This is a genomic window from Acinetobacter sp. NIPH 1852 (genome assembly GCF_022549455.1).
In the GTDB taxonomy this organism is placed as follows: Bacteria; Pseudomonadota; Gammaproteobacteria; order Pseudomonadales; family Moraxellaceae; genus Acinetobacter.
The window spans coordinates 1-230,686 of sequence record NZ_JAKZGG010000003.1; the positions used below are offsets into that span (position 1 = coordinate 1).

General features: G+C 39.9%; 206 protein-coding genes, 1 other RNA gene and 4 pseudogenes (1 of these 211 cut by a window edge). 145 read left to right on the plus strand and 66 right to left on the minus strand.

Going from position 1 to position 230,686, the window contains the following annotated elements:
• Positions 1-402: 402 nt before the first annotated feature.
• A complete protein-coding gene (locus MMO38_RS03245) occupies positions 403-765 on the minus strand; it encodes a hypothetical protein (RefSeq protein ID WP_005196406.1) in 363 nt (120 codons plus the stop codon).
• A gap of 164 nt (positions 766-929) precedes the next feature.
• A pseudogene (locus tag MMO38_RS03250) lies at positions 930-1,175 on the minus strand (LysR substrate-binding domain-containing protein); the annotation flags it as partial.
• Between MMO38_RS03250 and MMO38_RS03255 the strand changes: the two are divergent.
• Positions 1,165-1,248, plus strand: a pseudogene (locus MMO38_RS03255) (EamA-like transporter family protein); the annotation flags it as partial. The pseudogenes MMO38_RS03250 and MMO38_RS03255 sit on opposite strands and share 11 nt — an antisense overlap.
• 77 nt (positions 1,249-1,325) lie before the next feature.
• Here MMO38_RS03255 and MMO38_RS03260 read toward each other — a convergent pair.
• Entirely contained in the window at positions 1,326-2,375 is a 1,050-nt protein-coding gene (locus MMO38_RS03260) for an AraC family transcriptional regulator (protein ID WP_005196407.1), read from the minus strand.
• A 110-nt stretch (positions 2,376-2,485) separates the two neighbouring features.
• On the opposite strand from MMO38_RS03260, the gene MMO38_RS03265 reads away from it, so the two are divergent.
• The 5 genes from MMO38_RS03265 to MMO38_RS03285 are packed head-to-tail and all read left to right on the plus strand — an operon-like array spanning position 2,486 to position 7,077.
• Entirely contained in the window at positions 2,486-3,289 is an 804-nt protein-coding gene (locus tag MMO38_RS03265; protein ID WP_034595003.1) for an SDR family oxidoreductase, read from the plus strand.
• Positions 3,286-4,032, plus strand: a complete 747-nt coding sequence (locus MMO38_RS03270; protein WP_241322527.1) for an acetoacetate decarboxylase family protein — start codon at positions 3,286-3,288, stop codon at positions 4,030-4,032. Before MMO38_RS03265 ends, MMO38_RS03270 begins: the two co-directional genes overlap by 4 nt.
• Before the next feature lie 13 nt (positions 4,033-4,045).
• Positions 4,046-4,909: a metal-dependent hydrolase gene (locus tag MMO38_RS03275; protein ID WP_241322528.1), complete on the plus strand. Its 864-nt coding sequence runs from the start codon at positions 4,046-4,048 to the stop codon at positions 4,907-4,909.
• A 33-nt stretch (positions 4,910-4,942) separates the two neighbouring features.
• Positions 4,943-6,175 carry an NADH:flavin oxidoreductase/NADH oxidase family protein gene (locus MMO38_RS03280; RefSeq protein ID WP_241322529.1) on the plus strand — a complete coding sequence of 411 codons (1,233 nt, stop codon included), beginning with the start codon at positions 4,943-4,945 and terminating at the stop codon, positions 6,173-6,175.
• A 32-nt stretch (positions 6,176-6,207) separates the two neighbouring features.
• Positions 6,208-7,077: a metal-dependent hydrolase gene (locus MMO38_RS03285; protein WP_241322530.1), complete on the plus strand. Its 870-nt coding sequence runs from the start codon at positions 6,208-6,210 to the stop codon at positions 7,075-7,077.
• 410 nt (positions 7,078-7,487) lie between these two features.
• Here MMO38_RS03285 and MMO38_RS03290 read toward each other — a convergent pair.
• Positions 7,488-7,682, minus strand: a pseudogene (locus MMO38_RS03290) (substrate-binding domain-containing protein); the annotation flags it as partial.
• Here MMO38_RS03290 and MMO38_RS03295 point away from each other — a divergent pair.
• Positions 7,680-7,910, plus strand: a pseudogene (locus MMO38_RS03295) (tripartite tricarboxylate transporter permease); the annotation flags it as partial. The pseudogenes MMO38_RS03290 and MMO38_RS03295 overlap by 3 nt on opposite strands.
• 455 nt (positions 7,911-8,365) lie before the next feature.
• Positions 8,366-10,693, plus strand: a complete 2,328-nt coding sequence (locus tag MMO38_RS03300; RefSeq protein ID WP_241322531.1) for a TonB-dependent hemoglobin/transferrin/lactoferrin family receptor — start codon at positions 8,366-8,368, stop codon at positions 10,691-10,693.
• Between the two features lie 134 nt (positions 10,694-10,827).
• Here the strand turns inward: MMO38_RS03300 and MMO38_RS03305 are convergent, their stop codons facing one another.
• The gene (locus tag MMO38_RS03305) at positions 10,828-12,156 is read right to left on the minus strand and encodes a basic amino acid/polyamine antiporter (protein WP_241322532.1); all 1,329 of its coding nucleotides are present in this window, start codon (positions 12,154-12,156) and stop codon (positions 10,828-10,830) included.
• A 9-nt stretch (positions 12,157-12,165) separates the two neighbouring features.
• Positions 12,166-13,044, minus strand: coding sequence for a homocysteine S-methyltransferase family protein (locus tag MMO38_RS03310; protein WP_241322533.1), 879 nt, complete (start codon positions 13,042-13,044; stop codon positions 12,166-12,168).
• A 289-nt stretch (positions 13,045-13,333) separates the two neighbouring features.
• Here MMO38_RS03310 and MMO38_RS03315 point away from each other — a divergent pair, with 289 nt between their 5' ends.
• The 6 genes from MMO38_RS03315 to MMO38_RS03340 all read left to right on the plus strand — a co-directional run bounded on the left by MMO38_RS03315 (position 13,334) and on the right by MMO38_RS03340 (position 24,322).
• Positions 13,334-16,531: a type VI secretion system Vgr family protein gene (locus MMO38_RS03315; RefSeq protein WP_241322534.1), complete on the plus strand. Its 3,198-nt coding sequence runs from the start codon at positions 13,334-13,336 to the stop codon at positions 16,529-16,531.
• Positions 16,532-16,603: 72 nt separating this feature from the next.
• Positions 16,604-21,520: an RHS repeat-associated core domain-containing protein gene (locus MMO38_RS03320; RefSeq protein WP_241322535.1), complete on the plus strand. Its 4,917-nt coding sequence runs from the start codon at positions 16,604-16,606 to the stop codon at positions 21,518-21,520.
• Between the two features lie 9 nt (positions 21,521-21,529).
• Positions 21,530-21,796 carry a hypothetical protein gene (locus tag MMO38_RS03325; protein WP_241322536.1) on the plus strand — a complete coding sequence of 89 codons (267 nt, stop codon included), beginning with the start codon at positions 21,530-21,532 and terminating at the stop codon, positions 21,794-21,796.
• 276 nt (positions 21,797-22,072) lie between these two features.
• Positions 22,073-22,387 carry a hypothetical protein gene (locus MMO38_RS03330; RefSeq protein ID WP_241322537.1) on the plus strand — a complete coding sequence of 105 codons (315 nt, stop codon included), beginning with the start codon at positions 22,073-22,075 and terminating at the stop codon, positions 22,385-22,387.
• A 254-nt stretch (positions 22,388-22,641) separates the two neighbouring features.
• Positions 22,642-23,781: an SEL1-like repeat protein gene (locus MMO38_RS03335; protein WP_241322538.1), complete on the plus strand. Its 1,140-nt coding sequence runs from the start codon at positions 22,642-22,644 to the stop codon at positions 23,779-23,781.
• Between the two features lie 82 nt (positions 23,782-23,863).
• Positions 23,864-24,322, plus strand: a complete 459-nt coding sequence (locus tag MMO38_RS03340; protein ID WP_241322539.1) for a hypothetical protein — start codon at positions 23,864-23,866, stop codon at positions 24,320-24,322.
• A gap of 242 nt (positions 24,323-24,564) precedes the next feature.
• Here MMO38_RS03340 and MMO38_RS03345 read toward each other — a convergent pair whose 3' ends face one another.
• Genes MMO38_RS03345 through folE2 form a run of 4 tightly spaced genes read right to left on the minus strand, consistent with a single transcriptional unit; the run spans position 24,565 to position 27,807 of the window.
• Positions 24,565-25,920 (minus strand): dihydroorotase, encoded by a 1,356-nt coding sequence (locus MMO38_RS03345; RefSeq protein WP_241322540.1) that lies wholly within the window; start codon positions 25,918-25,920, stop codon positions 24,565-24,567.
• Positions 25,910-26,470, minus strand: a complete 561-nt coding sequence (locus MMO38_RS03350; RefSeq protein WP_241322541.1) for a carbonate dehydratase — start codon at positions 26,468-26,470, stop codon at positions 25,910-25,912. The genes MMO38_RS03345 and MMO38_RS03350 overlap by 11 nt, the downstream gene beginning before the upstream one ends.
• 21 nt (positions 26,471-26,491) lie before the next feature.
• Entirely contained in the window at positions 26,492-26,911 is a 420-nt protein-coding gene (gene hisI / locus MMO38_RS03355) for a phosphoribosyl-AMP cyclohydrolase (RefSeq protein WP_241322700.1), read from the minus strand.
• Positions 26,905-27,807: a GTP cyclohydrolase FolE2 gene (gene folE2, locus MMO38_RS03360; protein WP_241322542.1), complete on the minus strand. Its 903-nt coding sequence runs from the start codon at positions 27,805-27,807 to the stop codon at positions 26,905-26,907. The genes hisI and folE2 overlap by 7 nt, the downstream gene beginning before the upstream one ends.
• 110 nt (positions 27,808-27,917) lie before the next feature.
• Between folE2 and MMO38_RS03365 the strand changes: the two genes are divergently transcribed.
• From MMO38_RS03365 to MMO38_RS03415, 11 genes are all read left to right on the plus strand, one after another.
• Complete coding sequence (locus MMO38_RS03365) at positions 27,918-28,640, plus strand: D-Ala-D-Ala carboxypeptidase family metallohydrolase (RefSeq protein WP_241322543.1); 723 nt, start codon at positions 27,918-27,920, stop codon at positions 28,638-28,640.
• Complete coding sequence (locus MMO38_RS03370) at positions 28,637-29,035, plus strand: transcriptional repressor (RefSeq protein ID WP_241322544.1); 399 nt, start codon at positions 28,637-28,639, stop codon at positions 29,033-29,035. Before MMO38_RS03365 ends, MMO38_RS03370 begins: the two co-directional genes overlap by 4 nt.
• Before the next feature lie 15 nt (positions 29,036-29,050).
• Positions 29,051-30,274 (plus strand): zinc metallochaperone GTPase ZigA, encoded by a 1,224-nt coding sequence (zigA, locus tag MMO38_RS03375; protein ID WP_241322545.1) that lies wholly within the window; start codon positions 29,051-29,053, stop codon positions 30,272-30,274.
• Positions 30,275-31,007: 733 nt separating this feature from the next.
• Positions 31,008-33,473, plus strand: a complete 2,466-nt coding sequence (locus MMO38_RS03380) for an acyl-CoA dehydrogenase (RefSeq protein ID WP_241322546.1) — start codon at positions 31,008-31,010, stop codon at positions 33,471-33,473.
• Positions 33,474-33,726: 253 nt separating this feature from the next.
• Positions 33,727-34,713 (plus strand): acyl-CoA desaturase, encoded by a 987-nt coding sequence (locus MMO38_RS03385; RefSeq protein ID WP_241322547.1) that lies wholly within the window; start codon positions 33,727-33,729, stop codon positions 34,711-34,713.
• A complete protein-coding gene (locus MMO38_RS03390) occupies positions 34,713-35,987 on the plus strand; it encodes an NAD(P)-binding protein (protein ID WP_241322548.1) in 1,275 nt (424 codons plus the stop codon). The genes MMO38_RS03385 and MMO38_RS03390 overlap by 1 nt, the downstream gene beginning before the upstream one ends.
• Positions 35,988-36,002: 15 nt before the next feature.
• A complete protein-coding gene (locus MMO38_RS03395) occupies positions 36,003-36,818 on the plus strand; it encodes a DUF1365 domain-containing protein (protein ID WP_241322549.1) in 816 nt (271 codons plus the stop codon).
• Positions 36,793-37,992 (plus strand): cyclopropane-fatty-acyl-phospholipid synthase family protein, encoded by a 1,200-nt coding sequence (locus MMO38_RS03400; RefSeq protein WP_241322550.1) that lies wholly within the window; start codon positions 36,793-36,795, stop codon positions 37,990-37,992. Before MMO38_RS03395 ends, MMO38_RS03400 begins: the two co-directional genes overlap by 26 nt.
• A gap of 33 nt (positions 37,993-38,025) precedes the next feature.
• The gene (locus MMO38_RS03405; RefSeq protein WP_241322551.1) at positions 38,026-38,805 is read left to right on the plus strand and encodes a DUF1295 domain-containing protein; all 780 of its coding nucleotides are present in this window, start codon (positions 38,026-38,028) and stop codon (positions 38,803-38,805) included.
• A gap of 8 nt (positions 38,806-38,813) precedes the next feature.
• Complete coding sequence (locus tag MMO38_RS03410) at positions 38,814-39,863, plus strand: cyclopropane-fatty-acyl-phospholipid synthase family protein (RefSeq protein WP_241322552.1); 1,050 nt, start codon at positions 38,814-38,816, stop codon at positions 39,861-39,863.
• Between the two features lie 30 nt (positions 39,864-39,893).
• Positions 39,894-41,222, plus strand: coding sequence for a HAMP domain-containing sensor histidine kinase (locus MMO38_RS03415; protein WP_241322553.1), 1,329 nt, complete (start codon positions 39,894-39,896; stop codon positions 41,220-41,222).
• Here the strand turns inward: MMO38_RS03415 and MMO38_RS03420 are convergent.
• The 4 genes from MMO38_RS03420 to pcaU all read right to left on the minus strand — a co-directional run bounded on the left by MMO38_RS03420 (position 41,219) and on the right by pcaU (position 44,082).
• Positions 41,219-41,914 (minus strand): response regulator transcription factor, encoded by a 696-nt coding sequence (locus MMO38_RS03420; protein ID WP_241322554.1) that lies wholly within the window; start codon positions 41,912-41,914, stop codon positions 41,219-41,221. The two genes, MMO38_RS03415 and MMO38_RS03420, sit on opposite strands and share 4 nt — an antisense overlap.
• Before the next feature lie 13 nt (positions 41,915-41,927).
• A complete protein-coding gene (locus MMO38_RS03425) occupies positions 41,928-42,428 on the minus strand; it encodes a chalcone isomerase family protein (RefSeq protein WP_241322555.1) in 501 nt (166 codons plus the stop codon).
• Between the two features lie 84 nt (positions 42,429-42,512).
• Positions 42,513-43,103: a nuclear transport factor 2 family protein gene (locus MMO38_RS03430; protein ID WP_241322556.1), complete on the minus strand. Its 591-nt coding sequence runs from the start codon at positions 43,101-43,103 to the stop codon at positions 42,513-42,515.
• Positions 43,104-43,257: 154 nt separating this feature from the next.
• The gene (gene pcaU, locus MMO38_RS03435) at positions 43,258-44,082 is read right to left on the minus strand and encodes an IclR family transcriptional regulator PcaU (RefSeq protein WP_241322557.1); all 825 of its coding nucleotides are present in this window, start codon (positions 44,080-44,082) and stop codon (positions 43,258-43,260) included.
• A 250-nt stretch (positions 44,083-44,332) separates the two neighbouring features.
• On the opposite strand from pcaU, the gene MMO38_RS03440 reads away from it, so the two are divergent.
• The 17 genes from MMO38_RS03440 (at position 44,333) to MMO38_RS03520 (ending at position 62,546) form a co-directional block, all read left to right on the plus strand.
• Positions 44,333-45,019: a 3-oxoacid CoA-transferase subunit A gene (locus tag MMO38_RS03440; protein ID WP_241322558.1), complete on the plus strand. Its 687-nt coding sequence runs from the start codon at positions 44,333-44,335 to the stop codon at positions 45,017-45,019.
• A 10-nt stretch (positions 45,020-45,029) separates the two neighbouring features.
• Positions 45,030-45,683: a 3-oxoacid CoA-transferase subunit B gene (locus tag MMO38_RS03445; RefSeq protein WP_241322559.1), complete on the plus strand. Its 654-nt coding sequence runs from the start codon at positions 45,030-45,032 to the stop codon at positions 45,681-45,683.
• Between the two features lie 115 nt (positions 45,684-45,798).
• Entirely contained in the window at positions 45,799-47,007 is a 1,209-nt protein-coding gene (gene pcaF, locus MMO38_RS03450; RefSeq protein WP_241322560.1) for a 3-oxoadipyl-CoA thiolase, read from the plus strand.
• Positions 47,008-47,015: 8 nt separating this feature from the next.
• A complete protein-coding gene (locus MMO38_RS03455; protein ID WP_241322561.1) occupies positions 47,016-48,371 on the plus strand; it encodes a 3-carboxy-cis,cis-muconate cycloisomerase in 1,356 nt (451 codons plus the stop codon).
• On the plus strand, positions 48,368-49,153 hold the full coding sequence (pcaD, locus tag MMO38_RS03460; RefSeq protein ID WP_241322562.1) for a 3-oxoadipate enol-lactonase: 786 nt from the start codon (positions 48,368-48,370) through the stop codon (positions 49,151-49,153). The genes MMO38_RS03455 and pcaD overlap by 4 nt, the downstream gene beginning before the upstream one ends.
• A gap of 42 nt (positions 49,154-49,195) precedes the next feature.
• The gene (locus MMO38_RS03465) at positions 49,196-50,548 is read left to right on the plus strand and encodes an MFS transporter (protein ID WP_241322563.1); all 1,353 of its coding nucleotides are present in this window, start codon (positions 49,196-49,198) and stop codon (positions 50,546-50,548) included.
• A gap of 26 nt (positions 50,549-50,574) precedes the next feature.
• Positions 50,575-50,988, plus strand: coding sequence for a 4-carboxymuconolactone decarboxylase (gene pcaC, locus MMO38_RS03470; protein WP_241317480.1), 414 nt, complete (start codon positions 50,575-50,577; stop codon positions 50,986-50,988).
• Positions 50,989-50,998: 10 nt separating this feature from the next.
• Entirely contained in the window at positions 50,999-51,724 is a 726-nt protein-coding gene (gene pcaH / locus MMO38_RS03475) for a protocatechuate 3,4-dioxygenase subunit beta (protein WP_130162978.1), read from the plus strand.
• A 13-nt stretch (positions 51,725-51,737) separates the two neighbouring features.
• On the plus strand, positions 51,738-52,367 hold the full coding sequence (gene pcaG, locus MMO38_RS03480) for a protocatechuate 3,4-dioxygenase subunit alpha (RefSeq protein ID WP_241322564.1): 630 nt from the start codon (positions 51,738-51,740) through the stop codon (positions 52,365-52,367).
• A gap of 74 nt (positions 52,368-52,441) precedes the next feature.
• On the plus strand, positions 52,442-53,275 hold the full coding sequence (gene aroD, locus MMO38_RS03485) for a type I 3-dehydroquinate dehydratase (protein WP_241322701.1): 834 nt from the start codon (positions 52,442-52,444) through the stop codon (positions 53,273-53,275).
• An 18-nt stretch (positions 53,276-53,293) separates the two neighbouring features.
• Positions 53,294-54,754: a right-handed parallel beta-helix repeat-containing protein gene (locus tag MMO38_RS03490; protein ID WP_241322565.1), complete on the plus strand. Its 1,461-nt coding sequence runs from the start codon at positions 53,294-53,296 to the stop codon at positions 54,752-54,754.
• Between the two features lie 60 nt (positions 54,755-54,814).
• Positions 54,815-56,143, plus strand: a complete 1,329-nt coding sequence (locus tag MMO38_RS03495; protein WP_241322566.1) for a carbohydrate porin — start codon at positions 54,815-54,817, stop codon at positions 56,141-56,143.
• Between the two features lie 17 nt (positions 56,144-56,160).
• The gene (locus MMO38_RS03500) at positions 56,161-58,584 is read left to right on the plus strand and encodes a glucose/quinate/shikimate family membrane-bound PQQ-dependent dehydrogenase (RefSeq protein WP_241322567.1); all 2,424 of its coding nucleotides are present in this window, start codon (positions 56,161-56,163) and stop codon (positions 58,582-58,584) included.
• 231 nt (positions 58,585-58,815) lie between these two features.
• Entirely contained in the window at positions 58,816-59,316 is a 501-nt protein-coding gene (gene uraD, locus MMO38_RS03505; protein ID WP_241322568.1) for a 2-oxo-4-hydroxy-4-carboxy-5-ureidoimidazoline decarboxylase, read from the plus strand.
• On the plus strand, positions 59,316-59,651 hold the full coding sequence (uraH, locus tag MMO38_RS03510) for a hydroxyisourate hydrolase (RefSeq protein WP_241322569.1): 336 nt from the start codon (positions 59,316-59,318) through the stop codon (positions 59,649-59,651). The genes uraD and uraH overlap by 1 nt, the downstream gene beginning before the upstream one ends.
• A gap of 46 nt (positions 59,652-59,697) precedes the next feature.
• Positions 59,698-61,071 carry a nucleobase:cation symporter-2 family protein gene (locus MMO38_RS03515; RefSeq protein ID WP_241322570.1) on the plus strand — a complete coding sequence of 458 codons (1,374 nt, stop codon included), beginning with the start codon at positions 59,698-59,700 and terminating at the stop codon, positions 61,069-61,071.
• Between the two features lie 179 nt (positions 61,072-61,250).
• Positions 61,251-62,546: an OprD family outer membrane porin gene (locus MMO38_RS03520; RefSeq protein WP_241322571.1), complete on the plus strand. Its 1,296-nt coding sequence runs from the start codon at positions 61,251-61,253 to the stop codon at positions 62,544-62,546.
• A 129-nt stretch (positions 62,547-62,675) separates the two neighbouring features.
• Here MMO38_RS03520 and hpxO read toward each other — a convergent pair whose 3' ends face one another.
• Together hpxO and MMO38_RS03530 are read right to left on the minus strand one after the other, a co-directional pair.
• Positions 62,676-63,833, minus strand: a complete 1,158-nt coding sequence (gene hpxO, locus MMO38_RS03525; protein WP_241322572.1) for an FAD-dependent urate hydroxylase HpxO — start codon at positions 63,831-63,833, stop codon at positions 62,676-62,678.
• 181 nt (positions 63,834-64,014) lie between these two features.
• A complete protein-coding gene (locus MMO38_RS03530) occupies positions 64,015-64,725 on the minus strand; it encodes a FadR/GntR family transcriptional regulator (protein WP_241322573.1) in 711 nt (236 codons plus the stop codon).
• A 162-nt stretch (positions 64,726-64,887) separates the two neighbouring features.
• On the opposite strand from MMO38_RS03530, the gene alc reads away from it, so the two are divergent.
• Positions 64,888-65,892, plus strand: coding sequence for an allantoicase (gene alc / locus MMO38_RS03535; protein WP_241322574.1), 1,005 nt, complete (start codon positions 64,888-64,890; stop codon positions 65,890-65,892).
• A 285-nt stretch (positions 65,893-66,177) separates the two neighbouring features.
• Entirely contained in the window at positions 66,178-66,681 is a 504-nt protein-coding gene (locus tag MMO38_RS03540; RefSeq protein WP_241322575.1) for an ureidoglycolate lyase, read from the plus strand.
• Positions 66,682-66,720: 39 nt separating this feature from the next.
• Here MMO38_RS03540 and MMO38_RS03545 read toward each other — a convergent pair whose 3' ends face one another.
• Positions 66,721-67,734 (minus strand): 2-oxoglutarate and iron-dependent oxygenase domain-containing protein, encoded by a 1,014-nt coding sequence (locus tag MMO38_RS03545; RefSeq protein WP_241322576.1) that lies wholly within the window; start codon positions 67,732-67,734, stop codon positions 66,721-66,723.
• A 654-nt stretch (positions 67,735-68,388) separates the two neighbouring features.
• Here MMO38_RS03545 and MMO38_RS03550 point away from each other — a divergent pair.
• From MMO38_RS03550 to MMO38_RS03565, 4 genes are read left to right on the plus strand one after another with little or no spacing between them, the layout of a single operon-like run.
• Positions 68,389-69,369: an ABC transporter substrate-binding protein gene (locus MMO38_RS03550; protein WP_241322577.1), complete on the plus strand. Its 981-nt coding sequence runs from the start codon at positions 68,389-68,391 to the stop codon at positions 69,367-69,369.
• 53 nt (positions 69,370-69,422) lie between these two features.
• Positions 69,423-70,244: an ABC transporter ATP-binding protein gene (locus MMO38_RS03555; RefSeq protein WP_241322578.1), complete on the plus strand. Its 822-nt coding sequence runs from the start codon at positions 69,423-69,425 to the stop codon at positions 70,242-70,244.
• Positions 70,237-71,031, plus strand: coding sequence for an ABC transporter permease (locus MMO38_RS03560; RefSeq protein WP_241322579.1), 795 nt, complete (start codon positions 70,237-70,239; stop codon positions 71,029-71,031). The genes MMO38_RS03555 and MMO38_RS03560 overlap by 8 nt, the downstream gene beginning before the upstream one ends.
• Positions 71,028-72,482: an amidohydrolase family protein gene (locus tag MMO38_RS03565; protein ID WP_241322580.1), complete on the plus strand. Its 1,455-nt coding sequence runs from the start codon at positions 71,028-71,030 to the stop codon at positions 72,480-72,482. The genes MMO38_RS03560 and MMO38_RS03565 overlap by 4 nt, the downstream gene beginning before the upstream one ends.
• A gap of 245 nt (positions 72,483-72,727) precedes the next feature.
• Here MMO38_RS03565 and puuE read toward each other — a convergent pair whose 3' ends face one another.
• Together puuE and MMO38_RS03575 are read right to left on the minus strand one after the other, a co-directional pair.
• Positions 72,728-73,678 carry an allantoinase PuuE gene (puuE, locus tag MMO38_RS03570; protein ID WP_241322581.1) on the minus strand — a complete coding sequence of 317 codons (951 nt, stop codon included), beginning with the start codon at positions 73,676-73,678 and terminating at the stop codon, positions 72,728-72,730.
• A 141-nt stretch (positions 73,679-73,819) separates the two neighbouring features.
• Entirely contained in the window at positions 73,820-74,737 is a 918-nt protein-coding gene (locus tag MMO38_RS03575; protein ID WP_241322582.1) for a LysR family transcriptional regulator, read from the minus strand.
• A gap of 176 nt (positions 74,738-74,913) precedes the next feature.
• Here MMO38_RS03575 and MMO38_RS03580 point away from each other — a divergent pair, with 176 nt between their 5' ends.
• From MMO38_RS03580 to MMO38_RS03615, 8 genes are all read left to right on the plus strand, one after another.
• On the plus strand, positions 74,914-75,969 hold the full coding sequence (locus MMO38_RS03580) for an aromatic ring-hydroxylating dioxygenase subunit alpha (protein ID WP_241322583.1): 1,056 nt from the start codon (positions 74,914-74,916) through the stop codon (positions 75,967-75,969).
• A 149-nt stretch (positions 75,970-76,118) separates the two neighbouring features.
• Complete coding sequence (gene hutC, locus MMO38_RS03585; protein WP_241322584.1) at positions 76,119-76,871, plus strand: histidine utilization repressor; 753 nt, start codon at positions 76,119-76,121, stop codon at positions 76,869-76,871.
• A 116-nt stretch (positions 76,872-76,987) separates the two neighbouring features.
• Entirely contained in the window at positions 76,988-77,455 is a 468-nt protein-coding gene (locus tag MMO38_RS03590) for an NUDIX domain-containing protein (RefSeq protein WP_241322585.1), read from the plus strand.
• Between the two features lie 323 nt (positions 77,456-77,778).
• On the plus strand, positions 77,779-79,455 hold the full coding sequence (gene hutU / locus MMO38_RS03595) for a urocanate hydratase (protein WP_241322702.1): 1,677 nt from the start codon (positions 77,779-77,781) through the stop codon (positions 79,453-79,455).
• Positions 79,456-79,543: 88 nt separating this feature from the next.
• Entirely contained in the window at positions 79,544-81,082 is a 1,539-nt protein-coding gene (hutH, locus tag MMO38_RS03600) for a histidine ammonia-lyase (RefSeq protein WP_004671734.1), read from the plus strand.
• A 115-nt stretch (positions 81,083-81,197) separates the two neighbouring features.
• The gene (hutI, locus tag MMO38_RS03605; RefSeq protein ID WP_241322586.1) at positions 81,198-82,403 is read left to right on the plus strand and encodes an imidazolonepropionase; all 1,206 of its coding nucleotides are present in this window, start codon (positions 81,198-81,200) and stop codon (positions 82,401-82,403) included.
• A gap of 33 nt (positions 82,404-82,436) precedes the next feature.
• The gene (hutG, locus tag MMO38_RS03610) at positions 82,437-83,357 is read left to right on the plus strand and encodes a formimidoylglutamase (RefSeq protein WP_241322587.1); all 921 of its coding nucleotides are present in this window, start codon (positions 82,437-82,439) and stop codon (positions 83,355-83,357) included.
• 56 nt (positions 83,358-83,413) lie between these two features.
• Positions 83,414-84,685, plus strand: coding sequence for a Glu/Leu/Phe/Val dehydrogenase (locus MMO38_RS03615; RefSeq protein WP_241322588.1), 1,272 nt, complete (start codon positions 83,414-83,416; stop codon positions 84,683-84,685).
• Positions 84,686-84,754: 69 nt separating this feature from the next.
• Here MMO38_RS03615 and MMO38_RS03620 read toward each other — a convergent pair whose 3' ends face one another.
• Positions 84,755-86,161, minus strand: coding sequence for a PLP-dependent aminotransferase family protein (locus MMO38_RS03620; RefSeq protein WP_241322589.1), 1,407 nt, complete (start codon positions 86,159-86,161; stop codon positions 84,755-84,757).
• A gap of 236 nt (positions 86,162-86,397) precedes the next feature.
• Here MMO38_RS03620 and MMO38_RS03625 point away from each other — a divergent pair, with 236 nt between their 5' ends.
• The 5 genes from MMO38_RS03625 (at position 86,398) to MMO38_RS03645 (ending at position 92,025) form a co-directional block, all read left to right on the plus strand.
• Positions 86,398-87,216 carry a hypothetical protein gene (locus MMO38_RS03625; RefSeq protein WP_241322703.1) on the plus strand — a complete coding sequence of 273 codons (819 nt, stop codon included), beginning with the start codon at positions 86,398-86,400 and terminating at the stop codon, positions 87,214-87,216.
• A gap of 41 nt (positions 87,217-87,257) precedes the next feature.
• Positions 87,258-87,431, plus strand: a complete 174-nt coding sequence (locus tag MMO38_RS03630; RefSeq protein ID WP_005196561.1) for a cbb3-type cytochrome oxidase assembly protein — start codon at positions 87,258-87,260, stop codon at positions 87,429-87,431.
• 321 nt (positions 87,432-87,752) lie between these two features.
• Complete coding sequence (locus MMO38_RS03635; protein ID WP_241322704.1) at positions 87,753-90,161, plus strand: FdhF/YdeP family oxidoreductase; 2,409 nt, start codon at positions 87,753-87,755, stop codon at positions 90,159-90,161.
• A 56-nt stretch (positions 90,162-90,217) separates the two neighbouring features.
• On the plus strand, positions 90,218-91,003 hold the full coding sequence (gene fdhD, locus MMO38_RS03640; protein ID WP_241322590.1) for a formate dehydrogenase accessory sulfurtransferase FdhD: 786 nt from the start codon (positions 90,218-90,220) through the stop codon (positions 91,001-91,003).
• Between the two features lie 80 nt (positions 91,004-91,083).
• Positions 91,084-92,025: a Dyp-type peroxidase gene (locus tag MMO38_RS03645; protein WP_241322591.1), complete on the plus strand. Its 942-nt coding sequence runs from the start codon at positions 91,084-91,086 to the stop codon at positions 92,023-92,025.
• Between the two features lie 56 nt (positions 92,026-92,081).
• Here the strand turns inward: MMO38_RS03645 and MMO38_RS03650 are convergent, their stop codons facing one another.
• Both MMO38_RS03650 and MMO38_RS03655 read right to left on the minus strand, forming a co-directional pair.
• On the minus strand, positions 92,082-92,924 hold the full coding sequence (locus MMO38_RS03650; protein WP_241322592.1) for an SDR family NAD(P)-dependent oxidoreductase: 843 nt from the start codon (positions 92,922-92,924) through the stop codon (positions 92,082-92,084).
• 31 nt (positions 92,925-92,955) lie between these two features.
• Positions 92,956-94,446: an NAD(P)/FAD-dependent oxidoreductase gene (locus MMO38_RS03655; RefSeq protein ID WP_241322593.1), complete on the minus strand. Its 1,491-nt coding sequence runs from the start codon at positions 94,444-94,446 to the stop codon at positions 92,956-92,958.
• Between the two features lie 126 nt (positions 94,447-94,572).
• Between MMO38_RS03655 and MMO38_RS03660 the strand changes: the two genes are divergently transcribed.
• On the plus strand, positions 94,573-95,649 hold the full coding sequence (locus tag MMO38_RS03660; RefSeq protein ID WP_241322594.1) for an AraC family transcriptional regulator: 1,077 nt from the start codon (positions 94,573-94,575) through the stop codon (positions 95,647-95,649).
• Here MMO38_RS03660 and MMO38_RS03665 read toward each other — a convergent pair.
• Positions 95,613-96,230, minus strand: a complete 618-nt coding sequence (locus tag MMO38_RS03665; RefSeq protein WP_005196569.1) for a TetR/AcrR family transcriptional regulator — start codon at positions 96,228-96,230, stop codon at positions 95,613-95,615. The two genes, MMO38_RS03660 and MMO38_RS03665, sit on opposite strands and share 37 nt — an antisense overlap.
• Before the next feature lie 504 nt (positions 96,231-96,734).
• On the opposite strand from MMO38_RS03665, the gene MMO38_RS03670 reads away from it, so the two are divergent.
• The 5 genes from MMO38_RS03670 (at position 96,735) to MMO38_RS03690 (ending at position 102,318) form a co-directional block, all read left to right on the plus strand.
• Positions 96,735-97,694 (plus strand): metal-dependent hydrolase, encoded by a 960-nt coding sequence (locus MMO38_RS03670; protein ID WP_241322595.1) that lies wholly within the window; start codon positions 96,735-96,737, stop codon positions 97,692-97,694.
• 121 nt (positions 97,695-97,815) lie between these two features.
• A complete protein-coding gene (locus MMO38_RS03675; RefSeq protein ID WP_241322596.1) occupies positions 97,816-98,790 on the plus strand; it encodes a metal-dependent hydrolase in 975 nt (324 codons plus the stop codon).
• Between the two features lie 37 nt (positions 98,791-98,827).
• On the plus strand, positions 98,828-99,652 hold the full coding sequence (locus MMO38_RS03680) for an SDR family NAD(P)-dependent oxidoreductase (RefSeq protein WP_241322597.1): 825 nt from the start codon (positions 98,828-98,830) through the stop codon (positions 99,650-99,652).
• A 95-nt stretch (positions 99,653-99,747) separates the two neighbouring features.
• Positions 99,748-101,268, plus strand: a complete 1,521-nt coding sequence (locus MMO38_RS03685; RefSeq protein ID WP_241322598.1) for an NAD(P)/FAD-dependent oxidoreductase — start codon at positions 99,748-99,750, stop codon at positions 101,266-101,268.
• A 171-nt stretch (positions 101,269-101,439) separates the two neighbouring features.
• Positions 101,440-102,318 carry a class I SAM-dependent methyltransferase gene (locus tag MMO38_RS03690; RefSeq protein WP_241322599.1) on the plus strand — a complete coding sequence of 293 codons (879 nt, stop codon included), beginning with the start codon at positions 101,440-101,442 and terminating at the stop codon, positions 102,316-102,318.
• Between the two features lie 135 nt (positions 102,319-102,453).
• Here MMO38_RS03690 and MMO38_RS03695 read toward each other — a convergent pair whose 3' ends face one another.
• Positions 102,454-102,630, minus strand: coding sequence for a hypothetical protein (locus tag MMO38_RS03695; protein WP_005196575.1), 177 nt, complete (start codon positions 102,628-102,630; stop codon positions 102,454-102,456).
• Positions 102,631-103,026: 396 nt separating this feature from the next.
• Between MMO38_RS03695 and MMO38_RS03700 the strand changes: the two genes are divergently transcribed.
• The 4 genes from MMO38_RS03700 to MMO38_RS03715 all read left to right on the plus strand — a co-directional run bounded on the left by MMO38_RS03700 (position 103,027) and on the right by MMO38_RS03715 (position 108,263).
• Positions 103,027-103,956: a lauroyl acyltransferase gene (locus MMO38_RS03700; protein WP_241322600.1), complete on the plus strand. Its 930-nt coding sequence runs from the start codon at positions 103,027-103,029 to the stop codon at positions 103,954-103,956.
• Positions 103,957-104,162: 206 nt separating this feature from the next.
• The gene (locus MMO38_RS03705; protein WP_241322601.1) at positions 104,163-104,921 is read left to right on the plus strand and encodes a 5-oxoprolinase subunit PxpA; all 759 of its coding nucleotides are present in this window, start codon (positions 104,163-104,165) and stop codon (positions 104,919-104,921) included.
• A 35-nt stretch (positions 104,922-104,956) separates the two neighbouring features.
• Entirely contained in the window at positions 104,957-106,543 is a 1,587-nt protein-coding gene (locus MMO38_RS03710; RefSeq protein WP_241322602.1) for an urea amidolyase family protein, read from the plus strand.
• Positions 106,536-108,263 (plus strand): biotin carboxylase N-terminal domain-containing protein, encoded by a 1,728-nt coding sequence (locus MMO38_RS03715; protein WP_241322603.1) that lies wholly within the window; start codon positions 106,536-106,538, stop codon positions 108,261-108,263. Before MMO38_RS03710 ends, MMO38_RS03715 begins: the two co-directional genes overlap by 8 nt.
• 62 nt (positions 108,264-108,325) lie before the next feature.
• On the opposite strand, the gene MMO38_RS03720 is transcribed toward MMO38_RS03715, so the two are convergent.
• Both MMO38_RS03720 and crp read right to left on the minus strand, forming a co-directional pair.
• Positions 108,326-109,102 carry a M48 family metallopeptidase gene (locus tag MMO38_RS03720; protein WP_241322604.1) on the minus strand — a complete coding sequence of 259 codons (777 nt, stop codon included), beginning with the start codon at positions 109,100-109,102 and terminating at the stop codon, positions 108,326-108,328.
• Positions 109,103-109,313: 211 nt separating this feature from the next.
• Entirely contained in the window at positions 109,314-110,021 is a 708-nt protein-coding gene (gene crp, locus MMO38_RS03725) for a cAMP-activated global transcriptional regulator CRP (protein WP_005196588.1), read from the minus strand.
• 146 nt (positions 110,022-110,167) lie between these two features.
• On the opposite strand from crp, the gene MMO38_RS03730 reads away from it, so the two are divergent.
• On the plus strand, positions 110,168-110,590 hold the full coding sequence (locus tag MMO38_RS03730; protein ID WP_121929968.1) for an OsmC family protein: 423 nt from the start codon (positions 110,168-110,170) through the stop codon (positions 110,588-110,590).
• A 61-nt stretch (positions 110,591-110,651) separates the two neighbouring features.
• Here the strand turns inward: MMO38_RS03730 and MMO38_RS03735 are convergent, their stop codons facing one another.
• On the minus strand, positions 110,652-111,452 hold the full coding sequence (locus MMO38_RS03735; RefSeq protein WP_241322605.1) for a M23 family metallopeptidase: 801 nt from the start codon (positions 111,450-111,452) through the stop codon (positions 110,652-110,654).
• Between the two features lie 264 nt (positions 111,453-111,716).
• Here MMO38_RS03735 and clpB point away from each other — a divergent pair, with 264 nt between their 5' ends.
• Both clpB and MMO38_RS03745 read left to right on the plus strand, forming a co-directional pair.
• Complete coding sequence (clpB, locus tag MMO38_RS03740; protein WP_241322606.1) at positions 111,717-114,296, plus strand: ATP-dependent chaperone ClpB; 2,580 nt, start codon at positions 111,717-111,719, stop codon at positions 114,294-114,296.
• Positions 114,297-114,463: 167 nt separating this feature from the next.
• Positions 114,464-114,898: a hypothetical protein gene (locus tag MMO38_RS03745; protein ID WP_241322607.1), complete on the plus strand. Its 435-nt coding sequence runs from the start codon at positions 114,464-114,466 to the stop codon at positions 114,896-114,898.
• Positions 114,899-114,911: 13 nt separating this feature from the next.
• On the opposite strand, the gene rlmKL is transcribed toward MMO38_RS03745, so the two are convergent.
• Entirely contained in the window at positions 114,912-117,116 is a 2,205-nt protein-coding gene (rlmKL, locus tag MMO38_RS03750; protein ID WP_241322608.1) for a bifunctional 23S rRNA (guanine(2069)-N(7))-methyltransferase RlmK/23S rRNA (guanine(2445)-N(2))-methyltransferase RlmL, read from the minus strand.
• 287 nt (positions 117,117-117,403) lie between these two features.
• On the opposite strand from rlmKL, the gene MMO38_RS03755 reads away from it, so the two are divergent.
• The 5 genes from MMO38_RS03755 to MMO38_RS03775 all read left to right on the plus strand — a co-directional run bounded on the left by MMO38_RS03755 (position 117,404) and on the right by MMO38_RS03775 (position 121,791).
• Positions 117,404-117,778: a hypothetical protein gene (locus MMO38_RS03755; protein WP_241322609.1), complete on the plus strand. Its 375-nt coding sequence runs from the start codon at positions 117,404-117,406 to the stop codon at positions 117,776-117,778.
• Positions 117,779-117,898: 120 nt separating this feature from the next.
• Positions 117,899-118,915: an aspartate carbamoyltransferase catalytic subunit gene (locus MMO38_RS03760; RefSeq protein WP_004671676.1), complete on the plus strand. Its 1,017-nt coding sequence runs from the start codon at positions 117,899-117,901 to the stop codon at positions 118,913-118,915.
• A gap of 12 nt (positions 118,916-118,927) precedes the next feature.
• A complete protein-coding gene (locus tag MMO38_RS03765) occupies positions 118,928-120,160 on the plus strand; it encodes a dihydroorotase (protein ID WP_241322610.1) in 1,233 nt (410 codons plus the stop codon).
• Positions 120,161-120,363: 203 nt separating this feature from the next.
• Complete coding sequence (locus MMO38_RS03770; protein ID WP_241322611.1) at positions 120,364-120,933, plus strand: hypothetical protein; 570 nt, start codon at positions 120,364-120,366, stop codon at positions 120,931-120,933.
• Positions 120,934-121,011: 78 nt separating this feature from the next.
• On the plus strand, positions 121,012-121,791 hold the full coding sequence (locus MMO38_RS03775; protein ID WP_241322612.1) for a Rossmann-like and DUF2520 domain-containing protein: 780 nt from the start codon (positions 121,012-121,014) through the stop codon (positions 121,789-121,791).
• A gap of 89 nt (positions 121,792-121,880) precedes the next feature.
• Here the strand turns inward: MMO38_RS03775 and MMO38_RS03780 are convergent, their stop codons facing one another.
• Complete coding sequence (locus MMO38_RS03780) at positions 121,881-122,549, minus strand: isochorismatase family protein (protein ID WP_121929959.1); 669 nt, start codon at positions 122,547-122,549, stop codon at positions 121,881-121,883.
• 132 nt (positions 122,550-122,681) lie between these two features.
• Entirely contained in the window at positions 122,682-123,182 is a 501-nt protein-coding gene (locus MMO38_RS03785; protein ID WP_241322613.1) for a hypothetical protein, read from the minus strand.
• Positions 123,183-123,666: 484 nt separating this feature from the next.
• On the opposite strand from MMO38_RS03785, the gene MMO38_RS03790 reads away from it, so the two are divergent.
• The 8 genes from MMO38_RS03790 (at position 123,667) to MMO38_RS03825 (ending at position 130,021) form a co-directional block, all read left to right on the plus strand.
• On the plus strand, positions 123,667-124,605 hold the full coding sequence (locus MMO38_RS03790; protein WP_241322614.1) for a LysR family transcriptional regulator: 939 nt from the start codon (positions 123,667-123,669) through the stop codon (positions 124,603-124,605).
• Between the two features lie 452 nt (positions 124,606-125,057).
• Positions 125,058-125,699, plus strand: a complete 642-nt coding sequence (locus tag MMO38_RS03795) for a paraquat-inducible protein A (RefSeq protein ID WP_241322705.1) — start codon at positions 125,058-125,060, stop codon at positions 125,697-125,699.
• Complete coding sequence (locus MMO38_RS03800) at positions 125,696-126,502, plus strand: paraquat-inducible protein A (RefSeq protein ID WP_241322615.1); 807 nt, start codon at positions 125,696-125,698, stop codon at positions 126,500-126,502. Before MMO38_RS03795 ends, MMO38_RS03800 begins: the two co-directional genes overlap by 4 nt.
• Positions 126,503-126,513: 11 nt before the next feature.
• On the plus strand, positions 126,514-128,181 hold the full coding sequence (locus MMO38_RS03805) for an MlaD family protein (protein ID WP_241322616.1): 1,668 nt from the start codon (positions 126,514-126,516) through the stop codon (positions 128,179-128,181).
• Complete coding sequence (locus MMO38_RS03810) at positions 128,171-128,914, plus strand: ABC-type transport auxiliary lipoprotein family protein (RefSeq protein WP_241322617.1); 744 nt, start codon at positions 128,171-128,173, stop codon at positions 128,912-128,914. The genes MMO38_RS03805 and MMO38_RS03810 overlap by 11 nt, the downstream gene beginning before the upstream one ends.
• Positions 128,915-129,199: 285 nt before the next feature.
• Positions 129,200-129,415, plus strand: coding sequence for a cold-shock protein (locus MMO38_RS03815; RefSeq protein WP_004671664.1), 216 nt, complete (start codon positions 129,200-129,202; stop codon positions 129,413-129,415).
• Between the two features lie 113 nt (positions 129,416-129,528).
• Entirely contained in the window at positions 129,529-129,756 is a 228-nt protein-coding gene (locus MMO38_RS03820; protein ID WP_241322618.1) for a hypothetical protein, read from the plus strand.
• A gap of 67 nt (positions 129,757-129,823) precedes the next feature.
• Positions 129,824-130,021 carry a hypothetical protein gene (locus MMO38_RS03825; protein WP_241322619.1) on the plus strand — a complete coding sequence of 66 codons (198 nt, stop codon included), beginning with the start codon at positions 129,824-129,826 and terminating at the stop codon, positions 130,019-130,021.
• 230 nt (positions 130,022-130,251) lie between these two features.
• Here MMO38_RS03825 and trmB read toward each other — a convergent pair whose 3' ends face one another.
• The gene (trmB, locus tag MMO38_RS03830) at positions 130,252-130,968 is read right to left on the minus strand and encodes a tRNA (guanosine(46)-N7)-methyltransferase TrmB (protein WP_241322620.1); all 717 of its coding nucleotides are present in this window, start codon (positions 130,966-130,968) and stop codon (positions 130,252-130,254) included.
• A gap of 184 nt (positions 130,969-131,152) precedes the next feature.
• On the opposite strand from trmB, the gene MMO38_RS03835 reads away from it, so the two are divergent.
• Entirely contained in the window at positions 131,153-133,609 is a 2,457-nt protein-coding gene (locus MMO38_RS03835) for an ExeM/NucH family extracellular endonuclease (protein ID WP_241322621.1), read from the plus strand.
• Between the two features lie 237 nt (positions 133,610-133,846).
• Positions 133,847-134,458: a glutathione binding-like protein gene (locus MMO38_RS03840; RefSeq protein WP_241322622.1), complete on the plus strand. Its 612-nt coding sequence runs from the start codon at positions 133,847-133,849 to the stop codon at positions 134,456-134,458.
• Between the two features lie 479 nt (positions 134,459-134,937).
• Here MMO38_RS03840 and MMO38_RS03845 read toward each other — a convergent pair whose 3' ends face one another.
• The 5 genes from MMO38_RS03845 to MMO38_RS03865 form a co-directional block, all read right to left on the minus strand.
• On the minus strand, positions 134,938-135,651 hold the full coding sequence (locus MMO38_RS03845; protein WP_241322623.1) for a glutamine amidotransferase: 714 nt from the start codon (positions 135,649-135,651) through the stop codon (positions 134,938-134,940).
• Between the two features lie 111 nt (positions 135,652-135,762).
• A complete protein-coding gene (gene eutC, locus MMO38_RS03850; protein WP_241322624.1) occupies positions 135,763-136,590 on the minus strand; it encodes an ethanolamine ammonia-lyase subunit EutC in 828 nt (275 codons plus the stop codon).
• 9 nt (positions 136,591-136,599) lie between these two features.
• Positions 136,600-137,985 (minus strand): ethanolamine ammonia-lyase subunit EutB, encoded by a 1,386-nt coding sequence (locus MMO38_RS03855; protein ID WP_241322625.1) that lies wholly within the window; start codon positions 137,983-137,985, stop codon positions 136,600-136,602.
• Between the two features lie 13 nt (positions 137,986-137,998).
• On the minus strand, positions 137,999-139,438 hold the full coding sequence (gene eat, locus MMO38_RS03860; RefSeq protein WP_241322626.1) for an ethanolamine permease: 1,440 nt from the start codon (positions 139,436-139,438) through the stop codon (positions 137,999-138,001).
• 240 nt (positions 139,439-139,678) lie between these two features.
• Positions 139,679-141,190 carry an aldehyde dehydrogenase family protein gene (locus MMO38_RS03865; RefSeq protein ID WP_241322627.1) on the minus strand — a complete coding sequence of 504 codons (1,512 nt, stop codon included), beginning with the start codon at positions 141,188-141,190 and terminating at the stop codon, positions 139,679-139,681.
• A gap of 142 nt (positions 141,191-141,332) precedes the next feature.
• On the opposite strand from MMO38_RS03865, the gene MMO38_RS03870 reads away from it, so the two are divergent.
• Complete coding sequence (locus MMO38_RS03870; protein WP_004671648.1) at positions 141,333-142,526, plus strand: transcriptional regulator; 1,194 nt, start codon at positions 141,333-141,335, stop codon at positions 142,524-142,526.
• On the opposite strand, the gene MMO38_RS03875 is transcribed toward MMO38_RS03870, so the two are convergent.
• Complete coding sequence (locus MMO38_RS03875; RefSeq protein WP_241322628.1) at positions 142,523-143,494, minus strand: alpha/beta hydrolase; 972 nt, start codon at positions 143,492-143,494, stop codon at positions 142,523-142,525. The two genes, MMO38_RS03870 and MMO38_RS03875, sit on opposite strands and share 4 nt — an antisense overlap.
• 201 nt (positions 143,495-143,695) lie before the next feature.
• Complete coding sequence (locus MMO38_RS03880; RefSeq protein WP_121929941.1) at positions 143,696-144,868, minus strand: iron-containing alcohol dehydrogenase; 1,173 nt, start codon at positions 144,866-144,868, stop codon at positions 143,696-143,698.
• 227 nt (positions 144,869-145,095) lie between these two features.
• Here MMO38_RS03880 and MMO38_RS03885 point away from each other — a divergent pair, with 227 nt between their 5' ends.
• Positions 145,096-146,808, plus strand: a complete 1,713-nt coding sequence (locus tag MMO38_RS03885) for an AAA family ATPase (RefSeq protein ID WP_005196636.1) — start codon at positions 145,096-145,098, stop codon at positions 146,806-146,808.
• A gap of 10 nt (positions 146,809-146,818) precedes the next feature.
• Positions 146,819-147,181, plus strand: a complete 363-nt coding sequence (locus MMO38_RS03890) for a 5-carboxymethyl-2-hydroxymuconate Delta-isomerase (protein WP_241322629.1) — start codon at positions 146,819-146,821, stop codon at positions 147,179-147,181.
• A 93-nt stretch (positions 147,182-147,274) separates the two neighbouring features.
• Here MMO38_RS03890 and MMO38_RS03895 read toward each other — a convergent pair whose 3' ends face one another.
• The 3 genes from MMO38_RS03895 to MMO38_RS03905 form a co-directional block, all read right to left on the minus strand.
• A complete protein-coding gene (locus tag MMO38_RS03895; RefSeq protein ID WP_241322630.1) occupies positions 147,275-147,997 on the minus strand; it encodes an AAA family ATPase in 723 nt (240 codons plus the stop codon).
• A gap of 93 nt (positions 147,998-148,090) precedes the next feature.
• A complete protein-coding gene (gene thiM / locus MMO38_RS03900) occupies positions 148,091-148,915 on the minus strand; it encodes a hydroxyethylthiazole kinase (RefSeq protein ID WP_005196639.1) in 825 nt (274 codons plus the stop codon).
• Between the two features lie 16 nt (positions 148,916-148,931).
• On the minus strand, positions 148,932-150,092 hold the full coding sequence (locus tag MMO38_RS03905) for a hypothetical protein (RefSeq protein ID WP_241322631.1): 1,161 nt from the start codon (positions 150,090-150,092) through the stop codon (positions 148,932-148,934).
• 273 nt (positions 150,093-150,365) lie between these two features.
• On the opposite strand from MMO38_RS03905, the gene MMO38_RS03910 reads away from it, so the two are divergent.
• On the plus strand, positions 150,366-150,842 hold the full coding sequence (locus MMO38_RS03910) for a DUF2147 domain-containing protein (RefSeq protein WP_241322632.1): 477 nt from the start codon (positions 150,366-150,368) through the stop codon (positions 150,840-150,842).
• Between the two features lie 154 nt (positions 150,843-150,996).
• Positions 150,997-151,458, plus strand: coding sequence for a DUF2147 domain-containing protein (locus MMO38_RS03915; RefSeq protein WP_005196645.1), 462 nt, complete (start codon positions 150,997-150,999; stop codon positions 151,456-151,458).
• A gap of 69 nt (positions 151,459-151,527) precedes the next feature.
• On the opposite strand, the gene MMO38_RS03920 is transcribed toward MMO38_RS03915, so the two are convergent.
• Complete coding sequence (locus MMO38_RS03920) at positions 151,528-151,785, minus strand: hypothetical protein (RefSeq protein ID WP_004671629.1); 258 nt, start codon at positions 151,783-151,785, stop codon at positions 151,528-151,530.
• Positions 151,786-152,214: 429 nt separating this feature from the next.
• On the opposite strand from MMO38_RS03920, the gene pepN reads away from it, so the two are divergent.
• From pepN to MMO38_RS03965, 9 genes are all read left to right on the plus strand, one after another.
• Complete coding sequence (gene pepN, locus MMO38_RS03925; RefSeq protein ID WP_241322633.1) at positions 152,215-154,821, plus strand: aminopeptidase N; 2,607 nt, start codon at positions 152,215-152,217, stop codon at positions 154,819-154,821.
• Between the two features lie 131 nt (positions 154,822-154,952).
• Positions 154,953-156,332 carry an L-serine ammonia-lyase gene (locus tag MMO38_RS03930; protein ID WP_241322634.1) on the plus strand — a complete coding sequence of 460 codons (1,380 nt, stop codon included), beginning with the start codon at positions 154,953-154,955 and terminating at the stop codon, positions 156,330-156,332.
• Positions 156,333-156,625: 293 nt separating this feature from the next.
• The gene (locus MMO38_RS03935; protein WP_005090064.1) at positions 156,626-158,800 is read left to right on the plus strand and encodes a TonB-dependent receptor; all 2,175 of its coding nucleotides are present in this window, start codon (positions 156,626-156,628) and stop codon (positions 158,798-158,800) included.
• A 61-nt stretch (positions 158,801-158,861) separates the two neighbouring features.
• Positions 158,862-160,031, plus strand: a complete 1,170-nt coding sequence (locus MMO38_RS03940; protein ID WP_241322635.1) for a hypothetical protein — start codon at positions 158,862-158,864, stop codon at positions 160,029-160,031.
• Between the two features lie 388 nt (positions 160,032-160,419).
• The gene (locus tag MMO38_RS03945; protein ID WP_241322636.1) at positions 160,420-161,109 is read left to right on the plus strand and encodes a dienelactone hydrolase family protein; all 690 of its coding nucleotides are present in this window, start codon (positions 160,420-160,422) and stop codon (positions 161,107-161,109) included.
• Positions 161,110-161,184: 75 nt separating this feature from the next.
• The gene (locus tag MMO38_RS03950) at positions 161,185-161,622 is read left to right on the plus strand and encodes an RDD family protein (protein WP_241322637.1); all 438 of its coding nucleotides are present in this window, start codon (positions 161,185-161,187) and stop codon (positions 161,620-161,622) included.
• Between the two features lie 326 nt (positions 161,623-161,948).
• Complete coding sequence (locus tag MMO38_RS03955; RefSeq protein WP_241322638.1) at positions 161,949-162,656, plus strand: hypothetical protein; 708 nt, start codon at positions 161,949-161,951, stop codon at positions 162,654-162,656.
• Between the two features lie 131 nt (positions 162,657-162,787).
• Positions 162,788-163,507, plus strand: coding sequence for an MgtC/SapB family protein (locus tag MMO38_RS03960; RefSeq protein ID WP_241322639.1), 720 nt, complete (start codon positions 162,788-162,790; stop codon positions 163,505-163,507).
• 113 nt (positions 163,508-163,620) lie between these two features.
• Positions 163,621-165,453: a monovalent cation:proton antiporter-2 (CPA2) family protein gene (locus tag MMO38_RS03965; RefSeq protein WP_004671618.1), complete on the plus strand. Its 1,833-nt coding sequence runs from the start codon at positions 163,621-163,623 to the stop codon at positions 165,451-165,453.
• A gap of 43 nt (positions 165,454-165,496) precedes the next feature.
• Here the strand turns inward: MMO38_RS03965 and MMO38_RS03970 are convergent, their stop codons facing one another.
• From MMO38_RS03970 to MMO38_RS03985, 4 genes are all read right to left on the minus strand, one after another.
• Positions 165,497-166,669 carry a benzoate/H(+) symporter BenE family transporter gene (locus tag MMO38_RS03970; protein ID WP_241322640.1) on the minus strand — a complete coding sequence of 391 codons (1,173 nt, stop codon included), beginning with the start codon at positions 166,667-166,669 and terminating at the stop codon, positions 165,497-165,499.
• A gap of 152 nt (positions 166,670-166,821) precedes the next feature.
• A complete protein-coding gene (gene leuE, locus MMO38_RS03975) occupies positions 166,822-167,472 on the minus strand; it encodes a leucine efflux protein LeuE (protein WP_241322641.1) in 651 nt (216 codons plus the stop codon).
• A gap of 72 nt (positions 167,473-167,544) precedes the next feature.
• Positions 167,545-168,534: a transaldolase gene (gene tal, locus MMO38_RS03980; RefSeq protein WP_005196659.1), complete on the minus strand. Its 990-nt coding sequence runs from the start codon at positions 168,532-168,534 to the stop codon at positions 167,545-167,547.
• Positions 168,535-168,645: 111 nt separating this feature from the next.
• Positions 168,646-169,536: a LysR family transcriptional regulator gene (locus MMO38_RS03985; protein ID WP_241322642.1), complete on the minus strand. Its 891-nt coding sequence runs from the start codon at positions 169,534-169,536 to the stop codon at positions 168,646-168,648.
• Positions 169,537-169,641: 105 nt separating this feature from the next.
• On the opposite strand from MMO38_RS03985, the gene aceI reads away from it, so the two are divergent.
• The 6 genes from aceI to MMO38_RS04015 all read left to right on the plus strand — a co-directional run bounded on the left by aceI (position 169,642) and on the right by MMO38_RS04015 (position 176,930).
• Positions 169,642-170,073, plus strand: a complete 432-nt coding sequence (gene aceI, locus MMO38_RS03990; protein ID WP_005196664.1) for a chlorhexidine efflux PACE transporter AceI — start codon at positions 169,642-169,644, stop codon at positions 170,071-170,073.
• A gap of 192 nt (positions 170,074-170,265) precedes the next feature.
• Entirely contained in the window at positions 170,266-170,661 is a 396-nt protein-coding gene (locus MMO38_RS03995) for a tautomerase family protein (RefSeq protein WP_241322643.1), read from the plus strand.
• Positions 170,662-170,711: 50 nt separating this feature from the next.
• Positions 170,712-171,212 (plus strand): hypothetical protein, encoded by a 501-nt coding sequence (locus tag MMO38_RS04000; RefSeq protein ID WP_241322644.1) that lies wholly within the window; start codon positions 170,712-170,714, stop codon positions 171,210-171,212.
• A 137-nt stretch (positions 171,213-171,349) separates the two neighbouring features.
• Positions 171,350-174,811 carry a transcription-repair coupling factor gene (mfd, locus tag MMO38_RS04005; RefSeq protein WP_241322645.1) on the plus strand — a complete coding sequence of 1,154 codons (3,462 nt, stop codon included), beginning with the start codon at positions 171,350-171,352 and terminating at the stop codon, positions 174,809-174,811.
• A gap of 194 nt (positions 174,812-175,005) precedes the next feature.
• Positions 175,006-175,440, plus strand: a complete 435-nt coding sequence (locus MMO38_RS04010; RefSeq protein WP_004671603.1) for an HIT domain-containing protein — start codon at positions 175,006-175,008, stop codon at positions 175,438-175,440.
• A 50-nt stretch (positions 175,441-175,490) separates the two neighbouring features.
• Positions 175,491-176,930 carry an adenylate/guanylate cyclase domain-containing protein gene (locus tag MMO38_RS04015; RefSeq protein WP_005197351.1) on the plus strand — a complete coding sequence of 480 codons (1,440 nt, stop codon included), beginning with the start codon at positions 175,491-175,493 and terminating at the stop codon, positions 176,928-176,930.
• Positions 176,931-177,026: 96 nt separating this feature from the next.
• On the opposite strand, the gene fdx is transcribed toward MMO38_RS04015, so the two are convergent.
• The 8 genes from fdx to MMO38_RS04055 all read right to left on the minus strand — a co-directional run bounded on the left by fdx (position 177,027) and on the right by MMO38_RS04055 (position 183,148).
• The gene (gene fdx, locus MMO38_RS04020) at positions 177,027-177,365 is read right to left on the minus strand and encodes an ISC system 2Fe-2S type ferredoxin (protein ID WP_005197350.1); all 339 of its coding nucleotides are present in this window, start codon (positions 177,363-177,365) and stop codon (positions 177,027-177,029) included.
• A gap of 17 nt (positions 177,366-177,382) precedes the next feature.
• Complete coding sequence (gene hscA / locus MMO38_RS04025) at positions 177,383-179,242, minus strand: Fe-S protein assembly chaperone HscA (RefSeq protein ID WP_241322646.1); 1,860 nt, start codon at positions 179,240-179,242, stop codon at positions 177,383-177,385.
• 38 nt (positions 179,243-179,280) lie between these two features.
• A complete protein-coding gene (hscB, locus tag MMO38_RS04030) occupies positions 179,281-179,799 on the minus strand; it encodes a Fe-S protein assembly co-chaperone HscB (RefSeq protein WP_004671593.1) in 519 nt (172 codons plus the stop codon).
• Positions 179,800-179,883: 84 nt separating this feature from the next.
• A complete protein-coding gene (gene iscA / locus MMO38_RS04035; RefSeq protein WP_004671592.1) occupies positions 179,884-180,204 on the minus strand; it encodes an iron-sulfur cluster assembly protein IscA in 321 nt (106 codons plus the stop codon).
• Positions 180,205-180,233: 29 nt separating this feature from the next.
• On the minus strand, positions 180,234-180,620 hold the full coding sequence (iscU, locus tag MMO38_RS04040; RefSeq protein ID WP_004671591.1) for a Fe-S cluster assembly scaffold IscU: 387 nt from the start codon (positions 180,618-180,620) through the stop codon (positions 180,234-180,236).
• Positions 180,621-180,699: 79 nt separating this feature from the next.
• Positions 180,700-181,917 carry an IscS subfamily cysteine desulfurase gene (locus MMO38_RS04045; protein ID WP_004671590.1) on the minus strand — a complete coding sequence of 406 codons (1,218 nt, stop codon included), beginning with the start codon at positions 181,915-181,917 and terminating at the stop codon, positions 180,700-180,702.
• Position 181,918: 1 nt separating this feature from the next.
• The gene (locus MMO38_RS04050; RefSeq protein ID WP_004671589.1) at positions 181,919-182,392 is read right to left on the minus strand and encodes an Rrf2 family transcriptional regulator; all 474 of its coding nucleotides are present in this window, start codon (positions 182,390-182,392) and stop codon (positions 181,919-181,921) included.
• A 108-nt stretch (positions 182,393-182,500) separates the two neighbouring features.
• A complete protein-coding gene (locus MMO38_RS04055; RefSeq protein WP_241322647.1) occupies positions 182,501-183,148 on the minus strand; it encodes a hypothetical protein in 648 nt (215 codons plus the stop codon).
• A gap of 206 nt (positions 183,149-183,354) precedes the next feature.
• Between MMO38_RS04055 and MMO38_RS04060 the strand changes: the two genes are divergently transcribed.
• The 3 genes from MMO38_RS04060 (at position 183,355) to MMO38_RS04070 (ending at position 186,262) form a co-directional block, all read left to right on the plus strand.
• Complete coding sequence (locus tag MMO38_RS04060) at positions 183,355-183,810, plus strand: phasin family protein (RefSeq protein WP_004671587.1); 456 nt, start codon at positions 183,355-183,357, stop codon at positions 183,808-183,810.
• Positions 183,811-183,978: 168 nt separating this feature from the next.
• Positions 183,979-184,251, plus strand: coding sequence for an HU family DNA-binding protein (locus tag MMO38_RS04065; RefSeq protein ID WP_004639426.1), 273 nt, complete (start codon positions 183,979-183,981; stop codon positions 184,249-184,251).
• 139 nt (positions 184,252-184,390) lie between these two features.
• Complete coding sequence (locus tag MMO38_RS04070; protein WP_241322648.1) at positions 184,391-186,262, plus strand: SurA N-terminal domain-containing protein; 1,872 nt, start codon at positions 184,391-184,393, stop codon at positions 186,260-186,262.
• A 62-nt stretch (positions 186,263-186,324) separates the two neighbouring features.
• On the opposite strand, the gene MMO38_RS04075 is transcribed toward MMO38_RS04070, so the two are convergent.
• Positions 186,325-187,131, minus strand: a complete 807-nt coding sequence (locus tag MMO38_RS04075) for a YbgF trimerization domain-containing protein (protein WP_241322649.1) — start codon at positions 187,129-187,131, stop codon at positions 186,325-186,327.
• A 323-nt stretch (positions 187,132-187,454) separates the two neighbouring features.
• On the opposite strand from MMO38_RS04075, the gene ffs reads away from it, so the two are divergent.
• An RNA gene (gene ffs, locus MMO38_RS04080) (signal recognition particle sRNA small type) lies at positions 187,455-187,551 on the plus strand.
• 24 nt (positions 187,552-187,575) lie between these two features.
• Here ffs and MMO38_RS04085 read toward each other — a convergent pair.
• The 4 genes from MMO38_RS04085 to MMO38_RS04100 all read right to left on the minus strand — a co-directional run bounded on the left by MMO38_RS04085 (position 187,576) and on the right by MMO38_RS04100 (position 190,415).
• Complete coding sequence (locus MMO38_RS04085; protein WP_241322650.1) at positions 187,576-188,058, minus strand: regulatory protein RecX; 483 nt, start codon at positions 188,056-188,058, stop codon at positions 187,576-187,578.
• 42 nt (positions 188,059-188,100) lie between these two features.
• Positions 188,101-189,144 carry a recombinase RecA gene (gene recA / locus MMO38_RS04090; RefSeq protein WP_005197335.1) on the minus strand — a complete coding sequence of 348 codons (1,044 nt, stop codon included), beginning with the start codon at positions 189,142-189,144 and terminating at the stop codon, positions 188,101-188,103.
• Positions 189,145-189,304: 160 nt separating this feature from the next.
• Positions 189,305-189,733, minus strand: a complete 429-nt coding sequence (locus MMO38_RS04095) for a S4 domain-containing protein (RefSeq protein WP_241322651.1) — start codon at positions 189,731-189,733, stop codon at positions 189,305-189,307.
• Positions 189,717-190,415 (minus strand): HAD-IA family hydrolase, encoded by a 699-nt coding sequence (locus tag MMO38_RS04100; protein ID WP_241322652.1) that lies wholly within the window; start codon positions 190,413-190,415, stop codon positions 189,717-189,719. Before MMO38_RS04100 ends, MMO38_RS04095 begins: the two co-directional genes overlap by 17 nt.
• A gap of 11 nt (positions 190,416-190,426) precedes the next feature.
• On the opposite strand from MMO38_RS04100, the gene MMO38_RS04105 reads away from it, so the two are divergent.
• The 4 genes from MMO38_RS04105 (at position 190,427) to MMO38_RS04120 (ending at position 196,418) form a co-directional block, all read left to right on the plus strand.
• On the plus strand, positions 190,427-191,284 hold the full coding sequence (locus MMO38_RS04105) for a 3'(2'),5'-bisphosphate nucleotidase CysQ (RefSeq protein WP_241322653.1): 858 nt from the start codon (positions 190,427-190,429) through the stop codon (positions 191,282-191,284).
• 53 nt (positions 191,285-191,337) lie between these two features.
• Positions 191,338-192,069 (plus strand): phosphoglycerate mutase family protein, encoded by a 732-nt coding sequence (locus MMO38_RS04110; RefSeq protein ID WP_241322654.1) that lies wholly within the window; start codon positions 191,338-191,340, stop codon positions 192,067-192,069.
• A gap of 183 nt (positions 192,070-192,252) precedes the next feature.
• The gene (locus MMO38_RS04115) at positions 192,253-194,937 is read left to right on the plus strand and encodes a M66 family metalloprotease (protein ID WP_241322655.1); all 2,685 of its coding nucleotides are present in this window, start codon (positions 192,253-192,255) and stop codon (positions 194,935-194,937) included.
• Between the two features lie 209 nt (positions 194,938-195,146).
• The gene (locus tag MMO38_RS04120) at positions 195,147-196,418 is read left to right on the plus strand and encodes a hypothetical protein (RefSeq protein ID WP_241322656.1); all 1,272 of its coding nucleotides are present in this window, start codon (positions 195,147-195,149) and stop codon (positions 196,416-196,418) included.
• Between the two features lie 45 nt (positions 196,419-196,463).
• Here the strand turns inward: MMO38_RS04120 and rpsT are convergent, their stop codons facing one another.
• The gene (gene rpsT, locus MMO38_RS04125; RefSeq protein ID WP_004671564.1) at positions 196,464-196,730 is read right to left on the minus strand and encodes a 30S ribosomal protein S20; all 267 of its coding nucleotides are present in this window, start codon (positions 196,728-196,730) and stop codon (positions 196,464-196,466) included.
• 210 nt (positions 196,731-196,940) lie between these two features.
• Here rpsT and MMO38_RS04130 point away from each other — a divergent pair, with 210 nt between their 5' ends.
• Genes MMO38_RS04130 through MMO38_RS04140 form a run of 3 tightly spaced genes read left to right on the plus strand, consistent with a single transcriptional unit; the run spans position 196,941 to position 198,932 of the window.
• The gene (locus MMO38_RS04130; RefSeq protein WP_241322657.1) at positions 196,941-197,606 is read left to right on the plus strand and encodes an NAD(P)H-binding protein; all 666 of its coding nucleotides are present in this window, start codon (positions 196,941-196,943) and stop codon (positions 197,604-197,606) included.
• Positions 197,607-197,618: 12 nt separating this feature from the next.
• Positions 197,619-198,131: a ribonuclease E activity regulator RraA gene (gene rraA / locus MMO38_RS04135; RefSeq protein WP_005197327.1), complete on the plus strand. Its 513-nt coding sequence runs from the start codon at positions 197,619-197,621 to the stop codon at positions 198,129-198,131.
• Between the two features lie 12 nt (positions 198,132-198,143).
• Entirely contained in the window at positions 198,144-198,932 is a 789-nt protein-coding gene (locus MMO38_RS04140) for a glutathione S-transferase N-terminal domain-containing protein (protein WP_241322658.1), read from the plus strand.
• 98 nt (positions 198,933-199,030) lie between these two features.
• Here MMO38_RS04140 and MMO38_RS04145 read toward each other — a convergent pair whose 3' ends face one another.
• Entirely contained in the window at positions 199,031-200,560 is a 1,530-nt protein-coding gene (locus MMO38_RS04145; RefSeq protein ID WP_241322659.1) for an acetyl-CoA C-acetyltransferase, read from the minus strand.
• A gap of 224 nt (positions 200,561-200,784) precedes the next feature.
• On the opposite strand from MMO38_RS04145, the gene MMO38_RS04150 reads away from it, so the two are divergent.
• From MMO38_RS04150 to cpaB, 5 genes are all read left to right on the plus strand, one after another.
• On the plus strand, positions 200,785-202,176 hold the full coding sequence (locus MMO38_RS04150) for a 3-oxoacyl-ACP reductase (RefSeq protein WP_004671554.1): 1,392 nt from the start codon (positions 200,785-200,787) through the stop codon (positions 202,174-202,176).
• Between the two features lie 143 nt (positions 202,177-202,319).
• Entirely contained in the window at positions 202,320-203,174 is an 855-nt protein-coding gene (locus MMO38_RS04155; protein WP_241322660.1) for a MaoC/PaaZ C-terminal domain-containing protein, read from the plus strand.
• A gap of 80 nt (positions 203,175-203,254) precedes the next feature.
• Positions 203,255-204,508: a beta-lactamase family protein gene (locus tag MMO38_RS04160; protein ID WP_241322661.1), complete on the plus strand. Its 1,254-nt coding sequence runs from the start codon at positions 203,255-203,257 to the stop codon at positions 204,506-204,508.
• A 445-nt stretch (positions 204,509-204,953) separates the two neighbouring features.
• Positions 204,954-206,732 (plus strand): metalloendopeptidase CpaA, encoded by a 1,779-nt coding sequence (gene cpaA, locus MMO38_RS04165; protein ID WP_241322662.1) that lies wholly within the window; start codon positions 204,954-204,956, stop codon positions 206,730-206,732.
• A gap of 14 nt (positions 206,733-206,746) precedes the next feature.
• Positions 206,747-207,373, plus strand: a complete 627-nt coding sequence (gene cpaB / locus MMO38_RS04170; protein ID WP_241322663.1) for a metalloprotease secretion chaperone CpaB — start codon at positions 206,747-206,749, stop codon at positions 207,371-207,373.
• On the opposite strand, the gene MMO38_RS04175 is transcribed toward cpaB, so the two are convergent.
• On the minus strand, positions 207,370-207,957 hold the full coding sequence (locus MMO38_RS04175; RefSeq protein WP_241322664.1) for a TetR family transcriptional regulator: 588 nt from the start codon (positions 207,955-207,957) through the stop codon (positions 207,370-207,372). The genes cpaB and MMO38_RS04175 overlap by 4 nt on opposite strands.
• A gap of 126 nt (positions 207,958-208,083) precedes the next feature.
• Between MMO38_RS04175 and MMO38_RS04180 the strand changes: the two genes are divergently transcribed.
• On the plus strand, positions 208,084-209,574 hold the full coding sequence (locus MMO38_RS04180) for an MFS transporter (protein WP_241322665.1): 1,491 nt from the start codon (positions 208,084-208,086) through the stop codon (positions 209,572-209,574).
• Positions 209,575-209,646: 72 nt separating this feature from the next.
• On the opposite strand, the gene MMO38_RS04185 is transcribed toward MMO38_RS04180, so the two are convergent.
• A complete protein-coding gene (locus tag MMO38_RS04185) occupies positions 209,647-210,336 on the minus strand; it encodes an NAD(P)H-dependent oxidoreductase (RefSeq protein WP_241322706.1) in 690 nt (229 codons plus the stop codon).
• A gap of 120 nt (positions 210,337-210,456) precedes the next feature.
• Between MMO38_RS04185 and MMO38_RS04190 the strand changes: the two genes are divergently transcribed.
• Entirely contained in the window at positions 210,457-211,341 is an 885-nt protein-coding gene (locus MMO38_RS04190; RefSeq protein ID WP_241322666.1) for a LysR family transcriptional regulator, read from the plus strand.
• Here the strand turns inward: MMO38_RS04190 and MMO38_RS04195 are convergent.
• Both MMO38_RS04195 and MMO38_RS04200 read right to left on the minus strand, forming a co-directional pair.
• Positions 211,338-211,931: a Maf family nucleotide pyrophosphatase gene (locus MMO38_RS04195; RefSeq protein WP_241322667.1), complete on the minus strand. Its 594-nt coding sequence runs from the start codon at positions 211,929-211,931 to the stop codon at positions 211,338-211,340. The genes MMO38_RS04190 and MMO38_RS04195 overlap by 4 nt on opposite strands.
• Positions 211,931-212,314: a DUF2237 domain-containing protein gene (locus MMO38_RS04200; RefSeq protein ID WP_004671539.1), complete on the minus strand. Its 384-nt coding sequence runs from the start codon at positions 212,312-212,314 to the stop codon at positions 211,931-211,933. The genes MMO38_RS04195 and MMO38_RS04200 overlap by 1 nt, the downstream gene beginning before the upstream one ends.
• Before the next feature lie 140 nt (positions 212,315-212,454).
• Between MMO38_RS04200 and MMO38_RS04205 the strand changes: the two genes are divergently transcribed.
• Complete coding sequence (locus MMO38_RS04205) at positions 212,455-213,645, plus strand: phosphoglycerate kinase (protein ID WP_241322668.1); 1,191 nt, start codon at positions 212,455-212,457, stop codon at positions 213,643-213,645.
• Positions 213,646-213,796: 151 nt separating this feature from the next.
• On the plus strand, positions 213,797-214,042 hold the full coding sequence (locus tag MMO38_RS04210; RefSeq protein ID WP_004671537.1) for a hypothetical protein: 246 nt from the start codon (positions 213,797-213,799) through the stop codon (positions 214,040-214,042).
• A gap of 51 nt (positions 214,043-214,093) precedes the next feature.
• Here the strand turns inward: MMO38_RS04210 and MMO38_RS04215 are convergent, their stop codons facing one another.
• Positions 214,094-214,474, minus strand: coding sequence for a hypothetical protein (locus MMO38_RS04215; protein WP_004671536.1), 381 nt, complete (start codon positions 214,472-214,474; stop codon positions 214,094-214,096).
• 250 nt (positions 214,475-214,724) lie between these two features.
• Here MMO38_RS04215 and MMO38_RS04220 point away from each other — a divergent pair, with 250 nt between their 5' ends.
• The 16 genes from MMO38_RS04220 to ahpF all read left to right on the plus strand — a co-directional run.
• On the plus strand, positions 214,725-215,303 hold the full coding sequence (locus tag MMO38_RS04220; RefSeq protein WP_241322669.1) for a nitroreductase: 579 nt from the start codon (positions 214,725-214,727) through the stop codon (positions 215,301-215,303).
• Positions 215,304-215,350: 47 nt separating this feature from the next.
• Positions 215,351-216,424 (plus strand): NAD(P)H-dependent glycerol-3-phosphate dehydrogenase, encoded by a 1,074-nt coding sequence (locus MMO38_RS04225; protein ID WP_004671532.1) that lies wholly within the window; start codon positions 215,351-215,353, stop codon positions 216,422-216,424.
• Between the two features lie 191 nt (positions 216,425-216,615).
• Positions 216,616-217,071: a phosphoglycerate mutase family protein gene (locus MMO38_RS04230; RefSeq protein ID WP_121929887.1), complete on the plus strand. Its 456-nt coding sequence runs from the start codon at positions 216,616-216,618 to the stop codon at positions 217,069-217,071.
• A gap of 38 nt (positions 217,072-217,109) precedes the next feature.
• Positions 217,110-218,261, plus strand: coding sequence for a type II secretion system protein GspL (gspL, locus tag MMO38_RS04235; RefSeq protein WP_241322670.1), 1,152 nt, complete (start codon positions 217,110-217,112; stop codon positions 218,259-218,261).
• Positions 218,261-218,740, plus strand: coding sequence for a type II secretion system protein GspM (gspM, locus tag MMO38_RS04240; RefSeq protein WP_005197307.1), 480 nt, complete (start codon positions 218,261-218,263; stop codon positions 218,738-218,740). Before gspL ends, gspM begins: the two co-directional genes overlap by 1 nt.
• 118 nt (positions 218,741-218,858) lie before the next feature.
• Entirely contained in the window at positions 218,859-219,866 is a 1,008-nt protein-coding gene (locus MMO38_RS04245) for a quinone-dependent dihydroorotate dehydrogenase (protein ID WP_241322671.1), read from the plus strand.
• 1 nt (position 219,867) lies between these two features.
• Positions 219,868-220,461, plus strand: coding sequence for a CvpA family protein (locus MMO38_RS04250; RefSeq protein WP_005197305.1), 594 nt, complete (start codon positions 219,868-219,870; stop codon positions 220,459-220,461).
• 24 nt (positions 220,462-220,485) lie between these two features.
• Entirely contained in the window at positions 220,486-222,024 is a 1,539-nt protein-coding gene (gene purF, locus MMO38_RS04255) for an amidophosphoribosyltransferase (RefSeq protein ID WP_121929883.1), read from the plus strand.
• Positions 222,025-222,125: 101 nt separating this feature from the next.
• Positions 222,126-224,015 (plus strand): M48 family metalloprotease, encoded by a 1,890-nt coding sequence (locus MMO38_RS04260; protein WP_241322672.1) that lies wholly within the window; start codon positions 222,126-222,128, stop codon positions 224,013-224,015.
• Between the two features lie 216 nt (positions 224,016-224,231).
• Positions 224,232-225,029: a PaaX family transcriptional regulator C-terminal domain-containing protein gene (locus MMO38_RS04265; protein ID WP_241322673.1), complete on the plus strand. Its 798-nt coding sequence runs from the start codon at positions 224,232-224,234 to the stop codon at positions 225,027-225,029.
• Between the two features lie 117 nt (positions 225,030-225,146).
• Positions 225,147-226,130, plus strand: coding sequence for a fatty acid desaturase family protein (locus tag MMO38_RS04270; RefSeq protein WP_241322674.1), 984 nt, complete (start codon positions 225,147-225,149; stop codon positions 226,128-226,130).
• 121 nt (positions 226,131-226,251) lie between these two features.
• A complete protein-coding gene (locus MMO38_RS04275) occupies positions 226,252-226,668 on the plus strand; it encodes a PaaI family thioesterase (RefSeq protein ID WP_121929879.1) in 417 nt (138 codons plus the stop codon).
• 124 nt (positions 226,669-226,792) lie between these two features.
• Positions 226,793-227,569 (plus strand): tellurium resistance protein, encoded by a 777-nt coding sequence (locus tag MMO38_RS04280; protein ID WP_241322675.1) that lies wholly within the window; start codon positions 226,793-226,795, stop codon positions 227,567-227,569.
• A gap of 12 nt (positions 227,570-227,581) precedes the next feature.
• The gene (locus tag MMO38_RS04285) at positions 227,582-228,712 is read left to right on the plus strand and encodes a toxic anion resistance protein (RefSeq protein WP_241322676.1); all 1,131 of its coding nucleotides are present in this window, start codon (positions 227,582-227,584) and stop codon (positions 228,710-228,712) included.
• A 20-nt stretch (positions 228,713-228,732) separates the two neighbouring features.
• Positions 228,733-229,647, plus strand: coding sequence for a hypothetical protein (locus tag MMO38_RS04290; protein ID WP_241322677.1), 915 nt, complete (start codon positions 228,733-228,735; stop codon positions 229,645-229,647).
• Between the two features lie 130 nt (positions 229,648-229,777).
• On the plus strand, positions 229,778-230,686 hold the 5' portion of the coding sequence (ahpF, locus tag MMO38_RS04295) for an alkyl hydroperoxide reductase subunit F (RefSeq protein ID WP_241322678.1). 657 nt of this gene lie beyond the right edge of the window; only the first 909 of its 1,566 coding nucleotides appear in the window; it begins with the start codon at positions 229,778-229,780; its stop codon lies beyond the right edge, outside the window.

Below are 230,686 nucleotides of genomic sequence, written 5' to 3' on the forward strand. Positions count from 1 at the left end.
ATAATAAAAATAATAAATATTTGAAAAATATATGTTTATAATATTATCTTGGATTGCTTAGGACTACTGTTAGACGGACACCGCTTCCGCCAAATATCTAAATAAGCCCTTGTTTTTACAAGGGCTTATTTTTTATTCAATATTGTGCCCCATAAAAGCCCCCATAAAATTCTGGATTGGATAAAATAAGAATTAAATGGGAAGACCGCATTAGAAAGTTTTAAATGTGATTGGTCATTGTAAGCCCATTATATTGCAAAATATTTTTACGATTGATGGGCATTTTGTGAGTCAATAATACAAGTGTAGATTATGAGGGGCGTGGAACTTCATTAAAAATATCATAGGAGGGTGGGTTGTTCGTTAATCAACTGATTTTTCTGCTTAATTCCAATCGATGCTCTATTCGTTCTTTTCTTTAAAACGGTACTTGCATTTCAGGCAGAGATAATCCTGAAAAATATTCTTATCAATAATCACCCCAGCTTTTTTTCCGAAAATATTGCCCACCCAGCCACCTGTAATGCCTACACTAATCGCTCCAACAAATGTTCCAACAGTACCACCGACAATCACACCTAAAGGACCTGCCACCGTACCAATGGCTGCCCCAACAGAAGCACCTGTTGCAGCACCCCCGACTGTGCCTGCTGTAGTTCCAGCCGCGGTCATTAAAACACCACCAGTTGTTCTCAGCAATTTATCATGATCACGCTTTTCAACTTCTGTGGAACCACATTTAGGGCATTGTATTAATTTGTCCATAAAATTATCCTGTGTTGCTTTATTAAATGACGCAGTGGGTTGGGCTACATCAGAAGAATGAATAAATCACCATACTTATAGTCAGTAGATTTTTGAATGATGCATATCTACCAGTCGCGTCTTTGTTTTGATTTTAGCTGAACATTGACACAAATCTTTATAGATCATGTAAATACTTGTACTTTGAGTAACTCGGCTATCCAGTCTGAAAATACGCGTACCGCTGGTGTAAGAAAACGCTGATGTGGGTAAAGTAAAGTCACTAAAACAGGCGATGGGCACCAGTCTTGTAATACCGCGATGAGTCTCTTTTCTTTCAGGTGTTTCGATACAATTCGTTCCGCAAGTTGCGCTATTCCGTATCCCTCAAGACACATTTTTATATAAAGTTCAGTCTCATTGACGGCTAACGCTATCTATTACTTCATGGCCTTTGGCGCGGGGTTAGGGATTACTCTACAGACTACGCTAAATGGGCAGATCATTTGCAAGCTTTGGTTCATAAATAAATTGGGATTTATCGAATTATAAGGTACTTACTAAATTGCTAACGATTCAACTTAATTGATGTGCTTACGGAATTGAATAGGGGTTACTCCACTCCATTTCTTAAATGCTCGTGCAAAATTAGCAGGCTGGATATATCCTAAATAAATCGCAATTTCTTGTATTTCCATATCACTACTCAATAAAAGTCTCGCTGCTTCTTGATATTTTACTTCATCTAATAAACTAAGATATGAGACGCCAACTTCGTTGAGATGTCTTCTTAATGTTCGGTTAGACATGTGCAAACGTTGGGCAATTATATCTAAAGATGGATAGCCTTTATGAGGCGTCAGTACTAATTCTGTCTTGACTCGTAAACCAATATCTTTGATTTGTGCTGAAAAGCGGATTTGCTCAGCTTCACATTGAACTAATGCTGATTGGAATGCGGTTTGATCTGCCATTTTTGTAGGCAAATCAATAATCGAAGAAGAATAACAAATTTGATTTTTTTCTTGGTTAAAAAGAATCTTGGGTAATCGTTGTAAGAAATATTGATGATAAGGTGGTTCAGACCAGTCCACTCGAAGTTCCACATCTGATAAATCATGTTTGGCTAATGCTTGAGCAGTTTGAATAACACCAATCATTAAGCATTCATAAAAAAAACGTCTCAATATTTCAGCTTGTTCAGGTTGTTGGCTAATAACAGGATGTGTTTGTTTTATTTCAATAATCGATTTTTTATTTTCTTCATAAAAATTAATTTTATAGTCTTTTAATCGCATATTAAAAAACTGCGTTGCCAGTTCTAGGGCATTGCGCAATGACGGACTACTCATTAATGCATATCCCATCGGACCATGCGCGGTCAGTCTAAGCTTTAATCCATATTCATATCCCAATCCAATATCTTGAGCTAGCGTCAAACTCACCCAAGCTAGCTTTGACCATTGAATAGGTGTGATGCGAGCATCTAATTGATTGAGCAGTGCTAAAGGTATTTTACTTTGATGCAAAATCTCGGATGCTGAAAACCCTTTTTCGACCATGATCTCTAGCAATAAATGGGCATAGGAAATAGGAATACTGGCTTTTGATAATCCATAGGGATCTTTCATTTCTATTTTTATATTGGCCGAAAATGATTGGTAGTATGTCTGAACTTCGTCTCACGCTCAAGTTTTATATCGTTGATACTCTGATCATTCTGTTGATTTGAGTATTGATGATGAGCTTACCTCGTCCGTTAAAAGATGCCCCTGTGGTTATTACAGGTGCTTCATCTGGTATAGGTGAAGAACTTACCAAACAATTCGCGGCACGTGGTTATTCGTTGATTTTGGTTGCGAGACGAGTTGATAAATTAGAGATTCTAGCTGCGACTTTGCGCCAAAAATATCAAGTTGAAGTGAATTTACGCCCATGTGATCTTGCTGATCGTGATGCAAGAGCACAATTCCGAAAAGAATTAGAAAAGATAGATGTTTCCATCTTATGTAATAACGCTGGCTTTGCCACCTTTGGTCGATTGCATGAATTGGATGCTGATCGAGAGCGTGAAGAAACAGAAGTGAATGTGGTTGCGGTGCAAGATCTGACTTTAGCTGTTTTACCAAAGATGATTCAACGTAAAAGTGGCGCAATCTTAATTGTGGGATCTACTTCTGGTCACCAACCTACACCTGCAAATGCAACCTATGCAGCGACAAAGGCCTTTGCAAACTCATTTGCTGAATCTTTACATAGCGAGCTAAATGGAACTGGTGTGACTTGTACCTTATTAGCACCGGGTCCAACTATCACAGAATTTAATGAAGTGGCAGGCATCTCAAAAATCGATGGTATGGGCGGCAGCTTGGTGTGGGTGACGGCAAAGCGTGTTGCCACAGAAGCGATTCGAGGGATGGAATGTAATCGGCGAATTGTAATTCCGGGATTGGTCGCACAAGCACAAACGCTGGGAGGTAGATATACACCACGCATCATTTTATTACCGATTTTAAAACAGGTCTTTTTGAGGCTAAAAGCATGAGACAGTTGATTCATGATTTGAGTACACCGATTGGTTTGGCGAACCTCGGAAATAAGCTGTATCGCAACGCCCAATACTTAACCGCGGTACTGGAAGTCGATGAAAAGAAAATGGCACGTTGGTTGCCAGCAGGTATGAAATTAGCAAAACCAGCTAGAGCTGATTTGTTCTGTGCTTATTTCCCAGAGAATGTGTATACGGGTGCTTACCATGAAGCAGGTTTATTCGTACATATTCAGGTAGGTAATAGAACAGGTATCTTTTGTCCTTGGATGATTTTAGACGATGACCGCGCCATGATTATAGGTCGAGAGCTATTGGGTTATCCGAAAAAAATGGGGGAAATCAGTTGGGATAATGATGGCACCCGTATTCTCTCTCACGCTTCACGTCGTGGGACCATGCTCATTGAAATGAATGCAAAACTGGGAGGTGTCATCGCTGATGCGCCGTATATTTTAGGTTTGCCGCATCGTAATATCACCGGTGGTTTAGGTTTGGCATTACCTAGAGAAGTTCGGTTCACACCTAAAGAACATCCGATTGAAGTCCGTCAAGTCGAGATGGAGTTACGCTTTACAGGTACAGAGCATGACCCGTTGCATGAAATGGGTTTAGGTGAGGTCGTAGAGGCACGGATACATCGTTGCGATTTATCTGGTGGTTTGATTCCACCCATACAAATTCCACGTTTTAGAACACCACTTTTTCTGATGCGTCAGTTTAATCCACGTGTCTTATAGGGGAGTATGAGCGATGCTTACAAACGATATAATTTCTAAAGATGTAAAGCTAAGCCCTCAACAGATTTCTGCAAGCATTGATTTTCCTGTACGGAGTTTGAATTTAAGCTTCTCCGATGAAATTCCTGAGTTTTGGTTTGCAAATAATGCTTTTTTAACAAGCTTTTTAGCTGCTTTATCTAGTGCTTTTCCAGATGGAGAACGGCAATTTATCCATAGTGTCCGTAATTATCAATCGCAGATTGATGATCCAGTGCTATTAAAGCAGGTCAGGGCATTTATCGGTCAGGAAGCCCATCATGGTAAGGAGCATGATCAGTTAAATGATTTAATGCGAAAACGAGGTTATCCGATTGATCGAATTTATAAGCGTTTTAAGAAAATGAATAAGATGATGCAACAGACTTTTAGTCCAGCACATCAATTAGCTTCTACCGTTTGTATGGAACACCTCACGGCGATTATGGCTGATTACTTCATCAGTAAAAATACCCAAGATTTGGATAAATTCGATATTGGTTTACGCAAAATCTGGGCATGGCATGCCATTGAAGAAACTGAGCACAAAGCAGTGGCTTTTGACGTTTATCAATCATTAGTGAATCGTCCGTATTTTTTAAGATTAGTGATGCTAGAAACCACATTATTCTTTGTGTTCATCACAAGTAGAGGCACGCTTGAGTTATTAAAGCATTCTGGACAACGCAAAAACTTGAAAAATTGGAATGAGGGTTTACGTTTTTTATTTGGACGAAATGGACTTGTACGTCAAATCAGCCAAGATTATTTCGATTTTTTTGCACTCGACTTCCATCCATGGCAACACGATAACCGAGTGACGGCAGAACAGTTAAAACGTAAATATCAAATTATTTAATTCCAACCATAATTTAATAAATAGGTCTATTCGATGAAACAATCACAAACGAAACAGTTAAGCCCTTTGCAACAACCACTTAAATTGGCTTGCGGGATCAGCATTCCAAACCGAATCGTAAAATCAGCGATGAGTGAACAGTTGGCAGATCGACATGGCTCGCCAACTACTGATTTACAACAACTTTATGCTGCATGGGCGAGAGGCGGTACAGGGCTTTTAATCACTGGCAATGTGATGATTGATCACCGTGCCTTTGTTGAACCCAGAAATGTTGTCCTCGAAGATGAAAAATTCTTACAGGCAAATAGATTGTGGGCGCAAGCTGCACAGGCGAATGGCAGTAAGATTATGATGCAAATTAACCATCCTGGTCGTGTTGCGGTTTTACCTTTGTTAAAAAAGCCAATCGCACCCTCAGCAGTTGGCTTAGATTTGCCTATGATGAGTGTGATTCGTATGCCACGTGCGATGAGTGAGTCTGAGATTTTGGAGCAGATTCAACGTTTTGCCAATACGGCTGCATTGGCTATAAAAGCGGGTTTTGACGGCGTGCAAATCCATGCCGCACATGGGTATTTGTTATCACAATTTCTATCACCTTTATCCAACATTCGTACCGATCAATGGGGGGGAAATCCTGAAAATCGACGACGCATGTTAATAGAAACGGTTAGAGCTGTACGCCAAGAGATTGGTAAAAATAAAATCTTGAGCGTCAAATTAAACTCTGCTGATTTTCAAAAGGGTGGTTTGAGTCAAGAAGAGTCAATAAAAATTGCTTTAGCTCTGGAAGCTGAGGGCATCGATCTATTAGAGATTTCAGGTGGTAATTATGAATCCCCTGCGCAGTTAGGCTATGCGTCTGATCGATCTGTACAGCGTGATGCATATTTTCTTGATTACGCTACTGAACTTCGCAAACAAAGTAAATTACTAATCATGCTGACAGGCGGACTGCGAGATGCTGATTTTATGAATCGTATTGTGGCTGATGGAACAGTAGATTTAATTGGTTTGGCGCGGCCATTTGCTTTGCAACCTGATTTAGCCAAACAACTATTGGCAGGAAAGTCTGTAAAAGAATCCGCGACTATTCCTCATCTTGGCTATAAACCAGTAGATGCTTATCTGCAACTGGCTTGGCATTCCGCGCAGTTCCGTAGAATTAGTGGCGGTCAGCAACCTAGGGCCATTAAAGGATTAATTAAAACACTGATCGCATTTGGTCCACGTATGGGGTTTAACATTTTGACACAGGGTTAGTAGTCAGCCTTTATTATATAAAGAGTTTTATCATGAATAGTTTATTCAAAGAGAATCATACCATTGTTCCTCGACGTCCAATATTTGATTTTGCTCAAACACCCAACCACTGGATTTATGATGATCCAATAGTTTCACAAATATTAAATTCACTTAATCCGATTACACCAGCATCAGAGCGTTGGTTCTGTCAGACATTTAGAGATGCGCTCCCATTTATTCAAGATGAACAATTAAAAGAGGCCGCAATTGCGTTTATTAAACAAGAGGGTGCTCATAGTTATGGGCATACTCTCGGGACTCGACATATAGAGGCTTTAGGTATTGATTTACGTGGTTATACCACGATGATGGATTGGATATTTAATGACATGATTGGCCCAAAACCATTAGGCTATGAATTGAAGCACCCACGCTTAAAATCAACTTGGTTAGCTACCCGCTTAGCAATGGTGGCCGCTGCTGAACATTTAACGGGTGTGTTAGGGCATTGGGTTCTAAATGCAGAAGGGCTACAAGAAGCACCTGTAGATGTGCAAATGCTACGTCTATTGCAATGGCATGGTGCTGAAGAAGTTGAACATCGTGAAGTGGCAGATGCCATGTTTAGACACTTAAGCAATAACATTGTGTTGCGAACAGGTACGGCTGTTTTTACTTTCCCTTTATTTATCTTATTGGCCTATGTAGCTGTGGAAACTTTGGTCGCAAAAGATCCCCAATTACCGCATCGCTTTCGATTCAAAGATTATTTCCGTGCAGCAAGGCAAGATCGTGTGCCTAGAGTGGAGTATGTATTACGAGCCTGTTTACGCTATTTCAATCCTAAGCATAGCCCCTTACATGAAGGTTCAACGGAACAGGCATTGGCATATTTAAATCTAATGCCACAGTTCAAATGATTTTTTAGGAAAACTGTAATATGAATCCAATATCACAAGCTAAACATGAAAAACTGGATATTTCTTGTCTTGATCATTTCTATAAAGCTAGCTTATCCACTCACCATCTAACACGATTAAATAAGGAGCTGGGAGTAACTTTTTGAATTTACTGGGTCAGGATATTGTGAACCTCATAAAATATATTTGAATTGCTATTCTCACAGACTAACCGATCACTCAAAAAAGTAACAAAAGCAAAATGATTGTCGAGAGGGGAATTGGCACGGCCAATCCATTAAAAGCACCCTGCAAATTAGACGAATGTTGTCTAACTTTGAGGGTGTAGTTCAATCAAAGATGGAGTTTTTTTGTGGGTCAAATAGCTTAGATTCAAAGTACAAAACTACATTGTGTAAGATCAAAAAATCTTATTTGATTTGTTCTAAACCTTGATCATCGATAATTTGAGTTGCTAGGGGAGACTTCACAAATTGGATTAACTCCTTTGCTAATTCCTTATGGTTAGAATTTTTTCCCATACCTGCTGAGAATATAGTTACTTTTTGAAAAGGGGCTGGAATAGGTCCAACTAACTCGACTTGCCCATATTTGCCAGTGAAGGGTATGTATTGAGGAAATTTGATTTTCCATTGGCACCCTTAATTTTAGGTTTTGTTCTCGGTGAATTGATGGAGTCAAATCTACGCCGTGCGCTTTCTATTTCCCATGGTGAATTGAGTATTCTGTGGGATAGTAATATAAGTATAGGATTATGGGTGATGTCTGGACTGCTCTTGATATTACCTTTTGTAAGAAAATACTTATTCATTAAGAAAAATATGCATAAGTAACGTCTTTAAGGTCAGGATTCCTGACCTTTTTTCATTCTGTGATGTAACGTTAATTTTGGGCTTATTACTTGATGGTATTACTAAAGGCTTATTCGGCAAAAATAACTCTCAAATGAATAATCCTGTATCTAAAATCTAACGTACATTCAATTGGCAAGTGCATCATAGAAAACATTTTGAACGTCTGGTCAAAAAATTTGAGGCATAAAGCCTTTAAAAATCATAATAATCCATTTACAAATACATTAATGTAAATGATAATTAATATCATTAATGCTGTATTGCATTGTTTATTCTAATGTTATGCATTTTTAACCATTCTCAGACGGTCTTTGCTTTAAGAAATAGTGATTCGATAACGTACTTCAAATAAGTTATTGATTTCAATTTTTCTAGCTTAGAGGTCAGTTGTGTTTAGAACAACTTATGTTCTTGATTAAATTTAGTGAACCTATATGTCCAAATCTCCCAACACTCATACACTTGTCCAACCACATGCATTGGCTATCGCAATTGTTTTATCAATGGGGCTCATGTCTCAGACTTACGCAGAAAGCTCAAAGCCTCCGATAGAGACTGAAGATAAACGTGTAGCGAATGTGAATGCTCAGAATCAAATTTATCAGATGACTCCGATTGTTGTACAAGCTGAAAAAGAAGATACCATTCAGTTTGGGCAAAGTGTTTTAAACCAAAAAGCGATTGATCGTTATCAAGCCAATAATGTTGCGCAATTATTGGATAACATGCCAAGTGTTGGTTCTGCAGGTTCACCAAGACCAGGTGGTCAAACGATCAATATCCTTGGGATGGGTGGCGTTGAGGATGTGCCGATTAGCTTGGATGATTCGATTAAAAGTTTTGATAAATATCGTCAAGGTTCGGTTTTTATTGAACCAGAAATTTTAAAGAAAATTACTGTAGATAAAGGTCCACATAATGTTGAAGTAGGAAATGGTGGCTTCGGCGGTAAAGTCACTTTAGAAACCAAAGACGCCACCGATTTGCTTATTAGTGATAACAATGTTGGTGCTTTTTTAAAGTATTCACGCTTCTCAAATAATGCACAAAATACCTATACTGGGGCAGTTTATGGTCAGACTGAAAATGGTCTGGCTGATGGGATGTTGTACTATACCAATCGAGATAGTGGGGATGTGAAACGCCCAGACGGCAGCAAATTTCTATACTCTGCACAAGAGCAAAATACCTATTTAGCTAAGCTTAATTTTCATCCTACAGACAGCCAAAAAATTACGCTAAATGCGATGCAAAGTGGTCATAAAGGTTGGGAACCATTTGCGGCCATGCGTGATCAAGACGCTGTACCAACTGAGGCAGATATTAAAAAATATGGTTATGAGGAAGCTTGGAAACGCCGTCTGGTTTATCGTGATCAGAACGATACCAGCTATTCGATTGGCTATGAACTCAATCCAGAATCAAATCCATATCTAAATTTGAAAGCCGTTGCATCCTATTCCAAGACGGATCAACACGACCAAAGATTACCTAGTGTTAATGCTTCTGCAGCATTATTGGGTAATGAAAGTTGGGTGAAGTATACCAATACTGCATTTAAGCTCAGTAACATTAGCAATATTGAAACCCAATACGGTACGCATAAATTAAAAGTGGGTACGCAATATCAAAAAATGGAACAGAACTCACTTCTTTACGATAAGAATAATTCAAATAAACCTGATTATAACTTTGGCTATTATGAGCCGAACTATATGCCATCAGGGCATCAGCAGATGTTGAGTGCATTTGTAGAAGACCAGTATCAAATCAACGATTTCACGATTACTCCTTCGATTCGCTACGATCATATTACCAATACAGGCACTCAAAACCGCGCACCACGTTTTAATGATCCAAGTGCAGGGCATGATTATTCTAGTAAAACCTATACAGGTTGGTCGCCAAGATTAGCATTGGCATGGAAGCAGGCGGATTATCTGACGTGGTTTGCCAATATCAGTAAAACATGGCGTGCCCCACGTGTAGACGAACAATATTATGTGCAATCAGCAATGACTTCGGTGCCATCAACCAGTCGTTATTTATTGCCAGAAAAAATGCTTGCGATCCGTTTAGGAAGTGAAATGAACTTTGATGATGTCTTTGCGACAGATGATCATCTACAAGTTCGTCTGACTTATCACCGTAATCGCGGTGGCGATGAAATCTTCCGTAACCGATCGACTTTCTGTAAAGCACAAGCAGAAAACAATGCCAATGGTGGCAATGGCAGCATCAATGATTGTAATGGAAAGTATCATCATGGCTTCTATCGCAATGTCACAGACTATACGATCAAAGCGTATGAGGCGGAGATTTTCTATAATCAGCCGACTTGGTTTACAGGTTTAACCTATTCATATATTCGGGGACAACGTGATAATTCTCCCGTGAACCCATGGTTTGATCAAAAAACATGGATGACAGACATCCCGCCGAAGAAAGCAACAGCAACCTTAGGTGTCAATGTTCCAGAGCATCACCTAACGATGGGCTGGCGAGGGATATTTGTGGCTGCACAAGATCGCAGTCTTTCCGATAATGATAAGTCGATTGCCGCATCCTCATTTTCTTTACCAAAAACCAAAGGGTATTCACTGCATGGTGTTTACATCGACTGGCAGCCTGTAGGCGAAAAAGGACCAGCCTTAAATCTTTCGATAGATAACTTATTTGATCGAGAGTACAAGATGTATTTGGGGGAGTATATGACGGGTACAGGGCGAGATTATAAACTCAGTATTTCTCAAAAATTCTAAGTTTGGTTAAGTGCTAAATTAGAGCTGAATTTCTTTTAAAAAGTTATAAAACCCCTTGTTTAAAAGGGGTTTTATTTGTTTTCTACCGCCGCTTTATTAAATGAAAAAGATCCTTATCGAATTGAAAATCAACGTTATAACTTGTTGTAGCTCGCTCTTTTATTTGCATATCTGCTATAAAAGAAGATAAACAAACCCACTAAATACAAGCAGCCTGAAAGTAGTAGTAGTGAGATTCCTGCGGCATAAAGTAACCAAGAGGCGTATAGCACAGCAATGAGTGCGATCCAAATATGCTTAGACCGCTTATTTCTCAATGATTCTTTTAAGTAAAATGCGGAAACGAGAAAGTAAGGTAATAAAATCATCACTGATGAAATTAATAATAATTGCATGTAGTTTTTGTCAAAAAAGCATACCGCGATCAGTGAAATCTGAACCACAATCGAGGTTAACCACAATGATGCGATAGGGACATTGTTTCGGTTAGTCTTAAGGAAAAACTGGGGGAATGCTTTATTTTTCGCAGCGAGGAAAGGAATCTCAGTGGCAAAAAGTGTCCAGCTTAAATAAGAAGAACATACTGAAATAATCAAGCCTAAAGTAATAATGATCGTTCCTGGCAAGCCAATCAACTGTTCTAAAATGGTTGCCATGGATGGGTTATGCATATCGGCTAATTCTGCGCGGTTGGCTACACCATAGGAAAGCACAGTGACCAAAACGTAGAAACTTAATGCCAGTAATACACCCAGTATCGTAGCGCGACCAATGTCATTTCGATTTTTGGCGCGGGATGACAAAACTACAGCACCTTCAATGCCTGTAAATACCCAAAGTGTAATCAGCATCAGGTTTCTTACTTGTTCCCACACGGGCATTTGTAATGAAAAATCAAAATAATTGAGCTTAAAAAGTTCAAGTTTGAAGGCAATAAGAGTAAAAATGATGAAGATCACAATCGGAATGATTTTGGCGATGGTCGCAATTAAATTGACCAGTGAAGCCTCTTTAATGCCTTGGCTTACTAACCAATGTACCATCCAAACAAAAATTGAAGAGCCAATCAGCGCATAAAGGGTGTTTCCTTCACCAAAATAGATATGGTCTGGGCGGTCTGTAAACATACCCACGGCAGAGAACGCAATTACCACATATCCAACAATACCGATGGTGGTACACAGCCAGTAACCCCATGCGGAACAGAAGCCGATAAGTTCACCGAACCCTTCACGTGCATAATTATAGATACCGCCATCTAGGTCTGGTCGCTGTCGTGTTAAATATAAAAATGCAAAGGCGAGAAAAAGAATTCCTACGCCCGTAATGAGCCAAGCCATTAATAAAGCTTCGCCATTGGCGACAAAGGCCATATTTTGAGGAAGGCTAAAGACTCCAGAACCGACCATTGAACTAAAAACAAGAGCGGTTAACGAAAGTAGGCCAATTTTAGAGGTAGACATAAGGGAGGTTTACTGCTTAAAAAATTTGGAGAGTGCTGCAATGTGTTCTGGGCCTATTCCACAACAGCCGCCAATGAGGGTTGCACCTGCATCTTTCCACGCTTGGGCAAATTTTAGATAAACATCAGGATTTAAGTCAGCACGTACCTCATCTAAACCATCATTGGCAGTCGCTTCACTGCTTTGTGGTGGAAAAGCGTTGGCATAAGCACCAATTTGTACATGCTCAGGCAGAAGTTTTTTGATTTCTAAGATGGCTTGTAAAATAACTTCGGGTTGGCAGCAGTTAAACAGCACGGCATCTGCATTTAATCGCTTGAGTAGTTCTGCGACTTGTTCAATGTTTTCACCAGAACGCAAAAGCGGCTTTTGTTGTTGGATTTCATCTTGAAGGGTGAAAGAAACCCAAAATTCTCGATCATCTTTTGGCAATAAAGCATGGACAGTTTCGACTTCGGCAATACATGATTGAGTCTCAGCAAGCCAAAAATCGATATGAGGAGAAAGTGTTTCTATAATAGGCGTTGCTAATCTTTTGGCCTCATCTTGTTTAAATAAATCAGCACGGTAAGATCCAAAAAGTGGTGGCAAACAACCCGCAATTAAAACATCTTTGTCACTTTCTGCGACCGCCAGTTTGGCTTGATTCACTGCGACTTGAACTAGATCTCTAACTTCATTGTCGAATCTATCTTGACCGATATGAAATGGAACGACAGCATAATTATTGGTTGTGATGACTTCGGCACCAGCCCGAATAAAATCTATGTGAACCTCTTTCACGATTTCTGGCGCTTCTGTTAAGGCTAAAGCAGACCACTCAGGCTGGCGAAAAGGTGCTCCTCGGCGTGCAAGTTCTCGACCAAAACCGCCATCTAATATTTTCATAAAGTTAAATCATATTTAATTTTTAAGAGGGCAATTATAATTGAACTAAATAAAGTGTTAAGGGTCAAAAAGACCAAATATTCTTATATCTATATCACGTAAAATTGATAGCTTTTTTGATCTATCTGTTTTTGTTAGATGAATAACTTGAAGAAAAAAACACCAGTGAGAATTATTAGAAAAATAGACGAGGAAACATAATTTGTCACAAATAGACGAAACTGTCTGAGCACAAGCGCAATTTTTTCTGTAAAATGCGCGTCAAGTTTAAAAGAACTCAATAAAAAGTATGCTTAACACGATTCAGTTTGCTTTAGAACAACTTGGCTTAACCGCACAGAAACGCGCGATTCATATTCAATTTGCCAATCAAGCGCTCAACACAGAAGTATTCCTACAAAAAATACAAGGTCAGCATGCCATTAATCAGGGCGTAACTGCGGAACTGATTTGCCTATCAACCAATGCCACCATCCCATTAAAACAATTCATTGGCTCTCAGGTCGCCGTCGATCAAGTCACCGACACCGGCACATTATTTAGAACCACAGGCATCATTACCGAAGCTGTGCAAGGACAAAGTGACGGTTCACTGACCCTATATAAACTCAAACTCCAAGATGCCACTGCACTGTGGCATAAACGCCGTAACAGCCGCGTGTTTATGAATAAAACCGTACTGGATATTGTTCAAACCCTGTTTAAAGAATGGCAACAACGCAGTCCCTTATTCGCATCCAGTCTTACGCTTGATATCAGCGGGGTGACACAAGACTACGACATCCGACCCTTTGTGATGCAAGCCAATGAAAGCGACTACGATTTCATTAGCCGCTTACTCAGAAGCGAAGGCATCAACTGGCTGATCGACGAAGCCCAACTTAACGTTGCAAACAGCAATAGCCCAATCCAAGCCCAAAAACTGCGTTTAATTGACGATAACAACCAATACCAAGCCTTAAATCGAAGAACGATTCGCTACCACCGCAGCAGTGCTACCGAACAATACGACAGCATGACCAGCCTCATTGCTGAACGCTCTTTACAACCGACAGCCGTGCATATCCAACGCTGGCAAGCCGATGCCCTAGAACAAGAAGACGGTGCAGGCAGTGTACAAAGCAGTCATCAACATAGCGGACAACACGACAATGCCAGTCTAGGACTTGAAGATGCATGGCACTTCACCCCAGCGTGGATGCAAGACCTCAAAGGTGAAGATGGCGCAACCGCATCAGGCAACAACCAAATTGAAAAACTTAATCAAAACCTCAGCCACTACCACGATGGCCAAGCCAAACAGTTTATCGCCCATACCACCGTACGTGATAGCCAAGTGGGCTACTGGTTTAAACTGAACGAACACCCAGAAATTGACCAACACAGCGGATCAGACCAAGAATTTCTGATCATTGCTAAAAACTACTACAACCAAAACAACCTACCCAAAGACTTGAATGATCAAATCAGCCAATTAGTTGAACAAAGCCAATGGCAGTATTCAAACAATAGTGAAGAACGCCAAGCCAACCAACTGACGCTACAACGTCGTAACATAAAAACCGTACCCGAATACCAACCACTACAGCACCGCCCAGCAGCCAACCCACAACGTGCCAAAGTGGTTGGGCCATCAGGTGAAGAAATCCATGTCGATGAATGGGGCAGAATCAAAGTCCGATTCCTGTTTACCCGAAATGATGACCACCAACATGATGGTGGTGCAGGCAGCAATGACAACGATACTGATTCAGCATGGGTCGATGTATTAACCCCATGGGCAGGCGAAGGCTATGGTGCACGCTTCCTGCCACGCATTGGCGAAATCGTGGTCATCGACTTCTTTGACGGCAACATCGATCGCCCTTATGTCACAGGACGACTGCACGAAGCACAACGCAGCCCGACTAAATTCGATGACCAAGGACAACTCCCCGACACTAAGAAACTGGCAGGGATCAAATCTAAAGAATACCAAGGCTCAGGTTATAACCAACTACGCTTTGACGACACCACTGGACAGATCAGCGCACAACTACAAAGCAGCCATGCAGCCAGCCAACTCAATCTCGGTAAACTCAGCCATCCCAAATCAGAAGCAGAAAGCGAAGACCGAGGCGAAGGCTTTGAACTACGCACTGACCAATGGGGTGCAGTCCGAGCAGGCGAAGGCTTACTGATCACTACGCATGCACAACAACAAGCCCAAGGCGATCATCTTGAAGCGCAAACAGCCAAACAACAACTGGAAAGCAACCAAAGCAACGCCAAAGCCCTGAGTGAAGTGGCAAATAACCAACAAACCGATGAGCTGGAAGCTTTAGAACAACTCAAAAGCTTTGCAGAAGAGATTCAACAGGATATTGCCAAATTTAACAAAGCTTTATTACTACTCAGCTCGCCAAATGGCATTGGACTCAGTACTGCAGAAGACATACACCTTTCTGCAGACGGACAATTAAATCAATTTGCAGGGGATAGTATTAACCTAACCACGCAAAAGAATTTAATCGCCCAAGCCAGCCAAAAGATCAGCCTATTTGCAGCACAAGGTGGGATTAAACAAGTTGCAGCTAAAGGTAAGTTTGAGCTACAGGCCCAAGATGATGGGGCTGACTTCATTGCCCGTAAAGATATACAAATCATTTCGACTGAAGATGCCATCTATATCACTAGCCCAAAAGAGATTGTGATTACAGCAGGCAGTTCTCAGATCAAGATTAATGGCTCTGGTGTATTTCCGTCCACGGGTGGCAAGTTTGAAGTGAAAGCTGGGCAGCATTTGTTTGCTGCGGGAGCGAGTGCAAGTGCTAATGTTCCTCAGTTACCGAAGGCCAAACCAATGAAAGGGGCATTGGAATTATTGAGAAGCTATGGCGGTGAAAACTTCTTTAAGCAAAATAGTTATAAAGTTATTGATTCACTAGGTAAGCAAATTACAGGCAAGCTTGATGGAAGTGGCTTTGCTCAAGTGACAGGCATTGCACCTGGCCCAGCGAAAGTGATTTTTGATAAAGATGACAGTAGTGCATGGATGCAAAGTAGTGATTTTAGCCGTGATTATACATGGGCTGAGCCTGTTTCTGGCGTTGCAGGATTGATGAAAAATGCTTTGGGTTCATTTGGACAAAATACCATGTTACAGTTAAAAGATAGTCTTCTTTCACTGGACAAAAATAGTTTAAAAGACCTTGGAAAAAACACCGTCAATAATTTAGTTGATCAAACTGTGGGGCAAATCAAAAGCCAAGTGACAGATACAGCTTTTAGTGCGATTTCAAATCAACTTAATTTAAATGTATCTCCCGATCAAATCAGAAGCCTTGGGCAGGTTGTGAAAAACCCAAACCAATCTGTTGAAATGATTAAGGCACAGGGAATGGATTTTTTTAACGATCAAGCCTCAGCAAAACTCACTCAATTCACTAAAGTTGATTCTCCGATTCAATATGGTGTTATGGATACATTTACAAAGCTTAAAAAGTAGATCAGATGAAAAGAAATACTGAGTTTAAGTCAAAGTATTGATGTAATTAAATGAATTAAAGGTTTTATATTAATGGCTACTGAAAAGACACAACAGGCAGAAACAACAAAACAACCCGCTGTTGAACTCGCAGTATTTAACTTAGAAAGTACTCGGGATGTCACTGATTTGCAGGTGATCGCAAATCAAATCCAACTGTATTTACAGGTCTGTGGCAATACCTCGCTCGAACAAGTCAAAAGCAACGCTAATGTACCAACAGTCGCTAATATTTTTGCATTAACAGGTAGTGTTTTAGATTTACTCTTATATGCCACAACTCCGCAGACTGGTGATGCTGATATACAGCGTGGTGCTTTACTCGGGGCAAATTTAATCGGATTGTTTCCTGAACCGAATAATGAAGCACATGCGCGAATGGCGTTACGACCGATGTTTGGCTTAATGGCGGAAAGCTTATATCCTAAAAATGGAAAAATCAAAGAGCCTGATATTAAACGTTTAGGCTTACATCTCAATGCAATGGTGGCAGGGGATTTAGAAACATTTTTAAAAGAAACCCAAGCGAAGTTAAGTGGCTTACTCACCCAAGCCGCGACGATGGGTATGAGTATTTTACAGAGCATGGCTACAGGTATCAATACAGGCGTTGCAGCTCAAGCAGGTGCTTCAGCGGAGAAACGAGATCCCAAGCTTAAATTTAGCAACTGGGCAGTTCCATTGATCGATCTGATTGGGACACCGAGCCAAGCAGATTTAACGCCTAAAATACAACCCAATATCACAAGTCGATTGCAACAAGAAGCAACTCAGGCGATCAATACACTCGCACAAGTGTTACAACAACAAGCCAATGCCAGCCAAAAATATAGCTTGGCGTGGTTGATACAAGAAACTTTGAGTGCGATTAAGGCATTAGAAAATAAAGGCAGCGCCAGTGTACCAATGAATCAAACTGGAGAATATGAGAGACAGACCAAAGGTGATACCTATGAATTTGTGAGCTTACAAGCAGATGCCCTAAATGCCCCACCATGTGAGGGTGAGGATTCGCAATCTAAAAAAAGTATCAGTTATTCAATCGGCACGGAACGCGTTCAACACGCAGATTTTTATTTACCTAAAATCGGTTTTTCCTTTATTCGCCAATACAGCTCACAAATGGGTGAGTTTGATCGAAGCATGATTGGCGCACGTTGGATGATGCCATTTTCCAACATGATTCAACCCAATGCTCAAGGCTATTTATTTATAGACAGTAAAGGGCGGAAACATCAATTCCCTGCTTCAATCTCATTTGAAGCTTATGAACTACCATTTGAAGGAATAACCGTACAACCTCTCGAAGGTGGTGATTTAATACTAAACTTCGGTGGAGAATGGTCTTTTCAATTTCATCAATTTTCGGCTGGTCAGCCTTATCAATTGATTCAACAATTTAATGAAAATACACAAGAAAAAATTGTTTTAAGCTACCTTGTTTTTGATGAAATTGCCTATCTACAAAGCGTTGATTTCCAATTAGAACATGCCCAACACAAATTGAAATTTGCTTTTAATGAGCAAGTTAAAATCATTGCGGTATTTATCGATGAGCAAGTCGAACCTTTAGCGCGTTATCACTACGATACCCAAGGCAACTTGATTAAAGCCATTGACCAAAATGGACATGTCCGTGAATACGAATACAACCATTTCCACCAACTCACACGCTATACAGATCGTACAGGACGTGGGCAAAATATTCGTTATGAATCAACTGAAGTCAAAGCCAAAGCCATCGAAGAATGGGCGGATGATGGCAGTTACCACACCAAACTCAAATGGCATCCACGTTTACGCCAAGTCGCGGTTTACGATGCCTATGATATTCCGACCTATTACTACTTCGATCTGAATGGATTTACCTATCGTACTCGTTTAGCAGATGGACGTGAATCGTGGTACAGCCGTGATAGTCAAAAACGTATTACTCGTCAAATCGATTTTGAAGGACGTGAGACACAACAAGAATACAATGACCGAGATCAACTCATCAAAATCGTACAGCCAAATGGTGGAGTAATTCGCTTTGCATATGATGAGCAAGGCAATTTGGTCGAAACCAAAGATCCAGAAGGTAATATCTGGAAACGAGAGTACGATGCACGTGGCAATATCAGTAAAGAAATAAATCCTTTAGGTCACATTACCCAATATAAATACAACAATGACAATCAATTGATCGAAGTGATTGATGCCAAAGGCGGCAGCAAAAAAATTCAATACAATGAATTAGGGCAAATGACCTCCTATACTGATTGCTCAGGCAAAAGCAGTACTTGGGAATACGATGAGGATGGTTCCCTGACAGCCGAACAAACTGCGAATAATAAGACAGTGCAGTATCTTTACAGCACTCAAGGTCGAGACAAAGGACAACTTCAAAGTATTGTTTATCCTGATGGGCTAAAAGAACACTTCGAACATGATGAAGAAGGACGCTTACTCAAACATATTGATAGCAAAGGTTTAGTGACCGAGTACCAATACAATGCCACGGGATTACTCGAACAACGAATCGATGCTAATCGACATCGCATTGGCTATCAATGGGACAAACAAGGACGCATCCAAAAACTGATCAACCAAAACCAAGCAGAATACCTATTTGACTATAACCAATATGGATACCTAGTTAGAGAGCAAGCCTTTGATGGAGAAGAAAAACACTACAGCTACAATGAAATCGGCAGACTCTTCCAAATCCGTCAACCGAACATTCTGACCCAATTTGATTATTATGCCGATGGACAAATCGCATCGAAAAGCTTTACCCATTTAAATACGGGAAAGAAACAAACAGAACAGTTTGATTACAACCTGAACAGTCAACTGAGCCGAGCCAGTAATGAGGTTAGCCAAATTGATTTTTATCGCAATGCACTTGGGCAATTGGTTAGAGAGCATCAGCACTACAAAATATCAGGGCTTGGTCCACTTACTGCAGTCTTACGTTATGAATATGACGAACTCGGTAATCTGAGTAAAACCATACGCCCAGATGGACAGGAACAAGCCAATTTGAGTTATGGCTCAGGACACGCTTATGCCATTGCCCTAAATAAACAAGACGTGGTTTCATTCCAACGCGATGACTTACATCGAGAAACAACACGCCTATTGGCAAATGGATTGATACAAACTAAACATTATAATGATGTTGGCTTACTAAGTTCACAACTGATTCAGCCTGAACAAGAAACGCAAGACTATTTACAGTACCAAGCGCATCGACATTATCATTACGACCAAAACTACCTACTTAATCAAGTTGAAGATAGTCGCTTGGGTAAGCTTAATTATCAATACGATCCAATCGGACGCTTAATCACAACGCAAAGCGCACATAAAACAGAGAGTTTTAGCTTTGATCCAGCGGGTAATTTGATTGACCCTATATCAGCATCCAGAACAGCACAAATTAAAAATAATCTGGTCAGAAGCTATCAAGGAAAACATTATCACTACGATGCACAAGGCAATGTCATAGAGACTAAACAAGCAGGTAAAACCCTCAAGCTGACATGGGACAACCAAAATCGATTGATTCGCAGTGATCACAATGGTCAAGTCACGGACTACGGTTATGACGTATTTGGGCGGAGACTTTATAAGAAAACGGTAGATGCGCTGACTTTGTTTGGTTGGGATGGTGATTTGATGATTTGGGAATCCCTCAAATCACAACACGACAGTTATACCAAGCACTATATCTATGAACCGAATAGCTTCGTTCCATTGTTACAAGCAGGATATACAGGTTTTATACAACTGATCGAAACCCCTGATTATAGTGAATATCAAAGTAAACCTTATTCAGTTTATAAAGATCCTGTATGGCGCAATGATACCCGTAAAAATCGAGTGGATTTAGAGCAGATCACTTTTTACCACTGTGATCAAGTCGGTACGCCACAGACTATGACCAATGCAAGAGGTGAGTGTGTTTGGGAAATTACCCAAGATACTTGGGGTACTGCATTGGAAATTAAATCTGCTAATCAAGATAATCCGTTTGAGAAGAGTAATCTCAGATTCCAAGGTCAATACTACGATCAAGAAACAGGACTTCACTATAACCGTTACCGTTATTACGAGCCACATAGTGCAAGATATGTAAGTAAAGACCCGATAGGGTTAAATGGAGGAATGAATACTTCTGCTTATGTAAGTGATCCAACTCAATGGGTTGATCCGATGGGGTTGATGTCGGAGAAAAATAGTAAACAACTTACTCAAGCTATAATTGCTCAACGTGCTTTAGATAAAAGAATTGAAAATGATAAGATTAAGAATATGCCGAAGGATTTTCCAGTGGTGGATAATAAACCAAAGAATGCTAGCCCTGGACTGTTAGGAGCATTATTGCCAAATACAATGAGCGGATTAGCTAAAAATCCTGAAACAGCAAGAACTTTACGAACTCAGGGGGCGATTAGAAATAGTAACTTAGGGGCTGTTGCTGTTGCAGGTTATGGGCCTTATGCTGTTGCTGGAGCTAGTACAGCAGGTGGTGCAGTAGCCGCCCCAATTGCAAAGAAAGTTGCGCCTTTCATTGGAACAGGTGCACAATTAGAAGGTGCGGGATTAACTGCTAGTACGGTTGGAAAAGCAGCGGGGACCTCTGCTCTTATAGGTGGTGGTATGGATGCTGGTATACAAGTATATAACTGTAAATGCTTAAAAGATATCAATCTTGTACAAACAGGAGGCGTTGCAGCAGCAAGTGCGGTAGTGAGTGGCTGGGGGGCTGGAACATCAGCTGCGGCAGGTTTTGGTCAAGTTGGGTGGAAGAGTATGGCTGTCAATGCGCCGAATATGGGGCAATTCGTAAAAAATAATGCATCTGGTTTAGTTGTGTTTGCAAATGAGCAAGTCATGGGGCAAGCAGCATCCCGGGTAGTAAAGGCTGCAACAGATGATAAAGAAAAATCAAGTGAAAAATAGGAAAGTTTGATGCTTACAATCTTAGTTGAAATTATTATGAGTGTGTTTATTGCTAACTTTAAAGCGAATGAGCATCCTATTACTAATGTTATAGTGAGAGGTATGCTAATTGCTATAGTAATGTTTTTAATAATGATATTTTCTGACTTTTCAAGTGGTAAAGAAAGTTCAATTGGGTTGGGATTAGCTATTAGTATCGCAGGTGGAGTAATAATCAGTATTGGGATTTTAATAATTGAAATATTTTTTAATTATATAGATAGAAAAAAAAGTTGATGCTTACAATCTTAGTTGAAATTATTATGAGTGTTTTCGTTTATAGCTAACTTCAAGACGAATGAATGTTCTATATGAAATCACGACTAAGATAGCAGAGTGCAATCAAGATCCGAATGATTTTATTGATTTTACTAAGCTTTAAATGTTGGAAAATTCAGGGTGGACTAGTTTGTAGTCTAGAAAATGTTGAGTTTTGTATATATGGGATGAGTATTAATGCAGGCAATGGTGCTACAAAGATAATGTCTGAAAAATAGATTTAAACGATAAATTATGAAAAATGTTTTTTTTACTTTAATTATATTTATGGCTGGATGTAGCCAAAATACTGCCCACAAACCCTATTTAGATAAAGTAAATCAGCAGTTCGTTGATGAAGCTAATATCTTGTTTGATGGGAAGCAAAAAGATATTATGGGTTTTTCATCATATACTGCTAACACGGTTATATACTCAATAGAGGTTGATGATTTTAATTTTAATGAATTATTAGATAGGAAAAATAATTCTTTAAATGAAATGGGGTGGGGATTTTATAAGAAGTATAATGAAAGTTATATATTTTGTGATGGAAAAAAAGGCAACTAGAAATTATTCAACCAAGAGTTTTAGTTAAAAACGCTAAACTAGCAAAGGGGTCTGTTGGGATGCAGTTAGAGGATGAATGGAATGTCTTGTTTTATAAAGCGAACAATACAACATGGTATGAATGCTATGATTATAAAAAATAAATTTATTTCTGGATTATTTGTATATATATTAATGAATAACACATGCAGTACTATGTTTACAGATAATAAAAATATATCACACTGAAGTAATGGTTGGAAATAAGTTAGATTATGTTGAGAAAAGTTGGTGTTATCTTTGTTGTATTGAGTGCAACAGCATGTGCTAGCCCTAGCAAGGAAAGTGATAAGGGGATATCAATACCGTGTGAGGTTCAAAATGAATATGGTGCAATTGGATGTGGAAAAGTTCCGTTAAGTTTAAAAGAAGATGTTAGTCAGAAGTTTAAAGAAGTTTGCCCCATAGATCTTGAGACTAATCCTGATAGGACATTAGCCTGTTTAAAAGAAAATAAAGACAATCCAGTAGAAGCATATAGGTTAGGCAACTTGGAATTCTATGGTCATCATGTAGAACAGAATATTCAAAATGGTTTGGAGCTTATTCAATTTTCAGTTGGTAATAACTATCCAGAAGCTATGTTGTGGCTTGCTAAATTCTATGAAGCACAGAAAGAATATAATAAAAGTTTGACTTTAATTAAAGATGCTGCTGAATTAGGTAATCCTTTGGCAATGTATAGTTTAGGATTTCGTTATAGTAAAGGAATTGGTGTGACGGCTAATAAAGAACTAACATTTAAATGGTTGAATATGTCTAAAGATTATGTGCCTGCATCTTATACAGAAATGGCAACATTATATTTTGAGAATGGAGATGTTGAAAAATTTATTGAATATAATGAAAAAGCTAGGAGTAAAAAATATTGGTTTGCTGATGTAGAGTTAGCAATTTTAGCTTTAGGTCAGGTATCAGGATATGAAAATTATCAGGATTTAAAAAAAGCTGAAAAATATGCACAAGAGTTAATAACTAACAAAGTCGCTGTAGGATATGCTATAAAAGCACAAACTCTAAGTATGATGTCCAATAATAAACCTAATTCAGAGATATGTACATTATATAAAAAAGCATTTGATGGTGGGTATCATTCTGCTGGAATTAATTTGGGAGCAGAGTATCTAACTGGAGATAATTGTAATAAAGATTTTTATAAAGCATTCAGTATTTTTGATAATTTATATAAAAATACCGTCGGAGATGTGAAAGTTTTAGCTGCTGTTAATTTGGGAACTATATATTTAAATGGATTAGGAGTCACTCGGGATTTAAATAAATCAAAAGAATATTTGCAATATGCTGCTAATGTGGGTTATCCGCCTGCTATAGATATGTTAAACTTATTAAATTAATTTAATAAGCCGATTGTTTTATAATAATCGGCTTGTAGGTGTATGAGATTTATTAAAAAAGATTTTTATAAATTGGAATTAAATGTTAAGTGAAATTAAATTTTTTTTGTTTATAGTTGGAGTGTTGTTCTTTACAGGATGCTCTTCAATTGAAAGAGAATCCTGCGTTAATATTTTTAATAATAGAGTTGCTGTTCTAACGCAGGACATTAAAGTTGTTAATTCAATCAACCTTATTGATAAGAATATTTTTTGTGGTAATCAGCTTTCTAGTGATTTTTATAATAACTTAGATACGTTTCTGTTTGGACTAAATAACAATCAACAAAAGACTTTTTACACAACTTTATTGCTTGCTGAGTTTCATAGAAATTACAACGCTGGGGAGTTTGTTGATTTCTTGCTAGGAAATAAAATTAATATTTTTGATCAATATATTGAAATTATAAATGATCAAGAGTTGTTATCGAAAATGAAATATACAGATGAAGAGTTACAGAATCTTAAAATATTAGGGGAAATATTAAAAGGAATAGATTGAACTTATAAATTAAATTTTAGTTACCTATTAACAAAGCCCAATAACTCCTTTTTGTAGAAAACCTACAAAGGATCAATCCCTTATTCAAAGATAAGCGTAGTGAAGTTTTCTTAATTTTAAGAACCCAACTTCAATTTGGTCTAGTCTCAACAGGGCAATATAATACTTACACCGTTGAGCAGACCAACACAGGTCTAAAAGTTGTAGAACAAGCAAGTTCGGAATTTAATCGAATATCTTTCCTATCGATCAATCTCTAAAGCTTTGCCTCGACAACTTAAAAACAATTGTTGTTGATGCCACGCAAGTTGTCCTGAAACAATCGTGGTATCAACCTCATAACGGAAAGTTTTATCTTGGAAAGGACTCCAATTGCACTTCATGTAATTTCGCTGATCTTTCACTGCGATACGTTGCGTATTTTCTCTAAGTAAAACTAAATCAGCCCAATATCCCTCACGAATATAACCACGATCTTTGATCTTAAATAAGTCAGCCACTTGATGAGAGGTTTTACGTATCATTGTTTCGATGCTGAGTTTGCCATCCGCGACCAGTTCCATTAGTGCGGGAAGTGCATGTTGAACTAGTGGTAGCCCTGATGGAGCATTCAAATACGGTTGATGTTTTTCATCCCAAGTATGTGGTGCATGGTCGGTTCCAATAATATCCAAACGATTACTGTTTGAAATCGCATGGATCAAAGCTTCTTTATCTTGTTGGGTTTTGATTGCTGGATTACATTTAATTAAATGTCCAAGTGCAGCATAGTCAGAATCATCAAAACTGAGATGATGAATACAAACTTCAGCAGAAATATGCTTTAGATTTAGTGGTAAGTCTTTAAATAGGCAAAGTTCTTTGGCAGTTGTAACATGTAAAACATGCAGTTGCGTTCCATTTTTTTCAGCCAATGAAACAGCCAGTCGTGAACTTTCATAACAGGCTTGTTTATCCCGAATTTTAGGATGCATTGCTGCTGGAATATTTTCGCCATATTTCTCCAAATATAACTTTTCTTGTGCCTTAATCCGAGGCGTATATTCGCAATGCGTCAATAAGATCGTCGGTACATTTGCAAACAACCGTTCAAGAGTTTGAGGATCATCAACCAGCATATTCCCCGTTGATGCACCCATAAACACTTTGACGCCACTGACTAGCTTCGGATCAAGTTGTTCAATAATGTTTAAATTGTCAGAACTTACACCAAAATGAAATGCATAATTGGCCATGCTGTGTTGTGCAGCAATCTGCTTTTTTTTCGTTAAGGTTTCTAAGTTCAATGTTGCAGGATTGGTATTGGGCATATCCATATAACTGGTAATACCACCAATCGTTGCGGCCATTGATTCCGATGCGATACTACCTTTTTGTGGTGAACCAGGGGCTCTAAAATGCACTTGATCATCAATCATACCGGGGATCACCCAAGCACCATTGGCATCAATGCTTTTCGCATTGAAAATACCTGTGATGTTGGAGGCAATTTTCTCGATTCGTCCATCTTGAATTAGCACATCAGCAATGTACTGTTTGCCTTCATTAACCAAGTTGGCATTACGAATAATGATTTTTGGATATTGTTTAAAACTCATTGTGTAATGCCTTATAACCTTTGACTAACTCGATATTTGTCGTAACCACACTTTCAGAAAATTCACTGATTGAGATATCAACAGGTGGATATTGGCTTAAATCTGTTTTAGGATTGATATAGCTCATAGCTGGCACATAAAAATGGTGGGGTAAATCACGTCCATCCACCACAGCATTGTGTCGAATCGCGCTATGATCACCGACTTTGCAGTTGAATAGCACACTGTTAAAACCAACAAAAACATGATGGCCGATTTCACAAGGACCATGAATAATCGAGCGATGTGCAATCGATGAGTTTTCACCAATAATCACTGCTGCTCCAGCTTTGGAGTGAATCACCACGCCATCTTGAATATTGGAATTTGCGCCAATAATAATCGGTTCCATCTCTCCATTTTTATCGGTTTCATCTGCTCGAATCACTGCATAAGGACCAATAAACACATTGGCATGCACAATAACTTTCCCACAAATAATCGCGGTTTGATCGACATAAGCAGATTGATCAATCACAGGAAGATGACCAGATGGATTTTTACGAAGCATAGAATTACCATTTTAAAAAAGTTAAATCATCGGTTGGGTTAAAATCTCGACCTGATCACCTTTCAGACCAAGATAAAAACAGTTGGGGCGTTGGGTGTGGCAAGCAGGGCCGATTTGATTGACCAGAAACAAAAGGCTATCGCCATCACAATCAAGTCTGGCTTCAATCAAATGCTGCCGATGACCTGAACTTTCGCCTTTTCGCCACAAACATTTACGTGAGCGCGACCAGTAACACACTTGTTTTGATGTCAATGTTTCGATTAAAGATTCGGCATTGACCCAAGCCATCATTAGTACATCTTTGGTATGGTGATCTTGCGTGATGGCAGGGATCAGGTCATCTTGATTCCACTTGATCTGCTCAAAAACACTATTGAAATCAAACTTTTGTCCTAAGGCGCCGTGTTCCATGCGCTCGAAAATTGAAAGGTCTACCATTGCCATGAACCCCGAGCCACAGCGTCATGTGCATGCAAACTTTCGGCATGAATGACTTTAAAATTGAAGCCTTTGATATTTTTATGCTGTAGAAATGTGCCATAGAGACGTCGTAATGCATCTTCACAAAACATAAGGTTTTGACCATTGGCGACTGCAAATGCTTGTTCATCAATACGTTTTACCGCAGTTTGCACGGCTGTCATGAGTGACTGTTCAGCTTGATTAATGAATAAAATTAACGGGATGTGTTTAATATTCTGATCGAGTTTGAAATTGAGAATGGCAAAGCTTCTTTGACTATGCGGGGTTGCGGCGATCGCGTCCGTGGTATTGAGCCAATCTACGATTTGTTGCTGATCTAAACTGATTTCTTGATTAGCCAACGCCGTTTGAAATCGTTGTTGAATAATATTTCTAGCGAGCGCCGCGGAACAAGGACAGGTGGAAGAATAGGGAATCTCGACTTTTAGTCTCGCTTCAAATTGATCCTTTAAAAGTTGGCATGACAGAACAAAAGGATAGCTTTTCCAGCCCGATAGCTTACTGATTAAGGCTGGTCGTTCGATATACAGTTCGCTATGAATTTCGATTTTTGCATTTGTCGATAAATCTTTGTGGCTTTCCAAAAAGTCTTTTAAAACGTGTTTGATATCAAATAGGCTGAGATTTTTTATATTGGTCAATTCTAAAAGTCGGGTATATAAACGCGACATGTGAATGCCTTTGGCGAAAGGGTCATCTAGGCTGACAAAGGCATTGATTTGGCTTGGGCAACGTGTATTTTCGATATGTACTGGTAGCGCAATGTTTTCCATACCGACCCAGTCAAGGGAATGGCTATATGCTTTCGGTAAGGTAGATTCAGCAGAAATATCGGGGAGAGCAAGATTCATTTGTTTGTTTGCTTACGTTGTAATGCTTAATGTAATGTTATAACATAACAACAAGTATCGACAAGCTCGTTGTGTCGTTAATTTACTTTGAGAGACGCTGGCAAATCAAAATGAACAAAATCTATCTGCTTGGATTCATTAGTTGTCTTTCTGCATGTCATTACCCTGATAAAGCGGCTCAGCTAAATCAGCAACCCAAGCTTGAACAGAAACAGGTTATTCCAAAAATTATCCTACAAGAAAAGCGCCTACCATCTTCTTACTTACAATGGGCGAATCAAGCCGAGCATCAACAACAAATAATGGCATATAAACATTTTTTAAAAGCTCAGGGCGTTGATTCTTACGTTCCAGACGCTGAATTTTTTCAGACCGCTAGAGATTGGCAGAAATGCAATTATGCCGAATATGAAGTTCCACCAAGAGAGTTATGGCGCAACATTGTTCCAACTTTAACTATTCTCAATCAATTTGTTGAAAAAAAGTTGATAGATCAATTTACGGTGACATCGGTCTATCGAAGCTATGCTTTAAATCAGTGTGCTGGCGGAGCGGGCGCATCTAAACACGTCTTTAATGCGGCACTCGATTTTCGCATTGGCAGTGAAAAACCAGATCCGATTGAACAGATCCGTATCGAGAAAACAAAAACTAAACTTTGTCAGTTTTGGCGTGAGAAAGGTGCAGCACTGAATATGGGTTTAGGTGTTTATGCATCAGGACAAATTCATATCGATGCGGCAGGATATCGTACATGGGGGGGCGATCACCGTTACACATCATCACCGTGCATGAATAGTTTTTTAATAATAACAATGAGTAAATCGCAATGAAACGAACCATAGCCCAGCAAAGTATTCTAGACATATTAAAAACAGAAAACAAAGCCATGAGTGCTTATGAGTTGTTAGAAAAGGCAAAGCCCTACGGCTTTCATGCACCGATCCAAATCTATCGCATTCTTAAAAAACTCTCAGAGCAATGCCTGATCGTAAAACTCAATACATTGAATATGTATGTCCTCAGTCAAGCTGAAATCACAGCGAATTACCAACTTTTTACCGTGTGTACAGAGTGTCAACAGGTACAAAGTATTGTGATTCCACAGCTTAAAAACTGTGTGGAATCCTCCATCAAAGCCAAAAAGTTTAATCCTAAATACCAATATTTAGAAGTATTAGGTCAATGTTTTTCATGTACTTCCAAACATGAAACCCAGCAAATTTAAAAAGTGAGAAAGCCAATGAATCATTCTTTAGCCACTCCATCTAAGCTACCTGTCACCGTTTTATCAGGATTTTTGGGCGCAGGAAAAACCACGTTACTTAATCATATATTGAATAATCGTGAAGGGCGAAAAATCGCAGTGATCGTGAATGATATGTCAGAAGTCAATATTGATGCCGCTTTGGTACGTGAGGGTGGCGCAGAGTTGTCACGAACCGATGAAAAGCTAGTGGAAATGAGTAATGGTTGTATTTGCTGTACCTTGAGAGAGGATTTGCTCATTGAAGTTCGCCGTTTAGCTGAAGACAATCGTTTCGATCAATTGGTGATTGAATCAACGGGAATTTCTGAGCCACTACCTGTTGCTGAAACCTTTACTTTTGAAGATGAAAATGGTGTTTCACTGAGTGAGTTTGCTCGTCTCGATACCATGGTCACGGTGGTCGATGCCTATAATTTTTTAAAAGATTACAGTTCGCTGGATAGTTTGCAATCGCGAGGCGAATCACTCGGGGAAGAAGATGGGCGAAATGTAGTTGACCTTTTGATTGATCAAATCGAGTTTTGTGATGTGATCGTATTAAATAAAGTTGATTTAATTAATGCTCAAGAAAAAGAACAGTTATTTGGAATTTTACATTCACTCAATCCGAGAGCAAAAATTGAAATTTCAGCTTTTGGTCAAGTGGATTTAGATCGTATATTAAACACCAATCTCTTTGATTTTAATGAAGCGGCACAAGCACCAGGTTGGCTAAAAGAACTCAGAGGTGAGCATACTCCTGAAACAGAAGAATATGGCATTCGCAGTTTTGTTTATCGTGCCAGAAAACCTTTTAATCCCCAGCGTTTTTTTGATTTTGTAAACTCAGAATGGAAAGGCGTTATTCGCTCAAAAGGCTTCTTTTGGTTGGCATCCAATCCTGAGTTTGCAGGCACTTGGTCTCAGGCAGGCGCGATGGCGCGACATAGTGTCGCAGGTTATTGGTGGGCGGCTGTAGGTGATGAGCATTGGCCTGAAGATCAACCCAGTCGTGAAGCTATAGAGAAAAACTGGGATGAGTTAACGGGTGATGCACGTCAAGAAATCGTATTGATTGGCATGGATATGGATGAATCAAATTTAGTCCAACAATTCGATGCTTGTTTATTAACGGATGACGAAATGGCATTAGGTGCAGAAGAATGGGAAAAGTTTGATAACCCGTTTGTTGAATGGGCGGATATGATCGTTAAGTAAATACAAAGAGTCTGAATAATGATGAAGTGATTTACAATCTGTAATGGAAGGTGAGCTAGAGTTTTCTAAATCATGCGATTGCATAAATAGGGAACTCTAGCTTTTTAGTCTTTATTATCCAGCTAAAGTGATATTTTAGCGCTAGAGTTTTAATGGTTATCTGAGCTGTCATATACACTCTAAGCTGTTTTATTGTTAGCAACGCTTTGATATTGAAACGAAGCACTGTGATAAAAACATCTTGTTTAATTTAGGTGTAATTGATGGGTGAAATATTCTAGAAGTATTTTTTAAATAACGAGTTTTTATAGATCCATGTTTAAAATCATTCTTTTTAATAATAATGGAAAATAACTTTTAAATGTAATTAAATTTTTTGGTGATGCAAGCACTACAAGTAATGATGATTATTTTTATTTATCTAATTGATATATAAATTAATATTTATTTTGAGTTGTTGTTTATATATCTATTTAATTTTTTTATCGATACTTTAAATAATCGTGCTGATATATCGTGTTGTATAAAAGATATATTAAAATAATCGCTCTTTTTTACTTAGGTTTTGTTTTGCAAGAATTATGTAATGTTTGGTAGCTTATAGGGAAAATAAAAAAACTCTCTGTACAATAAAATTTCACTCTTTCTTCACTAATTCAAGACTAGATTCAATTAGAAAGTTAATTAATTAGACTTCATTTTCTCAGTTCAAGTTCAAGCCAAAGGAGCAACCATGACTCTATTATTGATATTGCTTAGCTTGTTGATTCAGTTTGTTATACTGTGGGCTGTATTTTATTTCGAACTCAATCGAACAACCGGTAGTATTCTTTCTATCCTCATCGCTATCCTGTGTAGTGTTTTTATCACACCGTGGAGTTTGTTGATTGGGCTACCGATCATCTTGATGAGTGTGATTTTACTCATTCCTCCCTTGCGTGAAGCACTTATTAGTCGTCCCGCTTTCAACATACTCTCCAAAGCGATGCCAAGTATGAGCAGCACAGAAAGAGAGGCGTTAGAAGCAGGTACAAGCTGGTGGGAAAAGGAGTTATTCATGGGTTCTCCCGACTGGGAAAAATTTGATGAGTATCCTTATCCTCAGCTTTCAGTAGAAGAACAATCATTTATAGATAATGAAGTACAGCAATTGTGCTCAATGCTAGATGAATGGAAAATTCATCACCAAGATAAAGACTTGCCGCCTGAAGTTTGGCAGTTCGTCAAAGATAAAGGCTTTTTAGGGTTAATTATTCCCAAGTCATTTGGGGGCAAAGAATTCTCGCCTTTTGCACAAAGCCGAATTATGAGCAAGATTGCTTCGCGTTCATTGACTGCTGCTGTGAGTTGTATGGTTCCAAATTCATTGGGTCCCGGTGAGTTGTTGCTGCATTATGGAACAGAAGCACAGAAGCAGCGTTATTTGCCCGGTTTAGCAAACGGAACGGAAGTACCATGTTTTGGTTTAACCAGTCCAGAAGCGGGTTCAGATGCTGGCGCGATTCCAGATACAGGTGTGGTGTGTTATGGAACATATCAAGGTCAAGAAGTCCTTGGTCTGAAAATGAATTTTTCCAAGCGCTGGATCACACTTGCACCGATTGCAACTGTCATTGGTTTGGCGTTTAAACTCCATGATCCAGATGGCTTGTTAGGGGACAAAAGCAAAGTCGAATATGGCATTACCTGTGCCTTAATCCCTGCAAGTCACGAAGGCATAAAAATTGGAGCAAGACACAATCCCGGTGCACCATTTATGAATGGTACTGTTGAAGGGACAGATATTTTTATCCCGATCGATTGGATTATTGGTGGTCAGCAAAATGCAGGTAAAGGCTGGCGCATGCTGATGGAATGTTTAGGTGTTGGTCGTGGTATTTCACTGCCTGCATTGGCAACGGCTGCGGGTGAAATGAGTTATCTGTTGGTCGGTGCTTTTGCCAGTGTTCGTCAGCAGTTCAAAGTGTCTGTTGGGCAGTTCGAAGGAGTGCAAGAAGCCACCAGCGATATTGCCAGTGATGCTTATATGTTGGAGTCATTCCGCTACTTAGTAACCTGTGGTTTGAACCAAGGCGGAACACCCGCAGTAATGACCGCGATGGCGAAGTACTATGCCACTGAAGCGATGAGAAAAGTCATTAATCATGGCATGGACGTCGTAGGTGGACGTGCAATTCAACTTGGGCCGCGTAATTTCCTTGCATTAACTTATCAATCAATTCCAGTTGCGATTACGGTTGAGGGTGCCAATATTCTGACACGTTCGTTGATGATTTTTGGTCAAGGTTCGATGCGTTGTCATCCCTATTTATTCGAAGAGTTACAGTTGTTGCAATCGGAAGATAAAGCATCTGCCTTAAAACAATTTAATCCACTATTGTTTAAACACCTTGCTTATACATTCAACCGTGCAGCAAAAGCAGTTGCATTTGGCATCACAGGTGGCTCAGATCATGGCTCTAAACAGTCGGATCAATTTTCAAAACCTTACTACAGCATCATCAATCGTATGAGTGCAGATTTTGCCTTAACAGCAGATATGGCACTTGGTATTTTGGCGGGGGATTTAAAACGTAAAGAAATGCTTTCAGGGCGTTTGGCTGATATCCATTCTTATTTATTCATCGCAACTGCGATTTTAAAATATTATGAAAATGGTCAACGAACTGAGGCTGAACAGAAGCATGCAGAATTGGCATTAAATAAAGCGTTATATAATGCACAAGAAGCATTTTTCGGATTTTACGAGAATTTTCCAGTCAAGATTGCAGCTCAGTTGGTGAAATTGATTTGTTTCCCATTTGGTCGACCTATTTCAAAACCTTCGGATCAACTTAAACAAGACGTTGCTCAATTACTTCTACAGGAACATGCGTTCCGCGAAGAGTTGAAAAAACATGTTTATTATACGACTGAAGCAGATGATGTTATGGGACGAATGGAGTCAACTTTCCAAATGTTGCTCACTGTGCAACCCCTATGGAATAAGTTTAAAAAAGCTGAATCCAAAGATCAGTTTAAAGGGCTTACTTTCGAAGAGCACATTGCGGATGCAGTATCGGTTGGTTTCATTGACTCAAGCGAAGCAGAAAAGCTCTTGCAATACAACGCAAAACGCTATGACAGCATGCTGACTGATATCTTTGATGAGCATTTAGAAAATGATTTGATCCCAGAAAATCCTCATCTGAAAAGTTAATTTAAGATGAGTGTAAAAAAGCGAGTTCGATGTGACTCGCTTTTTTATGTATCAATCCAATTTTCTTCGATATAGCAACGAAATCAATTTTTAGTTTAAAGATATAAAAATCAACAAAAATATATGCTTATTCAATAATTTTATACTATGATGAGCATGGTAGCTTAATCAATTGCGTTTGAGCTTCACATAAATTTCATGTCAAATTAACTACAATCATAACTATAAAAAAGAGATGGGTCAGGAAGAATCAATGCTTAAATTTTTTCTGCGATGGATAGACAGTTGGTCGATAACGCATGCTTCCGAGACAAATGAGTTTGATACTTTAAAGACTTTCAAAGATGCCAAAATTCAGTGGCTCAGAATTCTACCTTTTATCATATTGCATCTCGCATGTTTAGCCATCTTTTGGGTTGGAGTGTCTTGGTTTGCTGTGGGTTTTATGCTGTTCTTCTATTTCATTCGTATGTTCGCGATTACAGCATTCTTCCATCGCTATCTATCGCATAAAACATTTCAGACTTCGAGAATCGTACAATTTATTTTTGTGCTGATTGGCACAATGAGCGCTCAACGCGGTCCACTATGGTGGGCGGCACATCATCGTTATCACCATCGATATACCGATACGGATCAAGATCCGCATTCATCAAAACATGGGTTTTGGTACAGCCATGTGGGTTGGTTTTTAAATGAGCAGAATTTTTCTACCCGTAAAGAAGTGATCAAAGACTGGCTCAAATTTCCTGAGATCGTTTGGCTAGATCGTTTTAGTTTGCCTGTAGTACTCATTACAGCTTTGGCTATTTACGCTTTCGGCGAGTGGGTAGCTGTTACTTATCCAAGCTTAGGGACATCGGGTTTACAGTTGCTGGTTTGGGGGTTTGTTGTTTCAACTGTTTTGTTGATCCATGCGACTTTGTGTATTAATTCGCTTGCGCACCTCTATGGCAGTCGGGACTTTGAAACCCCAGACAATAGTCGAAATAATCTATTCCTATCCATTATCACATTAGGTGAGGGATGGCATAACAACCACCACTATTATGCAGGTAGTACCAGACAGGGTTTCTTTTGGTGGCAAATAGATATTACCTATTATCTTTTAAAAGCCATGTCTTGGCTGGGACTGATATGGGGAATAAAGCCTGTGCCACAACGTATTTACACTGCACGTAAAAGCCAACTCAAAAAATTCAAAATGAACTCAAATAAAATTCATAGCAAGGAGTCTTGATGAAGATTGCAATCGTAGGCTCTGGTATTTCAGGCATGTATGCTGCGTGGAAATTATCTAAACAGCATCAAGTAACGATCTTTGAGAAAGAAAATTATTTTGGTGGTCATACTGATACGCATGATTTATCGATTGATGATAAAAACGTGGCGGTTGATAGCGGTTTTATTGTGTTTAATGATTATAACTATCCCTTATTCAGCGCCATGATTGCTGAATTGCAAGTAAAAGCTCAGAGCAGTGATATGAGTTTTTCAGTTAATAATCAGGTGACAGGGCTACAGTACAACCCTTCAAAAAAATGGTCATTATTGAGCAGACCACAAAACTTTTTAAATAAAAAATTTCGGATCATGTTGTCTGATTTAATTCGTTTTTATCAGGACAATAAAGATGTTTCGGTAGATGAGTGTGATGCTGATTTAACAATTGAAGACTATTTAAATCGAAATGATTATTCTCAAGCATTTAGAGAAGAACATTTGTATCCGATGTGTGGCGCGCTTTGGTCAAGTCCTGTCGATCAAGTGGGCAAAATCCCTTATAAGTTTGTGGTGAGTTTTTTTCAACACCACCGTATGTTGCAATTAAAAGATCGACCGCAATGGCAGACGGTAAAAGGTGGATCGGCTTCTTACATCCGAGCCATTCAAAAAGCTTGTCCTTCCATACAGTGGAAGAATGCCCCAGTGCAACAGGTAATACGTGCTGATGATTCCGTTACGATTATTACCGAAAAAAATCAGGAAACTTTTGATTGGGTTGTGTTTGCCAGTCACGCGGATGATACGTTAAAGCTGATCCAAAAACCTTCAAAAGTAGAGCAGGAAATATTGGGAAGTTTCGATTATCAAGATAATTTTATGGTCGTACACAGTGATAGCTCGATCATGCCAAAACGTCGATCACAGTGGGCGAGTTGGCATGTGCATGTGACAGCCCAAGATCAGTCTAATAAAAAATCTAAAGTGAATAATGTGCATTATGGATTTACCTATTGGATGAACAGCTTGCAGAATCTACCGTGTAAAACACAGGTGTTTTCGACACTCAATCCAAATATGCCAATTGCAAAAAACAAGATTTATGTCGAACGTCATTATCGACATCCTGTATTTGACAAAAAAGCAATCCAAGCACAAGCACGTTGGCATGAACTAAATGGCAAAAATCGCAGTTCCTTTTGTGGCGCGTATTGGGGATGGGGATTCCATGAGGATGGAGCTAAAAGCGCTGAACGTGTTGTAGCACAGTTATTGACGCTGTCTGATTGATACGGAGCGAATGATATGTTTGAAGCTTCACTTTCGATCGCAAAAGCAAAAATCAGGCATCGCCGTTTTGCGCCCAAACTACATCACTTCGAGGCATCGTTGAGTTATCTATGCTTTGATCCCGATCAAATAACGGCAAATTTGGGCAAATCATGGCTGTGTTCTACACGTCGCTGGAATGTTTTAAATATTTATGAAGATGATTTTCTTCGAGAGCATACAGGGACGATCAGACAGAAAATAAAAAAAATCCTGTTGCAGCAAGCCGATACCATTTTGTCAGCTCAAGCAGAAATTCGTGTATTGGCTTTACCGCGAACGCTTGGTTTTAGTTTCAATTCGGTGGTGTTTTATTTTGTTCTCAATCAGCAGCAACAACCTATTTTTATATTAACTGAGATTAGCAATACGCCGTGGAATGAACGGAAAGTCTATGTACATGATTGCCGACATAAATTAGAAAATCACAGCCAATATGAGGCGGTAGAGTTCGAGTTTGAGAAAAGCTTCCATGTTTCTCCATTTATGCCGATGGACATTCAATATAAATGGAAGTTTAGTTTTTCTGACGTGCAGCATGTCATTCATATGCAACTGTATCAGTCGCAAAAAATGATTTTTGATGCAACGATGCGATTCAACTTGGTGAACATCACACTTCCTTCACAGCTCAATCGATATGCTATTCATCATGCCTTCGAACCTTTCAAGATGTTAGCTTCAATTTATATACAAGCATTTCATCTATGGCGAAAGAAAGTTCCTTTTTATCGGCATCCTAAAAAAGATAAGGATTTAAAACAACATGATGAAAACGCTAATTTTCGGTGAACACGATTCACTGCCTTTGGTTCTACGAAGCTTGCTGAAACTTCGTCATGGTCAAATCCATTTTCGTGGAGAATGGAATGGTACTGTTGGTGAGGTTTCTGATTTAGAAGCGACGATAGAGGTTCATAATAAAGAGTTAATCAATCTCATTTTTAAAAATGGTGTGCTCGGCGCAGCTGAAGGCTATATTCAAGGCTATTGGAGCAGTGAACATTTAGTTGAAGTGATTCAGATATTGGCGAGAAATCGTCATGTGCTAGACAAAATCAACCAAAATGTCATTTCTCAAGCGAGTCAACTGGCTTTAAAAGCGTGGTATAAAACCCGCAAAAACTCACTCACAGGCAGCCGTAAAAATATTGCTGAACACTATGACCTGAGCAATGATTTTTTTAAGTTATTTCTCGATTCTTCAATGATGTACTCCAGTGCGGTGTATCAGCACAAGGACATGACTTTAGAACAAGCCTCAGATTATAAAAAAGAATTGATCTGCCAAAAACTACAACTCAAGCCGATGGATCATTTGGTTGAGATTGGAAGCGGTTGGGGTGGTTTTGCAATTTATGCCGCGCAAAATTACGGTTGTAAAGTCACCACCATTACGATTTCACAAGCTCAATATGACGAAGCAACCAAACGCATTGCAGATACTGGCTTGAGCCACCGTGTAGATGTTCAACTTAAAGACTATCGTTTATTGGAAGGCAAGTTCGATAAATTAGTCTCTATCGAGATGATCGAAGCGGTGGGCGAGCAATATTTATCGACCTATTTTAATAAATGTAGATCTTTATTAAAACCCAATGGCTTGGGCTTGATTCAAGCGATCACGATTGAAGACGCACGTTATAAAAAAGCGTTGCATACCGTGGATTATATTAAACGCTACATTTTCCCTGGCAGTTTTATTCCGTGTATCAGTGTGTTGACTCAAGCTGCATCTGAACAACAGTTACGTTTAAAACATCTTGAAGATATTGGTTTGAGCTATGCGGAAACCATTCATCAATGGCGGGAGCGGTTTTTAAATGCCAAAGCGCAAGTTTTAGCACTAGGTTTTGATGAAAACTTTATTCGAATGTGGGATTTCTATCTTTGTTATTGCGAAGGCGGCTTTAAAGAAGGGGTGATCAGTGATGTGCATCTCTTGTTCGAAGCAACTCCGTATTAATAAGTCACTTATTTGATGCATTAAGGAGGCAGTATGTTGTGGCAATTGTTTTTACTTGATGCAGTGGTGATGACCGTTTGTTGGTTATGGGCAACATACAATCATCGTGCAGGCATCGTTGATGTGGCATGGAGTTTTTGTATTGTTCTTAATATCGTCATGACAGCATGGTTGGTGGATGTTGCCCCAGTCAATGTCCAGTTATTCATTGGAATATTCAGTTCAATCTGGTTCTTGCGTTTGAGTTGGCATTTGTTACGCCGTTATTTAGCAGAGCATGAAGAAGATCGACGCTATGCCAATATGCGTCGTGCGATGGGGAAATATCAACATCTTGGTTTTTTCGCTTTCTTTATGTTTCAAGCAGGCTTGGCTATGTTGTTTACGATTCCAATGTGGAGTTTGCTCAATGTTCCAAGTGCCGTATGGCGTGTTCAAAGCAATGATTTTCTGATTATTGCGGGGATGATCATGGCAATTGCTTTTATCGGTGAGGTGATCGCAGATCAACAACTTTATCGGTTTAAGCAAAACACGCAAAATCATGGCAAAACCATGGATCAAGGGCTATGGCGTTATTCACGTCATCCAAATTATTTTTTTGAATGGATACATTGGTTTGCTTATCCAGTTTTAGGATTGGCAGCGGGTTTATATAGCTTGTGGATTTATCCAGTATTGATGTGGTTGTTTCTGTACTACATCACAGGTATTCCATTTAGCGAACAACAGGCTTTAAAGAATCGAGGTCAAAATTATCTCGATTATCAAAAACGAACTTCTATGTTTATTCCGTGGAAACCCAAAGAGTAGGTACGCGCATGGACTTTATTATTCAAAAATCATTAAAACTCGTTGAGAGCGGTCTAGTACCTGATCAAGCGATTCGTGCTGCAATCCGTGCATTGAGCAAAAAGCGATTGATTCAAGAAGGGCGCTATGACCCTGAACAAGGTGCTCAACGTTATATGGATGTGCTGAACATGCTGAAGCACAGTGAAATTGCAATCGAAACGGACAAAGCCAACGAGCAACATTATGAATTGCCAACTGCTTTTTTTCAGGCTGTTTTAGGAAAAAGGTTAAAATACAGTGCATGTTTTTTTCCACATGAAAAAACCACGTTGGATGATGCAGAGGAATTTTCGCTGCACATTTATAGTGAGCGGGCGCAATTGCAGGATGGTCAACAGATCTTAGAACTTGGATGTGGTTGGGGTTCATTTACATTATGGATGGCAGAACGCTATCCCAATGCAAAAATTACTGCAGTGTCCAACTCTGCAACCCAACGTAATCACATCTTGGCGGAAGCTGAAAAGCGCAGTTTAAATAACATTGAAGTGATTACTTGCGATGTCAATGTCCTTGAGTTAACAAAGAATTCATTTGATCGCGTGGTTTCTGTGGAAATGTTTGAGCATGTCAGAAACTATCACAAGCTGTTTGAGAAAATTCAATCGTGGCTTAAAACGGATGGATTATTATGGTGTCATATTTTTTGTCACCGCTTTTTACATTATCCATTTGAAATCAAAAGTGAATATGACTGGATGTCGAGATACTTTTTCTCTGGTGGATTGATGCCTGCAAGTTCAACTTTTTTACACTTCCAAGATCATTTAGAACTTGCACAGCATTGGCAATGGTCAGGTACTCATTATGAAAAAACTGCCAATGCTTGGCTGGAAAATATGGATCGCAACGCTGAACAATTAAAACCCCTTTTTGAAAAAGTGTATGCACAAGATGCTGAGGCATGGTGGCAACGTTGGCGTATATTCTTCATGGCTTGTGCAGAGTTATTTGGTTTTGAGCAAGGACAAGAATGGGTGGTCGGTCACTTCCTGTTCAAAAAGAAAGCCGTATAATGAAATGCGAATCTGCCAGTAGATCAGCCTATGTTTAGACGCAATAAAAATGATGCAAATACGCATCCACTCAGTGAGATGTTTAATCGCCATTATTGGTTGCAAATTGGGCTGATCGCACTTTCGATTATTATCGGAATAGCCTGTAGTGCTTGGGTTATCAAGGGTTCACTGTTAAAAACAGCGCTTGAACAAGAAATGGATCACTATTGGATACGAATTGAGCGTAATCCCAATGCTGATCTGCCTGATACAAAAAATTTATATGGCTATCGTTGGGAAACTGAAACACCGCCATTGGCGTTCAAACATCAAGTTTTAAAAGCAGGGGTACATCGAATATTTGTTGATGGTAAAGAACGAATGACGGTGTATGGCGAACAAAAAGGGCAGCATGTACTGCTGGTTTTTGGCGAAAGCAACGTCAATAAAATCGTTTGGATGTTTGGTCTCGCGCCTTTGATGTTTAGCCTCATCGTGTTGTATAGTTTTTTATGGTGGTCTAACCGTCGAGCGCGACGATATTTTTCACCGATCACACGATTGGCGAATGCTTTAGAACATATTGACTGGGCGCATCAAAATAAAGAAGCGTCTCCGTTTCAAGGGATCAGTACCAATGGCAATATGGAGGCTGAATATCTCAAGCAAGCATTAGAAAAATATCACCAAGTGCTGAATGACTTTATCAACCGAGAACGCGAGTTTACTGGTGATGTGAGCCATGAGTTACGCACTCCGCTTACGATCCTAAAGGGAAATGTGCAACTGTGTCAGTCTCGTTATGGCAATGACAAATCTTTAAGCCGTATTTCGAATACCATCGAGGATATGCAATTACTTGTTGATACTTTATTGGCAATCGCGCGGAATACGACCAACACTTTAACGGCAGAGCAAATTTGTCTATCGAATATTATCAGTGAGTTGGTTGGTGATCTCGAGTCCGTCGGCCAAACCAAGGGCATTGAAATCTTGGTTCAATATGATCCGCACGAATTTCCAAGACTTATCTATCCTTCGATGACCAAGATGGTGCTGAGCAATATTTTACGCAATGCATTGAATTACTCGCAAGGGACACATATTCATATTATTCAACGCAAGAATAGTATTGTGATCGCTGATAATGGTATCGGAATCAACATGCCAAATGATTCTAAAGTACAAGAGTTAAGCGCAAGTCAGCTTCAAATTAAAGCAAAAGGGCATGGTATTGGATTACAACTGGTGCAGAAACTCTGTAATCAATTGGGATGGCGTGTAGAGTTGTTTGATCGACAATACTATTTAAACACACACCCGCACCTTCAACTCGAGAATACAACAGGTCTAATTGTTGTTGTTTATATGAACTAACTTGAGTGATCTTCTAATGCGACCTTTAATCCAACACCTGAAACGGTGTGAATCAGCTTTTGTTGAAACGGTTTATCGACCATTTTACGTAAATTATAAATATGACTGCGTAAGGCATCACTTTCAGGTTCTTCATCACCCCAAAGCTCAATAATAATTTCTTGTTTGGTAATGACCTTGGGCGAGTTTCGCATCAAAATTTTCAATAATTTGAATTGAATGCGTGCCAAATCGATTTGTTGACCCGCACGAGTTACGGTCTGAGTCGAACTGTCTAAAATAAGATCGTGGATCTGAATCTTGTTTGAAGAAACTTCGCCAAGAGAGCGTTTGATTAAAGCACGTATGCGCATGACCAATTCATTAAAATCAAAAGGTTTAACCAGATAGTCATCTGTACCGGCAGTAAACCCTTTTAATTTATCATCTAGTGTATCTCTCGCAGTCAGCATCAACACAGGAATGTCTTTGCCTTGATCATTCCGCAACCATTCACATAAATCATAACCTGATCCATCAGGTAAATTAATATCAAGCAATAACAAATGATAGGGTTGCTGCTTTAGAAAATTTCTTGCAGCATCTAGATTCCGCGCATGGTCGATCACAAAGCCATGTTCTTCTAAAAACTCGCATACAGTTGCAGCAAGCTCATAGTGATCTTCGACCATCAGAATAAATTGATTGTTCATAATTAGATTCAAGTTATTGATTTAGTAGTTGTTGCTTTAATTTAGCATTGAATGGTGAACTTCCAAACCAAATTTTAAAATACTGATTGGCTTGATTGTCAGTGATTTTTCCCAGTGGCTTTTGATTTAAAGATAATGAAAGGGTTTGATTGGATTGGGTGTATTTTAATGAATATAGATCACCTTTTCGTACAGGTTTATACAGTGCTGTAATTCGATTCAAAGGCGAGTTTTCTGAATAGTCAGGAATATTTTTCTTGAGGAAATGTGTTGCTGCACGTTTGAATGCCCATTCAGGAATGTCACGAGTGTATAAGAAATCTAATTGAATATCTTGCGTTTCCCATTTTTGTGTACAGTCTGCTGCATAGTAGCTCACATTACCGACCTCTTTTTTGGTGACGATAAGGGCGGCATTTTTACACAATTGCGTATTCGCAGAACTCTGAGAGGCTGTTGTTAATAAAAAAAGCGTACTCGATAGCAGTAATAAATTTTTGTAATAACCACGCATCTCAGACCTCAATATTTAAAAGTTAAGTTGTCTATCTATCCTTCACTTTAATTATGAAGGTGCTCAATTTATTTCCATGATTTTCTACTGGGGTGAGTTGGATTTTAAGTTATTTTTAAAAGGTAAAATCATTGAGTAAGCTTTGCCGACATAAGGCAGAGAACGAAAAAGTCCATCGGCAGGATCCCAATAATCTTGTTGGAAAACGATCTGATTTGAACCATTGATCTTGATTTGGGTGATGCCATAGGATGCCATCGATTTAGTACGACCAAACATTTTAAAATCATAGGCCATATACCAATGTATATAAGCTGAATCACTTTGATGTGTGGCACTGACCAGTTTTACAGTCACATTACTCACACGCTTATTCATACCTTCAAAATGTTGTATTAAATCTTGTTTATTGGAAAATTGAGAAAGTGTGTCATTTATAAAAAGTTGATCTGCATAAAGTTGACTTGCATTTTTTACGAAATCATCTGTTCCTAGTGTATTAAAAGCAGTAACGAAGCGTTGGCCGATCATTTGAGCTTTTTCATTGTCCAGCGTGATCCCTGTTATTTGTTTATCTGCATTTTGATAATCAGATGTATAACTTGGAACACTTTTACATCCGACTAATGAAATTAAGGTCAGCGTTGAAACTGCTAATGTTTTGAAGAGAGCCATATCTAATATCCAATTCCACTTTAAGATCTATACTAAAAGTGTTGATGTGAACAGGATGTGAACAAGTTCAATAAGAATAAAAGCGTTTTTTATAAAAATTTGAAACTCGCTCCCAAAGCTGTGCGTGACTTTGGAAGGAGCGGGAGACGATTGATCAGATCACTTGGCGTAAATCACGTGAGGTTTCCATCAGTAAAGGCAAAATATGAGTGATTAAATAATCTTTTGTTGTACGCATGGTGGGCGAGACAATATTTAACGCCGCAACAACATCTGCATTCGAGTCGTAGATCGGCACAGCAACAGCATGTACGCCAAGCTCATGTTCTTCACATGAATAGCACCAATCTTGTTCTTTAATTTCATGTAGAAGTGCTAAAAATTCCTCACTATCGGTATGTGTATATTTGGTCAATCGTTTCAGTGGATATTTTTCCAACCATTGTTTTTGCGCATCCAAATCAAGATGCGCAAGTAAAATTTTACCTGCTGAAGTGGCATGTGCAGGGAGTCGATTACCGAGGTGTAGACCGTATGGATTCACTCGATCGGTTTGTTGATGTGCCGCACTGCGTGCAATCGTAATGGCTTCATAGCCATCTAAAACCATAACTGAATAAATTAATGAAGTCTGATTGGTAAGCAAATTGAGTAAAGGCTGACAGATCTTAGGTAGTGGTGAACCATCTAAGTAAGCACCTGAAAATTTAAGAATTTTAGGGGCTAAAAAATAATAATGCCCATCAAATTCTAAATAGCCTAAGTATTCTAAAGTAAGTAAATGGCGTCGAGCAGCGGCACGTGTCATGCCCGTTTTTTCCGCCGCGGTACTAATGTTTAGGCGGTGTCGTTCGGGACCAAAACATTCCAAAATGGTTAAACCTTTCGCAATGCCTGCAATAAAGTCCTCATGCCGAATTGTTTTTTTATTTTCACTGTGATGAATAAATCGAACAGTTTTTTCTTGATCATGATCCATATGGTGAAACTCCGATTCGTCTTTTTTAATCTCTCATTATTAGTCTAATCAAAAGGCGACTGTTTTACTTGGATAATGTTCGATCATCGAACATAAAAATCATATATCGAACAAAATACACTTTAAAGCATAGAAGTACGTTCAAAATTTATCAAGAATAAATACAAGCAATCCGAACAGAACACTCAACTTCATTGGCTCGCTTTTAGGCATGAAAGATTGAGTGACTTATCGTACAGGAAGTAGGCAGATGATTGATAAGAGTAGCACCTCATTGACCGAGGTTTTATCCCAAATAACAGACGGTTCAACCATCATGATTGGTGGTTTTGGCACAGCAGGTCAACCCGCTGAACTGATCGATGGACTGATTGAACTGGGTGTCAAAGATCTTGTTATCGTCAATAACAATGCAGGCAATGGCGATTATGGTCTTGCCAAACTCCTAAAAACGGGGGCGGTCCGTAAAATCATCTGTTCCTTCCCACGCCAGTCTGATTCATGGGTGTTCGATGAACTCTACCATGCAGGCAAGATTGAATTAGAACTTGTCCCACAAGGCAATCTCGCTTGCCGTATCCAAGCTGCGGGTATGGGTTTAGGTGCGGTATTTACGCCTACAGGCTTCGGAACATTATTGGCAGAAGGTAAAGAAACCCGTCATATCGATGGGAAAGACTATGTACTGGAATATCCCATCAAAGCGGACTTTGCTTTGATCAAAGCCTACAAAGGCGATCGTTGGGGCAACCTTGTCTATAACAAATCTGCGCGTAATTTTGGTCCGATCATGGCCATGGCTGCGGATGTCACCATTGCTCAAGTCTCTGAAGTGGTTGAACTCGGTCAGCTTGATCCTGAACACATCGTTACCCCAGGGATTTTTGTTCAGCATGTGGTTGCGGTTGACGCAACAACACCTGTCACTGTGCAGTAAGGAGAACAACATGAGCTATCAAAAACTCAGCCGTGACCAGATTGCAGCACGAGTGGCACAAGATATTCCAGATGGGGCTTATGTCAACTTAGGTATTGGCTTACCGACTAAAATTTCAAAATATTTACCTGCCGATAAAGATGTCTTCCTGCATTCTGAAAATGGTTTATTGGCATTCGGTCCGCCGCCTGCCAAAGGTGAGGAAGACCCTGAACTGATTAATGCAGGCAAAGAATACGTCACCATGCTGACAGGTGGTAGCTTTTTCCATCATGGAGATTCCTTTGCCATGATGCGTGGTGGTCATTTAGATATTGCGGTACTCGGTGCATTCCAAGTCGCAGCTAACGGTGATCTTGCCAACTGGCATACAGGTGCAGCCGATGCGATTCCTGCTGTCGGTGGTGCCATGGACTTAGCTGTAGGTGCAAAGAAAGTCTTTATCACTACCGATCATGTCACTAAACAAGGTGAACCTAAGATTGTTGAAGAGCTTTCGTATCCAGCCACAGGTTTGAAATGTGTGGATCGTATTTATACCGATCTCTGTGTGATTGATGTGACCACAGAGGGTTTAAAAGTGATTGAGAAAGTGGATGGTCTGAGCTTTGAAGAACTACAGGCTTTGACGGGCGCTCAATTGATTGATGCGACACAAGCCTAAGGATTGCACAATCCCCCTAAATCCCCCTTTGTTAAGGGGGACTTCATCTAAATAGTCGGATGAGGTCTCCCTCCTTTTTAAAGGAGGGATTAAGTGAGGATTAAAGGAAAACAATATGAAAAACGCTTATATCATTGATGCTATCCGCACCCCATTCGGACGTTATGCAGGTGGTTTAGCACCTGTTCGTGCAGATGATCTCGGTGCAGTTCCACTACAAGCTTTAATGCAACGAAATCCAACCGTGGATTGGCAGCAAGTCGACGATGTAATTTATGGCTGTGCCAATCAAGCAGGTGAAGATAATCGTAATGTCGGTCGTATGTCTGCACTACTTGCGGGCTTGCCGTATCAAGTACCTGCAACCACCATTAACCGTTTGTGCGGTTCATCTTTAGATGCCATTGCAATGGCAGCGCGTGCGATTAAATCAGGTGAAGCAAATCTCATCATTGCCGGTGGGGTCGAAAGCATGAGTCGTGCCCCGTATGTAATGGGGAAATCAGACAGTGCATTTGGTCGTAGTCAAAAGATTGAAGATACCACCATGGGTTGGCGGTTTATCAACCCAAAATTGAAACAGATGTATGGTGTAGATACCATGCCACAAACCGCTGAAAACGTAGCGGGACAATTCAATATCAATCGTACTGATCAAGACCAGTTTGCCTTGGTGAGCCAACAACGCACTGCTGCAGCGCAAGCCAAAGGCTTTTTTAAACAAGAGATCGTCCCTGTCACGATTCCGCAACGTAAAGGTGATGTAGTCGTTATCGATACTGATGAATATCCTCGTGCATCGACCACCATTGAAGCACTGACCAAACTTAAAGGCGTGGTGAAAGCAGATGGGACAGTTACGGCAGGCAATGCTTCAGGGATTAATGATGGTGCAGCAGCACTGTTGATCGCATCAGATGAAGCAGTTGCTCAATACCAACTTAAGCCACGTGCCAAAATTATTGCAGCAACCACCGTCGGTGTTGAACCACGAATCATGGGCTTTGCACCTGCACCTGCGATCAAGAAATTACTGAAACAAGCCAACCTGACTTTAGCTCAGATGGATGTGATTGAGTTAAATGAAGCCTTTGCAGCTCAAGCTTTAGCGGTCACTCGTGATTTAGATTTGGCAGATGACGATGCGCGTATTAATCCAAATGGTGGTGCGATTGCCTTAGGTCATCCACTCGGTGCATCGGGTGCACGACTGGTCACCACAGCCTTGAATCAGCTTGAGCAAAAAGGTGGGAGCTATGCCTTATGTTCGATGTGTATCGGCGTGGGTCAGGGTATTGCTTTGATTATCCAGCGAGTTGAGTGAGGTCTGCTATGAGCCAGTTATACGCCAGCTTATTTTATCAGCCTGATGTCACTACCATATTTAGTGATCAAGCTTTATTGAATTATATGATTCAAGCCGAAGTGGCTTTGGCTAAAGCTCAGGCTCAGGTCAATGTCATTCCTATAGCAGCAGCAACGATGATCGAACAGGTTGCTCAATCTGCATTAGACAAAATTGATTTCGATGCTTTGGCAGTAGCAACGGGTTTAGCTGGGAATATTGCGATTCCGTTTGTGAAGCAATTTACAGCGATTGTGAAGCAGCACGATGAAGATGCCTCTCGCTATGTACATTGGGGTGCAACCAGTCAAGACATCATTGATACTGCGACGATTTTACAGTGTCGTGATGCCTTGGGATTGATCGAAAAGCAACTTCAATCTGCATATCAAATTTCACTACAACAAGCTGAACGCTACCGTGATCAAGTGATGATTGGGCGAACATGGTTACAGCAGGCCTTACCGATTACCTTAGGACATAAGTTTGCACGTTATGCGGCGGCATTTAAGCGTGATCTTGAGCGTTTACAAGCAATGAAAGATCGAGTACTCACCGCGCAACTCGGTGGTGCTGTGGGTTCATTGGCCTCTTTACAAGATCAAGGTTCTGCCGTGGTTCAAGCCTTTTCTGCTGAATTAGGGCTCACAACACCAGAATGTACATGGCATGGTGAGCGTGACCGTATGGTTGAGATTGCTAGTCTACTTGCCATGATAGTCGGTAATGTCGGCAAGATGGCACGAGACTGGTCTTTGCTCATGCAGACTGAAATTGCTGAGGTTTTTGAACCGACTGCAAAGGGTCGTGGTGGTTCTTCAACCATGCCACATAAACGTAATCCAGTTGCAGCCGCTTCGATTCTTGCAGCAGCAAATCGTGTTCCTGCACTGATGGCAAGTGTATATCAAAGCATGGTGCAAGAGCATGAACGTGCTTTGGGTGCTTGGCATGCCGAATGGTTAGCGATTCCTGAGATTTTTCAGTTATGTGCGGGCGCATTAGAGCGCAGTAATGAGGTTTTACAAGGCATAGAAGTCAATGCAGATGCAATGCAACGGAATCTTGAAACGACTCAAGGTTTGATCATGGCTGAAGCAGTCATGATGGCACTTGCTAGCAAGATTGGTCGTTTAAATGCACATCATGTGGTTGAGCAAGCATGTCAGCAAGCAGTCGCACAAGATACGCATTTGAAAAACATTTTATCCAACCTAGATGAAGTGACGCTTCATTTCTCAGCTCAAGCCTTAGATCAGCTTTTCCAGCCTGAGTCATATTTGGGCAATATTCAGGCGCAAATTGATGCAGTCCTACAAGCAGCGCAAGGAGACTCAAAATGATGATCAATATTCATAATCGTCAAGGACATCAACTTGCTGTGCAAGTCCAAGGTCTAAAAGATGCGCCAGTGATTGTATTTTCTAACTCGCTTGGAACAGATCATGGTATGTGGCAGGCACAAGTTACCGCATTGGCAGAGCACTATCAGATTGTGACTTACGATACACGCGGGCATGGGATGAGCAGCGTGATAGCCAATAGTACGCTGCAAGCCCTTGCCGAAGATGTCGTTGATATTTTAGATGCACTCAAAATTGAAAAGGCACATTTTTGTGGCATTTCAATGGGGGGGATTACTGGATTGTATCTCGCAATTCACCATCCCAATCGTTTTTTGAGTGTCACGGTTGCAAATTCGGCTGCAAAAATTTGGACAGCAGAAGGTTGGAATGCACGTGCTGATAGTGTTGAGCAGCAAGGTTTGGCGGATATCGTCAAAACTACGCATACGAGATGGTTTAGTGAACACTTTGATTATGCCCATGATGTGTTGGCACAAAAAACCATTCAAAGTTTAGCTGTGACGGCTGCACAAGGTTATGCCCATGCATGCCGAGCTTTAGCTGATGCGGATCTACGAGATCAACTTCAACAGATCCAAATCCCAACGTTCATTATTGCAGGTCAGTTTGATCCTGTTACCACGGTTCAAGATGCAACATTTATGCATCAGTCTATTTCACACAGTCAGCTTGAAATCTTGGCAGCTTCACATTTATCGAATATTGAGCAACCTCAGGTTTTCAATCAGGCATTGTCAACGTTTATTCAGAAAATATAACCGTTTCGGGTTAGAAAGGAATTCGCCTACAAGGAGGCAACTATGGCACAGGAATTTGCTGCCCCAAAAAACAGTATGGATGCACAGGCACTGATTAATGATGCGCCGCTTAGTAAGTATCAGTGGATGATTGCAATCATTTGTTTTCTCATCGTGTTTGTAGATGGAATCGATACTGCGGCGATGGGTTTTATCGCGCCTGCTTTGGCTCAAGATTGGGGCATTGACCGTTCCCAACTTGGTCCTGTGATGAGTGCGGCACTTGGCGGCATGATCATTGGGGCATTGGTCTCAGGTCCTACAGCAGATCGTTTTGGTCGTAAGATTGTTTTAACGATTTCCATGCTGATTTTTGGTGGTTTTACTTTGGCTTCAGCCTATGCCACCAATTTAGATAGTTTGGTGTTATTGCGGTTCTTAACGGGGATTGGTCTAGGTGCGGCGATGCCGAATGCGACGACATTGTTCTCAGAATATTGTCCCCATCGTATTCGTTCATTACTAGTCACCTGTATGTTCTGTGGCTATAACTTGGGTATGGCAACAGGTGGTTTTATCAGTAGTTGGCTGATTCCAACTTTTGGATGGCACAGCCTATTTTTATTGGGTGGATGGTCGCCGCTGATCTTGATGCTATTGGTGATTTTTTTCTTACCTGAGTCTTATCGCTATTTGATTGTGAAAGGTAAGAATCCTGAAAAAGTACGCAAAATTTTAACCCGTATCGCACCATCAAAAGTTCAAGGTGTGACCGAGTTTCATATCCCAGAAGAACACTCCGCGGTTGCGCAAAAGAAAAATGTGTTTGGCATGCTGTTCTCTAAACAATATTCCAAAGGTACCGTTTTATTGTGGTCAACCTACTTTATGGGTTTGGTCGTGATTTATCTACTGACTAGTTGGTTACCAACTTTAATGCGTGAAACAGGCGCAACTATGGAGCGTGCTGCATTTATTGGCGGTCTGTTTCAGTTTGGTGGTGTGCTCAGTGCCTTATTTATTGGTTGGGCAATGGATCGTTTCAACCCAAATCGAATTATTGCAGGTTTCTACTTTGTAGCAGGGCTATTTGCGATTGCAGTCGGTCAAAGCTTAGCAAATCCAACTTTACTTGCTGTTTTAGTTCTATGCGCTGGTATTGCGATCAATGGCGCGCAGTCTGCGATGCCAGCATTGAGTGCTCGTTTCTATCCAACCCAATGTCGTGCAACAGGAATTGCATGGATGACAGGTATCGGTCGTTTCGGTGCTGTATTTGGTGCGTGGATCGGGGCTGTTTTACTTGGGAATAATTGGTCGTTCACTATGATTTTAAGCATGTTGTTTATTCCAGCAACGGCTGCTGCTGTGGCGATCTTTGTTAAATCGGTCGTTGCGCACACGGATGCAACCTAATTTTCTTTCAATTCGGGACAACGTCAATGAATGATGAACAACGTTATCAACAAGGGCTGAAAGTCCGTACTGAAGTACTGGGTGAAAAGCATGTCGGGCGTTCTTTAGAGAACCTAAATGACTTTAACCAAGATTTTCAAAATTTTATTAGCCGTTTTGCTTGGGGGGAAGTGTGGTCACGTGAAGGTTTGCCACGTCATACCCGCAGCTTAGTTACCATCGCTATTTTGTTGGCTTTGGGACGCGAAGACGAACTCAGAATGCATTTACGTGCTTGTTTTAACAACGGTGTGACCAAGGATGAGCTTAAAGAGCTGATTTTACATAGTTCATTGTATGCAGGCTTACCAGCCGCAAATGCTGCAATGCACATGGCAGAAGAAGTCTTTAAAGAACTTGGAATCGAGGTGCAACCCGTTTCTGCACAACCACAGGATTAAGGAGATGAGCATGTTTAATCATACTTTGGGCGCATATCCACAACGGAATACTGATGATCACCCGCCAGCTTATACACCGGGCTATAAAACCAGTGTATTACGCTCGCCAAAAAATGCGTTGATTTCGATTAATGAAACTTTAACCGAGGTGACATCACCACATTTTTCACCCAGCATTTTTGGTCCTAAAGACAATGATTTGATTTTGAACTATGCCAAAGAGGGTTTGCCTGTTGGAGAGCGCATCATTGTACATGGCTATGTGCGTGATCAGTTTGGTCGTCCAGTGAAAAATGCATTATTGGAAGTTTGGCAAGCCAACGCATCAGGTCGCTATCGCCATCCAAATGACAAATTCATCGGTGCGATGGATCCGAATTTTGGTGGTTGTGGTCGTACGTTAACGGATGAAAATGGTTTCTATATTTTCCGCACCATCAAACCGGGTCCATATCCATGGCGTAACCGTATCAATGAATGGCGTCCTGCACATATCCATTTCTCATTAATTGCAGACGGTTGGGCGCAGCGTTTAATTTCGCAGTTCTATTTTGAAGGCGACACATTGATTGATTCATGCCCAATCTTGAAAACGATTCCATCTGAAGATCAGCGACGTGCTTTGATTGCATTAGAAGATAAGAACAATTTCATTGAATCAGATAGCCGTTGTTATCGCTTTGATATTCATCTGCGTGGTCGTCGTGCGACTTATTTTGAAAATGATTTGACTTAATGGGAGTAACACAATGAATGCGTGGAATTTTCAAGAATTAAAGGAAACCGCATCACAAACGGGTGGTCCTTATGTGCATATTGGTTTGTTACCTCAGCAAGCCAATATCGAAGTGTTTGAACACAACTTCAATAACCAATTGGTCAATGAAAAAACGCAAGGTCAGCGTATTCGTCTTGAGGGGCAAGTCTTTGATGGGCTTGGTTTGCCATTAAGAGATGTATTGTTGGAAATCTGGCAAGCCGATGCCAATGGTGTTTACCCAAGTCAAGCTGATACTCAAGGCAAAACAGTTGATCCAAACTTCCTAGGTTGGGGACGTACAGGGGCAAACTTTGAAACAGGTTTTTGGAGTTTCAACACCATTAAACCGGGTGCTGTAGCAGGCCGTAAAGGTATGACACAAGCGCCGCATATTGCAGTGGTTGTCTTTGCGCGTGGTATCAATCTTGGTTTGCATACTCGTGTTTACTTCGAGGATGAAGTGGAAGTGAATGCGAATGATCCGATTCTAAACAGTATTGAATGGGCGACTCGTCGTCAAACCTTAATTGCCAAACGCACAGAAGTGGATGGTGAAGTGGTGTATCGCTTTGATATTCGTATTCAAGGCGAAGATGAAACTGTTTTTTTTGATATTTAAATTTTAAGTGCATAACGAATGATTGCTTGCTCTTGGGAAAGACAGGCAATCCATTAAGGAAGATGATGATGAAAATGAAAACACTGGCAGCATTAACGCTGCTTGTTAGCCCTTTATTTACGGTTCAAATGGCACAGGCACAAGAAATTGTTCATAGCCCAGTTCAATTGGCTGAGCTTGCCAAGTCACCAGTGAAAACCATTGTACCGATTACTGCAAAAACCAAAGATCAGGCATTGGCTCAAGCCAAAGTCATTGCAGCCAATCAAGATGCAGATTTAGCAGAGTTTCGTATTGATTTGCTCGATTTTGCTGCTGATACCAAACAGGTGATTGCTTTAGGACATAAATTAAAAAAGATATTAGGCAATAAACCAGTGATCGCTACGATTCGTACCCATAACGAAGGTGGTCAACTCACCATTAGCGATGCTGATTATGGCAAGACCTATCAGGCATATTTGAAACAACCGTTCATGGACATGTTGGATGTTGAAATGTTCCGTGATCAGCAGGTGGTTAAAAATACAGTCAAATTGGCGCATGACAAAAAAGTGCTGATCGTGATGTCGAATCATGATTTTAAGAAAACACCAAGTGAAGATGAAATCGTTAAGCGTCTACTGCAACAAGATGAACTTGGCGCAGATATCTTAAAAATCGCTGTAATGCCACAGAGTAAGCAAGATGTATTTACTTTGATGAATGCAACTTTAAAAGTCAGCCAACAATCGAAGAAACCATTACTCACGATGTCAATGGGCAAACTAGGCACGATTTCACGTATTGCGACCGCAAATATGGGCGGTAGTTTTAGCTTTGGCATGATTGGTGAAGCATCAGCACCCGGTCAGATTGATGTGACCCAACTGAAACAGTTGTTAAAAACAGTTCAGCCGACAGAATAATTGAAAAGGATTTTTAAAATGAAAGTTATTTCTTTACGTTTAAGCGCTCTCGCAATCGGTTTAGCAGTATCAGGTTTGGCAGTAGCTGAAACTTACATCGTAGACCGTTATCAGGACGACACTGAAAAAGGTTCACTGCGTTGGGCGATTGAACAAGTCAATAGCAAGCCGACAGAAGCTAGCGAGATTCTGATTCAGGCGGTAGGGAAAGCACCGTATGCAATCAAGGTAAATAGCCCACTTCCTGAAATTAAAGCACCAGTCAAAATCATTGGTACGCAATGGACGAAAACAGGTGAACATATTGCGATTGATGGTTCAAATTATATTAAAGGTCGTGGCGTTGAGGCATGTCCAGGAGCGGTAGAGGGGCAGTTCGGAACCAATGTACGAACCACAACTTTGCCGGGAATTGTGTTGCGTGACATTAATGGTGTGACCATCCAAGGTTTAGAAATTCGTCATTTTTGTATCGGTATCTTGATGAATCGTGCCAGTAATAACCTGATTCAACATAACCGCATTATGCATAACTATGGTGGCGCGGGCGTGATGTTGACAGGTGATGATGGCAAGGGCAATCCAACAGCAACCACCACCAATAACAACAAAGTTCTCAATAACTATTTCCAAGACAATGGTGATGGGTTAGAGCTAACCCGTGGGGCTGCATTTAACTTAGTGGCAAATAACCATTTTATTTCAACTTCAGCAAATCCAGAGCCATCACAAGGGATTGAAATTCTTTGGGGTAATGACAATGCAGTGGTAGGCAACAAGTTTGAAAATTATTCAGATGGTTTACAGATTAATTGGGGCAAACGTAACTATATCGCCTATAACGAGCTAACCAATAACTCATTAGGATTTAACCTAACGGGTGATGGTAATATTTTAGATAGCAATAAAATTCATAGCAATCGTATTGGTATTGCGATCCGTTCTGAAAAAGATGCCGATGCGCGTATCACATTAACAAAAAATCAAATTTGGAATAATGCGAAAGATATTAAACGCTGTGAAGCAGGTGGAAGCTGTGAACCAAACCAACGTTTAGGTGCGATCACTTTTGATATTCCGGGCTTAGAGCATGCACATTATGTTGGTTCTCGTGGTCATGGCGTCAAGATTGATCCTGCAAACCTACAAAAAACTTGTCAGCAGCCAAATGAACAAGGCTGTAATGTGCAACCGAACCAAGCGATTCAAGCACCAAAGCTTACACTCTCAAAAGGTCAAATCGCTGCTGAGGTGAAAGGACAACCAAATCAGCGTTATCAAGTCGAATTTTTTGGAAACTCAGTAGCTAGTTCAAATGAAGCAGAGTTTTATTTAGGTTCAGCGATTGCTGTTAGCAATGCTCAAGGTGTAGCAACTGTTTCATGGAAACCAACTGCTAAAGTTGCCTCCATTACAGCCAATGTGACGGATCATTTAGGCGCTACATCTGAACTGAGTTCAGCCGTGCAAGTCAAATAACAATAAAAGTAGCACCTTTACAGAGGTGCTACATCGACTAAAAAGACAAGGAATTTATCGATGAAACAGTATTCATTTTTATTTAAAACGACGTTACTGGCATTTTCAATTTTATCTGTACAGCATGTTTTTGCAGATCAGCCGTGGTCACAAGAGCGTCAATGGTTATTGGGTGATTGGAATGGTCAACGCCAACAACTGGAACAAGAGGGTTATAAATTTACCGCATCGATCATGAGTCAAGCAGCAACCAATTTGGATGGTGGTTATAACGATAGCAATAGTTTTGAGAATGCTGCACAACTTTCTTTAGGTGCAAATTTTGATTTAAATAAAATACTCGGTTGGGAAGATACCACAGCAAATATTTTAATTACCAAGCGTGATGGTAATGCTTTGACTTTGGAAAGGATTAAAGACCCACGCTCAAGTGCATTAAGTAACTCGCAAGAAATCTATGGTCGCGGCAAAATCTGGCGTTTATCGCAGGCATGGATTAAAACAGGTTTTGTTGATAATACGGTTCAATTCAAAATTGGTCGTATGGGCATGTCTGAGGACTTTAATGGTTCTCAATGTGAATTCCAAAATTTATTGTTATGTGGAAGCCAACTCGGTAAATCGATTGGCTCAATTTGGTACAACCTACCAGTCGGTCTGTGGGGTGCAAATGTGAAATACCAGTTTTCACCTGAGTGGACGCTCGGTGTCGGTGTTTATGAAGTTAATCCTGATAACGTTAAAACCGATAAAAATAGTGATGGTTTTAACTTGGATATGGATAACGTCAAAGGCGCAACTATTCCAGTAGAACTGGCTTGGAAACCTAAACTGGCAGCCTTTAATGGTTTGGCAGGTGAATACAAAATAGGGGCACTTTATTCAACTGCTGAAGCGAATGACATCGCGATTGCAGAGAAAGTGCATGATAGCAAACATAGCTTTTGGCTTAATGCTCAACAACAGTTAACACAGAAAGGCGATGATCCAAAACGTGGGTTATTTGTCAGTTTGAATGCAGTTGTCAACGATAAAGACACGACTGCTGTGCGTAGTACACAACAACTTGCCCTTTGGTACAAGGGTGCTTTTGATCAACGACCAAATGACTCGATTGGTTTGGGGATCGCAAATTACCTAGTCAATGATCGATATAAAGACCGTCAAATCGCAACCAATAACAGTCGTGGATACGATGAATATGATGCGTTTGCAGCAGATTATGTGCCTGTGCAGCGTGATGAGCTCAATATCGAATTGAACTATACCTATCAATGGTCACCAGCAATTATGTTACGACCAAATCTACAATATATCCATCAACCTGCGGGTGTGAAAGAGGTGGATGATGCTTGGGTTGCTGGATTGAGCATGCGAGTGAATTTTTAATTTAGGAGTATGACCCCATGTCAGAATCTACCAATAGTCACACCATATTAAAAATATGGTGTTTCGTCTTAGGTCTAGCTCTATTGCTTACAGGACTATTTTTCACTGTAGGCGGTGCAAAGCTGGTTTCACTAGGCGGTTCATGGTATTTCATCATTGCAGGGCTATTAACACTGGCATCTGCACTGTTCATTTTTAAGCGTAAAGCCTTAGGTGTTTGGTTATTTTCGATCGTTTTTGTCGGTACAATTTTTTGGTCATTGCTTGATGTCGGTTGGGAGTTTTGGCCGCTATTCTCGCGCCTAATGTTTCCAGCAGGCGTGTTTGCTGCTTTGATGTTTAGCTTACCTGCTATTCGTCGTTATCAATTTCAATCAGGTGCAGATTTACCTGCTTATGCTGTAGGCGCATTGACTGTCGTTGGTATGATCATTGGGTTTTATCAAATGTTTCAACCGCATCCAACTGTTGCTGCATCAGGACAACAATTACCGTTGGTACCTGTTCAAACAGATATGAAGCAGACCAATTGGCAACATTATGGTCAAGATGCAGGTGGTAGTCGCTTCGCAGCTTTAGATCAAATTACCCGTGACAATGTCCATCAGTTAAAAGAAGCATGGCGCTTTCGTACAGGTGACTTTACAACGGGTTCGGGCAATGGTGCTGAGGATCAAATGACGCCTTTGCAAGTTGGAAATAAAGTTTTTTTATGTACACCGCATAACAATATTTTTGCTTTAGAAGCCGACTCAGGTAAACAAATTTGGAAAGCAGAAGTCAACTCCAAGGCGGATGCTTGGGAGCGGTGTCGCGGCGTCGCTTATTTCGACACAACTCAACCCATTCAACAACCAAGTTTAGCGGGTGCTACGCCTGTACAAACGGTTGCAACCAATACCGCATGTTTACGTCGTGTTTATACCAATACTCCTGATGGACGCTTAATCGCAATGAATGCGGATACGGGTGAACGCTGTAAAGATTTTGGTGTGGATGGTACGGTTGATTTGCATAAAGGTCTAGGTGAGGGCACGAAAGCACCACGCTTCCAAGTCACATCTGCACCAACCGTGGCAGGGTCAGTCTTGGTCGTTGGGAGTCGTATTGCTGATAATTTTGCCGCAGACATGCCGGGCGGTGTGATCCGTGCATACGATGTCATTACAGGTGAATTACGCTGGGTGTTTGATCCGCGTAATCCTGATCCAAACTATATGCTCAAAGAAGGCGAAATATATAAGCGTAGTTCTGCTAACGCATGGGCTGCATTATCTTATGATCCTGAAATGAATACCGTATTTTTGCCAATGGGTAGCTCATCTGTCGATGTGTGGGGCGGGAATCGTCAACCACTCGACCATAAATACAATTCTTCGGTATTGGCTTTAGATGCAACCACAGGTAAAGAAAAGTGGGTGTATCAAACCGTACATAATGATTTATGGGATTTTGATTTGCCGATGCAACCGAGTCTTGTTGACTTCCCAATGACAGATGGAACCAATAAGCCTGCGGTGGTAATTGGAACAAAATCAGGTCAGTTCTTTGTTCTTGATCGATTAACAGGAAAACCTTTAACAAAAGTGATTGAGCAGCCTGTTAAACCCGCCGATATTCCTGATGAACAATATAGCCCAACGCAACCTCGTTCAGTAGAAATGCCGCAAATCGGCAATCAAACAATTACTGAGTCAGATATGTGGGGCGCGACACCATTTGATCAACTGATGTGTCGTATTAACTTTAAGTCGATGCGCTATGAAGGTTTGTTTACTGCACCAGGAACAGATGTATCTTTAAGTTTTCCGGGTTCTTTGGGGGGAATGAACTGGGGTAGTATTGCTTTTGATCCAAGCCATCAATACATGTTTGTTAATGATATGCGCTTGGGTTTATGGATTCAGTTAATTCAGCAAACACCAGAAGATTTAGCACTAGAAGCAAGTGGCGGTGAAAAGGTCAATACAGGTATGGGGGCTGTACCGATGAAAGGTACACCGTATAAAGTAAACAAAGATCGCTTTTGGTCGAAGTTTAATATCCCATGTCAAAAACCACCTTACGGTACGATGACCGCAATTGATATGCGTACACGTCAAATTGCTTGGCAAGTACCGATGGGAACAGTAGAAGATACTGGACCTATGGGGATCAAAATGGGGCTGAAAGTACCGATTGGTATGCCGACGATTGGAGGGCCAATGGCGACACAAGGTGGTTTGGTATTTTTTGCTGCAACGCAAGACTATTATCTGCGTGCGCTTGATTCGTCTACAGGGAAAGAGTTGTGGAAGTCACGTATGCCAGTGGGTAGCCAAGGTACACCGATTAGTTATGTTTCACCTAAAAATGGTAAACAGTACGTGATGATTACAGCGGGAGGTGCTCGTCAATCCCCTGATCATGGCGATTATGTGATTGCATATAGCCTAGATTAAGTTCAATTCAATCTTTAAAAAGCTGCAATAGATTTTCTATTGCAGCTTTTTTTATTGTTCAAAAATATTGTCTTTCGATTTCTTTCATCATTATGGACACTTTCTATGTATTTTTTCTATTGAGATAAACAAAAACAAATTATGGACAAAAGCTTTTAGATTGGCATGTTCATTGCTTCATATATTTTATCTGGTCAGACCAGTCAGACAGTGTCACAAATTGGAGCAAACATGGATTTAGATCAATTCAATCAATTAAAAGCTGAGCAAGCGATGGAAGCATTAAAGCCGTGTGTGCATATCCCATCTTGGATTCAAAGTGTTGTTATGCAACGTCCTTTTGTTTCAGCAGATGAATTGTATCAAACAGCCGCCTTATATGCCCAAACATGGCAGTGGTCTGAAATCTCAGAGTCGCTTGCACAGCATCCGCGAATCGGTGAGAAAAAAGCTGCCATGACCTTATCTGAAAAAGAGCAACTGTTTTCGCAAAAAGAACAAGCTCAGCTTGATACGGAGCATGATTTTCAACAGGCACTGTATCAGGGCAATTTAGCGTATGAGCACAAATTTGGTCATATCTTTTTGATTCGTGCGGCAGGACGTTCAGGTTCGGAAATGTTAGCAGAACTCAACCGCCGCTTAGAAAACACAACCGAGCAAGAACAGCTTGAAGTCAAACAACAACTCAGTGAAATCGCACTAATTCGCTTAAAGCAGGAGATTCAATAATGGCAGCGATCAGTACACATATTTTAAATGCATCATTGGGGAAACCTGCTGCGGGTGTTGTCGTTGAATTATTGCAGGAAACGTCTCTCGGCTATGTGTTGATGGATCAACAACTCACAGATGTTGATGGACGTATTAAAGCATTTGATATTGATTCATTTACACACGGCAAGTATCAACTCATTTTTCACATTGCAGATTATTTTCAATCTCTAGAGGTTGAAAGCTTTTATCCCAGAGTGTGTATCGACTTTAAGGTGACAGATATTCAACAACATTATCACGTGCCTTTATTGATCAGCCCATTTTCTTATTCCACCTATCGCGGCAGTTAATACAAGCAATGAAGAAAATATAAATTTTGATTGAGGAAAGACCATCATGCACAACGATAAAATGCACAGTGATGCGGATGCAACAGTTTCAGCAGAACACCAATATTTAGGAATGAATAAAAACGTCATTTATGGCTTGCAACATGTGCTGACCATGTATGGTGGGATCATTGCACCACCACTTATTATTGGTGCTGCCGCAGGTTTAGAGGCTTCGGAGATTGGGCTATTGGTTGCTGCTGCGCTTTTTGTTGGCGGTATCGCAACCATGTTGCAAACCTTGGGTTTTAAGCATTTTGGCGCAAAACTGCCGATTGTCCAAGGCGTATCTTTTGCAGGTGTTGCAACGATTTTAGCCATTGTTACCACAGGTGGAGGATTGGCTTCAGCGTTTGGTGCTGTGATTGTTGCTTCATTGGTTGGTTTATTACTGGCACCATTCTTTTCAAAAATTATTCGTTTTTTCCCGCCTGTGGTGACTGGCTGTGTGATTACCATGATTGGTATTTCCTTATTGCCAGTTGCGATTCGCTGGATGATGGGGGGAAACCCGAAAGCTGAAAATTGGGGAGATCCAGCAAATATTGGTTTAGCTGCAATGACTTTAGCGATTGTGATTATTTTCAGTATGTTAAAGAGTCAACTCATGCGTCGTTTGGCGATTTTAATTGCGATTGTTTTAGGCACCGTGCTGGCTTCATTGGCTGGATTTGCAGATTTTTCCAAAGTCGCTAACGGATCAATGTTCGCTTTTCCTCATTTCTTTCATTTTGGCATGCCTGTATTTGAATTTACCGCCATTCTGTCGATGGTGATCGTAACTTTAGTGATTATGACGGAGACCACCGCAGATATTATTGCGATAGGGGAAATTGTTGGAACTAAAGTTGATGCAAAACGTATCGGTGATGGTTTACGCGCAGATATGTTGTCTAGTGCAGTTGCCCCAATCTTTGGTTCATTTATGCAAACCGCATTTGCGCAAAATGTAGGGTTGGTCGCGATCACAGGGGTAAAAAGTCGTTTTGTGGTCGCAACCGCAGGCGGGATTCTGGTGGTACTTGGTTTATTACCGATAGTTGGGCGTTTAGTGGCAGCGATTCCAATGCCAGTTTTAGGTGGTGCTGGTATTGTCTTGTTTGGCACTGTGGCAGCCAGTGGTATCCGTACTCTAGCAAAAGTAGATTATAACGATCACAAGAATCTGATTATTGTCGCAACTTCATTGGCGATCGGCATGATCCCAATTGCAAACCATGAGTTCTATGCACAATTTCCAAAATGGGTCGGGACCTTATTACATTCAGGAATTAGCTCGGCATGCATTACTGCCATTTTGTTGAATATTTTATTTCACCATTTACCTTTTACCAAAAAATCAGTTGAGGAGGCTACATTGCCAGTCAACTCAGGGCATTGATGGCACGCTTTGTTTATTTTCCAAAACCGTAACATTTTTTAATCACTCACCATTCAACGTCGCTTATTCATTTTTTGAATAGGTCTAGGGGAGTTTTGGCTTTGCAAAAGTTAAAACACAAGAAAATTTATTTGCATAGATTTAAAGCGTTGTTTGAATGGCATTACCGGGGAAACTTTATGAGAAATTTGACTTTAAAATCTGCAACATTGGTGTTCGCAATGAGCGCAGCGATGCAAAGCTGGGCAGCAGATACCAGTTCAAATGGGCTGTTTCAATTGGGTCAGGACTGTAGCGTTCAGGACAATTCAGTCAAAACAGTGCAACAAATGTTTAGCTGTGGGGCAGTTCATGGCGTTGTGAAAACAGCTTATTATTCTTTGAATAATGGTTATTTTGTCAATAATCTTAATCAAGATACTGTCGCAATTGGAGGCTATCTTAAATATGAAACAGCGCCATTGTATGGCATACAAGCAGCGATTGGTTATGATCTACAACGCCGTTTAGACGAGAAAAACAACAATGATGAAGTTTCTGAATTAAAGGAAGATCGTGATGGTTTGGCTGAAGCTTACATCACATGGAAGAATGATTTAGCACGCGTTACGATCGGGAATCAGCGTCTTAATTTACCGTTTATGGGGGATTATGCAGACCGACGAATTTTGATGGCTTTGTATCAAGCCGCGGATGTTCAGGTGGGTAACAATACTGATTTCTTGCGTCTTACCAAAGTGAATAAATTTAAAAGTTATGCTGATGATGAATTTAGCAAAACTACCCGTCAAAATGCGAATATTGAAACCGATGGCGTATGGTCAGTTGGTGTAGGGAAGCGTTTTGATTTGACTGAAGATCAAAAACTTAAAGCGCAGATTTGGTATCAACACTATGATGACTATACCCGTTTGATTTATACCCAAGCGGATCTTTCATTGCCTAAACTCAAATATACACCTGAGTTTTCACTGCAATATATTTCAGGGAAAGATCATGGCAAAGCCTTAGCAGGAGAGGTTGATAGTCAAATTTTTGGTGTTCAGACGGCATTTAAAGTCATGCCGAAAGCGAGCCTAAAAATTGCATATAACTATATTAAGCCTCATGCAGATGGTTATTTAAACGGTGCTCTACTAACGCCTTATGCGACTAAAACCTCATCAGGTGAAATTTTTGCTCAGCCATTTTTTACCAGTACCCAAGACTTAGGTGCAGGAAATGCTTTTATGACTTCGTTGGAAGGAAAGTTCACAGATCAAGTGATTGCCGGTGCTCGATATTCTTTTATGGATTTAAAAGAGTCTAACAAGGTTGCGAGTCGTAATCAGTCTGAATATATGATCTTTGGTATTTATAATTTTACTGGCGCATTACAAGGTTTTAGCGTTAGTAATTTCTTTGGTATCCAAACTTCACCACGCTATGAAAAAGACTTTCTACAAAATCGATTTACATTGAGCTATAAGTTTTAGCATCAGTGTTATTAAAATAGCCTATTTCAGATGTGAAATGGGCTTTTTTATGGTCTTATTGGCGATTGCTTGAAAAGCGTTGAGATAAAAAAAGCCCCCAATTAAGGGGGGAGTTAAAACTTTCTTTTATTAATCTAAAGGATTTCCTACAATATTGCTAATAATTCCTTGCATGATGTGTGAACCTTGTTCTTGATAAAGTGATTGATACCATTCCTCAGTCACTTTTTGATCTTTCATATGGGTTACATCACAACGTTTACGCGCGCGGAAAACCATTTCCCTTGTACGATCATTGCGTTTGTTTTGGTATCGTTCTAGTGCATCACTTAACCCAAAAGTATTTATCTGCAAAGCACGTGCCAAGTAAATGGCATCCTCCATGGCTTGGCAGCCGCCTTGTCCTATATCTGGGGTGGTACTATGGGCTGCATCACCGAGTAAAACGACACGACCTTTATAAAAATTCATAAAAGGCTCAATATCATGGATTTCGACTCGATTGGTTTTTTGTTCATCTAAGCAATCAATCAGTTGATGTACAGGTGAGCACCAGTCTTTAAAATATTTTTTCAGCTCAGTTTTATATTGATCACGTTGATTTGGTAGACCTACTTCTATAGGTACATCGAAAAAGAAGTAAAAGCGATTTTGCGCAACGGGCATGAGAGAAACTCGTTTTCCTTCACTCACATAGGTCGTCCATTGTTGCGCTGGAGCGATATTTTCGTCGATTTCGACTAAACCATTCCAGTTGACATAGCCTGCATACCGTCGTTCGACTTGATGGTCCAATACAAATGTACGGGTAATGGAATGGGTTCCATCTGCGCCAATCAATAGATCAGCTTGAATCTGCATACCATCTGCAAACTGAATGCTGACATGATCAGGATGATTTTCAATTTCGGTCATTTTCATGCCGAGTTTAATATCTTCTAAACCAAACTGTTGCATGAGAAGTTGTTGTAAATCTGCACGGGCAACAGGGTAGGCACGTTGTCCTACTTCTTTGTATAAAGGTGTTAAGCTAAATTGAGTCATGGTCTGATGCGTGAGTCCATCGACATATGCGAGCGACTCCATTTTTCCACCCAAAGCTTGGATTTGATCAGTCAAGCCAAGGTAGTTTAAGCATTTCACACCGTTTGACCATAGCGAAATCGCCGCACCTACAGGTAGAATTTCTGCCGCTTGTTCGTAGATCGTAACCTGATGGCCAAATTTTTTTAAAGCGATACCAGCAGTTAAACCGCCCATACCTGCGCCTATAATCGCAATATTCATCGTTTAGACCCTGATTGTTAAAAATATAAAATTTCTAAACAGTCTTAAGCGAGAAGCGTGCCAGTTTTATTGAGTGGTTTTACTGGTCATACCAGTTGTTGTGCTTCATTAAAATGCAGAAATGGGATGAGTGTGTTGATGTGGTTCAAAGTTTGAAGCAAAGTGGTGCGTGGAAATAAGATCATTGCTCATGTCGAGAAAAATAGACCCCCGCACGCTGTGCAGCACCAATGATATGCGCTTGCATGGCTTTCTCAGCCGCTACTGCATCTTGTTTAAATAACGCTTGTAAAATCACGTCATGTTCTTGAATGGTTTTAAAAGCAAGATTAGGTTGGACAAAGGGGAGGATCTGGCTTTTTTTCATCCATTCAGTGTGCATTTTAAGTGTCTGAATAATCGATTGATTATGACTTAATTCGATAATATGTTGATGAAAGGCATAATCAAATTCGGAAGCGGCTTGCCAATTCTGTTCCGAGATTGCATTTGCGAGTGCTTCATAGTGTTGTTGTAGGATCGTTTTATCTTGTTCGGTTAGATATTCACAGGCGAGTAAGGCGCAAAACCCTTCAAGTACATAGCGCAATTGGTAGAAATCTTTTAAAGAAATGCGGTGTTCACCTTCCCATTGTTCAGCGGCTTTACTGTGTTGTGAAATCACATAAACCCCTTTACCAGCCTTGATTTCCAACAATCCCAAAGCGGCAAGACGCGTTAAAGCTTCGCGCAAAGAAGCACGACTTATTCCGAGTTGGAGGGCTAAATCGCGTTGAGAGGGTAATGCAGAACCAATCGCATAAGTCCCTTGTTGAATGCGTTGATGGATGACTTCCACAGCTTGCTCAGTCACCTGAGATGATTTTCCATTGAGCATTGCTTGTGGGCTCATCAGTGGTCTAACCTAAATAAAATAATCAATTTGATTCTACACAAAATTCATAATTTTAGATTGACTCAAACGAAGATTAAGCAGATTTTTTATAACAGGTCAGACCAGTTGGACTGGATTTTGCATATAATGAATCATATAAAAATGTTTTAGGATTGATCAATGACGGTGCATATTGCCAAAGCAGTGACTTTGCCAGATAACTTACAGGGTTTAACCAATTTAGCTGATGCGCGTATTGGCGCGAGCATCGTATCTTGTTCTGATGAGTTTTTCGCAAGTGCGGAAAGAATGTTGCAAACTGAACCTGCCAAGTTTATTGAAGGTAAATTTGATGATCATGGTAAATGGATGGATGGCTGGGAGACACGTCGTAAGCGTGAAGCTGGTTATGATTGGTGCATCGTTCGTTTAGGTGTAACAGGAACAGTCTCTGGCTTTGATATTGATACTTCTTTTTTTACAGGGAATTATCCTGCTTCCGCCTCAATAGAAGGGTGTTATGCACCTGATGATCAATTGGAAAATATCACTTGGACTCCATTGTTAGAAAATTCAGTTTTATCTCCAGATCATCATCATTTTTTTAATTGCGAAGCACAAAAAATTACTCATATTCGCATTAATATTTTCCCTGATGGTGGGATTGCTCGCTTACGCGTGTATGGAAATGTCGTCCTTGAAAATATAGATTCAACTCAACAAATTGATTTGATCGGTTTGAAAAATGGTGGACGTATTGTGGCATTTAGCAATGCGCATTATGGGCATCCAAATAATTTACTCAGTCCAGATCGCGGCATCAATATGGGCGATGGTTGGGAAACCAAACGTCGTCGTGCACCGGGGTTTGACTGGTGTATTATTGCTTTAGGTCAAGCTGGACAAGTAGAAAAAATCGAAATTGATACAGCGCATTTCAAAGGCAATTATCCTGCATTTTGTTCGATTCAAGCCGCGTATGTTGAAGATGCAACGGATGCTCAATTGATTCCTCAAAGTATGTTTTGGTCTTTCTTGCTGGAGCAGCAACCGTTATCAATGGATGCCATTCATGCATACATTACTGAAATTTTGCAGCATCAGAAAGTGAACTATATCCGTGTCAATATGATTCCTGATGGGGGGATTAGTCGGATTCGATTGTGGGGCAAAATCACAGAATGAAATTGTTTCTTCAGTAATGAGCAAGGTCATATAAGTTTTGATAAAACAGATCATTTTTGAATTGGTATTTGCTTACTTTTGAAAGATCAAAAGTAACAAAAATCTTTTGTTAGGCTGATGGCACATCCTGAGCAAAACCAAAGTACTGCTTGGGTTGCAGCGCAAGACAGCCTAACGGGCGGCATCCATGCCGCCTAGCTCGATAGCAAATGTTCATTATGCATTGGATTAGAGAAGAACAATCTACGAAGTTTCGTTCTGCTAAAATAAAGTGAAGTTCAATATATGAGAAAAAACATCCAAATTCAGCCTTTAACTCAGGAGAGTTTCTCCGCTTTTGGTGATGTGATTGAAAAAGACAATCATGATTTTTTCCCAATTAACCAAGGTTTAACTGAGCGCTATCATGCACTTTCTCTCGCACAAGTGTCAGGTGAAAATGCTGCGGTAGGTATGAGTATTTTTCATAATTTATGTGCAACAGAAGCTCCATTTAAAATAGATATGCTTGAATGTCATCCGTGTGGCTCACAGTCGTTTATTCCACTACAACAGCAACAATTTATCATTATCGTGGCGCTACCTTTGGATCAAACACAACCAGATGAACAGCAGATTTTTGCCTTTTTAAGTAATGGTAAACAGGGTATTACCTATCGCCAAGGGGTTTGGCATCATCCATTAATCACGTTGGAAGCAAACAGTGATTTTTTAGTCGTCGATCGTATTGGTGGAGGGCAAAATTGCGATGTGTATCATTTGACTCAATCGAAATGGGTTGTCGAGTAGCAACAGTCAGAGATTGTGAATCTCTGACTGTATCAGTGTTTAATATTTCCCTTCAAAATTCGCACTAATCCGTTGTTTTAAATATTCCTTTGCGCTGATTGCTGGGTATTTTTTCTTTGGACTTTCAATGATTACATCTTCATTCGCCTGACAGAAGAATGCCAAACTATATCGCGCACCTTGATATTCATTGGCTTCAGGGTTTTTAACGCGGTGAAAATTCGATGGAAGTTGATCATCGCTCCAACGCATCAACATATCACCAATATTACAAGTAATCACATCATCACGTGGTTCAATACTGGTCCATTGCTGTTGTTCCATGTCTTTACCTGGACAAACTTGCAGACCGCCTTGACCTTTACGTTGAAACAGTAAGGTTAGGCAATCAAAATCAGTATGCGCACCTGCTCGCCATAAACCGAGTTGATCTTTCAAAGCGGGATCAATTGCATAGTAATGCAACATGCGTAAGGTACTTTGATAGCTTTCTTGATCAGGCTTGTGGGCGAGTGCAAAGAAATCATCTGCAAAACCGAGCTTGTATGCAAAACAAGATAGAACTTTCATACCCACTTGCCAGCTTGCTTTTTCAAACTCAAGCATGGTGGTCTTAAATGCGGGTAATTCTTGTTCGCTAGGGTACAACCCTGCCATACGTGGGCGCGTAATTTGATAGGATTCTTTTTGATCAGGCGTACTGGTCGATGGGCGAATTTGTGCTTTGCTTTCCCAGCCTGCATTACGATTTAGAGGATACTGTGCTTTGACGTGTTCAGGAAGATCAAAGAACTTTTTTGTCATTTCAAAAGCATTGTGAATTTGGGCAAGATCAATACCGTGATTAGAGATTTGAAAGAAACCTATATCTGTTGCAGCACTCCAAAGTTGCTCTGCAATTTCATATTTACGCTTTTCAAAGTCTGATAAATCAATTACCCGAACTTCTCGTTCAAAGGTTTCTTGACCTAAAGCACCCATACGCGCTTCTTTTTGTAACTCTTCTAAGTTGTAGTGATCGTCAGTTAAGTTGGTCATATTTGCGCTATTCATATTTCACCTCAATTTTTGGATAAACCATGACCCAATCAAATTGAATGAAAGAGACTGGATCATTTTTTCAAAAAAGAGCAGCACTTTCTAAATCAATAGAAAATGAGCTTATTTCTGAGCAATGACCCACATATATGTCGAATCGACTATATATGCTGAACGCTTCTACTCTGACCTATTGATATAAGCATTTTTTATACCAAATTTAAAATGTGCTGTTTGAAGATATTTAATCGATAGAAATAAGGCTAAATGGTGAATGAAAAATCAAAAAATTATTTTATGATTCTTTTTTGCACATTTTGATGTTTTAGAATGGTGCATTTTTGGATTTGATTAAAAGCTATCTCTATTTAAAAAATAGTATTCGATTAAAAATAGGTGATAGATGAAGACCTAAAACAAATTGTTTCGGATCATTTTGTTGAAAAATAAAGATTAAATAAATACTGGCATGGTGTTTGCTAAATCTTTACTGAGTATAAGCGGTCAGTGTGTACTTTCACACGGGACATTGCTCTACAGCGTTTGCTGTTCCTCTTTTGGGGACAAAGCCAATGTTTGGCTTTGAGAGAATCTATGTGCTTATACATTTGGTTTTTATTCCCCTAAAAGAATAGCGAGATGAGTTCTTATATATTTAGGGGTTTACTTATGAAAATTCAGCACTATGTAGGCAAAGCACGGTTCACTGTTATTGCTGGCGCATTATTCTTTGGTTCATTTACCCATGCTGCCGATAAACTGGTATTACAAACCACATGGTATGCACAAGCAGAGCAAGGTGGTTATTATCAAGCTCTGGCACAGGGTATTTATAAAAAATATGGATTAGATGTCGAAATAAAAGTGGGTGGGCCGCAAGTCAATAATATGACGCTGTTACTTTCTAAACGTGCCGACATTATTATTAATTATGATTTACAGGTTTTAAAAGGGATTGAAAGTAAGTTTCCAATCAAAGCGATTGCAGCACCATTTCAGTTCGATCCTCAAGGCGTATTAACGCATAGCGATGTAAAGTCCTTGGCTGATCTAAAAGGCAAAACCATCTTGGTTTCAACCAGTGGACAAGCAAGCTGGTGGCCTTGGTTAAGAGAAAAATACAGTTTAAATCCAGCTCAGGCGCGTCCTTATACTTTTAATATGCAGCCATTCTTAGCGGGCAAAAATGTCGCCCAACAAGCCTATGCAACCTCTGAAGTTTTTCAAGCAAAAAAAGCAGCACCATCCAGCAACTTCTTCTTATTTGCTGAGGCTGGTTATCCAGCTTATGGTGGCATTTTAGTGACTCGCAATGATGTGATTCAAACCAAGCCAGATGTGGTACGCCGTTTTGTGCAAGCCTCTATGGAGGGATGGAAAAACTATCTGGCTGACCCCAAGCTTGGAAATGCCATTATCAAAAAAGAAAATCCAAATATGAATGATGAGCTGCTCGCTTTTGCAGTCAGTCAAATGAAAAAATTACAATTAATTGATGGTGGCGATGCCAAAACACAAGGCGTCGGAGTTATGACCGACGCACGCTGGAAAGCGACGCGTGATTTCATGGTGAATGCAAAATTGCTAGATGCTAAAACCAACTGGAAATCGGCTTATACCACACAGTTTGTCAGTCCTGTGAAGAAATAAAAGCTGTATTTAACGGTTAAGAAAATAGGGCAATCGCACCAAGGGGAAACCACATGAATTCAGTTTTATCTGTTGATCTTCCAGTAAATACATCATCAAATTTTGTAACACCAATGCTCATGGTGAGAGGGGTAGAAAAAACCTATCCCAATGGTACCCATGCATTACAACGGCTCGACTTAAATATTGCACGGGGTGAAATTATTTCATTACTTGGACCATCTGGATGTGGCAAAAGTACTTTATTGAAAATGTTTGCTGATCTTGAGCAACCATCAGCAGGGCAAGTCCGTTGGAATGGCAAGGCTGATATTCAATCGCAATGTAAAATGGCAATGGTGTTTCAGGAAGCGACTTTAATGCCGTGGGCAAATATTGAAGACAATGTTCGTCTACCTTTAGATTTGCAGCATATTTCCAAAGCTGTGAGCACCCCCAAAGTTTTAGATGCGCTAAAAGCAGTAGGTTTAGACAAATTTAGCAAAGCCTATCCACGGGAACTTTCAGGTGGGATGCAGATGCGTGCTTCTTTGGCTCGCGCACTGGTCACAGAACCTGATTTGTTATTGATGGATGAGCCTTTTGGGGCATTGGATGAATTTACCCGTCATAAGTTAGATCGTGATATCCGAAAACTTTGGTCTGAGCGAGATTTAACCGTTGTTTTTGTCACCCACAGTATTTATGAAGCGGTGTATTTGTCCTCACGGGTGATTGTAATGGGGGCACGTCCGGGGCGTGTGGTCGCTGATTTGGAAATTGAAGGTCCATATCTGCGCGATGAATCCTTTAGAACATCTGATGTTTTTATTAAACAATGTGCACATTTTTCAGCGTTATTGGCTAAAGCAAGTGGGGAGCATGATCATGATTAAACCATTAATAAATAATCCTGCGATACAGCGAATAGCAGCACCCTTGATGCTTGGTTTTTTATTGTTATTGTTTTGGCAATTGAGCTTTCAGCAATTAGAAGTGCCTGTTTATATCGTGCCGAAACCAAGTGATATTGTGATGGCGATGATCAATCAATCTTCATTGCTCTTTGGTAGTTTGCTGGTGACGCTAAAAATCACCTTATTGGCTTTTGCTTGTGCAGTGGTCATCGGAACTTTAATTGCATTCGTATTTGTGCAAAGTCGTGTGCTAGAAGCGTGTTTTATGCCGTATGCGATTTTATTTCAGGTCACGCCGATTGTGGCAATTGCGCCTTTGGTGATTATTTGGATTCAAAACACCACTTTAGCATTGGTCGTCTGCGCGATGTTGGTGGCAGTATTTCCAATCTTAACTAATACCACTTTAGGTTTGCGTAGTGTGAATAAAGGTTTACTCAATCTTTTTCAGATCAATAAAGCCAGTCGCTGGCAAATTCTCATGCGTTTACGTGTACCCAATGCCTTACCTTATTTCTTTGGTGGATTGCGGATTTCATGTGGTTTAGCGCTGATTGGTGCAGTCGTGTCTGAGTTTGTTGCAGGCGCAGGTGGAACGAGTGCGGGGTTGGCTTATCAGATTTTACAGGCTGGATTTCAACTTGATTTACCGCTCATGTTTGCAGCGCTCTTTTTAATTACCTGCACAGGCTTGGGACTATTTGTATTGATGTCTTTGTTAAGCCGTATCTTTTTAAGTAAATGGCATGAGAGTGAACAAGTATGAGCCAAGATTCTTTGAGTAAACGTTATTTAATTAAAAATGCCCATGCCATTCTGACTGGTTTATCGAACGATACCGCACGTTCGTCAGCGACAGCGATTCGGATACAAGATGGAAAAATTATCGAACTAGGGTCACTGACACAACACGCAAATGAACAGGTGATTGATGCCAAAGACTGCGTCATCTATCCAGCATGGGTGAATACACATCATCATTTGTTCCAATCTTTGTTGAAAGGCGAGCCACAAGGTTTAAATCAGAACTTAACTTCATGGCTTGCCAGTACCCCATATCGGTTTCGTGGCGCTTTCGATGAAGTCACATTTCGGGTTGCTGTACGAATTGGTTTGATTGAACTATTACGTTCTGGTTGTGCCACAGTTGCAGATCATCATTATCTATACTGGCCGAAGATGCCTTTTGATGGCGCAGCCATTTTATTTGATGAAGCGGAAAAGCTAGGTATGCGTTTTGTGCTGTGTCGTGGTGGTGCGACCCTAACGCGTGGGTTGGAAAGTGAGCTACCACAAGCTTTGCGACCTGAAAAATTTGATGACTATATGGCAGATATTGAACGTCTGGTCGCTCAATATCATCAACCTAGTGGAACTGCATTCCGAAAAATTGTTATGGCACCGACATCAACTTTGCATTCGACGACACCACAACAACTGAGGGAAAGTGCTCGCATCGCCCGGCAACTCGGCATTCGGATGCACAGTCATTTGTCAGAAACAGTCGATTATTTGGATGCCGCCAAAGCTAAATTTAATATGACTCCAGTGCAATATTGTGCTGAACATGATTGGATTGGCAATGATGTTTGGTTTGCGCATCTTGTGAAATTATTACCAGAAGAAATCCAGTTATTAGGTCAAACCCAAACAGGCATTGCGCATTGTCCACAAAGTAATGCGCGTTTGGGCAGTGGGATTGCTGATCTGGTCAGTTTAGAAAATGCAGGCATGACGATTTCGATTGGGGTTGATGGTGCAGGCTCTAATGAAGCCGCCGATATGCTGTCAGAAACCCATGCTGCATGGTTATTGCAACGTGCTAGAAAAGGGATGTTGGCAAAGCCACAGTATGACGGTGGACTGTTTGAGGGCGGTGCAGATGCTGCCAGTATTGAAGACATTATTCGTTGGGGCACTGCTGGTGGAGCCAATATCTTAGGTTTAGATCAAGTTGGAAGCATTGCAGTTGGGCAACAAGCCGATTTGGTTGTGTACGAGTTAGATGATCCACGCTATTTTGGATTACATGATATGGCGATTGGTCCTGTGGCAAGCGGTGGGCGAGCGCGTATTAAAGCGATGTTTGTTGCAGGGAAAATGGTGATTGAAAATGATCAAATTCCAGATCTGGATATGATGGAATTGGCTTGGCAAGCGAAGCAATCCGTAAAAGTGTTGCAACAGCGGAGTATGGAAATGGCTAAAATAGCCTAAGCTGTTCCAAAACGTTGCTAGGCTATGATTTACTCTGGAACTTAAGTTTTTTGAATTTATATATTACTATCGTGGGGCGGCATGGATGCCGCCTGTTGGACTGCGGTAGCAGGGAAGTACCGTCAGTCTAACAAAGGATTTTTGATTACTTTTGATCCTTCAAAAGTAAGAAATTGCCAATTCAAAAGCAATCTGTTTATACATAACTTATCTGGCAGTGCTAAAAAACTGTAAAGGAAATAGATTTATCCCTGATAAGGATGATGTCTATACCAATGCTCCGCAATTTGCTGACGAGTGCAGACCCAAACTCGATCATGATTCTGAACATAATCCAAAAAGCGTTGTAATGCTTTAAAACGCGCAGGGCGACCTAAAATTCGACAATGCATCCCGATTGAAAGCATTTTCGGTGATGTCGCACCTTCAGCATACAACACATCAAATGCATCTTTTAAATACTCAAAAAAGTCCTCACTGCGGTTAAAACCAGTCGGAGAGGCGAACTTCATGTCATTGGTATCAAGCGTATACGGAATAATTAAATGCGGACGAGTTTCGCCATTTTCGTTGGTTAGCGTGGTCCAAAAGGGCAGATCATCACCATAGTAATCACTGTCATATTGAATCTGATCATAGTCGGCTAACAGTTGACGGGTATTCGGACTATCACGCCCTGTATACCAACCTGTAGGGTATTTGCCAAATAAATCTTTTAAAATCTGCATGGCTTCGGCCATGTGTGCTTTCTCGGTTTCAATATCTACATTTTGATAATGAATCCAACGTAAACCATGCGAAACCACATCATAATGATGCTGTTTAATTGCCTCAACGACCAATGGATTTCGTTGTAATGCCATCGCTACCGCAAAAATGCTCATTGGCAAATTACGTTTGGCAAATTCTTGCTGAATACGCCAAAAACCGACTCGTGAGCCATATTCATAAATCGAATCCATGGACAAATGCCGAGCGGGATAACTTTCTGCACCGCTAATTTCAGATAGAAATTGTTCTGAGCCCTCATCGCCATGCAGGATATGTTTTTCACCACCTTCTTCATAATTCAATACAAACTGAACGGCAATTTTGGCTTGATTTGGCCATTGGGCATGCGGAGGTTGATTGGCATAACCCAGCATATCTCGAGGATAGTCCGTTGCGAAATGGTCAGCTTGATCTGAGACGGTCATGGGATTGCCTGAATCTTTAAAATGTGAAACTTCACATCAAATTACTTGATGTAATGATTCAGTGTCAAATAATTAATGCATTTAAATCAATGGTTTGTTGTTTTGTTTTGGTGCGTACTTAAGCTTGTTTGAACGAGTTTTTTATATCATGCGCAATTTTAGTGCCTCCATTTCCTCAACGATTTGATTCATCATGATTTGTGCAATACGGGAAAGTTGCCGTTTTGGTGCAACACATAAGGCGAGGGTGATGGGATGTAACCCATTTTCATGGATTGCTCTAAACTCGAACTCATCCGTTTCAATAAAAGGATAGGCATCCAAATAACTCATAATGCCAATGCCTAAATTCTGTCTCAGCAAGGAAATCATCATACGAATGTCGTTACATTCGATTTTATGTGGTGGATTAAAATCATGTTTTTTGTATAAAGCGGTGACGTGATCGTGAATAATTAAAGGTGCAGCAGGGCTAATATGGTTGCATTCTATGGTGTCTGAGAAGTAAATCTTTTCCTTATTTGCTAAGGGATGACGTTTCGGAATCACAAAACCGAGCGGTACTTCAATAAAGGAACAGATTTGCAATTGATGCTGATGTTTAGGATTGAGAATTAAGCCAAAATCCAGCTCAGCATTGATCACCATCTCTGCCACACTTTCACTCTCTAGCACCCGAATATTAAAATTAATCCAAGGATATTGTTGATGTATGGATTGGATTACCTGAGTAACAAAACCTTCACTGAGCGCTGAAATTATTCCAAAATCGATCGAACCACGCTGTAAACCTTGAATCTCATTCAAGCGCTTTTGAGTCATTTGAAATTCTTTTTGCCAACTGCGTAAATCGGCATACAACAATTCACCAGCCAAAGTCAGTTTTAGTCCATTTGGCAGACGCTCAAATAAGGCAACGCCGAGTTCTTCTTCAGCCAAAGCAATCTGACGATGCACTGCTGAGACGGAGATATAAAGTTGATCTGCCGCTTTCCTTAAACTGCCTGTTTTGGCGACAGCAATAAAATATTCTGCAAAACGAGAAAAAGGTAATGCCATTGCAAATGCGCCGAATAAAAATGAGTATTTATGCAAAAGCAATTTTAATGCCCAAGTGTTCTAATTTTTAGAATGATTGATCAAATTCATTCTAATAGACGAAATTATTGTTCTGCTCCAAACTGCATTTAAGCCATACAGATTCTCGATCTATAGCAGAAAAATGAGAGCAAACAATGAATGCAATCCCTTTAATTAATGTGCCGAATAAACCTTGTCATAGCCAGTTTGATGATCGAGATTGGGAAATACTGGCACAACATTGGTATCCCGTTGCACGAGTTGAAGATGTAACTACAAAGCCTCAGCAAGTCACTTTACTTGATTTGAATATGGCGATTTATAAAACTGAAAAGGGAAATATTCATTTGGTGCGTGATATTTGCCCACATCGCGGTGTACCGTTAAGCAAGGGGTGGGTCGAAGGTGAAACGATTATTTGTCCTTATCATGGTTTGCATTTCAATGAAGACGGCAAATGCACCAAAATTCCTGCGCAACCCGATTTGACTAAAATTTCTGATCGTTTTTCCTTAACCAAGTTTCCTGTGGTTTTAAAATATGGTTTGGTATGGACCAGTATTTTAGGACGAGATGAAAGCTTGGCGAATTTCCCTGTTTTGAATACATGGGATGTGGAACAGCATCAAGCGATCTTGCCGCCGTATGTGGATATTGCGGGTTCAAGCGGTCGTCAATTGGAAGGGTTCATTGATGTGGCTCATTTTGCTTGGGTGCATCACAACGCATTTGCAGATCGAGAGAATCCTGTTGTTCCGAAATATTCAACGGAACGAACCGCTTATGGACTACATACTGAGTATGTCAGCAATGTCAGTAATTATCCGCATGGTATGCAGCATCTAGCGCCAGATGATTTTCTATGGGAGCGTATTTTTGATGTCTATCCACCTTTTTCAGCAGTACTCACCATCCATTTTCCAAATGCTGGCGTGTTGAAAATCCTCAATGCCTGTTGTCCTGTATCCCATAACAAAACCCGTTTGTTTGTGCCTTTAACTCGAAACTTTGATACGACGGGTGATTTACAAGGCGTTTATGATTTTAATGCGCAGATTTTTGCCGAAGATCAGGAGATGGTGGAGTCTCAGAAACCTGAAGAGTTGCCCTTAGATATTACAATGGAAGCGCATTTTGAAGCAGATCGCTCTTCGACCATGTACCGTCGTATTTTGGCTGAGTGGGGCTTGAGTAAACGGTATACGGTATAAGAGAATACAAGTTGATGGCTATTGCGTTTTTAAACGCTTGATATTGCGATTTATTAGAATCGAAACAATCTAATTGTATATGCTTGTCTATACAAATATGATCGATTCAATATACAATAACTGAGCATATATTGTATGAGCTTTAGCCAATGTCAAGAACGTCCAAGCAACATGATTTGGATTTATCACTCGCAGAAGATAGTCCTGTCCCTTTGTATTTGCGTGTGAAACAAATGATTTCACAAAAAATCTATGAAGGCACATGGACGGTGAATAAAAAAATTCCTTCAGAAAGTGAATTGGTGAATTTACTCGGTTGTAGCCGTATGACCATCAACCGAGCTTTACGAGAGCTGACCAGTGAAGGTTTGTTGGTGCGTATACAAGGGGTTGGTTCTTTTGTAGCAGAAGGGCAAGGTCGCACCGCGCTTTTTCATGTCAATAATATTGCAGAAGAAATTCTTGCTCGGAATCATAAACATCGTGCCGAAGTATTGGTATTAGAACAGATTCAGGCGAATGTTGAACAAAGTACACTCATGCAAATGCGGGAAGGACAAAAGCTTTTTCATTCGATTATCGTACATTATGAAAATGATGTGCCTGTACAAATCGAAGACCGTTTAGTTGATCCAACACTCATCCCAGATTATTTAGCGCAAGACTTTAGCAGCATTACACCAAATGCTTATTTGATGTCAAAAGCACCTGTAACCGAAGGTGAGCACGTAGTAACAGCGGTACTTGGCTCAGTACAAGAATGTAAATGGTTGAAGATTAATAAGACCGAGCCTTGCTTATTGATTCGCCGTCGAACTTGGTCGAATAAACAATTGATTTCCAGTGCGCGTTTGATTTATCCAGGTAGTCGTTATTATCTGGAAGGTAAATTTACGCAATGAGTGCAGAATTTTAGTTTAATTGTTATTTAATGGTTAAATTCATAAATGGTAAATACATTTTTAGGAAAATTAAGGATGTATTTTCCCCTTTATCTAGCACCAAAAGGTATTGAGTTATGGCTGAAATTTTAATGGCATCGCCAATCATTGGTGTAGGTATAATGATTTTGGATATGAATGAAAACGTGTTGTTAGGCTTAAGAGTTAAGTCTGGAGAAGAGGTTTCATGGTGTTTTCCAGGCGGTAAAATTGATATTGGTGAAACCTTTGAGCAATCAGCGGTAAGAGAGACCTTTGAGGAAACTGGTTTAGAGTTGGATTTGAAAGGAATGCAGGTGTTTACTATGTTTATCGACCGTGCTGCATCTTATACCAATACGACAGTTGGCTTGATGTATAAGCTAAATGATTCACTGTTGAAAGAAACTGTTCAGGTTACGGAACCTGACATTTTTCAGAAGTGGGATTGGTTTAGTTTATCCAATTTGCCGTGTAATTTATTTCCTCAAACAGAGGCAATGCTAAATATTTGGAAAGATGAGCCATTATCTTCTCAATGGGTTCGCTATCTGATTAAGTCTTAGCAAGTTGAATAAAAAATTATTGAAAATTATTGTATTGAGAGCATCACTTTTGAAGCAAACTTGTCTAATCGAACTGAAAAAAGTCTAATTTATTCTCTTTTTATTAAACCCATACAAATTGTAGTTGTATGGGTTTTTTGTTGTCTTAATAAAAATAAATCAAGTAATTTCATTGTGTTGTAAATTATTTTTAGAGATGGAACGAAAAGCATCTTTTCAAGATAAAAGATTTGTGTAGTATATAGATGTATATACAAGTTAAGACATTGCTATACAGTAAAAGCAGTTTAACTTGCAGACCATATTCGATTGAAAGGAGTCTTATTGTGACGACGACAACAAAATTTCGTGATGTAGAAATTCGCGCACCTCGTGGCACAAAGTTAAATGCCAAGAGCTGGTTGACCGAAGCACCATTACGAATGTTGATGAATAATCTTGATCCTGATGTGGCAGAAAATCCGAAAGAGCTCGTTGTTTACGGTGGGATTGGTCGTGCTGCTCGCAATTGGGAATGCTATGACAAGATTGTTGAAACACTAAAAAACTTAGAGCTTGATGAGACCTTATTGGTTCAATCAGGCAAACCTGTTGGCGTATTCAAAACCCATAAAGATGCACCACGTGTGCTTATTGCAAATTCAAATCTTGTTCCACATTGGGCGAATTGGGAACACTTTAATGAGTTAGATGCAAAAGGCTTGGCAATGTACGGTCAAATGACTGCTGGTTCTTGGATCTATATCGGTAGTCAGGGCATTGTACAAGGCACATACGAGACTTTTGTTGAAGCAGGTCGCCAGCACTATAATGGTGATTTAAAAGGTCGTTGGGTACTCACTGCTGGTTTAGGTGGTATGGGTGGTGCGCAACCATTAGCGGCAACACTTGCTGGCGCTTGTTCTTTGAATATTGAATGCCAACAAGCCAGTATTGATTTCCGTTTACGTACACGCTATGTCGATGAGCAAGCAACAGACTTAGATGATGCGCTCGCGCGTATTGATAAATACACCAAAGAAGGTAAAGCGGTTTCGATTGCACTACATGGCAATGCTGCTGAGATTTTACCTGAGTTGGTTCGTCGTGGTGTACAGCCAGATATGGTCACAGACCAAACCAGCGCACATGATCCATTGAATGGTTATTTACCACTGGGCTGGACGTGGGAAGAATATCGTCAACGCGCCAAAACTGAACCTGAAGTTGTGGTGAAAGCGGCAAAGCAATCGATGGCGAAGCATGTTCAAGCGATGCTAGATTTCCAAAAAATGGGTGTTCCAACATTTGACTATGGCAATAACATTCGTCAAATGGCGCAAGAAGAAGGTATTACAAATGCTTTTGATTTCCCAGGTTTTGTTCCAGCATACATTCGTCCATTATTCTGCCGTGGCGTTGGTCCATTCCGTTGGGTTGCACTTTCAGGTGATCCAGAAGATATTTATAAAACAGATGCTAAAGTCAAAGAATTAATTCCAGATGACGAGCATTTACATCGCTGGTTAGACATGGCTCGTGAGCGTATTAGTTTCCAAGGCTTACCAGCACGTATCTGCTGGGTAGGTTTAGGTTTACGTGCAAAACTCGGTTTGGCATTTAATGAGATGGTGCGTAGTGGTGAACTTTCAGCGCCAATCGTGATTGGTCGTGACCATTTAGATTCTGGTTCAGTATCAAGTCCTAACCGTGAAACTGAAGCGATGCAAGATGGTTCGGATGCAGTTTCAGATTGGCCATTACTCAATGCATTACTAAATACCGCAGGTGGCGCAACATGGGTGTCATTGCATCACGGTGGTGGTGTTGGCATGGGCTTCTCGCAACACTCAGGTGTCGTGATCGTTTGTGATGGTACAGATGAAGCAGCAGCACGTATTGCACGTGTACTGACCAATGACCCTGCAACAGGGGTGATGCGTCATGCAGATGCTGGTTATGACATCGCGATTGATTGTGCCAAAGAGCAAGGTTTGAACCTGCCAATGATCACTCAATAAAAAACATCACAACCACGATTACGGCGTTTTTTGCAATTGTGTAACAAGCGCCGTAAGAAAATAATATAGTGCAAAACAGGACGCCAAAATGGAACTCTTAATTCAACCCGGCAAACTTACGTTAGCAGATCTGCGCCACGCATACTTAAATCCAATCAAAGTCAAACTTGATGACAGTGCAGCTGCTGCGATTAATGCCAGCGTTGCTTGCGTTGAGCAAATCGTCAATGAAGGGCGTACGGCTTACGGTATTAATACTGGTTTTGGTTTATTGGCTTCGACCAAGATCGCACCTGAAGATTTAGAAAAGCTACAACGTTCTTTAGTGCTTTCCCACGCTGCAGGTGTGGGCGAGCCGCTTGATGATGCCATGGTTCGCCTAATCATGCTGCTAAAGGTCAATAGCTTGGCACGTGGTTTTTCGGGTATTCGCCGTAAAGTGATTGATGCGATTATGGCACTGATCAATGCTGAGGTTTATCCACATATTCCATTAAAGGGTTCAGTGGGTGCTTCGGGCGATTTGGCGCCACTTGCACATATGTCTTTAATTTTACTCGGTGAAAGTAAAGCACGTTATAAAGGTGAATGGTTACCTGCTGTTGACGCACTCAAAATCGCAGGCCTAGAACCGATTTCTTTAGCAGCAAAAGAAGGTTTGGCGCTGTTAAATGGTACACAAGTTTCAACCGCATACGCATTACGTGGCTTATTTGAAGCAGAAGATTTATTTGCTGCTGCAACGGTTTGTGGTGGTTTAAGTGTTGAGGCCATGCTTGGTTCGCGTGCGCCTTTCGATGCACGTATTCATGAGGTACGTGGTCAACGTGGTCAAATTGATGTTGCTGTTGCATATCGTGACTTATTGACAGATTCAAGTGAGATTGCACATTCGCATGAAGATTGTAGCAAGGTTCAAGATCCGTATTCACTCCGTTGTCAGCCACAGGTCATGGGTGCTTGTTTAACTCAAATCCGTCAAGCGGCAGAAGTGTTGGCGATTGAGTCAAATGCAGTTTCGGATAACCCATTGGTTTTCGCTGCTGAAGGCGACGTGATTTCAGGTGGTAACTTCCATGCTGAACCTGTTGCAATGGCGGCTGACAATTTGGCATTGGCCATTGCGGAAATTGGTGCACTGTCAGAGCGCCGTATTTCTATGATGATGGATCGTCACATGTCACAACTTCCACCATTCTTGGTGGCCAATGGGGGTGTGAACTCAGGCTTTATGATTGCACAAGTTACAGCTGCTGCTTTGGCGAGTGATAACAAAGCATTGGCACATCCTGCCAGTGTCGATAGTTTGCCAACTTCAGCAAACCAAGAAGATCATGTTTCTATGGCACCGAATGCAGGTAAACGTTTGTGGTATATGGCAGACAACGTACGTGGCATTTTGGCCGTTGAATGGTTAGGTGCATGTCAAGGTCTTGATTTCCGTGAAGGCTTGAAAAGCTCTCCAAAACTTGAGCTCGCGCGTAAAATCTTGCGTGATCAAGTGCCTTATTATAGTGAAGATCGCTTCTTTGCACCTGATATTGAACAAGCAAGTGAATTGCTTGCAAGTGGATGTTTGAACGAGTTAATTATTCCAAATCTCTTACCGAGTTTAGTTAAAGGCTGATAATGAAGAAAATGGTCACATGGAGTAACCACAGTCTGCCGCAGAATATCGGAATGGAACGCTAAAAACAAAATAGCCTAAGCATCTGATGCTTGGGCTTTTTGAGGATATATGCATGAAAAAGCTTTGGAAAAACTGTCATATTGCCACCATGCAAGATGGACAATATTCCAGTATCGAAAATGCTGCCATGGTGACGCTTGGGCAGTACATTCATTGGATCGGTGCAGAAAAAGATGCGCCTGCTGATGATTATGTGGAATCTATTGATCTCAAAGGCGCGTGGGTGACTCCAGGTATGATTGATTGTCATACCCATAGTGTTTTTGGGGGCAACCGTAGTGTCGAATTTGAACAACGTTTGCAAGGTGTGAGTTATGCAGAGATCGCTGCAAGTGGCGGTGGGATCGCAAGCACAGTGCGTGCAACACGTGAAGCAACTGAAGAACAGTTACTTGCATCAGCACTCAAACGTATTCGTTGTATGCAGAAAGAAGGTGTGACCACCATTGAAATCAAGTCTGGTTATGGCTTGGATTATGAAAATGAACGGAAAATGCTGCGTGTGATTCGTCAGATCGCGCAAACTTTACCCATGACCGTGAAAAGCACCTGCTTAGCGGCACATGCTTTGCCACCTGAATATAAAGATCAAAGTGATGCGTATATTGAGCATATCTGTACGGACATGCTGCCAAAATTACATCAAGAAGGTCTCGTCGATGCGGTGGATGCTTTTTGTGAGTATCTAGCATTTTCACCTGAGCAAGTCGAACGTGTGTTTAAAACGGCACAAGCTTTGAATTTGCCGATTAAATTACATGCAGAGCAATTGTCATCATTGGGTGGATCAAGTTTAGCGGCACGTTACCATGCATTATCAGCAGATCATTTGGAATTTATGACTGAAGATGATGTTAAGGCAATGGCAGAAGCGGGAACTGTCGCTGTGCTATTACCCGGTGCATTTTATTTCCTAAGAGAAACGCAGCTTCCACCACTCGAAAGTTTACATAAGCATGGTGTTCGGATTGCATTGTCTAGTGATTTAAATCCGGGTACCTCACCAGCATTGTCTTTGCGTTTGATGCTCAATATGGGCAGCACCTTATTTCGTTTAACGCCAGAACAAGCGCTGGCAGGTGTGACCATTCATGCTGCACACGCACTCGGTCTACAGGATACGCATGGAAGTTTAGAACAAGGCAAAGTTGCCGACTTTATTGCTTGGGATATTGAACATCCATCTGAAATTGTGTACTGGCTCGGTGGTGATTTACCGAAACGGATTGTTCAACATGGCAATGAAATTGTTTTTTAGTATCAAAATTAATTTTAAAGAGTGACATTGATTATGAATCATTCATTTACGTGGCAAGGACGACAAGATGGTGAGGGTGAAGGGCATTTACGCATCCATCAAGTGGTCAATACCAGCCAACATGCCACTTTTGCCTTGATTGGCTTTAGTTCGGATGAGGGGGTGAAACGTAATAAAGGTCGCTTAGGTGCAGCAGATGCACCAGATATGATTCGTGCTCAATTGGCAAATTTACCTGTGCATCAGCCTGTTACGATCGCAGATGTTGGTACCGTAGTCTGTGATCAAGGTCAGTTAGAAAAAGCACAGGCAGAGTTGGCTGAGCAAGTAGAAAGAAGCTTAAAACAAGGCATGAAGCCGATTGTTTTAGGTGGTGGACATGAGGTTGCTTTTGGAAGCTTCTCTGGATTATTTCAGTATATTCAAAAGCATCAACCAGATAATAAAATTGGCATTATCAACTTTGATGCACATTTTGATTTGCGTGAAGCAGAGCGTGTTAGTTCAGGTACGCCATTTTTAAATGCAGCACAACTATCATCACAACATGATCAAGAATTTCATTATTTATGTATCGGCGTTGCGAAACATTCCAATACGAAAGTGCTGTTTGAAACAGCAGATCGCTTAAATTGCGAATATATATACGATCAACAATTACAACCCTCAAAAATTGATCATTTGATTGCGAAAATTAACGGTTTTATCGAAAAAGTTGACCACTTATACATTACAGTAGATCTGGATGTATTTAGTGCCAGCATTGCTCCAGGTGTGAGCGCACCAGCAGTGAAAGGAATTGATTTATCAATCTTTGATCCGCTGTTCCAAGCCATTAAGGAAACAGGGAAAATCCGTGTTTTTGATGTGGCGGAATGTAATCCACGGTTTGATTTGGATAATCGAACATCCAAATTAGCTGCATATATTATTTTTAATTACATATTCGATTGATGGATCGGCTGCGCAAGTAGTCGCTTCATCAATTTTTAATTTTATGAGGATAGACAATGTCTAATTTATCTTATATCTCTCAAAATAACGGTCCATGGTCAACCTATCTCGAACAAATTGATCGTGTTGCTCCTTATCTAGAGCATTTAGCAGATTATATCGATACACTCAAACGCCCTAAACGCGCTTTGATTGTGGATGTGCCGATTGTGATGGATGATGGTACGATTCAACATTTTGAAGGCTATCGCGTTCAACACAACTTATCGCGTGGACCGGGTAAGGGCGGTATTCGCTATCATCCAGATGTAGATTTGAATGAAGTAATGGCGCTGTCTGCATGGATGACCATTAAAACTGCGGTATTAAATCTTCCATTCGGCGGAGCAAAAGGTGGTGTGCGTGTAGATCCACGTAAACTTTCACCACGTGAGTTAGAGCGGTTAACACGTCGTTATACCAGTGAAATCAGTCATATCATTGGGCCACAAAAAGATATTCCAGCACCTGATGTAGGCACTAATGCAAATGTAATGGGTTGGATTATGGATACCTATTCATCTGGTCAAGGTCATACCGTAACAGGTGTTGTGACAGGTAAACCTGTACATTTAGGCGGTTCATTAGGTCGTGTTAAAGCGACTGGTCGTGGGGTGTTTATCACAGGTCAGCAAGTTGCAGACAAGATCAAACTGCCTTTAGAAGGCGCAAAAATTGCAGTGCAAGGTTTTGGTAATGTGGGTAGCGAAGCGGCTTACTTGTTTGTTGAATCGGGATCGAAAATTGTGACGATTCAGGATCATACAGGCACTATTTACAATCCAGAAGGGATTAACTTAGAAGAACTAAAAGTTTATTTTGAGAAAAACCAAGGTGTCGGTGGCTTTGCTGGCGCGCAAGCCATTAGTGATGAAGAGTTCTGGTCTATTGAGATGGATATTTTGATTCCAGCAGCATTAGAAGGGCAAATCACTGTTGAACGTGCTGAAAAAATCACAGCGAAATTGGTTCTCGAAGGTGCAAACGGTCCAACCTATCCTGATGCAGATGACATGTTGATCAAACGTGGTGTCACGATTGTGCCAGACGTAATTTGTAACGCGGGCGGTGTAACCGTAAGTTATTTTGAATGGGTTCAGGATATGGCGAGTTATTTCTGGTCAGAAGATGAAATTAATCAAAGACTAGATAAGTTGATGATCCAAGCGATCAACGATGTATGGCATACCGCAAGTGAAAAAGCATGTAGCCTTAGAACTGCTGCCTTTATTTTGGGTTGTGAACGCATCCTGAAAGCACGTATGGAACGCGGAATTTTCCCAGGTTAACTTTAACTGGGTGAATCAAAACGATCTTAGAGCGAGTGCTTTAAGGTCGTTTTTTTATAGTGCAGTAAATTACATTCCATCCTGAATAACATCAATAAATAGTTCAACGGCGTGTTGAATCTGCTCAGTCCAATCAAAAGAACAATTCATACGAATGAATTGTTGATGAGAAGGCAAAACATTAAATAATGGGCTAGGGGCGACACCGACTTGACGTTGAATCAGTTGTTCATACACCTGCATACTACTGACCTTGTCAGGCAATTGAATCCAAAGAAAAAACCCACTTGGATAGTTATAAACTTTGCAGCCTTGGGGTAAATGCTGTTTCAGAAAATGAAAAAATTGCTTTTTATTTTTTTCTAAAGTGCGTCGAAGTGTTCTCAAGTGCTTTTCATAATGATGATGTGAAAGAAACTCAACCAGTGCATTTTGAATCAATGCATTCGCTGAAATGGTACTCATCAGTTGCAAATGTTGGATATGCTCTGAGAATTTGCCTGCATAAACCCAGCCTACACGAAAACCTGAACCCAAGGTTTTTGAAAAAGAAGAGCAGTGTAATACTAAATTTTGCTGATCAAAATACTTCATCGGCAATGGTTTTTGGTGACCATAAAATAGTTCTTCATAGACATCATCTTCAATCAAATGAATTTGATGCTCATGTAAAAGCTTTGCGATTTTATATTTAATCTCTTCGCTTACGGTAAATCCAATTGGGTTATGTGCATTCAGCATGAACCAACACACTTTAATCGGATAATCTCGAATCACTTGCTCAAATGCTTCAAGATCAAAACCATGCTGAGGATGTTCGGGAATGGTAATGACTTTTAAACCCAAACGTTCAGCCGCTTGCCAAGCGCCATAAAAGATGGTTTGTTGCAATAAAATATAATCGCCTGGTTGCGTAATCGCTTGCAGAGAAAGATTAAGTGCATCTAAACCACCTGATGTAATGACGATATCATCGGCCTCAGTTGGAATCCCTTGCATACAATAGCGTTGAGCAATCAGTTTTCTTAAGGCTAAGTTTCCTGGTGGTAGGTTTGAGGTTTGATCATAGCTATGCCGATTACGTGCCAGTTGTCCCATAATTTGAATGAGCTTGGGCGGATAGAGCAATTGACTCTCTGGAAAGGCCGAACCTAAAGGGCTGACTTGTTTGGACTGAATAGATTTCAGGTATTTAAAAACCAGCGAGTTAATTTCAATTTTAGGATTTAAAGAAACCACAGAATAGGCTTGGGGAATGTTCGGATTGCTTTGTTCCGCGACAAAATAACCTGATTTTTCCTTTGAATAAATCAGTCCTTGTGCTTCTAGTTCTTGGTAAGCATTCATCACTGTAATTAAACTAAAACCCGAGATTTGGACTTGCTCACGTAACGAAGGTAATTTGCTATGCGCTTGCCACGTACCATTCTCGATGAGAAGTTTAAGCTTATGCGCCAACTGTTCTGATTTATACATAAGGTCACGCGTCCAAATTTACTCTGTTTATGAGAATGCAGTATTTAGTGCTTTAATTTTATAACAGAATCTAGAGGAATGAATAATCTGTTATATTTTTTTAGTCAAACTCTGTCGCTATTCAAGTATTAATATTCCATCCACAATAACAGTATGAACGAAGCAACTTGCTTGGTATCCGTTGCAATGATTGCCAGCTCGTTCAAAAATTGATTTGGACTTAAGGGCGTATGGCGATGTTTGTGACGAAGCAATTGAATGCGTTGACGCGGATTTTTAAAGAGATAACACCTTCGCAATCGGTGCAAAAACAGCTCGCACTTGATTATGTAAATCTAGAAGCGACCTTGTTACGTGCAAAGGTGCTTAGAGATTTCTCTAAAGAGAAAATCGCATATATCGCGCAAGCAGAAATTGCGCAAAACGATAATAATCTGGCTTATTTATTTGCACCATTTATTATCGCGAATCTAAATCAAGCTGTGATCTATACCACGCCTGTTGCTTCATCGGTGTTGTCAGTTTTGAATCAATACTATCAGGCCGAAAGAAGTATCAATCTAAAGATTGAAGATGTAATTCAGAGCCTCAAACTCCATCTTGATCTGGTTGATGACATGACAAGCGAAGAAGATTTCCTCTATAGAAGTTTGGTCAAAGCACTCTGTCGAACAGATATATCCCATATTTTCTTGATTACGCATCTAGTTATAGATGATGAACAACGCAACATATTGCAAGCGTATTTCGATATAAAAATTGATGTGATTCATGCAGATGTAGCAAAAAGCATAGTCAATGATGATCTGATTAATACCAGAAAATTATTGTTCAAAAATAAAGATGAATGGCATAAAACGCTTTGTATGTTGTTTTCAGATTTAAATGCAAATCTTGTTTCGCAGATCGGTCAGTTCAACAGAAGCCAAGCCAGCCATCTCATTGAAGATATGTTTTATTCAGAACATATTTTTGAAAAATTATCAGTCTATGCCGAATACATGCAAACCCGTATTCAAAATGGTGCGGGTTATAGAGCACTGACCACGATTTAGTTTTTCAAAATTTGAAATTTATGATTTTAGGAGCAGATGATATGTCTCAGAAGCCACAAAAGTTCCCATATATTACGGTTGGGATAAGTATTTTATTCGGTTGTTTATTTTTAGTTTTCTTCTTTCTTGCCGTGAGTCATCAGCCTGATTATATGCCTTCTCAGCAAAAGCAAAATGCGACCCAAGTCCAGCATTCATCTCAGCAACAACATTAATTGCATGAACTTAACCCATGATTTAGTTTATCTCTCTGACTAGCGATTTGAGCATTCGTTAGTCAGTTTTTTTATCCAAAATAAAAAGAAGGCGTCATTTAATGTTTGAATGTTCACACGAAAATTAAATTCAAATCATCGCTTTTTACAGAAATTTTTATTTTAAGACGATGATTTAATTATGCAAATTTATAAATATTATCTTTAGGTAATCCTTGAAAACAAAAATTATCTAACCAATTGAGAATAGAAAATATCCTCTTTCCGTGTTACACCTACTATCGAGTAGATATGAAAAATAGCTCAAATGAGGGCACTTTGATGGATGAGTTAGAACAAACCAAACATAAACAAGAAGATACGGGATATGCTCGAATTGAACCTTATACTCAACCCGCAGGTGGGTGGGGAGCATTATTAAGCGTTGCTCGAAATCTCAAACGTCAAGACATTTTGAAAAAAGGGTCAATTACCTTACTCAACATTAATCAACCAACGGGGTTTGATTGTCCGGGTTGTGCATGGCCTGAAAAGAAAGATGCACATGCTTTTAACTTTTGTGAGAACGGTGCGAAAGCAGTTGCCTTTGAAGCAACCAGTAAAACCGTGACCCCTGAATTTTTTGCTCAACATACTGTCAGTTGGTTGACTGAGCAGAGTGATTTTTATCTTGAGGACTTAGGTCGTTTAACTGACCCAATGCGTTACGATCCAGCATTAGATAAATACGTGCCAATTTCTTGGGATGATGCATTTCAGCTGATCGCGAAACATTTACATGCTTTAGATCATCCTGACCAAGCTGCATTTTATACCTCTGGCCGTACCAGTAATGAAGCTGCCTTTTTGTATCAACTGTTTGTACGAAGTTTTGGAACCAATAATTTTCCAGACTGTTCCAATATGTGCCATGAAACCACCAGCGTTGGCTTGAAAGATGCGATTGGTTTAGGCAAAGGCACAGTCACTTTGGATGATTTCGATCAAGCCGATGCGATTTTTAGTTTTGGACATAATCCGGGAACCAATCACCCCCGTATGTTGGCAACGCTTAGAGAAGTCTCCAAACGTGGAGGCAATATTATTGCGATTAATCCAATCAAAGAGCGTGGTTTAGAGCGGTTCCAAGATCCTCAGGCCCCTTTGGAAATGATGACCAATGGTAGTACGCCGATTAGCCGTTATTATTTCCAACCAAAAATCGGTGGTGATTACGCTTTATTATTTGGTGTGCTTAAACATTTGTCTGAATGGGACAAAAAAGCTATCGCCAAGAGTAAGCCAAGTGTATTTGATCGTAGTTTTATCGAGATGAATACCATTGGTTTTGAGGAAATGCTAGCAGAGATTGATCGCACGGAATGGTCACAAATTCATAAACACACAGGACTTTCACCCGAACATTTAGAATCTATCGCTCAAATGTTCCTTGATGCCAAAAAAGCCATTTTCTGTTGGGGCATGGGGATTACTCAGCATCGTCATGGTACCGCCAATATCCACATGCTCGCCAATTTAATGTTAGCAAGAGGACATATTGGTCGTCCCGGAGCAGGTTTATGCCCAGTACGAGGACATAGTAATGTGCAGGGTGACCGCACCATGGGAATTAATGAAAATCCGAGTGATAAATTACTGGATAGCATTGATCGTGTGTTTGGAATTCAATCGCCACGCAAACATGGTTTTGGGGTAGTCGATACCATTAAGGCAATGTACGAAAACAAGGTAAAAGTCTTCATTGGCTTAGGCGGAAATTTTGCCGTCGCAACGCCAGATACACCTTACACGCAAGAAGCGTTAAAGCGTTGCAATTTAACCGTTCATATTGCCACTAAAATGAATCGAAGCCATTTGGTCTGTGGTAAAGATGCATTGATTCTACCGTGTTTAGGTCGCACTGAAGTTGACATGCAAACACATGGTGCACAAGCAATTTCCGTTGAAGACTCAATGAGTAATGTCCACCTTTCGGCAGGGCGAAATCCCCCAATCTCGGAGAATATTTTATCTGAACCCGATATTGTGGCGCGAATGGCGGAAGCAACTTTGCTTGATAGTCAAGTCAAATGGAAATGGTATATCGAGAGCTATGATCGCATTCGTGATTCGATTGCAGATGTATTTGATGAGTTTCATGATTTCAATCAACGGGTCTATCAACCGAGTGGTTTTCATTTGGAGCATCCAGCCAATCAACATGTTTGGAATACACCCAGTGGTAAGGCGCAGTTCTTGATTACCCCGTTGACGGAAGTCTATGAAGACAAAGAAAATCAATACGCTGCTGCTTATAGTGAACAACAGGTTTATACCTTGATGACCACACGCTCACATGATCAGTACAACACGACTTTATATGGTTTAGATGATCGCTATCGTGGTGTGTATGGGCAGAGACGTGTGCTGTTTATGAACCAAATAGATATTGATGAGGCTGGTTTTGAAGCAGATCAATGGGTGGATATTGAAAGTGTATTCTCCGATGGCGTGAAGCGGATTGTGCAGAGTTTCCGTATCGTGCCTTATAACATTCCAAAAGGAAGTTTGGCTGCGTACTATCCTGAAACCAACCCTCTGGTGGCTTTGGGCAGTCATGATAAATATGCCAAGATTCCTGCATCGAAAAGTGTTCCCGTTATTTTGCATGCAGGTCAGGCTCCTGAACATTTCAATTTGGCAGTTGAAGTCGATCCAGAACATGCCAACGAAAGAGTCGGCGGTGCATAACTTTTAGATCTATCAAGAAATTTTAATCAAGCGATGTGGAATAGAGAGTACATAGAGTGGAAGCGCAGAAGTTAGGCTATGAGACGATGCAAGTGCATCGTTTTCATCGAGATGTTTCCGAAGATCAACTGGATTATATTGTTCAAGAATATCCTGTGGCACTCATCTACAATGGTATTTCTCATGCGGTGATGATGGCAACGCCTTCAGATATTGAGGTGTTTGCCAAAGGTTTTAGTTTGTCCGAAGGCATCTTGCAAAGTTTAACGGAATTGTATTCGCTAGAAATTAGCCAAAATGAATTGGGTATCCAAGTTGATATGGAGATTTCAGCTAGAGCCTTTATGGGATTAAAGCAGCAGCGTCGCATGATGGTTGGGCAAACAGGATGTGGTTTGTGTGGCATTGAAAGTTTAAAGCAGCTGTATTCGAACTTGCCAGTGGTCAGCACAAAAGTTTCTCCAGCATGGTTCAATCAAATTCCTCACGCCATTGCTCAACTCAAAACCCGACAAAAAATCAGTGAACTGACGGGTGGTGCACACGCTGCGACGTGGGTGGTGAATGGACACATCGTGGCTTTATTTGAAGATGTTGGTCGTCACAATGCTTTAGACAAATTATTGGGTTATTTAGCCGAGCAAAACTTAAATGTCGCTGAAGGTTTTGTGGTCATGACCAGCCGTGCCAGCTATGAATTAATCCGTAAATGTGCTCAATACAATATTGCTTTATTAGCGACGATTTCAGCACCGACCAGTATGGCGATTGAGATGGCGAAACAGTCAAATTTAACATTGGCTAGTTTCTGTCGTGGCGATAGTTTCGTTTTATATAAATAGTAAAAGTTTGTGAGGAGTTTGATACCTAAGGCATTGATTTGTGTAGGATAGGGGTTTGCGTTCTACTATTCCTAAAAATTATGAATATACCTTTAAGACCACAGCCTGTTATTAATAATCTTGCTGGCGAAAATGCATTATTTATTGTTCTAGGCATCAATAGTAACCCTGATCATTCAGGAATTATTGACTTCCTCGCCAATTTTTCAGCTTTAGTCCGAAGTATGGCTAATCGCTTCCCAAATAGTCAATTTAGCGCCTCAGTCGGGATTGGCTCTCATGCGTGGGATCTGCTATTTCCAGATTTGAATAAACCTAAAGAACTGCAACCCTTTCAAGAAATCAAAGGTTCAAAGCACACAGCAGTTGCCACCTCAGGTGATTTATTTTTCCATATTCGTGCCAATCAAATGGCGATTTGTTATGAGCTGGCTTCCATTATTCATGATCAACTCAAAGAGAGCAGCTATCCAATCAGTGAAACCAAAGGGTTTAGATACTTTGATGGTCGTGCAATTTTAGGATTCGTGGATGGTACAGAAAATCCCGAACATGAAATCGCTAAAGAGATTGCTTATGTCGGTCAAGAAGATGCTGAGTTTCTTGGTGGCAGCTATGTCTTTATCCAAAAGTATTTACATAACATGGAGATGTGGAAAGGACTAAGTACCGAAGAACAAGAGAAAGTAATTGGTCGAAAGAAATATGATGATGTTGAATTAGGCGATGATGTTAAACCGCAAAATGCACATAATGTCGTGAGTAAAGCACATGATGCTGATGGCAATGAGTTAAAAATTCTCAGAGCAAATATGCCATTTTCCAATCCATCTGAAGGAGAGTCGGGTACTTTCTTCATCGGATACTCTCGTTCCTTCAATATCACCAAGACCATGTTAGAGAATATGTTTCTCGGCAAAGAAAATGGTCACGTAGATCGTTTACTTGATTTCAGTACAGCTGTTTCAGGTAGTTTATTCTTTGTACCTACTTTCGATTTCTTGGAAGATTTGGCTGAATAAGACGGTAGGGAGATTCACCGTTGTTAAGCCAACGGTGAATTTAATCAACAAAAGTGTTATTTCATAAATCGCGCTTGTAATGCGGTTGCAGTCGCAAAAAGCTTTTGATAACCCTGAGGAAATAAACGCTGAATGGCATCAACCGCTTTCGCATCTGCACCGATCAGTAAACGGCGACGATTTTTTTGTACTGCATTTAAAATTAAATTTGCAGCTTCATCGGCTGGTGTACGCAGTAATTTATCAAAAGCGTCCTGACTTTTGACAGGATCCATACCTAAGCTGGTGACACTGTTATTCATACGTGCAGCTTTGGCAATATTGGTACGAATACCACCCGGATGTATACAGGTTGCACTCACACCTGAATTTTCGATATCCAGTTCTTGACGCAGTGACTCAGTGAAACCACGAACTGCAAATTTACTGGCATTGTAAGCACTTTGGGTAGGTTGCGAAGTCAATCCAAACATACTCGAAATATTGATGATATGCCCATCACCACTTTGTTTTAGATAAGGTAAAAACTCTTTGGTGCCATAAACCACACCCCAAAAATTAATTCCAATCAACCATTCAAGATCTTCATAACTTACACCTTCGGCGGTACTGCCAAGTGCAACACCTGCATTGTTGAAAATTAGATTCACTTTACCATGTTGCTCTACCACAGTTTTTGCCCAAGCTGCGATTTCATCACGTGTTGCTACATCTACTTTCTGTGTTGTGACTTTGACTGGAAATGCTTGTAGCAGTGCCACTGTATTCGCTAAGCCTGTTTCACTGACATCCGAGAGTGCAAGGTTACATCCTTGTTTAGCCAAAGCAATCGCCAATGCTTGACCAATACCTGATCCTGCACCCGTGATCGCTGCGACTTTATCTTTAAATGTTTTCATTTCATCTATCCTTTGTTTTTATGATCGTGCCTTAATTGGAAACCACTGGGACTTGAACATAATGTTCGAGATCAAAGCGGCGGGTTCGTTGACGATATTCAAAAGTGAAACCGGGCCAATTATTGGTGTTTTTTCCTGTCGCGGTTTGATACCAACTGGTACAACCTTGTGACCACATGGTGCTTTTCATTCTTTCTTGAATTTCTTGGTTAAAGTTTTGTTGTCTATCGGCTTTTAAATCTGTAAATAACAAGTTCTTTTGAATATGGGTTTGAATTGCATCAATAATATAATTCACCTGACTTTCAAGCATATACACAATTGAATTGTGTCCAAGGTTGGTATTGGGTCCATACAACATAAAGAAATTGGGGAAGCCACTCACCGTTAAGCCTAAATATGCTTCGGCACCGTCTTGCCATTGTTCTTTTAAGATTGTGCCTTTTAACCCCGTAATCTGCATGGGCGCCATAAAATCAGTTGCTGCAAATCCAGTCCCATAAATAATGGTATCAACTTCACGCAAAGTACCATTTTTATCGACGATCCCTGTTTCAGTAATTTCCTGAATATCAGTGTTGATGACCTCTACATTGGGTCGCGTTAAGCTTTCATACCAATAATTAGAAATCAGAATACGCTTACAACCAATTGGATAATCAGGCATTAACTGATGGCGGAAATGAGGGTCTTTGATTTCCTTACGAATATGGCGTTGAAACATATATTCTACGAGCGGGATTTCGTTGAGGGTAATCGTAAAACCCTTAAGAACACTTTCGTTATAACTGTACTGATACATACGATCAAGGCTTTGCAAGATCGGCAGCTTTTGAAAAGCCTTACGAGCAAGCGTAGAGTAAATGCGGTCTGGCTTTGGAATAACATAAGGTGCTGAACGTTGGTATACATCTAAATGGGCGACCTCTTTAGCAATCTCAGGCACAAACTGAATAGCACTAGCACCTGTACCAATCACAGCGACACGTTTATGACTTAAATCATAATCATGTTCCCAACGCGCAGAATGAAATGCTTTGCCTTTGAAATGTTCAATGCCTTTAATTTTTGGATAAGCAGGTCGATTCAGTTGACCGACTGCCGCAATCAGAAATTCTGCTTCAAATTTCTCACCTGTCGTACTTTGAATCTGCCACAGCCCTTGCTTTGCATCAAATTCAGCACTTGCGATCTCAGTATTAAACTGAACATGAGGGCGAATTTGATATTTTTCTGCACAATGACGTAAATATTGATGAATTTCTTGCGAAGTGCCGTAACGATTTTTCCAGCCCAGTTCTTGTTCAAAAGAAAATGAATACAAGTGCGAAGGCACATCACACGCCGCGCCCGGATATGTGTTATCACGCCAAACGCCGCCCACATCTCCAGCTTTTTCAAATAAAGTAAACTGATTGAAACCCGCTTGTTTTAGGCGGATGGCAAGCCCTAATCCACCAAAGCCTGTTCCTATAATGGCGATACGGATATTTTTATTTGAATGGGATGATGGCTTTAACATGGTCTGCTCGCACGATTGGGAAAGAGGGGCAATCGATAAAAGAATATAGAATAGTGGTTAAAGCTATTGATTTAGAGGATGGATGCGGACAAAATATTGTGATTCGAGGACATTTGGAAATGTACATTGACGTACGCATGGGCATTTGATCGAAGTATACATAGTGTTCGACTCATGGCTGATTTTGCAGCAGAGTTAGGTGTCGATTATCAGCTCATATTAAAAGGAACAGGCTTAGATCAACAGCACTTGCTTGATCCAAATATGGCGGTATCGGCACAACAGGAATTACAACTGGTCGGAAATTTGGTTGAACAGCTTGGGCATAGACCCATGTTGGGTTTAGAAGTTGGAACACGCTACCATTTCACTACTTTTGGCTCGTTGGGTTTAGCACTAATGAGTACTGCCAATATTCGTGAAGCACTCGATTTTGCCTTGGCATATTTTCCATTAACTTTTGCATTTACCCAGTTTATTGTTTCTGAGCAAGAACAAGGTATTCGCATCGAGTTCACAATCGATGAGGGGATTCCTCAATCTCTTTCTCAATTTATTATTGAGCGAGATATTGCCGCTTTAGTGACTGTTCAAAGAGATTTAATACCAGAGAACTTTTGCTTATCTTTGGCATTTTCTTTTCAGCCTAAGGGCGATCTACAAACCTATATAGATTTATTCGGTATCGTCCCAGAGTTTGGTGAGACCAAGAACTTTATTATTCTCGATGTTGAAAAAGTAAACCAAAAACTGCGTATGGCAAATGAGCTGGCTTTGCAGCATGCGGAACAACAATGCCGTCAAATTTTAGAGAAGCGACAATCACAAAAAAAATATTCACACCATGTACAACAAGTCTTGATGCATACCAAAGGAGAGATACCTTCAATGGAAATCGTGGCTGATCGATTGCATTTAAACTCAAGAACCTTGCGCCGTCACTTGGTCAATGAAGGCACAACTTTTATTAAGATTAGAGAGGATGTTCGCAAAATTTTGGCGGATTACTATTTGTCTTTACCGCAAACTTCGGTTGAACAGATTGCTGAATGGTTGGGTTATGCTGAAGCGACCAGCTTTATCCATGCCTATAAGCGCTGGTATGGGAAAACACCGCATGCATCACGCTTGGCAATGTCTATGGACTCTATTAATAATCACTTAAATCAGCCTTCAGCCCTCGCTAATTCTGCTTCGATATAACTAATAATCATGGTACTCAATCCTCTGACCATTTCATCAAAGCTAATTTGTGGGTTTGGTAAAATCAGATGGCGTGCCACGTTAAAAATACTGCTATTAATACTAATATAAGCCGTCACGCTAAGATTGTTTACTTTTAAATATCGAGGATGACGGATCATGTATTTCATCAATACATCCATCAATGCATATTCAATCTGACTGATATATCTTTCATATTTGAGTTCAGTTGCATATCTTAAGCAAATTAAATAGCGATCATCATCCCGCGTTAACAAATCACGGAAAGTATAAAAAATCATTTCAAACAAAGGTTCTAACTCTTGTTCAATGATGATAGGCGTGAGTTCTTTGACCATATCTAAAACTTCTTTGACGAAGGTTTTTGCCATCGCATCGTAGATTTCTTCTTTATTTTTAAAATATTCGTACAACGAGCCGACACTGACACCTGCGATATCTGCAATGTGTCTTGTGGTGGTTCCACTGGTACCATGCATTGCCACAGCGATAAAACCTGCTTCAATAATAGTATCAACGGTCACTTTTGAGCGTGCTTGACGGGGTTTACGTGTTGCCATGGTGGTTTTACTAAAATCCGAACATAGTGTCAGATTAACATGCTGTTGAATATTATAGAAGATATGGGTCTCTAATCCGAACAAATAAAATTACTCAAATTTTAACATTCAGTTTTAACTTGTAATAAAAGGATTGGATAGAGGTTTTTTTCTAGGATTCTATATTATTGTTTTTCATTTTATTTTTATTAATTGATTGATATCTATTATGAATAGTTGGTTTGTTGATCGTTCCATCCCAGTTTTATCTCATCAAAAAATGAGCACTTTATTCGTTATTGATAAGCATAAGAAGTTGAAAATTACCCGAATTGAATCCGAACATAAGATCAGTCTACAGTAGACCTATCAAATATTAAGTTCAGAAATATCTTCCCGAATGATTCTTCAATGAGCTATCCACTGTTTAAACGATAGAGATGCTCTAAGAACCATGGTTAATGAGCTTAATGGAGTGTCATATCACGAGCTAACTCCGCTCAATACTGAATGTAGGGTGTTGCTATGATTGCGAACACAGTGAAAAAGACCTTTAGTCTATTTAAGCCAAACCCACTCGCTGAGCAAATTGATTTTGCGAGTAAAGATTCTATCCCAATTCGTCACCTAGCAATCGGATTTGAAGGTGAGAAGGTTGATCTGTCATTTTATATGAACAACCAATTCGCTACGCTTTTTTTTGCTACGCTTTCTGTATTTTTGACTTATGGCGAAGATCTTGTCATAGAAACCGCGCGTCATCATCGAGATTTACTTAAAGATCCTATCTTAAAGCAACGTGTCACTTCATTGATTGGGCAGGAAGCGATTCATTCTAAATTACACAATGAATTTAACGATGCGATTGTAGCACTGGGCTACCCAGTCACCTTTTATCGTTTCTTAGGTTCAAACTTTTTTAAATATATCTTTCTTCAATTTCCGCAACCATTAAAACTGTCGATGATGGCAGGTATTGAGCACTTTACTGCGGTACTTGCTGAATACATGATGCAGCATGAGCAAAACTTTTATTTCTCCGAGGATGAGAAAACTCGTGCGCTCTGGATGTGGCATATGTTGGAAGAGTCTGAGCATAAAGATGTTGCTTACGATGTCTATCAAGTTTTGAATGGTAATTATGCTTTGCGTATCAGCGGCTTTGCGCTTGCTTACTTTACGATTTTAGGACTGATTCCATTTTCAGCCTCACTAGTTCCCGTTTTCCGTCGACCGCAAGAGATGTTGACGACTAAGTTTTGGAAAGATGCAAAACGAGGCGTGAAATTAATCTTTAGTCCTAAAGATGGCGTGTTTGGTAGTACACAAGGTCAAATCTTTGATTACTTACGTAAAGACTTTCATCCAAATGATCATGATACATCGAAGTATCTTGAATACTACAAGCAAAAACTACTATCAGAAGGTGGGGCATTACATCCTTTCTTTGTGAAAGAGTTCACGCCTAAAGTTCAAGCAGCTTAATCATCGGATAGCACGATCTAATCCAATTGTTGAGGTATTGAGACAGTTAAAGTTGCAGAAATAATCTTAGAAACAACGTTGCTGTCTTATTTAGTTTTTACTATTTTTATGGGAATCGAAAATGGTTGCTCAAATCATCAGAAATGTCTTTAATGACAAATTAAGTACCAAATATCAGGGGATTGTTCAGAACTTCGTGAACAAATCGCCAATACCGATTCGTCATTTTGATTTTAAATTCAACCCTAGAGAACTTGATGAAAAATTTTTCTTAAATAAAGAGCTGGCAACGTCTTACTTCCATGCGTTGTCTATATTTTTAACCTTTGGTGAAGATGTCGTTATTGAAACTGCACGTTACCATCGTGACTTTATAACAGACCCTATTCTAAAACAAAGATTAACCTCACTGATTGGTCAGGAAGCGATTCACTCCAAAGTACACAATCAGTTTAACGATGAAGTGCTGAAAGAAAATGATTATCCAGTTGAACTGCTTCGTGCGATTGCGGATAAGGTTTTTGAGTATGGCATTTATAAACTTCCACATTCACTACAACTGTCGTTGATGGCAGGTATTGAGCACTATACCGCTGTTCTAGCTGAATTTATGATGCAGCATGAGGACTATATTCTTGGTTCTCAAGACGAAAGACAGCGAGCCATGTGGATGTGGCACATGCTAGAAGAGTCTGAGCATAAAGATATTGCCTATGATGTGTTTTTAGAACTATCGGGTGATTACTGGGTGAGAGTGACTGGCTTTTTATTAGCGAGTTTAACCATCCTTGGCGGAGTTTCTTTGGGTGGTTATCTCATTCCCTTTATTCGTAAACCAAGCAATTTGATCAACCCACGTTATATGAAAGATATGTTGGAAAGCACTGCCTTGTTGTTTGGTAGTGAACGTGGTGTATTTGGTAGTAGCTTTATGCATATATTGGAATATTTACGCCCAAGCTTTCACCCGAATGATCATGACACCACTGCCTATATGGAATATTACAAACAGCGATTATTAGACCCAGAAACAGGGTTGTTGACGCCTTATTTTCTTAAAGAATTTGTACCGCCAGTACGTGCAGCATCTGCATAAATTCGGCGCATAAAAACCTGATTGTTGGATTGTATATATGAAATTCTTTGCTAAAAAAACCAAGCCTAGTCAAAAAGCATTTGCTGTTGTGACGGGCGCGGGTAGTGGGATTGGAAGAAGTTTTGCGCTTGAACTGGCAAAGCGTGGCGGAACTGTAGTCTGTTCAGATATCAATCTGGATGCAGCCAATGAAACGGTTTCACTGATCGAGCAACTGGGTCAAAAAGCCTTTGCTATCCAATGTGATGTCAGTAAGGCTGAACAAGTTACACAATTGGCAGAGCAAGCAGAACAGGTGATGCAGAACCCTGTCACGCTTGTGATTAACAATGCTGGAATTGGATTGGGTGGCAAGTTTGATGAGATGACCACAGAAGATTGGCAATGGTGTATGGATGTCAATTTGTGGGGCGTAATTCATGGTTGCCGTACTTTCGTACCTAAGTTTAAGCAACTTGGACATGGTGCAATTATCAATGTCGCATCCGCTGCTTCTTATACCGCTGCACCTGAAATGGCGGTCTATAACGTCAGTAAGGCGGGTGTTCGTGCGTTATCCGAGACGCTTTCTGCTGAGCTTCGCAAGTTCAACATTAAGGTCAATGTATTATGTCCAACACTGGTTCCGACTAACATTATTAAAAATGGCAAAGTACCACACAAAGGTATATTGGATTATGCCTTGACCAATTTGGCGTTTACCACCAGTGATAAGGTCGCAAAACTGACGTTAAACCGTTTGGATAAAGATCAGCTTTATACCATTCCTCAGATTGACGCCAAGCTTTTCTGGTTTATGAAGCGTACTGCACCGAATTTATATGCAAAATTCTTAGGCAACTCGTACAGATTTATGAAGTAACCCATTTAAATGGGAAAAGATTTTGATTGATGGAATAAGTACAGGTTGGATGATTGACCCGCTTATTTCGGTTGAATAGATGAAAGGATTTTTAAATGACAGCTCAAGCAAAAAAATTAAACTCAGCTGAGAAAAAAGCATTACCTGCACATATCTATGACAGCTTTATTGTAGGTGCTGGTATTTCAGGGATTGCCACCGCGATTCGATTGGATCAAGTTGGCTATACCAATTACAAAATTATTGAAAAAGCCAATCGTGTAGGTGGTACATGGCGTGAAAATACTTATCCGGGTTGTGGATGCGATGTGCCGTCAGCACTGTATTCATATTCATTTGCACCAAGTGCAAAATGGAGTCACCTATTCGCACGTCAGCCTGAGATTCTAAGCTATCTAGAAGAAGTCAGTGAAAACTTCAATGTTAGTTCAAAAATTGAATTTGGTACTGAGTTGTTAAATGCCGCTTGGGATAACCAACGTAATTTATGGGTGGTTGATACCAACAAAGGTCAATATTTGTCTAGAACTGTGGTTTTTGCCACTGGACCGATTACCGAAGCACAGATTCCAAAATTAGATGGTTTAGAAACATTTAAAGGTGAAATGTTCCATTCAGCCAAATGGAATCATGATTATGATTTGACGGATAAGCGTATCGCTGTGATTGGTACGGGTGCATCTGCAATTCAATTTGTGCCTCAAATTCAGCCTTTGGCAAAACAACTCTATGTTTACCAACGTACTGCGCCGTGGGTCGTACCAAAGCCTGATACTGATTTAGGTGAAGTGAGCAAATCACTGATTGCCAAATATCCACTGATTCAAAAAACATGGCGTAAAGCTGTTGCTCAATCACTCAATGCGATCAACTTCGGTTTACGTAACCCTGCGGTATTAAAACCAGTAGGTGAACTGGCTAAACTGATTTTAAAATTCCAGATCGAAGATCCTGAATTACGTAAGAATGTAACGCCTAACTTCACCATTGGGTGTAAGCGTTTATTGTTCGCCAACAACTATTACCCAGCTTTACAGCAAGAAAATGTCAAACTGATTCCACATGGTTTAGTGAAAGTGGAAGGCAACACTGTTATTTCTGCAAATGGTGAACGTCAAGAAGTAGATGTGATCATTTGGGGAACAGGCTTTGAAGTTTCACATCCGCCTATTGGTAAGCGTGTTTCTAATGAAAAAGGTGAGTGCCTAAATGACTTATGGAAAAGCACTTCTCCAGAAGCATATTTGGGTACCAGCATTGAAAACGTACCCAATGCGTTCTTAGTGTTAGGACCAAATGTTCTGGTTTATGATTCTTTTATTGGTTTGGCAGAAGCGCAGCTTGATTATATTGTAGATGGTTTATTAAAAATCAAAGAACAAAATATTGGTAAGTTAAACATCAAGTCTGAGGTGATCAAAAAGCATAATGAATTGGTGCAAAAGCATCTGAAAACCACTGTGTTCAATGCTGGTGGTTGTAAGAGCTATTATTTAGATGCCAATGGACGTAACTTTGCTGCTTGGCCTTGGTCGTTGAAGAAATTGAAGCAACGTTTAAAGCATATGGATTTAAACGATTATGAGGTAACGCTTCAAGCTGAAAAAACCAACTGATTTTAGTTGAGTAGACCTGTTTCATTATTATTTACACCCGCATTGGATTTCTCACATAGGGAGAGAAAAAAGGGTTCAAGAAAATGGTTGAGTGAAAAGGCAGTAAATTTTATCTAAGGATGGAATTTGCTGCTTATTTTTTGCAAGATAGAAATAAATTAGGAATGAAATATGAAAGACGGACAATCGAGTCGAACGGCTGAGGCTGCCGCGGCACTGCGTGCCAATCATTTTCAAAATGCTGAAAATCCAGTATTTGCTGATCCTTTTGCCTTTGAGTTAACCAGCAAAGGTTGGCAGAAGTTACTGACGACAACACCGACAGTGAAAATGATGAATTCTCCTGTGTTCAACCGAACATTGGGATTGCTCACTGGACAAGTCGTTGGACGTTCACGCTACGCTGAAGATCAGCTTTATGCGGCGATTGATCGAGGTGTACAACAATATGTGTTGGTTGGTGCGGGTCTAGATTCATTTATTTTGCGTCAAGCACAGTATTACCCAGCGTTAAAAATTTTTGAAGTGGATCATCCTGATACACAGACAGCAAAACAAAAAAAACTAAAAGAGTTCGGAGACATCCCGACCAATGTTGAATTTGTGGCAATTGATTTCGAAAAAGAATCGATTGCAGATGCTTTAACTCGAAGTAGTTTTCAACAAGAGCAAGCTGCATTCTTTTCTTGGTTGGGTACAACGCATTACTTAGAGCCACAAACCACGTTAAATACCTTGGCAAGTATAGCGATCATTGCTGCTGAGGGCAGTGAAGTTGTTTTAGATTATTCAATTGATTATCGACAATTGCAGGGGATCGAACGTTTAGGCAGTTTATTTGTATCTCAATTTACAGGGTTTTTAAAAGAGCCACTTAGAGGTCAATTTCGAACAAAGACACTGCACCAAGCCGTTGAGAAAATGGGCTATGACGTGGTTGAGGATTTATCAGGAGACGGTTTAAGTGAGCGATATTTTCATAATCGTCCTGATCGAATACGTCATACCATCGCAACACATATGTTACATCTTCGTTTGCAGCAAACATGATGAGCTTGGTATATGAATAAACCCACTCAATCAGACAAATTTCATCTCAAGTTGAGTTTGAAATTTATCAAATTTAGGTGGGGTTCATTTTCTCTGGACAAAGCCTAATGAGCTTTAGACTTTGCCGATAACAAATTATTTGTTATTTGGATCCGCTTTTTCACTATCTTCAGTTTGATTGCCTTTTGGGCTTGGTGTGGTATCAGGTTTTGGTTCGGTAGTGGAATCCGCTTGAGAATGTTCTTTCACCTGAGTCTGTTTAGCATTTTCGTCTTTGGTGGTCTTTTCAGAAAAACTTTTGAAACCTGACATTATTATCTTCTTTGGTTGGTTACTGAGCTTTCATGTTACAGATTTGGATTGATTACACTAAGGTAGTTATGAGATCGATATGTGGAAATATGTGCTCAGTAAGGTGTTTATATCGACATCATATTTCATTAATAAAATCATATATATATTATTCATTGAATCTTATGGTTTAATTGAAATAAGATGAGATGAATGATTAGAGCTGCTGTACACGAAGCACACAAATTTTTCATGGTGTGTAGGTGCAGATAATTTTTTATATGGTCATGTTTATTAACCTTGATTGGAAGTGCGAAGTATAGTTGCAGAATGTAAATTAATTAGAGTACGAAAATTAAAAACATTAAAAAATTATATGTGCTAGGCTTGCGAGATTTCCTTAATAAACTGGCTGCTATGAATTCAGAGCAATACCATGAAGCAAGTAAGTTTCAGTGGTCTTTTCTTTTGCCTAAATATTGGGGAATATGGGTCGCGATACTCATTTTAATGATATTTGCCATTCTTCCTTGGGCTATTCAATGGCGATTGGCTGAAGGCTTGTCTAAACTAGGATGGAAATATCTAAAGTCTAGACGTAAAACCACGATTAGAAATCTCGAACTCTGTTTTCCAGAGAAAAGCGAACTCGAAATACAACAAGATGCTAAACAAGTCTTTCTAAATATGATGCTGGGTGTTTTCGAGGCATTAAACGCTTGGTATTGTCCGCATTGGTTTAAAAAGCGAATACATATCCATGGACTAGAGCATCTTCAGCAAGCACAGGGCAAAGGGGTTTTATTGCTCAGTAGCCATACCACATTGTTGGATGCTGGCGGCTATGTAAGCAGTTGTTTTTTTGATTTTGATGTTGTTTATAGACCACAAAACAATCCTTTATTGGATATGTTGATCCGTAGATGTCGAGCGACGATTTATAAGAATCAAATTTCGAAAGACGATATGAAAGGATTAATTCATAGTTTGAGAAATGGCCATGCAATTTGGTACAGCCCTGATCAAGACTTTGGTTTGAAGCAAGGGGTTATGGCGCCATTCTTCGGTGTACAGGCTGCAACATTAACAGCGCATCGACGATTGATGAAAATTACCAAAGCATCAGCCATTCCTTTATTCTTTTATCGTGAAGGTGATATTCGAGATCCCCAATATCACATATTATTGGAGCCACCTTTAGATCATTTTCCGAGTTTGGATGAGGTAGAAGATGCGACGCGAGTGAATTTGATTATTGAAAATCAGATCAGAACGCAGCCAACCCAATATATGTGGTTTCATCGACGTTTTAAAACCAGATTGGAAGGACAAGAAAAATTATATTAAGTCATGAAACCCGCCTCATTATTTTGGTGGGTTTTTTTTAATAAAAAATTAGATAGATTGGGATTAACCGCTATTTTTTTCCATAAATATAACGCAGTCAAAGTCGTATAGATCCAGAATGTAAGTCTTACAAGTTTTCTGTTAGCATTTGAGCAGACAGGTTGTGACAACCTGATTTTTGGAAAACTAAAAAATATAAGGTCATTATGTATATAGATTTAAATAGCGATTTAGGTGAAAGCTATGGCTCATGGAGTATGGGTAACGATGAGCAAATTCTCCCCATTGTCAGTAGCGCAAATATTGCATGTGGCTTTCATGCAGGTGATCCACTTCATATTCTAAAAACATTAAAACAAGCTGCTAAATTTAATGTAAATGTCGGCGCACATGTTTCGTATCCTGACTTAGTCGGTTTTGGTCGCCGCAAAATGACCTTATCTTATGACGAACTACTTGCCGATGTACTTTATCAAATTTCAGCTTTACATGGTTTAGCGCATGTTGCAGGAACCAGAGTAAGTTATGTCAAACCGCATGGTGCTTTGTACAACACTATTGCGACAGATTTAAATCAAGCCCAAGCGGTGATTGATGCGATTCTACAATTTGATGCAGACTTAACGTTGGTGGCATTGGCTGGCTCACCATTGATTGATTTTGCTCAAAAGCAAGGTTTGACAGTTGTATCAGAAGCTTTTGCTGACAGAGCTTATCATGATGACGGTAGTTTGGTTTCTCGTTATGAAACTGGGGCTGTTTTACATGATGCGAAGATTGTAGCTCAGCGTGTTCTTGATATGATCCTAAAAGGTGGGGTGGAATCCATTGAAGGAAACTTTACACCTATCCAAGCTGACACAATTTGTTTGCATGGCGATACCACGGGAGCTGTACAACTTGCGACAGTGATCCGCCAAGCGTTAATTGAAAATCAAATTGAAGTACGTGCTTTTTGCATGTAAATGCTTTTATGCCTATTAAATAAAAGAGTAAGGGTATGCGATTTTTATCGGTTAATCTGAATTGTTTCTTGATTGAATTACCCAGTTTAGAAGAAACCATTGCGCTTTATCATCATTTAAAGCTCGCAGCACATCCTTATATCCAAGAATTTATACCTGCTGCACGTACCATATTGGTTTATTTTGATCCTATCTTTATTGATGGGAAAAACCTGATTCAGTGGATTTCATCACAAAAAATAGATCAGTATTCTGCAAATACCAACAAAAAAGAAGTCATCATCAATGTATGTTATGACGGCGTTGATCTTATACATGTCGCTGAATATTTGGGTATAGGCGTTGATGAGGTTATTTACAAACATACCCATTGCCATTGGCAAGTTGCTTTTATTGGCTTCGCACCCGGTTTTGCTTATTTGGTCAGTTCAGATCATCCTTTTGGAAATATTCCACGTTTAGTCTCACCACGCAAAAAAATAGCTTCACGTTCTGTAGGGTTGGCAGGTGAATATAGTGGTATTTATCCGAAAGAGAGTCCTGGCGGATGGCAGTTGATCGGACGTACAGATCAAACGATGTGGGATGTCAATCGAGAGCAAGCTGCTTTACTGTTGCCAAGTGATCAGGTGGTTTTTAAAGATATAAGCAAGCATCCGACGCAAGTCACAGTCCCTGCGACTCGTGTAGTTCCTATCAAAGTGCCACAAAATCCAGTTGTTTTCACCGTTCAAAATGTTGGCTTGCAAGTGTTAATACAAGATGAAGGACGCAAAAATGTCGCTCAACTAGGCGTTGGACAGGCCGGTGCGATGGATCGGAGCGCATTTCACTGCGCCAATGCATGTGTGGGTAATCCTAAAAATGCTGCTGTACTAGAAATATATAATGGTGGTTTACGCTTAAAAGTGATGAAAGAGACTGTTATTGCGGTAACGGGAGCTGAAACGGAGCTATGGGTAACATACGCGAACGGCTATACAGTCAAGCAACCATTATATCAACCAATTGCATTGGATCAGGGCGATGAAGTTTATCTGGCTAAAGCTCGGGCTGGGATCCGTAACTATGTGGCAGTTCGTGGTGGTATCGCTGTCGAACAGGTATTAAATAGTGCCAGTTATGACAGTTTGGCTGAACTAGGAACAATGCCCGTGAAGTTTGGAGATGAGATACGATCAGCACAATTGAAAACAGAATGTGTCGATTTAGATCAATCGGCAAATGCTTTACCCAAAGTGGGAGATCAGGTTGTAGTTGATATTGTGTTGGGACCTCGAATGGATTGGTTTACGCCAGAAAGTATTGATTTACTGCTTGAACAGCGGTGGTTGATCACGGTGGAGAGTAATCGAATTGGATTAAGGCTCGCTGGGGATAAGCCTTTACAATGTCAGATCAAACATGAGTTGCCGAGTGAGGGATGTTGCACAGGCGCGATACAGATTCCAGCCAGTGGCCAGCCTGTCTTGTTTATGAATGATCATCCGATTACTGGGGGTTATCCAGTCATTGCGGCTGTAGCACCTTATCATCTTGATTTGATCGCTCAACTTGCAGCAGGATGTTATATCCAGTTTCGCAAAATATCAGATTTCATGGATATCAAAAAAAATGTATAAGCAACACAAGTTATTGATTGCCAATCGTGGTGAAATCGCAGTTCGTGTTATTCAAGCATGTAAAGATTTAGGTATTCACACTATCGCCATCTATGCCGACGATGACATAGACAGCTTATATGTAAAACTTGCAGATGAGGCGAGGGCATTATCTGGACAAACTGCGAAAGAAAGCTATCTCGATATTGATAAAATTTTGAATATTGCAAAGCAAAGCCAAGCGACAATGATTCATCCGGGTTATGGCTTTCTATCTGAACGTGCTGATTTTGCGCAAGCTGTTATCGATGCAGGGTTGATTTGGATCGGACCAACTCCTCAAAGCATGATCAGACTAGGCGATAAAATCGAAGCGCGTAAGCTTGCCCAAGCTGTTGGAGCACCGTTGGTTCATGGTACTGAACAGCCACTTGGTTCTGCCAATGAAGCGGTGACATTTGCACAAACATACGGATTGCCTATTGCGATTAAGGCTGCTTATGGCGGCGGTGGACGTGGTTTAAAAGTGGTTAGGCAGCTAGATGAAGTCGCCGACTCTTATTCTTCAGCAGTGCGAGAAGCGCAAGCGGCTTTTGGTCGAGGAGAATGTTTTGTTGAACAGTATCTGGATAAGCCCAGACATCTGGAAGCCCAAGTAATTGCCGATCGGCATGGCAATATTGTGGTGGTTGGAACCCGTGATTGCTCTTTACAACGCCGTAATCAGAAATTGGTAGAAGAAGCACCTGCGCCATTTATTGATGACGATATTTATCAGCAATTAATACAATCTACACTCGATCTCTGTCGCGTGGCGAATTATGTTGGCGCTGGCACAGTAGAGTATTTGTTAAGCCAAGAGGGTAGGCTGTCTTTTCTCGAGGTCAATACGCGTTTACAAGTGGAGCACCCTGTCACTGAACAAACAACAGGGATTGATTTGGTTGTAGAACAAATTCGAATTGCACTGGGACAACCGTTATCTATCCAAGAAACGCCAAAACCACAAGGTCATGCGATTGAGTTTCGTATCAATGCCGAAGATCCAGCGCGAGGCTTTATTCCAACATTTGGTCACATCACTCGATTTAATCCACCTTCGGGGATTGGAATTCGTTTAGATACAGGTGTTATCCAAGGGAGTCTTGTCTCAAGTCATTTTGATTCATTAATGGCAAAACTGATTGTGACTGGGCCAACGCGTGAAATCGTCATTCAGCGTGCCAAAAGAGCATTTGCTCATTTTGAGTTAGAGGGTGTCGCATCTGTTTTGGCCTTTCATCGTGCGATATTGTCCGAACCAGACTTTATTGATGCATTTAAAGTGCATACCCGTTGGATCGAGCAGGAGTTTCAGCATAACTTTGCAATGCATCCACGCAGTAAAAAATCAGATTCATCTGTATTACAGCGCTACACAATTGAGATTGATGGCAAGCTTCATCAAGTGGGATTGCCTGTCGGATTGTTGAAAATGGCCAGTGTTACGGAGAATCATTTATCTGATGAGGCTTCATCGTCGCTGCACGATGAAAGTGCTGTTATCGCACCAATCAATGGGATTTTAAGTCGCTGGGCGGTTCAAGAAAATGCTCAAGTCGAGCTAGGTGATGTAATTGCCACGATGGAAGCAATGAAAATGGAAGTACCTGTGATTGCACATCGAACAGGTAAAATCAAAAACTTAGTGACTTTAAATCAAATGCTAGATGCGGATATGCAGATTGCGGAAATTATTTGAATTTAACGTTGTTGTGGTATAAGCCATTAAACGCCTTTTGGTGTTTAATGGCTGTAATGTGATTAACGACGGTTATTATAAATTGCCATTGCTGCTGGTAAGTTTTTGCGCATATCGCTGATACGCTGAGTATTTGATGGGTGAGTTGATAGGAATGCAGAACCACTCTTACCATCTAAACGACTCATTTTCTCCCACAATGTAATGGCTGCATTTGGGTTGTAACCTGCATGAGCCATCAGCATTAAGCCACCAAAGTCGGCACGGCTTTCTAGGTTGCGTGAATAAGGTAAACCAATACCCACTTGACTGCCCAAATTAATTGCAGCATTACCTGCTTCACCGATATTGGCACCAGCATAAGATGTACCAATACCAATTGCTAAGTTGGTCAGTGCTTGCGCACCGATTTTACTTTTCGCATGTTCTTCTAGGGCATGAGTCATCTCATGGCCCATAATTGCAGCAATTTCATCATTGGTGAGATTAAGTTTGTTCACGATACCCGTATAGAAAACAACTTTACCACCAGGTGCGACATAAGCATTGACGGTATCAGATTTTAATACAGCAAGTTGCCAGTCAAAACGTTGACCTGTTTGGTTCATTTTGTCTGCATGTGGTTTTAAACGATTAAAGACGGTATTAATGCGTTGATAAGTGGCTGAACTGGTATCAAGCTGATTTTTAGCACGAGCTTCTTGAGTCATCTTGCTGAAGCCTTGCGCAGATTGGGCATTTAAGGTTGCGCTATCAGCGCCAGCCATTTCTGCGAACGATGCACAGCCAGATATTGTCATTACAGTGACCGCACAAAGGCTCAAAGCTAACTTGTTCATACTTATTCTCTCCAAATCAGTATCTTATGAGTATCGTCGTAATTGAGGTGAATTATAAAAAATGTTGATCAGACTTAACATTCTGATTCGCTCTATAATCATTGTAATTATGTAATCACATCTACATAGATTCTGCTATTCATTTATAAACAAAGCCAGTGTTTTTACACTGGCTTTGTTTTATGTGGGGTTTGATGAATATCAAATGAGATTAATCTTCATCATCAAACTCTTCTTCAGGGAACGTATTTTCCTCTAAAGAAGCATCAAAAATTAAGATTGCTTTACCTTCGGTTTGGATCATACCTTGGTCTTCAAGTGTTTTAAGTACACGACCAACCATTTCACGGGAACAGCCAACGATACGACCAATTTCTTGGCGCGTAATGCGAATTTGGCGACCATTCGGCAGAATCATGGCTTCTGGTTGTGAAGATAAATCAATTAAACAACGCGCAATACGACCTGAAACATCAATAAATGCAAGGTCAGTGACTTTACGTGTTGTATTTTTAAGACGGCGCACAAGTTGAGCAAATACAGCATAGCTCAAATCAGGATACTGTTTGCTGAGTTCGTGAAAGTTGTCATAAGTAATTTCTGCAATTTCACAAACATCTCTGGTGCGTACTTCAGCAGTACGTTGTGGGTTTGTTTCAAACAATCCCATTTCACCAAAGAAATCCCCAGGGTTTAAATAGGCGACGACAATCTCACGCTCATCATCTTCGCGTAATATAATCGACACTGAACCCTTTAAAATTAAATACAGTGATCTTGATTCCATTCCAGCGTCAACAATCGTGGTGCGTTTTGGATATCTATTAATATGAGCACGTTTTAGCAATGCTTTTACCGATTCAGGCAGTTGGCCTGGAGACAAAGCATCAGTGCTAAGTTGTGAAAAATTTGAAGTCATGCTTAAAATTTCCGAATTTTGATAAAACCGATCGCACAGGCTCATTTGAGCTTTTTCTACACAGAAGAGATGAAATTCCTTATCAACTCATTTTATGTTAGTGTACAAGAACACAGTAAATTTATAACGTTTTTTGGGTAGTTGCAATGCAAACAAGTGTACATTGGTTAGAGAATGTTGCTTTTGAGGCAAAATCAGAAAGTGGCCATAGTGTGGTGATGGATGGTTCTGCTGAGTATGGGGGTGAAAACCGTGGTCCACGTCCTATGGAGTTGATTTTAATGGGACTTGGTGGGTGTGCTTCGTTTGATATTGTGACCATTTTAAAGAAATCTCGACAAGATGTGACGGATGTCGTGTGTGAGTTAAAAGCTGAGAGAGCGAACACGATTCCAGCAGTCTTTACTAAAATCCATTTGCATTTCATTGTGACAGGTAATGCCGTAAAAGCCAAACAAGTTGAAAAGGCCGTAGAACTTTCAGCAGAAAAATATTGTTCAGCCAGCAAAATGCTATCTGATGGTGGGGTTGAGATTACCCACGATTTTGAAATTATTGAAGCTGCATAAAGTTTTATTTTTAAGTTTTTCTAAAAAGTGATCTATTTCTATAGATCACTTTTTTTTGTTTTTATTTAAGAAACAATTGTGGGTCTACGCGTGCATTATTTAGACTCATACCCCAATGTAAATGTGCACCTGTTACACGTCCTGTTTTCCCAACTAGACCGAGTAATTCACCTTGACGAATGGTTTGACCTTTTTCCACATCGATTTTACTGAGATGGCAGAACATACTAATGAGTCCCTGACCATGATCAATCAGTACGGTATTGCCATTAAAAAAATAATTGCCAGTTTGCACAACGATACCATCGGCAGGAGCAACAACTTTTTGTCCGACGGGAGCGGGGATATCTAAGCCCGAGTGTGGTGCACGCTCTTCACCATTGAAAAACCGTTTTCGTCCGAATGAGTTACTAAACTTACCTGTGGTAGGGACGATAAATTTGGGAAAGCTTTGCCATGTGCTTTGACTAAATGAGCTATAAACCGCATTTTGTTCTTTGGCTTCGCGCGCATAGCGTTCTAATTGGCTTGGATTTGGATTGACATGATCTTGATTTTTGACGGTTAAACGTTGTTCCGCGTATTTGTATGGCTTAATGTCAATTTGAATTGGCGAGTTATTGGTATTTAAGGTCAAAGTACCAATCTGTGCAGAAAGCGGAATCCCAAAAATAGCATAGCGTTGGCCATTTTCTTGGCTGATCAACACAGGTTTTTGTTCATAATAAACTTGCGTGGTGTTTGCTGTTAGTGGAATAACTGCGATTCCGCCCGCCCGTCTTGAATCTTGTGGAAGTTGAGCGAAGGCAAAGTGAATTGGGAGTAGGCAAGCGGCTGCAAGGTAGATTTTTTTTAGAGACATAATGAACATTTTAATGAAAGTAAAAGACTTAAGCTAAAACGTTCGCCGCAAAATCACAATAAGGATTTTGTGTGAATCAGCACTGACAGAAAAACGATACAAAACAGACTTGAAAAAGAATACCAATACACCCATATTATCACTGAGTTTTATGTTTTTTATTATTTTTAAAACATTGAAAAATATATAATTTTTTATTTGAAATTTAAAAAAGCGTTCCCATCTAAGTGATAAGTTAAAAAATTGTTGTGAGGAATAACAAGAATGCGTTTTGAAAAATTTACAAACCGCTTACAGCAAGCACTCTCAGATGCACAATCATTGGCCATGGGTAAAGACCATACATCAATCGCAGGGATCCACATCCTAACGACTTTACTCGAAGAGCCTGCCAATTTGAGTTTGTTGCAACAAGCGGGTGCTCGTTTACCAGAGTTGAAGCAAAAGCTTGAGCAAGCCATACAAAATGCCCCGACTTTGGCAAATCCTACAGGTGATCTTAATCTCAACCCTGAAGCGGTAAAAGCGCTGAATTTGGCTGATCGCTATGCGCAAAAGGCTGGTGATGAGTTTTTATCAACGGATTGGGTGCTGTTAGGTTTAGCAGAAACGGGCGAAACCAAAACGATTTTAAATAGTGTTGGCGTGACTCCAGAGAGTTTACGTAAAGTGATTGAAAATATTCGAGGAAGTGACAAGGTCATGAGTAATAATCACGAAGATCAACGTGACTCACTAAATAAATATACGATTGATTTAAATGAACGTGCATTAGCTGGAAAATTAGACCCAGTGATTGGTCGTGATGATGAAATTCGCCGTACCATTCAAGTATTGTCGCGTCGTACCAAAAACAATCCTGTACTCATCGGTGAGCCTGGTGTGGGTAAAACAGCCATTGTTGAAGGTTTGGCACAACGTATCGTCAACGGTGAAGTCCCTGAAAGTTTAAAGAATAAACGTGTACTTTCTTTGGACTTGGGGTCATTGCTTGCAGGTGCAAAATATCGCGGTGAGTTTGAGGAACGTCTCAAAGCTGTACTCAAAGACCTAGCGAAGCATGACGGTGAAATTATTTTATTCATCGACGAATTACATACCTTGGTTGGTGCAGGTAAAGGCGATGGTGCAATGGATGCGGGGAATATGTTGAAACCTGCATTGGCACGTGGTGAATTACGTTGTGTGGGTGCGACCACTTTAGATGAATATCGTCAATTCATTGAAAAAGATGCTGCGCTGGAACGTCGTTTCCAAAAAGTGCTGGTCGATGAACCGAGTGTTGAAGATACCATTGCGATTTTACGTGGTTTGAAAGAGAAGTATGCCACCCATCATGGTGTACAGATTTTAGACTCGGCGATTATTGCAGCCGCGAAAATGTCGCATCGTTATATTACGGATCGTCAGTTGCCCGATAAAGCAATTGATTTGATTGATGAAGCTGCTTCACGCATCAAAATGGAGATCGATTCTAAGCCTGAAGCTTTAGATAAACTTGATCGTCGTTTGATTCAATTGAAAATGCAATTGGAAGCAGTGAAAAAAGATCAAGATGCGGGAAGTAAAGCTGAGGTGAATCATCTTGAGCAACAAATCGCGGAAAAGCAGAAAGAGTACAATGATCTAGAAGAGATTTGGAAAGCTGAAAAAACACTGGTTGAAGGTGATAAAAAAGCGCAGGTCGAATTAGATCAAGCTCGAATGGCATTGGAAAAAGCCAAACGTGAAGGCGATTTGGCAGAAGCTGCACGTTTGCAATATGGTGTGATTCCAGAGTTACAGAAACGTTTGGAGCAAGCTGAAGTTGCTGAGGAAACCGAAGAACCGAAGTTGATTCGTACCAAAGTGACAGAGAATGAAATTGCTGAAGTGGTGAGTGCTGCAACGGGGATTCCTGTCACAAAAATGTTGCAAGGTGAACGTGAAAAACTTTTGCAAATGGAATCATTCTTACATAATCGTGTGGTAGGACAAGATGAAGCGGTAGTGGCTGTATCCAATGCGGTACGTCGTTCGCGTGCAGGGCTGTCTGATCCAAATAGACCAAGTGGGTCATTCTTGTTCCTTGGGCCTACAGGTGTAGGTAAAACTGAGTTGACTAAAGCATTGGCGAACTTCTTGTTTGACAGCGACGATGCCATGATTCGTATTGATATGAGTGAGTTCATGGAAAAACATTCAGTCAGTCGTTTAGTTGGTGCACCTCCGGGCTATGTTGGTTATGAAGAAGGTGGCGTTTTAACAGAAGCAGTGCGTCGTAAACCGTATAGCGTGGTATTATTTGACGAGGTTGAAAAAGCACATCCAGATGTTTTTAATATCTTATTGCAAGTCTTGGATGATGGTCGTTTAACTGACTCACAAGGTCGAGTCATCGATTTTAAAAATACGGTGATCGTTATGACCTCGAACTTGGGTTCACAGGATGTGCGCGAACTGGGCGAGGGTGCAACTGACGATGAGATGCGTGCTGTGGTGATGAGTGCTGTGAGTCAGCATTTCCGCCCAGAGTTTATTAACCGTATTGATGAATTGGTGATTTTCCATTCACTACAAAAATCGCAGATTCGTGGTATTGCAGATATTCAATTGGATCGCTTACGTTCACGCTTGAGTGATCGTGATATGGATTTAACTGTGGATGATACTGCTTTTGATCTGTTGATCGATGCTGGATTTGACCCAATCTATGGCGCACGTCCATTGAAACGAGCGATCCAACAACAAGTGGAAAATAGTTTGGCTCAGAAAATTTTATCAGGTGAGTTCCAAGCAGGAGACAACATTTTGATCAAAGCTGAAAATGGTCATCTTGTCTTTGATAAAATGAAATTGAGCTAAGTTGAAATTTTACAAATCAGTTAAAAGATGGTGATGAAAATCACCATCTTTTTTTGTTTTGGTGCAACTTATCTGATTTTTTAAGGAATGTTTACAATAACATTGCGACTTGATGAAAAACTTGCTAGTTTCAAAGCAAATAAGAAAAAGATTCAGGATGAATTGCAATGGAAAATAAGCAACATCATTACGCAAGACTCTGTGTAATTTTGTGCATGATGGGTCTACCTGCTTCAATCGGGTGGGCAGCTCAACCGATGTCAGAGGGAACGCTCGCACTGCAAACAGGGTTAGCAAATAATATTTTGCCGAATATTATTATCAAAGCCGAACAAGATGCGATGAAACCTGAGCAAGAACGTTGGAGAGTTCAACGTGCCTTAAGTGATCGCTATTTGCGTGAAGTCAGGATTAGTACATTACTCGATAGTGTGCTATCGCCGCATGAAGAGCAAAAGAAAACTAAAGTCACTGATCCGCGAGAGAAAAAAGATGCGAGCATAAAGCCGCATACACAACCCTCTGATCGTTTTGTGGTGTATGAGTTTGATTCCAATGATAATGTTCATGGAACCGTCACCATTCATGTCAAAGAACGGTGACGGGAAGTATTATTTATACCGCAGGATGTTTGATTTTCCATGCGCGATGGATTTTTTGATTGCGCTTGAAATCTAAGCCGATGGTTTCAGAGGTAATTTCTTCAATGTCATACATCGCCTCGATTTCCTCATCCAGCTCAAAACCACGATAGTTGTTAGAAAAATACAAAGTACCTTCAGTGGTTAGGCGGTTCATGGCACGCTTTAACAGCGAGAGATGATCGCGTTGTACATCAAATGTACCGTAAAACTTTTTCGAGTTAGAGAAGGTAGGTGGATCAATAAAGATCAAATCGTATTGTTCATGACCTTCTTTTAACCACTCAAAGCAATCGCTGGCAAAGAACATGTGCTGTTCATCTGCATGATCAACCGTTAAACCATTCAATACAAAGTTTTCTTTAGACCAGTTGAGGTAAGTATTAGATAAATCAACACTGGTGGTACTTGCCGCGCCGCCTAGAGCTGCATGTAAGCTTGCTGTTGAGGTATAGCTATACAGGTTTAGGAAGTGTTTGCCACGTGCTTCTTTGGCAATTCGTAAACGCATTTGACGATGATCTAAGAACAAGCCTGTATCCAAATAATCGGTCAGATTCACCAAAATTCTTGCATTACCTTCTTGTACGATAAAACGTTTAGACGCGGTACTTTGCTTGCTGTATTGGGTCGTTCCAGCTTGTCTTGCACGTGTTTTGATAAAAATAGCATCACGGTTTAGACCTGTTACTGCGCGAATGGCTGCGAGTCCAAGATTAAAACGTTTTTTAGCTTTTTCAGGGTCGATGGTTTTAGGTGGTGCATATTCTTGTACATGCAATCTATCCCCATACAAATCAACGGCAATATTAAAATCTGGTAAATCAGCATCATAAAGACGTAAGCAATAGATGTTTTCTTTGACAGCCCACTTTTTCAATGCTTGCATATTTTTTTGCAAACGGTTGGTAAAGTCTTCGGCACCTTCAATCTTTTCAAATTGTAGCGGTTGCCAGTTTGCTAAAAATGGTTGTGCAACGCTTGCTGGTTTGATCATACCAAAACGAATGTAAATCGGTAGCTTACCGTTCATCAAACGTAAAGTTTGCGGATCATTGATAGCAAGTACATCTGCTTGTTCGATTTGTGCCGCAATCACCGCAGCAGGCTGATTTGGGAAATTCTTTTGTAATAATCCAGATAAGCCTAAGTAGAATGAACGACTAGACGCTTTATCCCCTAAGCGCTCGCCATAAGGCGGATTTGTAACGATAAAGGCTTTTTTACCTTCAGCATGAAAATCATCCCAATCGGCTAAAGTACGTTCTTCGATTTGAATTTGATCAAGTACGCTTTCAAAGCCTGCGGCAATGATATTTAGACGGGTCGCTTTGACCGCTTCCCAATCTGCATCATAAGCATAGAGTTTTGGTAGTGGGTGCGCTAAAGCCTTTTCATGGCGTTCAGTTGCTTCGTTTTTGATCGATAACCACAGTTCACGATCATGTCCATGCCAGCCATTAAATCCGAAACGACGAACCAAACCTGGCGCACGATCCGTTAAAATCATCAATGATTCAATAATAAATGTCCCTGAACCACACATCGGATCAAGAATGATATCGGGTTGATATTGTAATAATTGTGTTTTTTGTAAAATCGCCGCCGCGAGGTTTTCTTTGATCGGTGCATCGGTCATAAAATGGCGATAGCCACGTTTATGTAAGGAATCGCCCGATAAATCGAGACAGAAGGTATGTTCAGTTTTTCCTGCTAAAACATAAAGCGTAATTTCTGGCTGTTTAATATCAATACTTGGGCGTTTCCCAACAGCTTCCATAAAGGAATCTACCACGCCATCTTTGACACGTAAGGTCGCGAATTGCGTATTGACCTTAATATCTCGCTCAACATGCAGACGCACCGCGAAGGTACTTTGTGGTGCAAAAATTAAAGACCAATCGAAGCTAATCGCACCTTCAAACAGTTCTTCTGCCACATCTCGCGCATCGTGGGTAAATTCAAGTTCATGTTTATGAATCGGTAACAGTACACGAGAGGCTAGGCGAGACCACATGCAAATACGATAAGCCTGTTCAAGCGTACCTTGGAAAATTAAACGTCCAGCAAAACGTTGGATGTCTTGAACACCTAAACTTTCCAGTTCTTGTTGAAGTAGGGTTTCAAGTCCATCCGCACAGGTTACCCAGTAGCTTGTAAGACGTTGTGTTGAATTCATTCAAATTTCCAAAAGCGATTTTAGCAATCGCGTATTTTAACTGATTTTTATCAGTTCTGTCGGTTCATATTTGTGTGATTGTCAGCTTTATCATCGATAAAAAGCTATTTTTTGAATTTGGCGTCATGAGGATGCTTTAGACGATCGATTTCATATTTGTACAATATTTTAATTATTGGTACATATTTTGCTATTTAACTTAATAGATGGTCTTGTAGATCATCAGCGACTTATTTCCAAAAGCTGATGAAATTTAAGTGGTTTAATGGGGAACTTGTGGGGGATCTATGAAAGAAAATGTAAATAATGACGTGCTGGTCAATGCTGAAGCTTTTACGATTGCAACTCAAATGTATGTTCGTTTGAGACGTGTATCGAGTCGCGTGATAGATGTCATGTATCTGGTCAGCAACAAAGCGTATGCCAAACATATTGTCGATATCGCTTTGGCAACTCAAGATGCTGAATTGGAACGCTATGTTGCTCGGTTAAGTCCACTCATCGATTTATATCCTGAACCAAAAGCAGTTGTGGTGGCAGAGCAAAAAGATAACTTAGAAAATGAGCGGGTTGAGGCATTGGATATCTATTCTAGTGAGGTGACTGCTGAGGAAATCTATCAGGCTCAGGTTTCGCATCACTATATTGGTGCATTGCGATAGATCGAATTTGTTGCAACCCTCTAATTATCTGCAACATAAGGGTGAAAAGTTGTTCTGCTAAAACCCAAGAATTGGGCTACACTATGCAAGTTTTGGTGATTCGACCCATAGGAATCCTTTATGCATATTGCAGCCCTGCATCAACCAAGTCAGGTTCAATTGAATCAACAAGGAAATTTAAAGCACTTTTTAACCATTGAGGGTCTTTCCAAGGAAAGCCTGACCAAAATCCTAGATACAGCGCAAAGCTTTTTAGATGACAATAATAATTTGATCAACCGTCCGTTATTAGAAGGGCTGACGGTGATGAATCTTTTCTTTGAAAATTCCACCCGTACCCGTACCACCTTTGAAGCCGCAGCAAAACGGTTATCTGCCAATGTTTTGAACATTGATATCGCACGTTCAAGCACATCAAAAGGTGAAACCTTACGCGATACGCTTTGGAACTTAGAAGCGATGGCTGCGGACATTTTTGTAGTACGACATTCGTCTTCGGGTGCGGCGCATTTTATTGCCAAAGATGTTTGCCCAAATGTTGCCATCATCAATGCAGGTGATGGTCGTCATGCACACCCGACTCAAGCGATGTTGGATATGTTAACCATTCGCCGTGAGACTAAAAAGCCTTTTGATCAGTTGAGTGTGGCGATTATTGGCGATATTAAGCATTCTCGTGTGGCACGTTCTAATGTTGCAGCATTGCAAACTTTAGGGTGTAAAGATATCCGTGTAATTGCACCCAATACATTGTTACCTGTCGCTTTTAACGAATATGGTGAACATGTCCGTTTATTTAACCAAATGAATGCTGGTGTAACCGATTGTGATGTGATCATCGCATTGCGTATTCAAAATGAACGTATTGATTCACCAGCGCTCGCTTCACAATCAGAATTTTACAAAATGTACGGTCTAAATAAAGAACGCCTTGCTTTGGCCAAACCCGATTGTATCGTGATGCATCCGGGGCCTATGAATCGAGGTGTTGAAATTGATTCTAGTGTTGCTGATGGTGATCAATCCGTGATCCTGAAACAAGTGACCAATGGTATTGCGGTTCGTATGGCGGTGCTTGCACTAGCGATGCAAGGGCAGTTACAAGAACAAGGTTTGATTGAAGCGATTTCGCTGTAAGGGATAGATCACATGAGTATTGTAAAAATTGAAAATGTCCGTGTGCTCGATCCAATTCAAAAAACTGATCAAGTCAAAACGGTTTATATCGAAAACGGTAAATTGGTTGATGCGGTTGAACAGGTCGATGAAACCATAAATGGTCAGGATAAATGGTTGATGCCAACCATGGTGGATCTATGCGCTCGGCTACGTGAACCAGGGCAACAGCAACACGGAACATTAAAGTCCGAGGGTAAAGCCGCACGCGCCAATGGTATTTTGCATGTCATTACACCGCCAGATTCAAAGCCGATTGTGCAAGATAACGGTGCTTTGATTCATGGCTTGATTGAAAAAGCGCAACTGGATGGCGGTATTTATTTACAAATCATTGGCGCACAAACCCAAGGTCTAAATGGCAAACAACCTGCCAATATGGCGGGGTTAAAAAAGGGTGGTTGTACGGCTGTTTCCAATGCCAATGCTGCCTTTGAAAATGATGATGTGGTTATTCGTACATTAGAATATGCGGCAGGTTTAGGGTTAACTGTTGTCTTTTACGCTGAAGAGCCTCAAATCGCCAAAGATGGTTGTGTTCACGAAGGCTTCATTGCATCGCGTCAAGGCTTGCCAATGATTCCTGCAATCGCAGAAACAGTTGCAATCGCCAAATATCTTTTAATGATCGAAGCAACAGGTGTAAAAGCGCATTTTGGCCTATTGTCTTGTGGCGCTTCTGTTGAATTGATTCGTGCAGCAAAAACCAAAGGCTTACCTGTGACTGCTGATGTTGCCATGCATCAATTGCATTTAACTGAACAATTGATTGATGGTTTTAACTCACTGGCGCATGTACGTCCGCCTTTGCGCTCTGAACAAGATAAGTTGTTATTGCGTCAAGCGGTTAAAGAAGGGGTGATTGATGCGATTTGTACGCATCACGAACCATTAAGCAGCTCAGCGAAAATAGCGCCATTCGAGGAAACTCAATCAGGTATTACCGCTTTCGATACCTATGTTGGATTGGGTGTGCAACTTATTCAAGAAGGTGTATTTGAGCCATTGGAATGGGTTGAAAAGGTCACTTCGATTCCTGCACAAGTTGCCAATATCACAGATCGCTGGCAGCAAGAAGCAGGATGGGTATTGGTTGATCCTGAGTTACAGTGGACTGTAACTAAAGATACGATTATCTCGCAAGGGAAAAACACGCCATTACTTGGACAGCAGTTGACTGGTAAAGTCGTCACTACATTTGCATAAGCATAAGTCATCGTGAGCAGGGTAAGCCTTTTAGTGGGCTTGCTCTGCTGTCTAAGAATTGATGTATATATATTGTATTTAAATTTTTAAAAATAGATAAAAAACATAAAAACTATATTAAAGTAAGCAGATGAAATGAGATTCGTTTTGCATAAAATTATAAAAAAGAGATGTAAATCATTTAAATTGTTGGAGCTAATACAATGCCTATAAATCCAATGGAGTTGCTTAAACAGAAAGTTTCATCGGTGATCGTGAATGATCAAACCTGCTTGGTAAATGAAAAAAATGATGTTTTATCAAGATTTTACCCAATTCTTTTGTCTCGATTTTTAATTAAACCAGAACTTGTTGATCAACTCAAAGAACAACTTACCCCTTCAGTTTATGATCTATTTGAAAAAAATGACCAAGTAAAAAATGCACTACTTTTACGATTGGCTGCAGGCAGAGTTCCTGCGAGTGAAGTTGAAAAAACTTTAAATAGAGCCATTCCTAAAAGTCTAGCAGTACTTTCAAATGAGGTAGGCAATGATACGATGAGTATTATTTACTATCTTAGAGATCATAAAGAGTCAATTTATGCACTATTGCCGAACTGGATCAATGAAGTTTTATCCTTGGATCAACCTGCGCTAAAAGCTCGCCTAGTGCCTCCTATTTTATCCCTACCTGTTTTGCCTCAAGAGAACAAGCAGCACAAAGCTTTTCCATTTTTTGCCTTAATATTTGCTAGTTTTTCATTATTATGGCTCTATCAGATAAGTAAATAGCCATCATTTTGATTGTGGATTGATTTACGTATTTTTTATTGGCATGCTTCGGTCAGGCAATCATTTTAGATCGAGTTTATGCGAATCACATTTGTCGGTGCAGGACGAGTCGCTACGCATTTAGCAAAGGCATTTCAATCACAGCATCAAATTGTTCAAGTTTTTAGTCGCAATTTACACCACGCCCAACGATTAGCAGCACAGGTCAATGCTCAAGCGATTGATGGTGTAGATCAACTCAATCCGCAAACAGACTTAGTGGTTGTTGCTGTTAGTGATCTCGTGATACCTGATGTTGTAGAGGCAATCGCAACATATTTGCCGCAATGTCTTATCGTGCATACTTCGGGAAGTACAAATTTATCTGTCGTCGCGCAGAAGCAGCAACGTGCTGGGGTTTTCTATCCATTACAGACCTTTAGTTTTGAACGTGAAATGGATTGGCTGAAAACCCCACTTTTTGTTGAAGCCGTAACGCGTGAAGATTTACTTCTACTCACCACCTTAGCAAACAGCCTAAGTAATCGAGTCTATCAATATAATTCACAACAGCGTCAAACCTTACACTTGGCTGCGGTGTTTGCATGTAATTTTAGTAATTATTGTTATGATATGGCAAAACAAGTTGTAGATGCAGAACAAGTTGATTTCAGTTTACTATTTCCGTTGATCTTAGAAACAGCGAATAAAGCAACCCGCACTAACCCAAAGCAAATGCAAACAGGGCCAGCAATGCGGGGCGATCAAAATATTTTAAAGATGCATCAAGGATTATTGGCCCAATCTCATCGGCCAGATTTGGAAGAAGTATATAGATTGATGAGTGATGGTATTTATAAACGCCATCATTCGGATTGATTAATGCTCAAAGTATGATAATGGCATTAGATTAAAAAACCCAAATTCAATATTTGAATTTGGGTTGAATAAAAATTATAGTCTTGATCTTATTGATACTTGTCTAGATTTGTTTCTGGACCATCTTTAGCTACAGCCTGCGCCTTTGCAAAACTCTCCATTAAACATTTATACTCAGGGCATACATGATCAGCAAGAATTTCAGCAAAACGTGAACCTTCTGGACGATTCCAAGTACGCATTAACTCAGCAACAATCGCAAATGTATCAGTTGGAATTGCTCCAGCTTGTGTTACTCGAGCAATAGTTGTATCTGTGGCCATTTTACTCCAGTTTCCAGATGCATCTACTACACAATATACTGTGTAACCTTCTAGACGTGCGCTGACTGCAGGAAATGCCATACATACACTTGTAAGAGTTCCAGCAATAATTAGTGTTTTTCTGCCAGTTTTTTTAACTTCCTCTACAAATAAAGGATTATCCCACGTATTAATTTGCCCAGTACGTGGTACGTAAACAGCATGAGGAGCATGTTGATGTATTTCAGGTATTAAAGGGCCGTTAGGACCATCTGGTACAGATGCTGTTGTAATTACAGGTATATCTAACAGCGTTGCTGTTTTTGCAATTGCAATAACATAGTTACGTAAGTCTGGAACTGGTACATCTCGAACGGTATTAAACAATCCGCTTTGATGATCTATAAGTAAGATAACTGAATCATTAGGATCCAACATTCCATTAGTCGCTGCCATGAATAACACCTTTAGAGTTTATACTTACGTAGTCATAACGAAAGTTTCTGAGTTTATAGAATTTAAAAAGCGTGAATAATCAACAATATTTTTTAAGTATATGTTTTTATTCACCATTTACCTTATGATGATTTAGCCTACTGATCTTTCATGAGAATTATTTTTTATTGTCCATTTTCCACTGCTTCTAAATGAACGTGCTGAGGCATACGTATCTTCCATAAATTGGAAGTATGTAATAAGACCATTTTGTACTTTAGCTAAAATAGAGAACGGTGATGTAAATTGGTGACCTACCTCAACAGAGGTGTAGGTAAATGAACCAAATACGGCTACTGTTTCATTCTCTGAAATTAAATCTGTTACTTGGAAATCATCAACATTCCAATAAGTGCCTACATTGGAAAACGTATCAATATAGACTTGGCGCCCTTTACTGGTTCCTGCCCATGGTTCAATTTGTTTCAATTCTGGGTTGTCAAAACTTAGAGAGATATAAGTAGCATTAATATCAACTAAGGCTTCAGATACTTCAATAATAGTATCTTTTCCAGTATTGGATAAAAATGCAGTAACTACATCTTTAGGGTTTTTGGTGTCTTTTGCGATTTGTATTAACTCTTTTGAGTTCATCAGGTAAAGCCTTTTGCAAAAATAATGATTTTGAATTCTTATGCACTATAAATAATTAAACTTTATATTGCATTTTTAAATCTTAAATGAATTCATTATAAGATGTTTGAGTGATAATCTATTGGGTTTTTCATATTTAACAAACATATGCGATTGTAATGTTAAGAGAAAGCATTTTTTGAATGCTTAATAAACATTTTAAATCTATCATGTTTTTATTTCTTATTGGTTTCAATTAAGAGAACTCTTGTTTTCTAATTTTGAAACATGGCATATGAGAGATTTTATTTGATTATTCACTTAAATAGTTGTGTGCAACGTATACTGTCTGCTTATTTAGTATTTGACATGTTTTCAGTGGATTTTTTATGTTATTGATTCTTTTACAATATAAATTAATTTATTGTTTAAATTTATGACCTAAATTATCATTAATAAAATAGCAGCATATTTACGCTAATTTAATTTTAGGCTGTTGGTATTTATGAATAAGTTTGTTGATATGACAACTTTTGTTACTGTTGCAGATGTTCAAAGTATTTCTGAAGCTGCACAACGATTGGGCACTACAAAGTCAGTAGTGAGTAAACGTATAAGTCTATTAGAAACACGTTTAAATACTCAATTATTCGAGCGTGGCCGACAATTAAAAATTACTCAGTCCGGTAGTATTTTTTATGAGCGGTGTATTAATATTCTTGCAGATTTAGAACTTGCCGAGATTGAGGTGATGACAGTGAAAAGTCATGTGAAAGGTCGTTTGCGCCTTTCTGTACCCATGGCTTTTACTGAGAGTTATTTAGCACCTATACTTGCTAAATTTATCTATCAATATCCTGAATTAGAATTAGATATAGAAGCAACAGACAATTTTGTAAATCTGAATAATGAAAATTATGATGTGGCTATACGTTTAGGGCGATTATCAGAATCTTCATTGATTGCAAAAAAGATTTCTGTAAATAATCATGTACTTTGTGCAAATTCTAAATATCTTAAACAATTCGGAATACCAGAAAATCCAAATGATTTGCAGAATCATGATGGTTTACTTTATGTTCTAAGAGAACCTAATGGTATGCTACAGTTGCCAGTAAATAATCATTTGCAGTCTTTTAGAATTCGAAACCGAATGCGTACTAATAGTGGTCATCAATTGTTAGCTGCAGCTTTAGAGGGTTTGGGTATTACAATTTTGCCCACATTTATTGCGGCAGAGTATATTGAATCTGGTTCTTTATCTATTGTGTTACCCCAATACTCTCCTATAGGTGGTGATATATCTGTAGTTTATAAGCAAAGTTATCGTAATTCGAATAAAATTATGGTTCTTGTAGACTATCTTCGAGAAGCAATAGGAGATCCACCAGTTTGGGATCAACGTATAATGAGTCATTTGGAAAGTACTGGGCAACATTATTAAGAGTGCATTAAGTTCAAGTGATTATTTACATACAGTATGGTCTTAACTTGTTTTAATTATTTTTGTAATGATAAGAATTGGGTAAATATTTGGTAGAGTTTTTCCAGTTATGGGATTCCTTATATTTGCTATAAAAACTTATTGAACACAATATTTTCCCTATAGGTAAATAGGAGCTAAGATAGATTGATTAAGTGAATAGTCACCAAAATTCTAGACACATAACCATCTTTCGATAGGCCTTTTCATAATCTAATGGAGAACGTTGACCATATTTCATTAGATGAATTGTTTATATAAAACGAACAGGATATCATCAAAAAAGTATCACAATTTATCTGTATACATCTCAGTAAAATATAGCAAAATGAGTTTCAGTCTAAAAAAAATTTATAAAATGGTGTTTATGTTCTATGAGTGAGCCTTCCTCTTTTCTTCCAGTTTCTGCATCTATGAATCAACAAGTGTTAATTCAAAATGGTGATATTTCACCGCAAACTCTGGTTGCCTGTGAGGAATGTGACACGGTATATCATCGAATTCAGCTAACACAAGGTGAACGCGCTTATTGTCTTTGCTGTGGTGCTGAGCTTTATCGGCAAAGCAAACCTTTTAGTGTTTTACTGGCAATGGTAACAACAGCGCTGATTGTATTTGTGATTGCTAATAGTTTTCCTATTGTTAAGGTGGAATTGCAGGGTAACGATTCCCAGACGACTTTACTTGGTGCGGCATGGGCCATGTTTCATGCAGGGCAAGGGCCAGTAGGTGTTCTGATTCTCATCACAACTTTTGTAGTGCCATTGATGGATCTGCTATTGCTGTTCTATGTACTTTCATCAGTTCATTTTTTTAAAGTTCGGCCCCGTTATTTAGTCGCAGCATTGCGTACCTTGTTTTTATTTAGAACATGGGGAATGGTTGAAGTATTTTTGATTGGCGTACTGGTGACTTTAGTTAAACTGGTCGGTATGGTCGTGGTGATTCCAGGTGTTGCACTATGGGGGTTCGCCATACTGAGTATATTACTGGTTTATATTGCTTCAGTAAAAGTTAAGGATCTATGGGACGAGATCGACAGGACACTTCGATGAAAACGGATCAGCCTCCGCGCAATTTTTCAGAATATTCCTCTGAAGCAGCCATTGATAATTCGCTGCAATATCCAAGAGCCAAAGATTTGTCTTTGATGCTTTGTCATTGCTGTGGAACGCTCAATAAATGGGTTGCAGAGGCTGAAGAAAAACACGCTTCACATTGCTTGAAATGTCATAGTGTGCTGCATCAACGTAAACCAAAGAGTTTAGACAGAACCCTCGCTTTGGTGATTGCTGCGAGTATTTTATATATCCCAGCCAATGTTCTTCCGATGACCGTAACGGATTCTCTGTTAGGGATGCAGCAAGATACGATCATGAGTGGTGTGATCTATTTTTGGCAGAATGGGGATTATCTGGTCTCTACTGTTATTTTTATGGCCAGTATTTTTATTCCCATGTTAAAACTTTTGATTCTGTGTTTTCTATTAATTGTTGTGAAACTGCAGTCTTCTGAGCGATTGCACTTTTCACCTGAGCATTGCTCAATGCTTTATCGAATTGTTGAGTTTATCGGTCGATGGTCGATGATTGATGTTTTTGTGGTGGCTTTATTGACAGCCCTTATTCAGATTCAGTCACTGGCAACTATTCTCGCTGGTCCGGGCGCAGTTGCTTTTGGTGCAGTTGTGGTTTTAACCATGTTTGCTTCACTTAGTTTTGATCCGCGTATTATTTGGGATAATTATGCTGCTGCCCAGAGTACGCGCAACAAAAATGGGCTTTCCCTGCAAGGCTCAGACGTGATTCAAGTGGATCATCCTCCTTTGAATCATGATTTATCTAATTCCAGCCAATAAAACAATGATGGGTGTGTATGTCTGAAAATAAAACGAACAACGAAAGCTCAGATCATCAGGATCCTAATGCTGTACAGAAAATGCATCAGGTTTTGCCTGAACCTGAGAAAAATAAAGGACGGTGGCGGCCATCGCTGATCTGGCTGATTCCATTTATCGCACTTCTGATTGGTCTGTCGTTGGCAGTCAAAGCGGTATTAGATACTGGACCGACCATTAATGTTTCCTTTAGAACTGCTGAAGGATTGGTTGCAGGCAAGACGACAGTTCGTTTTAAACAAGTGGATATCGGTCTGGTTCGTCAGATTGACCTTGCAGACGATCGTTCACATGTCATTGCAAAAATTGAACTGCGTAAGGATGCCAGTAATTTTGCTGCAAAAGACTCACGATTCTGGGTGGTTCGTCCTCGAATAGGTGCGAGTGGTGTTTCAGGAATTGATACTTTATTGTCGGGTGCTTATATTGAGGTTGATGGTGGCAGGGCAGAACAAAAGCAGAACGAATTTACTGGTCTGGAAGTACCGCCAGTCATCTCATCGGATGTACCAGGTAAAATCTTTTTTCTAAAAGCCAATAATTTAGGCTCACTGGATATTGGTTCTCCTATTTATTATCGTCAGATCAATGTGGGGCAAATCACAGCTTATCAGTTGGCTAAAGATGGTAAGAGTGTAGAGCTACAAACTTTTATTCAGGCACCCTATGATAAGTTCGTGACGACAGATGCACGTTTCTGGCAGGCTAGTGGTGTTGATGTAAGCTTAAGTGCATCAGGATTTAAGCTGGATACACAATCACTGGTGAGTATTATCGCTGGCGGAATTGCCTTTGGTTATCCTGAAAACTCACATGGTGCCGCTGCTGCTGATCAAAGTCGTTTTAATTTATGGGATTCTCGTACTGAAGCATTGAAAGAGCCAGATGGAAAATCACATCGCATCATCATGTATTTTGATCAGTCTCTACGCGGTTTGTCGGCAGGAGCGCCAATTGACTTTATGGGTATTGAAATTGGAAATATACAGTCGATTAATGCTGAGTTTAATGCAAATTATACTCAGATCCGTATGCGGGCTGAGGGGGTGATTTATCCATCTCGTTTAGCGAATGGCAAAGAACTCGATCCTGACGGTGTAATTTTTAAACGTTTCATCGAAAGGGGCTGGCGTGCTCAGATGCGTACAGGAAATCTACTGACAGGGCAGAACTATATCGCCTTTGATTTATTCCCTAAAGCAAAACCAGCAAACTTAATCATCAGATCAAACGGTGTGATTGAGGTGCCAACAACACCAACGGAGTTGAAAGGTTTACAAGCACAAGTATCGCAAATTGCGGATAAATTGAATAAATTCCCATTAGTGGAAATTGGGCAGGATGTCCGTAAAACACTCGATAATATGAATTCAGCGATTAGCTCTACAGATAAATTAGTGAAGCAATTAGATGGTAAAGTTGCCCCGGGACTACAGGCGACATTGGATGATGTACGTCAAACCATGCGCTCTACTGAAACCATTCTATCGAGTGATGCGCCAATGCAACAGGATGTACGCCGTGCTTTACAGCAAATGACACGTGCTGCCGCTTCTTTACAGTTAATGGCAGACTATATTGAACAACACCCAGAATCACTCATTCGTGGGAAAACGCCTGAGGTTCAGAATGGTAAATAAAAAAAATAGCTCACATTTTTTGTCCTATTTTCCGCAGTTTAGTAGAGCAGGTTACGGCCTGCTACTGGCGGCTGTAGGTTTAGCAGGATGTTCCAGTTCTCCTACACCAAACTACTATGCCTTAACCCCAACAGTTAAACCGTTGGTAAGTTCAAAGGTACGGGTGATTGAAGTACTGCCTGTGGGATTGCCAGACCGTTTAAACAGGGCACCAATGGTCTTGCAGGACAGTAGTGGTAAATCTCATGTATTGGGCAATGAACGCTGGACTTCCACTTTAGGGGCTGAGCTACGGGATGGGTTATCTGCGGGCCTACAACAGAAATTGGGTGCTGTGGATCGTTATAGCAGTGGTATGACGGGTGGCAAAGTGTCCTATCGTATTGCAACGGATTTTTCTCGTTTTGATATTATCGAATACTCCAACACGCGTTCTTTAATCGGCGCGATAAATCGGGATATTGAGGTGGCTGTGGCTTGGATTATTAAACGTGATGATCCAGCAAGACCATTGAATCAACCAACAGGCGCACAGAATGTTGTTGTGCCTAACCGTCAGCTCAGTTGTCGAATGGCATTTACCAATTCTGTTCGTGCGGATGGCAATAAAATTGTTGATATTGTCAATGTTTCACGGCAGTCTCTGAGTCAGGTTGTCGAAGCAATTGCGGCCTCTGTCATTGCTACAGAAGCCAATACACCTGTCATGATGGAAAGCGTTACCTGTGCTTAAGTTTAAACTATCTATTTGGGGGTATCATTCATGGAAAAGCAGAGCCATTTTTCTACGATTGCCGTTACTTTTTTATAAGAAAAGTAAATATATATATCAGAAAACTTGATTATTTTTATTTTTGATGTATAGTTAACTTAACTAGAAAAAAGTTTTGTTTCGGTAAATCTTCTTTAAGTATCGCAGTTTTAGTAATAATCCTTCGTTTTTTCAGATTTTAAGTTTCATTATTTATTATTTTCAAAGTTAAACTCAATAAATTATTAAAAATTAATAGGATATATTATGTCAAACTCGAATGTTGTTAAAGGTACTGTAAAGTGGTTCAACGAAACTAAAGGCTTTGGTTTTATTCAACAAGAATCAGGTCCAGATGTTTTTGCTCATTTTAGCGAAATTTCTAGTTCTGGTTTTAAAACCTTACTTGAAGGTCAAATGGTTGAATTTAGCGTAGCTCAAGGTCAAAAAGGACCGAATGCTGTAAATATTATTGCTATCTAAGCAATAACAAGCATTGATAAAAAAGTACTATTTATTAGTACTTTTTTATAATTCAAAATTTAATTTCAAAGTTGTTTTTCTGATCTGAAAAACCTAAAATAATAGGCTGTAAATTGTTAAAAATAAATGATTTAATCGCAAAATCTCCTAATGGTACAGAAATTATAGTATCGTTAATTCCAGTCAATAAGATGCAAAATACACGTCAAGGTTTAAAAACAATTGAAGTGGGGAAAAAAGTTCTTCTTCAGTCTGGTGTTGAAGTTGATTTAAACCTAGATGGTCGTACTTTTTACACCTCATTGAATAAATTATTTAAGTTAAACTATAGAGTTGCTTAAACAGAGTTGTAGATTCTGAGTAATTAAATTAATTATTTATCTCTTATAATTTTATCAAGGTATATTAATGCTTAAACAAAGTATCGGTGTAATAGATCAATTTGGTGTTAAGCACTTTATTCAGGCTACAGTTAATAGTAATTTTGAAAATACTCAATCATTTTCAAATATAAAACATATTACAGTTGATGATGAAGATATTCGTCCTGGGTTTGAAATGTATTTTCAAAGTAACTTAAGTGGAAAGATTTTCGAAATTCTGTAAACAGCTCGAACCTTCATCAGGATTGTGTGGGGCGGAAAGAGTTGGTCCTAGCCACAATGTTAATCTACTAAAGCCCTAAAAATAATTCGACTTGTGGCTATTTCAAAACTAAAAATTTTTAGCATTTATCGGAATATCTTGGATACTTTCGGAAAATGAAATAGCATTAAATAAATGATATTTAATGCTATTAAATTATTTTTTAGGTCGTATTGGAAGAGCTTAGATTTTCATTTTATTTTCTTAAAAATAAAATCATTGATCTTATGATCAGATTCAATTCCACGACGTTCAAACTTGGTCACTGGACGCCATTCAGGGCGAGGATAGCTATTGCCTTTACCCGCTAGGTTTTCCAGATTTGGACGATTATCTAAAACATCAAGCATCCATTCTGCATACGGTTCCCAGTCAGTCGCGGCGTGGAAAGTACCACCGAGTACTAACTTTTGCTCAACCAGTTGCATACGCTCATGAATCACAAAACGACGTTTGAAATGGCGCTTTTTCTGCCAAGGATCGGGGAAGTAAAGTTGTACACAGTCGATGCTGTTGTCTGGCATTTCACGCAGTACTTGAATTGCATCAGCATCAAGCACAAATAGATTTTTAAGACCAGCCATGCCTGCTTCAAATACACATTGAGCAATACCAGGAATGTGTACTTCAATTCCGATAAAATTACGTTCAGGATTGGCTTTTGCCATAAGAACTAAAGAACGTCCCATACCGAACCCAATTTCTACGGTTAGTGGGCGTTCAGGATGTTCAAAATGCTGGCGTAAATCACCAACAGGATATTCCAAAATTAAATCACGATAATCTTCCAACGCAGTACGTTGTGAAGTGTTGAGCGGAGCTGAACGACGCATAAACGTCACAATTTCGCGGTGCTCAGACAAATTTTCGAGTTCCGTAATTTGCGTTTCTAACTGATCGTTTGACATGATTCTGGAGATATAAATATAGAAATGCCGTATTTTAAGTGTTCATGGGGGCAAGTCAAACCTTTAAATGATTTTATTTGGCGGATCTGTTGTTCGATGAGCTAAAACTTGTAAGAAATTCTTCATCGCACTGTCACAGAGATTGACTAGGCTAGTGGCGATTTGAACATTAAGTAAAAAAGTTATGAAGACATTTAAATTTCACTCTATCGCAATTTGTTTGGGCTTAATCGGGGCTTCGACGACATTTTCTATCGCACATGCACAATTGATGTTTAGCCAATATGTTGATGGCAGTAGTAATAAAAAAGGCTTGGAAATTTACAATCCAGATGCGACCAGTGCGAATCTCGCAGACTATGAAATACAGCAATTTAATAATGGTGCATTGACAAAAACGGTTGCTTTCCAATTACAGGGTAACTTGGCCAGTAAAGCGAAATTTTTAGTTGGGCGCACAGAGTTACAAACCGTGCTCGGGTCACAGGTCAATCAGGTGGCTTCACTGTCATTCAATGGTGATGATGCGATCGTGCTGCTACACAAAGGCAAAGTGGTTGATCGTTTTGGTCGGGTCGGAGAGCAACCTGAGAATGGTTGGGGGACGACAGTTCAAAGTAAAGGGAATAGTTTTACTCGAATCCAAAGTACAAACCCAGTGACAGAAATTGACCCGACGACGAGTTTTGATTTAGACAGTGCGTGGAAAGCATGGACTGATCGTAATGATTTCTCTAACTTATCAGGTTCAACGACCACACCACCTGTCAATGAGACTGTCAGTTGTTCTAGTTCAAATACGGCGATCGCTGATCTAAATACAGCCGCTCAAGATCAAAATTATACGGTACGTGGTGTAATTACGGCGGACTACCGCTATAGCAATGGTTTTTCAGGTTTCTATGTTCAGACACCTGATAGCAAGGCAAAAGCAAATGTGAGCAATGCGATCTTTGTTTATATTCCAGCAAGTAGTACCGTTAAAGGTGGTCAGGTTGGTGAGGAGGTTATTCTACGTGGCCGTTTAGCAGCCTATCAAAATCAACTTCAAATCGATCAGCTGCAACAAGATATTCAAGTTTGTAATACCAATATGCTGAGTCACATTCAGCCGAAATCAATTGATTTACCGTTTAGTAGTTTGACTGGAACTGCACATTCGCCACAGCAGTATCAAGGCATGTTGGTGAAGTTGCCACAAACATTAACGATCAGTGAAAATTATAATTATGGTCGATACGGTGAGTTATCCGTCAGTCTGGGACGGTTATTTATTCCAACAAACCTATATCCCTCAATGTCCACAGAAGCGAAAGCCTTAGCACAGAAGAACTTATTATCAAAAGTCATTTTGGATGATGGCTATAGCAATCAAAATAGAACGCCTTGGCTGCCACAGAACTTTAGCGCAACCAATACACTACGCGTTGGCGATCAACTGCAAAATGTAGAGGGAATTTTAGAATATCGTTTTAATGGCTGGCGTATTCAACCAATTCAGGGACGTAGTCTCCCAACCATCGTAAAGCCAACACCCGAACGACCAAGTGTGCTTGCCAAAGATGACAAATTGATCCGCGCAGCTGCATTTAATGTATTGAACTACGATAATGGTAAGAATGGCTTCCCGACTGAACGTGGCGCGACAACGCAAGTAGAATTTGAAAAACAGCATCGCAAGATTGTGAGTGCATTACGTGCAATCGATGCTGATGTTTATGGATTGATGGAAATCGCCAACAATGGTTATGCTGAGGATAGCGCTATCGCATATTTGACCCGTGCTTTAGGTGCTGATTGGAAATATGTGATCCCTGAAAATATAGATCGGTTAGGTACGGATGCGATTGCTGTTGCGATTATTTACAACAGTAAGCGAGTCAAACCTGTCAATAAACCAGTGGTGTTTGATTTGGGCGATAAAAACAGAACCACGATTGCACAGACCTTCCAGCCACTCTCAGGAAAACAGATGTTTACCGTGATTCCTAACCACCTTAAATCTAAAAGTTGCTCAGGTGCAAGCGCAAGCTCATTAGATGCTGATCAAAAAGATGGTCAAGGCTGCTGGAATCCAACACGTGTTAAAGCTGTAGAACAACTGATTCAATGGATGGCGAAAAACCCAACGCAAGTTGAAACACCGAACATGTTACTTTTGGGGGATTTAAACAGTTATGCCAAAGAAGATCCAATCTTGGCGCTAGAAAAAGCCAACTATAAAGTGCTACTCAATGACAAAAATATAGGGCAGGGTGAGCAGGCCTATAGTTATGTATTTGGCGTGTCGAGCAATGCTGATGGTTATGGTGGTGCAGGTAATTTAGATCATGCCGTTGCGGATGCGAGTTTATATAGCAAAGTAAAAAAAGCCTTTGCTTGGCATATAAATGCAGACGAGCCAACGGTATTGGATTACAACGAAGAATATAAAACGGATGAGCAAAAAGCATTATTCTTTGCAGAAGATCCTTATCGTTCTTCTGATCACGATCCTGTGATTGTTGATTTAGATTTGCAGGATGATGAAGTCAAAGCATCTACTGACAAAAGCTCATCGGGTAGCTTTGGCTGGTTATCGATACTTGGACTATTAGGTCTCGCTGGTTATTCAACACGTTCAAGAAAAGCAAAACTTTAATCTAACCGAGAAAAAGAGCAGAAATTTAGCTGCTCTTTTTCTGGAAGAAATCTATTTGCACAGGGCGTATACGATCCCTATAAAAATTTGACATAAGAGCACTTGCAAAATAATGAAATTTCACTAATAGTCAAATTATTCGGTATTTTTACTTTTACTGACAAATTTGTAAAAACAGATTTTGCAAATTTTGATAAAGCGTTTTAGAACAGAAGAGTTAGATAACAAGGATCAAATATGAAGTTGTATTATTCACCTGGTGCTTGCTCATTGGCAGCACATATTATTTTAAATGAAATTAATGTAGATTTTGATTTAGAACGCGTTGATTTAAAAACCCATAAGACTGAAAAAGGTGCAGATTATTACGAGATCAATCCGAAAGGTTATGTTCCAGCCTTAGAAATTAATCCAGGTTTAATCTTGACCGAGAATGTTGCGATTTTACCATTCTTGGCTCAGTATGATCCTAAACAAGATTTAATTCCGCCATCGGGTATGGGACGTGCCAAAGTCCTAGAGTGGTTAGGCTATTTGAATTCTGAACTGCATGATGCTTATGCTGTTTTTTTCGGTGGTAAATTAACGGAAGATGAAAAGTCCAAAGCTTATGCTGAAGTGAATCGTTTACTTAAATTTATCGATCACTATTTAGCTCATTCTGAATACGACTATTTAGTGGATGATAATTTTGGCCCAGCAGATGCATATTTGTTTGTGCTGACCAACTGGTCAAATCATATCGAACATGACTTAAGTCCTTATATCAACATTATCGCTTTACGCAATAAAGTTGCCGAACGCCAGTCAGTTCAAATTGCGATGCGTGATGAAGGGCTACTAGGTTAGTTTTGAGCGTTTATTTCGTCCTGAAATATATGACTACTTTTTAGGACGAAACACCATAGCAATAAAAAAGCCCAATTAAACGATTGGGCTTTTTTACGAATCTTTGCTGCACTTTTTCATGGGTTGATATAGAAGTAGACAGCAATAAAAATGAGTAATATCGTAGCTGAAATTAAATAAGTATTAATTGTATGAAAACTCTTTATAAACTTTAGCATAACGGCACCCACCTTCAAAAAAAACAAAATGTAAAAATATATATTATTTATATTCTATTGTTTATTTGAGACTTTTTTCAAATTATCTTGTAGATTGTTGATGAGTTTAATGTTTATGTTTTGTACGGTTTACATTGTAGATGTACTGTTTTTCGGGTTTTACTTAATGGCTCTAATTTTGCTTATTCACTTAATCGTTTGATCTTTCACAGGTTAAGCCTACATGACTTAGACCTGTGATTTTTTGACCACATTTCATCTTTAAAGACGAATATTCTCTATGAAATTTTGTATAATTTTATGAGCTTGTTGTTCTGATTGTGCTGCATAGCATAAGTTATCTTGACGGAGTTGAGGAATGGAGAGGCCAGCGTGACGTATTTCACAGGTATGACCAATGAGCCATTTTTCAAAACTCTGCTCTGCAATTTCTAAGTGAAATTGTAAGGCTAAGATATTATTCCCAATCGAAAAAGCCTGATTCGGATAAATGTCAGAACTTGCAAGTAAAGTGGCGTTCTCAGGCAAATCAAAAGTATCACCATGCCAATGTAGGACGTGAGTATCTTTCAGTGGCGATAGAATATTAAGCTCAGCAGCTTTTATTTCGAGTAGACCCCAACCAATTTCTTTTTGATGCCCTGCATAAACTTTGGCACCTAGTGCATGAGCAATCAACTGAGCACCAAGGCAAATACCAATCGTGGGTTTATTTGCAGCCAAACGTTGTTTAAGTCCTGCAATTTCATCGACTAGAAATGGATAATCTTCGGTTTCGTAGACACCAATAGGACCACCTAAAACGATAGTGAGTCCTTCATAATTTAATGCGGGGCTAAGATCATCTACACCCGCCTCAAAATAGCGAACTCGGAAACCAAGTTGGTAAAAGGTATCTTCCAATGAGCCTAAATCTTCAAAGGCAAGATGTTGGATGGCATAAATAGTTTTAGGTAAGGATTCAGTATTTATCATCGAGTTTTATCTAGTCATGATTAACATCAATGCAAGTATAAACATTCTATACTCAAAGAAAAGTGTGTGAGAAATAAAGTATCTATCGCATTTTTGAATATCGATGCTGCGCTAATCATTGCTTGAGTCACGGAAAAAGAGTTGCTTTTTTTGATGCTGTTCTACAACTGGAATTTGATGTTCATCTTTTAATGTAACACCAGAGCGTTGTATCTGCTTTGACATTTTCATCAGCGCGAACAAGCGTTGTGCAGCGATCTCAATACTTAAGCCTGCTGTACGCACATTAGAAATACAATTGCGTTCCGAATCGATGCAGCCGACATGGGCTTGCCAAGTATAATAAATGCCCATGCTGTCGGGGGAGCTTAGGCCAGGGCGCTCGCCAATCAGCATAATAAGCATCGATGCGTTAAAAATTTGTGCTACTTCATCGCCTAGCGCAACACGACTGTCTGTTGCAATTGAAATGGGGGCAAGTGTCCAATTCGCTTGTTTCATATAGGTGTGTAATTGATGAACAAAAGGAATGGCATTTTCTTCAATCGCACGTGCAGACAAACCATCACCAATGACGATACAAACATCAAAGCTTGAGTTGAGTTGAATGTTTTTTAATTTTTGACGAGACGTTTCACTGAGTTGACGACCTAAGTCAGGTCGTTTAAGGAATATTTCTTTGTTGTTTGCACAGCTTTCAACATGTGTGGTTTCAAAACCAAGCTGTTTTAATTGACCTGAAATGTGATCAATATTGAGTGATTGATAAACAGCATCTTTGGCTTGCGCATGAGAGAGTTGAAATTCAAGCAGTGCTTTGGTTGGAACGCTACAACCTGTTCGCCCAAGTGCGATTCTCGCATCAGTAAATTGCTTGAGCTTTTGCCATATATCAAGATGGGGTTGAGCTGGAAAAGTTTGATCTTTGTTCAGTTTCATCCAAAGCTCCTAGTGCATGAGTAGTTTTGCAAATTGTTCAGGCATATGTTCTGCCCACTGAATGTGATGCTGTTGTTGCCGTAAAATGCCTTGTTGTTCTAGCCAGATAGAAAACTCAGGTGCAGGTTTCAAACCCAACAGTTGCCTTAAATACAGAGCATCATGAAAAGAAGTGGTTTGATAATTCAACATGATGTCATCTGATCCCGGAATCCCCATAATAAAATTGATACCGGCTGTTCCAAATAGGGTGAGTAAATTATCCATATCATTTTGATCGGCATCAGCATGATTGGTATAACAAATATCGCATCCCATCGGTAAGCCAAGTAGCTTGCCACAAAAATGATCTTCTAACCCTGCGCGAATGATTTGTTTTCCATCGTAAAGATATTCAGGTCCGATGAAACCAACGACGGTATTGACCAGTAACGGGTTGAATTTTCGTGCAACCGCATAAGCCCGAGTTTCAAGCGTTTGTTGATCAACGCCATGGTGGGCATTACTGGATAAGGCACTGCCTTGCCCAGTTTCAAAATACATGACATTTTGGCCTACTGTGCCTCGCTTTAAAGCGAGGGTGGCTTCATGACCTTCTTGTAACAGCGCCAAAGAAATACCAAATCCTGTATTTGCTGCTTGTGTTCCAGCGATCGACTGAAACATGAGATCAATCGGAATATTCTGTTCCGCGAGTTGGATGGCAGAACTGATATGCGTAAGCACGCAAGACTGAGTCGGAATTTGATATTCTTGAATGACATGATCAAGTAGCTTTAACAGCTCAGCCAAATTGTGCAAATTGTCGGTTGCTGGGTTGATCCCAATCACTGCATCACCATTTGCATACATCAGTCCATCTAAAATACTGGCAGATATTCCTAAAATATCATCTGTTGGATGATTGGGTTGCAAGCGTGTTGAGAGATGTCCTTTCAAACCAATGGTATTGCGAAATTGAGTCACCACCTCACATTTGCTCGCGACTAAAATCAGATCTTGATTCCGCATAATTTTACTTACTGCGGCAACCATTTCTGGGGTTAGACCTTTGGCGACAAAACGTAGTTTTTCCGTGTTGGCATCATCACTCAATAACCAGTTACGCAAATCACCTACGGTAAAATGAGCAATAGGCGCAAAGGCATTTTTATCATGTTCATCAACGATCAGTCGGGTGATTTCATCGAGATCATAGTCGATCAAGACTTCATTTAAAAAGTTTTTGAGGGGAATGTCTGCCAAAGTCATTTGAGCAGCCACACGCTCAGTGGCATCGTGAGCAGCGACACCTGCAAGCTCATCACCTGATCTCAAGGGTGTCGCTTTAGCCATGACACTTTTGAGATCTGCAAAAACGTATTGTTGATTGGCGATGATATTTTTATAACGCATCGGATATCCCCAATTATTGTAATTCTTGTTGTGAACTTTGCACCTTGGCAAACTCTTCTTCAGGCGTTCCTGAGACCAAGTGATGTCGGCTATATAGCATGAAGTATGCAATAAATAGGGCATAAATACCCGCCGCGATTAACCAAACTTTAGGATTGACTAAAAACCCTGCCAGTACCGCAAGCAATGCAAAAGCCAATGCAATACTTGAGGTTAGAATACCACCGGGGGTTTTATACGGGCGTTGCAAATTTGCTTTGCTTCGACGCAACTTGATATGTGCTGCCATCATCAATACATACGAAATGGTTGCACCAAACACAGCAATCAGAATCAGCATGTCACCCTCTTTGCTAAGTGAGAGTAGAAAACCGATAACGCCCGGCACAATGATTGCCAAATATGGAGCTTTATTTTTATTGGTGAGTGATAAGATCCTTGGTAAATAGCCTGCACGAGACAGCGCAAACATTTGACGCGAATAGGCATAGATAATTGAAAAGAAACTGGCAATCAAACCTGCTAAGCCGACGAAATTGACAAAACTGGTAACCCAGCTATTTTGTCCATAGATAATCGCCAAACCTTCTACCAATGGTGCCGCTGCATTTTGCATGGTGCTTGCACCCACTGCACCCGCACTTAAAAAAAGTACCAGCAATGCGAAACAAGTCAAAATCAACATTGACCCAATCAAGCCACGAGGTAGTGACTTTGCAGGATTTTTAGCTTCCTCTGCTGCAAGTGGCACACCTTCAACAGCGAGAAAAAACCAAATCGCAAAAGGCACGGCAGCCCAAATCCCCATATAACCTTGTGGAAGAAATAAGCTTGCACCTGTTTGAGTACCTGCTGCGATATCAAATAAATTTTGCAATTGAAAATGGGGCAGCATCGCAATGATAAAAACCAATAGCGCCATGACAGCAATCAGAGTAATCGCAAACATGAGTTTGAGTGCTTCACCTGCACCTATTAAATGAATCGCCATAAAAAGCAAATAACAGGCGAGATAAACTTGCCAGCCATTCATGCCAAATAAGGATTCACAATAACTACCAATAAAAACAGCAATGGCTGCTGGTGCGATTGCGTATTCGATTAGAATCGCCGTACCCGTTAGATATCCACCTAGTGGGCCAAAAGCGACACGCGCAAAACTATATCCTCCTCCTGCCGTAGGAAGCATGGTCGCCATTTCTGACATAGACAGACATAAGCAGAGGTACATGATCGCGACCAATATCGTTGCGACAAACATGCCACCCCATCCACCTTGGGCGATTCCATAATTCCAGCCAGCAAAGTCTCCTGAAATGACATAAGCAACACCTAACCCGATCAAAAGTAGCCAGCCAACGGAACCTTGTTTGAGTTGCCTTTGAGCAAAATATTCGGTGGATGCAACATCAGGGGATGGGGTTGTTATAGCGGTAGATTCTGATTGGCTCATGCAAAACTCCAATGAGTTGGTTTGAATGAATCAATGCAAAAGCAATGCCGAAATGTGTTTGGTTTTAATTTTCTGCCTTAGTTTTATTCCAAACGGTAAAATACTCGGGTATTACATGTCTAAAAATGAAATAGCCATAAAAATGGAAAAGCAAGCAGATTACACTGCTTGCTTTTTGTCTAAGAGAAATCAGAATGGATCATTATCTTAATTTGATATGTTCCATTTTGGTGCGAGATATTAGAAGAAGCCCATTGGTTTGGTTGAATAACTCACCAACAGATTTTTGGTTTGTTGGTAATGATCGAGCATCATGCAATGATTTTCTCGACCTATACCTGATTTTTTATATCCACCGAAAGCGGCATGTGCAGGATAAATATGGTAACAATTGGTCCAAACACGGCCTGACTCTATCGCACGTCCAGCACGATAAGAGGTGTGTGCTGAACGTGACCATACACCAGCACCTAAACCATACATGGTGTCATTCGCAATTTTGATTGCGTCATCGAAATCTTTAAAGGTGGTCACGGAGAGAACAGGGCCAAAAATTTCTTCTTGGAAAATCTGCATACTGTTATGACCTTTAAATATGGTCGGTTCAATATAAAAACCGTTGCCCACTTCTTTCCGATCACCGCCACCCACTAAAATCTCGGCACCTTCTTGTCGCCCAGTATCGATACAGCGAAGAATTTTTTCTTGCTGTTCCTGTGAGGCTTGAGCGCCAATCATGGTTTCGGTATCAAGCGGATGACCTGTTTTAATACGTTTGACTCGCTCAATAGCTTTTTCGAGGAACTGATCTGCGATACTTTCTTGTACCAGTGCACGAGACGGACATGTACAGACTTCACCTTGGTTTAAGGCAAACATAGCAAAACCTTCAAGCGTTTTCTCTAAAAAGTCATCGTCTTTATCCATTACGTCTTCAAAGAACAGGTTCGGTGATTTACCTCCAAGCTCTAAAGTAACTGGGATGATATTTTCAGTTGCATATTGCATCACCAACTGACCGACTTGGGTCGAACCTGTAAATGCAATTTTGGCGATACGAGGACTGGTTGCCAATGGACGACCTACTTCAGCACCATAACCATTGACGATATTGAGCACACCTGCAGGTAAAATATCTTGAATAAGCTCAGCCACCAACAAAATACCCACTGGCGTTTGTTCAGCGGGCTTGAGCACCACACAGTTACCCGCAGCTAAAGCAGGCGCAAGTTTCCAAGCTGCCATTAAGATTGGGAAGTTCCAAGGAATAATTTGTCCAACAACACCGAGTGGTTCATGGAAATGATAGGCAATGGTATCTTCATCGATTTCAGAAATACCGCCTTCTTGAGCACGGATACAGCCAGCGAAATAGCGGAAATGGTCTATGGCTAATGGAATGTCGGCAGCAAGTGTTTCGCGAACAGGTTTGCCATTGTCCCAAGTTTCTGCAACAGCAAGCATTTCTAAGTGAGCTTCTAAACGATCTGCTATTTTAAGAAGTAGGTTAGAGCGTGTGGTTGGAGATGATTTGTTCCATTCGATTTTGGCTTTATGAGCTGCATCTAAGGCCAATTCTACATCCTCCGCCGATGAGCGAGGTATACGGGTAAAAGCTTGACCATTAACAGGAGAAATATTGTCAAAATATTGACCTTTTACAGGTGCAACCCATTGACCGCCAATAAAATTTTCATATTGAGATTTGAATTGAATTTTTGAACCAGATTGGTTCGGATCGATATAACGCATATATGTATTCCTTTGCATTTTAGGACTAAAGACTAACAAGAACCCTGTCAGTAGGTACTTTCGTACTCTGTGTATTTAGTATATAAATAAGAAGGTTGGAGAAAGGTTGGAATACCAATGTGGATATATAAGGAACTTACAAATGTTCACAAAAAAGGATTTAGTGCAGCAAAGGGCATTGATTGATCAATTGCGCGCGCAAAATAGTCTCTCTCCTCAAAACGCTGCCAAACTCGGTCAAAGTATAGCCAGCTCATGGGAGCGTTCTGTATCGGCAGATATTCCGAAAGAACGTGTGGCAGCACCATTATTACTCGAGAAAAAATCAACCTCAAAAAACAGCTTAGATTTAGCATTACAACGTTGTGCTGATGATTTACGTCATATTGCAGAACAATCTTCTATGGTGATCGCTGTGGGAGATATTGGCAGTACCATTATTTGGACTGCGCCAAGCGTTCAAATGCAAAGTGCCGCTGAACAGGTTCATTTTGTGAAGGGTGGACAATGGCGTGAAGAATTAGTTGGTACCAATGCTTTGGCACTGTCACTCAAAACACAGCAATCAAGCTGTGTTTTTTCTAATGAGCACTATATGGAATCGGTGCATGATTGGGTGTGTTATGCCGCACCCATTATTGACCCATATTCAAAACAAACACTAGGTGTGGTTGATTTATCTACCACATGGAAGAATCATAATACGTTTGGGATTTTAGCGGCTGAACGCTGTGCATCTATTATCCAGTCCGCTTTACTTGAGCAACAACGCCAGCATTTATATATTCGTGCGTTTGCAACACCACAAGTCAAATTCAATGGTAAAAGTCTGTTATTAACGCCTCGCCAAATTGAAATCTTGGCGATTTTGGCCCTCTGTCCTCATGGATTGACGCTTGAACATTTATATCAGGCGCTTTATGGCGAACGTAAGGTGAGTATGGGAACGTTGAAGGCAGAAATGTCGCAACTAAGAGATGTTTTGGGTGGTTTGTTAGGCTCACGACCATATCGTTTGTTAGTTCATATTGAGGCTGACTTTTTGCAAGTGGAGCAAGCCTTGGATGCTGGATATCTCAGTTCAGCGTTACAATTGTATAGTGGGGTGTTTTTAGCGAAAACAGAAAGTCCATTTCTTTGTGCTTGGCGTGATTGCCTCGAATCTCGGTTGAGTGATGCAATTTTTAAGACGCAAGAAACAGATCTGTTGCTTAAACATTTGGCGCATTTTCCAGAAGCAATTGATGCGGTAGAACGTTTAATGGAGTTATTACCCATTGAACATCCAGCGCACCAATTACTTGCTAAATATGATGAACAACTAAAAAGAAGTTAGTTGATTTTCTGCTCTAGCCATTGAAAGAGTTCTTGATAAACTTGTTTACGCACGGGGAGAGCGGAAAGGACTAAATCATGTAAGCCATTGTGAATTGAGACAATAGAAATATCTCCTTTCATTTTCTTCGCATATTTTTTAATGTGTTTAACATCTAAAATGACATCACTTTGAGTTGCATCTACGCCCCATTTTTTCGGGTTCTTGGTTTGATGCGAATGCATGATTAATGCTGGAATATTCAGTTTTACGCCACGATGAATCTCTTTTTGTGCGGTATGAATTGCATGTACAAAACTGAGCTGTACTGTTGGTGCGCTGGTCGGTTTCCAGTCTAAATTGAAATCCCATTCACCTTTGAGATCTTTATGTAAACTCGTGGTATACCAACGATTGAGCTGGCTTGGAAATTTTACTTTGGGTAGTTTTTTTCCGATACGACTAAGCATCGGGATACCAAATTTTCTTTCTACCAGACTTAAATTAAAATCATAAAAAGGACTATTTGCCCATAGACCTTTAATCAAAGGATGGTCGGGGTGATGTGCAGCATAAAGTGTCGCGGTTAAGCCACCTGTTGAATGTCCAGCGAGTAAAACTTTGTCATGTTTTTCTTGGGAAATAATATCTAAGGCTTGGTGAATCTCAGCATCATATTCATGCAGATCTAATACATTATAAAAAATTTGATGCGCTAATTTAGAACGCCCGTATTTTCTTAGATCTAATGCATAAAAGTCATAACCCTGTGCATTAAACTGTGCTGCCATTTCCGTCTGAAAGAAATAATCTAAGAATCCGTGAATGTAGAGCACTGCTTTGGTGGTTGGTTGTTTTGATTTTTTACGGATCAGCGTGGCGACGACTTTGCCTTCATAATCATCAGGATAACTTAGGACTTTTTGTTCATAGTCATCTCCTAAAAGATCAGGAGTGTAAAGGTTTGAAGAAAGCTGGGTTGTATTCATTTTTATTGAGACTTTGTATTAAGACATGCTGAGTATCCTTTAATGAATTTGGCGAATTGTCAATCGATTTTGTTTTGTTGAAGCTAAACGTGAATAAAAAAAAGGGGGATGCTAGGAAGTACATTCCCCCAAAGAGTAAGTCAATGGTCGGAGAGGTTTGACTTACCATAACGTGGTTTTGTGACTCGAGTTTGGTTGGGGTTATAGCGCTGCTTTAAAGATTTCCACGACTTGAGCATGGGTCGCTTTACGCGGATTCGTTAACATGCAGGCATCTTTTTGCGCATTTTCAGCCATGATCGGTAGATCTTCAGGTTTAACGCCAAGTTCAGTTAAACCAGAGGGGATACCAATAGAACTTGAAAGCTCTTGAATAGCATCAATTGCGGCATAGGCTGCTTCAGCAACAGTTAAACCTTGAATATTGACACCCATTAATTCTGCAATCTTGGCATAACGATCTTGGCAGGCAATCAGATTAAATTGGCTTACATGTGGTAATAAAATTGCATTACATACGCCATGCGGTAGGTTATAGAAACCACCTAACTGGTGCGCCATAGCGTGAACATAGCCTAAGGATGCATTGTTAAATGCCATGCCTGCAAGATATTGGGCATAGCTCATCGCATCACGTGCTTCAATATTTTCGCCGTTAGCAACGGCTGGTTGTAGCCATTGGCTAATCATGCTGATGGCTTTCTCTGCACAGGCATCGGTAATCGGATTGGCTGCTGTGGATACGTAGGCTTCGATCGCATGGGTCAAAGCATCCATTCCCGTTGCTGCCGTTAAACCCGCAGGTTTTGCCACCATAAGTTTAGGGTCATCAATGGCAATCAGCGGTGTACAACGCCAGTCGACAATCGCCATCTTCACGTGGGTGTCTGTGTTGGTGATGATGCAGAACCGTGTCATTTCTGATGCTGTTCCAGCAGTTGTATTGATTGCAATTAAAGGGGTCATCGGTACTTTACTTTTGTCGATACCTTCGTAATCGCGGATATGTCCGCCACCTGCGGTGACCAAACCAACCCCTTTTGCGCAGTCATGCGATGAACCACCACCCAATGACACAATAAAATCACATTGGTTGTTTACATAGGCCGCTACGCCATTATGAACATTGATATCTGTTGGGTTCGGTTCTGCGCCAGCAAAAATGTGGCTTTCTATACCAGCCTCGGTGAGATACTGTGCAATAGTATCTGCGACACCAAATTTGAATAAACCTTCATCGGTTACAATTAACGCTTTCTTGGCATCTAAATCTCGTGCTTTGCTTCCAATTTCTTTGGCGCAACCTGGTCCAAAGAGTGATACGCAAGGAATATAAAAACCGTTTGTTTGATCTGCAATATTTTTAAAAGCCATGGAGTGAATCCTTCTTCCATAAGTCCATTGTTTGTTATAGATGGTGCGTTGCACCATGAACCCAGTATTGTGATTGCATTAAATATTTGCTACCTACCAAAGACCTACCAAATAATATTCCCGATTTATCTGCATGGATTGAGTGATGTTTTCTATAAAATTTGGCTTCGCCGTTTCACTTTTTATTGAAACTCGTTAAGCTATGTGCTGCGAGAAGGTAGGTAATTATGAAACAAGAGACTGCACTGAAACTTTTAAAAGCAGGTGAAAATGTATTTTTAACTGGTTCGGCGGGTGCAGGTAAAACCTATACATTGAATCAATACATTCATTATCTGAAAGCACGTAAAGTCCCTGTTGCAATCACTGCTTCAACGGGTATTGCTGCAACACATATGAACGGTATGACCATTCATACTTGGGCTGGAATTGGTATTAAAGATCGTTTGAGTGATGATGACCTCAAACGAATGAAAGAACGAAAATATCTAAAAGAACATTTAGAAAATGCCCAAGTGCTGATTATTGATGAAATTTCAATGTTGCATGCCAAACAACTTAATTTAGTCAATCAAGTTCTAAAATACTTTAAAGAAAGTGATGAAGCCTTTGGCGGCATACAAGTGATTGTAGCGGGTGACTTCTTTCAGTTGCCTCCAGTCGGACGTAATGGTGAAGCAAATCGAGATAAATTTTGCTTTATGTCGGATGCGTGGGTAGAGGCAAAGTTTCGAGTATGCTATTTAACCGAACAACATCGTCAGGACGATGAAATTCTGAATCAGATTTTGAATGCCATTCGCGCACAAAATATTCAGCCAGATCATATTACGGCTTTACAACAATCACGCCAGCAGAATATTGGCGACACTTTCACCCGTTTATATACGCACAATATGGATGTTGATAATATCAACTATCAGCATTTAAATGGTATCGAGAACGAAAGTCACCAATTCAATGCAGTTATCGATGGTAATGAAAAACTGATTGAAACCTTAAAATCTTCTGTACGTGCACCTGAAGAACTCACCTTGAAAAAACACGCCAAAGTCATGTTTGTAAAAAACAACTTTGATATGGGATATATCAATGGCAGTTTAGGTGAAGTGATTGGTTTTGAAGATGACGATAAACAAGGCTTGTTGCCTAAAGTTAAACTCACCGATGGCACGACTTTGTTGGTTGAACCTGAAACTTGGTCGATTGAAAATGAGGCGGGTAAAGCCATTGCCAGTTTTCAGCAAATCCCTTTGCGTTTAGCTTGGGCGATTACCATTCATAAAAGTCAAGGGATGACCCTAGAAGCGGCAGAAATTAACCTCACCAATACCTTTGAAAAAGGTCAGGGCTATGTTGCATTATCTCGATTAAAATCGCTCACGGGTCTTCGGTTACTGGGTTTTAATGAGCAGGCTTTAGCACTGGATAGTTTGGCAATCAAAGCAGACCGCCGTTTTCAGGAATTGTCTGATGAAGCAGAAACAAACTTTGCAAATGAGGATCTGACTACTCAGCACAATGCATTTATTCGGCATTGCGGCGGTACATTAAACGCGACCGAAATCAATCGCAATGAAAAGAAACTTTCAAAAGGCAGTAAACAGAGTTATGCCGCAGCCACTTTAGATGAAACACGTGCTTTATTTGAAGAAGGCTATGAGATTGAAGATATTGCACATGAACGTGGTTTAACACCTGCCACGATTATCAATCATTTGGCGCGATTACATAAAGAGCAGAGCTTAGATATTTCTGTGGCTAGTCCAGGGGAAGAAGTGATTGAAGAAGTGCGTAAGATTTATAAACGTTTGCATAAAAGAAAGAATCCAGAGCATTTTACCGATGATGGTTCTATCAAACTACGCCCAATCGTGGAAGCAACGAGCCCTAGAATGGCGTATGATCAAGTGCGTTTGGCGTTGTTGTTTGTAGAGTAGGATCGGAAAAATGCCACATATCATTGCAAATTATTCAGCAAATTTAACAAGTTTAGATCAGCAAAAATTACTTAAACAAGTCAATGCTACTTTGTTTGAGACAGCATTATTTAGTGCAAATGATATCAAGTCTCGTATTTTCAAAGACGAGGTTTTCTTGATTGGTTTGGGTGAAACTCAAGAAGCCTACATCCATTTAAAGCTTTATTTGTTAAGTGGTCGAACTGAACAACAGAAGAAAACTTTAGGTGATACGCTGCTGGCGATTCTTGAACAAAAAACTTATATGAAAGCTGAGATTGGATATCCGATTCAGCTTTGCGTTGAGGTGATTGATATGCCAAGAGAACATTATTTCAAGGCAACAGCTTAGTTTTGAAGATTCTAGGCTTCATTATGCAACAGCGATGATCGCTTCCATTTGCAGTAGCAACAAGCCTTGAAGAATGATTTTTTAAATATAAAATCAATCAATATCAATGATCTGCTTAATAAACTCGCCGTTTGAGTTCAGGATTTCTTTATACATATAAGCAATATGCGTATCACTGAAATTGACCTCTCTAAAACTATTCTCAGTGAGTTGCAGCAGTTGAATATTTGGCATTAGCATGATGATTGGTGAATGTGTTGCAATGATAAATTGCGCACCTGCTAGACTTAGTTGCATCACTTTTTCAATAAAATTGATTTGATTACTAACCGAAAGGGCGGCTTCGGGTTCATCTAAGATATATAAACCCTCTGCTCGAAAACGATGATCAATCAGCGCTTTCATTGCTTCGCCATGAGACATCATGTGTAAATCTTTACCACCATAAGCATTTCGTATCGGTGGGCTAAAACTGGCTGCTGCATCGAGTTGGCGCATTTCCGTGAGAAAGTTATAGTACGTTTCCGATCGATAGAAAAAGATATCTTTTATCCTGCGTGCAGATTTATGGATACGCAGGTGGGGGCTATAATCAAAATGTGTATCTTCAGTTTTATAATTAAAATTGATACTTCCACCTTCTGCTGCACAACCAAATTTTAGCGCTAACGCCTCCAAAATCGTTGATTTTCCACTTCCATTTTCACCCGTGATGACCGTGATATTTTTCTTAAATTCTATTGGATAAAGATGTAAAAACGGAAAGTCATCTGGAATGGTATTGAGAAGTTCAACTCGAGTGAGAAATGGTTTCATAATTCAAAAATATTAATGTTGAATAATCAAATGAATCATCATAGATAAAATTCCTCTATCCGAGTGATATCAATCTGTAAATGTCTACATGTATTACACGGATTCAAGACATTGGATACTATGGTATTGGCGTATTAAGTTTTCATCTAACATGTGGACATAATCCAAAAACATCACATTAAAACTCCCCACGTTTTGTGCTTGATCATAGGCCAGCCTGCCAGCAATAGAGAAATGAATGTGTGAAGCAAGTGCTGCAATAGTTGGCGAACTTACAGCACTGTAAGCTGCCGTTAATGCACCTAAAGCACAGCCAGTTGCGGTAATCTTCGGCTGTAAATGGCAACCACCATTCACCTGAATCACCATGTCGAGTTCCTTAGAAATAATATAGTCGGATTCACCTGAGATCGCGATACATTCAGTATGTTGGAGCAAACTTTGTGCTTGAGCATACACATCTTGGCTATTGAGCGTGCTGTCTACACCTTTAGATTGGGTTAAATTACCTGCGAGTGCACTCATTTCTGAGGCATTACCGCGAATAATAGTCGGTTGAAACTGGAGAAGTTGATCCACAGTTTCACTGCGCCATTTTAAAATCTCACCATAACCGACAGGATCAAGCACCCAAGGGACTTGGTGTTGCTGGGCTGTTTTAGCTGAAATCAGCATTGCTTGGGTTTGTTCTGTGGTGGGTGTGCCGACATTAATATTTAACGCTGAACTGATTTGGGTAAAACTTTCAGCTTCAAAGGGATTGTCAATCATGGCTGGTGATGCACCCGCAGCCAACAGCACATTTGCTACATAATTGTTGGCTACGCTATTTGTAATACATTGAACCAATGGAGATTGTTGCTGTAAAGCGTGCCAAGCTTGAATGACTTGATCAATGAGTTGTTGTTTTTGTGACATAGTAAATCCTGATTTTTTAACGTGTAAAATAATGATCTTGATGTTTACACTGACGACAGATGAGGGATACATACTCTTCAGCATCGTAATCCACAATCAGATCATTTGAACCACAATACATGCAACGCTTTACCGAATAGAAATTTAAACGAGGTTCTATTTTTCGCCAAGACTTCCAAACGGGTTGAAAAAAGACACTTTCATCATAACCCAAGAATTTAAATAATAAAATTTCACTCATTTTACTCAATGGAATGTTATGTGGTCTTGGTAATGTTGAGGTTTCCCAGTGCTCGGTTAAAGCACGTTCTCGATACTGCTCTAAGGTTTTTTTTAATAAATTGGTGTTAATAAATTTATCATTACGAGCTTGTAACACTTTTTGCTTATAAAGGTATTCGAGCGCAGTTTGAATCAGATAATAAATCTGCCCCACAGCGAGTCCTTCCATCAAACGAAAACAGAAGCTTTGGAAAGGACGATTGCCGGCAATCTGAATTCCCCACGTTCGGCAATAGAACTGCATGAACTGAATGATCTCCTGATATAGCACCGTATAGAGTGCATCTTTCACCTCATCCGTACTTTTAAAGGGGATGCCTGAGCTCAGATTTTCATAAAACCAATAACGTAATTGTTGTGCCACACTAAACAGGCTTGGGTCTGAATAACCATCTAAACGAAGATTTAAGTAAAAGTGTTCTGTTTCTATATCTGAATCTTGGGGTCTTAAAACACCGAGTTTGAGTAACTCTTGAACGATTTGATGTTGAAATAAGTAATTAGGCGTAAAGTGTTGATATTTAATCTTCTTCCAATAGATGAGTTCATCATGCTGAACATCTTCACGGGCATAATTATCCAATAAGCTCAACAAGAACAATTTTTGTAAAAAACTAAGCTGATTGAGGCCATAAATAACGTCATCTTTTATTTTGTATTTACGCTTTTCTTGTAGCAGGGTCTGTTGCGTTTGTTTTTTACGCTGAGCTGTGCACTGGGCACAGTGACAATTTAATTTACTATCGCTGCTAAAAACCCGATGTTGACAATGACTACACTCATGAAATTGAAATTCTTGGGTGTATTGTTCTGCCTCTATCCAAAACATAGATGCTTGACATAAAGGGCAATGGCTACTTTCATCTAACTGTTTTTGTAGAATCTGTAACTCCATTGATACTCAACTTGCAATTTGTAAAAACAAGATTATACATTGCTGACAGCAGAAGTGATGCAAAGATTATATTGCGATATAAGTGTTGGCACATTGCAGTTAGCATTAAATAGTAGAATGTAAACCTATGGTTGTTTGTCTATAAATGTGTGAATTAATTACTGTTTCTCTTGGATTTAAGCCGTTAAATATCTTTATATTTGGTTGACTGAATCTAAGCATTGGCATGAAAATATAGAACAGATGGATCTGTGCCGCATAATGGAGCAATGTATGCAAAAAAAATTACTCATGAATGGAATCATGGGGATCTCTTTGATGTTATTTAGCGCAATAGGTCATGCTGCAACGCCAGAAGGTTTCTGGAAAAGTATTGATGACCGTAGTGGTGAGCTACTTTCGATTATTGAAGTCAAAAAGAAAACGGATGGAACTTACACGGGCACAATTGCCTATCGCTATCCGGTCCCTGGTGGTGGCACCATTCTAACGAACTGTGTTAAATGTCCTGAGCCTTTTAAAAATAAACCCATATTGGGGTTACAAATTGCTTGGGGCTTGAAACAAGACCCACAAAATCCACATCAATATATTGATGGTCGAATACTTGAACCAAAAACAGGCAATATTTATAAGGGTAAAGCGCAGCTAAGTGTGGATGGTAAGCGTATGCGTATGCGTGGATATATGGGGATTTCAGCACTTGGACGTACTCAGGTTTGGATTCGAACAGATAGTGCTAACCCTTAAATTATAATTTTAAAATTACACTGTACGTATTTGATTGTTAGAAAATTTATATAGTCAAGTACTGGGGCGTACAGTGTAAGCTCTCTTTAAATATGCTATTTTTTTAATCATTAAATCTATAAATATAAATAGGTTACTTTTTAACGGGGTTAATATGTATAAGCATGTCTTCATGGGGCTTTGTATTGCGTTCGCAAGTACAACGACTTTCGCTGCCGCTATCGAGGGTTATTGGAAAAGCATCGAAGAGAGAACGGGTCAACAGCTTTCAATTATCGAAATTCGAAAAGGTGACAATGGACAATTTAATGGCAAGATTGTGTATCGTTATCCAAATGCGCATGGGATCTCGTTGAGCAATTGTACCAAATGTCCAGCGCCTCACACGAATAAGCCGCTTGTTGGTTTAGAAATTTTGTCAGGATTTAGACAAGATCCAAATGATCCAAATGCATATATTGACGGTCTTGTATTGGAAGCAACCAGTGGACGTGTATACAAAGGCAAAGGTGTGGTGTCTGGTGAAGGTAAGCGTCTCCGTATGCGTGGTTATATGGGCGTGTCCGCTTTAGGACGTACTGTAGTTTGGATTCGGACCAACAGTGCAAATCCATAAGTTATTCTTGAAAAAAACCTCAAATCAGACGTTGATTTGAGGTTTTTTTATTGAGTCAGAACGGAAATATTAAACAGGGCATGGTAAGTTTTCATCCTCCTGACTGATTTTCTTGGCAGCGATGAGTGCTTGTACTTTTTTACTTGGTACTTTTTCTTTCCCAAGTGCGTCATAGGTATTTACAATATTGGTTACTTCTAAAGTGGTGAGTTCAATTCCTTCTGCGGACAAAAAAACAGAGATCACATGATGATCAACACCTGCGGTTGCAAGATCATGGATTGCTTTAATGTTTTCTAGACGATACAAATGTGCTTTTAATTCCATCGTTATAGCCCTCGCTTTTATTTTATTCACCTAGATTGGCATAAATACATAAGCAATAACCGTGCACAAAATGTATGACTTAAGCAAAGAATGTAAGTTGAACAGATAAAGATCATGGATTTTGTCATTTTTATTTAATAGTAGAAAACGATGTTGTAATTTTGTCTAAACGATAGGCTGATTCTTCAAATTCTATTTGAAAATACTTGTTCTCAACCCAATAAAAATTTTAAACGCATGTCAGGTCTTACAGACAGCTTTTATTTGTTGGCGTATGATTTGTGCAGATATCTGAGATAATCGCAACAGCAATTGTTTTGAATGCGATATTTTTAGACCAAACGGCATAATTTATGCTAGTAAAAGACGCTTCAAGAAGTCTTGTCAACAAGACCATGTACATGAAATCATGAAAGATAAGGAATACTGATGAATATCGCGGCTCAACCTCCTGTTCAAACAGATCAAACCATTTATTTAAAAGACTATCAAAAGCCATCATTCTTGGTTGAATCGATTCATTTAGATATTCAAGTTTATAGCGACCAGACTATTGTTGATTCAACACTTGTGATGAAGCGGCAAGCAGCAGGTGCAATGGTGCTATTGGGTCGAGATTTAGAGCTGAAGTCGATTCAACTGAATGGACAATTACTCAGTGCTGATCAATATCAGTTAGATGATGAACAATTAGTGATCGCTGATGCACCAGATGAGGTCATTCTTCAAACACAAGTGATCATTCATCCTGAGTCGAATACGCAGCTTGAGGGACTGTATAAAGCGGGTGATTTATTCGTTACGCAGAATGAACCTGAAGGATTCCGTAAAATCACCTTCTATCCAGATCGTCCAGACGTTTTGGCTGAATTTACCACCCGTGTGGAAGCTGATAAGAAATATCCTGTGTTGCTTGCCAACGGCAACTTGCTTGAAACAGGTGAGGCGGGTGAAGGTCGCCACTATGCGATTTGGCAAGATCCAACCAAGAAGCCAAGTTACTTATTTGCATGTGTGATTGGTGATTTAGCAGTCTTAAAAGATCGTTACACCACCTCAGAAGGTCGTGATGTCGCTTTGGAAATTTACGCGATCGAAAAAGATATTCCAAAATGTCACATTGCGATGGAAGCATTAAAGCATTCGATGCGTTGGGATGAAGAACATTATGGTCGTCCTTATGATCTCGACAATTATATGATTGTGGCGGTGAGTCAGTTCAACATGGGTGCCATGGAAAACAAAGGATTAAATATCTTTAATACTTCATGTGTACTTGCTGATGAAGAGTTCACCACAGATGCCGCGATCATGCGCGTACAATCTGTGATTGCGCATGAATATTTCCATAACTGGACAGGCAACCGTATTACCTGTCGTGACTGGTTCCAGTTGTGTCTAAAAGAGGGTTTAACGGTTTTCCGTGATCAGTCTTTCTCTGAGGATTTACAGTCAGCGGCGGTACAACGGATTGATGATGTAGCGGTATTAAAATCTCACCAATTCCCTGAAGATGCAGGACCATTGTCACATCCGCCACGTCCAGATCATTTTGTAGAAATTAATAATTTCTATACCGCTACGGTCTATGAAAAAGGTGCGGAAATTAACCGTATGATGGCGACCTTATTAGGCAAAGAAAAATACCGTCAAGGTACAGACGAATACTTCCGCCGTCATGATGGTCAAGCCGTCACGGTTGAGGATTGGGTTGCGGCATTAAGTGTAGGTTCTGGTGTTGATTTATCTAACTTCCTCACTTGGTATAATCAACCGGGTACACCAAAGTTAGATGCCAAAGGTGAATATGATGCGACGACACAGATCTATCGTTTGAGCTTAAAACAAAGCCTTAAAGCGCATCCCAAATATCCGAACTTAAAAGCAGTGCCAATTCCTGTGGCTTTGGCTTTGTTCAATGCCAAAACAGGCGAACAATACACTTTGCATAGTGCTGATCTTTTTGTAAATGATGTCAAAGATGGCGTGTATTTGTTTGATCAAGATGAAGCTACGATCGAATTTACAGGCGTGACTGAACAACCTGTCGCATCGTTGTTGCGTAATTTCTCTGCGCCAGTCAATTTGGTGTTTGATTATTCAAATGATGATCTCGCGTTCTTGATCCAACACGAAACCAATGGTTTTAACCAATGGCAAGCGACTCAAACCTTGTTAGAGCGTATTTTGTTAGAAGATCATCAGGTGGATACTTATATTCAGGCGATTAAAAACACCTTGCCTGAATTGGTAAATAAAGATCCATTGCTCGCATCACGTTTGTTTGATGTGCCAAGTGAAAATTATTTAGGTAGCCGTATTGATCAAGACTACGAACCTGAACTCATCCGTGAGAAACGTGAAGCGGTATTGAATCGTTTAGCACGAGAAATGGGTTCTTTCTGGAAAGATACCTATTTAGCTTTAGATCCAGATATGCAAAAAGAATTTTCTTTGGCAATGGGTGTCCGTGCATTGAAAAATATCATGTTAAGTATGTTGGCACGTCAAGGGGATGCTTCGGTATTTGAGTTGGCGGACGCACAATATAAAAACACGCGGAATATGTCAGAACGTTTAGGTGCTTTACGCGTACTGGTATGGAATGATGCGCCACAAGCACAAGCAGCATTGGACGATTTCTATAATCGCTTTAAAGATGAAGCCTTATCTTTAGATCAATGGTTTACGATTCAAGCATCCAACCCTTGTGCCACGGCAGCTACGATTGAATATCTCACTCAACATGTAGATTATGATTTAACCACTCCGAACCGTATTCGTTCAGTCAGCGGTGGTTTGGCCAATAACCCAGTCAATACGTGGAGTTTTGGTGTAGATCATTTTATTCAGCTCGCTGCGTATTTAGATGAGAAAAATCCAATTTTGGGTTCTCGTTTATTACAGGTACTTTCGCGTTGGTATACCTTGGCTGAACCGCAACGAGGTCAGGTGCAACAAGCTTTAAAAGCCTTGCAACCGAAAGTGAAATCGAAGAATGTTTCAGAGACTTTGAATAGCTTGTTAAGCATTTAAGCACTGGAAAGTTTTAAAACCACAATCGTGATGACGGTTGTGGTTTTTTTTATGCGTAATTTATTATATTTTTCACATGTTGATCATGATTTAGAATAAAGTAAAAACTGGATATAGGAGGATAATAATATATGACATTGAGCGTCTTTGATCTTTTTAAAATCGGTGTTGGGCCTTCGAGTTCACATACCGTTGCACCCATGCGAGCAGCATATCGTTTTACTCAAAGCTTAAAAGCCCAAAATATTTTAAGCAAGGTTGCGAAAGTTCAGATTTTTTTATACGGTTCATTGTCTTCTACAGGAATAGGACATGGCACAGACAAAGCCACACTTTTAGGTTTGATGGGAAATGATCCTGAAACTATTGATATTTCGCATAGCCAAGTTCTTTTAGATCAGGTGTTTAAATCCAATACGCTTAAAATAGATGCAATTCATGCGATCGACTTTGATCCACGCCAAGATATTATTTTTATAGATGAAGCTTTGCCTTATCACCCGAATGCAATGAGGATAAAGACCGAAGATGCTGAGGGAAATATACTTTATGCAAACACGTATTACTCCATAGGTGGGGGATTCATCATAGATGAAAGCCACATTCATCAAGGGAGTTTTATGGAGGATGATACAGTCGTTCCTTATCCATTTCAGAGTGCTAAAGAATTATTGGCGTTGTGCAAAACTCATCAATGTAGCATCAGTCATTTGATGTTGGAAAATGAAAAGAGTTGGCGCAGTGAAGCTGAAATACGTGCCAAAATTATGCAGATTTGGCAAGTCATGCAAGTCTGCATCCAAAATGGATTGCAGCATGAAGGGATTTTAGCTGGTGGATTAAATGTGAAACGCCGCGCAAAAAACATTCATCAACGCTTACTCAAAAAAGAAAATGAAAATTTGATTGCAACCACATTTAATGCGATGGAATGGGTGAATCTATACGCACTTGCAGTTAATGAAGAAAATGCTGCGGGTGGGCGTGTTGTCACCGCACCGACCAATGGTGCAGCAGGAATTATTCCTGCAGTATTGTCTTATTATGTCAACTTTTCTAAAGATGAGTCTGAAGACACCATCGTTCGATTTTTCTTGAGTGCAGCAGCCGTCGGTATTTTATGTAAATTGAATGCCTCAATTTCTGGTGCTGAGGTAGGCTGTCAAGGAGAGGTGGGCTCAGCTTGCGCAATGGCATCGGCTGGATTGGCTGAAATTTTAGCTGGTACGCCTGAACAAGTTGAGCATGCTGCAGAAATTGGACTAGAACATAATTTAGGACTGACCTGTGACCCTGTCGGTGGTTTGGTACAAGTGCCTTGTATTGAACGAAATGCAATTGCAGCAGTGAAAGCGATTAATGCTGCTCAGATGGCATTACATGGTGATGGTGAGCATTATATTTCGCTGGATAAAGTCATTCAAACCATGAAAGAAACTGGTAAGGATATGTCTGATAAGTATAAAGAAACCTCAAAAGGTGGATTGGCAGTCAATTCGATTGAGTGTTAAAACTTTTGATTGCACTTTTTTTAGTAGTGAAATCGTCATAAACATAAAAAGGTGCGGTCAAATTTCCTGACTTGATTTAGTTCTAAGTGTAAATGGTAGTTTCTTCAAATTGTATTAGTTCAAATCTATAACGATTTTTCTCTTTTTCAGAAAGTATTTATTCATAATAATAATTGAAAAATCAATTGATTATTGTATTTTAAAAATTGTCAATATTTTTTTGTATAGAATATTGTTTTTTGTGTTTTCTTAATTAATAATGATAATAATAATGATTCTACTTTGTGGTTAAAATGCGGACACTTCCAACATCAGGATTTATTTATCTAACACTAATGAGTGTAAATGCTGCTTTTGCTGAAAATAATGTGATTACAATTGGTGAGCTTCCCACAATTCAAGTGCGTGCAAGCTTGCTGGATGAGTTAAGTGAACGCCAAAGTCTATCGGCTGCCAAGATCGTGGTTGGGCAGGCAGAACTGGAAAAATTTGCAGATTTAAGCATGGGGGAAGTGATTCGTCGTATGCCTAGCATAAGTTTTGGAGGACCACCAGGTGAAAATAATGATGCTCGTTTACGCGGGTTGCATAAAGATTACACACAGATCATGTTGGATGGTCGTCCTGTAAATGGACGTGATTTCGCCATCGATCAAATTCCTGCTAGTCAAGTTGAGCGTATTGAAATTATTCGTAGTACCACAGCAAGTATGGATTCACAGGGCGTAGCTGGTACTGTAAATATTGTCCTTAAAAAAACTCCAGATCAATTAAAACGAAGTTTTAAAATTACTGGTGGCTTAATGCCTGATGCACCGAATGATGGAAAAGCTGGAAGCTTGAATATTAATTTAGGTGATCGGGTGGGTGATGTTGGTTACTTACTGACTGCAAGTGTGCAAAATCGTTATGGCATTAGAGAAAAAGACCGTAAGGATTACACGGATGAAACTCGCACTACGCTTAGAAATCGTGAGCAGGATCTAGAGGTACGCGAGCATGATGAATATGCCTTATCTGCCCGCTTGGATTGGCAGGTTAATGATCAGCAACGCTTATTAGTGCATCCAAAGCTTAATGTGTCCAACGAGAATAAAGATCGTGATCGTTTAAAGAAGGCAGATTTGAGTGATCGAGAGTTTATGAATGCCCAAAAAGAGCGTCGCTATCTCGGTACAGATGTGAGTTGGAGCTATGAGCCTGATGATGGTATTAAGCACCAGATAGATGCACAAATTCAGCGTAAGAATGAGAAAAAAGACCAAAACGATAGTAAGGGAAAGCAGGCTGATGCAAGAGCATTGTTAAAATTTGCGTCTGGCTCGCATGAATCAATTGACGAGTCATCTTCTCTACTCGGTTGGAAAGGTTTATGGGCATGGGATGTTAATCATGCGCTTGAATTGGGTATTGAGTGGACAGGTTCAAAGTGGGAGAAAAACAAGCAAGCATGGAAGAAAGATGATAAGGCTGATCTCACGATGCAACGTGCGAAAATTGATGAAGATAAATTCAGCGTTTATTTGCAAGATGAATATCTTTGGACCGATCAGACAATTCTAACATCAGGGCTACGTGTTGAGTCTGTTTCAGGTCAAGCCATTTTTGATAGAAACACAAGTGACTTAGAACGGCATGTGCATCTAAATCCATCAGTACATTTGCTACATAAGCTCACAGAGCAAACGAATTGGCGAGCTAGTGTGTCGCGGAGTATTCGTCGTCCGAAATATGATGACTTAGTACCTTTTTCGGAGCAAAAAGACGGTAGCTTAGATAGCCCAGATAAAGTAGGGAATCCTAATCTTAAACCTGAAACTGCGTGGGGTGTTGAAACAAGTGTTGAGCATTATTTCTTCCAAAAGCAAGGTGTACTTACCGCTAATCTTTTTTACAGGAATTTATCTAATCTGATTGAAAAGCAGACGATACTGAATGCTGCGCAACAGCGCTTTGAGGAGCTTCCTGTAAATGTTGATTCCGCCAAAATGTGGGGTGTTGAGCTGGATGGCTCACGTAAAATGGATCATTTTGGTTTAACAGGTCTGACCTTACGTGGCAATCTGTCATTACTAGATTCATCGACACAAGATCGGACTACTCTGCGTTCACGCCGTGTAAATGAGCAGCCGAAATATATTCTTAATGCTGGCTTGGATTATGAATATAGACCATGGCGTACCACATTAGGCTTTAATTATAACCGTGTTGGTTCACTTGAGAAGCACGATCTTTCAAATGGTAATGCCCGAGTTCAGCGTCAAGAGCCATCGCATTATTTGGATGCATATTTGACACATCAACTGAATAAAGATTTTCGTCTTCGACTCAGTGGAATTAACTTACTTGAAATTGAAAAAAATCGCCCACGTACAACATATGATGCAGCAGGAAAAATCATATTTTTTGAGCAAGAGGAAGAGCGTTCAGGACGATCGTATTTCCTAACATTAGAGGGGAAGTTTTAAGTGGTCTTTTGTTTGCTCGATAGCAAGCAAAATCTTTTTTGATTTTAAAGAGGAAGTTTTAATGTTTTTTAACAAAAAGGTATTACCTTTGGTGTTGAGCGGTTTTGGTCTGGTTTTGAGTTTGCCTGTTTTAGCACATGAAGATCTTCGATTAAATCAGGCACTGGCTGCGGATATTCGCACGACAGCACAGCCTTATCAAAAATCAAGTTTATTGGCCCAGCTTTCGAACCTATATCAAACATTGGGTGAGACGCAGTTGGCTGCCCAATTATTGCAAGAGTCAAAGGTTCTAGCTAAAGCCATTCAACAGCCTTATGTCCAGCAATATGTGATGGGGCATACTGCCAATGAGATCGCATCTAATGGTGATTTTGATTTGGCAATGCAAGTGTTAAATCAAGTCTCGGATACCGAAATATGGGTTAAAACAGCATGGAAGCTTGCCAATAAGGCAGCAAAAGCTAATCAACCTGAACTGACTCGCCAGTTACTGGCTGAGTGTGATCGACGTGCACATAGCGTTGATGATTTAGAGTTACGTGCTGAGCTTTTGTCCGGTACAGGAGCGAGCTATCGCTTTCTCAATCCTTTGGATGGTGTGGGTATGGTGTATGAAGCTTATGGTATCGCACAGACCTTAACTGATCCTTATGAGCGAGCTCTACATTTTAATGAAGCTGGCGCTCACTTTATGGATATTAAGCATAAAGACAAAGCGCTTGCTGTTTTTGACCAAGTTTGGGATTTGATTGATCAAATTAAAAGCCCTTTACAGCAAGCTCAAGCTTTAGCGATGCTTGGTGGGGAGCAAGCTGAAAAAGGTCAGCGTGAGCGTGCAGCAAAAGCATTACAGCGTGCTGTGGTAATTGCTGAGCAGTTACCTGATAGTGAAGCTACTTTCGCTGTTCGCAGTGAAATTGCACGTAATTGGGGACAGAGCTATCAATTTAAAGATGGGATAAAAATGGCAGAGCGGATTGCTGATCCTTATCATCAAGCTGAGGGATTTATTCGTATTGCTAAAAATATGTATCGCCAAAAACAGCAAGCAGAAGCTTTAGCGCTTTTAAAGCGTACAGAAAAACTAGCTAATCGTATTTCAGATCCATATTTGCAGGCTACTGTATTACGCAAGTTAGCTTCTGAGTATGAAATGGCACAGGACACAGCTAAAGTCAAAGAGTTGCTAGCACAGGCACTAAAAGTTACACGCCGAATTACGAGTTAAAGGGTATGCGATGTTAAATAGTATGGTTGATGAGAAGCTAAATATTAGTTTACATCAATAGAAGGGAGTATTTTTTGGCATCGCATTTTTCCAGTTATGTTTTAGTAGTGCATTTTCATTTTATAAAATTGCGGTTTTATGTGGTGATTATGCAGATGCAGATCTTTATAAAATACATGATAGCAAACAAACTTTTGTAGCTAGTGATGGCATACCTTATTATGAGTTTATGAGTGTTCGTAATGCTAATGTAATCAAATAACTTTTGGATTATGTAAACAGTTTGTGCTTGTTAATATATTGAGATCGACTAATTTATTCTTTTATTTGACAACTATTATTGTCATAAATAATATGATTGAGAATTAATCAATATAGACATTAGAAAATGGAAATAAAAACAATCACATTACCAACTCGACAGATCGAGGTTGAGATTTATGCGCCAGCCGAAACGACTGATAAAGTACCTGCAATTTTGTTACTGCATGAATTATATGGTGTGATTGATGCTTATCGTGAAGATGCGCAAGATTTAGCAAATCGAGGCTATTTGGTTTATGTGCCGAACTTATATAGTGGCGGCGCAGTCAAATATTGCATTCGAGCAATGGTGGCCAAAGCAGGTCGTAGCAATGCAGCGGACAGTGATGTCAATAAAGAAATTCATGTGTTGTTAGATGCGTTAAAAGTTGATCCAAGATCAAATGGTCGTTTAGGTATGTTAGGGCAGTGTTTAACAGGTGGATATGTGATCCAAATGGCGAAGCGTGAAGATATGTTAGCACCTGTTGTTTATCATCATTCTTTGGGGATTGAAGGAGCGGGTATACCAAAAACAGAATCTTTGGATGAAATTCGTGTTTTACAAGGTCATTGGTCAGAGCAATTCGATCCATTCTGTCCTGCTCGAAAAAGAAATAAACTCATTCAACAATTGGGTGATCGTGTCGAAGCTTATACTTATCCGATGCCACATGGTTTTCGTACAGTTAGTCGAGATCGTCCTGAGTCAGCATTGGTTTGGCAGCGTACAGTCGAGTTTTTTGACCGTGAATTAAAACAAAAGGTAATATGATTTATTGCATCAACAGTTTATTATTTATCAGTATTTGTCTTTAATTTTAATATAGAAATAAAAAGTGAGGGGAAAATGTCTCATAAATATGAGTATGCAGGTTTTTGGATTCGTTTTGGTGCAGCGATTCTAGATACGATCATTATTATTATCGCTTTGATTCCACTTACCATGCTTTTTGGTGGTGGTGATACCATGGTCTCATCAGATGGCGTTTCTTCATTTCAGTTCATGTCAACATGGGATTGGATCTGGCAAATCCTAACAGCCGTTTTTTATATATTTTGCTGGGTCAAATTCGCAGGAACACCCGGCAAACGTTTATTACGTTTAAAAGTGCTGGATGAGAAAACGGGTGAACAGGTGTCTGTTGGTCAAGGTATCATTCGTTATATCGGTTATTTCCCAGCAACTTTAGTTTTGTTTATTGGTTTAATTTGGGTGGCGTTCGATCCGAAAAAGCAAGGCTGGCACGACAAAATGGCAAAAACAGTTGTAGTGAAAGAGCTTTAATTTAGAACGGTTTAAGACTCAATTTTTTACGTTGTCATAAAAAATTCACATGATAGGGCTTGTTTATACATTAACACGCCCTATAATGCCGATGAGTTTATTCAACGGAGATCCTAAATGGGAAGTTGTTCGAGGTTCGGGTTTAGTTATCAATTAAACCAAAGCGAATACTGAGCAATATAGCCTTTTAGGTCGGCTATCTTGCAATGAGATAGCTTTGATTGAAAATTGTATTAACCCCGCTATAAAATTTTTACCTATCAGCAAAAATTTATTGTATTTGAATACGACCTGTTTAGTTTCTCACCTAAAATGGGGAGAAGCCTATGTTTTTTCATGCTTCCATTCAATGTTACGGTGTTATCAGTATATTGGCGCTGTGTGGATTATTGCTGCCTACTCAAAAGAGCAAAGCAGATCCATTATTAAATACCGACGATGCTTCAATTACAGACGCTCATCGCTGTCAATTAGAAACATCTTATTTATATTTAAAAGACGGTGCATGGTCATATCAAGTCACACCTGCCTGTAATCTAAATCAGAATTTAGAAGTTTCAATTGGCTATCATGCGACTAAAGAGCTTGATCAGGTACGCGGTTTTTCAGCACAAGTAAAAACTGTCGTAAAACCGATGGAAAATGATTGGGGTATTGCAACCAGTTTGACGCTGTCTAGAGACGATCAGGCTGAACAGCGTACTGATTTGGATTGGTTTTTAAATGTACCTGTAAGTTTTAATTTTCTAGATCAACGTTTAGCGCTGCATAGTAACTTGGGATATCAATATGCTCAAGATCATGCACGGTTATTGCGGTGGAGTATTGCCACAAATTATGCCCTAACGGACCGTCTAGCTTTAAGTGTTGAAACTTATAATCAAGATCGTCAAGCGCCACTCTTTCAAACGGCTGTGCATTACAGTCTTATTCCCAATGTCTTAACTTTAGCAGCCTCTTTTGGTGACCGTCTCCATGATTTCCGACAGCAATGGTTTGGATTCGGGCTAAGTTTTACCCCTGCATCACCATAACAATTCATTTCTTTATCATCTAAGTTTTCTATATTTACCCATTATTTGGATTGCCTATATGTGTCTAACACAATAGGCAAAAAATATGTATACCCGCCGTTAAGGCTGGCAATAATGATTAGAGGCATCTAATGCAATTAAAATTTCTACAAAATATTGATTTGATCAATACCGTTGATACGCTAATTAGTCTCAGCGTTGCCTTTATTTTGGGCGCACTCATCGGTTTTGAAAGACAATATCGCCAACGGACCGCAGGATTAAGAACCAATGTGCTGGTTGCTGTGGGTGCTGCAATCTTTGTCGATATTGCAATCAATTTAACTGGTGCAGATGGGGCAGTTCGAGTGATTGCTTACGTGGTATCCGGTATCGGCTTTTTGGGTGCAGGTGTGATTATGCGTCAAGAAGGAAACATCCATGGATTAAACACAGCCGCAACTTTATGGTGTTCGGCAGCTGTGGGAGCTTCTGCGGGTTCAGACCTAATCATAGAAGCAATCTTGGCGACATTATTTATCTTGGCAGCAAATACGTTGTTGAGACCCATCGTGCATGCAATTGATCGTCGCCCATTGGATGATGAAACGGAAGTGCTGCATGTGATCTATATTGTTTGTGACCGCAGTCATAGTAAAGTGGTGATGGATGAACTAAATTCGACGCTTAAACATCATAATTACCCGGCTAAAGACATTGATGTTACGCCATTTGGTGAAAAAGAAGTGGAGATAGAAGTGACGTTGATTGCTACCTCAATCGAGGCAGAGGAGGCACAACACATCATCAATCATTTGAATGCGATGCCACAAATACGCCAAGCTTTTTGGGATAAGAATGCAACCGACTAAGAACATTGGTGGGTGTCTATGCCAACAAATAGGATGCATTATCCTATAAATGCGCTATCCGTCTTTTATTCTTTCAAATAGAATGAAATCAAATTGATAACAATGAGAACAGTATGAGTTCAGAAGCTGATTCAATAAGTTTAATTGCTCCCGTCGTTTTATTGGCTGCGGCAGTGATAGCTGTGCCCATTTTTAAACGCATCGGACTGGGTTCGGTATTAGGTTATCTCATTGCTGGTTTGATTATTGGGCCATTTGGTTTTGCATTTTTTCATGAATCCACATCCATCTTGCATATCGCTGAGTTGGGGATTGTGATGTATCTCTTCGTGATTGGTCTGGAAATGCAACCCTCACATTTGTGGAGTCTAAGGCGAGAAATCTTTGGTTTGGGAACCTTGCAAATCATAGTGAGTGCTTTGGCTTTAACTGGCGTGGGCATTCTATTTGGATTTACATGGCAAATTGCTTTTATTGCAGCAGCAGGTTTTGTACTGACCTCAACCGCCATCGTAATGCAATTGCTTGGTGATCGCGGTGACATTGCTCAACCGCGGGGGCAAAAGGTTGTTTCCATATTATTATTTGAAGATCTGCTCATCGTTCCATTATTGGCCATAATTGCATTTATGGCACCCAATCATGTGGTGGAAACAACTTCAGCACGATTAGAAACCATTGGTATTGGTTTGATTGCGATAGCTGGTCTTATTGCAGCAGGTTATTGGTTACTCAATCCGTTATTTAGACTCTTGGCGGCAGCAAAAGCAAGAGAAGTGATGACAGCCGCAGCGCTTTTGGTGGTATTGGGCGCGGCATTGTTGATGCAAGTGAGTGGCTTATCTATGGCGATGGGTGCTTTTCTCGCGGGTGTACTTTTATCCGAATCAACTTTTCGACATCAAATTGAGGCAGATATTGAGCCGTTCCGAGGGTTGTTACTGGGGCTCTTTTTCCTCGGTGTAGGGATGTCGCTGGACTTATCTGTCGTCGCACAGAATTGGCAGCTCATCATTAGTGGCGTTTTAGCCATGATGTTTGTAAAAGCACTGATGATTTATATCGTTGCGCGTGTCACGAAAAGTTCTCATATCGATGCTTTGGATCGTGCTTTACTCATGGCTCAAGGTGGTGAGTTTGCGTTTGTACTATTTGCTGCGGCCGTCAGTGCTCAAGTCATTGATAATACAATTAGGTCAAACCTTACCGCGATTGTGGTACTTTCAATGGTACTCACGCCTATTTTTGGTATTATTTTCAAACGATTTACAGAGAAAAAAGATACGATTTCTCTGGAAAACGTCAATATTGCAGAAGGTCTAAGTGGTAGCGTCTTGATGATTGGATTTGGTCGTTTTGGTCAGGTTGCCAGTCAGTTATTATTAGCCAGAGGCGTTGATGTCACTATTATTGACAACGATATTGATATGATTCAAAACGCAGAGAAATTTGGTTTTAAAATCTATTATGGCGATGGTGCACGTTTAGATATTTTACATGCCTCGGGTGCTAAAAATGCACAAGCTATTGTGGTGTGTGTGGATAGTAAGGCAACAACCAATAAAATCGTCGAATTGGTGGGGCATGAATTTCCACTTGCAAAACTACTTGTGAGATCTTATGACCGTGAACATTCGTTGTATTTGGTCAAACAGAAAGTCGATTATATGGTCCGTGAAACCTTTGAATCAGCCATTAAGTTTGGTGGGGTGATTTTAAAAGAGTTAGGTGTTGATCAGGATGAAGTGAAACGTATTAGCAATGAAATCCGTGATCGTGATGATGAGCGTTTTGAAACAGAAATAGCCGCAGATGATGTTTATGCTGGGGCTGGTTTACAATACACCCATGCACATCCACGACCTACAGAACCACTGCTTCGACCAAAGCAGGCTGGGCGAATTTTAAATGATGAAGAAACCCAAAAAGAGTTAGAAGATAAATAACCTTAAAGATTTATCCTCTGGACAGCATAAGCCTTAGTTTTGACTAAGGCTTATTTTTAAATCTAAATAATATTAAGACAAAAAGGCCCAGAATAAGTCCCCAAAATGCAGAACCGACACCAAGAAACTGTACACCAGAAGCACTACACAAAAAGGTCAGTAATGCAGCTTCACGTTCTTCTACGTTGGAAAAAGCAACTGCAATGTTATGGCTAATGGTGGCAAATAATGCAATGCCAGCAAGTGCCACAATAAAGATTTGTGGAAATGACATGAGTAGGCTGACTAAAGTCGCCGCAAAAAGCCCCATGAAAATATAAAATATACCGCAACTGATTCCCGCAATATAGCGTTTGCTTGGATCGGGATGAACTTGATCATCTAAACTCACTGCTGCACTAATCGCGGCTAAATTTACCGAAAAACAGCCAAAAGGTGCAAAAATGGTATGCGCAACACCTGTCCAGCCCACGAGTTGATTGACGTGAGGGTGATAACCATAGCTTTTAATCATGGCGATGCCGGGTAAATTTTGTGAAGTCATATTGATCACAAATAATGGAAGTGCTAAACCAAGAACGGCAGACCATGAAAATGCGGGTTGCATCCATACAGGTTGAGTCAAAGACCATGTAATCGGTTGGAGTTGAAAATCAATAAACAGGGGGCAAATCGCTGCACCTAAAAGCACAGTCAATACAATGCTATAGCGTTGAAATAAGCGCTTAGAGACAAGATAAATCGCCAACATACTGAGAATAAAACCTAGATGGCTTTCTAGACTACTAAAGATTTGAATACCAAACTTTAATAGAATCCCTGCAAGCATGGCACAGGTTAGACTGGTTGGGATATGTGCCAATAACCTTTGAAAAACACCTGAAAATCCAACAATTGCAATTGCAATCCCGCAGATGACAAACGCACCGATGGCTTCATAAAGATCATAATGTCCTGTAGAGGCAATGATGAGTGCGATACCGGGGGTCGACCATGCAGTAGCAACAGGATATTTATATTTCCAAGAGAGGATTAAACCTGAAAGTCCAATCGCTAAACCGAGAGCCCAGAACCATGAACTGATTTGTGCCGTGTTCGCACCTAAAGATTGAGCACCTTGAATGACGAGAACAGCCGAAACACTAATACCAATCAAAAAGGTGATAAAGCCAGCAAATACCGCAGGGATCGAAAAATCTTGAATTAGGCGTTGCATTATATGCATCTATACTTGATTAAAATTTGTTGAAAAGTATATCGTTAATATGGCTTAAATCGTAGTTCAAAGATGATTGAATAAATTGATGATTCGGTTAAAACAGATGGGGATGAAACATCATGAGCTACTTTCTTGCCGTAAATTCTAGATCAGGACAAGGTTGAAGTTGCGAGCCTTAAGCCAAAGCCGAAGAATAAAATCCCGACCAAAAATACACCACCTGCCGCGAGTTTATAATTATGCTTGAAAAAACCAGCTAATTTTATGCCTGAAAAAATAAGTGCAGTTAGATAACTAAAGCTGACGATTTGTAAAATCAATGCCAGTACCAAGAAACTCAACATTGGATAGGGATAATTTGGCTCAACGAATTGCACAAAGAACGATAGGAAAAATAGAATTGCTTTGGGGTTCAATAAACTAATGCTAAGCGCGGTTCGATAGGGATGCACTTTATCTAATTGCGGTAAATCAGCCATTTCTGCGTGTTGTGGCGGTTTCTTCCACGTTTGATAAGCACTTTGTAGCAATTTGAAACCCAAATAAGCGAGATAACAAGCGCCTGTTATTTTGAGAATAACAAACAGAATCGGGAACGCTTTTAATAAAGATGCCGCACCTAAAACAGTACAAATAATTAAAATAAAATCGCCAGTAAATACGCCACAAGCAGCAGCGTAACCTGTACGTATTCCATAGCGTGAGGCAACAGACATCACATAGACGGAGTTCGGGCCCGGTAATAAAATGATTAAGATTGTACCAATAATATATGTGGTTAAATCTGTGATACCGAACACACTGAACTCTTAAAAAACCGATTTTCACTAATATAGCAAAAATCGGTTTTTAATAGGTGAAAAATCAGCTAATTATGGGGTGATTTCAGCATCAATACCAAAAGATTGACGGAGTAACAAACTCAATTGGTTTCGCGCTTTAATAAAGCCATCAATGCCACCTTGGAGGAGCTGAAATGCCATTAAATCATGTTCGAGTTCGGCTTTAAAACTTTCTTTGGTTTGAGCGGTACGTTCGATTTTTTCAGCCTGTTGTGCTGAAGTCGTAGAGAGTTGAGCTTCAACAATATGTTGATCTTGTTCTAATTGATTTAATAGATTTGGAGCAATGGTCAATAAATCACAACCTGCTAAGCCAAGCACTTGGGCTGTGCTGCGGAAACTCGCTCCCATGACTTGAGTTGAGATGCCATGTTGTTTGTAGTAGTTATAAATTTTCTTAACCGATAAGACACCAGGATCTTTTTCGATAGGATATTGATCCACGCCTTCGGCTTTTTTATACCAATCTAAAATACGACCTACGAAAGGTGAGATCAAAGTCACTTTTGCATCAGCACAAGCTTGTGCTTGATGTAAGCCAAACAATAAAGTCAGGTTACACGGAATTCCTTCGGCTTCAAGCACCTTAGCGGCTTGAATGCCTTCCCAAGTTGAAGCAATTTTAATGAGGATACGTGATTGTTCAATTCCATATTCCTTATAGAGTTTGGAAAGTTCACGTGCTTTAGCAATCGTTGCTTCTGTATCATAAGACAGTAAGGCATCAACCTCAGTTGAAACACGACCATCAATTAATTTTAAAATTTCAACGCCAAATTTGACTGTTAAAATATCAATGGTACGTTCAATTAACGCATCACTTTGATAACCTTCTTGTTTTGCTTGTGCATAAGCATCTTCAATCAGTTCTTTGCTTTCTGGCTGTTCAGCCGCCGCAGTAATCAGTGATGGATTTGTTGTTGCGTCTAATGGACGAAATTTTTCAATTGCTTCCAGATCACTACTATCTGCGACAACAGTCGTTAAATTCTTTAATTGGTCTAATGCGGTTTGAGTCATTGATATAACGTTCTTTCTTAAACAATATTATGGGTAACTTCATTTATAACACAATCCACAGCAAAGCAAAGCACCGCATTTTAGAGAAATGTTGAGGGTCTGTTGAGCAAGTTATTTCATTTGTTGACGTTGATTCCGGATATGCTCAATTAGAAACCGTGCGGCAGCGCCTAACTCACTTTCACGACTCCAAACGAGATCAACGTAGTATTCAAATTTTGGACTAAAATCATATAGCTTCAAAATTTTCAGCTTCTTTTTTAATTCAGGATTTTCATTAAACATTTCTAAAGGCAGAACGCCCCAACCTAGATTTCGGACAATCATCATACAAGCGGAATGATGGTTGTCAGTACGCCAATAGTCTTTGGAAAAGAGTAGTTCAGGTTTGATGTTCTTATCACGACTTGCAACAACGATTTGGCGTGTCTGTACCATTTGTTCGAATGACACTTGCTCAAGTTGTGCCAAAGGATGATTTTCAGCAATTACAGGAACTAAAGCTTCTCGTTTTAGTTCAACAAACTGTTCACGACTGTCTAAATGTTCTCGTTCAAACATTAGAGCTAATTTTGCCGATTGGTCGAGCAACATTTGCAGTGCATCTTCTTGCGGAGCAGAAACAATGTTAATCGCAAGGCTAGGGAACTGTTGCTCAAGTAGCGTGATGTAATCTGTCCAATTAGTATGTAATAGCTCTGACACGACGACAATATTTAAAGTCGATTCTAATCCTGTACTAAGTGCATAGGCATGCTGTTTCCATTGATTCATTTCAATCAAAAGTTGTTGTGTTTTTTCGTAGAGGACGATTGCTTCTGCTGTTGGGATTGGCTCGCGTCCAATACGATCAAATAAATTAAGATTGAGATCTATCTCTAGATTTGCAATCGACATACTCACTGCTGAAGGTACTTTACCTAATTTACGGGCAGCGGCGGAAAATGAACCTGTTTCCATGACGGTTTGAAACATGAGGAGTTGTTCTTGATTTATATTCATTGCTCAAAGATACTCATCTATCAAAAAAACTGAAAGAATCTGATTGGATTGATCAACATTATAAAAATAAAATGAGCCGTATCCAAACAATAGAGTGTTTTAAAAATGTTGATTTCCAAAAGAAGACTCATTCATGCGATTGTCTATGAAGTGATTTTATTGGTCATCATCGCAATTGCGTTAAGTTTTATTTTTAGCATGCCGTTAGAAGTTACGGGTGTTTTAGGTACGATCATGGCTGTGATTTCCGTATTTTGGAATATGGTTTTTAACCATTATTTTGAAAAGGTTGAATATAAATATCAGTGGGAAAGAACGATTCCAGTCCGTATTTTACATGCGATTGGCTTTGAGGGCGGTTTGATGCTCGCAACAATTCCAATTATTGCCTATATGATGCATATGAGCTTCATTGATGCATTAATCTTAGATTTTGGTTTGACCATGTGTATCTTGGTTTATACTTTTATCTTCCAGTGGTGTTATGACTCAGTAGAGGGGCGTTTCTTCCCAAATGCGAAGTTAGCCGCGCAATAATGATTGATAAAAAAGCATTCTCTAGATATTTTAGAGCGTGCTTTTTTATTGTTAAAAAATAAAAAAATTGTTGTGATTCAATTAAAATTTGATAGCTTTGGAATTATATAGTTAATCAAATTCAGTAATTTTTTATCAGTACAGTGGAAATATAAATTATTTATTAGTGAAAGATCTTCAGGAGAATAAAAAATGCCAAGTGTGGTGATTGAAGTTAGACAGAAATATTCCATAGAAGTCGAGCTTGGGATCATGGAGGCAGTACATTCTGCTTTAAGAGAAGCATTTAAAATTATGCCAAATGATCGAAATTTACGTTTAGTCGTGCATGATGCACATCGTTTTCAGTGTCCGCCTGAAAGGGAAAAACCAGAATTTTTCACACTTATTACTATTGATTGTTTTGTAGGTCGTTCTCTAGAAACCAAACGTTTACTTTATAAAACGATTGTCAATAATCTAGAGCCATTTGGTGTGCCCAAAGATCATATCATGATAATACTTCGAGAAATTCCAGCAGATAATTTTGGAATTCGTGGCGGTCAGGCTGCTTGTGATGTCGATCTAGGTTTCAATGTTGATGTATAAAATTAAGATGGCTTAACATTCATTAGAATATCTGATAAAGAGACAGTTCCATGAAATTGAAAGAGCTTTTTATTGAAATCTATTACGACGAATATTCTAAAGGAGTGAACTTAAAAAAAATTAATAAATATATAGAAAATAATGAAATTTTCGATGTAGATTTTTTTGAACTTCTTGATGGCGCAATTGATCATGAGGCTATATTGCTTCAATTGATACAGAAGGGTGATCCTAATTTTTCAGTTAATTCATTTGAAGCCGAAATTTTGACTGCTCGGTATTTTTTAGATGTTTTATATCACTATAAAATTGGTCTTATACAGCCTCTTAGGTTGTGTCAAATTTTTAGCAAGATAGAAACAAGTTTTTTGAGTGCTTCAAGAAATCTTGAGGAAAGGGTTGTGTACTACCCAGAATGGATAAGTGGTTTATATGATGCATGTGACTGGTGTGATGAAACTTGGAATGTTAATAATTCACCTCATCTTTCAGTGGCAGTAGACCAGCAAATTAATATCATTAAAGATTGGTTGTCCACCCGTACTATTTAATGCACTCAAGCATATTATATCTAAAATAGCCTAAGCAATTTTAAATCTAGTGAATGAAAGTCCGAAAATTCACTTACGCTAAAAAAACATCATGCTAAAATAAGCCACTTGTCATTATAAATTGCACGATTTTCTCTATGTTTCAGCAAGAAATTTCTCAATTAAATCTACAACAACTCAAAGCTGGCGAAAAACGCTGGATTGGTTCACTACTTGGGTCTTCGGCAGCACTATTATTTAAAGAAATCGCGATCCAAAGTTCGAATCTATATGTGATTGTAACGAGGAATAATCAGCATCTTGCGCAGTTAGAAAGTGAACTCGAATTTTATGGCATAAAACCAATCATTTTCCCAGACTGGGAAATTTTACCCTATGACCGATTGTCTCCGCATCAGGATATTGTTTCAGAACGATTGGCGATTTTATCCAACATGCCACAAAAAGGCATTTTACTTGTATCAGCCAGTACCTTAGCACAACGTGTCGCGCCTTATTCATGGGTGGTCGGTGAACACTTTGATATAAAAGTGGGACAAAAACTAGATTTAGAGGTGCAAAAGAAGCAACTGGTACAGGCGGGTTATCGTTTAGTCGATACTGTCTATGACCATGGTGAGTTTGCTGTTCGAGGCAGCATCATGGATATTTTTGCGTCTGGACAAGAACAACCGATTCGAATAGATCTATTCGATGATGAAATTGAAAGCCTAAAATTCTTTGATCCTGAAACCCAAAGAACAACAGAATCTTTAAAAAACTTCACAGTTTTACCTGCAAAAGAATTTCCTTTAAAAGAAGGGCGCTCTACTTTTAGAGATCGTTATGCGGAAAGTTTTCCGACGGCTAATCCGAAGAAAAATCCCATTTATCAAGATGTACTAGAGGGGATTGCAACGCCAGGATTGGAGTTCTACCTACCATTGTTTTTTGATAAAAAGACAATGGAAGCACAAAGTATGTTAATGACGTACTTACCAAAGAATTGCATTGTCATTACAAATAATGAAATTGAAGATGAGTTAATCAACTTTTGGAAAGAAGTCGTACGCCGTTACGAAGATCGTCGTCACAATATTGATCAACCGATTCTTCCACCTGAAGAATTATTTTTGATGCCAAACCATGTTTTACAGGCATTGAATCAACTTCCACGCATTATTGCGTCTGCTGCTGCTTTTGAGAACAAAGCTGGCGTACTCAACTTAGCAGCTGAGCAACCTACTCAACTTGCAGTTGAACCAAAAAAAGAGCAGCCCTTTGAAGCCGTCAAACGCTATGTAGATCAAAGTAATCATCCTGTTTTATTGGTGGCTGAAAGTGCGGGTCGTCGTGAAACCTTAAAAGATGCCTTACGTTCTGCCTTGGGTGAGATTACGACCGTAGACAGTTTTGCTCAATTCCAAAAAGAAAAATTACGTGTTGCGATTACCAATGCACCTTTGGATCGTGGGTTATTGTTAACGGATCAACTGACTGTTATTTCAGAAAATCAGTTATACGAACACCGTGTCGTACAACGTCGCCGTAAGCGTCAACAAGAAGTTTCTGAAGAATTTTTAGTTCGTAGTTTGACTGAGTTAAATATTGGCGCGCCTGTTGTACATATTGATCATGGTGTGGGGCGTTATGCAGGATTAATTACACTTGAAATTGATCGACAGGATCATGAGTTCTTACAACTTGATTATGCCGATAGTGCAAAAATTTATGTACCCGTCACCAATTTACATTTAATCAGTCGTTATAGCGGTGGTGATCCAGATCTTGCACCTTTACATAAAATTGGTACAGATACGTGGAGCAAAGCCAAACGCAAAGCTTTAGAGCAGATTCATGATGTAGCTGCTGAGTTGTTACATATTCAGGCTCGTCGTCAAGCTAAACCGGGCTTTGCATTTGAGCTAGATCAAATGGCGTATATGCAATTTTCCAGTGGTTTTGCCTACGAAGAGACCTTGGATCAAGCCAATGCCATTGATGCCACATTGCATGATATGCAACTGGCTAAACCGATGGATCGGCTGGTGTGCGGTGATGTCGGTTTTGGTAAAACTGAAGTCGCGATGCGAGCGGCCTTTGTTGCTGTTCAAAATGGCAAACAAGTTGCTGTACTTGTACCAACGACTTTATTGGCACAACAGCATTTTGAATCATTTAAGGATCGCTTTGCCGATACCGCCGTCAGAATTGAGGTTTTATCTCGTTTTGGCAGTAACAAAACTCACTTAAAAATCATCGAAGATTTGGCGGATGGTAAAGTCGATATCGTGGTGGGAACACATAAGATTCTACAAGAAAATATCCAATTTAATAATCTAGGTTTGATGATTGTGGATGAAGAACACCGTTTTGGTGTTCGAGACAAAGAGCGAATCAAAGCTTTACGTGCTGATGTTGATATGCTGACTTTAACGGCAACGCCTATTCCTCGAACGCTTAACATGGCTTTCTCTGGTATGCGTGATTTGTCAATTATTGCCACACCTCCGGCACGTCGCCTAGCAGTCAAAACTTTTGTACAAGAACATACCGATGACTCGATCAAAGAAGCAATTTTACGTGAGTTGTTACGTGGTGGTCAGGTCTATCTTCTGCACAATGAAGTGGAAAGTATTGAGCGAGCCGCAGAAACCATACGTACTTTAGTACCCGAAGCACGAGTCGCCGTTGCACATGGACAGATGCGCGAGCGTGAACTTGAGCAAGTGATGCAGCAGTTTTATCACAAAGAATATAACGTTTTAGTTTGCTCGACGATTATTGAAACAGGGATTGATGTTCCAAATGCCAATACGATTATTATTGAGCGTGCTGATAAGTTAGGTTTGGCGCAGCTACACCAACTAAGAGGGCGTGTTGGTCGTTCGCATCATCAGGCTTATGCTTATTTGCTTGTGCCTTCGTTGAAGCACTTAAAAGGCGATGCAGAAAAACGTCTGGATGCGATTCAGCGTGCCTCAACTTTGGGTGCGGGTTTTATGCTGGCGACAGAGGATTTGGAAATCCGCGGTGCGGGTGAACTTCTCGGTGAACAGCAAAGTGGTTCAATGCATGCCATTGGATATAGTTTGTATATGGAAATGCTAGAAAAAGCGACCAAAGCGATTCAGAAAGGTAAAACGCCAAACTTTGATGCACCGTTGTCCTTGACCGCTGAGATTAATCTGCATATGCCAGCGCTCATCCCAGATGACTATTTAGGGGATGTGCATCAACGCTTACTGTTCTATAAACGCATTAGTAATACGGATACACAGGAAAAGCTGGATAATATCCGCATGGAGTTAATTGATCGTTTTGGCATTCCACCACAACCTGTTAAACAACTCTTTAGTGTTCATCAAGTCCGTTTGAGCGCGGAACAACTTGGAATTACTAAAGTTGATATCAATAGCAATGGGGGCTATGTTGAATTTTCACCTGATACCCCAGTACAAGCGGTCAGCATTATTCAATTAATGCAGAAAAATCCAACTTATTATCGGATGGAAGGTGGTCAACGCCTGAAAATTATGGTGCAGCTTGCTGAATATGATAAGCGTATTCAGTTCATTATGGATTTATTGAATAAATTATTAAATGAAATGAATAGCTAGAATCAAATCATGATTTGTTGGTTAATTGATCAAGTTTGTTTTTTTGTAGGCTAAGCAGATTTCTTGGATTAAAACCTTATGCAATAAATGAGGAAAATCATTGTTATTTGTAATCAAATAGCCTACTTAGAATATTCACATCAGAACTGATGTGGTAGTATTGATCATCATTATTCTGCATCATTTATAAAGATATGTTTAGTTTGCATCCCCAACTTGCTCAAGATACATTTTTTGTAGGCGATTTCCCGCTTTCAACATGTCGTTTAATGAATGATATGCAATTTCCTTGGTTAATTCTTGTGCCACGCGTACCAGGAATTACAGAGTTATATGAACTCAGCCAAGCAGATCAGGAACAGTTTTTGCGTGAATCAAGCTGGTTATCTAGCCAACTTTCGCGTGTATTCCGTGCGGATAAAATGAATGTTGCCGCGTTAGGCAATGTTGTACCTCAATTGCATTTTCATCATGTTGTACGTTATCAAAACGATGTTGCATGGCCTAAACCAGTATGGGGAAATCCAGCAGTCCCTTATAGCAATGATGTACTCGCGCATATGCGCCAAACATTGATGCTTGCACTACGTGGACAAGGCGATATGCCATTCGATTGGCGCATGGACTGATCTAAAAAATAGAAGAAAAATAGTATTCTATAATAAGAAAGGAGGATAGAGTGTCGCTAGACAGGTTGATTGATAAAGAACCTAGACAGTTCGCTTACTTTCATCGTTTGATGGGATATTCGATTCTGTCACTAATTTTGGTAATTTATACATTTACCTCATCGAGTGCTAACTATCAACTTTATATCCTCCCTTTATTATTGATTTATTTTTTATTTTGTCCACGACTCGAAAAATGGCTGCAATATAAATACGATAAAAAAACTGAAAAAAATGTGTATTTCGCCAATGAGGCGATCATCGTCTCCATCGTTCTCGCTGCACTTCATCTAAGTTTAGTTCCAACCTTTGTTATTATTTTTGCCTTATTATATGTTGGATTGAACAATAGAATTTCTTTACCGATTGCTTGTCTGATCGGACTTATCGGTGTCATTACATTTTATTTTAGTACCTTTTTTATATTTGGAGCGGAACAATATTTTGAGCCGACCAATCCAGAACTGACCGTGGTGAGTTTGCTGGGTTTAATGGTCTTTATCGTCATTGGAAATTATTACCAGCATCGTCGATTGAGTGTCTTGGGTCAACAACGCCAGCATTACCATAATCAAATGACCCGCTATATTGCTTTTGCAAATCAGTTAAGTCGCTACGCGCCATTACAACTGTGGCAGTCGATTATGCGCGGTGAAGCTGAAGCAAAAATTGAATACAAGCGTAAAAAACTCACCATTTTCTTCTCTGATATACAAGGTTTTACTGAGCTATCTGAAACGCTTATTCCAGATGATTTGGCTTTTTTACTCAATGACTATTTGAGTCATATGACTGAAATCGCAAAACAATATGAAGCGACTGTCGATAAGTTTATGGGAGATGCCATTCTCATTTTCTTTGGAGATCCAAACTCGCAGGGTACAGAACAAGATGCAAAATCTTGTGTGGAAATGGCAATTGCGATGCGTCAACAAATGAAACTGTTGCGTGAGCGGTGGAAGAAAATGGGCTATCCAGCGCTGCATATCCGCATGGGAATTAGTACGGGCTATTGTCACGTAGGCAATTATGGCGCATCGCATCGTATGGCATATACCATCGTCGGGCGCGATGTGAATTTAGCATCACGATTACAATCTGCCGCAGAAGTGGACGAGATACTCATTGCCGATGACACACATCAACTCATCAAAAGTGAATTTTTGTGCGTGCCTAAAGTTCCGATCTACTTAAAAGGGATTCAAGGACCTGTTAAAACTTGGCAAGTGATGGAGAAGTTTACAGGCAAGAAATCTGATACACAAAAATGGTTCGATTATGATTATAAGGGTTTCCATTTGGTCTTGAACCTAGAGGAAGTCCAAAACTATGAATATCCTGAGTTGGTTGAGATTTTAGAAACCATGATTGAGCGCATTCAGACGCATCAAAAAATTACCAATGCGCAGGGTGTTCCGAAGCTCACATTAGATGATGAAGTTAAGCAATAAGCACTAAACGATCATATTTTATTTTTCATTACAGAATAAAAAATCCTCTTTTAAATTGATTAAAAGAGGATTTTTTTAAATCATTAAGCAATAAACTTAATGATTTTCCGAAGCATGGTTGATGGTGTATTTAGGAATCTCAATTTCTAAATCTTCATCAACGATGACTACTTGGCAAGATAGGCGTGAATCTGGCTCAAGACCCCATGCACGATCGAGCAAATCGGCTTCTACATCATCCATTTCTTCAAGGCTATCAAAACCTTTACGAACAACGACGTGGCAAGTCGTACAAGCACTTGACATATCACAAGCATGCTCAATTTTAATACCTTGCTTGAGTAAGCTCTTGCATAAATTGGCATTGTGTTCGACTTCAAATTCAGCACCTTCAGGGCAGATTTGAGCGTGAGGGAGCACTTTAATACGTGGCATATTGATCACCTATACCGTTAGTTTGAGTTTGACCAATCTTCAAGTTTTGTACCCTTTAAGGCATGGTCAATATGTCGGTTCATACGAAGTGCAGCGAATGCATCACTATGAATTTTAAGTTGTTGAACAGCATTTTCGATCGCTTCGAGTTCATTGGTTTCAAGGCGAACTTTCAAGGCTTCGGCTGCGAGGATTAGATCACGCGCTTGTTGCTGCGTTAATAAATCCGTATCTGCTTTTAAAGCCTGTTCTAAAGCTTCTAGCTCACGCTGTGCTTCAACTTTGGTTTCTTGCAAATGACGAAGTTGTTTATCTTCCTCAGCATGTTGGAAACCTTCGATAAGTAAGCGTTCAGTATCCGTTGATGACAAACCATAAGATGGTTTGATGTCGATTTTAGCTTGAACGCCAGAAGTCGTTTCTTTTGCGGATACCGTGAGAAGTCCATCAGCATCCACTTGGAACGTCACCTCAATGCGAGCTTGTCCAGCAGTCATCGGTGGAATGCCATGTAAAACAAAACGTCCTAATGAACGACAGTGTTCTACCAAATCACGCTCGCCTTGAACCACATGAATCAACATTGCTGTTTGACCATCTTGATAGGTCGTGAACTCTTGACGACGAGCCACTGGAATCGCAGTGTTACGTGAGATTAAGCGTTCAACTAAGCCACCCATGGTTTCTAAGCCAAGCGAAAGTGGGGTTACATCGAGAAGTAGCGAGCCGTCCTGACTATTTCCAATCAGTTGATTAGCTGTAATCGATGCACCAATTGCAACGACTTCATCTGGATTTATCGTACACAATGGTTCACGTTCAAATAATTCAGCGACTGCTTTTTTAACAGCATAAGAGCGTGTTGAACCACCAACTAAGACTACATTTTCAATATCGTCTAATTTAAGTTTTGCATCACGTAAAACGCGCTTACATACGCTTATGGTTTTATCGAGTGCAACTTGAATGATTGATTCAAAAGTTGTGCGGTCTAGCGTCAGGCGGTCATCTAATAGTTTTAATTCAGCAGATTCGTGATCTGTTAAATATTCTTTTGCTTGGCGAGCGGCAACAATAAAAACGGCATATTCTTCATCATTGAGTGTCTCAATATTGAGTTGTTTCTTGGCCCATTTCACGATGAGACGGTCTAGATCATCACCGCCAAGCGCAGTGTGTCCACCAGTTGCCAATACTTCAAATACACCTTGCGAAAAACGCAAAATAGACACGTCAAATGTACCGCCACCTAAATCATAAATGACGTAGTTACGATCTGTGCTCAGATTGGTTTCTTGGTCAAGACCGTAAGCAACCGCAGCAGCAGTTGGCTCATTCAACAAGCGTAATACATTTAACCCTGCAAGTTGGGCTGCATCACGTGTTGCTTGACGTTGTGCTTCATCGAAATAAGCAGGAACAGTAATGACCGCACCATTGACTGGATTATTTAGGCTTGCTTCCGCACGTTCTTTGAGCTTTTGTAAAATCTCAGCAGAAATCTCAACAGGGGTTTTACGGCCCGCAGGTGTTTCAAATGCTGGCATTTCATTTTCAGCACCAACAAGTGTGTAAGGATGTTGGAATTTAATATCGGATTGTGAACGGCCCATAAATCGTTTAACAGAAACGATCGTGTGCTTTGGATCGGTCATCATAAATGGCTTGGCTTCATAACCAAACGTTGTTGTATCCTTTGCATAATGAACAATAGAAGGTAATAACACTCTATTTTTTTCATCTTGTAGAACTTTCGGTTTTCCCGATAGCACTGTCGCCACTAAAGAGTGGGTTGTCCCTAAGTCAATGCCAATCGCAATACGGTGCTGATGCGGGGCAGTAGATTGACCAGGTTCAGCAATTTGCAAAAGTGCCATGCGTGAGTTATCCCTTGAAAATAATCGGTTAAAGCGGACTAAAAATCATCGTCTAAATCGAAGCTATCTTCTGCATCGAACATGCGATCTTCAGCTTTATCAATATCATTCATAACGCGTTGGAAGAAACGTAGCTTACGTACGGTATCGCGTGCTTCAGCCCAGTCTTCTTCTGCGTAATCGATTTTAAACTCGCGCACTAAGCTATCAATCCACTGTTGAATATCTATTTTTAAGGTGTGGAGTTGATCTGTCGATGTTGCTTCATCGAGTTGCTCACGCATTTCCAGTGCAGATTGCAAGAACTCAAAATCATTGATGGATTGATCAAGATGATGATCTTGTTTTTTTAAGCCAAGCAAATACGCAGCGCGGCTATCAACATGTGATAACACTTTATACGCTTGATTGATGTCACTGGACTTGATCAAAGCTTGATCTTTATCACTGGTCTTGTCTGGATGATATTGCTGTTGCAAACTTAAAAACTGTTTTTTTAAAGCTGCTAAATCTATATCGAGTGCTTCGGGTAATAAGAACAGCTCAAAATGATTCATGGGAGATGAATTCCGCTATTGTTAAATACGTTAAAACAGTGCGGAACACACTGTTTTGACGAGAAGAAAGAAAGGAGCGTGGAATTAAACAGTAAAGGATTCACCGCAGCCACATTCACCTTTTTGATTTGGGTTGCTAAATTCAAAGCCTTCATTTAAGCCGTTTTTCACGTAGTCCATTTCTAGACCATCGAGATAAACTAAGCTTTTAGGGTCGACAAAAACTTTAACACCAGATTGTTCGAAAATTTGATCATGTGTGTCTATGTCATCAACAAATTCGAGCACATAAGCCAAGCCGGAACAACCTGAAGTTTTCACACCAACACGAATGCCCTCACCTTTACCTCGATTTTGAAGGTAATTGCTGATATGAGCTGCAGCATTTTCAGTTAAATGGATCATGAAAACTCCAATGTTTGATCGGTCATCAATTAAGCTTTAACTTTTTTGCCGCGATAATCTTCAATCGCAGCTTTAATCGCATCTTCAGCCAATACAGAACAGTGTACTTTTACTGGTGGAAGTGCTAACTCAGTAGCAATATCAATATTTTTGATTGCTTGAGCTTGATCTAGCGTCTTGCCTTTTAACCATTCGGTTACAAGGGAGCTTGATGCAATTGCAGAACCACAGCCATAAGTCTTAAAGCGCGCTTCTTCAATAACACCATTGTCATCGACTTGAATTTGTAGACGCATGACATCGCCGCACGCTGGTGCGCCAACCATACCTGTACCTACATTTTCAGCATTTTTATCTAAAACACCAACATTACGAGGATTTTCGTAATGATCAATTACCTTTTCACTATAAGCCATGTCGCTTCTCCAAACCTCGGGGTCAGCCTAATATTAATATGAGGGTTAAAACACGTTTTTCAATTGTATGTTCAATGAATTAGTGTTCAGCCCACTCAACTGTTGAAAGATCAATACCTTCTTTATACATATCCCAAAGCGGAGAAAGTTCACGCAATTTCTCAACAGCAGCTTTGGTAATTGTTAACACGTGGTCGATATCTGCTTCAGTTGTGTACTTGCCAAAACTAAAACGGATAGAACTATGTGCTAACTCATCAGATAAACCTAAAGCACGTAAAACGTATGATGGTTCTAGTGTTGCAGAGGTACAAGCAGAACCACTTGAAACCGCTGCATCTTTTAGTGCCATCATTAGGGATTCACCTTCAACAAAGTTGAAGCTGACATTTAAATAATTTGCAACGCTTTGAGTCTGGTGGCCATTTAAAAACACTTGTTCAAGGTCTTGTAAGCCATTCCATAACTTGTCACGTAGCTGACGAATACGCGTTTGTTCTGCTTGCAGGTTTTTGCCCGCAATTTCAAAAGCTTCACCCATACCCACAATTTGATGTGTCGCTAGAGTGCCCGAACGCATACCGCGCTCATGACCGCCACCGTGCACTTGTGCTTTAAGGCGAACACGTGGACTACGGCGAACGAAGAGTGCGCCAATACCTTTAGGACCATAAATTTTGTGTGCTGAGAAACTCATTAAATCGATTTTCATGGTTGAAAGATCAATTTCAACTTTACCTGCTGCTTGAGCGGCATCAACATGGAAAAAGGTTTTGTTGGCACGTGTCAATTCACCGATCGCAGCAACGTCTGTTACTGTACCAATTTCGTTATTGACCATCATTAATGAAACAAGAATCGTATCTGGGCGCAATGCAGCCTGAACCATTTCAGGAGTAATTAAACCCGTACGTGGTTCTGGTTCTAAATAGGTGATTTCAAAACCTTGTTCTTCAAGTTCACGACAAGGATCTAACACTGCTTTGTGTTCGATTTTACTTGTGATGATGTGTTTGCCTCTTGAACCGTAAAATTGGGCAATCCCTTTTAGAGCCAAGTTGTCTGATTCAGTTGCACCTGAAGTCCAAACGATTTCGCGTGGATCTGCTTTGATTAGATTCGCAACTTGCTCACGTGCATATTCAGCTTTTTCTTCAGCTTGCCAACCATAAGCATGCGAACGTGAAGCAGGGTTACCGAAAGACCCTTCGAAGGTTAAGCATTCCATCATACGTTCCGCAACTTCAGGAAGTACGGGAGTGGTTGCTGCGTAATCAAGATAAATTGGACGTTTCATGTCAAATACCTGTAACCGATAGAAGGGCTGAATCTAAACTTACTGAATTTTGGCGGACTGCAACGGTTTGCACGTTGTCACGAGCGATTAGATCGGCAAGAGTGATTTTTGCAAGATAATCGGCAATATGGTGGGAGAGTTCTTGCCATAAGTCATGCGTTAAACACATTGCACCATTTTGGCAGTTACCTTTATGGTCGCAACGTGTCGCATCGACAGTTTCATTTACAGCTTCAATAATTGCTAGTACTGTGATTTCACTTGCTTTTCGGGCAAGGTGATATCCGCCATTTGCACCACGAACGCTTGAAACTAAGCCGTGTCGTTTGAGTTTTGCGAATAACTGTTCTAGATAAGCGACTGAGATGGATTGACGATTTGCTATTTCAGCAAGCGTGATCGTTTGTTCAGTTGGCTGCAAAGCTAAATCAAGTAGAGCAGTCACTGCGTAACGACCGCGAGTAGTAAGGCGCATGATTCGATACACATGGTTAGACTAGATGTCTAAATTTTATGAATTCCGACTAAAATAGTCAAGTTTTTTAATTGCCATTGTGCAGGTGAAAAGTAAATTAACTTGGATTTATTGTATCCACGCATTATAAACAAAAAAAGCAATAAAAATAAAGCTCAATACAGCGAAGCCGAGATTGATCAAACGTTGCCGTTTTTGTAGACGGAGAATACGATTTTGATGTTGCTTTACCTCTACAAGTAATGTGTTGATTTCGGAACGTTGTTGATCAATTTTGTCGAGTAATGGAGCAATACGATGCTGCGACGCAATTGTATCTGCATCATCACCAAAGCTGTTCAACCATTGTTTCCAGTTAACCAATATGCTCGATAAAGTGAAATGAGGAACTAAATCGGTAAATTGTTCAGCGAGCGTTGCATCGCCTAAAATACGCATATTGTTAATACTACGTTGATTGTTAAACACAAAGATTTTAATAAGATCGATAAGTGTGCTATTAATTTCTAAATCTACTTTTCGATCGAGTGCTTTCATATCAAACAACAGGCCTTTTTCTGTGAATTGAATATAAAAGTCAAAGAAAGGAATGTAGCTGTTAATACGAATCGTAATTTTTTGATCAATTAACTTTTTTGCTTGCAAGCGTAGTGCAGCATCATGTGTGAGGATGAAAGAGAAAAAAGTTTCTAAAACAATGATGACAATGTTTAGCAACAAATGTGGGTGTTTATGTCTTTGTTGCGTATCACGCATAAGTCTCTTTTTCCTTACCAGTTAGTCCAAAAAACAAAGCCTGTAAACTTGAGTATCCTTACTCAACTGTTAAAAACAATTTACACGACTATATTGCTTTGTAGAACAGTTTTTTAAAACGATCAAGTCCTAATTTTGATATTATAAAAACATTTTTATGGTTAAATACGACATGTTGTTTGTAAAGTGCTTAGGAGTAATGGTTCATGGATAAGGCAAGTAGAGAAAATGTGAGTGAAGAAACAGAGGCAGGAACTAAGCTAAAATCAAAGAGTTCCAAGAAATCGGCACTCGATTTTAAAAAATACACACAACAAATTTGGCTAGCAGGTTTAGGGGCTTTTTCTCGCGCTGAGGAAGAAGGAAATAAATTATTCGACTCATTGGTTAAAGTTGGCGAAGAGTTGGAGTCAAAGACAGTAGATTTTGCTGACAATACTGTAGGTAAGGTTACAGAAAAAGCAAAAGAGTCTGTCACGGATACCAAAGATAAGGTTGAAAAGATTTTAGATAGTGGGGTGAATCACTCTTTAAATCGAATTGGATTAGTGACGCCGAAGGATCTTCAGCATATCGAACAGTTATTGGTGCAACTACATATTAAAGTCGACGCTTTAATCGAAGAAAATGATCAACTTAAGGCTAAATTGAATAAAAAGTAAAAAAATTGCGAGCAACTCGTCCGTTTATGTCGTATTTCGGTATTTATTTTAATTAAAAGGTCTTTCTAGTATTGCGTTCTCCCCTAAAGCATTGCTATAAAGGCTGCATGGCCTTTTAAACTATAGCCTTGGATCTTAACAAACGATATTAAGAGGATATTTTTTATCATGAATAAATCAGAATTAATTGATGCGATCGCTGAAAAAGGGGGAGTGTCTAAGTCGGATGCTGGTAAGGCACTTGACGCGACAATCGCATCAATCACTGAAGCACTTAAAAAAGGTGATACGGTTACTTTAGTTGGTTTCGGTACTTTTAGCGTAAAAGAACGAGCTGCACGTACTGGTCGTAATCCTAAAACTGGTGAAGAGCTTCAAATCAAAGCAAGCAAAGTACCTAGCTTCAAAGCTGGTAAGGGTTTAAAAGATTCGGTTGCGTAATCTTTCTAAATCAATAAACGCACCATTTTGGGTGCGTTTTTTATTTATCGAATGAAAAAATTAATTTGATCCTCATTCGGCATTCATTCACTTTGGTTTTTCAGTTAAAATTGCCCCGAAATAAAATATTGGAATACTTATGGAATCATTTCGTACAGTCATTAAGGGTTGGCTTGGCAAAGTCCTATTAGTTTTGTTTTTGACCCCTTTAGCACTTGTAGGTATTGAAGGATATTTTAGTGGCGGCAATAGAGTAGATGTTGCCAAATCGGTAAATGGTCAGGATATTTCTAAGAAAGAATTAGAAAGTGCGATCAAAAATTATAAAGATCAATATTTATCTTTGGTTCAGGGCGATGAGTCACTGTTAAATCTTCCTGTTATTCAGGAAAAAGCATTAGATGCACTTGTTGCACGTAGTTTGTTGTCGCAACAAGCAGATAAATTAGGTATCTCTTTAAGTGATGTGCAGCTTGAGCAAATGTTGGCTCAACAGCCTGGTTTTCAGGAAAATGGAAAATTTTCTCAACAATTATACGAAAACTATTTACGCTCTGCTGGCATGACCAATCAGGGCTTGATCGCGAGTCTGCGCCAAGATCATGCTTTGAAGATGGTTTCATCAACGCTGATGGAGTATGCATTGGTCAGTCAGTCTGATTTGCAGCAATTAGCAAATCTGCAAACAGAACAGCGCACATTGCATTTAGCAAGTATCAAATTAGATGACTACAAGAAAGGGGTAACAGCGACAAACCAAGAAATCACTGATTACTACAACAAGCATAAAAATGAATTTAAGCAAGTTGCAAGTGTTGATGTGGATTATGTGGTTCTAAGTCCAGCGTTGCTTCCTCAAGCAAATCTAGCAGTAACAGAGGCAGATTTAAAACAAGCTTATGCAGCATTTGTGGAAAAACAACAAAAAGATGTAAAGCGTGAAGTTAAGCATATCTTGATTACTGCTGATGAGCGCGGTGATGCTGCTGCTCAAAAGCTTGCGAATGACGTTTATGCCAAAATCCAAGCAGGGATGACATTTGCGCAAGCAGCGGCACAATTCTCTGATGACCCTAGCTCAAAAGGGCAAGGTGGTTTGGTTGAAGCTTATGCGCCTGGTGCTTTCTCAGCTGATTTTGACAGTGCTGTAAATGGCTTGAAAAATGGACAAATTTCTAAACCTGTAAAAACGCAGTATGGTTACCATATTATTGAGACAAATGCACCAGAAGCAAACATTCCATCGTTTGAATCTGAAAAAGCACGTTTAACCGCAGAAGTTGAAAAAACTAAGATTGCTAACTTGTTTAGTGACACGGTCAATAACCTAAATGAAATGGTTGTAGGCGGTGACTCTTTAGATGTGGTTGCGCAAGAGGTTAAGGGTGCGCGTATTCAATCTGCTAAAACAGTGACTTTAGCAACACAAGATCCAGTGTTAAGTGATTTAAGTGTTAAAGCAAAACTGTTTAGTGATGATGTGAAAAATGGTGATCGAAATGCATCATCTAGTATCCAATTGGCGAATGGGGATAGTATTTGGATCAAAGTTCGTGATTATCATCCAGCAGGTACGAAACCTTTGACGCAGGTCACAGCAGAAGTGAAGGCGAAAGTGATTGAAGAGAAGGCTTATAAAGCAGCCCAAGCAAAAGTTGCGACAACCTTAGCTGACTTTAAGACTCAATCGGCTGCCAAAGTGATTGCAAAATCACAAGTGACTTTTGAAAATGCAGGTACATTTGCACGCTCTCAAGGCTTGAAACGTGCGATTGAGCGTGCTGCTTTTAGTCTTGCAGCACCAAGCAAAGACGGGATGTGGTCTGCAACGGCGACGAAGCTACCAAACGAGCTGGTGATTGTCGCGGTTTCAAAAGTTGATAGCAGTATAGCAAGTGGTTTGCCAGCAGAAGAGTTGAAAGAGTTGAAACAGCTTTATCAGCAGTTCCGCGGACAACAAATTTTGGATGACTATACTGAATATTTAAAATCGCAAGCGGAAATCAAATAAGTTTGATTGAAGTAAAAAAGCCAGTTTTAAGAAAACTGGCTTTTTTTATGCAGTGATGAAAATTATTTCTTTTGGATAAATTTAGCTTCTTCTGATTGCGGGTATTGAGCCAACAACTTGGTTTTGTATTGATTGGCTTGTGCTGTATTTTTATCCACTTCATTTGCGATGCTATACAGTTGATATAGTGCGCGAGACGCTCTAGCAGAGTTTGGATAATTATTTACGACGGTATTATAGTTTTGTTTGGCAGCAGTATAGTTGGCTGGAGTAATCGCGAGATAAAACTCTGCCAGCCAAAAATATGCATTCCCAATATAAATTCCGTTGGGATGGTTTTTAATGAAATTTTGCATCGGCTGAATGGCTTGTTTCGCGCCACCTTGTTTGTATGCATCTAGTGCCACCGTATACGCGGCTTTTTCTAACTCTAGTTGATTGTTTGCATTGATATTGGCTGCTGCTGCACTTGGTTGAGGCTGCGCTTCAACAGGTGTGCTTGCAGTAACGGTATTTGAAACGGGTTGCGAAGCATCAATCGGTTCGTCTGCATGTTCCTCAGGAGGATCAATCTTCTGAGATAGTAATTCTAAACGTTGATCTAAATCAGTATAGCGATTTGTGAGTTCTTTTTTGAGTTGCTCAATGGCATTGTCATGCTCTTCGAGTTGACCGCGCAACTTACGAACTTCTTCTTCGAGTCTTTGATTCTTCTGGATGAGATCCCAGTTTAAGTTTGAACCTACGTTTGCGGTATTGCCAGTATTGGCAGACTGTTGGCTTAATGCTCGAGATTCAATTGGGACATTGGCATATAAATGTGCACTGCTGAGTAAGGCAACAAAAAGTACAGAATGCTTCTTTAGCATGAAAATTTATCCATTAAGTTGAAAAATAAAGCTGTGAGCGAACAAGTCTTCATTCTTTACATGTAACACAGCGAATATAGGTTCTGATTAAGTCATTAAAACAGCAACTCGTTTAAATGCAATAAGCATTTACAATCTTCAAGCACTTTTGCTAGGAATCGGCTTATTATTGTTCAATGTTTATACATCTTTTGAAAATGGATGATTAACACGATGGTAATTGATGAGGAATTAGACGGTTGAGCTAAAAACTCACTGAAAAACAGAGACAAGTCTTGCAACTCAAATAAAAATCTCTATACTTTGTCTTGCAATGGTAGCCCTGCTGGTAGCTTCGCAATTGTACTCTACGAACCCCGCCAGGACCGGAAGGTAGCAACGGTAGTAGAATTATGATGTGCCGAAGTCATGCTGGTAGGGTTGCCACCATTTTTTTATTTCTACTTATTCTTCATCGCTCGTTCGAGCAATCGCTTTTAGAATCACATCAATATCAAAACCTCGATACTGTAAAAAACGAATCTGCTTTGCCTTGATTTTTGGATCCTTGGTAATTTCTTGTCCAAATTTTTTGATCTTTAGTTGATACGCTTGCTCAAGCCAATTAACTTCATTTAATTCATCTGTAATCAGTTCAGCATCGAGTTGTTTGCTTTTTAGCGCCTGTTTAATGCGCTGTAAACCTTTTCCTTTTCGAATTTGGCTTGCAAGTGTGAGTTCGGCTACACGTTGATCACTCTGATAGTTTTGCTGCGCTAATTCTGCAACTAAAGCATTCACTTCTGCTGGGTTAGCTGCATATCGGTTGAGACGCTCAATGAGCTCAGCCTGTGAATAATCACGGCGAGTCAATAGAGCAAAAGCATAGGAGCGGAGTCTTTGTCCTGTGAGTGTTTTAGGCTTCTCTGACTTATGGGTGTTAAACATTCTTTCCCTCTGAAATAAAAACGCCCCGAAGGGCGTTTTGGCTTAGCTTTCTAACAAATCCGGTTCTTTTTCATCTTCAGTTTGCACTGTTTCTTTATTTTTGGTTAAAAGCAGTTCACGAATAAGCTTCTCGATCTCTTGAGCGATAAGCGGATTCTCTTCAAAATGACGAATCACGTTGTTTTTACCTTGGCCGATCTTGTTGCCCTTGTATGAATACCATGCACCTGCTTTTTGGACAATTTCTTGTTGAACCGCTAGATCAACAAGTTCACCCAATTGGTTGGTGCCTTTGCCATACATGATCTGGAAAACAGCTTCTCTAAAAGGCGGCGCCATTTTGTTTTTAACAACTTTAACTCTTGTTTCATTACCCGTAATTTCATCACCTTCTTTGACTGCACCGATACGACGAATGTCTAAGCGAATAGACGCATAGAATTTAAGCGCATTACCACCTGTTGTGGTTTCAGGGCTACCAAACATTACACCAATCTTCATACGAATTTGGTTAATGAAGATCACCATGCAGTTCGAGCGTTTTGCATTACCTGTGATTTTACGTAAAGCCTGACTCATCAAACGCGCTTGTAAGCCCATGTGAGAGTCGCCCATTTCACCTTCAATTTCTGCTTTTGGAGTAAGGGCAGCAACCGAGTCGACAACGATCATGTCAATCGCACCCGAGCGAACGAGCATGTCTGCGATTTCTAAGGCTTGTTCGCCATTGTCTGGTTGAGAAACCAGTAGGTTATCAATATCTACACCGAGTTTACGTGCATATTCAGGATCTAGAGCATGCTCAGCATCGATAAATGCACAGGTACCGCCAGTTTTTTGACATTGTGCAATGGCTTGCAATGTCATGGTGGTTTTACCAGATGATTCTGGGCCGTAAATTTCGATGATACGACCTTTAGGTAATCCACCAATCCCTAATGCGATATCTAGCGTTAGAGAACCTGTAGAAACAGCTTCAACTGCTAGTACCGTATTATCGCCTAAGCGCATTACTGTATTTTTGCCAAACTGTTTCTCAATTTGGCTCAATGCAGCTTGTAGCGCTTTGCTTTTATTATCATCCATCTCAAAACCTCAAAACTTTATCTTCTTAACGACTAACCCAAGTGGATGTATTGAATCTCAACTTGTTGGGACTTGAGTATAGTGGCAGATTCTAGTGGTTTATTCTACATCGTATCTGTGTCTATGCGACACGAGATGACGCACCTATAATTCGGAAATTTTACTCGTCAGGGAATGTCCATGATTGCGTATTTTCCTGTTTAAAACGATTGATATCTCGACGATCTTTTTTACTCGGTCGATGATCTGGTCGGGCTAGATTATGCAATTTTCGCTGTGAGGCTTGCAACTCTCGTTTTTCGATACTTTCAGTGGTTTCTTCATAAAGTTGCTGTGCCATTGGCGCGCCACCGCGTACAGCTGAAAGGGCTTTGACTAGTACAGTTTTCTTCTCAAAACCTTGTTGAATGGTGAGTTGCATCCCAACACGCACATCTCTTGATACTTTGACGCGCTCATTGTTGTGATGTATTTTTCCGCCTTCTATGGCAGCTTTAGCGATTGAGCGAGTTTTAAAGAAACGTGCAGCCCAAAGCCATTTATCAATCCGCATGGCATCCATGCTTGTTGGTTCATGCTGTTTTGGCATCTATTACCTGTGCGTTTTCAAGATAATCAAAGAGTTCAGTTAAATGGTCAAGGGCAGGATATGGTAGCTCAGTTGCGACTCTTGCAGCTTTACTACTAGAGGGTTGTAAGATACTAAATAACTGGGTGATACCAAAATTTTCTGCACCTTTAAGCACTGCAGCGGTATCATCTATAAATACCGCACGAGCAGGATCAAAAGGGTGAAGTTGTTGAAGCTTCTGCCAAAATTCTACATCTTCTTTGGCGTAGCCTAACTCCTCGCTACTGATCATTAATTCAAAGTAAGGGCTAAGTTCAACATTTTCAAGTTTAAGCTGTAATCCAGCCCGATCAGCATTGGTCAATAACCAGCAACGATAACCTTGCGCAGTCAGCTTTTCGAGAAGTTGATGGCAACCAATACGCGCTTGGATTTTATCTCGATGCTCATATTGTAGTTGCAATACATCAACACCGACTTTAGCCGTCCAATATGCCGAAGAATACCAAGATAGTGTATGCTTATGTTGTTGGTAGAATTGAAATAGTGTCTGTTGACTTTGCTCAATGCTGCATTGATGGACTTGAGCGTGGCGCTCAGGCAAACAATGATTCCAGATAAAATCATCAAAAGCTAAATCAAGTAATGTGCCATCCATATCAAACATGATCGTTGGCTGCTGTAAATCTGAATATGACATAAGGTTGATCTATGTTTATTAAAACGCTTGCCCCACAAGATCACATCATCTTGCAACTTGTTCCAATTATGGCGCAGGCCAGTCAAATATTACTGGAAGAATATCAAAATTATTGTGCGGGTGGTGAGTTTAATATTCAGGAAAAAAGTGATGATTCTCCTGTGACACAGGCAGATTTGAAAGTAAATCACTTTATATTGAAGCGTTTAGCTGAAATTAGCCCTGATTTACCTGTTTTATCAGAAGAAAGTGATTATTCAGCACGACAAGCATGGCCACGTTGTTGGATGCTTGACCCATTAGATGGTACCAAAGAGTTTATTCATGAACGTGATGAATTTACCATTAATCTCAGTTTGATTGAAAATCATCAGACCACATTTGCGATCATCGCTGTGCCATGTGAGCAAGTGATGTACATTGGTTATCATTCACAACTTCCATATAAATACAGTTTTAGCCGCCAAGAATGGTTTCAATATCAAATTGAAAAACATGATAATACAGCACCGATTCAGGTAGGGCTGAGCCACAATAGTAAAAACCCCAAATATAAAAATTTTATTGAACCGATTTTGCAGCAGCATGAAGTGATTCGTCGTGAAGCGGGGAGTGCATATAAGTTTTGTATGATGCTAGAGGGAGAAATTGATATTTATCCGCGCTTTCATCCAACTTCTGAATGGGATACCAGTTCGGGGCAAGCCTTCTTAGAAAGTATTGGTGGTGGATTAATGACCTTGGCTGGAAAGCCATTTTTATATAATCAGCGTGAAACGGTATTGAATGGCGGTTTTATCGCATTTAGGGATCAGGATTGCAAAATGATTGCTTATGATGCTTTGAGTCATTCGGGCATTTTAGATTGAGAGTTATTTAGCTCATGCTATAGTGGAATAGATTTCACTTTTTGATGTTAAATATGGCCCTGCATTTATTGCCGAAAAGTATGTTTGAAGCAATTGATCTGCTCCCCAATGCTTCAACACCTGTGACTTTGTTTACTCGCCATTCTTTGCGTGAATTGCTGAGTGGACAAGGTTTGGCAGGATATGATCTGCAGTTGACTGAATCTGGACGTGATTTGGCTTATGCATGGGGAGAGTATTTAATTCAAAATACAGATCGCGTCATCCAACATTGTATTTCTAGTCCGATTCAACGTTGTGTTGATACAGCCGCTTTAATGATTGAAGGTGCCGATGGAGTACATAAAGCAATAAATACCCATACCATTGAAATCGTAGAACAACGTTTGCTGGTAGAGCCCGGAAGTTTTGTTTTGGATATCCAACAAGCCGCGCCATATTTTCGTAAACAAGGCGCATTGGGCTTTATTAATAGTTTTGTCAATAATGCCTTGCCAGGAATGAAACATCCAATAACGGGCGTGTTTGATGTACTGGAGCTGCTATATCACACACATCCAACCCATCATAACGGTTTAAGCTTGGCAGTCAGCCATGACACCATCCTTGCGGCTATCATTGCTGTCATTTCAGGTAATAATCAAATTGAACAAACCGACTGGCCTGAGATGATGGAGGGCTTATTTGTGTGGTTTGAGGGTGAGGACTTTGCGAGCAGCAAATTGAAATGGATTTGGCGAGGTAAGCAACAAGAGTTGATCATTGAGCATTTTCAAAATAAATAAAATCTATATTGGTTGATCAGGCATCATTCGTATAGAAGTTTTTATCTCTTTTAAATTTAAAAATTAATTAACAGCGATAAAATTAAGCTGATATTATAAATAAATATATGATTTTATTGAATTAACTATTTCACAAAATTTATCACTAACGATAATTCATTGTATTTTAATTTGGGGAATGTGATGCAATTGCGACTTAAGTATTTAACAGCTTGTCTACTTCCAGTTATGTTGCTGGCTTGTGGTGGTGGAAGTGGGGAAACAAAAAGTGCAGCTGGGGATGATAAAAGTACGATTCCTTCTGTATTGGATAAATATCCAGAATCGAATCGGGATATGATTGATGAGACCACTTTGGGTTTTTATGATTATGACAAATTGGGTCAAACTCGAACTTTACGAAACGATTTAAATGGCAGTTTTGCAGCGATGGTTCAGTTTGCACAAAACCATGTAGTCAATCCAAATAACAATGAAAAAGACTATATGCCACGGCTGACCAGTGAAAAGGAGGCTTTGTTGCTGGTATCCCCATTAGTAGAAATGGGGGAAATTCAGGCTTTAGACGCCGAAATTTATTATGAAAATAAACTTTTAAGAACGATTCGTTTAACCGAACCTTCGCAAATTGCTGCATCGGATCAATCCAATTCTGATGGACGCCCAGCAGTGAGTTATTCAAAACGTGCATGGACTGCTGCTTTAAAGTGGGATGAGATTCGGGCAGGTTTAAGTATCAAAGTCATAGATCCATTCAATCAGCGAAATGGTGATCTACGTGCAGAAGATCTTGATTTCGCAGCACCTGCTGAGCTAGTTGTACAAAATATTCGTTTGGGTCTGCTAACTGATCCGCCGAAATCAAATGGTCATTATATGTTGTTAGCATCTGAGAAAGCTGGAACGGACTATTTCCAAACCATTCCAGCTGCTCGCATGATTGTAACGAAGTACGATGACCTTAAACTTGATAAAGTCATGGTTGCAAGTGGTGTTATTTACGATACTGCCAGTGCTACTCAGGGTGATGTCTATAGTGGTGATATGCGTGAGAACACAGCTAAATCAACCTTCGGTGTAGGTATTAACTTAGCGAACTGGGGCGTGACCAGTGCATCGATGGCAAGTCAAGAACAACCACAACTTACTCAAAGCGTGATCGCGCATTATGCGCGCGGAAAATATAGCAATGGCGATGTCACACATGGTTTAAGTGGTGGTAATGGCATGCTGACGCTAATTGATTCTGTGGGCAATGAGTTTAGCCATGAAATTGGTCATCATTTTGGATTAGGGCATTATCCAGGTTCGGTTGGTGAGAATATGTTTTGGGCAGCCCATCATGCCGATAGTGGTTGGGGGTATATTGCCTTTAGAAATAAGATGCGTAGTAATTTAAATTGGACCACGACAAATCTTGGCGATGGTAATAATGGTGTACCCAATTTTTTGAATAAATATGCTTATGGCTGGGATGCTATGTCTGGCGGGGCAACGACCAGTAGTATTTCTAAATATACACATTATACGGGCTATAGCACTTATTCAAAAATTCAACCTGCACTTGATCGTTATGTTTGGGATGTGAACTCTCCAACGGGTTATAAAAAATGGAATTCAGCCACTCGAATCATGGAGGTTATTCAACCTAAAACACCACGTTCATCAAATGTTTGGTACAACAGGGCTGATGGAAACTATTTAAAGCCACGATTATTTGGGGTACCTGTTTATACGATTTTGGGCGGGTATGATCCAGATAATCAGATTGGATTGATTTATCCTGCGGCAAAAGGCAACTGGGGTAATGTATTTGATTTGCCACAGGTTGATCCAAGTAATGTGACAGCGAATTGTTGGCTCAATATTCAGTTCGCAAAAGGGAGTCAAAATATTGCTCTAGCGCCGCAACGGGTAAATGCAAATAGTCATGCAAATAAATTCCATATCAACCTTGCACAAAGTGATGCTCCACAGAAAGTAAATTTATATTGTAAAAAAGACAATCAAGCAGCCACTTTGCTGTCAACAATGATTGTGCCGATGAACGATATAACGACTGTAGCGCCTTATGTTGAAATAGGTAAAGCAAAGGGCTATTCCGCTTTAAGAGCAATTGAATTGCCACAATTTGAGCAGGCGCTACTCGAAAATAAAGGGAAAGCTGTGGTGAGCTTATCTCCAGAGTCAAAGTTACTTTTTGATTCGTATCATCCATTTAAAGATCAACTTTCAGTTGCTGCTCAAAATGAAATGTCTCGATATATTCAACAACAGACAACTTTGAATCGGTTAAATCGCTGGATGAGTCTTTATCACGAAGAACTAAGCAATCTCGATGCTGACGCAGTGAGTGCCTTTCATTTATTTGTTGAAAAGCTTGGATTAAAAAGTGACTTTAATCTGAATTCGGCTGTGACTTTGATGAACCGAACGCATTGTCTAAAAGCGGAACAATTAGAAAATGGCAAGTTAAATGTATTTATCAGTGCTGCAAGCGGCTGTATTGGGGATGATGCTGAACAGTGGATATATGATGCTCTAGGCAAAATTCACAATAAAAAATATGTGGACCAATGTTTAACAACGACAGCAGGCAATGTAATCAATCTCATGTCATGTGGTCGTGATCTGAGCACTCAGGTTTGGTCGATGGACTTATCATCCCAAACAATTAAGCAAGCTAATCAATGTTTTGATTTGGAGGGTGGCAATCTAATAAATCAACGTGCACGGTTAATTCGTTATGCTTGTACGGGTGGAGCAAATCAAAAGTGGACTATTCCTGCTGTTAACCATAGTTTAATGCTCACGGGGCTTTCAGCGAAAAACTTAGCGCTAGTAACCTCATTATCGGTCAGTCCTTGATACCTTTGGGGATTGTTCGGGTAGTAGTCGTTTGATATATGGCTCTTTATAAATATTACGATTGCTTTTGGTGATAAAGCGAAGATTAGACCTATTGAAATTTCAATAGGTCTTGCTTATAAAAATAAAGAATTTGCTTTTAAAAATCATTTTTATTCGTCATTATATGAAAATAAAAAGAGAAATTAGACACATAACTGGATAAAAATATGTCATTAAACACGATTTATTTGTGGGAGCCTGAAATTTTCACAGGTAAAGTTCCCTCAGAAGATAACTCACATCAAGTGGCATTTGAATTACATCAACAATATAGCCATATTCCTAGTCATGGCAAAACACTACGGGCATGGCTTTCACTGTTCGCGGATAAAATTTGTGACCCACAAAATCAATCTTTTTTTCCTGAACAAACCCAGCAATGGATTCAGAGCATTAAAGAAGAATTCTCACAAAATATCTGCGCCATTATTCAATTAAAAGCGTTAGCTCAAGATGCACAGAATGATGCAGTGTACCGCGTGTTTTATGAGGCGGTACGTGAAACTGGGGTTGGCTTTTATGAGCCAAATTATAATGTGTGGGCAATTGGTGAATTGCAATCGCCAGAAAATGCAGTTGAACAAATGCTGCAACCTTATCTACTAGAACCATTAGAGGTTCAACAAACAAAGCAGCTCGATGCTCAACCTATATTGGCTTGGGAAGATGGACATTTTCAAGCACCGAAAACGATGCCAGAGGCTGAACAACTCATTACCCATTGGTTTGAGCAGCAAGCCTATACCAAGGACTTGCAACTTGATGTTTTTAATATTGCACATGACTTTATTGCTAATTGGGGAAACTTAGGACGTCCTGAATTGGCTTTAGATACGGGCTATCGCTGTTTCCTGCTAACGCAAAAGCAAGCTGGTGTTTTTTATCAGTTAAAAATGGTGCTAAGAAAACTAACAGTGAGTCCAATGCTATCCTTTGCAATGGATTTTACCGACTATTTTATTCCTCAACACTTACAGGAACAGTTACCTGAGCGTTTAATTTTCCGTTTACGTTCTATGGATATTTATCAGTGTTTAACGTCGGGTGAGCGTGCTGATGTGTGTTTTAGCTTGATTGGGCGATGGGATAGTGAAGCCGATATTCAGGATTTTTTTAGAAATCTAAATGCGTATATCAATTTTATCTTTTTTCATTTGGGGCAAGGACGACTGCAAGCTCTACAGGCTTGGGCTTATGGCGATATGCCGCCAGATATAAAGATTGATTTGGATTTTCGCTTTGAGCTGATGATGATTGCTTTGAGTCAAGATACAGTGCAATTAGAGCGGTGCTATCAGAACCATAAAGTATTACTTACACAGAATAAAGCGCGTGCGCATGATTTGGGCTTATTGGAAGAAAGTTATAAGTTCAGTCAAAAGCTGATGAAAATAGTAAAAGATGAGGGTACGGGGCTACAGCCTTATATCAAAAATTAAAGACAATAAAAAAGCCCGAAAACGGGCTTTTTTACTTGCATCAAATTAGTTAGCCAAAGCTTTAACTTGTGCGTTTAAGCGGCTCTTATGACGAGCTGCTTTATTTTTGTGGATGATGCCTTTGTCAGCCATACGGTCGATTACTGGAACAGCTGTTTTGTAAGCTTCTGAAGCAACTGTATAGTCACCAGCAGCGATCGCATTTACTGTACGCTTGATGTAAGTACGAACCATAGAACGCAAGCTTGCGTTGTGTTTGCGTGCTTTAACGTTTTGACGAGCACGTTTTTTAGCTTGAGCAGAGTTTGCCACTCGTGCACTCCTTAAAAATAAGTTGGTCTGGGCGGGCTGAAGTTAAAACCAAATAATTGGCAACATTCACCAGCCCGTAAACAAGTGGCATATTTTGAGGAAACTACGCCCCGAAGTCAAGCCTTGTAATGTTTTTAAGTGCATTTAACAGATGATAATCGCACAAGAAAACGTTACATTAATCTAAATGATGAATTGGAAGAACTATAAATGAGCATCGGTGATAAAAAAGCAATCGTAATTGGTGCAACTGGTTTGGTAGGTCAGGCCTTGGTCAATGAGTTACAGCAGTCTGATGAATTTCATTCTGTCACTGTGGTTGTACGTAAAAAATCAGATATATTAGACGCTTATCCTAAAGTTACGCAGCTTGTTGTAGAAGATTTACTTTTACTCAATGATGAGGATGTCAATGCTTATACCCATGCGTTCAGTTGTCTGGGAAGTACGATCAAACAAGCGGGATCAAAACAAGCATTTTATGCAATAGACTACGAAATTAACGCTCATTTTGCTGATTTAATTCAGGATAAAAATATTCATTTTTTAATTGTGAGTGCCTTAGGAGCGAATGCTAATTCACCAGTTTTCTATAATAAAGTTAAAGGTGAGCTAGAAGATTACTTAAAAAGCTTATCTATTTATAAGCTATCTATTTTCCAACCTTCGCTTTTAATTGGTAAACGCAGTGAGATGCGTTTTGTAGAAGATATGGCACAAACCTTATTTAAATTGGTTGAAAAAAAATGGACGAAACCGTTTAAATTTAAGCCTGTAACCGCTGAGCAACTGGCGCATACTATGCTTGTTTCAGCTTTGACCCAAACTGCGGCTTTTAAGCTGTACGATAATTTGAGTATACAACAAACCCAATAATGGAGAACTTCAGTGACAACAGCAGCTTTTGTAACGTGTGATTTGTTAGATGATAATCCTGAAAAAGACTTACAAGTAGTAACGCCATCGATGGATGGTAAGTTTTTTAAAAGTTATGGTGCACGTAAGACTTTTGGTGGGCAAATCGTAACGGTGAAGTGTTTTGAGGATAATTCACGAGTAAAAGAGCTTTTAGCAACAGAGGGTACTGGAAAAGTATTGGTTGTTGATGGTGGTGCTTCGATGCGTTGCGCATTGATGGGTGACTTGATCGCTGAATCTGCTGTAAAGAACCACTGGAATGGTGTGGTGATATACGGTTGTGTACGCGATGTGGATGCAATAGCAGAGCTTGATTTAGGTGTGCATGCATTGGCTGCAATTCCGCAAAAAAGTAACCGTAAGGGCATAGGTGAAGTTGATATTGCACTGTATTTTGGTGGTGTGACGATCAATTCTGGTGATTATATCTATGCGGATAATAATGGAATCGTGATCGCAAAAGAAAAACTGACCGACTGCTAAAAGGATCGCGCTATGCTTAAAATGGTGAATCATCAATTTAAGGTTTTACAATCTGTACTCGCAACGCTGATAGAGGGTGGACGTGGAGTATCAGGAACTCCATTTCCGAACCAACCAACAAATTCTATTAAGCTATATGAGTTCGAAGGTTCACCATTTTGCCGTCGTGTCCGTGAAGTTATTACCTTATTGAATTTAGATGTGGAAATTTATCCATGTCCTAAAGGTGGTCAAAAATATCGTAAGATCGTAAAAGAAAAGGGTGGAAAAAGACAGTTTCCATTTTTGATTGATGAGAATACTGGTGATCAGCTTTATGAATCACAAGAAATTATTCATCATCTTTTTAAGCATTATGGAAAAACAGGGCAGACGCCGAAGAAATTTAGTCATTATCCTAAGCTTCCTTATGTGTCGACTCTAGCGACTGTTGCCAATGCAGCACGTGGTGTTTGGATTAATAAACAGATTATTGATCGTCCTGAACCTGAGCAATTATTGGAGTTGTGGAGCTTTGAGGCGAGTCCATATACACGTTTGGTTCGAGAAGTTTTAACTGAATTAGAGCTGCCTTATATTTTGCGTAATGTGCCCAAAGAGCGTTGGCAAGATATGGGACCAGCGATATTACGTTTAAAACCGGGGCAATATATTCCATTGCCAAATGGTAAGCGTGAAAAAGCCGTTGAAGTGATGGGGCGGGATATTCAAGTACCTTATTTGGTCGATCCAAATACAGGCGTGAAAATGTTTGAATCAGCCAAGATTGTTGAATATCTGAAAAAGCAGTACGGAAAATAAAATAAATGATTGAAAGGCATCTTTTAGAAGATGCCTTTTTTATTGATGTATAAAAAAAGCTGAATCAAATGATTCAGCTTTTTTGAACAGCTTAGAAATTATTTTTCAATAATTGCGGTTACACCTTGACCACCAGCAGCACAGATCGAAACGAGTACACGACCTGAACCCTTTTGATTCAATAATTTAGCAGCAGTTGCGATGATGCGACCGCCAGTTGCAGCAAATGGGTGACCAGCCGCTAAAGAAGAACCTTTAACGTTAAGTTTGCTCATGTCAATTGAACCCAAAGGTGCGTCTAAACCTAAACGCTCTTTGCAGAATTTCTCATCTTCCCAAGCCTTCAAAGTAGAAAGAACTTGTGATGCAAAAGCTTCGTGGATTTCATAGTAGTCGAAATCTTGAAGTTTAAGACCAGCACGCTCAAGCATACGTGGAACGGCATAAGCAGGAGCCATCAACAAGCCTTCTTTCTTACCTACGAAATCTACCGCAGCAGTTTCAGAGAAAGTTAAGTAAGCAAGGACTTCGTGACCATTCGCTTTAGCCCACTCTTCAGAAGCTAAAAGAACACAAGAAGCACCATCAGTAAGTGGAGTAGAGTTACCTGCTGTCATCGTCGCAGCTTCGCCCTTTCCAAATACTGGTTTTAATTTAGCTAATTTCTCAGCAGTAGAGTCAGCACGTAAATTGTTATCACGGCTTAAACCCATAAATGGTGTGATTAAGTCATCGAAGAAACCTTCTTCATATGCTTTTGCCATTTTTTGGTGAGAAGAAGCAGCAAGTTCGTCTTGTGCTTCACGTGCAATATTCCATTCTAATGCTGTGATTGCAGCATGATCACCCATTGCAAGACCAGTACGTGGCTCACCATTTTTAGGTGCATCCATCAAATCTTTTAGATTGATTTTAGAGAGTGCTTTTAAACGATCTTTACCTGTTTTAGCGATGTTCAGCTCAAGTAAAGCTTTACGTAAACCATCACCGAAAGCGATAGGCGCATCAGAAGTTGTATCTACACCACCTGCGATACCGACTTCGATTTGACCTAGCGCAATTTTGTTTGCAACAAGGAATGCAGCTTGTAAACCAGTACCACATGCTTGTTGAATGTCAAAAGCAGGCGTTTCTGGTGCAAGTTGAGTGTTTAAAACACATTCACGTGTCATATTAAAGTCACGGCTGTGCTTTAATACAGCACCGGCAACCACTTCACCTAAACGCTGACCTTGTAGGTTAAAACGTTCAACTAAACCATTTAATGCAGCCGTTAGCATATCCATATTAGAGGCTTTAAAATAAGCGCCATTTGAGCGAGCAAATGGAATACGATTACCGCCAATAATGGCTACACGACGAACATTGTTTTGGCTCATGGTTTTTTTATCCTGTTGAACAGAAGGTTTGGTTACTTTAGCTGTAGCAGCTTTTGTAGATGTAGCAGATGCAGTGCTTTTGGTACTACGACTAGCTGAACGAACGCGCGTCGTTTTAGTTGCCGTACTTGCTGCTTTAGGAGTCGTGCCAGCACTCTTACTCTTGGTAGGAGTTGCTTTTGATGTATTTGACACAGTCTCTTGAGCAGAATTCTCGACTGCTGGATTTTCTTGAGTTGTTTTGCTCATAAGGCTTTTCCAAGCATAATTGCGATATTCTTGCTATAACAATAGCATATTTACGATATTGCGGTATTGACTAGAATGACGCTTTAGACCACATTCAGGTCAAGACATCGGAACATGAACTCAAGTATGATTTGTTGTGAGTCAATCAGACATTGATTTCATGTTATTTCACTAACATGATGCATGTGTTTGTAACAAATTCATTTGTATGAGAGATAATAACCATGACTGATCAATACCAAGCATTTACGCAATCACCTTTAGGTAAATTTGTCGTAAAAAATCTAGGTTTACCATCACCAGTTTCGTTAGATCGTTTTGAAAGCGCTCAACCAGTTGTGAATGGTGCAGTTTTGCTTGGCGCAGCACCTTCAAGCACAATTTCTGGCGCAATTGCTCAAGTGCTTAGCAATATCCATGCAGATAGCTATGTGGGTAATAATGTTGAATTACAACAAACTGCCGCAAAAGTAGGGTTAAATCTTCGTCCACTTAATGCAGATGATAAAGAATCTAAATTTAAAGCGGTTGTATTTGATGCTTCTGGTATTCAAGATTCTGAACAACTTAAAGAATTGTATAACTTCTTTAATCCAATCGCGCGTCAAATTTCAAGCTCAGGTCGTGTTATTGTCATTGGTACAACACCTGAAACTGCTAAAACAGTAAAACAAGCGATTGCGCAACGTGCGTTAGAAGGTTTCGTCAAATCAGCAGGCAAAGAGTTTAAAAAGGGCATTACTGCTCAAGTGGTTTATGTCGATCAAGGTGCTGAAGCGAATCTTGAATCAACTTTACGTTTCTTAATTTCTCCGCGTTCTGCTTATGTATCTGGTCAAGTGATCCGTGTTTCTAAAGCTGATACTGTTGATTTAGATTGGGCGAAACCATTAGCAGGTAAAACTGCTCTAGTTACAGGTGCAAGCCGTGGTATCGGTGAAGCGATTGCGCATGTGCTTGCACGTGATGGCGCGCACGTGATTTGCTTGGACGTTCCACAACAGCAAGCTGACCTTGAGCGTGTTGCAGGTTCAATTGGTGGTTCAGTTTTGGCGATCGATATTACTGCTGCTGATGCTGGTGAGAAAATCAAAACTGCGGCTGCTAAACAAGGTGGTTTAGACGTTATCGTTCATAACGCAGGTATTACCCGTGACAAAACTTTGGCAAATATGAAGCCAGAGCTTTGGGATCTTGTGATCAACATTAACTTGTCTGCGATCGAGCGTGTTAACGATTACTTACTATCAAATGACGGTTTAAATGCAAATGGCCGTATCGTTTGTGTATCATCAATCAGTGGTATTGCAGGTAACTTGGGTCAAACTAACTATGCTGTTTCTAAAGCAGGTGTGATTGGCTTAGTGAAATTTACTGCGCCAACATTAAAGAACGGCATTACCATCAATGCTGTTGCACCTGGTTTCATTGAAACTCAGATGACGGCTGCGATTCCTTTCGCGATTCGTGAAGCAGGTCGCCGTATGAACTCGATGAACCAAGGTGGTTTACCTGTAGATGTGGCTGAAGCGATTGCTTGGTATGCTTCTACGGGTTCAACAGGTGTGACGGGTAACGTTGTTCGCGTATGTGGTCAAAGCTTATTAGGTGCTTAATCACCAGAGTCTTAAAATCTCCCCTAACCCCTCTTTAAACAAGAGGGGAATTCCTAAAAATTAAAACCTATATAATTTGCGGAAACTCCCTCCTTTATGAAAGGAGGGGTGGGGAGGATTCCTAAAATATAAAAAGGTTTATTATGAATACACGTCATTTTAGTCAATTACCAAAACCTTACTTAGCTTATCCAAAAGTCATTCAAGGTTTAATTTTCAAAAAGCCAAAAGGCGAAAAAGTACTTCCACAAGTCGAATATGTCGTGGATACACTTCAGATTGATGCGAAGCATTTAGAAAGCTACAACGAAATCTGTGGCTCTAAAAATGATGGTTTCGTACCCGCGATTTATTTAGCTGTTTTGTCTCAAAGTTTACAAATGCACATGATGACCAGTGAGGCATTTCCATTTGCGATTTTGGGGTTGGTTCATATCCGCAACCAAATCAAACAGACACGCAAAATTGGTGTAAATGAACAAATTACCTTGTCATGCAAATTCGGTGAACTTCAGCCACATGATAAAGGCTTACAGTTTGATTTTATCACGACAGCTAAAGTCGGTGGTGAAGTGGTAATGGAAAGCTTAACCACTTACTTATCTCGCCAAAAAACTGAGAAAAAAGCGGCTGAGAAAGCCAAAGAGACTCAAGCACCTGCTTATCAAGTTCAAGCAGAATGGGACATCTCAGAAAATACAGGTCGCCGTTATGCGAAGATTTCAGGAGATTTTAACCTGATTCATATTCATGCGATCACTGCGAAAGCGTTTGGTTTTAAACAAGCAATTGCACACGGGATGTGGAGTAAGGCAAAGGCATTAGCGAGCATGGAACTTCCAGTTGCTTATGAAGCTGACGTTTGGTTCAAATTACCAATGTATTTGCCTTCAAAAGTTGAATTTTTAACTGCTACTGAAGCCAAGCAAACTGACTTTTTGATTCGTAATGTGAAATCTAAAAAGCCTCATGTTGCAGGTACTGTGAAAGCGCTTTAATACGAAATAGCATGCTAAATTATCCCTTTTGTTCGCAAGAGGGATATTCTAAAAACATAAATATTATAAGGATTTGAACATTGATTAAAGAGATTTTACTTGCCAATACCCAAAATTATCATGGCAGTGTTGATGAGCGGTTTGTGGATTTAGCGAGTCAATTTAGCCGTTTCCAAGATGCTCGAAGTCAGCAAGGCGGTGCTGCTTTAGTTGTTTATTTCTACGGTCAAAAAGTTGTTGATATTTTTACAGGTAAAAAATCTCAAGAAGAAGATTGGCAATCCGACACGCTATCGATGTGTTATTCAACTGGTAAGGGTGTATTAGCAACACTTGCACATATTTTGGTGAGTGAGGGTTTACTCGATTACGATACACCGATTGCACAGTATTGGCCTGAATTTGCTCAAAATGGCAAAGGTAATATGACCTTGCGCCACGTTTTGTCTCATCAAAGTGGTTTGTTTGATATTCGCAATATGATTGATACCGCAACGGAAATGCTGGATTGGTCGCATATGTTGGATGTGATGGCTGCGGCCACGCCACGTTTTACAGCGGGTCAAGGTTTTGCTTACCAACCACTGACTTATGGCTGGATTGTTGGTGGTATATTGGAAAAAGCGGCAAAACAGCCTTTGAATTGGTTAATGCAGCGCTATTTGGTTCAGCCATTGGCATTGGATGGCGCTTATTTTGGAGTACCAGAACAAGAATTAGCTCGTGTAGCACGTCTTTTAGAAAAGCCAAAAGCGCCGACGTCACCGATACCAGCAACGCAAAAAACCAATCAACCTCGCAAAGCTTCTTGGTCTGAAAAACTACTGGAACTCTCTGGACAAGATCCTCACGACTTCAAAGATGCAATGATTCCGAAAGGCATGCGGGGGTTTAGTTTTTTTAGCGATGTAGGTTTACAAGCGGCGATTCCAGCTGCAAATGGGGTGTTTACAGCAAATAGTCTTGCGAAAATATATGCCATGCTTGCCAATAAAGGACAGTGGAATGATCAGCAGTTGATTCGTCCAGACGTTTATAAACAGCTCAGTAAAGTACAAAGTAAGGCGCGTGATCGTGTGATGCCGATTCCAATGCATTGGCGTTTAGGTTATCACCGAATTTTAACGATGGGCAAACGCACGCCTCATGGTTTCGGACACATGGGCTTTAATGGTTCAGGTGCTTGGTGTGATCCTGATCGTGGGCTAAGCTTTGCATATACACACAACTTTAATATTACCTCTTCAACAGGTGATTATCGGTTGTGGGGATTAAGCCAAGAAGCCTTACGTTGCGCAGATGCTGCTCTGACGGGGCGAAAAGGGTGGTTTTAAACCACCTTTTTTAATTCTCTAACATACTTATCTTACACAAAGTGATGAATTGAATCTAAATAATGTCTATCAAATCATCGTTTGAGCGAGAAATTTAGTTGAACTTTGATGGGGAAGTTAAAACAATTAATAGTCAGTTGCTAGTATTGAAAGTTAAGTAATCAAAAAACTTTTTTGTTTATGAAAACTAAATAATAGCAGGTTGTTTTGTGTTCAAACACGCACTTATTAGTAGAATACAGTCGCGGTATTAACTAAGCGAAAAATTGCCTGTCTAATTGGTGTTATTACGGTTAAATTTGAGCTGTTGAACATATATTAATGAAATTGTGATAAAAATAAACTCATGATATTTAATAAATATTTATAAAATTAAAGCTTGATGGTGACCTCTTGTTTTGTTAAAGTTGTTTGTGTAAAAAATACACAAAAAAAGGACTTATAAATGAAATTTGGACTCAAAGCAATTTGTTTGGCTGGTGTGCTAGTGACAACAGCTGTATATGCTTCAACAACATTATCTCCAAACCAGATTAACAATAGTGGCAGTATCCCAAGCGGTCATGCCGATTTAAAATTTGTTTTATCCAATGGAAATTGGGTAAAAAATATATATTTACCAAACACTGCCAACCACCAAGACAAGATTACGATTCAATCAAGTGCTGGTTGGAAAAGTTATTTGGATACATCCAATACCAATTTGCCAATTGAAGTACTTGAAATTCAAAGTGGTGACACCTTCCAGTTTGTATATGATGCAAATCTGAAAAAATGGGTGATTCAACTTGCGGCCATTAGCCCAACTACTAATGCACAATTTGAAGAAATCGCACTGAACAATACGAAACTGCAACATATTCTACTGGCTGATGGTAAGTGGGCGAAAACAATCGCACTACCATCAAATGTGAGTGATGGTACTCTCGTGCAAATTACGTCTACTGCGACGTACCCGTCAGAAATCTCTAAAGCTAATTTACTGTTTCCGAGCAGTTTCAACCTTACGCAAGGAAGTGAATATTGGTTGAAATACAATGCTGAATTACAGAAATGGATACCTGAATTTATTAAACCTGTAAAAATTAATGTAAAAGACATTGGTGCAAGTTTAAGTACGGTATCTGCTCCAGTGACAGAAATTAACTTTGCAGATGCAAATTGGGTGCCTAATTTCACCTTGCCGACTACTGCCAATGATCGTGACCGCATTTGGATAAAATCAACTGCAACTTGGTCAGCCAAAATTAATAATACCAATATTAATAGTAGTGCAACATTGGCACTTAAAACCGGCGATCAATATGAATTTATGTTTGTAAGTGATAAAGGTCATTGGGTATTAATGTCTGCACCAATCAAGATGATTGAAGCAAATAGTAATATTGCTTCGGTTTTACCAAATATGACTGAACCAACCTTAAAAGTGAAAATCTCGAATAGTAATTGGAGACAAACCGTAAATTTACCTACAACTGGACAAGTTGGAGATAAAGTTATTCTCACTTCTACGGCAGATGCTAATAGTTTTGTTCTGGCTGCGAATGGGCTGTCAACTACGATTAAAAATGGTGAAAACCGCCGCTTTATCTTTACTAGTCAAGGTTGGACCAACGATAGTCATACCATCGATATGTTATTCGTCAACAGTCCTGAAGTGTCTTCAATCTTAGGAGAAAGCGCCGCAAAACTTCGTTTGATTGAGGGGTTGAATCTGACCAATGTAACGGCAGAGAACTCATCCGCTAAGTTCTACTTACGCCAAGTAGGCTATATCACTTACAAGATTCCTTCAGCAACCTTGACTGAAGCATTGAGTGTTGGTCGTTCAGATAGCACAGTGCAGGGTGAGCGTAAGCGTGTTTTGGCTGATGGGGTATATTATCAAGGCAATGAAGCTGGGAATGGTGGTTGTGGTTGGGCATATGTCAATGCCAGCGCCTATAATATGATTGGCACAAATGATGTCACTGGTTGTTCCGTTGCTGCCATGCGTCATGAGATAGGTCATAACTTGGGACTATATCATGGTGATTCTAGCAATATCGGTTCTGGTTTTAGTCATCCATTGGGTAGTACCGCATTGGGTGGAAATAACTTGAATTTTTATTCTAGTCCATATTTGTATAATCCTAAATATGGTGTTCGTTTAGGTGAAGAAGGTAAAAAGGATGCAGTCAGTGTGATTAACGCGAACGCCGTTCGAATTTCACAATACAATTAAGTGATTTCTAAAGCATGAAGCATTCAAAAATTATTTTTCTACTTGCAATCACGTTCATCGTGATTGCAGGTTTAATTTTCTTTTTAAAGCCAGATCATGTTGCTGCATCTACGCAAGATGGTGCCTCAACAAAAATAAAGTCATCTGTTCAGGATGTTTCAACGTTTCCGAGAGAAAACCTGAATCTTTCAAAAGCAGAGTTGGAAAAAGTTGTAAAAGAAACAGTCTTATTTCATGAAATACAAGATGATGCATTGAGAGCAAACAGTGCGCTACCATTGTCCAAAAGTGGTAAAGGAATGGCAGTTCGTTACAATCAAAACATTATTGAAACTAAAAAAGTTGGAGACGTTGTTAAGTTTCAAATGCTTGAATATGGGATAAATCGTAGTGGCGAGATTGTTGAAATTGAAAAAGTGGATGATGATATTTTACGTTGGCATGGACGCTTCCAACAAGGAAGTCCTGAACGAAATTTCTTTACCATAACTCAAAGTCAAAAAGATCAGTATACGATTATTCAGATATACAGTGACAAAGGAAACTATACCGCTGAAATCAAAAATGGTCAGGGTGTTGTGCTGAGTATGGACGAGGGCGTTGAGGATCATGAGTTACATGCGCATGATCATGATCACTAAGTTTCAGCAGATAACTCTGCACGTATTATGATTTCAGTATGACGCTTGAAATCTGCTTCATTAAGTCCATTAAGTCCTAGTTTATAAATCCCTTCGAGTCCGCACACAAACGCAATCAAACGCCAAGCAATGTCTTGGCTGTTTGATTCAAATTTAAACTCGCCTTGAGTTTTGCCTTGATCAATCATTTTAACGATTGATTTATGCCAGTCTTGCATCGCAATGTTATAGGCATTTTTTATCTCTTGATCTTGATCAATTAACACTTCTGCTTCATTCCAAAGCCGAAGGTAAGGTTGAATCTGTTCGATATTTTCACAACCGAGTAGTAAAGATAAGCGCTGTAACGAATTCACGGTATCGACTTGATTTTCAATTTCATCGAGCTGTTGCATGAGTTTGATAAAAGCTTCTGCTTTTAAATGTGAATTTGACGAAAAGTGATGATGAACTTGCCCAGTAGACGTTTGTGCCTCAGTTGCAATACGTCGAACCGTCATTGCTGAAAATCCTTCATCCAAAGCAACCTGCATCGCTGCCTGCAAAATCATTTCACGACGTTGTTCTCGATTTAAATAAGCCATTTTTCCAAACCTGATGAGCTGTGTCACAACCAGCAACAAATTAACTTAAATTTTAAAATTGGACAAGTGTTCAATTTTGATTATAATAGCACCAACTTGAACACCTGTCCAAATTTAGAGGCATTTATGTCACGCAAGTGGTTAATTCTTGCAATCGTTGTATTGATCTATCTCCCAGTTTCGATCGATGCAACCGTTTTACATGTCGCGACACCTACATTGAGTGAGTCGCTTTCTTTATCAGCAAATGAACTGCTATGGATTATCGATATCTATTCATTGGTCATGGCGGGACTTATTTTACCGATGGGTGCACTGGGTGATCGCATTGGTTATAAACGCTTGATGATTATCGGGGGAATTTTATTTGGTCTTGCATCATTAGCAGCAGCATTTTCCTCAACCGCATGGGCGTTGATTGGTTCACGTGCTTTATTGGCTGTTGGCGCGGCAATGATTTTGCCTGCAACTTTATCCGCAGTTCGGAATACTTTCCTCGATGAAAAACAACGTAACTTCGCCTTGGGTATTTGGGCGACTGTAGGCGGTGGCGGTGCAGCTTTTGGTCCATTGGTTGGTGGTTTTTTACTGGAGCATTTTCATTGGGGCGCAGTATTCTTGATCAATGTGCCGATTGTGTTGTTCGTTTTGGTATTGGCTGCTTATGTCGTGCCTAAGCAAGCAGGGCAACCAAAGCAAAGTCTGAACTTATTACAAGCCCTTGTTCTCGTCGTCGCAATCCTGAGCATGATTTATGCGATTAAATCTGCCATGCATGGTGGCTCATTTGGGGCAATTTTAATCTTTGTCGTCGGATTGGGTTTATTGATTGGCTTCGTTCGTAAACAATTAACATCAACTTCGCCGATGATTGATATTCAGTTGTTTAAGCATCCTGTGATTGCCACAGGTGTGGTGATGGCGATTGTTTCAATGATGGCTTTAGTTGGGTTTGAGTTGCTCATTTCCCAAGAGCTTCAGTTCGTCTATCAACTTTCACCACTCGCAGCAGGCGCATTTATTTTACCATTCATGGTGGCGATCAGTCTGGGGGGGCCAATCGCAAGCCTGCTGGTGAATCGTTATGGTTTACGATCAGTTGCATCTTTTGGGATGTTGATGAGTGCGGTGAGCTTATGGGGATTGGCAAATACTGATTTTATGCAAGCTCAAATACAAGCGTGGGCTTGGATGGTGGTATTAGGTCTGAGTGTAGAAATTGCTTTACTTGCCTCAACCTCTGCGATTATGTCTTCGGTTCCGCCAAGCAAAGCGACAGCAGCAGGTGCGATTGAAGGAATGGCGTATGAGCTAGGTGCTGGTTTGGGTATCGCATTTTTTGGGTTGATGCTTTCATGGTTCTATACCAATTCGATCGTGATACCAAGCAATTTACCTCATCATTTGTTAGAACAAACCAGCAGTTCTATTGGAGAGGCGATTCAAGCCAGTAAACAATTACAGCCAGTGGTCGCTGAAAACGTCATTCAGGCGGCGAAACAAGCTTTTAGCCAATCACATCGCTCGGTCTTGACTGTTGCTGCATTCCTTTTCTTGGTACTGACCATATTTATTTGGTTCGCTTTGCCGAAAAGAGTAGTCACAGTTGAAGGATAGGTTTTATCCTCCTCATTCAAATCAAGCATTTGGATGAGGGGATATTTGAAAACTATGTTGCTCGTGTTTTATTTATGCAGTGAGCATTTTCTTTGATTGGGTTGTTGTTAGCTCGGATACAAGTTTTTCAATTTTTTGCTTTGCACTAAGTATCGAGTCCTCATGTCTTTTGTCTGCAAATTCCTGATATTCAGAGCGAATTTCGAAGAATTGATCCACACCTAAATAATGACTGAGTACTTTGATGTGGGTGCCAAGGTGATTCATGTGCTCCCTAATTTCACCTTCACCAAAACCAAACTCACCACATGAACTAAGTAAAATAAGCGTTTTATTGGAAAATATAGGTTCTAGCGGATAGTCACCTCTAGCCAAGTCAAAGCTAAAGGTTTTATTGATTCTTATCACCTGATCAAACCATGCTTTTAGTGCGGCAGGCATACCGTAATTATACATTGGGGTGGTGATCAAGATGATATCTGCTCTTGCAACTTCATCAATATATTGATCAGATTCAATTAACGCTGCTTTTTGTGCATCCGTTCTTTTTTGCTCAGGCGTAAATACCGCTTCAAGCCATTTTTGCGAAACAAAGTTAGGTGGTAGCTCTCCAAGATCTCGATAAATGACTGGATCATCAGATTGTTGCTTTTTCCAATGTTTTATTAAATGTTGTCCCAACATTTTAGAAAGAGAACTATGCTTTTCACCTTCACCGTAAAATGAACGGGCACTAGTATCAATATGTAGCAAGGTAGTCATTTGAAATTTACTCAATCTTATAGAACATACTTTAGAGTTTGATGATTTGTGTAAGAGCTGACAAATGACATTATTTTTGTATAAGATGAGTTTTTCTCATCTTAAGAAATGGGGGCAGAGATGCTGAAGCGATTACCCTCACTAAATAGTATAAAAGTGTTTGAAGCAACCGCACGCTTAAAAAGTTTTAAAGCGGCTGCTCAAGAATTAAATGTATCGCCCACAGCAGTTTCACATCAAATCAGTGAACTGGAAAAAGAGTTGGAAATAAAGCTATTTGTACGTGGATTTAGGATAGTAACGCTAACCGAAGCAGGTGAAAAACTTGCGGTGGTCAGTACAAAAATGATCTCAGAATTAAAACAAACTTTGTCTGAATTAACTGCCAGTGCTAAAAAAATTACCATTAGCACCACAAATGCTTTTGCAGCAATGTGGTTGGTACCACGTTTAAATGATTTTAAAAGCTTACATCCCGATATTGATATACAAATTAAAGCGGATGATCAGATGGTCGATATAAATCATGATTTAAGTATCGATATGGCGATTCGTTACGGTATAGCTGATCTTAAAAATTCTCATGTTGTCGCACTTGTAAAAGATAATTTTGGCTTGTTTGCGACTCAACAATATTGGGCGAATCTCACAGATCAATCTCAAATGAGACTGTTTATGACTCAGTGGAAAAATGCAGATTTGTTAAAACATGATCACGCTGATTTCTTATCACAATTATTGGGACAAGAATATCCGAAGCCTGATTGTTTTGAGGATGAAAATCAGGTCATTCAGGCTGCTTTGGCAGGGTTAGGGGTTGCAGTGGTCAGTAAAATATTAGTACAGCAATCTGTTGCACAGGGTTGGCTATGTGAAAATGACTCAAGCCAACTTGCTTGGGAAAGTCCGTTCAGCTATTACACCATGCTGCCTAAGCGACATGTAGACCACAAGGGGCTACAGACTTTTCAACAATGGCTTAAGCAGCAGTTTATTGGCGTTTAAGGCAAATTAATTCCACGTTCACGCAAAATTTTACACAGTTGAATCATCGGTAAGCCCATCAACGTGGTTTGATCATCACCGATCATTTTTTCAAACAGGCTAATTCCTAAACGTTCACATTTAAAACTACCGGCACAATGCAAAGGCTGATCTATTTCAATATAACGCTCAATTTCAGCAAGTGTGAGTGCTCGAAATTTTACTTGGTAATGTTCAACTAGTGTGGTTTCAAAGCCTGATTGTGCATGTTGAACACTTAAAGCGGTACTAAAGAAGACCGTTCTACCTGAGTTGGCTTGTAATTGTTGAATTGCATTTTCAACGGTTAAAGGCTTACCAATAAACTCATAAGGTGCATGTTCGCGCCAAGCCACTTGATCAGAACCGATCACAATGGCATGGGGATGTTGTGCAGCAATAACACGTGCCTTTTCATAAGCCAAACGTTTGGCTAAATCATCAGCATGCATTTCACCATTTGCCGACTCATCGATATCAGGTGAAATGCAACGATATTTCAGACCTAAACGATCCATGAGTTCTTTACGTGTTTGGCTGCTTGAAGCCAAAATAAGCTCAGACTGGTTCATTACACTGCGTATTCTACAAGGATATTGAGTGGCACATAGTGCAGCACTGCATTATGGCAGGCATTCAGTTTGATAGGGGGCGCTTGACCCGCCTCATAGGCTTCTACCCAGCGTGTCACACAGATACACCAGAAATCACCAGGTTTGAGACCAGGGAAACTCATTTCTGGCAAAGGTGTAATGAGATCATTGCCGACTTTTTGGGAAAAATTTAAAAATTCAGAGGTCATTTGCACGCACATGGTGTGCTGACCTAAATCGGTAGTAGATGTGTGGCAGAAACCATTACGGAAGTACCCCGTAATTGGGTCATAACAACAACTGGCTAAAGGTTCGCCAAGTACGTTTAAACGATTAATTTTAGGATCTGGATGAATAGACATAATAATAAAAAGATATAAAGACGAGAGTTATCATAATCAAAAGTGAGGCTTTCGACAGCTTTTCTACAAAAAAAACTCACCTTTATTTTTGATAATCATTTAAAATTGTGCCGTTTTTAAAATCAATTAGAGAGCCATCCATGAATTTCCAGCGCATGACTGACCTTGATTTAGCAGGTAAACGTGTTCTTATTCGTGAAGACTTAAACGTTCCTGTAAAAAGTGGGGAAATTACTAGCGATGCACGTCTACGTGCAGCGTTGCCGACCATTCAAGCTGCTTTAGAAAAAGGTGCAGCAGTTATGGTGTTTTCTCACCTTGGTCGTCCTGTAGAGGGTGAGCCAAAACCTGAACAATCGCTTGCGCCAGTCGCTGCTTATTTAAGCAAAGCTTTGGGTCAAGACGTTAAATTATTGACTGACTATTTAGATGGCGTTGAAGTTGAAACAGGCCAAGTGGTATTACTTGAAAACGTTCGTTTCAACCATGGCGAAAAGAAAAATAACGAAGAACTTGCAAAGAAATATGCTGCACTTTGTGATGTTTTCGTGATGGATGCATTTGGTACCGCGCATCGCGCTGAAGCTTCGACTGAAGGCGCTGCTCGTTTTGCTCAAGTCGCTGCTGCTGGTCCTTTATTGGCTGCTGAGTTGGATGCTTTGGGTCGTGCTATGCAAACACCTGAAAAGCCAATGGTGGCAATCGTTGCAGGTTCTAAAGTCTCAACTAAACTTGATGTATTAAATTCTTTATCAACACTTTGTGATCAATTGATCGTTGGTGGTGGTATTGCAAATACTTTCCTAGCTGCTGCTGGCTTCAATGTGGGTAAATCACTTTATGAAGCTGACTTGATTGAAACTGCGAAGCAAATTGCTGCAAAGGTAAGTGTTCCATTGCCAACTGATGTCGTGGTTGCTGATGCGAGTCAAATCAACTTTGATGATTTCTTAGGTTCTTTGGCAAATGCTCAAGCTGTCGTGAAAAAAGTTGAAGATGTGACTGACACTGACATGATTTTGGATGTCGGTCCTGAAACTGCAAAAGCTTTTGCTGAAATCTTGAAATCTTCAAAAACCATTCTTTGGAATGGCCCTGTGGGTGTCTTCGAGGTTGATCAATTTGGCGAAGGTACAAAAGCACTTTCACTTGCAATCGCAGAGTCAGCAGGTTTCTCAATCGCGGGTGGTGGCGACACACTTGCTGCAATTGATAAATATGCAGTTGCCGATCAAATTGGTTATATTTCAACAGGCGGTGGTGCATTCTTAGAGTTTGTAGAAGGCAAAACTTTACCTGCTGTAGCTGTATTAATTGAGCGTGCTCAATAAAGTTCTAATCTTTTGATTTATAACAAAAGATGAAAGAGGAGAGTCGATGTAAATCGGCTCTTTTGCTTTTTTATTGTCTTGTGGTCATAAAAATGTCACATTGTTGACATATAATTGTCATCAAACTAACCAGTTATGATGGGAAGCTGCAATGAATTTCAAACTAACTCTTATTGCTTTAATGATCGCACCAGTAATGGTATTGACTGCTTGCGCAAAGAAAGAAGAAGCGAAAACTGCTGAAGACCAAGAACAAGCAACTTCAGTTGTATCAACAGAGACGACTTCTGCTCAACAAGCTGCTATCGATGCAATTGATAAACCAATCATGGATGAGCACAATACTGATGTTGTTGAAGATGCCGATACAGAAGTTGCCGCAAGTGAACTTCAATAAGCTTTAACAGATACCAAAGCCGATGCATATGCATCGGCTTTTTTGTATTATTTAGTTCGCCTTGCAGTAAAAGGTCAGTGTGGTTTGATAGTCATCGTCTTTAGATAAAGATGCTTTAGTACCTGTAATCGAGCCAAGTACACCTGCGGCAGCTTCGACCATTCTGCCAGTTTGCTCATCTACGACACCTTTTAACACGCCCTGATAAACCACTTTTTCATCCACCACAACAGCCGAGGTATTACGAGTACAGGTCTTCTGTGCAGCACTAATTGCATTGTTTTTAGAAATGAGACTGGTCTTGCCAATACCTGTCACTTCATATTGATTATTTTCTTTTTGAATGGCCAATGTGCTGGTAGGAGTAGATGCACATGCTGTTAATCCAAGCGCTAAACCACCGATTAAACTAAGAACTAAATTTTTTTTCATTGCTTTTTCTCTAGTGATGAACATCATCTGATTATTGAAACATATAATGTTTAATTACTTTCGCAGCTTGTGTACAGTTTGTTGTGACACTTGGTAAGGGAAATTATCACATCTTAATCTTTAGCTCGCGACGTTATTTACAGTGATGAAATTCGTTCATGAATATTGAACAAGCCTTAATTAGACGTAGTGAAAATTAATCAGATTATGCTAATCTAGCAAAATCCTTGCCTTAGTTAGATTCATGTCAATGACGGACTCAAATATAGAGACAATTCATCAAAATATTCATCAACGTCAATCTATTGGGCAGTTAATTGAACCAGCACCGAATACAGAGCAACTCGAAAAAGCAATTCAAGCTGCATTAACAGCGCCTGATCATCATCGTTTAAAGCCGACGAGGTTCGTGGTCATCACGGCTGAGCATCGAGCTGCTTTTGGCGAACATTTGGCTAAGGCTTTAGCTGATTTAGGTGAAACAGATTCAACTCATTTGGAGCGTGCAAAACATCATCCGTTTCGCGCACCGATGTTGGTTTTAGCGTTAACAACACTTCAGGATCATCCTAAGGTTCCACATTTTGAGCAAATCCTGAGTACAGGTGCTGCGATTCAGAACCTGTTATTGTCTTTGCAGGCACAAGGCTTTGCAAGTATGTGGCGTTCTGGTGCTGTGGTTGAGTCCGATTGGCTTAAACAGCAATTAGGGTTAAAAGCACAAGATTTGATTTCAGGTATTATTTATATTGGTACGGCTGCTAAAGTCATTGCGCCACGTGCAGAAATAGAGAGTCAGAATTTTGTAAAAATATGGCAATCAACCTAATCTTATTTTTGAATGATTAAACAAAGAAATTAGTTTCAGGATAAAAAATGGCAGAGTTAAAATTTAGCGATTTAGTTGAACCCGTTGCAGTGGATCAAAAAACGGCATTAAGAATTACAGTACTCGGTGGTGGTAGCTTCGGTACCGCAATGGCTAATTTAGCTGCACGCAATGGTTGCGATACCATGATATGGATTCGTGATGCGGCTGTCGCTGAAGAAATCAATCAGACGCATGTCAATAAACGCTATTTACCTGATTATACCTTAGAACCGACTTTACGCGCAGTCGCAGATTTAGAGCTGGCTGTTCGTGATCGCGATATTATTTTAGTGGCGATTCCAAGCCATTCATTTCGAGATGTGCTTAAGCAAATCGCACCCTTTATCAGCGCGCAAGCAGTTGTTTCACTGACGAAAGGGATTGAAGCTAAAACTTTTAGTTTCATGAGTGAAATCATTCGAGAAGAATTGCCTGAAGTTCCTTATGGTGTCTTGTCTGGTCCAAACTTAGCCAAAGAAATTATGGCAAGTATGCCATCTGGTACGGTGATTGCGAGTGAATCAGAATTGGTACGCTATGCAGTACAACATGCATTACATAGCGCATTATTTCGTGTATTCGGCAGTGATGATGTGCATGGTGTTGAACTTGGTGGCGCGCTCAAAAATATTTATGCAGTTGCAATGGGAATGGGTGCTGCTTATAACATCGGTGAAAATACCAAGAGTATGATTTTAACGCGCGCTTTGGCTGAAATGAGTCGTTTCGCCGTAGAGCAAGGTGCAAATCCTCTCACTTTCTTAGGCTTATCGGGTGTCGGTGATTTATTTGCGACCTGTAATAGTCCATTAAGCCGTAATTATCAAATTGGTTTCGCCTTGGGTTCTGGCAAAACACTTGATCAAGCGACTAAAGAGTTGGGTCAAACGGCAGAAGGGATTAATACCATTGTTCAAGTTCGTACTAAAGCTGCTGAACTAGATGTGTATATGCCGATAACCAATGCTTTATATGAAGTTATTTTTGAAAATGCCCCACCAATGACGATCGCTTTGTCTTTAATGAAAAATGGTCATCGTAGTGATGTTGAATTTGTTTTACCACACCATGAAGTTTGAACATTTTTCCCAAGCTCCCTCTAAATCCTTCTTCGATAAAGAAGAGGGGGCTTCCTATGAATTTAACGATTGATTAGGATTTGTGGGAGTTTCTGCTCTTAAAGGAGTGGGCTTGGGTGAGATGATGAATAAATTTATTAAATTGTCATCAATGATGGTTAATATAGAGATATAAAAAATAAGGTTATGTTATGCAACTTACATTAGTCCGCCACGGTGAAGCGTCTCCAGCAATCAATGGAAATGATATGCAACGTCCTTTAACAGCGCGTGGTCATCAACAAGCTGAACAGACTGGGCTTTTCCTAAAAGATGTGATTCAACCTGAAATTTTTGTGGTGAGTCCATTATTACGTGCACAAGAAACTTTGGAACATATCAAGGCTCATTTTGCAGGAATCCCAGTTTTAATTTGCGATAAGATTAAACCAGATGATGATGCGAAAGGTGCAATTGAGTGGCTATCAAAACTGCCGTATGAATCAATTGCTGTGGTTTGTCATATGAATGTGATTGCGCATATTGCTGAGCAATTAACACTTGAAAGCTTTCAACCATTTGCATTGGCTGAAGCGCGGATTTATGATCAAGCTGTTATCGCCAATGGTTTATCTACGCAAAAGAATAGTTTTATTCCAACGATATAACGGACATTCCCGCAATAGAATAAGAGTACTAAACACGTATGTTGTATATATGGATGCCCGAAACCAACGGAACATGGTATTGGTCGACTGGGGAAAATTGGTTGCAGGCAAATAGTCTTGAACAATTGATTCAAGACTTGCAAGCGCATAGTGGAAAAGAAGCGGTTATTTATTTCCCAAGCCGAAATGCTCAAATGTTGCAGCAACCGATGACAAAGACGCATTACAAGCAATTAGGTCCAGAGGGCGTCAAGTATCTATTGGAAGAGTATGTGACTTTGCCGATTGATCACATGAAAGTCGTGCATCATTTTCATCAGGATCAATTGAATATTTTAGGGGTTGCTCAATCAACAATTGAAACTTGGCAGCACGCCTTAAGTTTATTGCCAATTGAAATTGTCGCTTTTCTACCAGACTTTTTGATTTTGCCTGAACCAGAAGCCAATCCTGAAAATAATCAGGTGGTGCTGGTCAATCTTTATGATCATTTGCTGGTCAGAGAAAATGCTTGGTTAGGCAACTCAGTCGATGATTTAGGGTTGTTTTTAGAATTCCAGCCAACCGAAACACAGTATCAATTTGCAAATTTAAATACCAATCAGCTAGATCAATTAGCGAGTGTTTCAAGTCGCGAGCAGCGTACTGAATTTAGTTACCAATTCCATCAAATCCCAAGAGCCAAACAACATCCTTTCAATGTTTTCCCAAAAGCTAAAAATACGGATATTCAATGGTCAGGCTATTGGAAAGCTGCTGCTGTCGTTTTTATGGCCGTGATTTTTGTCCAATTGGGTTATGATGCATTACGTTGGTCAAAGCTTAAAAAGGTCGCTGATCAGACCGCATTACAAGCTGTGGATCAATACAAGTATTGGTTTGGCGAAAACAGTCGTGTGACTGAGCAAAATATTAAAAGCCAGTTTGAAAGCCAGTTGCGTATGAGTCGACTTGGAGATGCACAAGCACTCTCACTACTGAGTCGTGTCGGACCTATTTTGATGCAAAATCAGATTGTGGCTCAACAGATGAGTTTTGATGCATCTATATTGTCGATGGCTCTGAAAGCCAACTCAGCCAATGCTTTGCAAACATTGGTACAGCAACTCAATCAACAGGGTTTTCAAGCTGAATTAGGCAATGTTCAAGCGGACAGTGTCGGTGCGATTGGGACGGTAAAAATAAAATAATGAAAGCATTAACGCAAATACAAAATTACTTCGATCAGAAAGCAGAAGCTTTAGATCAGTATTTACAAACTTTATCGGCACGTGAACGCATCATGGTGATTTTTACGACTATTTTTGTCGTTGTGGTGGTCATTGGTGCAGCTGTATGGAAAATGCATAGTTTGGCCGATCAGCAACAAAAACGGGTGAATGAATTAAAAGATTTAACCGTGTGGATGCAGAGTAATGCTGCAACCATGAAACCTGCAAATGATCTTGAACTTTCCGCCGCAGATAAGATCCAACGCACGGCACAACAACAAGGACTTGCTGTTTCATCACAACCGAGTGGCGAGCAGATTCAAATTGTCGCTGAACATAAAAACTATGCTGTACTGGCAAACTTTTTGATGCAACTGTCGCAAATGGGACTGAGTGTGGTAAAAATGGAAATGGTATCTAACAATAACCAGATCAAATTAACTGCAACAGTACAATAACAACTCATGCGTGCTTGAAATATCGGCAGAACCTAAAATAACTCTATGCTAAGCATGGTGTTTTGTTGAGCCTGTGCCTATAATATGGGTACTTGAAAATCAGTAGACTGTGATTGGTATGTTATATTCATTGGCGCGCCCTTTGTTGTTTACCTTAGCACCTGAACGTGCGCATGAACTCACACTCTCCATGCTCGGTAAAGCCCAAAAATTCGGTTTAATGCATCAAAAAGTCCCAGCAAAACCAGTGACCTGTATGGGGATCGAGTTTCCAAATCCTGTTGGTCTCGCTGCTGGTTTAGATAAAAATGGTGCACATATTGATGCTTTAGCGGCATTGGGTTTTGGTTTTATCGAAATTGGTACCATCACACCGCGCCCACAAGAAGGCAATCCACAACCTCGTTTATTTCGTATCCCTCAAGCAAAAGCAATTATTAACCGTATGGGGTTCAATAACGATGGGGTCGATCAACTGATTGAAAATGTAAAAGCAGCAAACTTCAAAGGTGTTTTAGGCATCAATATCGGAAAAAATGCGGATACGCCTGTTGAGGATGCTGTTTCAGATTATTTGATTTGTTTAGAGAAAGTTTATAATTACGCTTCTTATATTACTGTTAATATTTCATCACCAAATACTAAAAATTTACGTAGTTTACAAAGCGGTGATGCACTTACAGAATTGTTAAAAACTTTGAAAGATCGTCAACTTGAACTTTCACAACAATATAATCATTATGTTCCTTTAGTACTGAAAGTTGCACCAGACTTAACCCCAGAAGACATTGATTTTATTGCAGCGCAATTGTTGAAATTTAAGATCGATGGTTTGATTGTGACCAATACGACATTAGGTCGTGAAGGGGTAGAAAATCTACCATATGGCGATGAATCAGGTGGTTTATCTGGCGCACCAGTATTTGAAAAAAGTACAGAATGCTTAGGTCGGTTCTCTACAGTCTTGAAAGGACAAATTCCGTTAATTGGGGTCGGTGGTATTTTATCTGGCGACCAAGCTGTAGCCAAACAGCAGGCAGGCGCAAGCTTAATTCAAATTTATAGCGGGCTGATTTATACCGGTCCAGTGCTTGTGAAAGATTGTGTAAACGCGATGACATTGTGAAATGAACACGCTTGATATCATTATTCTGATCATCTTGCTCATTGGAGGGCTGAACGGTTTGCGTCAAGGATTTATAAAAGCCTTTGCGAACTTGGTCGGATGGATATTCGCTTTGATCGTCGGAGCAAAGTACGCTGTCGTATTGGCACCTGCTATGAGCAGCCTAAGCCAAGATCCTGTTGTGCAAAAAATTGCAGCGTTTGCTTTTATCGTACTGATCATCGTGGTGTGTACGTGGATCGTTTCAGCCCTGTTGAATGGACTCTTGAAAACTTTAAAATTGGGCCCATTAAATCGTTTAGCAGGCGGTGCTTTTGGTTCATTAAAAGGGCTGTTAATCGTTTTGGTTACCATGCAAGGCCTAGGACCTTGGGTTGAGAGTTCACCACACTGGAAACAGTCGAAATTTGTACAAATTCTATTACCTTATGCGCCTTTGGCTACAGAGTTATCCAAAGATGCTGCAAATCAAGCTTTAAACCAAATGACTTCCGAAGGTGCGTTATTACATCGCCCTTCAATTGACATGAATGAATCAGAACGTGCTTCAGCCGATCATCGCGCTGATCATTCGACGAAAAATCCGTTTTATTAATCGCTAGCTTGTTGCGAGGTTGCTATGTGTGGAGTAGTTGGGATTGCCGGTAAATCGCCAGTAAACCAAATGTTATTTGATGCCTTAACGATGTTGCAACATCGAGGACAGGATGCAGCAGGAATCGTAACTTGCGATCAAGGGCGTTTATTTCTCCGCAAAGATAACGGTATGGTACGTGATGTATTCCATACTCGTCACATGCGTGCTTTACTTGGAAACTATGGCATTGGACACGTTCGTTATCCAACTGCTGGTTCATCAAGTAGCGCTGAAGCTCAACCATTTTATGTGAACTCTCCTTACGGTATTACGCTTGCGCACAATGGTAATTTAACCAATGCCGCAGAAATTCATGATGATCTGTTTAAAACAGATTTACGTCATATGAATACGGATTCGGATTCGGAAGTTTTACTTAACGTATTTGCCCATGAGTTGCAGAAATGTGGCACATTGAACCCAACACCTGAGGACATGTTTCATACCGTTTCTCGTGTGCATGAGCGTTGTAAAGGTGCTTATGGTGTGGTGGCAATGGTTACAGGTCATGGTTTAGTCGGCTTTCGTGATCCAAACGGGATTCGTCCTTTGATCTATGGTTCACGTGAGACTGCACAGGGCACTGAATATATTATTGCTTCGGAGTCGGTGGCGATCACCGCGCTTGGTTTTAAAATTGAGCGTGATATTGAACCAGGCGAAGCCATCTTTATCAATTCAGAAGGTGAACTATTCACCAAGCAATGTGCAGTAAATCCAGAATATCGTCCATGTATTTTCGAATACGTCTATTTTGCACGTCCAGATGCAATTATTGATGGCATTTCTGTTTATAAAGCTCGTTTGAAAATGGGTGAAAAACTTGCATATAAGATTCTAAAAGAATGGAGTGAGGAACACGATATTGATGTTGTGATTCCAATTCCTGATACCAGTCGTACTTCTGCATTGGAGTTGGCAAATATTCTTGGTGTGAAATTCCGTGAAGGTTTTATGAAAAACCGTTATATCGGACGTACCTTTATTATGCCAGGTCAGCAACAACGTAAAAAATCAGTTCGCCAAAAACTGAATCCTGTCGAACTTGAGTTCAAAGACAAGAATGTTTTATTGGTCGATGACTCGATTGTACGTGGTACAACGTGTAATGAAATCATTCAAATGGCACGTGATTCAGGCGCGAAAAAAGTTTTCTTTGCTTCTGCTGCGCCTATGGTGAAATATCCAAACGTGTACGGTATTGATATGCCAGCGAAATCAGAATTAATCGCTTCAGAACGTACTGTAGAGGAAATTCGTGAAATTATTGGTGCTGATCGCTTAGTTTTTCAAGATTTAGAAGATTTGAAAGATGCTGTTCGTACCAGTAAAGTGCCTGATTTAACAGAGTTTGACTGCTCTGTATTTGATGGTGTTTACGTTGCTGGTGGAATCGACAAGGCTTATCTCGCTGATCTTGAACAAAAGCGTAATGATACAGCGAAGAAGCAAGCCGATGGCTATATTGATGTAAACATCGATGCTGCTTCAGTTGATTTAACTGGCATCAAAGAAGAGTAACGTACTGCATTTATAGAAAAGCGGGAAATTCCCGCTTTTTTATTCTATGATGGTGGCTACGAAACATCCTAATATAAACAATGTAATCAGGAAATTTTACATTGAAAGAAATGAGCCATTATTTAATTGAAAATAAAAGCATCGTATGGTCAATGAGTTTTTGTTGGCTCGCGATGTTATTGACCGTCTTTATTCTCAATTTAATTTTGGGTCTGGTGGTTCATTTCTTTGATTATACGCAGCTCATTTGGTGGCATGCGCTTAGCCCGTATTTTATTGCTTTATTTATTTTCGTCATGTTGTGGTCTGTCGGTGCGGAACTTTATGTATTACGTGAAGGCGGACATTCACTTGCGAAGCAGCTAAAAGCTCGACGTTTAGTGTTTGATGAAAGCACCCCAGAAGAAAACACGGCATTAAAAGTTGTAGAGCAAGTCGCAAATAGCTTTGCAATCGATACTCCAGCGGTATACGTATTGCCTGATGAAGTCGGTGTGAATGCACTAACGGCAGGTTTTAAATCTCAAGATATTGTGATTATTTTGACTTGGGGCGCATTGCAGAATCTAGATGAACTAGAGCTGTATGGGTTGCTGAGTTATGAGTTCAATCAAATTTTATCGGGTGAGGCAGTTGAAAATACCAAGCTTAAAATTCTATACAGCGGCTTAACCACATTTAGTCAGTGGGGCAGTAAATTAGCACAGGCTGGCTATAGTCCTTATGCAACTAAACGTCGTAATAAGTTTGAAACGATTTTTGTTGCGATTGGTGGTGTGATTTGGCTAATCGGTAGTTTAGGTATCCTAATTACACGCTTTATTAAATATCTAACCTTGAGTGGTCGAACCTTTCGTAATGATTTGAAAACCATGCATTTGATGAATAATAATGCCAATATTCAAACGCTATTGCGTATCTATGTGCATCATTCAGGTTCTCAAATTCACAGTGCCTATTCTGAATCGATTTCACATATGTGCTTTGCCAACTCACTCAGCCCACAAAGTTGGATGAATATTCATCCAAGCATTAAAGAGCGGATCTACGAGCTAAATCCAACATTACTGCAAGATTTACAATTAGAAAATCTTAGAAAGTTGCGCAGTCGCCCGTTATTTAGTTTGTTCCGCTCATTGGAAGAAGAAATTACTGATGTCTCCACACCGTGGAGCTCACCTCAGCCATTACCTTTGCTGCGCTTGTCGCCAATCAGTTTTGCATTGAATGATGCGATTAAGCCACTCAATCCTGAAGTACGTAAGCATAAGAAGCGTCCTGAATTGATTCAAAGGGCAATGCAGACGGCAACTGGCTCACGAGAGCTTATGGTGGCGATTTTAATGATTCGCCAATACCGCGAGTTTATTCCACAAGATGCACCAGTGAGTCATGCCATAGTCGATGCTTTGTTAAATTTAGATGGTCGGATTCATGTCCAAATCTTCCATGATGCGTGTAAAAATATTGGTCACATGCCGACCAGTATCGCACGTCAGTTTTTAACGAAATTAGCGTCGATTATACAAGCGGATGGTGAAGTGGGGTTGCTAGATGCTTTGCTCCTAGAGCGCGTGAAGCATGAGTTAAACTTGATGCCAGCACATCTACCAGCAGCATTTGAAGACGTGAAGTCTCAGATCGTTCATTTGATCGATGCTTTATTGCATGTACAACAAATTAATAGTCCAAATCAACTCGAAGTACGCGAGCGCATTTTAAGATTTCTTTTAACTGAAGATGAAATGCGAATGTATGCGGACATTTCAGATGAGCCACTTGATCTTGCTGAAATTTTAAATGATGTGTCTGGACTGCTGTTACGTGATCGTCTCAATATCTTAGCCATTGCTGAGCGGTGTTTGTGGAGTGATCGGATCATTACGCAAGATGAGCTAGATGTTTTAGAATTGTTATATTGGCGTTTGGGCTTTGAGACCAAAGAAGTTGTTGAACAAATGCAGAAGAAAAATAGTTTGATGATTATTTAAGATAAATTTTGCATGCGTCCATATTCTTTTGAGCATGCCTTTGATCGGTAGCGTATAAAAATTGCAGTGTGCAATGCTAGAATTTCTAAACCCTTTAAGCCGCTTTTATCATTAATTGCAGCCTCTTTGTATTTCTTCTATGGGGAGAACAAAAGGTATTTATGAATGAATTCTATGGTTTAAATTTTTATATTTTTAAATTGGTTCAATAGCAATATGACAATAGTGAAACTAAATGCCCGAGATTTAATTATTGATTTACTTTTAGGTTCGCAAGGCCGTGAGATTTCGATTAAGCAAATTATTATTGCCGCTAAATTGTTTGAAATTAGTGAGAATAGTATTCGTGTTGCTGTAACTCGTCTATCGGGTGAAGGCGTGATCGAAGCCATTGAGCGTGGCGTGTACCAGTTTACAGCCCAATCACATGAGTGGGCAGATGTCATGTTGAATCGTAAGCGCGGTATTAAGCGTACTAAAGTCTGGAATCACCAATATCTTGCGGTGTTTACTGGTGAATTAGGGCGGGTTGACCGTACTGCATTGAATCGTCGAGAAAGAGCATTAAAACATTTTGGTTTTAAGGAACTAGAACAAGGTATTTATATTCGTCCGGATAATCTCGCGATTTCATTCGCAGATATTGTCTCAGTATTACAAGCGACTGGTTTAGAGAGCAGCGCCAAGATTTGTCAGATTAATCATTTTGACCCAGCAACTTTGGTCAGTATTCCTAAATTATGGCCGACACAGACACTGAATCAAAATTATGAGAAATATAGTCAGATGATTCAAGACTGGTTACTGACGGTCAACCAGTTAGACTTGGATGATGCAACGAGAGAATCTCTATTATTGGGTCGCCAGACTATTTCACTATTGATGAATGATCCTTTATTACCCGAAGATTTTGTTGATGTTGAACTTCGTGATCAGTTTGCATCCAGTGTTCAGCAACTCGATCAAACGGGGTTAGCACTATGGGCCAAGTTTTATGAGGAAAGTGCGGTATAAGTATTGATATTAATATTACAAAATATATCTTTTAAATTTATTGACAGAAATATTACATGATTTAGAATAAAATTATAATTTACGTATTTATAAAAAATAAATAGGCAGGATAGCGAAATGAATACACGTGTCGCAATGAGCGATTTATTCAGTAGGGAAGAAATCACGGCACTCACATCCAAATCGGATGTACATGGTGGTTGGGCCGTATTGTCAACTTGGGCAGTCATCGGTGGAACGTTTGCCGCTGTTGCGACCTCTTGGGAATATTTGCCTGCTTGGGGCAAATTATTAATGTGTGTCGCTGCGTTGGTGGTTTTGGCGGGTCGACAATTGGCATTGGCTATCTTAATGCATGATGCTTCACATCAAAGTTTATTTAAAACTAAATGGCTGAATGACACCGCGACAGATTGGTTATGTGCACGCCCAATTTGGAATGATCTACATAAGTACCGCGCGCATCACATGCGTCATCACAGTAAAACCTCAACAGTTGATGATCCTGATGTATCACTCGTTGCAGGCTTTCCAACCTCGAAAAAATCTTTGATGCGCAAATTTATCCGTGATTTATCTGGTGTTACGGGTTTTAAATTTGCGGTTGGACGAGTGTTGATGGATATTGAGAAAATGGAATGGACGGTTTCGAATGATCGTCGCTGGATTTCTCAGGAAGGGCGACATTGGTCTGATTATCCAAAGGCCTTTTTAAAAAACAGTGCAGGGGCGATTGCAACCAACGCCGCTATGTTTTCTGCATTGTGGGCGGCAGGTCATCCTAAACTGTATGCGCTTTGGGTTTTGGCTTATTTAACCCCGTTTCCATTGTTTTTACGTGTTCGCTCTATGGCAGAACATGCTGGTATGCCAACGAGCAACAGCGCTTTAACCAATACCCGCACCACACAAGCAGGTTTTATCGCACGAGCTTTAGTCGCACCGATTCATGTCAATTATCATAAAGAACATCATTTGATGGCGACAGTTCCTTATTTTAAACTGCCAAAAATGCACCAAATGTTACGTGAGCGTGGACATGTTTCTGAACCGCCAACCTATTGGCAAGTGCTAAATGAACTTTCCAATCGTGTAGATTGAAATTGCATTAAGCTCTAAGAATAGGTGAGGTCTGTATGCTCTACGCCATGCGTATATATAAATGACAGATAAGACCTCACTGACACAATTAAAACTTTTGAAAATCGATATTAGGTCGCAAATGACAATTACGAAACATGAAATTATTGACTTTCTCGCTCAAGAATTTCCACAAGCACTCAGAAAATGTAGTATTGAAGCGATAACACCTAAAGGTGCGGAGTTGTTATATCAAGTTGATCAGGAGGATTTGCGTCCTGGTCAGACAGTATCAGGTCCGACCTTAATGTTGGTGGCTGATTTTGTATTGTATGTGGCGATTATGGGACATTTAGGGTTGGTTGCCATGGCAGTCACGACCAATATGACGATTAACTTTTTTCGTAAGCCCAAAGCAGGTCAGAATATACGAGCAGTTTGTAAATTGATTAAAGTGGGCAAAACTTTAGTGACGGGTGAAGTTTGGTTATATTCTGGTGATGAGGAAGAAGCTGTGGCTCATGTTATAGGAACCTATGCGATGCCACAAAAATCTTAGAATAATTTTAAAAATAACAACGACAAATACTGCAAATCATAACAACATTTCAGTATGCGAAAGAGTCAGAACATGCTACAACTAAGCTGTTCAAACTTATTTGTTCTGACTAATTTCTACAGATATGACTATACCGCTTGACCTTACCCCTTTATCGCAAATTGAATCAAATCAAGAATATATTTTAGCGATTAAACGTAATGATTTATTGCCTGTGTTCAACGATCCTCATCGTTTGAATCATTATGCCGATCATTTGGTTCAAGCACAAAGTGTCTTGTTGAATGGGGTTGATCCCAAACTCAACCAACAACTCAGTGAAGTGATCACTCAAATCATTCAGCAATTATCGCAATCAAAGAAGTATGTAGGCGGTAGAAGATTTAATGCATTACAGAAATGGTTAGGCATTGATATTGAATATGATGCTGGTCAAGTCAAATATGTCAAAGATTTAGATCAACTTATTCAGCAAGCCAATCATTTAAGCCAAAGATTACAGATTGAAATTCAAAAATCTCAATCTCGATTACAACAAGTGTTGGGCCTAAGAGAGCAAATGGCAGCATATATTGTGGCGGCAGAGCAGTTTTTAAGCGAATATGCAGCATTTAGCAAGCAGCAAACACTTGATCATTTTGTAGAGCGGCTTTCAAAAAAAATTAATACTTTACAAACCTTACAGGCGAGCAATGATATTGCAATGAAACAGATGCAATTGTCTCAGCATTTGTCTTTTAGTCTATTAGACCGTTTCAAAGAAGCTCAGCAAGTTTTAATTCCTGCGTGGCAATATCATTTAAAGCAAAGTCGTGAGTCAAATTCTTCGGCTGTACTTGAACAGCTCGATAAGAGTAGAGAAAATCTAATCCAAAATCTGAAGAAATCATTACAGAAATAAGAGGGGAGCATTATGTCAAATTCAGAGTTAATACCATCATCAAACGAGTTAGTTGTGAATCAAGAACAACGATTTGAGCAACTCAATTTAAAAGAGTTGGGCTTACAGCCACAAGACTTCGCTGAAGTGATGAGTGCGCATAAAGAACTGAATGATATTAGTATCACAGTTGTGGCGGAGTATGGAAAGAATATTGCCAGCAAGACTTCAACCTATACTGATGAGTTGCTGAGCCTTGTACAAAATAAGGATTTGGATGCAACTGGGCAGAAGTTAAATGAAGTCGTACAGGTTGCCCAACAACTGAATACTTCGAGTATTTTAAATAAATCAAAAAGCTCAGGTTTTTTTGGTGGGATACTGAGTAAGTTTAAAAATGCTAAACAAAGCTTTGATCAGCATTTTAATACCACAAAAGAACAGATCGATGCGTTAGTCAAAGAGATCGAAAGTTCTCAATCGGGCTTGAAAGCACGTGTGGGTACACTGGATAAAATGTTTGATGCAGTACAAGAGGAATATAAACAACTTGGTGTTTATATCGCAGCAGGTCAGCTTAAACAGCATGACATCCAACAGCAAATCTCGACCTTAACTGTACAAGAGCAAGATCAACAAACAACGCAAAAAGTCTATGATTTAAATCATTTGGCGAATAATCTTGAAAAAAGAGTCAGTGATTTACAGGTGTTGCAACACTCAGCCATGCAAACCTTGCCGATGATTCGTATTATTCAATCGAATAACCTGATGCTAGTCGACAAGTTTTATGCGATTAAAAATATTACCTTACCTGCATGGAAAAATCAGATTAGCTTAGCAATTTCATTGCAAGAGCAAAAAAATAGTGTGCAACTTGCTAAAGCAATTGATGACACAACCAATGAGTTATTACGCCGTAATGCTGAATTGTTGCATCAAAACTCAGTAGATACTGCCAAGGCTAATCAACGTTCAGTGATTGATGTTGAAACACTTGAACATGTACAAAACACCCTCATTAATACAGTAAATGATGTGATCCAAATCCAGAAAGAAGGTATGCAAAAACGTGCTGAGGCAACTACTCGTTTACGTGCCTTGCAGGACAATCTAAATCATTTGGTACTGGAAAATAGTGGGCAAAATTCGCCAAAGTCTTGATGTTATAAGAGGAAAAATCATTGTCACCCATAGATGACTTTAGTGTTCAACCGATAGAGCAACGTTTAGAGACTTTAGCAAAGCGCCAAAGTCATCTTATGATCTGGTTTTTTCTCAGTATGACCTTGGTGATAGCCATTGGGGTCTCCTTATTTTTTCAAAAAGAGATGATCTATCGTTTTTTTGATCTTTCTACCCATGTTCAAGTTTTAGACTTACCTTATCACGTACAAGATTTGATCCCTTTTAAAGATCCTATCGATTATTTCTTTAATCTGTTGTCATGGGTAGGGTGGCTGTTTGTTAAAGTTTTTGGGGCACTGGTTGGTGCTTTTTTGCTTGTATATTGGGCAAAGAAACTGAAGTTTTTCCAACGCCGTTTTCAATCATGGACGCAACGTTTTGTTGCATGGTTGATCGCATTTATTTTAATTTGGTCAGGTCTAAGTTATCTGCAATATGACTGGAGCGATGATACTGAACAAGCATATCAACAATGGATGAGTTATCGAACCAATATTATTGAGAGTCAAATTGCTCAAGATTTACAGCGAACCAATATCTCTCCAACAGAAAAAGCCTACGTGTTGGCTCAGGTGGCGTTGTTACATCCATCTGTTGACCGTAAGACAGCAAATGTCTATGTCAATCAGCTCGTTGAAGCTGAAAAAAATAATCCAATTCAATTTAATCAATATGACTTTCAGCCTGAGCAATTATGGGTGATGCAGCAGCAACTTTATGGTAGAAGCGTTACAGCGACGACACAGGCATTAGATACACGTGCTCAACAGGCGCAACAGTTCTCAAGGATCGTAAATGTCATCTTGTGGGGAATGATTGCACTTGTACTTGGCTTAAGTGGAATCTTATATACGCTTGCTAAACATTTGAAAAATCGACGTGATCGAATTACGCATAAACTTGATGTGTAGTTAAACTACGTTCGGTTTATTCGATCAAACCCATAAAAACATACTGTTTTACCTATTTAGTGCTTTTGCGTACTATAGCCTCATTGAAAGAATTTAGCCGACTTGAATTGTTGAGAATTTGGAGACATCGATGTTAGATCAAAATATTAAAACTCAATTAAAAGCTTATTTAGAACGTTTAGAAAGTCCGATCGAGTTGGTTGCTGCTTTAGATGATTCAGACAAAGCTGCAAAAATCAAAGAACTTGTCACTGAGATTGCGGAATTGTCTGATCAGGTGACCGCACGTTTTGATGGTTCAAACGCTCGCCGTCCAAGTTTTGGGGTAGCGAAAGCAGGCGAACAGCCACGTGTATTCTTTGCTGGCTTACCGATGGGACATGAGTTTACTTCTTTGATCTTGGCATTATTACAAGTGTCTGGTTATGCCCCTAAAGTCTCTGATGAAGTTTTAACTCAAATTAAAGGCTTAAATCTTGCGGCAAACTTTGATGTGTTTATTTCGTTGAGCTGTCATAACTGTCCAGATGTGGTTCAGGCATTGAATTTGATTGCGATCAACAATCCAAATACCACCACCACCATGATTGATGGTGCATTCTTCCAAGACGAAGTGGAACAACGCAAAATCTTGGCTGTACCGATGGTATTCCAAGATGATCAACACATTGGTCAAGGTCGTATGACTTTGGAAGAAATCCTTGCCAAGTTAGATAGCAACTCAGCTGAGAAAGATGCAGCAGCGATCAATGCCAAAGATGCATTTGATGTGTTGGTGATCGGTGGTGGTCCTGCTGGGGCAACCGCAGCGATCTATGCTGCCCGTAAAGGGATCAATACGGGTATCGTGGCAGAGCGCTTTGGCGGTCAGGTGATGGATACCATGGATATCGAAAACTTTACCTCTGTACAAAAAACTGTCGGTCCTAAGTTTGCTGCCGAGATGGAAGCGCATGTGCGTGAATATGATGTCGATATCATGAACTTGCAACGTGTCAGCAAAATCATCGGTGCAGATCAAACAGCATCTGGCTTGGTT

Excerpts from the sequence above, each read along its gene's own strand:
- MMO38_RS03245 (WP_005196406.1), bottom strand. The coding sequence starts at position 765 with ATGGACAAATTAATACAATGCCCTAAATGTGGTTCCACAGAAGTTGAA.
- MMO38_RS03260 (WP_005196407.1), bottom strand. The coding sequence starts at position 2,375 with ATGAAAGATCCCTATGGATTATCAAAAGCCAGTATTCCTATTTCCTAT.
- MMO38_RS03265 (WP_034595003.1), top strand. The coding sequence starts at position 2,486 with ATGAGCTTACCTCGTCCGTTAAAAGATGCCCCTGTGGTTATTACAGGT.
- MMO38_RS03270 (WP_241322527.1), top strand. The coding sequence starts at position 3,286 with ATGAGACAGTTGATTCATGATTTGAGTACACCGATTGGTTTGGCGAAC.
- MMO38_RS03275 (WP_241322528.1), top strand. The coding sequence starts at position 4,046 with ATGCTTACAAACGATATAATTTCTAAAGATGTAAAGCTAAGCCCTCAA.
- MMO38_RS03280 (WP_241322529.1), top strand. The coding sequence starts at position 4,943 with ATGAAACAATCACAAACGAAACAGTTAAGCCCTTTGCAACAACCACTT.
- MMO38_RS03285 (WP_241322530.1), top strand. The coding sequence starts at position 6,208 with ATGAATAGTTTATTCAAAGAGAATCATACCATTGTTCCTCGACGTCCA.
- MMO38_RS03300 (WP_241322531.1), top strand. The coding sequence starts at position 8,366 with ATGTCCAAATCTCCCAACACTCATACACTTGTCCAACCACATGCATTG.
- MMO38_RS03305 (WP_241322532.1), bottom strand. The coding sequence starts at position 12,156 with ATGTCTACCTCTAAAATTGGCCTACTTTCGTTAACCGCTCTTGTTTTT.
- MMO38_RS03310 (WP_241322533.1), bottom strand. The coding sequence starts at position 13,044 with ATGAAAATATTAGATGGCGGTTTTGGTCGAGAACTTGCACGCCGAGGA.
- MMO38_RS03315 (WP_241322534.1), top strand. The coding sequence starts at position 13,334 with ATGCTTAACACGATTCAGTTTGCTTTAGAACAACTTGGCTTAACCGCA.
- MMO38_RS03320 (WP_241322535.1), top strand. The coding sequence starts at position 16,604 with ATGGCTACTGAAAAGACACAACAGGCAGAAACAACAAAACAACCCGCT.
- MMO38_RS03325 (WP_241322536.1), top strand. The coding sequence starts at position 21,530 with ATGCTTACAATCTTAGTTGAAATTATTATGAGTGTGTTTATTGCTAAC.
- MMO38_RS03330 (WP_241322537.1), top strand. The coding sequence starts at position 22,073 with ATGAAAAATGTTTTTTTTACTTTAATTATATTTATGGCTGGATGTAGC.
- MMO38_RS03335 (WP_241322538.1), top strand. The coding sequence starts at position 22,642 with ATGTTGAGAAAAGTTGGTGTTATCTTTGTTGTATTGAGTGCAACAGCA.
- MMO38_RS03340 (WP_241322539.1), top strand. The coding sequence starts at position 23,864 with ATGTTAAGTGAAATTAAATTTTTTTTGTTTATAGTTGGAGTGTTGTTC.
- MMO38_RS03345 (WP_241322540.1), bottom strand. The coding sequence starts at position 25,920 with ATGAGTTTTAAACAATATCCAAAAATCATTATTCGTAATGCCAACTTG.
- MMO38_RS03350 (WP_241322541.1), bottom strand. The coding sequence starts at position 26,470 with ATGCTTCGTAAAAATCCATCTGGTCATCTTCCTGTGATTGATCAATCT.
- hisI (WP_241322700.1), bottom strand. The coding sequence starts at position 26,911 with ATGGTAGACCTTTCAATTTTCGAGCGCATGGAACACGGCGCCTTAGGA.
- folE2 (WP_241322542.1), bottom strand. The coding sequence starts at position 27,807 with ATGAATCTTGCTCTCCCCGATATTTCTGCTGAATCTACCTTACCGAAA.
- MMO38_RS03365 (WP_241322543.1), top strand. The coding sequence starts at position 27,918 with ATGAACAAAATCTATCTGCTTGGATTCATTAGTTGTCTTTCTGCATGT.
- MMO38_RS03370 (WP_241322544.1), top strand. The coding sequence starts at position 28,637 with ATGAAACGAACCATAGCCCAGCAAAGTATTCTAGACATATTAAAAACA.
- zigA (WP_241322545.1), top strand. The coding sequence starts at position 29,051 with ATGAATCATTCTTTAGCCACTCCATCTAAGCTACCTGTCACCGTTTTA.
- MMO38_RS03380 (WP_241322546.1), top strand. The coding sequence starts at position 31,008 with ATGACTCTATTATTGATATTGCTTAGCTTGTTGATTCAGTTTGTTATA.
- MMO38_RS03385 (WP_241322547.1), top strand. The coding sequence starts at position 33,727 with ATGCTTAAATTTTTTCTGCGATGGATAGACAGTTGGTCGATAACGCAT.
- MMO38_RS03390 (WP_241322548.1), top strand. The coding sequence starts at position 34,713 with ATGAAGATTGCAATCGTAGGCTCTGGTATTTCAGGCATGTATGCTGCG.
- MMO38_RS03395 (WP_241322549.1), top strand. The coding sequence starts at position 36,003 with ATGTTTGAAGCTTCACTTTCGATCGCAAAAGCAAAAATCAGGCATCGC.
- MMO38_RS03400 (WP_241322550.1), top strand. The coding sequence starts at position 36,793 with ATGATGAAAACGCTAATTTTCGGTGAACACGATTCACTGCCTTTGGTT.
- MMO38_RS03405 (WP_241322551.1), top strand. The coding sequence starts at position 38,026 with ATGTTGTGGCAATTGTTTTTACTTGATGCAGTGGTGATGACCGTTTGT.
- MMO38_RS03410 (WP_241322552.1), top strand. The coding sequence starts at position 38,814 with ATGGACTTTATTATTCAAAAATCATTAAAACTCGTTGAGAGCGGTCTA.
- MMO38_RS03415 (WP_241322553.1), top strand. The coding sequence starts at position 39,894 with ATGTTTAGACGCAATAAAAATGATGCAAATACGCATCCACTCAGTGAG.
- MMO38_RS03420 (WP_241322554.1), bottom strand. The coding sequence starts at position 41,914 with ATGAACAATCAATTTATTCTGATGGTCGAAGATCACTATGAGCTTGCT.
- MMO38_RS03425 (WP_241322555.1), bottom strand. The coding sequence starts at position 42,428 with ATGCGTGGTTATTACAAAAATTTATTACTGCTATCGAGTACGCTTTTT.
- MMO38_RS03430 (WP_241322556.1), bottom strand. The coding sequence starts at position 43,103 with ATGGCTCTCTTCAAAACATTAGCAGTTTCAACGCTGACCTTAATTTCA.
- pcaU (WP_241322557.1), bottom strand. The coding sequence starts at position 44,082 with ATGGATCATGATCAAGAAAAAACTGTTCGATTTATTCATCACAGTGAA.
- MMO38_RS03440 (WP_241322558.1), top strand. The coding sequence starts at position 44,333 with ATGATTGATAAGAGTAGCACCTCATTGACCGAGGTTTTATCCCAAATA.
- MMO38_RS03445 (WP_241322559.1), top strand. The coding sequence starts at position 45,030 with ATGAGCTATCAAAAACTCAGCCGTGACCAGATTGCAGCACGAGTGGCA.
- pcaF (WP_241322560.1), top strand. The coding sequence starts at position 45,799 with ATGAAAAACGCTTATATCATTGATGCTATCCGCACCCCATTCGGACGT.
- MMO38_RS03455 (WP_241322561.1), top strand. The coding sequence starts at position 47,016 with ATGAGCCAGTTATACGCCAGCTTATTTTATCAGCCTGATGTCACTACC.
- pcaD (WP_241322562.1), top strand. The coding sequence starts at position 48,368 with ATGATGATCAATATTCATAATCGTCAAGGACATCAACTTGCTGTGCAA.
- MMO38_RS03465 (WP_241322563.1), top strand. The coding sequence starts at position 49,196 with ATGGCACAGGAATTTGCTGCCCCAAAAAACAGTATGGATGCACAGGCA.
- pcaC (WP_241317480.1), top strand. The coding sequence starts at position 50,575 with ATGAATGATGAACAACGTTATCAACAAGGGCTGAAAGTCCGTACTGAA.
- pcaH (WP_130162978.1), top strand. The coding sequence starts at position 50,999 with ATGTTTAATCATACTTTGGGCGCATATCCACAACGGAATACTGATGAT.
- pcaG (WP_241322564.1), top strand. The coding sequence starts at position 51,738 with ATGAATGCGTGGAATTTTCAAGAATTAAAGGAAACCGCATCACAAACG.
- aroD (WP_241322701.1), top strand. The coding sequence starts at position 52,442 with ATGAAAACACTGGCAGCATTAACGCTGCTTGTTAGCCCTTTATTTACG.
- MMO38_RS03490 (WP_241322565.1), top strand. The coding sequence starts at position 53,294 with ATGAAAGTTATTTCTTTACGTTTAAGCGCTCTCGCAATCGGTTTAGCA.
- MMO38_RS03495 (WP_241322566.1), top strand. The coding sequence starts at position 54,815 with ATGAAACAGTATTCATTTTTATTTAAAACGACGTTACTGGCATTTTCA.
- MMO38_RS03500 (WP_241322567.1), top strand. The coding sequence starts at position 56,161 with ATGTCAGAATCTACCAATAGTCACACCATATTAAAAATATGGTGTTTC.
- uraD (WP_241322568.1), top strand. The coding sequence starts at position 58,816 with ATGGATTTAGATCAATTCAATCAATTAAAAGCTGAGCAAGCGATGGAA.
- uraH (WP_241322569.1), top strand. The coding sequence starts at position 59,316 with ATGGCAGCGATCAGTACACATATTTTAAATGCATCATTGGGGAAACCT.
- MMO38_RS03515 (WP_241322570.1), top strand. The coding sequence starts at position 59,698 with ATGCACAACGATAAAATGCACAGTGATGCGGATGCAACAGTTTCAGCA.
- MMO38_RS03520 (WP_241322571.1), top strand. The coding sequence starts at position 61,251 with ATGAGAAATTTGACTTTAAAATCTGCAACATTGGTGTTCGCAATGAGC.
- hpxO (WP_241322572.1), bottom strand. The coding sequence starts at position 63,833 with ATGAATATTGCGATTATAGGCGCAGGTATGGGCGGTTTAACTGCTGGT.
- MMO38_RS03530 (WP_241322573.1), bottom strand. The coding sequence starts at position 64,725 with ATGAGCCCACAAGCAATGCTCAATGGAAAATCATCTCAGGTGACTGAG.
- alc (WP_241322574.1), top strand. The coding sequence starts at position 64,888 with ATGACGGTGCATATTGCCAAAGCAGTGACTTTGCCAGATAACTTACAG.
- MMO38_RS03540 (WP_241322575.1), top strand. The coding sequence starts at position 66,178 with ATGAGAAAAAACATCCAAATTCAGCCTTTAACTCAGGAGAGTTTCTCC.
- MMO38_RS03545 (WP_241322576.1), bottom strand. The coding sequence starts at position 67,734 with ATGAATAGCGCAAATATGACCAACTTAACTGACGATCACTACAACTTA.
- MMO38_RS03550 (WP_241322577.1), top strand. The coding sequence starts at position 68,389 with ATGAAAATTCAGCACTATGTAGGCAAAGCACGGTTCACTGTTATTGCT.
- MMO38_RS03555 (WP_241322578.1), top strand. The coding sequence starts at position 69,423 with ATGAATTCAGTTTTATCTGTTGATCTTCCAGTAAATACATCATCAAAT.
- MMO38_RS03560 (WP_241322579.1), top strand. The coding sequence starts at position 70,237 with ATGATTAAACCATTAATAAATAATCCTGCGATACAGCGAATAGCAGCA.
- MMO38_RS03565 (WP_241322580.1), top strand. The coding sequence starts at position 71,028 with ATGAGCCAAGATTCTTTGAGTAAACGTTATTTAATTAAAAATGCCCAT.
- puuE (WP_241322581.1), bottom strand. The coding sequence starts at position 73,678 with ATGACCGTCTCAGATCAAGCTGACCATTTCGCAACGGACTATCCTCGA.
- MMO38_RS03575 (WP_241322582.1), bottom strand. The coding sequence starts at position 74,737 with ATGGCATTACCTTTTTCTCGTTTTGCAGAATATTTTATTGCTGTCGCC.
- MMO38_RS03580 (WP_241322583.1), top strand. The coding sequence starts at position 74,914 with ATGAATGCAATCCCTTTAATTAATGTGCCGAATAAACCTTGTCATAGC.
- hutC (WP_241322584.1), top strand. The coding sequence starts at position 76,119 with ATGTCAAGAACGTCCAAGCAACATGATTTGGATTTATCACTCGCAGAA.
- MMO38_RS03590 (WP_241322585.1), top strand. The coding sequence starts at position 76,988 with ATGGCTGAAATTTTAATGGCATCGCCAATCATTGGTGTAGGTATAATG.
- hutH (WP_004671734.1), top strand. The coding sequence starts at position 79,544 with ATGGAACTCTTAATTCAACCCGGCAAACTTACGTTAGCAGATCTGCGC.
- hutI (WP_241322586.1), top strand. The coding sequence starts at position 81,198 with ATGAAAAAGCTTTGGAAAAACTGTCATATTGCCACCATGCAAGATGGA.
- hutG (WP_241322587.1), top strand. The coding sequence starts at position 82,437 with ATGAATCATTCATTTACGTGGCAAGGACGACAAGATGGTGAGGGTGAA.
- MMO38_RS03615 (WP_241322588.1), top strand. The coding sequence starts at position 83,414 with ATGTCTAATTTATCTTATATCTCTCAAAATAACGGTCCATGGTCAACC.
- MMO38_RS03620 (WP_241322589.1), bottom strand. The coding sequence starts at position 86,161 with ATGTATAAATCAGAACAGTTGGCGCATAAGCTTAAACTTCTCATCGAG.
- MMO38_RS03625 (WP_241322703.1), top strand. The coding sequence starts at position 86,398 with ATGTTTGTGACGAAGCAATTGAATGCGTTGACGCGGATTTTTAAAGAG.
- MMO38_RS03630 (WP_005196561.1), top strand. The coding sequence starts at position 87,258 with ATGTCTCAGAAGCCACAAAAGTTCCCATATATTACGGTTGGGATAAGT.
- MMO38_RS03635 (WP_241322704.1), top strand. The coding sequence starts at position 87,753 with ATGGATGAGTTAGAACAAACCAAACATAAACAAGAAGATACGGGATAT.
- MMO38_RS03645 (WP_241322591.1), top strand. The coding sequence starts at position 91,084 with ATGAATATACCTTTAAGACCACAGCCTGTTATTAATAATCTTGCTGGC.
- MMO38_RS03650 (WP_241322592.1), bottom strand. The coding sequence starts at position 92,924 with ATGAAAACATTTAAAGATAAAGTCGCAGCGATCACGGGTGCAGGATCA.
- MMO38_RS03655 (WP_241322593.1), bottom strand. The coding sequence starts at position 94,446 with ATGTTAAAGCCATCATCCCATTCAAATAAAAATATCCGTATCGCCATT.
- MMO38_RS03665 (WP_005196569.1), bottom strand. The coding sequence starts at position 96,230 with ATGGCAACACGTAAACCCCGTCAAGCACGCTCAAAAGTGACCGTTGAT.
- MMO38_RS03670 (WP_241322595.1), top strand. The coding sequence starts at position 96,735 with ATGATTGCGAACACAGTGAAAAAGACCTTTAGTCTATTTAAGCCAAAC.
- MMO38_RS03675 (WP_241322596.1), top strand. The coding sequence starts at position 97,816 with ATGGTTGCTCAAATCATCAGAAATGTCTTTAATGACAAATTAAGTACC.
- MMO38_RS03680 (WP_241322597.1), top strand. The coding sequence starts at position 98,828 with ATGAAATTCTTTGCTAAAAAAACCAAGCCTAGTCAAAAAGCATTTGCT.
- MMO38_RS03685 (WP_241322598.1), top strand. The coding sequence starts at position 99,748 with ATGACAGCTCAAGCAAAAAAATTAAACTCAGCTGAGAAAAAAGCATTA.
- MMO38_RS03690 (WP_241322599.1), top strand. The coding sequence starts at position 101,440 with ATGAAAGACGGACAATCGAGTCGAACGGCTGAGGCTGCCGCGGCACTG.
- MMO38_RS03695 (WP_005196575.1), bottom strand. The coding sequence starts at position 102,630 with ATGTCAGGTTTCAAAAGTTTTTCTGAAAAGACCACCAAAGACGAAAAT.
- MMO38_RS03700 (WP_241322600.1), top strand. The coding sequence starts at position 103,027 with ATGAATTCAGAGCAATACCATGAAGCAAGTAAGTTTCAGTGGTCTTTT.
- MMO38_RS03705 (WP_241322601.1), top strand. The coding sequence starts at position 104,163 with ATGTATATAGATTTAAATAGCGATTTAGGTGAAAGCTATGGCTCATGG.
- MMO38_RS03710 (WP_241322602.1), top strand. The coding sequence starts at position 104,957 with ATGCGATTTTTATCGGTTAATCTGAATTGTTTCTTGATTGAATTACCC.
- MMO38_RS03715 (WP_241322603.1), top strand. The coding sequence starts at position 106,536 with ATGTATAAGCAACACAAGTTATTGATTGCCAATCGTGGTGAAATCGCA.
- MMO38_RS03720 (WP_241322604.1), bottom strand. The coding sequence starts at position 109,102 with ATGAACAAGTTAGCTTTGAGCCTTTGTGCGGTCACTGTAATGACAATA.
- crp (WP_005196588.1), bottom strand. The coding sequence starts at position 110,021 with ATGACTTCAAATTTTTCACAACTTAGCACTGATGCTTTGTCTCCAGGC.
- MMO38_RS03730 (WP_121929968.1), top strand. The coding sequence starts at position 110,168 with ATGCAAACAAGTGTACATTGGTTAGAGAATGTTGCTTTTGAGGCAAAA.
- MMO38_RS03735 (WP_241322605.1), bottom strand. The coding sequence starts at position 111,452 with ATGTCTCTAAAAAAAATCTACCTTGCAGCCGCTTGCCTACTCCCAATT.
- clpB (WP_241322606.1), top strand. The coding sequence starts at position 111,717 with ATGCGTTTTGAAAAATTTACAAACCGCTTACAGCAAGCACTCTCAGAT.
- MMO38_RS03745 (WP_241322607.1), top strand. The coding sequence starts at position 114,464 with ATGGAAAATAAGCAACATCATTACGCAAGACTCTGTGTAATTTTGTGC.
- rlmKL (WP_241322608.1), bottom strand. The coding sequence starts at position 117,116 with ATGAATTCAACACAACGTCTTACAAGCTACTGGGTAACCTGTGCGGAT.
- MMO38_RS03755 (WP_241322609.1), top strand. The coding sequence starts at position 117,404 with ATGAAAGAAAATGTAAATAATGACGTGCTGGTCAATGCTGAAGCTTTT.
- MMO38_RS03760 (WP_004671676.1), top strand. The coding sequence starts at position 117,899 with ATGCATATTGCAGCCCTGCATCAACCAAGTCAGGTTCAATTGAATCAA.
- MMO38_RS03765 (WP_241322610.1), top strand. The coding sequence starts at position 118,928 with ATGAGTATTGTAAAAATTGAAAATGTCCGTGTGCTCGATCCAATTCAA.
- MMO38_RS03770 (WP_241322611.1), top strand. The coding sequence starts at position 120,364 with ATGCCTATAAATCCAATGGAGTTGCTTAAACAGAAAGTTTCATCGGTG.
- MMO38_RS03775 (WP_241322612.1), top strand. The coding sequence starts at position 121,012 with ATGCGAATCACATTTGTCGGTGCAGGACGAGTCGCTACGCATTTAGCA.
- MMO38_RS03780 (WP_121929959.1), bottom strand. The coding sequence starts at position 122,549 with ATGGCAGCGACTAATGGAATGTTGGATCCTAATGATTCAGTTATCTTA.
- MMO38_RS03785 (WP_241322613.1), bottom strand. The coding sequence starts at position 123,182 with ATGAACTCAAAAGAGTTAATACAAATCGCAAAAGACACCAAAAACCCT.
- MMO38_RS03790 (WP_241322614.1), top strand. The coding sequence starts at position 123,667 with ATGAATAAGTTTGTTGATATGACAACTTTTGTTACTGTTGCAGATGTT.
- MMO38_RS03795 (WP_241322705.1), top strand. The coding sequence starts at position 125,058 with ATGAATCAACAAGTGTTAATTCAAAATGGTGATATTTCACCGCAAACT.
- MMO38_RS03800 (WP_241322615.1), top strand. The coding sequence starts at position 125,696 with ATGAAAACGGATCAGCCTCCGCGCAATTTTTCAGAATATTCCTCTGAA.
- MMO38_RS03810 (WP_241322617.1), top strand. The coding sequence starts at position 128,171 with ATGGTAAATAAAAAAAATAGCTCACATTTTTTGTCCTATTTTCCGCAG.
- MMO38_RS03815 (WP_004671664.1), top strand. The coding sequence starts at position 129,200 with ATGTCAAACTCGAATGTTGTTAAAGGTACTGTAAAGTGGTTCAACGAA.
- MMO38_RS03825 (WP_241322619.1), top strand. The coding sequence starts at position 129,824 with ATGCTTAAACAAAGTATCGGTGTAATAGATCAATTTGGTGTTAAGCAC.
- trmB (WP_241322620.1), bottom strand. The coding sequence starts at position 130,968 with ATGTCAAACGATCAGTTAGAAACGCAAATTACGGAACTCGAAAATTTG.
- MMO38_RS03835 (WP_241322621.1), top strand. The coding sequence starts at position 131,153 with ATGAAGACATTTAAATTTCACTCTATCGCAATTTGTTTGGGCTTAATC.
- MMO38_RS03840 (WP_241322622.1), top strand. The coding sequence starts at position 133,847 with ATGAAGTTGTATTATTCACCTGGTGCTTGCTCATTGGCAGCACATATT.
- MMO38_RS03845 (WP_241322623.1), bottom strand. The coding sequence starts at position 135,651 with ATGATAAATACTGAATCCTTACCTAAAACTATTTATGCCATCCAACAT.
- eutC (WP_241322624.1), bottom strand. The coding sequence starts at position 136,590 with ATGAAACTGAACAAAGATCAAACTTTTCCAGCTCAACCCCATCTTGAT.
- MMO38_RS03855 (WP_241322625.1), bottom strand. The coding sequence starts at position 137,985 with ATGCGTTATAAAAATATCATCGCCAATCAACAATACGTTTTTGCAGAT.
- eat (WP_241322626.1), bottom strand. The coding sequence starts at position 139,438 with ATGAGCCAATCAGAATCTACCGCTATAACAACCCCATCCCCTGATGTT.
- MMO38_RS03865 (WP_241322627.1), bottom strand. The coding sequence starts at position 141,190 with ATGCGTTATATCGATCCGAACCAATCTGGTTCAAAAATTCAATTCAAA.
- MMO38_RS03870 (WP_004671648.1), top strand. The coding sequence starts at position 141,333 with ATGTTCACAAAAAAGGATTTAGTGCAGCAAAGGGCATTGATTGATCAA.
- MMO38_RS03875 (WP_241322628.1), bottom strand. The coding sequence starts at position 143,494 with ATGAATACAACCCAGCTTTCTTCAAACCTTTACACTCCTGATCTTTTA.
- MMO38_RS03880 (WP_121929941.1), bottom strand. The coding sequence starts at position 144,868 with ATGGCTTTTAAAAATATTGCAGATCAAACAAACGGTTTTTATATTCCT.
- MMO38_RS03885 (WP_005196636.1), top strand. The coding sequence starts at position 145,096 with ATGAAACAAGAGACTGCACTGAAACTTTTAAAAGCAGGTGAAAATGTA.
- MMO38_RS03890 (WP_241322629.1), top strand. The coding sequence starts at position 146,819 with ATGCCACATATCATTGCAAATTATTCAGCAAATTTAACAAGTTTAGAT.
- MMO38_RS03895 (WP_241322630.1), bottom strand. The coding sequence starts at position 147,997 with ATGAAACCATTTCTCACTCGAGTTGAACTTCTCAATACCATTCCAGAT.
- thiM (WP_005196639.1), bottom strand. The coding sequence starts at position 148,915 with ATGTCACAAAAACAACAACTCATTGATCAAGTCATTCAAGCTTGGCAC.
- MMO38_RS03905 (WP_241322631.1), bottom strand. The coding sequence starts at position 150,092 with ATGGAGTTACAGATTCTACAAAAACAGTTAGATGAAAGTAGCCATTGC.
- MMO38_RS03910 (WP_241322632.1), top strand. The coding sequence starts at position 150,366 with ATGCAAAAAAAATTACTCATGAATGGAATCATGGGGATCTCTTTGATG.
- MMO38_RS03915 (WP_005196645.1), top strand. The coding sequence starts at position 150,997 with ATGTATAAGCATGTCTTCATGGGGCTTTGTATTGCGTTCGCAAGTACA.
- MMO38_RS03920 (WP_004671629.1), bottom strand. The coding sequence starts at position 151,785 with ATGGAATTAAAAGCACATTTGTATCGTCTAGAAAACATTAAAGCAATC.
- pepN (WP_241322633.1), top strand. The coding sequence starts at position 152,215 with ATGAATATCGCGGCTCAACCTCCTGTTCAAACAGATCAAACCATTTAT.
- MMO38_RS03930 (WP_241322634.1), top strand. The coding sequence starts at position 154,953 with ATGACATTGAGCGTCTTTGATCTTTTTAAAATCGGTGTTGGGCCTTCG.
- MMO38_RS03935 (WP_005090064.1), top strand. The coding sequence starts at position 156,626 with ATGCGGACACTTCCAACATCAGGATTTATTTATCTAACACTAATGAGT.
- MMO38_RS03940 (WP_241322635.1), top strand. The coding sequence starts at position 158,862 with ATGTTTTTTAACAAAAAGGTATTACCTTTGGTGTTGAGCGGTTTTGGT.
- MMO38_RS03945 (WP_241322636.1), top strand. The coding sequence starts at position 160,420 with ATGGAAATAAAAACAATCACATTACCAACTCGACAGATCGAGGTTGAG.
- MMO38_RS03950 (WP_241322637.1), top strand. The coding sequence starts at position 161,185 with ATGTCTCATAAATATGAGTATGCAGGTTTTTGGATTCGTTTTGGTGCA.
- MMO38_RS03955 (WP_241322638.1), top strand. The coding sequence starts at position 161,949 with ATGTTTTTTCATGCTTCCATTCAATGTTACGGTGTTATCAGTATATTG.
- MMO38_RS03960 (WP_241322639.1), top strand. The coding sequence starts at position 162,788 with ATGCAATTAAAATTTCTACAAAATATTGATTTGATCAATACCGTTGAT.
- MMO38_RS03965 (WP_004671618.1), top strand. The coding sequence starts at position 163,621 with ATGAGTTCAGAAGCTGATTCAATAAGTTTAATTGCTCCCGTCGTTTTA.
- MMO38_RS03970 (WP_241322640.1), bottom strand. The coding sequence starts at position 166,669 with ATGCAACGCCTAATTCAAGATTTTTCGATCCCTGCGGTATTTGCTGGC.
- tal (WP_005196659.1), bottom strand. The coding sequence starts at position 168,534 with ATGACTCAAACCGCATTAGACCAATTAAAGAATTTAACGACTGTTGTC.
- MMO38_RS03985 (WP_241322642.1), bottom strand. The coding sequence starts at position 169,536 with ATGAATATAAATCAAGAACAACTCCTCATGTTTCAAACCGTCATGGAA.
- aceI (WP_005196664.1), top strand. The coding sequence starts at position 169,642 with ATGTTGATTTCCAAAAGAAGACTCATTCATGCGATTGTCTATGAAGTG.
- MMO38_RS03995 (WP_241322643.1), top strand. The coding sequence starts at position 170,266 with ATGCCAAGTGTGGTGATTGAAGTTAGACAGAAATATTCCATAGAAGTC.
- MMO38_RS04000 (WP_241322644.1), top strand. The coding sequence starts at position 170,712 with ATGAAATTGAAAGAGCTTTTTATTGAAATCTATTACGACGAATATTCT.
- mfd (WP_241322645.1), top strand. The coding sequence starts at position 171,350 with ATGTTTCAGCAAGAAATTTCTCAATTAAATCTACAACAACTCAAAGCT.
- MMO38_RS04010 (WP_004671603.1), top strand. The coding sequence starts at position 175,006 with ATGTTTAGTTTGCATCCCCAACTTGCTCAAGATACATTTTTTGTAGGC.
- fdx (WP_005197350.1), bottom strand. The coding sequence starts at position 177,365 with ATGCCACGTATTAAAGTGCTCCCTCACGCTCAAATCTGCCCTGAAGGT.
- hscA (WP_241322646.1), bottom strand. The coding sequence starts at position 179,242 with ATGGCACTTTTGCAAATTGCTGAACCTGGTCAATCTACTGCCCCGCAT.
- hscB (WP_004671593.1), bottom strand. The coding sequence starts at position 179,799 with ATGAATCATTTTGAGCTGTTCTTATTACCCGAAGCACTCGATATAGAT.
- iscA (WP_004671592.1), bottom strand. The coding sequence starts at position 180,204 with ATGATCCATTTAACTGAAAATGCTGCAGCTCATATCAGCAATTACCTT.
- iscU (WP_004671591.1), bottom strand. The coding sequence starts at position 180,620 with ATGGCTTATAGTGAAAAGGTAATTGATCATTACGAAAATCCTCGTAAT.
- MMO38_RS04045 (WP_004671590.1), bottom strand. The coding sequence starts at position 181,917 with ATGAAACGTCCAATTTATCTTGATTACGCAGCAACCACTCCCGTACTT.
- MMO38_RS04050 (WP_004671589.1), bottom strand. The coding sequence starts at position 182,392 with ATGCGCCTTACTACTCGCGGTCGTTACGCAGTGACTGCTCTACTTGAT.
- MMO38_RS04055 (WP_241322647.1), bottom strand. The coding sequence starts at position 183,148 with ATGCGTGATACGCAACAAAGACATAAACACCCACATTTGTTGCTAAAC.
- MMO38_RS04060 (WP_004671587.1), top strand. The coding sequence starts at position 183,355 with ATGGATAAGGCAAGTAGAGAAAATGTGAGTGAAGAAACAGAGGCAGGA.
- MMO38_RS04065 (WP_004639426.1), top strand. The coding sequence starts at position 183,979 with ATGAATAAATCAGAATTAATTGATGCGATCGCTGAAAAAGGGGGAGTG.
- MMO38_RS04070 (WP_241322648.1), top strand. The coding sequence starts at position 184,391 with ATGGAATCATTTCGTACAGTCATTAAGGGTTGGCTTGGCAAAGTCCTA.
- MMO38_RS04075 (WP_241322649.1), bottom strand. The coding sequence starts at position 187,131 with ATGCTAAAGAAGCATTCTGTACTTTTTGTTGCCTTACTCAGCAGTGCA.
- MMO38_RS04085 (WP_241322650.1), bottom strand. The coding sequence starts at position 188,058 with ATGTTTAACACCCATAAGTCAGAGAAGCCTAAAACACTCACAGGACAA.
- recA (WP_005197335.1), bottom strand. The coding sequence starts at position 189,144 with ATGGATGATAATAAAAGCAAAGCGCTACAAGCTGCATTGAGCCAAATT.
- MMO38_RS04095 (WP_241322651.1), bottom strand. The coding sequence starts at position 189,733 with ATGCCAAAACAGCATGAACCAACAAGCATGGATGCCATGCGGATTGAT.
- MMO38_RS04100 (WP_241322652.1), bottom strand. The coding sequence starts at position 190,415 with ATGTCATATTCAGATTTACAGCAGCCAACGATCATGTTTGATATGGAT.
- MMO38_RS04105 (WP_241322653.1), top strand. The coding sequence starts at position 190,427 with ATGTTTATTAAAACGCTTGCCCCACAAGATCACATCATCTTGCAACTT.
- MMO38_RS04110 (WP_241322654.1), top strand. The coding sequence starts at position 191,338 with ATGGCCCTGCATTTATTGCCGAAAAGTATGTTTGAAGCAATTGATCTG.
- MMO38_RS04115 (WP_241322655.1), top strand. The coding sequence starts at position 192,253 with ATGCAATTGCGACTTAAGTATTTAACAGCTTGTCTACTTCCAGTTATG.
- MMO38_RS04120 (WP_241322656.1), top strand. The coding sequence starts at position 195,147 with ATGTCATTAAACACGATTTATTTGTGGGAGCCTGAAATTTTCACAGGT.
- MMO38_RS04130 (WP_241322657.1), top strand. The coding sequence starts at position 196,941 with ATGAGCATCGGTGATAAAAAAGCAATCGTAATTGGTGCAACTGGTTTG.
- MMO38_RS04140 (WP_241322658.1), top strand. The coding sequence starts at position 198,144 with ATGCTTAAAATGGTGAATCATCAATTTAAGGTTTTACAATCTGTACTC.
- MMO38_RS04145 (WP_241322659.1), bottom strand. The coding sequence starts at position 200,560 with ATGAGCAAAACAACTCAAGAAAATCCAGCAGTCGAGAATTCTGCTCAA.
- MMO38_RS04150 (WP_004671554.1), top strand. The coding sequence starts at position 200,785 with ATGACTGATCAATACCAAGCATTTACGCAATCACCTTTAGGTAAATTT.
- MMO38_RS04155 (WP_241322660.1), top strand. The coding sequence starts at position 202,320 with ATGAATACACGTCATTTTAGTCAATTACCAAAACCTTACTTAGCTTAT.
- cpaA (WP_241322662.1), top strand. The coding sequence starts at position 204,954 with ATGAAATTTGGACTCAAAGCAATTTGTTTGGCTGGTGTGCTAGTGACA.
- cpaB (WP_241322663.1), top strand. The coding sequence starts at position 206,747 with ATGAAGCATTCAAAAATTATTTTTCTACTTGCAATCACGTTCATCGTG.
- MMO38_RS04175 (WP_241322664.1), bottom strand. The coding sequence starts at position 207,957 with ATGGCTTATTTAAATCGAGAACAACGTCGTGAAATGATTTTGCAGGCA.
- MMO38_RS04180 (WP_241322665.1), top strand. The coding sequence starts at position 208,084 with ATGTCACGCAAGTGGTTAATTCTTGCAATCGTTGTATTGATCTATCTC.
- MMO38_RS04185 (WP_241322706.1), bottom strand. The coding sequence starts at position 210,336 with ATGACTACCTTGCTACATATTGATACTAGTGCCCGTTCATTTTACGGT.
- MMO38_RS04190 (WP_241322666.1), top strand. The coding sequence starts at position 210,457 with ATGCTGAAGCGATTACCCTCACTAAATAGTATAAAAGTGTTTGAAGCA.
- MMO38_RS04195 (WP_241322667.1), bottom strand. The coding sequence starts at position 211,931 with ATGAACCAGTCTGAGCTTATTTTGGCTTCAAGCAGCCAAACACGTAAA.
- MMO38_RS04200 (WP_004671539.1), bottom strand. The coding sequence starts at position 212,314 with ATGTCTATTCATCCAGATCCTAAAATTAATCGTTTAAACGTACTTGGC.
- MMO38_RS04205 (WP_241322668.1), top strand. The coding sequence starts at position 212,455 with ATGAATTTCCAGCGCATGACTGACCTTGATTTAGCAGGTAAACGTGTT.
- MMO38_RS04210 (WP_004671537.1), top strand. The coding sequence starts at position 213,797 with ATGAATTTCAAACTAACTCTTATTGCTTTAATGATCGCACCAGTAATG.
- MMO38_RS04215 (WP_004671536.1), bottom strand. The coding sequence starts at position 214,474 with ATGAAAAAAAATTTAGTTCTTAGTTTAATCGGTGGTTTAGCGCTTGGA.
- MMO38_RS04220 (WP_241322669.1), top strand. The coding sequence starts at position 214,725 with ATGACGGACTCAAATATAGAGACAATTCATCAAAATATTCATCAACGT.
- MMO38_RS04225 (WP_004671532.1), top strand. The coding sequence starts at position 215,351 with ATGGCAGAGTTAAAATTTAGCGATTTAGTTGAACCCGTTGCAGTGGAT.
- MMO38_RS04230 (WP_121929887.1), top strand. The coding sequence starts at position 216,616 with ATGCAACTTACATTAGTCCGCCACGGTGAAGCGTCTCCAGCAATCAAT.
- gspL (WP_241322670.1), top strand. The coding sequence starts at position 217,110 with ATGTTGTATATATGGATGCCCGAAACCAACGGAACATGGTATTGGTCG.
- gspM (WP_005197307.1), top strand. The coding sequence starts at position 218,261 with ATGAAAGCATTAACGCAAATACAAAATTACTTCGATCAGAAAGCAGAA.
- MMO38_RS04245 (WP_241322671.1), top strand. The coding sequence starts at position 218,859 with ATGTTATATTCATTGGCGCGCCCTTTGTTGTTTACCTTAGCACCTGAA.
- MMO38_RS04250 (WP_005197305.1), top strand. The coding sequence starts at position 219,868 with ATGAACACGCTTGATATCATTATTCTGATCATCTTGCTCATTGGAGGG.
- purF (WP_121929883.1), top strand. The coding sequence starts at position 220,486 with ATGTGTGGAGTAGTTGGGATTGCCGGTAAATCGCCAGTAAACCAAATG.
- MMO38_RS04265 (WP_241322673.1), top strand. The coding sequence starts at position 224,232 with ATGACAATAGTGAAACTAAATGCCCGAGATTTAATTATTGATTTACTT.
- MMO38_RS04270 (WP_241322674.1), top strand. The coding sequence starts at position 225,147 with ATGAATACACGTGTCGCAATGAGCGATTTATTCAGTAGGGAAGAAATC.
- MMO38_RS04275 (WP_121929879.1), top strand. The coding sequence starts at position 226,252 with ATGACAATTACGAAACATGAAATTATTGACTTTCTCGCTCAAGAATTT.
- MMO38_RS04280 (WP_241322675.1), top strand. The coding sequence starts at position 226,793 with ATGACTATACCGCTTGACCTTACCCCTTTATCGCAAATTGAATCAAAT.
- MMO38_RS04285 (WP_241322676.1), top strand. The coding sequence starts at position 227,582 with ATGTCAAATTCAGAGTTAATACCATCATCAAACGAGTTAGTTGTGAAT.